This window comes from Phytohalomonas tamaricis (genome assembly GCF_003012345.1).
Lineage (GTDB): Bacteria > Pseudomonadota > Gammaproteobacteria > Pseudomonadales > Halomonadaceae > Phytohalomonas > Phytohalomonas tamaricis.
Genome location: NZ_PVRV01000021.1, coordinates 1 through 230,686, shown reverse-complemented (window position 1 = coordinate 230,686; position 230,686 = coordinate 1). Strand labels below are relative to the sequence as shown.

Genomic DNA, 230,686 nt, shown 5'->3' with positions numbered 1-230,686 from the left:
CCATACATGCCCGATAGAAAGCCGTTTTTTGAATAGAAAGAAAAGGACGATCCCCGCGATAGGCGTCATGACTAATAATGCCAGTAAGAATTCCCTCACTATGCCTCCTTGCTAATGCGCTTAATGATAGTGGAGAACAATATTTCTTTCCTGAATGCGCGACGAGCTATAGAGGGAGTAACGTAAAACGCTCACACTATGGCGGCTGTTTTTACAGTTGAGGCAATCTTAGTGCGGGCAAAACCCTTTCAGATCGCTACCAGATAGCGCTGGTGGCCCCGCTAATTTTGATCGGTACAGACCCCGATCCGGTCATCCAACTATGCCCCCTCGTGGTGACCCTACGGAGCGCATTGGAACCAAATTGTTAATGCGACCAAGGCGTCGCGTGCCGCTTGTGCAACGCGTGGCTCCTTGATCGTTTGCCCCATGTCCTTCAGGGCATCCTCTATCGTCTCTAGCCCTGCTATTGTCATCTCCTTGCGCGAGGTATGTGATGTCTTCCCGACGCTTGCAGCGGCTGTGTACGGAGTTACTGCGCACGCCATCAAAATGGCTAGTGAGCGTAGTCACGATGAGGCAGATGCAAAGCGCTTGAAGGAATCCTTTGGAGATTGCGATAGCGACGAGATGGGCGAGACTCTACATCTCTGATGCTAGCTGAATACAACATATTGTAGTTTTGTCCGGAGACTATACTGTTCAGCTAAGCTTGTGATTCTTGCGCCTCCGCCAATTAGGTGACAGGACATCTTCATATGACACAAACAAAAAAGACCCAGCGTCCACGCTGAGCCTTGAAAGTCTTACAGTCAGACAGCTTGCTGAATGTGCCTCTGTCCTTGAGGTAAGCTGACCAATCCTTGGTCAGCGCCATATGTTCAGTAGCGGCGGTCTTATGAGTTCACCCTACGCCAAATACTTATACATAGCGATGCATTTATGGTGTCGATATGTAAGCTGTTCTGCTTAGTCCGTTTCGCCATCCCTGCCTTGTTGATTCCCCTTTGTACCCCGGGTCAGGGCGATTCCTTCTCTCAGTAACTCCTTATGCTTCATATCTCACCCAACGATGTCGGTGGCGTGAACGTGTGCTCGTTTCTCGATCTCATCTCGTGGTCCGAAGGTACAGCGCCTGGCCCGCATCCGCTCACGCGTGACAATGGCTATGACGCATTCGTGACCGGCTCGGACGGCCCCGAGGTGTTCTAGACTACAGTGCGTACCCGTTCAGCCGTGACCATTTGCCCAGGCATATAAGCGGTTCACTCTATTCCCGTTATCAGTACATGCGTCACGACGACTGGGTGCACTGCTGCGATCAGCTCAGCTTGCCTGACTTAGGACCGCGGTCACTATCCCTGATGAGGACCTCCCAGCTCGACTACTGTTTTATATACAGTAGTCGACAAGGGTAGGCTCGATTGAGGTGGTGTAAGCCCACGAAACGCTTAGCGTTTTTGATTCTCGCCCAGCGGTGTTAGAAAGTGCAATTTAGATGATATTTACTGTATGTATCGTTGATAGAGTAAAGCCCCGGTATGCCGATTTTCTTGTTGTTCATCAAATTGTCTCGTATGTTGAGTGTTAGCGCATCACAGCTAATAGGGGTTCGAACAGATTGCCGCTGGGGTTAAAAAGAGAGAGACTTGCTTGATTACGAAAATATCAAATGCAGGTATCAGTCGGGTATGAGCGGTTTTGAAATAATCGCAGTGGTTGTTTTCATCGCCACAGTTTTAAGAAAAAACCTCAGAAACACTCAAACGGGCTCGTTCAGCAGCCATACAATAACAAGTATCAAGCGCCTTCAAAGGCCAAGAGAAAAAAGGAACTCTAAGAATCTCAGCTTGAACGCATTGCCTCCGTTTCATTTTCAACCAAGATGCTCATGAACAAGGGCGAGTACCAAGCGTTTATAGCCGCTAGGGAAGCAGTCACTATTGTTCGCCAGGGACACAGCGTTTTTTCACAAGTCAGTTTGGGTGAAATACTAAGCACTAACAATAAAGATGCTTTTCGCAGCATCAATAGTAAGCGGGTCGATTTACTCATAACATTGGATAATAGGCCACTCAAGCTGCGTATAAGATCCATAGTTGATGCCAGAAATAGTATTACCCGTTTTCTTAAATCATCGGTCAAGAGAACTATCAGGTTCTTAGGCGATACAACGGGGCAGCTGCTATGTAGCTTCCGACCATTGTGAAATGGAGGCTTCTTCGACTCTAGGCTATTATGATAGGCGTCCTGTAACGCGTCGCTGCTGCTAAATACTGGCAGTGTCTATCAGTCTCTGCCCTTTTTGGCATCTGCCTTCTTTTCAAGATGACGGCAAAGTGAAGATGTCATTGGAAAAAGTCATGCGCTGGGCCTATCGAATCTGTGCCTTACCATAGACCTAGTTTCATTACCCTGGGAATAGCGCAGTAACTGAGTACTATCCTCGGCAAAACAACCTCGACAATGCCATTAACTGGATGCGAGGTGCCCGCCCCTGATCAAAAACTTCACCGATTCGCTTCAGGCTCTGAAAGTGTATGGAAGAGACGTCAAAGAACCCATGCGCCACAGCATCCTAGCGGCATCAGTTATCGAGCGAGCGGCCACTCTCGTTTCTAAGGTCGTGCTTGATGTCTATGGCGCGGATTACCTGAAGGATGTCTGCCGTCAGTTTACGGATTACTCCGCGTGGTTCGGAGATGAGGTCAATGAGTTCAGAGCCGAACTTTGTCCCGCCGTGGAAAACTGGGAATCCGCAGACGAACATGTTGCAACTTGGGTATTCGTGCGTTGGTTATCAGCCCACAAGTGCTTTTCGTGCTCAGAACCTCTGTACTCTAGTAAGCAATACTTTTAACCGTTGATATAAGAGCCTTTTCTCGCCTTGATCTGTTCTTGGTAAAGGAGGCGTGCTTCTAGCCTCCCGCCGAAAACCTCGCTATGGTAGCTTCGATGACTTTTGGTCTCTTTTTGCGAAAACATAACCACTTGTAATACTACCGAACGGTTAAGGACATGGCGTGCAGTTCAAACGGTTGCTAGACACCCTGGCCAGGTCCTCGGCCCAAGCGGTAACCACGTTGGGTCACGGACAAAAAGAACAAAACGAGTTAAAAGATTACCTCTACGTTGAAACTGATATCGAGAAAGATTTCAGGAAACTGTTGGAGTCCGGTCCGGCAGAAGATACCGTAATCTTCTTATGCGGTTCATCTGGTGACGGCAAATCGGAAATTCTGAAACGCTACTATGAACGCTATTCAGAGAATTTCAGGTTTCACCTAGATGCGACGCATGCTTTTAAGCCAGATCAAAACGCGATCGACGCCCTAGATCAGCTTTTCGATGAGCATCGCGAATCAGACAAACCGCTGGTGGTCGGTGTTAATGTGGGAATGCTATTTAACTTTGCGTCGCAGGGGCATTCGCGACATGAGGAAATCAAAGACGCAATTGAATCCTATCTTCAGTCAGGTGAAAGTAAATCTCCTTCCTATAAATTTCTGGACTTTGAGAAGTATCCGAAATTCAGTATTGAAGATGAGAGTACGGGGTCAGATTTTATAAGCGGACTGATTGCGCGAGTAGTTGCTCGGTCCGATGCTAATCCGCTTTATCGAGCATATTTGGATGGGATACAAACAAACCGAGATAAGCTAGCGATCAATTACGAGATACTTTATCAAGAGCAAGTCCGCGAGCGAATTATACAGCTACTTCTTTCTGCAAGGTTACGGTTCGATCAATTTTTGTCCGCGCGAGCGCTGCTTGACTTTGTACATCACCTAATCAGCGGCCCTGGTTTACTCTTTGATAATCTATTCGTTACTGGCAATAATGATTTAAGCGATATCATCAGCCACTTTGATCCATGCACAATCAGATCACGTCGCATTGATCAGTTTCTAATACAGCATCCTCTAGGTATAAAGGAAGATGCTTTTAATGAATTCCAAGAGACAGTTTCAAAAGATTTTGGGATTGTCGGCGTTAGTGCTGCTAGCTGGCTCCGATTTTTTTATCTCTTTCGAGACGTCAATATTGGAAACAACTTCCACCAAACGTTTAGGAATGATTTTCAGCAGCCACTTTATGAGCGGTACATAGAGATTTGGCGATTACATAAAAAATATAACGGGAATACTGAGGAGCGTCAGCAGCTTCGAAGTTTCTACAATGAAGAGCTTATATCTGCGTTAATGAGGTTTGGAAATAGGCTAGAGCCCTCATTAACCAAAAGGAATCATCTTTCCCTTTGCTCCAGGAACGGGGTCTTCATTTCAGCGAATGGAGATATAAAGCCCGATTTAAAAAGGATTATAAATGAGACTATGGAGAATATTTATGAATTCCCAGTTTGTCTCAAAGTTGGGGGTAAGCCGCTTCGCACCTTTAACGTCAATGTCAGCTTCCTCGAGCTGGTGTCGAAAATTAACGATGGCTATAGGCCAAATAAGCATGACAAGAACACGATCGTTATATTGGAAGAGATCATTGATGACGTAACGAAAGCTATCGTTCAGTCAGATAACTTGATGTTTTCTGATGGGCAGGACCGGTTTTCCCTTACGAACGAAACTGAAGATGAAGAATTTGTTGTCGGAGGTGGGGAATGACGGTTTCCGATAATCTCTTAACGCTCAATAGTCAGGAAATTCAGAATAAGAATTTTATAAATAGTTTTTTGCCGTTTCGATCTCAAACTACTGGCCTCGATTTTGAGGCGATAGCTGGTAGTGTTCTGGCGGCTGCATTTAAAAAACGGCTTGAAAAAGAGTCTACTTTAGATAGTTTCAAAGCAGCATTTATGAAACGCCTAAGCTATAAGTTGACTGATCAGTCTATACAACCGTTCATTGAGAAGATGTATTTCGACAATGATGCTGCTGGGTTGTTCAAGGTTTCACCAGAGTTTCTAATATTTAAAGCAAATCAAGCAGAGATGTCTACGAACAAACACGTCTCTCAAGTGCTTATAAGCTTTGTTAGGAATTCAGACGCTAAATTCCAGAGACTCAGCAGTGATGTCAATTTTCTTGAGCGAGAACTCGTTCATGAATTTCAGGAGCGCCTAGTCGACTCCGATGAGGCTTCTGCAGAGTACTCTTATCTACCTTTTATTACTCAGCATTTTTCTGAAGATCTCAGCTTCCTTTTGAAATATCCTGAGTATTTTCTAGAAAATCTCAGATCATTCTTTAACCTTTACACGTTTTTGTACAGCTCCCAACTAGCATTAAACATAAACGGCTGGACAGAAGAACCCGCCAGTAAGCCTCTTTTCTTTATTCTAGACACTGAGAAGGCCAGTCTTGAGCGAAAGCAGGTCAGAGAAGCGTTCCGTCATTTGAAGGTGAAGGCCTTTGATTTATTTCCAGTTCTGTCGATGCTCGAATACCTGAACCAGCCTCAGGATAGGAAAGCCAAGAAGTTCCCGCTGTGGAAAGTTTTCTCGGATATCGAAAGCATGAATGCTTCACAAGCGAGTCAAGTAAGAAGCTCACTGGTGAACTTTTGCGAAAGATACCGTGAGAAACGAGACCTTGAAGCTATTGATGTATACCCCGAGACATCGAAAGAGCTGTTGGAGCTACTAAGTCGAACAGCAAAAGAAATATTTGGCAAGAGCCGACCGAACCAATATACGGTTAACAGTAAGTTTGTAAACGCATTTGAGAATGAAATAGCCTCTCACTTTATCCAAGTCCGGGGACGTTCTGGGAGAGTGCTGACTATTTCACAAGATTACTTTTTACTGCTTACCAATATATCAATAGGTAGCAAGGAACAGGTTAGGTTTCAAGAGCTCCTACATAAATTCAAGAAACGTGGTGTATGGTTCGATAGGCAATCCGAACAGGCGATTATCAGGTTTTTTGAACGGATTGGGAATATTGAGCGAATGAGCGACAGCGGGGATGCTGTATATGTCCGAAAAACACTTTGAAGCGTTCTTGGTAAGCAATCTGCGCAATTGGCTTCATACTCGGATTGAGGCGGGTGTTCGATATCAGTTCAAATCACCAGATCCAGAAAATACGATTGGCCTTGTCTCTGAATTATTAGCAGACTGTGATGGTCAGCTGTGTGCCGGTGACCATGAATTGTCATATCTTACGATCAATGGTATCCGTCTTTTGGTAACTGGACACTTAGATCAGCCTGATGTCAAAAATGAATGCTACACCGAGAACTATATTTCAAGCCTCAGGGATAAAGTGGCGGCTCAGCGGGATCCTTTTGAGAGCTGTGCTCTTCTGATAATCCATAACAGCTTGCTAGATACTCTCATAAATAGCGCCTTCGATCTCGCTCAAGGAGATGCGGTTTGGTCGCCCCGTCAGACAAAAAATAAATTAAACGAGTTGATCTCAGAAGGACTACGCAACCAAGTCGCTTCCCGTTGCCTTCTTGAACACCAAGCTCGAATTATCACAGAGGAAGGTTCGAGTGTGTTCGGTTTTCGGCATCTTCATGATGCTTTGCTGGATGGTGATCTCCGTTTTCATGAGCTTGGCCTTTTCAACGACCCCCAGGTACTAAGCAACGTCAACGGAAAACAGGTAGAACGCCGCTTAGAATCTAATCGACAGCTAAGAGAAGAGATAGAGTTCGCGGTCGAGCATTTCTCTAACGATCTGGAAGACAAACTAACAAAGTTCGGGTCAAAGTTTATACAGAAACATTTTGCGGATGGAGCGGAAGTCCCTTGGACAGAACTCAACTATCAAGACTTTAGAGACGAGGAGGAGCGCCAGAAAAAGCTCACTCTTGACTATGAAGGTATTGAGGTTGATGGCTGTAAGGTTGAAATTCGAGATAAAAAAGATACCCCGACAGGGAGGAGAGATAAACATCTCATTATTAAGGTTCCCAGCAATGGGGAATTGTTTAACTTCAAAATCAAATTCATCGGCCAGGGTATAGTAAAACGTGAATTATCGATACAGCCCAAGGCTATGTCGAATATCATTAACATTGACTTCTCCTCAAGGGGAGACAAGTCAACATTTTCTATATCAGGTGATTGTAGTGTTGAGCCCAGGTTCTTTAGCCTCAGGTTGAACCGGGACTCGTCAAGCGAAAAATATAGCTTCCATTGTATGGTCGTTCAAGAGGATGCCTTCCATCTACCGGCCTTTGACAATCGTTTTCTCATAGATAGGAAACGAAAAGCTCTTGTTCTTCAGGCAGTTCAACATTTCCTCGAGGTGAATCCAGACGTCACAACAGAAACTGTGTTGACTGACAGTGGAGAAACCATAGATATCGATGCAGTAGGGAAAGTGGATTTCGAACAGCTCTTTGAAGAGTCTGATGAGGTTAGTTTCACACTGACGAATGGCGAACAATCGCTTCTGATACTGGTTGAAGGCGAGCCGAGCAAAGAGATATTACGTCTGCCCGTGCTCTTTGACACTAGCCGGTTCGCCCGGCTTTTCAAAGATGATCAGTTTAACGGTGTATATCGTCCTGGAAAAGAAACCGTCGTCTTCGACAACCAAGAGTCCACCCCCGTATTCCTGCGAAAATTGTTGTTGCAAGCTGAATCAGCATTCGTAAACGATGAATGTGTGGAGTGGGATAACGATTTACGCCAAGGAATACCGCTTGCTGATTTGTCTCTCGCAGATGGTAGAGTCTATAAGGCATACAGTGCCCTCATATTCTATTTCCAAGAACATAAAACGCTGCCTTCATTGGCGAGCTGGGGGCCGCAGCTTGTTGCCTTAGGGAAAGAATATGTCCTCGCCTGCATTGAATACTTGGAAAAAATCCCAACAGGTAAACCACTCAGTAGCTCTGACCGTTTGGTGATTCGCCTAGGCTTAGCGACAGTTGAGACGCGGAAATTTTTTACCCCATTCCATCCGCTGATCATGTCGTATTATCTGAATTTGATTGAAGAAATTATTGAAGACGGAGAAGCCAGAAGTTTTCTCGAGCTTCCTGAGGTCACTAAAGGCCGGTTAAACGCAAGGGGGCTGCTACCCCATCTGTACGAGAAAAATAACCAATACAGTTACACACAGGCGGTGCCAGAAAACCCCCTCTGGCTGGAAGTCGTGCCGCATCAGGACACAAGCTTCGATTTCATCATAAATCTTGTAAAACACAAGATCGAGGAATTCACCTCTACGTTTGAACAGCTATTTCTTCAAGTTGATGATGCTCCGCTGCTGATTAATTCCGTCAACAATGCAGAGAACGCTGAACTGTTCAGCGGGCTGGTCTCATACTATCAGGCCCATCTGTTGGAAGGTTTTCACATACATGTAAATTTATACGATCAGGACCTCGTCGAGACCGAGTTCGATGTTTTCGCTGAGATGGGGCTGTATGATTCAATCAAGGAAAGATATGGATTAGACAAGGGAGCAGCGCGTCGAAACGCGGATGCAGTGATTGATTTGCTGAGAACTAGGCTCACATTCAGCAAATTCCGGCATCAGCAAGTAGATCAGCAAGCCTACGCTCATCTAACGTTTTTCAAGAATGATCAGAAAGTCGAGGCCGTTGATAACAATATCGATGAACACCTATCTGGTGTTGCATGCGGTGGACTATTGTCGGGTGAATCTTCACGTAGCGAAGGTGATCGATACTTTACAGCCTTCGGGTTAAAAGGAGTGGATTATAGCGCGTCGCCCCACCTGAAACTCGCCAAGCTAATAGGAACCCTGTGGCGCCCATCCCAGTCGAAAAACGACGTCTATCATGATCATTCGGCTATAAGCCTCGCCGTAAGTCAGGAATTTATGTCCTTGCTGGAGCGCTCATACGATAGCTCCGTATGGACGACCATCATTGACCCCAAGGTTACCCTGAAGTTCTTTGAAGCTACGAAAGGCGTCATTCTGATTCACTATTCAGATCAATACACTAGCTCGTCTGGCTACGATGCGATTACCGTTACCAAGCAAATTGATCTTTATAAAAACGTTCTGGGTAATGCCGGCAATGAACTGATCCGAGAGTTCAACGCCTTTAATGGCGAATGGTTACTCAAACTGATTACTGATCAGTCGAAGGAAAAGATTGCCAAAGAGGGGATTATCGGTGCCTATAAAATAGTCAGTACACTTCTGGCGAAGTCAGATATCACTTGGGTTCCTCTATCAGTTGCTGAGATGGTTCGCGTAGCAGGTAACATTGGTCTCGCAATGTCTGACAGCGATTTCTCTCGACATAATCGTAATATCCGAAAAGGTGCAATTTCCGACGACATACTGTTTGCGGGCTTCAAGGAAGGCCAACTCTACCTTTTACCCGTTGAGGTAAAAGCTGGAGGGCGCCCAGACTTTTCCAAGGCGAAAGAACAAGCAGTTGAGCTGAAGCGGTACATGCAGGAAGACCTTTTGGGACCGGATACGCTTGAAGCCAGACTCTACCGGGGGCTCTTCATTCGCCAGGTACTACTCCAGATTGAGAAGTACGAGCTGTATAGGGTTTTTGAAGATGGGCACTTTACTGGCCTGCTCAATCATCGTGAAGAGTGGCTTGAAGGGCGTTACAGTATCGGTGAGCTTCCAAACTATCCCAATGCAATGGTCATTGCTCACATCAACAACGAATCCTGCTTTGAAGAAAAGTATGAGGTAGAGGATGGTATTTTGCAGGCAGAAATACCCATGGGGCTTCTGCCAGAACTTGTCAGAACGCCTTACCAGGAGTTGAAAGCCAAGATCAACAGTTCGCTACTTCTACACATTCCAGAACAGTATTTTTTGCAGCCTTTTACCCAACAAGAACATGAAACTTCGGAAAGCACTAAAAATAGGCCACCAAGCAGTGGCCACACTGATGAGGGGCTTTCGCCTACCATAAAACCCCAATCTGAAAGTTCTTCTAATCCAGATGAAGACTCTTCAAAAGGAATCACCAGCCAAGAGACTCTAGCGTCTGTAGCAGCCCCTCTCAAAATCCAGTTTGGTTCAGATGTACAGACAGGTGAAATTATTTACTGGGAACCTACCAACACTGAGAAGTTGTTTAATACCAACACCGGCATCATCGGCACCATGGGGACCGGTAAAACGCAATTTACCAAGTCGCTGATTACCCAGCTGGTACGTAATCAGCACAATAATGTTGGCGGTACTGATATTGGCATCCTGATCTTCGATTACAAGGCCGACTACGTTAAGGATGACTTTGTAGAAGCGACCAATGCCAAGGTATACGACCTGTTCCATTTGCCATTCAATCCGTTCGCGGTATTTGGCAACCGCCCGATGCAGCCGATGCATACGGCCAATCTGTTCCGTACCACCGTAGCCAAAGCGTTTGGGCTTGGCCCTAAGCAGCAGAACAAGGTACGTACGCTGGTAATGGATGCGTATGAAGCAGCTGGGATATATCCGCAAGACCCTTCAACCTGGGCCAAATCAGCACCAACACTCGCAGATATCTGGGCAGAGTTTCAGGCGCAGGAAAAGGTTGAACAGGACTCCCTTTATGCTGCCCTGGACGACCTGATTGGCTTTGAGATCTTTGAGCCGGACAACAGTAAAACGCAGTCACTCTATGATTTAGTAGACGGCGTCACTGTGATTAATCTGTCTGGTTACGACCCCAGTATTCAAAACCTTGTGGTCGCTTTGACGCTGGACCTGTTTTACACCCAGATGCATCAACAGGGTAGCTCAAGGCTGGATGGTAGCTTTCGCCAAATTTCCAAAATGATTCTGGTCGATGAAGCCGACAACTTTATGTCACAGGATTTCGAGAGCCTGAAGAAGATTCTGAAAGAAGGCCGAGAGTTTGGCGTGGGCACCATCCTTTCTACTCAGGAACTGACGCATTTTAAAACCGGTGACAACGATTACTCAACTCTGATTCTGTCTTGGGTGATCCATCAGGTCGCCAATATTAAATCGCAAGAAATTAAGGCCATCTTCAATACTCCTAGTAAGCAAAGCGAAGAGTTTTACATGAGTGAAATTCGCAAGCTTGATAAGCACTACAGCTTGTATGTGGATGGGAAAAAGAAAGTAGCGAAAATTAAAGATTTAGCTTTTTGGGAATTGTGAGGGTATAAAATGGATGTAAAACCAAACTACTGCTCGCTAGACAGCGTTTTTTCAGAGAACACTATTTACAAGGTGCCATTGTTTCAAAGAGCTTATTCTTGGACTAGTGAAAATGTTGAACAATTTACTCAAGATATAGAGTCTTTGTATAAGAAGGTGAAAGAGAATAATTCTGAAGACCAACATTTCTTGGGGGGCATTGTTTGTGTGAAGAAAAAAAACGAATCTATTCTTGATGAAAAAGTTGTATATGAGCTTGTTGATGGGCAGCAGCGCCTATCTACGATTGTTTTGTTTATATCTAGGTTAACAGTAGAAATTGAGAGGTTGAGTTTAAGCGAAAGCCAGTCGGAACTAAGAAGGAAGAGAATAAGGAAGTATAAGTCAAAGTATATCAATTTTAATTCGGAGGAGAATGAAAAAGATGTATCTTTCCCCAGGATAACTCTATCAAGAAGAGATAAAGACTTTTACAAATCATTTGTCATAGATGGAAAAGAAGAAACACTGGCAATAACTTCTTCTCAGAAGTTAATAAAAGATGCAGCTAGAGTTGTTGATAATTGGTTGTCTTGCTTCCTGGATGGTTTAACGCAAGAGCAAAGGCTAAGTGAAAGCGATGTTTTATTTAAGGTGTTGTCTAGTTCCTGTAAAATATTGATGATAAAAATGTCAGATGTTAAAGACGCGTATAGGCTATTTCAAGTTATTAATGATCGTGGAAGATCGCTTACTGCTGGAGACTTATTAAGAGCTGCTTCTCTTGGCATATTCGATGGGAAGAGGGATCGATCCGAACAAGATTTGATCGCTCTCGAAGAAAAATGGGATGAGATCTCAGACGGTGGACATACCGAAGTCAATAACAGGCTGATGTCATACTATACTTATAGGTTGGGCAAATCCTGTAGGAAAGCAGAGATATTTGAAAATTTCTCAGAAAATTTTTTTAATGAAAGAAAAACTATTAAAGATGAAATAGAAAATCTTTATCTGGGTATTTGTTTGTATAAAAATATATTAAAGGGTCGCTGGCCCTATGAAAAATCCAATCTTTCTGAGTGTCAAAAGTCTAAATTAAAAAATATAGTTGTAAATTTTAAGCACACTCACTCGATTCCTTTGCTGATGTCAGCTTCTCAGCTTAAAGAGAAAAAGTTTTACGAAATTATATTTTATTTGGAGAAGTTCTTTTTTATATTTAAGGTGGCTTTAGAGAAGAGGATGACCCCAGTTACAAAACTGTATTATTCGACGATATTGGAAATAAATAAATCTCCGAACAACTACCAGCCAGTATGGTTTTTGAGGGGAGTGAAAAAAATACTAGCAGAAAAAGTATCTGATCCTGATTTCGAGAATTTTTTAAATAAGGTCAATTATGTTTCAGATGAAGATAATAAAAACTTGAAATATATGCTGGTCAGCATAGAAGAAAATGTCGAATATTTAAAGAGTGGAAAAAGAAACCCTGTCTTAATGTTTAAAAAATCTTTCGCAGAATTTCCTGAGTCTCGGCATTTGACCATAGAGCATATATACCCAAAGAGCTCAAAAGCTAAACACAAAGATGACATGATGGAAGAATTTAAAAATAATATTGGAAACCTGACTGTTTTATATAATTCAGAAAATAATAGTGTTGCAGATCTGCCGTTTGAAGATAAGATTCCAGCTTATAGGTCATCTAGAATAAAGATGACTAGAGAGCTTAGTGAGTTTTCTTCTTTTACTGAAAGAGAGTATTTAGAAAGAAAGGATAAGCTTCACGATCAAATAAAGGAAGTGTTTTACTTGGGAGAAGCGCTATAGTGCTTATCTTTTATATTTTTATATAATGAAAAATAGATAACGCATTTATATACGGTAATTTGTTTGCTGCTTTTTTAGATAGGTTTGTCGAGCTCACTAAAGTGAGCTCTTGTTTAAGCATTTGTTTCATTGTTGAATGATAAAGTATAAAGCTCATTTTTACGTTTTGATTCTTCTCTTGTTGGAGTTCGATTTTGACTTGTTTTTAATATTTTAAATCGAAAAAATTGTTCATGTTCAATATGCTTTTTATATGCCCCATCTTATGTAAACCGACATCAATCAATGATCGAACAATATCCTGAATGTCAGCATCGATTTTTTGCTCGGCACAGAATTGATAGATCAAAGCTTCATACACATTTGCCTGATCACCAAACAACACATCTCGATTAATAACATGCGTCTGCTCGGGCTTGTTTTCATTAATCGTAGCTGTGTGCGTATCGCGTAGTGCCAGCGCAATAGCCGTACGTGCAAGCACGTTAGGGGTCAGGCGTGTTTTCGTTTGCATGTACTGCAGACGATCCCAGGTCTTCTTGCTCAAATGGATTCGAGAGGGAAACATTTAGAGAGCCTCCTGCTCTTGCCAGAAATAGCCTTCACGAGCCCGAGTCGCCCCTGCTTTTGAGTCATACTCGAGTTTGTAGGCTCTGGAAATATCTGGGGAAAGCGCTGTATAGAACGACTCATCAACTTCTGTATCGGTCGAGAGAATGATCATCTGGTGGCTTGCCACCGGGAAGTAACCCTCTACGAGTCTGGTTCTGTGCTCTGAATCCAGCCGCCCCAAAGGAGTATCAACAATCATCGGTAGCTGGCGTCCGGAAGTCTTTGCCAGCGCCTCAAGCATGGCGATCGCAAAGATCTGTTTTTCACCGGCAGAGAGCTCGTCCTTTCCAATTGTTTTCCCGCTATTTGAGAGAAGGGCTATATGAAAAGTGCTCGAATCGATGTGGATTTGTAAATCTAGATCTTCCTTACGAGAAAGCTTTGCAAAACACTCTGTGAATTGCTCTTCAAGGTCGCGAATTTTCGCGGTTGCTGTCTGGCCTACGTAGTCTGTTAGAAGGCCATTGGCATTATTGATGTAGTCGAACACTCGTTTTTGATCACTTGATTTCGCAGCGCTCTCGTAAAGTCGGTCAAGCCTTCGAGCGATATCGACAGCTTCGTTTGCAGTCTCTTTACCCAGCCTGCGAAGAGAATCGATTTCAGCATCCAACCGGCCAAGCTTTTGTTGCAGCTGTTGGAGATTTTCGAAGTCGGATGCTATCAATAAGTCGTCCGGCGCACGCGCGAGTGATGCCCCTATCTCGTCGAGAGCCGCTTCAACCTGTTCCAGAGCATTAAACAACTCAACTACTTCTTCTTTCTGCTTTCGAGCTTCGTTAAACGTAGAGAAGAGATGACTGGCCTGCGATGGTGTCAAGTCATGAACTGGCTGCTCAGCGCCCTGATTTTTTGTAGATGGACTCAGTGTATCCAGTTCACCGAGAACAACGGCTAAAGCGTCTGCTGTTAACTTTGAGTCGAGTGAGCTAATCAGTCGGGTCCGGTATTCGTCGTGAAGCCTACGCTCACGAAGAAGGCTCTGGAGACTGAGATCGTGCTCAATCTGACGTTCGGTTCTAGCGCAGAATGCTTCTGCCAATGCGAGAGGTGCTGCGTCAGACATCAGGGCATTGATCTTGGAAACCAGGTTATCCCGCTCACTCTGCAATTCTGTGAGTCTGGCTTCGAGCTGCTTCCGGGGCGCAGAGAAGTGTCCGCCGCGGTCATCAATATCCTTTTGAAGCCTGTTGGCTTGTTCCTGCGTCTCTGCGCGCTGCGCATAGAGGGTGTTCATCTTCTGTCGAACAGACTCAATCTGTGTTCTACAACGTTCAAGGCTGGATTGCTCGGAATCGATGCTCGATTGAATCTCCTGCGCTGAAGAGCGCTTGGTGAGATTTCTGTTTAAAACAGTCAGGTCGCCGGCAAGCCGTTCGACAATATCGAGCCCCAGCAGTTTTTTAATCGACTGCTCTAAAGCGACACCGCCTGTATCATCCGCCAGCTGCGCTATTTTTTCACCATCGAAGAAGAACAGATCCGACACGCCAGCAGGGATGAGTTCGTTCAGGAAGTTTTGAGCCTGGTCATAGTTCAGACCTTTTATGGGCGTACCATTTTCATGGATAGTCAGAGCTTCCTTTACACCGTTGTTTCGTCGCTCCCATTCACGCTTCACATGATACTGATTTTCCGTTCCAAGCTTGGCATAAGTAAATGTGAGCTCAACGGCTGCCGTGTTGGCAGAGCGACCGGTTGCTCGGGAGTGGTGCAGGGCTTCCAGTAGAAACTCATCGTAACGTCTCTGTGACACGGCTGACCCCAGGCACAGCTTCCCATAGAGGGCAAGCCTTATCCCTAAAAGAATACTGGTCTTTCCTGCACCATTGAGCCCACCGAAGAGAATGATGGGTCGCGTTTCACCAGCATGCTTTTCTGGGGAGAGATTAAAATAATTGACACCCTCGTAAACTCGGAAGTCGGTTAGCGTAAGCTCTTTAATAAGCATTAATGCAGAAACTCTGAAAATTCGTCTTTCACTTCCTCAGCGTAGGTCTTGCCCCGCTTGCGAAAGGATTGGTTACGTTCATTGATGGCTTCAAGGTCCTCCCAATCTCGCTGAAGGATGCTTTCCAGGCTATTTAATATGCCTCGTCGATTGCCAAGTCCTGACACTTGAAGCTCTGCTTCAAGCATCTTTCGAATAAGCGCAGAAGGTACGCCGTATTTTTCGGAGAGGTTTTCCAGGGTTTCCGAATCTGCTCGTGTGAAAGCGCCGGCATCGTCATCTATCCAGTCGAGATCTTCGTTATAGATTGCTCGATAGATACTGGGTAGAGAATCCTCCCAGTCTGGCTCATTGGGGTCTCGCAACCATTCTCTTCTGATCATATGCAGCTCTGGCCGCGTGATCAGCTCGATGGATTCGCCGTTTTCGTTGATTTCCTTTTCAATCGTCAGCAATTCACGTAAAAATTCCTGACGCTTGGATAGCCAGTAGGGACCAGGTATGTGGCGTACCTCGCGCACGCTGTCATCACTTATATCGCCTGAATTATAAGTAACTCGGCCGGTCCGCCGACGGAAGTTGCGATACTCTTCGGAGTTTTCAGGCTGCCGGGACTGATAGAGTTTGTTTCTGAAAGCCAATAATGGCTTCATCCAGCTGGCGCCTGACTCAATCAGTCCATGGAGGGCCTTGTCATCAGTCACAACAGTGCATGTCCAGCAGCCAAAGCGACTGTTGCCACAGGAAGGCGTACTCTTATCGATGACAATTGGGCACTCGCCCTGATTTGACCCTTTGTACAGCTCCAGTAACTCTCTATTGGAGCCGCCCCAGGGGCAGGGCGCGCTCATTAGATACATCCATACCTCATCAGCCGACCAGCTTTCGATTGGCATGTAAGTATATGCATTAGGCAGTGAGCTATGACGACTGAGTGCAGAGCCGTCGATTTTATGTTTGGAGATCACCTGGGCTCGAGAAGCACTCTCTTGGCTGCGAGAGCCCAATACGACAACGGCTTCACCGAACTCAGCGACCTTGTCGAGAATGAATTCACTCACAGGGTGAATTTTCATTCGTTCGGTGCACCAGCGAAAACTTTGGTTTGGCGCCGGATAACCACGGCCCAATAAATTTACCCAGAATGTTTGATCAGTCTTTGGGATAACGCTGTGAGCACTGATGGGTAAGCCTTCTTGTGGTGCTGACTCATTGATAGTGCTTATTACACGCTGAATCATGTCAACGACGACAGGGGTTTCTACCAAGGTGTCAGATGAAACAACATAAACATGTTTTTTGCGCTTCTCTGTCGGAAGCTGAAGTAACGCCATATAAATAAGCGACAAAATGCATGTTGAGTCTTTTCCACCACTAAAACCAATAATCCAAGGGCGATCGTCTGCACAGTAGATTGTCTGAATTTCTCGGATTAAATCCACGAGTGGGCGCCCAGCAATCGTATAATCCCGGATCATGGATAAATGATCTGAAAAAATGAATCTCTCTTCTGTTTCCATCATTTGAACGACTCCTCGTATTCCTGTTCAGTAGGGGTGAGTGGAACACCGAGCTGTTGTTTGATGTAGTTACCGCTGAGGATTACGCTGCTTCGTGCTTTGCTGATGCGGCCATGATGCATGGCGCGTCCTTCCCAATCACTGTTCGCACGCGCCCAATCGATTTTCTGCAGGCCTTTTAGGATTTCGCTCCATTGCTGTTTTGGCTTGCAAAGAAGATCTGCACCTATTTGCCCCATGGCCTGTAGCATAACGCCGTGAGCATGAATGTATTGCTCTCGTAGGTCACAGGTTGCTACTTTCTTTTCCAGCGCTAGCTGCCAGTCCATCATGTTTTCAGCTACTTCGTTCCAGAACTGTACTGCCAGCTTCTGCTCATCTTCTGTGATGGGCTCATTTTTCCCCTTCATCAGCAAAGCCTTAGATGCGTTCTTTATTGCTGACAGGGTGAAGAATTTGCTGCTCCGATTGGAGATACTTGATCTCTCCATTTCAGTAAGTCTTGAAAATACCCTTACTTCTCGAGCTACATATCTGGCGAGTTCAGATAAATGATCTCGATGGTCGTAGAGGGTACTAATGGAGTCGCTTGGTCGTACGGCGTGCTTGTTCAGATCGGCGAACATTTGTTGGCTTCGCTTAAGACCGTCATCGATGAAAAAAAGCACGGGGATATTGTCATACCCAAGTTCTGGGTTTTGTTCGATCGCCTGAACAATCGCTTCGCGGCGGTGTTGACCATCGTTAATCAAAATCTTGGCGTCCATCGGAATAGACAGCAGTCCGAGGTTTTGCCCAAGACCAGTGTCAGTACTGGGCTCAAATGAGACTTGTCCGTCTACAGACGCGGTAATGCCAGAAAGTGTATAATCAGACGGATTATCTACAAGATAACTCACAATTTCGGGAATTCGGGTACGGTTCAAAACCCGCTGGGCTCTGAGCTCAGGAGGAACTTCTTGGCCGTCAAAAATAAAAATTTTGGGTACCAACCGCAGAGGGCACATGGCGACATAACACGGGCGTCCGGACTGAAAGCCCCGAGCCGCCGGGAAGGTGTGGGAGAACTCGGCCATCAAATTTCCGGAGTTGGAAGTTAAAAACTACATGGAAGTTAATTTACATATAATAAACTTCCATGTCAACGCTAAGAGATTGTGGTGATCAGATGGATGAATTTTTAACTCTATGAAATTACTAGAAGAGTAATAACTTTGGACAGATTTTTGGCCGGTACACCACGCTTCATTACTGTCATTTATTTGGCTGGAGAACTCTGAAGTTCAAGTGAATTAGGTGATCTTGTCCGTAGTAATATAGCCTGTCGATCTCTAGATTTTCCGTGATCTATTGGCTGACCTCGAATACATCCCCAACTCTTCGTTAAATTACAGCTGCTCAGCTTAACCATCCCGCTCTTTTCTGCCTGTCGAGTTTGATGCTCAGCCACCGCTTCTTGCATGCACTCCGGGCGTATTCTATAAGCGCTGTAATCGCTCTCTTTGCTGATCGCGTGGCGGTGTATCATCATATCGAGCAGCTCGCCGGCTTCACGACTAGCCCCGTGCCATCACCAGGGAGCACAAAACCATAAGAGAACGTGCGTTGCTATTCACCGCTGCCATTGCAGCTGAGGCAGGGCACAGTGGCCGGGTCCTGCCAGTAAAAAAAAGTGCGTCTTTGCCATTCATATCTCCTTGCGCGGCAGCTGCTGATGCCCTTATAGATGGCTTCCAGTTACCGCTTGGCATGGAAGTGCTGGCACACCAGGCTAACGAATCACAGCCTCCTCGCGTTTTGGCTGCCGAGAGGTAGCAAAGGGCTCCAATAGTACAAGACTTCCTTGTAGCAAACCGGCCTGCTTTGGGCAGGCAATATCGATGTCTTTTGCAGTAGCCGTAAGCGCCTACGGCTGAGTGTTATCGAGAAAGCATAGGTAAAAAGTCGCTGGTAGATGCCGATAAGAGAGGTGGATCCCTCTATTCACACTATCTTTTCAGCGAGCCTAGGCTAAGAGAGCGCTTGATGCTTGATACGTTGGTCATGAACAATAAACTCATGAAGTTGGTTAGCCAAGCTCGAGAGAAGGCAAACCTCAACGGAGAAATTTTCAATATCTTCTCTATCCTCAAAGTGCATAGAAACGAAGCAGGAACGCACTCTCGGTTTTTACATGAACTATTGAATCCCCAAGGGCGCCATGGTGAGGGCACTGCATTCCTTGACCTTTTTCTTGACGGCGTGCTTGATATACAGCAAGAAATAAAAGGCCATTATAGGATTAAACGCGAGCTTCCGACGGAAGAAAAAAGGCGAGTCGACATAGTCATCGAGTCAGCGCACGATATTGTCGGGATCGAACTGAAGATTGATGCGACCGACCAAAACGCCCAACTCTATGATTATTATCAAGAGTTGCTGCGGCGAGCTGATGGTAGGAAGAGCGTTACTTTGGCGTATCTTACCTTAGATGGGAAAAGCCCCTCATCCATAAGCCTAAATGGACTAAGTAAGGACAAAGTGGTCTGTCTGTCGTTTGCCTATCACGTATCAGGCTGGCTACAGGATTGTATCGAGGCGAGCCAACATAAGCCTATTCTGGCGCACGCCATCCAGCAATACCAGCAAACTATTAATAACTTAACAGGGGAAGGAGGGGGTGTGAGCGATTTGATTGCAGGCGGGCTGAACACTGATATAGAGAAATTCAAGGATGCTCTGCTGGTGGAAGAGTCACTCCCCAAGGCCAAGGCCTCTATACAAGAGCTATTTTGGAAAGAGTTAAGTGAAGCGCTTGAGAGCAAGCTTGGGACCATGCCGAGCGTCTACGGGGGTAAGAGCATCGCTTCAATCTCCAGGGACTACTATTCCAAAAATAAAAACAATAAGCATGTCGGGATTAAAATGCCGATTTGTAGGCTAGGAGACAAGAATGTTTGTCTATATGTCAATTTGTACAACGCTGTTCACTACGGTCTTAGAGTAGAAAACGAGTCAGGCGCTATTATCCCTTCTCCTGACTTGAGGGAATTGTTCCGAAAGGAAATCGGGAGAGGAAATGCTGCGGCTGATAGTCATGCAGATTGGCTGGTCTGTTATTATTACAATCCTGCTAACGGCGATAGCGAGAAAGCTATCAATTTCGATGCTTTCAATAGTGCAGCGGTTAGTCTGCTGGACGAAGAGTTACGTCGGGCATTAATTACGGATATGGTGTCGCATCAGGCTGAGCTAGCTTCGAAAGCAATAGAGATGACTAGTTCGTGGGGACATCGGAGGCAGGAAGAGTGAGCTCCTGAATAACTGGCTCATAACAGATGACTAGGGCATCCAGCACCGTCAATACTCGTGCTCGACATCATCGAGCAGGTTGTGGAGCTAAATGAGTCTTGCTCGTATAGCCGGCCCAATTCCTTTCAATGGCTTCAGTTTGATGGCTGGCGGCACAGGCACTGTACTAATGTCATTAACATATGTCCCGTTAATGAACGTCCATTCAACAACAGATCCTTCGCTCAGGACGTTGAATATCCTAAGTAGCTTGCCTGCTGCCGACCAGTTATTGAAGCGTTTATAAACTGAGTTCTAATGCCGACGATGCGCGGCATGTCTCGCCAAGAGTAGCCTATGCGCATCCGGTAGAGGATGACCTTCTGCCATCATTCACAGATCAGGCCTGTAGAGGTGGCTTGTTAAAGCTGAATTTTTTTAGCCTCGACCAAAGCTCATCATTGAGCATTAATCAGGATATTACGGACTAACAGAGTGGCTGTGTAGGGATATAAATTCTGCGGGTTTGAGCTTATTCAGAAATGCATTTCCACTAAACTTCAACAATTACTAGCTTAGTGTTTTATGTGTACTATATACTACACAAATGAATGGAATTGGCCCTTATCTACGTACACACCGTGAAACCCTCAAGCAGCAGGACAGACGTTATTCATTGCGTCAAGTAGCTGCTCGAGTCGGTATTGAGCCTGCTTATTTAAGTAAAATTGAGCGTGAAGAAATGCCACCACCAGGCGAGCAGACTCTCAAGAAATTAGCTAGAGATTTAGAACTCGACGCGGATCTACTGCTGGCGATGGCCGGCAAAATATCTACCGATCTACAAGCAATTATCTGCAAGCGTCCGCAGCTATTTGCTCAGCTATTAAGACAACTCAAGGATGCTCCCGATCACGCTCTGCTCAGAGTGGTCCGCGAAATCACTGATGGTGATTGGTAACTCTTACTCTAAATAAGGAAACCGTATGTTCACGCTAGAACACAATTTTCTTAAGGTCCGCTTCCCTCATGTTCACCCAAGTGCCAATGCCACTATCAGTTTCCAGAGAACACTACGCATTCCCGATGATAACCGAGAGTATCCTTTACCGGCCGGCATGGACCGCTTCGACCTACGTCATATAGAAGATTATACAGACCGCATTCCTGATTCTTGGGCGCGCCGTGGCGGCGTGCTTTTGCCGATGTATCAGGCAGAGGCAATGTGGATCAACTTTAATAGTGAATATCCAATGGCAATTAAGATTGCCGCTGGCAAGATTAATGCTGTCACAGGTACGTTTTGGCAAAACGAACTTAGCGATACTCAACAGGACTATGTGGTAATACCAAGCCAACCGTGGATTGATGGGTTTAGTACTGCTGAAGAACAGGTAAGACAATTCGTAGCCTCACGGTTGGGTGATGGCCAAAGTGCTGAAGAGCAAGTAACTGGAGAAAGTGAGTTTGGCGGCTTACAGCTTATTGTTTATCCTTTAAAAGCAGAGCTTTATGAAATCGAACAGGCGCAGCGGGCAAAGCAGACCCGATTACGGAAAAGAGATGATTTCGACTATTTAGACATTCCTGCATTTGCACGCCGCTCTAGTCCAGAACCTATGGGATTAGGATTGGGCGGCAAGATCCATCAATCTCTTTATAAGGATAAGCGAGGGATCGAAGCCTGGGATGATAGCCACTATGCCCGTTGTTTTATTCATCTTATCAATAGCCAAGACTGGAAGACTGTCACAGGCGAGCCATTACCAAGAAAGCCTATTAAGCCAGAACAGTATCAACAGGCAGGCCTCCCTTGGTTTGATTACTATGATGAGGGTAAGCTAGCTTTGCCCGGCGGTACTATTCTAAGCCGACTGAAGAGTTTCGCTGAGTTTAGAAAAAAAACAGACAAGCCTGATAAAAGCATTCAAATTAATCACATTACACAACTTGGAAACCAAACTCGAGTGAGTGATGGAGAGTTTTAGATTTGATTTATTCAAAGTTAAAGGTCATGAAATGTACAGAAATAGCTTGCCCTTCTCTAAGGTAATATTAGCGAAGTTGATAATTATCAAATTTCATTCATGGAAAATAAATCCTTAAGCTACAGTATTAATAAAACAAATATTAATTTTCGTTTTAAGAACTATTTTGAGTCTAGATCAATCAAAAAATAGAAAAATTAACTCGGCATAAAGTTATAGATTAGGAAAGGTACAAAAAATAAAAGCTCCATACATAGAGGATTTTTGATGTAGAAGTGGCGGAGGAATAAGACTCGAACCTTGGCAGCTCTATAGCCCCTTACCGGTTTTCAAGGCCAGAGCAAAAGGAGAAAGTATCACTTCCATGGGACGAAAGCGTTTCTAATGATCTCGATGGGCGCCGGCCTGATAATGCTATGTTTAGAATCTCAGAAATATTTTTTGCATCCTGCCGGGCCTGAGCGCTGACTCTCAATATATCCGTCTTCTTCGCATCTCTTACCGCAGTGTCTGTTCCGTCACCTCATAGAGGTACGTCACAATCTTCGAAGTGAAATGTATTGCCGACCATGCGGTCCGGTCTCGATATCACCGAAGCACACCTGCCAGCACAGGTCTTTATGAGGAACGGGAAAATGACTCAAGCATCTGTCGTGATATTCGCATCCTACCAGTGCTGCGGGATACGACAGTAGACACTGGGGCTGGGTGCTTCAGAAGCTAGACTGATTTTTAAAATTTTATGAGGCCATACCCCATACCCAGCAGACCAGCATTTTTTTAAAATTGGGACGCTTAGTAAATCGGTAAAATGAGTATAAGTATTTGTAAACAAAAAGGATTTTGCTAGGAAAAGCAAAATTAAGTGCGCTACTACATAGTGGGTTCCACTGAATCGACGTTGGCTATAGGTCATTCCAAAAAAGAGGTGACGCCCCCCCCTCCCGCTTTCTCTACTTATTAAAATGTTTCTTTTGAAAAGTAGAGAGTAAAATGATAAGAACATCTACAAGCCTAACGCAGATAAAGCTTTTATAAGGCTAAGACCGAGAGAAAACCACACGAAGAAACGCCACTCATTTTTAATTATTTTAGGTGAAAAGCTTTTTTTATCAATGAGATGGGTAGAATTCAACCATATACTCGCTGCTCTAGTTTTTAATTTTCCTGCTCAAGTAACGTATTCCTTCACAAAAATTTAAAATTAGATATCAATGCGCCGACGAAAATGGCGACCACACATAGCCGGTTATACGGCCATGTTCGTTCAGTAGCATGATTGGTTAAACTAAGAGTTGATATAACCTCTAAAAGCCTGTTCAAAATTTCCTATTTAAATGATCTTGGGCGGATGAAAAGGAAGACCTGTCCCAGCGACATCAGTCGCGAGCAGTTCGAACATATCCGACCGCTGGCGTGCCCACGCACAATGAATTTATACGAGGTATTCTACTCAGTGCCGTATTTCATCGATTTCTTGCTTTTCCAGCCAGACGATATCGTGCGTTAGGGCGGCCGTCTGTGAGGGAGTAAGCGCCACGCTGACAGTGATATTCAGCTCGTTCTGAGCCGCGACGGCGTTGTTCATAAGGTAACGTTGTCGAGGAAGTGGCTGCCGGTCTGCGCCTGCACTGCATCACATATCAATCGTGACTTGTAGCGGCCGTCGCTCAGCAGCTTGGAAACACCATCACTGGTGTAGTCAGCTGTATGTAGTCCGAGCCCATCAGTCGGTTTACCGAGGAGAGATCAAGATTGGTCTCAATGAAGTAGTGACTGTCCGGTGATTTGCTATTCGATGAATAGACCAGACCGTATTCACCCTCTGGCAATCGGAAACCAGGCAACTGAGTGGGCGTGACACGCTCGAAGCTGAAGCTACTGTAATTGACCGGTTCGAAGGAGAGCGCAACGGTTGCCCTGTTATTCACGCAGAGAGGCAGTATGTATGGACATGGAACGCTATGATAGCCTATCAGGCTTCTAGCGCAGCTGGCGATCGGAGTGAACTCTTTACCGAGCTCACTCCGATGGATGGGGTTTGCTTAGCATAAGACCGAAAGGCTGCCGATGCACTACGCTCATTCATGATTGGCCCATCATCTGTGGCAGCTCTCCTTTTTCCTTGGCCATGTTGAAATGCTGAAAGGCCTGTCTAATATTGGCGCGAAGTTGCTCGTCATCCCAAGGTTTGGTGAGGAATTTGTAAATCGACCCTTGGTTAATGGCATCAGTCACCGATTTCAGATCTGTATATCCGGAGAGTATAATCCGGATGGTATTGGGATAGAGATCCTTGACCCGACTGAAGAAGACCGTGCCATTCATCTCTGGCATGCGCTGGTCAGAAAGGATTACCTGTACATCATTCTTGGCTAGTAGTTCGAAGGCTTCCTGAGCGCTGCTAGCGGTAAGAATCCGGTAGCCTTCGCGGCGTAGCACGCGTGCCAGAGCACGAAGGATATTTTCTTCATCGTCGAGCAAGAGGATAGTTTGGCTGGGCTCTTCTGTATCGTGGCGCAATGTCTTGAAAGCCGGGGTTTTCTGGCGTTCGTGCAGAAAAACCTTGAGCTCCTCGAACGGCATGGGTTCACTAAAGTAGTAGCCCTGGAATATATCGCAATGATTCTTCTGGAGAAAAGCAAACTGTGGTTCCGTCTCAACTCCCTCAGCGATCACTTGAAGATTTAAATGGTGCGCCATGGAAATGATACCCAAAGTGATAGCCGCATCGTGCTGATCACTAATAATCTCTTTAACAAAGGAACGATCAATCTTGATCCTGTCGATAGGTAGACGTTTAAGATAATTTAAACTGGAAAACCCGGTGCCGAAGTCGTCAATAGTGATATGCACACCGAGGTCTTTCAACTTGTGCAGCGTCTGAATAGCACGCTCAGCATTATCTAACAGGATAGTTTCCGTGAGTTCCAGCTCCAGAAAATTAGCATCAAGCTGAGTTTTATCGAGAATACTCTTCACGCTCTCAACGAAGTTAGTCCGTTGAAATTGCAGCGCAGAAATTTTGACGCCGACTGAGCTGCAGATCACCCTTTGACTATTAATAGCCTTGATGTGCTTGCAGGCCGTTTCCAGCATCCAGTAACTGAGAGAAAATATCTGCCCAGTAGCTTCTGCCAGTGGAATAAAATCCGCGGGTGAGATGACGCCTCTTTCAACATGATTCCAGCGCAACAGAGCTTCCATGCCAACTAAACGCTGCCCACGCGTATCGACCTGAGGTTGATAATAAAGCTCGAAGTCCTCAGCTTCAATGGCCTTTTGTAGCTCGTTGCGTAAGGTGAAGCTTCCACTAACCTTCTGATTTAATTCCTTAGTATACCACTGGTAATTATTACGTCCTTGCTTCTTGGCTTTGTACATCGCCAGGTCGGCTTGCTGGATCAAATGCATGGGGTCTTGATCCTTACCATCGCTCACGGTGATGCCAGCACTAGCAGTAATACGTAATTCTATCCCGTCCACATTATAAGGGCGCGCGATATCCGCCATCAGCCGCTCGACTATAAATAAGACATCTTCTTCGCGCGCCAGATCAGGCAACAGTACGACGAACTCATCACTGCCCATGCGGGCAACGGTATCGCCGGGATGAATCTGCTGGCTTAAGCGCCAGGCGACTTCAATAAGAACCTGATCTCCCGCGGCATGACCCATGGAATCATTGATTGGTTTAAAACCATCAATATCGAAAAGCACGACCGCCAGGTTGCAGTTATGGCGTCTTATTAATTGACAACTCTGTTCCAGGCGGTCTTCAAGCAAGGAGCGATTCGGAAGCCCTGTCAGAACATCATGGCTGGCATTGTAAGCCAGCTCTGATTCGAAGCGCTTTTGTTCGGAAATATCATTTTGCACGCTAATATAATGGGAGACTATGCCACTCTCATTGCGAACTGGCGTAATATAAAGTTCATTCCAGAACGGCGAGCCATCCTTACGGAAATTGCGCAGAACAGTATGGACCTCACGCTGCTCCTGCAAACTTGATCGGATTTCCTCGACCCCGGGCTGCTGACAGTCACCATTCTGAAGAAAGCGACTATTTTTTCCGAGTGCTTCTTCTGCTCCATAGCCAGTAATCCGCTCAAAAGCGGGATTGACATAAATGAGAGGCATCTCGGGAGCCAGCGCATCGGCAATCGCTACGCCGTTATAACTTGCCTCAATACTACGCTGTAACAGGCGTAACTGTTTCTCAGCTGCCTTGCGCTCACGAATATCACGCAAGGACAGAAGCTGCATGGCTTCTTCGCCCCACTCGGTTACTGAACACTGTATTTCAACAGCGATCTCACCTTCTTCAGTAGAGATAACCCACTCGAAAAGGTTCTCATCCAAGCAAGGCATCTCGAAGCGTCTCTGCATCAACATCTCGAGAGAAGAGCGAAACAACAGCGTGGCTGCTGGATTGGCATAACGAACCCGGCCTTCTGCATCTAATACCAGCAGTGCATCCCGATTATCCTCCAGAAGCTGATGAAAGGCTTTCTCCTTACGTAATAAGTCAACACGGGATTGGTATATCTCGGTTACGTCGCTCGCCAAAACTAGACGTGATGGCTGATCATTAAAGTGATAATCATGGGCAGTGAGTTCCACGTTTATGTCTCGTCCATCCTTATGCCTCAAGGCCCATATTCCAAGCTTTGATGTCGCAATAGGCTGATCTACCGTTTCATAATGCGCATGAAAATGCTGCATCTCACTAGGAGAAATAACATCTGGAATGGTCATTTGCATGAACTCACACAAAGAATAACCAAGCAGTCTTAATGCCGCCTGATTAACCGCCAGAATAGCCAGCGTCTCCTTGTGATGAATATACATCGGCTCGGGATTGGCTTTGAATAGCAGGCGATAGCGTTGCTCGCTTTCAGCCAAAGCATTGATTGATTGGGTACGGCCATTCGCGTATCGAATACTACGAGCCAGCAAAGAGCTATCGAATTTTCCTTTAACCAAGTAGTCTGAAGCGCCTAGTTCGAGAGCCTTGACATCTAGCTTGTCCTCGTCCTGGCCGGCGAGCAGGATCATGGGAGTACGAATATTCATACATATGGCATGATGTATAAGGTCAAGCCCCGACTCCGCGCCGAGTCGATAATCGATCAATATCAGATCATAGTTTTGGCTGACGACAGCTGCCAGACCTCGCTCATAAGTGTTGACCCAAGCCAGCTCGCAGGACAAGTTTTCAGCTTGACGAAGCAGATCTCGGATGATGATGAAATCATCTTCATCATCCTCGATCAGCAGGATGTTCAGGAAACAATCGGAAATAGTCATCTTCTTGGCGCCACTGTGGACAGTTCAACGATTTCCAACCAATATCGCCCCAGCGTCTTAATAACTTTAAGAAGATCATTAAAACTAACTGGCTTGGTAATGAAGGAATTTACCCCAAGGGTTATAATTTTGGGGAATTTCGTTCTTGCAGGAGGATGTCCATCAGCTTTGATTCCCATCAAAGCCTCGGGACCATCGATCAATGGCGTGTTGATATCCTAGCGCTATTCCCCATCCCCAGCAGGACAATAACTAGAATATTAAAATATGGCTTATAGATAATATGACAGGTGTTCTTGCTTAATCTCCCAGAACCTGCGGGCCAAGCAAACGTAGAATCTCCTCGATAGAGGTCATTCCCTGATGCAGCTTGTCTCGCGCATCATCAAGCATTGTGATCATACCTCTTTTCCTAGCCAGTTCTTCTAGTTGCCAAGGACTAGAGTTCTGAGTAATAGCATTCCGCAGCATGTCATCCATGAGCAGTACTTCCTGAAGCCCTATTCGTCCCTTGTATCCCTGATGACAATGATGACAGCCTCGCCCACGATAGATGCTTATCTTTGGATCGAGAAAATTCGGTCCGAGAAGCTTCACCTGTTCAATGGAAGGGGTAACTTCCTCACGGCAATGCAGACAAAGCCGCCTAGCCAAACGTAGGACAATAATTGCTTGTAGAGTAGAGGCCAACCCATAGGGCTTAATTCCTAAGTCAATCAGGCGAGCAAAGGCCGCAGCCATTGATTGAGCAGGCAAAGTAGAGAGCACCATCCGACCAGAAGAAGCAGCATGAAACGCTGCTTCGGCTACCTTTGCGTCCCGGATTTCTCTGAGAAGGATCACATCCGGATCCTGACGCAGAGTAGCTTGAAAAATACTGGCAAGTCCCGGTCCATTTCGTTCTTGCACCGGCACCTGACCGGCAAGATCGGCATGGAAACTTACCTGATCATCGATAACTACATAGTCCTTTTCTATTGATGCCTCATGTTGCATCAGAGTGTAGAGCATGGTGATCTTGCCACTATCGGCGGGTCCCGCAGCGAGGATGATTCCCTGAGGTTGTTTATTTGCATGAAGTAGACGTTGTACGTTATGTAACGACAGGCTCAACTCCTCTAACGAGCGCATGGTGGCTTGGCGATCTAGCACATGAATGACGATCTTCTCACCATGGACGGTGGGCAGCGTAGTGATACGCAGATCGACAATGCGCATCGGCGTCTTTACTGTAATTTGTCCTTCTTGCGGCTGACGTTGTTCAACAATATCGAGCTCAGCCATCACTTTGATTCGTGATACAACTGACCCCAGCAGGCTTGTAGGAATCTGGATCTTGTCCTGTAACACACCATCGAGACGATAACGCACCGTCACTTTCTTTGTGCGTGGATGAATATGGATAGCGCTGGCGCCGAGGCGTAGAGCCTCAAGAATAATGGCATTGACCAAGCGGATAGCTGGAGGAGCTGCCGAGTTGCTGAGCAACTGCTCCAGGCTTTCTGCATGATTATTTTCATCGAGGATGATCTCGATGCTTTCGTAGGGGTCGTTATTGCCAGTTGTTGCAGTAAGTTCTTCGAACTGATGGCTTGGCTGACCAAGAGTTTCAGCCAGCTTGGTCTGCATCTGACCAACGTCACACAGCAGAGGACGGATATCATAACCGGACATAACGCCCAGCACTTCTATCAGACCTATATCCAGAGGGTCGGTCATAGCTAGATCAAGGCGCTGCCCCACTACGCGTAGTGGTATTACCCATTGTCGCACACACACTGCCTGGGGAATGATCGTTAACAATACTGGGTCGATCTGAACTTCACGCAAATCAATCTCTTCGCACATACGTTCATCGCGAAGCAGTGCATATACCGATTGTAGATCGACCCAATCATGCTGGAGCAAATGATGCATGACCGGCATCTTATGGGCCCGCATTTCTTTGTAAAGCTGCTGAATCTGTCGTGCGTTAAGTAGACCCTTTCTGTATAGCAGCATAGCCAACTGGCTTCGTTTGCCGACATCCAAATCGTGCAGAGGTGTCAGGTCAATAGTGCGTTCGCTGCTCTCCTGTGTCAGGATACGATTGCGCCGCCTCAACTCGTACTGTTCCAGCGCCAGGGCAACGGTCAAGCGTAAATCATCGTCATCCCATGGTTTGAGATTGAAGCGATAGACTGCACCGTCCTTCATCGAGCCCATTACCGCTTCGGTACTGGCGTAGCCGGTAAGCATAATACGTAGCGTTTCGGGCCATTGCTCCCGCACACGACGCAGGAACTCACTGCCATTCATGCCAGACATCATGAAGTCGCTAACAACCAACTCAACCGGTGCGTTTTCCAGTAATGTCAATGCCTCTTCAGCACTATGAGCGAACAACAGCTGGTAGTTCTCACGCTGAAATACTCGCCGCAGCGCAGCCAAGATGCCCGGATCATCGTCCACCAGTAGCAGCCGATAGGGCATTGTCGGTGCTGCAAGAATTGAATTATCTTCAACTGCGGCGGTGTCGACAAACAAAGAAGCATAGCGCTTATCCAAGGTAATTCCTCAGCCTGTCTGAAAACGCAGAGTCACACGAGTACCCTGCCCCAGGCGGCTATACAAACGGACTTCACCTTGGTGGGCCACCAGAATGTCCCTCGTTACGCTCAGTCCTAAACCACTACCAGCACCGACGCTACGCGTGGTGAAAAACGGCTCGAAGACACGCAACAGGATATCTTCGGACATGCCACATCCGTTATCTTCGATATAAACTTCCAATGCACCATCATGCAGTCGACTTTCCACTTGAATGCGCCCCCCCTCATTGAGGGCCTTGGCGGCATTATCGAGAATGTTATAAAACGCCTGGGATAGTTTAGCCGGGTAGCCAGCTAGCTTGGGTAGTTCACCGAGGCGAAGCTCGATGGGTAGTGTATGGTTATGTTCCGCTTGAAGAAGATGACAAGTAGTCATCAGCAGAGCATTCAAATCACAGGTAGCGAAATCGGCCTGATCGATATTTGCGAATGTCCTAAGGTCCGCCACAATGCTAGCGATTCTTTTCACACCACTTTTTGATTCTCCAAGCAGCGCACGAAAATCATCAAGCAGTAAGGCTGGATCGACATTATCAGATAGGCTGGCCTCGATCTCATCAAGATAGTCATCAGCTACGCGCAAGTTACTGCCGATAAAGCCTATCGGCGTATTAATCTCATGTGCAACTCCTGCCGCAAGTTGCCCGACTGCTCGTAGTCGAGCACTTTCGTAGAGCTGATGCTGAGTCTGTTCAATGACTTTGACCTGTTTTTCGACCTGTTGCTGTAATTGCTCGGATAGCGTTTTATAACGCGCCTCTGATGCCAGCAGAGCAGCATGTTTTTGTTGCAGTTCGATATAACTGGCCTCAGTAACATCATGGTGCAGATTGGCCGCTAGGCGATATTTTCCTGCATAGAATAGGATTAACTCAAACAGCCGCGCTGCAGCTTCACTTTGTATCGCCGGCAGTTCCGTACGCAGCCAGCCGAGAGTATCCAGATTAAATTCCAACTGATTAGATGCCTCCTCGGCATTATCAGCCAGTTCAACGCTAGCCCCGCCTAGGGTGCCTAGTAGCTCCAATAGCCGTGTCTGCTGCTGCTGCGACAGGAGAGCATCCAGTTTGAAATCATCTTCTAAATTACTCATCGGACGCCTCGTTAACGGCACTTAGTCGATCGACAAACGTCTGAAATCCAATGGCATGGTTAGCTGCCAGAGAGAATTCACTATCCACGGCTGGATAGAGGCGGCTAAGCAGCTGCTGGAAGCTTTTCACGACACCGTGCCCCTTGAGTGCGCTCGCCAAGGTTATCGGAGCCCACGGAGTAGTAGCCCATCGCGTCTGCAATATGGTTTCGTCAACCGCACTCGGCAGATCACGCTTGTTGAACTGGACGACTAAAGGCAAGTTCTCAATATCTAATCCCACCTTTTGTAGATTGCTTGCCAAGTTGTCGAAAGCGATAGCGTTGTTATCCTGTTGGCTGAGCTGGGAGTCGGCGATAAAGATTACTCCATCGGCACGCGACAGTACCGCTTTTCGGGTGCTGTCATGCTGTACTTGACCAGGTACGGTGTATAATTTCAGACGTAAATCCAATCCCTTCTCGCTTCGCAGGCCAATGGGCAACATGTCGAAGAACAAGGTGCGGTCATCTCGCGTCTCCAGCACCATAAGCTCGCCTTTGCGTTGCGGCATGAGCAGTGTATGCAATTGCATCAAGTTCGTGGTTTTACCACTCAATGCAGGCCCGTAATAGACGATTTTAAGGACAAGCTTGTTCTCAATTGCGTAATAGTTAGCCATGTCTTTTGGGCTCTTCTGACCCTAAAGTTACCAACGTTTCGCCTTCCTTCCTATCCATGCTAATTGCAAATAGAAGGATATTTTCTCGCTGTTTAACCAATTTCTTCATTGTACAAACCTCTTATTACTCGGTTTATTTAGCCTGAGGTTTACGTACATAAAGAGTGTATTTGGCGCCCTCTGCTTCTTCGAAATTAATCAGTTTTTCGATCAACCGCGCATCCAATTCTTTGCCCACACTAAGAAGCAGCGTGCCATTCTTGGCATGTAAATCTCGCACTAGAATCATGCCAGACTTTAAGTGTGAGGTGTCCAGCATGAAGACCGTGTCGTCGGTTAGCGTAGTATCGAGAGCCAACTCGGTGCATAAGTTGACAAACTGCTCGCACAGCTGTGGATCGTAGAGCTTTCCTGCATATTTCTGAATCAGTTGCAGTGCTTCATCGTGACCAAGCTTTCGCTCCAACACCATGCCCTGTTGCAGCTCGACGAAATCTACGGCCAGCCTTAACAGGCGCGCACCATAAGGGATATCGTTTTCTTTCAGCTGGTCTGGAAAACCGCTTCCGTTCCAACGCTCCTGATGATGGCGTATCAGCGTAGCTGCCTCCTGGAGAGGCTCAAGTGTCATCAATAAACCTTCGCCGACTTCCGGGTAACGCCGGTATAGCTCACGCTCTTCTTTATAAAGAAAATCTGCGGGACTATTGAATAAATGGTCTTTCCAAGTCAGCTTGCCGAGATTATAAAGCGCAGCGGCCATGGCTAGGTCTCGGCCTAGCGCTTCGTTCAGCTGATGACGTTGGGCAAAAGCCTTGACTAGCGCCACGACTCTACTATTTGTCTGGCGTTCGGGAGGAAGACGTTGATTGAGCAGCGATGAGAATACTTCAGTGGCCGTAGCATAGCTGCGCCTCAGCTCGGAATAGGCAAGATCAAGCATATCGGCAACTTGCTGCAGCTCTGCCGTCCTTGCCTTTACACGATTTTCAAGATCGGCATTCAGCTCCTGCAGTTGTAGATTCTGCGATAGCGTGAGCCGTTCCAGCCGCTGACGCTCCTGCTCAGAGAACTGGTAAGCGAGTGCCTGACGAATAATTAGACGAAGATCATCGTCATCCCAAGGTTTGCTGAGATAACGGTAGATTTGCCCATCATTGATTGCGCGAATGGTCGTGCTGATATCCGCATAACCAGTAAGCAAAATGCGCAGGCACTCCGGCCAGCGCTGCTGTATCTTGGCGAGTAACGTAGCACCATCCATGCTAGGCATACGGGCATCAGATATTACCAAGTCGATATGTTGCGCTTCCATCAGGCTTAGCGCCTGATCGCCACTGCTCGCTGTCAGCACCGTATAAGGTTCATTCCTGAGCACCCGTCGCAGACTATTAAGGATATTCTCCTCATCATCCACCAATAACAACGTCATGGTTAATGCCATCGGGGACTGCTCGCTCATGGCTGCATCTCATTATCTTGAATGTTATCCGGCATTACTGATTGCCTGATCGGTAACCAGACTCGAAAGCGTGTTCCCTGGCCAATCTCGCTGAAAGCCTTAATACGACCGTGATGTTTCTGAATTATGCTGTACGAAAGTGATAAGCCTAGGCCGGTCCCTTTGCCTACCGGTTTGGTCGTAAAGAAAGGCTCGAAAATGCGGTTAAGCAGATTCGGCGCTATTCCCGTGCCTGTGTCCTCCACCTCAAACCATACCCATCCATCGCCGTGTCCCGTGCGCAGAGTGATACGACCGAACTGTTCGATCGCGTGAGCAGCGTTCACTAACAGATTCATTACTACTTGATTGATCTGAGAGGGAATGCACTCCACTTCGGGTAGCTCGCCGTATTCCTTCGTTACCTCGGCCTTATATTTGAGTTCACTCTTAACCACACTAAGCGTGGTATCGATGCCATGGTGAAGGTCAGCCAGGCGGAACTCATCTTCTTCTATATGCGAGAAATCCTTGAGAGAGGTGATGATCTTCTTAACGCGGTCGAGGCCATCTTCAGATTCATTGATCAACGCCATTATATCGCTACGGATATATTCGTACTCAACGCTGCGCTTGAGTTGGCGCAACTCCTCGATATTCGCCGCATCGTCCACGGCATCGATAATGTGTAGCAGGTCTTGTACATAACTGACCAGGCTCTTCAGGTTAGAGGAGACATAACCGATGGGGTTGTTGATTTCATGAGCGACTCCAGCGGCAAGCTGTCCGATAGCAGCCAGTTTCTCCGATTGAAGCAACTGATCGTTCGCCTTTTTCAGCTTCTCGATCAACTCCTCTTGTTCGGTGCGACTGTTGTCCTGAACGCTAGCCTTTAGTGATTGCAGCGTGTTGGATTTGACTCTATCGGAAGTGCTATAGAGTACCAACGCAAAATTTGGCGTGTTTTCTTCATTGAAGAAAGGAAACAGCAGCCAGCTTTGAAACAAGGAGGCTTGCTCTGGAGGAAGGCCGAAGGGTAGTTGAATTAGACGTCGGGCATTACTCCAAGGCATGTAGATATGCCCACTCTGGCTGCGAGTCTGCTCAATCATTTGTTGGAAATGTGCTGTATCAGCATCGGGAAAAATGCTGTTAAGAGGCTGGCCTTGCGCCTGTTCTAATAACATACCGCTACATTGGGTAATGAAACCATTCCAGTACTGAACTCGTAAATTTTGGTCGAAAATGATAAGACCGAGACCGATACGTTCGACTAACGTGGTTACGAGAGAAATATGAAAGCTGTCCAAGGAATACTCCCAAGGTGACCCAGTTAGTTGTATGTGGGGCAATACTTGTGTGCTCACGTTTGGCTATCACTCGAAGACGAATAAACGATGGCGGGTTATGACAGTAATGACCGAGGTGCACACAGAAGTAATGGTTTTAGTTGCCACCTAGCGCATACCGTTAGACTTCAGGTATTTTCGGCCAGCGCGCTCTACATCTTGAGAGGATGTCGCAAATTGTTTTTAACGACTCATGACGAAACGAATGTCAGCGATCTCGATGACTGGCATCGGCATTATGCATACGCCGGGCAGCATTCTACATTTCCCTTACCAGACAAGAGGCTTCCAGCCGCCTGCAGCAAGCCGGGATTCTCGCCCCTTTTTTCATCGTGTAGGGCCGGAAGGCCTTCGAGCGATGCTATTCCGACAGAACGTACACCGTACGCGCCAGCCTGATTCCAACACACCGTTCGGGCAGTGCATGATGCTCAAACCTAGTCACCCATCTTTTAAAGCGTGGCGACTTTTTCAGCACCGCCTGAAGATCATGATTACTGCCAGCGCCCATCAGATAACTCACTGGCGTGTAAGCCATCAAAGGAATCATTTCTAGAGTACACATTATCGTCATGGGAAGTGCGTGGCTGCAGTGCATAAACAAATCTGATACTGCTGGTACCCAGCTGTGCGGTACTAGGCGGGCTCGAGAATATTACTGTCATCAATCTCCTGCATCCCGAATGAATGAGGTTCGCTTCATGTCGATAGCACTCGAGCCGTCTACTACCTACAAGCATTCCAGGAGATATGAGCGACACAGGAAGGCGCCAGCATGCAACGCATTCCCGGGGCTTCTCGTATCTTGATCTTTATCCCCTCTTCCGAACAGATCATGGCCTTTTAGCATACCAACAGCTATTAAATGGAGAACGCGATGTTCGAAGGATTCCAACTGGAGATGATTGAGCTATCTGAAGTCACATTGCGAGTGTGGTACGGCGTTCCTGGTCATCGACCCTGGTAGGCCATGGTATCGACTGTGGGCATCATATGGTATGGCTGAGGAAGCGCAGGAAATGCTGGCTGGTGCGCTTTTAGAATTTTTCAGCCAGTAACGTCATTACGTTTCGCAAAAAAACATAGCCCCCCGTTCGGGGAAATTCCTTTAAGCCAAGAGGCTCCTCTCCAACTGATCTGATGATGAAAAGTGCTTAGCTAGAGAGAAACTACAAAATAAATCGCCTCGTACCTCACATTACTTTATGTTAATGCATTAATCATTTAATCGGTTGCAACAGATAGACCTCATAAATAACTTGTATTGAGGCCTAATTTGCATTTTAGCATCAAGGTGTCACTCGCGCTGTCATAAAGGTATGACTTGCGGCTTTACCCATATGTAGTTAGTTATACAATAACTTACATCTTTCTCCTTTGACTTTTTAAAGTTCCCCTAGTTAAGAGGGAATCTATGAGACATGTTGATTTATATTAATATAACGGTATAAATATCAATTTACTCGGATACCTCAGTGCCGTTTTGATAAGTAGAGAAGGGTATGGCATGCTTTTGCCATGTCGGTTGGCTAAAGGAAGCTTGATATGAGTGAAACGTACATTCCCCGCAACGATGATGATTTAGCGGTGCCAGCCAATCGATTGGTCGACAGCAATCAGATGGTTCCGAACACTACTATTCAACAAGCACAGGATCGCGCACGTAATCCAGCGCTTGCTTACCTGATGAGCCTACGCTCGGCGCAGAGCCGGGTCACGATGAAGTCTTATTTATCGATTCTGGCCAAGAAACTGGGCTATGACCGACTCGAAGATTGCCCCTGGCAGGATCTAACGCGTCAGCATGTGATGGCCTTGGTTGAAGCACTGCAGATGGATGGACTTGCGCCTAATACCATCAATACCTATCTGGCTGGAGTTAAAGGCGTCGCACTCGAAGCACGCAGTCTCCGGCTCATGGATACCGATAACTTCCTTGATATAAAAGCTGTCAAACGGGTTCGGGGCTACCGGCTACCTAAAGGCCGAGCACTTGAGCGCCATGAGATTGACCGCTTGATTGCCGCTTGCCGCGCCGACTCAGGCAGCAAGGCGATCCGCGACGAAGCGATGCTTAAGGTACTTCTAGGTTGCGGGCTACGCCGCGATGAAGTAGTAAGAATCGACTATCCCGATCATGTTGACTGGCGCAATGATTCACTGCGCATTCGAGGCAAAGGTAACAAGGAACGTCGCGCTTACATGCCTAAAGGCACCGTAAAAGCGCTACGACGCTGGGTTATGGAGGTGCGCGGTGAACAGCCAGGCCCCCTCTTCACTCGAATTCGTCGCCATGACACCCTAACTCTAGCGAAACTCTCCAATCAGGCGGTTTATTTTGTACTTGCTGAACGTTGCTTGGCGGCAGGTATCGAAGAAGTAGCACCACACGATCTACGCCGTACTTTTGCTACGACGATGATGGACGCCGGCGTGGATATCCTGACGCTACAGCGGATGATGGGCCATGCTTCAGTCGAAACGACGAAGCAATATGACAAGCGTGGTGATGATGCCATGCGCCAGGCGACCGATCAGTTTGCGATGTTTTAAACAAATAAGCGGATTAGTGAAGCTGGGTCAATCATAGCTACTTAGCTATAAGCTAGTGCGGCAACAAAGTCCATTACAGGGCTCAGCCATCCTCAATTGAAACCTCCATAAAATGGTTCGTGGCTCCACTCCAGTAGAGCGTGAGCTAGAGTGATGTGACCCATACATTACACTTGAAAAAGGCACATTGAAGCTGCTGACAAAACGCGTCACCAGCTGCTTGAAATAAGGCTTACAACTAACCAGAAGAGCTGGTCTCTAATCCAGTATCTACTATTTTTAAGTGTTCAATCTAAAGAATGGAGGTATCTCAAACCAGCAAAAAACAAACCCAGTTGTTTCGTTATATTAACTCGTTTAACGTATCAGCTGAGATGAATAAAAATAATTAATCTGGCGAGAAACCTTATGAGTTCGATGGTCTTTGTGGTTTCATTGTTTGCGAATCAAATAATCTTGCTAGCCATAGGAATTTTGATAGGCGTCTTTCAGCGCGACCTATTCTCTTTCCGTTGGCTGGTACTAGCAGTCCTGCTATTAACAGCGTCGGACTCGATGCTTTCTGGGTTCTTTGGCGTCATTCCTACTCTAATTCCTAGTGCTCAATGGAACTGGCAAGGTAAGGTGCTGAATTTAATACTCACGCTTATCGTAGCCGCTTTGCCCCGCTTTGGATGGAAGCATGTAGGTTTGACTCTTCAGCAGAAGCCGGGGAGCTTAAAGCCAGCCATTTTCGTCATCTTAGCGAGTACGCTTGCTATCCTCATTTTTAACTTAATAACTCCAGTCAGTTTCGAGGGCGCTGATGCAGAAACTTTAGCCTTCCAGCTCCTTATGCCCGGCATAGATGAAGAACCTGTCTATCGGGGGATATTGCTGGTTATGCTTGGTCGTGCATTTTGTGCTAGACGTCAATTTTTAGGTGTAGCTTGGGGATGGGGAGCAACTCTGTCCTCGCTGATGTTTGGGTTAGTACATGCCCTATCTTTCTCCGAAGGGAAGGTTTTCTTTGATATTACTACTATGGCGATAATAACCGGCATCGCCCTTATACTTGTCTGGTTGCGCTTATATACGGGAAGTTTGCTACTCCCCATTATCCTCCACAATCTCATAAATACTATAGGAGTGATACTTGCTTTTCTTGAATGATCGGCCTCCTAAAATAACTTGATATTACCGAAAAAAGCTAAGGTGTATAGCCTCAAGAAATAATTTATATGGCTCGCTTGTCAGGCAGCGGCATATTGTAATTTGCTATCATAAACATACACAGTTCGTGCTATCTCTCTCCGCATAAACTTAGAGGATTTTTCGCATATCTCGATCAAATCTCGGTTGCTAGATGCCTATTATTTATGCATCTCAATTTAACGTTGGTGGCCAGATTTTAAGGTTGTGTCTCGGTACTGCCATTTATTACAGAATTAATATTTTATGTTTTACATGGTAAATTACTACTGTATTTTTATATTTACGCTAATGGTATTGACTCCCTTAAACAATGGAAAATGTTAGCCGATAACTTCTAAATGGCCCCTGCAAGAGGCTTCCTCTCATCGACACGATGGAATTTCAATGATAACCAGTTTGTCGTCCTACACCGCCTTTCAAGTAATCAGCAGCACCTCACAAGCCGCCAGGACTTTCTCCTCAAGCGGACATGCGGCTGCTAAAGACGACTCCTCTAACATGTTGGCTAGCAGCCAACAGGTGATCTCAGAGCTTGCCCAAGAACTTGCATCGAATAAGGAAGCCTCCCGCTCGGAAGACTTACGGACCAAGCGCTTGAATGAGGCATTAGAAGGCCTACAACGCCTCCAGGACATGCCGAAGCAGACGAAAGAGAATAAGGTGGGTCTTCAACGCCAGCGGCTTGAGATGCTGAAGATGCTACTTCTCTTTGCGTCCCCCAAGCAGGCAAACGCCATTGCTAAAGAGCTGAAGAGTATTGCCAAGGATCTGGTCACTGCCAGCAAAAGCCTTGGGGGTAGCAGCGGTAACAGCCTACCAAGCACCGCCGACCTTGAAATAGACGTAGCTAGTGTGGCAAAGATTGAAGGCCAGAAGGACACTGAAGTTCAATCGGGCACGGTTGAGATAGGAATTGCAGCGCTGAAAACCCAGGAATCTGGCTCAGTAGCCTCTGTATCGGACATGCAAATAGATTCAACGACGCGATCCGCGGTTATCAAAGACGATACCTCGACTCCAACAACCTTTAACGGAGCAGCAGCGCCTGCTAGCAATGACAGTACTCCCCTCCTTGCCAGCGAGCCTATTGAAACGCATTCAATATCAGCACCCACTGATGATGACGCTACATTACGATACTTGTTGGAAGAAGCGCAGAAACTTATGAAAGAAGTCATTAACGCATTGAAGGCGAAACTAGCTGAGGGTGATAAGGAAGCCAAGGGGGCGTTGGCCGATGTCGAAAAGAACCTGGATAAACTGCATGGCAATTTATCACGAAACGCTGAGGATTCCCTTTATACGGCGCTGGGGAGCCTACTTTCCACTGCATCAGGAGCATCTGCTGCCGTCTCGGTTTCAGTGAGCCCAAAGATCAACATTACCGTTTAAATGGAGTGGAAAACTTTGCCTAGTACCCATGCAGGTGAAGGATAGCAAAGTTGATTGAATTCATAAGCGATCCACTTGAGGGTTTATCGCCAGCTTGCTCGTCCAACGTACGGCACTTCCCCAGTGAGGCGAGCCTCAAGCACGAACAGTGATACCTAAGCCGACGCTACATGCGAGATACCTATCGAGGCCCAAAATCCACTGTTTAGGGTAACGGTACGATCAGCGCGTATAGTTTGATTACGGTGCAAATGCCAACGTGTGATATATCGATAGTCCTGCCATAGCCTCATTCCCGACCGCTAGAGTGACCAATCCCGCAGCAAGGGTAACGTCATCGAAGCAAAAGTGCTTGGCTCTGATGTCGCCTTCATCGCACCGATCCTGACCACGCTGCCCATAGCGAGGTACTTGCCAGCTTGAGAATCAAACACGCAAAAGCACCAAGGCCCGCATAAACGGGCCTTGGTGCTCGAAGCCTTACGGCTCGAAAACGCAGACTAACTGTAAGTTAGGCGGGTTGGATATTAGCGGCCTGAAGGCCTTTCTTGCCCTGGGTTACGTCAAAAGAAACCTGCTGACCTTCCTGCAGGGATTTGAAGCCTTCAGCCTTAATTTCGGAGAAATGGGCAAACAAGTCGTCGCCGCCGTCAGCAGGAGAAATGAAGCCGAAACCTTTAGCGTCGTTAAACCACTTAACTGTGCCAGTTGTCATATTTGATATCCTTGCGCACGAAGCGCTATATAAAAGTTGCCGGGTACTACCCCAGATATAGTGGGAAAAACAAGGGGGATATAACCAGGCTACCGAAGGACTCGAGTACAACTGACGATATGCGACTTGCTAACCAACTGAAGTCATCATGTCATGCTTTTCCCGACACTGTCAAACAAAATACTAGTATAAAGATAACAAAGGCGTCCTGACGGCTTTACAATTATGAATTGCAGATATTAAGCACTATATCCCCTATTTCATTAATACACGCGACCCCAAAAGATTTCTGTCAGCGGGCAACAGGAAACGCAATATACTTTATCGTTCGAGGAACAGAGCTGTGTCAAAAACCATTACTCCTGCCGGATTCGGTAATCGTCAGCAAGGCCGGCACACATAACGAGATCGCTGCTGAAGGCCAGTATATCGCGGACATCGAAGCCGATCGGCGTGAACCCCGCCGTGTTGGCACCGCGGGTGACATATTTGTCACCAGGCTTCTTGCTGGGATGCTGCCATCAAGAATCCGCTCGAAGCCTTGGCTCTGCCCGAGAGGATCGACGAGCTGACGACATACGAATTCACCCGTGTGCTCACCGATCTTGCAACCGTATTCATCGAAAATCGCAATCGACGCGCGCTTGACGAAAACTTCACAGCTACAGACACTGCAAGTCCGCCAACAATATCCCCTTCGTGTTTAGATAGGGCATGGTTAGCACGTTTACGTGTGGGGCAGGTACCGACATTAGAATTGCTCTCATCCAACAGGCTTATCTAGCCATTGAATAAGCGGCACATCTGCGAAGATAGGTAAACTTTCCTTAGATTTTTGTGGCTGTGGTTTGTGATCATACAGGCAACGTTGACAGCCGATGCTACAGGGTCCCTTTCGGAGCATCTCTCACCAAATGGTTGCCTTCATAGATCAAATCGTTGTTTTACGACCGGCGCTCCTTGCTGACCACACAGAACCTTCTAGTCCCAGCTCCGCGAACTGGTCAAGCGTTTTGCTCTTGCCGATGGAAAACGGTGCTGGACGACCCACCTCATCCTTTTTGGACTGCAGCTGCTGGCAGAGCTTCAATAGCTCAGCCCCCTATCGACTTCGGTTACGAATGCTTCTGCCATCATCTTTTTCTCAATCTTGCCCATTAGAGACCTGTGTCCGCCAGCAGGCAGCTCGTGCTGCCATGCCGTCTCGCCGGTATCGATATCAATGGCGCGGATCAGATCATCGGTTGCCGCAGCAATAAAGATCAATCCGCCTGCGGTGACCACCGAACCGCCGTTGTTGGGTGTGCCAATCTTCAGCGGCAGATAGGTCGGAATGCCAAAGGAGCCATTCTTGCGGGCGGTACCCAGAGGAACGTCCCATAGCCCTTCCCGGGTATTCATGTCGATAGCCATAATGCCGCCATAAGGTGGCTGGTTGCATAACACATCAGTTGGGTTGCGCCAGCCAGCATTAATATCCACGCCATAAGGCGTGCCCGCCTGAGGCGCGGCACCATGCGAGTCGGAGGAGCCGCCCGGTGCCCCTAGCGGAGCCAGGCCGTGTTCTTCGGCCTGCTCGCGTGTCAGCAATTGTGAATAGTTGACCGTATCGCTATAGTTAGCGACCAGGATATTGCGTTGAGTATCCACCGAAGCGCTACCCCAATCGTTGCCGCCGTAGTAACCGGGATATTCGATCCATGGCTTCTCAAGGCTCGGTGGCGTAATGTGCGCGAATCTCGGGCCCTAAGGATCAGCTACAGTGCGCAGCATGGCGCATTGATCGTCGAATAGACTCATGGTGTTATTCCCAAGTGGCCGGCCAGCAGTTTAGCAGCGAGTTGGCTTTCGCGGGGCTGGCCAATACGGATAGCATCTAGCAAGGCTAGCATGGCGTACATGTCAGGATCGCGGCGTACTGCATGGGGCGCGCTATTGAACAGAGGTTCGATAGCTTGCCCTTTAGTGTTGCCACGAGCATCTGGCCACACAAGCGGCCATTCGCCTGCACTGAACAAGCGATTGTCTAACACAGGTGCAGCGAAAGCAGTAGCAATGCCGCGGGTGATCTCGCTAGGCCGGGTGGGGTAGACATAGCGCAGACCATGGACGATAAAATTATAGAGCGCTTGGGTATTCGTGCGAGGTAAACCGGTTTTACGATCCTTCCGGATCAATCCGATTTCCATACAACGATTCAAAGAAAGGCTGACTTGGCTTTTGCTAATGCCAGTCTCTAAGGCTAGAGACCTCACACTGTAACGGGCACGCCATTGGTCATTCAAGGAAGAGCTGGGTACCCCTTGGTGTGAGAGATTATCCTCGTCATCTTTTATCCAGTCCCGCCAATCATTCGGCATCGTAGCCAAAGCCCTACTGGAGAGCCAGTAATGGTCATTGGCTTCTCTGTTCTTGAGTGATACCACCAGCTGCAGCAGCACACCAATATCTTGACTTTTCATGTGCCCCCTAGTCCTGTGTCCTAGGACATAGGACATAGGACATAGGACATAGGACATAGGACATAGGACATAGGACATAGGACATAGGACATAGGACAGATAACATGCGTAGGAATTTATAAGTCAAGAACATATGGGGCGCCAACGATTTTATTTTGCAGGAGAGGTGACATCAGCCTGGGCCAGCCACATCGCGACAATGCTGCCTGGCAGAGCAAGATTGCCACTTTGGACGACGCGATGGGAGGAGCTACCAGCATTCACAATTCGTTGATGAGCATCACTGTAGGATCTAACGAGGTTGATCTTGCGCACGAATTCTTCATGGAACTTAATTCTCGCGTGGGCATTTTAATAAATATATTCATATACAATATATGTTTGAAGAACCCGTGGCTTCACTCGTTTAATACTGACTGGTCCGCAAACACTGTAGTTAACCGTTTACCGGCAGGATCGGCGATATATGTAGAGGGGATAAGTAATAATTTTATTATATGTAAATTGATTGTTATTTATTATAAATGAAATTTTAAATACGAGTAGTTGAAATTATTAATAAACATTTATTATAAATACCGTGATTTCTTAGTTTGCCTAGTTTAAATTTTGACCTCCCACTGGAGGTAATCATAAAAAATATTAACACTCAATTAATTCTAAAATCATCCCTGGCGCTTATTATATACACGCTGCTACTGTTTTTATTTATGCGCATGATTTTTAAGGTTTTTTTACCAATTGCCGCGAAACATTTACTACATTAGAGTATTAACGACGGGGATATTGATCGCGTATAACCGATACCGCGAGGAACTCCGGGGCAATTGTTGGCCTGTATAGTAATGTTTCTAGCGGTGCAATTGGCGGCGCTGACTATCGCACCACTAAGCATCCTACTGGTGGCGCCGGCCACCTACCCTCCGATACGGTGGTACGTTGATCGGCACTGGCGATAACGCGAGCGGCTAGCACTCCGGAGAGGCTCCGGAGTGCTAAAAATCTGAGCTAGTCATCCGATGGGACTGTACCAGCGCTGCGCTGTATGGATTCCCGGAACTCAAACCGTTCGCCATGGATTGCCTCGTTCTTGAAGCTGTGAGCAAGCTCTCGGCACAGGCATTATCGTAGCACATGACCTTGGCGCCCATGCTGCACTTGAGGTTGTGCCAGGTCAGCACATCAAAGTTGCCTCCCTGCCATGGGCCACCTCGTCTCAGTGTACTGCCTTAACGGGGTATCCACTGTTGCTGGGCAAGATTCATAAATTGCCTATTGTCAGGCGTGACCATATATACTAGCGACACTGTAAGCGCTTAGGCGAGCGAGAGCTCATCTTACGACTCAGGCCCCTTTCGCGACCCTCTCTTCAGGGCGGGAGCAGTCAATTTTAACTCAGTTTGAGCATATAATCCGGCACTTCTGGCTCAGGAAAAACCGACATTGCTTTTATCCTTGCCAGAGTCCTCTCACTAGCTCGCTCAAGATGAGTCTGTAAACTAACGACTGCTGCATCAACTTGGCCATCCAATAATAATTCGAGTACCAAACGATGTTCACGCAACGACGCATCGTCTGGCCATATTCCCAGTGTGCCATAAAATAGCCGATTAATTGTAAGGGGCATTTGTACCTGACGAATCGAGGCTAGCATGCGGCGATTGGGGGAGGCAGCCAGACACTGTTGATGCAAGCTATCTTCAATCTGATCGAGCATGGCAAGATCAAAGTGCTCCGTCTGACGTAGCTGCTCAATGTCCTTTAACATTCGCCATAACATGTTTTGCGACAGAAAAGGTGCCGCCTGACGTAAAGCTTGCGGCTCAAGCAAACATCTCATTTCATAGTCTTCTTTGACTTCCTTCGCTGTAAGCGGCCCGGTAGTCCACTGCGAATATGGCACCTTTTCGACTAGGCCACGATCATGTAGACGCATCAGGGCTTCACGTACAGAATGACGGCTGACCTCGTAGAATTCGCAGGCTCGCTGCTCATTGACCTGATAATGCCCAAATACCATACAGGTCGAGAGGACATTGGCAATTTCACTATAAATGCGTTCACCTGCGGAACGCATATCTATCAACGGCTCAGCCTTCTCAAGGCCCAGCATGGCCCGGGTGATGGCGCGACGCTGCGGCACATTATCCTGTACTGCACCAGAGACTAGATAACCACGCCCCTCGAAGCGAACAATCAGCCCCTCTTCGAACAGCATGTCGAGCGCCTTTCTTACAGGGGCACGACTGGTTCCAAACAATATAGCCAAAGGCTGCTCCAGTAGCACGAGCCCAGCTTCAATCGAGCCACAAGCGATCGCTTCTTTGATGACATGAAAGATGACTGCATAACGAGCATTACGAGGCTCCTCGCCTGGTTTTAAAGGACGAGCCTTCATGGTGACGCTAACTCCACGGCAGGTCTGAAAAATAAGAATTGTGATGATAACCCAAACGAGTTTTGTAAAGTCATGTAATTGTATTTTTTTACACAATATACGACTTATAACTGTTCCGCTTCTATACCTTTCAGCCTATTAACCTATATAAAAGCCCAGCAAACCTTAAATTTTGTGATTTAGCTTATTCTTAACGAGAGAACGAGCGTCTTCTCAGTAATTCGAGAGAATATTAATCTTTTTTCAAATGACTATTTTATAAAAAAGCCATTCTTGATAGCGTAGACAGTACTAGGCTCTGAAAGTCTTTTGATGCGGCACAACAATCACAAGGCCGGACTATGACGATGACGGATTCGTTTCCATTCCGCGACGCTTCTGCGCTCGCCGATGCCTATCGCCTGCAGCACTGTACCCCTGCAGAAGTCGTACAGGATGCGCTCGAACGCGCCGGTGCGGCTCCGCATGTCTTCATATCTCTGACCGCCGATCGCGCTCTGCGTGAAGCTGCTGCCTCCTCGGCACGCTGGCGGGCCGGCCAACCGCTGAGCGTCCTAGATGGGGTGCCTGTCGCCTGGAAGGATCTCTACGATGTTGCCGGGCATGTCACGACCGCGGGCGCCGCCCTGCGCCGCGACAGCGCTCCCGCTGAACGTGACGCGCCGCTCGTGACCCAGGCGTCGCGTGCCGGAATGATCTGTCTCGGCAAGACCAACTTGAGCGAATTTGCCTACTCAGGGCTCGGCCTCAATCCACACTTCGGCACGCCGACCAACCCATTCGACACGCATGAGCCGCGGATACCCGGCGGCTCCTCGTCCGGTTCCGCCGTTGCAGTCGCTACCGGCCTTGCACCTTTGGCGATGGGGACCGATACCGCCGGTTCGATCCGAGTGCCCGCAGCTTTCAACGGTCTGGTCGGCTATCGCGCCAGCGCCCATCGCTACTGTCATGATAGGGTCTTTCCGCTTGCACGCTCCCTTGACACCATGGGTCCCTTCGCTCGCAGCGTACGCGACGTCATCGCCTTTGACGCGCTACTACGTGGCCAGATCGGCCATGAACTCGGCACCGTATCGCTGTCCGGCCGGCGCTTCTTGGTCGATGAGGGTATATTAGCCGACTCGCGTATCGAACCGGCGGTGCGCGTCAATTTCGAGAGCACGATCAAAGCGCTCGTCGCGGCGGGGGGCATCATCGAACGGCGCGAAGCCACGGTCTTTCAGGATATTCTGGACCTGATTGCCCAGCACGGCTGGCTCGGCGGCGCCGAAGCCTTCGCGCTTCACGAGGCGCTGCTCAATACAAGCGCCGCCGAAGAGCTCGACCCGCGTGTCAGGACACGGCTGGAGAGCGCCCGGGAGCTGCGCGCCTCGACGCTTCTTCATCTTCAGGAGGCGCGCATACGCCTGAAAGACGCGATGCGAACCATGCTGGACGGTGCCTTTCTCATCACGCCCACCGTCGGTCATGTCGCCCCGCCGCTCGCCCCCCTTGAACAGGATACCGAACGTTTCTTCGCCACCAACAGCGCCACGCTGCGCCTGACGATGCCCGGCAGTTTGCTCGACATGCCCGGCATCGCCATGCCCAGCGGTTACGATACGCAAGGGTTGCCCACCAGTGTACTGATAGCGGCACCCAGCGGCGAAGACGAATGTTTATTGCGCACCGCGTTGGCATGCGAGCGCGCGCTTCAGCACTAGACGTCAGTAAGGCAGAAAATCAACAAGCTGAACAAACGCCCCACCACGACAAGGAGTATGAACAATGGCCAATAAAGAAATTTTCGTCTCTATCGGTGTCGATGTCGATGCAGTTGCCGGCTGGCTCGGTTCTTACGGCGGCGAGGATTCGCCGGACGACATCTCGCGCGGCCTGTTTGCTGGCGAAGTGGGTGCACCGCGGCTGCTAAAGCTGTTCGAACGCTACGGCCTAAAGACGACCTGGTTCGTACCCGGCCATTCGGCGGAAACCTTCCCCGAACAGATGAAAGCCGTGGCCGATGCGGGCCATGAGCTTGGCGTGCACGGCTACAGTCATGAAAATCCGATCGCGATGACGCCAGAGCAGGAAGAGGCCATTCTGGACCGGGGCATCGAGCTGATCACCCAACTCGCCGGCAAACCGCCGACTGGCTATGTCGCGCCGTGGTGGGAATTCAGTCCGATCACCAACGAGTTGCTGCTCAAGAAAGGCATCAAGTACGACCATAGCCTGATGCACAACGATTTCCATCCCTACTATGTGCGCGTCGGCGACAAGTGGACCAAGATCGACTACAGCCAGCATCCCGACACTTGGATGAAACCGTTGGAGCGCGGCGAGGAGACCGATCTGGTCGAGATTCCCGCCAATTGGTACCTCGACGACCTGCCGCCGATGATGTTCATCAAGAAGTCACCCAATAGCCATGGATTCGTCAATCCGCGCGACATTGAACAGATGTGGCGGGACCAGTTCGACTGGGTCTACCGCGAGATGGATTACGCTGTCTTCCCGATCACCATTCATCCTGACGTTTCCGGTCGCCCCCAGGTCCTTTTGATGCTTGAACGTCTGATCGAGCACATGCAGAGTCATGAGGGCGTTCGCTTCGTCACCATGAATGAAATTGCCGATGACTTCCTCAAGCGTCAGCCGCGTAACGGCTGATTTGCGTCCACGCACCACCTAGAGGCCGAAGCCATGAACAACAACAATGCTGCTCCTCCACTGAATGCCACGTTCCGTCCCGAGACACCATCGGCGGCCAGTGTCCGCTATGCCACCTGGATCGCCTTCTTTGCATGGGTATTTGCTGTCTACGACTTCATTCTATTCGGAACCTTGCTGCCCGAGATCGGGCGGCACTTCGGCTGGAACGAAGCCACTCAAGCCGGACTGGCAACCTGGATAGCGCTCGGCACCGCCGTGGTCGCGATCGGTATGGGGCCGTTCGTTGACCGCCTCGGTCGCCGTGCAGGTATCATCTTCACGGTCGGTGGTGCCGCTGTTTGCTCGGCATTGACCGCCGTCGGTGGCGCCTGGGGCAAGGGGCCGTTGGTGCTAATCCGCTCGGTCGCCGGGCTCGGCTACGCCGAACAGACCGTGAATGCCACTTATTTAAGTGAGCTGTACGCGGCCAGCGACGATCCCAAATTGCAAAAACGTCGCGGTTTCGTCTATAGCCTGGTCCAGAGCGGCTGGCCGGTGGGGGCGCTAATCGCTGCGGCATTGACGGCGATCCTGATGCCATTGATCGGTTGGCAGGGCTGCTTCGTCTTCGCTGCGATCCCCTCCCTGGTCATCGCCTTCATGGCACGCAAGCTGAAGGAGACGCCGCAATTCGAGCTTCATCGCGAAATTGCCCGTCTCAAGCAGCAGGGTGACACCAAAGGTGCACGTACCCTGGCCCAGGCCCATAACATCGATTTCGAATCGCATAGCAATGCCGGCCTGAAGGGGGCCTTGCAGGGCCCATCACGGCGAGCGCTGTTGATTCTTGGCGGTGCCATTCTGCTCAACTGGTTCGCCATTCAGGTGTTCAGCGTGCTGGGCACGTCGGTGATCGTCAGCGTGCATCACGTTTCGTTCGAGAACTCGCTGGTCATCCTGATTCTGTCCAACCTAGTTGGCTTCTGCGGTTATCTGGCCCATGGCTGGCTCGGCGACAAGATTGGACGACGCAACACCATCGGGCTTGGCTGGATCTGCGGCGGTATCGCCTTTGCCGCGATGCTCTTTGCTCCCAGCGCCTTCGTGCCGGTGGTTACACTGTACAGCATTGGCCTGTTCTTCCTGATCGGCCCGTACGCGGCGGCGCTGTTCTTCATCAGCGAAAGCTTCCCAACCAGCGTGCGTGCCTCAGCGGGTGCGTTGATCAACGCGATGGGGCCAATTGGCGCCTTGCTATCCGGTGCCGGTGCGACGACCATCCTGAGCCTTGGCGGCGATTGGCAGTGGGCGGCCCTGCTGTTCGGTGCGCTACCCTGTCTTCTGTCCGGTATCCTCATATTCGCCGCCCGCCACGTTGATCCGGCTAGCGTCCGCTGAACGGTACAGAGAGGGGACGACAATGAACTCACACGCTGAAAGTCAACGCGTCGCGTTGATTACCGGCGCCGCCAGCGGTATCGGTCAGGCGCTGGCCATCACTTACGCCAAGTCAGGCATCCACGTTGTCGGTGGCTATTTCCCCGGCGATCCCCATGACCCGGGCGAGACCGAAAGCGCACTGCGCCAGCACGATAGCGCCAGTACCATGGTCGCACTAGATGTGGCCAATAGCGCCTCGGTCGACGCCTTTGCCTCCGAGGCGATAACCCGCTTCGGTCGTATCGATATCGCCGTGGCCAACGCCGGTTTGCTGCGGCGCGCGTCAATTCTGGAAATGAGCGACGAGCGCTGGCACGAAATGCTCAACGTCGATCTCACCGGCGTGATGCGCACCTTTCGTGCCGCCGCTCGCCACATGAGCGAGGGGGGGGCCATGGTCGCGATCTCCTCAATCGCCGGCGGCGTCTACGGCTGGCAGGACCATGCGCACTATGCCGCGGCGAAATCCGGCGTACCAGGATTATGCCGCTCACTCGCCGTCGAGCTTGCGCCACGCGGGATTCGCTGTAACGCCGTCATTCCCGGCCTGATCGAAACCCCACAGTCGCTCGATGCTCAAAACTCGCTCGGGCCGGAGGGGCTTGCCCAGGCAGCGAAGAAGATCCCGCTGGGCCGTGTCGGGCACCCCACCGATGTGGCCGCCCTGGTACGCTTTCTGACCAGTGATGAAGCAGGCTACCTGACCGGACAGAGCATTGTCATCGATGGCGGCCTGACCGTACGCTGGCCCGACTAGGAGATTGCCATGAAAGGAATGCTCGAGAATCGTCGTACCGTGGTCAGCGGTGCTGCCAGCGGCATCGGCAAGGCGATCGCGTTGGCCTATGCTGAAGCCGGCGCCCGGCTCGTGCTACTGGATCGCGATGGCGAAGGGCTGGTCAAGACACGCGCTGCCTGCCGGGCGCAAGGCGGCGACGTAATCGAAATCACCGCCGACGTCGGTACGGTCGAGGGTGCGCGGGCCGGTGTCGAGGCTTGTCTCGCCCACTTCGGCGGCATCGACATCCTGGTTAATAATGCGGGCATGCTGACCCAAGCGCCCTGTACCGAGATGACCGTCGAGATGTGGGATACCATGCTCAACGTCGATCTGCGCTCGGTATTCATCGCCTCGCAGTGCGCCCTCCCGTCCATGCTTGAACAACGCTGGGGGCGTATCATCAATGTCGCTTCACAGCTCGGCATTAAAGGCGGCGCCGAACTTTGTCACTATGCCGCGGCCAAGGCTGGCGTGATTGGGTTCACCAAGTCCCTAGCGCTGGAAGTCAGTGATCACAACGTATTGGTCAATACTATCGCACCGGGACCGATCGAGACTCCTCTAGTCGATGGCATCAGTGCTCAATGGAAACAGGCCAAGGCGGCTGAACTGCCATTGAAGCGCTTCGGCTATGCCGACGAAGTGGCGCCTACCGCGGTACTGCTGGCTTCGGAGCCAGGCGGCAATCTCTACTGTGGCCAGACACTGGGGCCCAACTCGGGTGATGTCATGCCATGAGACTATCGAATATCGAAAGGAGATAACCATGTGTGGACTCTGCGGCCTACTCAATGACGGTAGCCACTGGAGCGACCCGCTGGCGAGCACACTTCCTGCCCGCCAGTTGCGCTATGCTCGTCTCAAGGCGCTGAACAAGGTGCTGACGCCTTATCGGTTGAAGCTGACAGACTTTCAGGGCTCGGGCTATGTGCTGTCGTCCCTGACCGGCCGCCAGGAAATGGTCAGTAACATCGACCAGCTCTGGCGTACGGCTGAAACATTAAGTGGCCGCACAATTGATCCTCTCGATCCCGAGCTGCTCGCGACCTTGGAGAATCACTGTGCAAGCGCGTGAGAAGGTTGATTATTCTACCCTGCCGGTCAGCGTGCTGACCGGCTTTCTCGGCAGCGGCAAGACAACGCTGCTACAGCGGTTGCTTGCCGGACAGCCCGCCGCCGAGACGGCGCTGTTGATCAATGAGGTGGGCGATGTTGGCATCGACCACCGCTTAGTCAGCGAGGTGGCGCCTGAGGTGCGGCTGCTGCCCAGTGGCTGCGTTTGCTGTTCGATTCGCGGCGAGCTCAAGGATGCGCTCCTGGAACTGTTCACCCTGCGCCAGCAAGGTGAGCTGCCACCGTTCAAGCGCATTCTGCTCGAGACCACGGGGCTGGCCGACCCGGCACCGATCCTAGCGACTCTTTCCCACGATTCTCAGCTACGCCATCATCTCAAGCTAGGCCAGATCATCACGCTTGTCGACGCCGTCAATGCCGAACTACAGCAATCGCTGCATCCGGAATGGCTGGCCCAGGTCACGGCAGCTGACAGACTGATCATCAGCAAGACGGATCTAACCGACCAGGCGGCGCTCGCCGCTACGAAACAGCGCCTTGCCGGACTCAACCCGACCGCCGAGCAGCTCGAAGCCCACCAGGTCATTGCCGGTGACGATCGCCTTTTCGCGACCGGCGCGCGCATGGAAGAAGACCTGCATCATGCAACCGCATGGCAGTATACGCTGCGCCGGGTAGCGAACAGCGATAGAACCTTGGCCTCGGATGCTCTTCACGGCACGACGCGTACGCTCAGTATCACCTTGGACGACCCGCTTGACTGGACCCATTTCGGCATCTGGCTGTCGATGTTGCTGCGTGCGCATGGCGACAAGGTGCTGCGCATGAAGGGAATTCTTAATATTGGCAAGGATCAACCTCCGGTCGCGCTCCATGGCGTGCAACATGTTCTGCACCCCCCGCTACACTTGCATCGCTGGCCGGACAATGATCATCGCTCTCAGCTGGTGTTCATCACCCGTGGACTCGAACCTACTCAGATAGAACGCTCGCTGACGACGTTTCTCGCTACTCTGGCGACCTGAGCGGAGAGCCCATATGGCAAACCTCGTCTCGCTTTCATCACGTCCTTCAGCATCACATATTACGCTGCGTGTGCTAGGCACCTCGGTCACATTACTTGAAATACTGCGCGAACGTGCCGAACAGGATTTGGGAATCAGGTTGGTTTATCGCGTCTGCAACGCACAGGAAGCGCAGCGAATCGCCGTCATGGAACCGCACAGCTATGACCTCTACGATCAATGGTTCCACAATATCGATTTTGTATGGCCAGCGCGCGCCATCCAGCCGATCGATATCTGTCGCATTCGGGATTGGGACGAGATCAATATGCTCGCCAAGTCCGGCAGCCTCGCCGAGAATGGCGAGATGAAGAGCAGTAGCGTACCGACTCATCGCCTGTATGTGCAGCATGACGGCAGACTCGGTGCTCGGCCTACAGAAGCGATCACGATGTTGCCGCTGACCCATAACGTCGACAGCTTTGTCTATCGTGCGGATGGTTTACCGCCCGGAGTGAGCGCCGAAGAAGAAAGCTGGGGATGGCTGCTCGACGATCGCTTTGCCGGCAAGGTAGCCCTACAGCGTGATGCCACAATCGGCGCGATCGATGCCGCACTTGCTGCCGCGGCCCAGGGGGAACGCTTCGGTGATATCGGCAATCTGACCCTCGACGAGATCGATCGGCTCACGGGTATACTCGCGGCCAAACATAGACGCGGCCATTTTGCTGACTTCTGGGCCAACGAGGCAGAAGCGATGCGTCTAATGGAGAATGAAAGCATCAGCGTGCAAAGCCTGTGGTCACCGGCACTGATGCGCCTGCATAAGCCCGATAGTGCTTATTGCCTCGCCAGGCCCAAGGAGGGGTATCGTGCCTGGTTTGGTGGCCTATGCCTGTCGCGCTGTCTGCAGGGTAAGGCGCTTGATGCGGCCTATGAGTATCTGAACTGGTGGCTATCGGGATGGCCCGGCGCCATCATGGCGCGCCAAGGCTATTACATCTCACTGCCGCAGCGTGCACGTCGCTACTTAAGCGATGATGAATGGCAGTATTGGTACGAGGGAAAACCCGCCCGAACGGTACTGCTGGGCGCCGATGGCTATCCTCTCATTCAAACGGGAGAGCGACGTGATGGTGGCTGTTACCGCTCGCGCATGGCACACATCGCCGTCTGGAACTCGGTCATGGACGAACACAACTACCTGGTACGGCACTGGACTCAGCTTCTTAATGAAGGTTCGTCTCATCAGCAATCTGCTTGAACAGTGACAGTAGCGCCATAACCAGTAACCCGCCGCTATCAGTCGGCGGCGTGCAACGTTGGCGCTGGGATTAGACAGCCTGCCTAGGTGCTTCTCCAGCTACGGACATGAGCAGAAAATCATGGAGTATCCTTGCCGCCGGGTTACCCATGGTGAGCGCTGTCCACGCTAGCCCTACGTCCATGCTAGCCACCGGATTGGACAGCGTGATGGTCTCCACCTTGCGCCCTTCCAACGACCAGGGGCGGTAGACCATATCCGACAGCACGGTGATTCCCAAGCCATTGGCTACCATGCTTCGTACCGATTCCACCGAGGATGTCTCAAACAGGATGGAAGGGCTTTGTCCGGCCGCACTCCAATAGCGCAAGGAGCTCAGCTTGCATTCATCTACCGTCAGCATGATATAGGGCTCAGCCACCAGATCGGCAAAAGCCACCGACTCGCGTGACAAGAGGGGATGACCACTTGCCACCCACAACCGGCGGGGCGAATGAATCAGCGTTCGATGGTGTAAATGCTCAACATCCTCCAGATTAGAGGTCAGCATCACCGCCATCTCGTAACGCCCCTCTTCCAAACCGGCTTCAATATCGTTCCTAGAGGCTTCAACTAGCTCTAACTGTATATCTGGATAGCGTCGTTGGAAGCGCGCCAGATGGGCCGGCAGGAAATAACCAACGACCGTATAGGATGTTGCGACACGGACATGGCCGACCAATCGCTCAGGTCGCCGGGGGATGTTAAAGGCATCTTCTACTGCGGTTAAGGCATGACGCGCCCGCTGAAGAAAGCGCCGGCCCTCGTAAGTGAGCGTCATTCCTTGTGCCCGGCGCAAGAAGAGCGGCATACCAAGATTGGCTTCGAGCTCACGAATGCCGGTGGTCACCGACGATTGCGAAATGTTGAGGTCGACTGCCGCCTGAGACACCTTGCCGGTTTCCGCCACTGCGATGAAATAGCGCAACTTTTTCAGAGAAATATCCATGACGGGCCTCTTCTTCTTAATCTTGTGAAAGAATTCCGCTGAGTAAGAGAGCTTACGAGGTATCGGTTTTTTTGGGAATGGGCAGCAGAAATTCGTATTTCCCAATGACAGGCTTCTGGCGTTAACTGGATTCGTCGATTTTTCAGAACGGACAGCGCCATGCCAACTACGACAACACAGCAAATCGATCTGAATGCCGACATGGGGGAAGGCTTTGGCCCCTGGGTCATAGGCGGCGGCATCGATCAGCGCATCATGCCCCATATCAGTTCGGCCAACATCGCAACCGGCTTTCATGCCGGAGATCCCCAGACCATGCGCCAGACCATCCGCGCCGCCGCAGCAGCCGGCGTACAGATCGGCGCCCACCCCGGCTTCCGCGATCTCGTCGGCTTTGGACGGCGGCACATTGCGGCGTCTCCCGAAGAACTCACCAACGATGTGCTCTATCAGCTTGGTGCACTGCGCGAAATGGCAGCGGCCGAAGGGCAAATGCTGCACCACATCAAGTTGCACGGTGCGCTTTATATGCATGCCGCCCGTGATAGGGATTTCAGCGCCGCCTTAATCAAGGCACTGCAGCAGTCTGCACCTACCCTGCCCGTCTACTGCATGCAATCGACGGCGCTGTACCAGGCGGCGACCGAGGCGGGGCAGCCGGTAGTGCGGGAGTTCTTCGCCGATCGGGACTACAACGCCGAGGGGCAGCTGGTCTTCGTCCGCCGCACCCAGGCGCTCGATCCCCAAACAGTCGCGGAGCGTGTAATGATCGCCTGTCGGGAAGGACGCGTCAGAGCCATCGATGATGAGTGGAGCGCCGTTGACTTCGATTCCATCTGCATACATAGCGACACGCCAGGCGCCGACCAACTTATAGCCGCCATCGTCGAATCTCTTCACCGTGCGGGTATTGCTGTCGCTCCGCCCGCTGCGGCCGAGCCATCGCCGGATCAGTGATTTCGACCTGATCTGATCATTAAGTGATAACAACAAGGATATTGATCCATGACTGAAACAGCGCTCAAGGCCCCTTTCCCAGGCGTGTTCTACCGTAGCCCCTCCCCTGATGACGCGCCCTTTCTTGAAGAAGGCCAGGCTATCACGGCGGGGGACACTATCGGTCTGCTTGAGGTCATGAAGCAGTTCAGTGAAATACCGGCAGAGGTCAGCGGGACAGTCGTGCGCTTTGTCGTCGAGGATGAAGCCGTTGTCGAAGCAGGCCAGACCTTATTGATCGTTGCCTCCGATGAGTGAGACCGCCTGCCATGATCAAGACGCTTTTAATCGCTAACCGGGGTGAAATAGCCCTCAGAATCGTGCGGGCGGCTCGTGAGCTCGGCATTCGCAGTATCGTCGCTCACTCTAGTGCAGATGCGGAGACGTTAGCCGTTCAGCTTGCTGATGACGCCATAGAGATTGGTCCGCCTCAGGCCAGCAAGAGTTACCTTAATGCCGAGGCCCTGATCGACGCGGCACGTCAGTATCAAGTCGATGCCATCCACCCGGGCTATGGCTTCCTGTCGGAAAATGCAGATTTTGCAGATGCCGTGCACCGAGCAGGGATTATCTTCGTCGGTCCGTCCGGAGACATCATTCGGCGCATGGGCGACAAGGCCGCCGCTCGACGCACGGCTAAGGCAGCGGGCGTTCCGGTCGTACCCGGTTCCGAAGGCGAAGTCCCCAGCGTTGAGCAAGCCTGCCGCCTAGCCGAAGAGATTGGCTATCCGATCATGATCAAGGCCTCCGCTGGCGGCGGCGGACGCGGCATTCGCATTGCCGGTAACCGTGAGGCGCTGATGAAGCAGATGCCGACCGCCCAGACGGAAGCACGCGCGGCCTTCGGCCACGGCGGCGTTTATCTGGAGCGCTTCATCCCTCAGGCCCGCCACATCGAAGTACAGATCTTGGGGGATGGCGAGCATGTCGTGCATCTCTTCGAACGGGAATGTTCATTGCAGCGCAGACGCCAGAAACTGATCGAGGAGAGCCCCTCGCCCGCCCTCGATGAAGCCACCCGCGCCGAACTATGCGAATCGGCGGTGACGCTGGCCCGCCATATCGGCTACAGCGGCGCCGGCACGCTTGAATATCTGTTCGATGAGCATCGCCGGGAATTCTTTTTCATCGAGATGAACACCCGCATTCAGGTAGAGCATCCGGTCACAGAGCAGATCACTGGCATCGATCTGATCCGTGAAATGCTGCTGATAGCGGACGGCAAGCCACTATCGCTGCAACAGTCGCATATTCACCGCTCTGGTGCGGCGATAGAGCTTCGCCTCAATGCGGAGGATCCGGATCAAGACTTTCGTCCTAGTCTCGGCACAATCGAGACGCTACGCTGGCCGAGTGGTCCTGGTATTCGAATCGAGAGCGGTCTTTATCCGGGCTACCGGATCCCACCGTTCTACGATGCCATGCTGGCCAAGCTGGTGATATGGGATCAAGACCGTCCAGCCGCGCTTGCCCGTGCGAGACGGGCATTGGATGAGCTGATCCTGGAAGGCGTCACCACTACCGCCAGCTTGCATGTACGGCTACTCGCCGACCCCCATGTCCGGGACGGTAATGTCCATAATCAGTTTCTCGAACAATGGCTAGAACACTATCAGCAGGAGGTCTCCGCATGAAAACGCTGACCCCGCGCTACAGCCCCGCAGGGGATGAATTCCTGTTTGTCGAGCTCGATGAGGAAATGTCTCTGGACGCCTTTTTCATGGGGCTGTCCATCACCTCGCGGCTGCGGGAAATGGCGCTGCCCGGCGTCGTGGAGATCTGTCCGGCCAATGCTTCCTTTCAGGTATGCTTCGACCCGGATCAGTTGCCCCTCGAGACGCTAACCGGAATACTCGAACGTCTGCACCGGGAGGTGGCGGCCGAGGAGGCGCCTACGCTCGAGACGAGAATCATCGATATTCCGGTTCTTTACAACGATCCCTGGACGCATGAGGTACTGATGCGTTTTCGCGAGCGTCATCAGACTCCCGATACGACCGATCTCGAATATGCGGCCCGTATCAACGGCTTCGATAGCATCGATGCATTCATCCGGGCCCATGCCGGCGCGCCCTGGTTCGTCTCGATGATCGGCTTCGTGGCCGGGCTACCGTTCATGTATCAGATGATCGCACGCGAGCGGCAGATTCAGGTTCCGAAATACCTACGCCCGCGTACCGACACGCCCAAGCAGACCGTTGGCTACGGTGGCTGCTTCACGGCCGTCTATTCGGTCCGTGGCGCAGGTGGCTATCAGATGTTCGGCATTACGCCGGCGCCCATCTATGATCCTGAGCGGAAGTTTTCCCATATTGATGATTCGATGGTCTTCTTCCGGCCCGGCGATATCGTGATGTTTCGCTCCATAGACCGTGATACTTACGACCAACTCGATGCCCAGGCGCAGGCCGGAGAATTTTCCATCGTGACCACGCCGTTTACCTTCGAGCTGGAGGCCTTCATGGCCGATCATGACGCCTATAACGCCACAATCCAACAGCGGATCATGGAGGCCCTCGATGCACATTGAAATTCTCAAGCCTGGGCTAGCCACGACCGTACAGGATTTGGGCCGTCAGGGTAATTATCATCTTGGCATCCCGCCTTCAGGTGGCATGGATCTCGCCTCGGTCAAAACGGCCAACTGGCTAGTCGGTAACGATGAAGATGCTGCTGTGCTCGAATGCTCCCTGATGGGTCCAACGCTGCGCTTCGCTACTGGCTGCCTGGTCGCGGCCTGTGGCGCCGATATGGCGCCTCTCGTCGATGGACAACCTCGTGCCATCAATACAGCCTTTTGCGTCCCCGAAGGCAGTGAACTGAGCTTTGGCTTCGTTCGTGACGGGGCCCGCCTTTATTTGGCCGTTGCCGGGGGTATTGATGTTCCTCACCAACTCGGCAGTCGCAGCACTTACACGCTCGGCCGGTTGGGAGGCGTAGAGGGTCGACCGCTTAAGGCCGAAGATCGACTGCCGCTGGCCCAGCCACAGCGCAACGTACCAGAGGGCAGAACGCTGCCGCACAACGACTGTCGTTTTTTCGGAAAATCACATGAGTTGCGCGTAGTAACGGGGCTCTACGAGCACCGGGTCATGCCCGAATCTATCGAGCAGTTCTACAGCGAGACGTGGTCGGTAGCATCCGAAGCCGATCGTATAGGTTACCGGCTTAAAGGTGGATCGGCTCTGACCTTCAAGGAACGGGAACCTCCCTTTGGCGCCGGTAGCGATCCATCCAATATAGTCGATGCTTGTTATCCGGTTGGTTCAATTCAGGTGCCTAGCGGCTCTGAGCCTATCATTCTTCACCGTGATGCTGTCTCCGGTGGCGGCTATGCCACCATTGCAACCGTCATTAGCGCCGATATGAACCGCGTGGGTCAGATGCAGCCCCATCACCAAGTGCACTTTACACGTGTCTCGATGGAAGAAGCGCTGCAGGCGCGTCGAGAAGAACAGAAGCGGCTTGAACGCTTAAAGTGCCTCTTGATCGGATAGTAAACTATCTTGGCTATATATTCTGGGCAGGCCATGCTCCTTTTCGCACCATTGTCGCCCGGTTCTGCCGGGCTTATTCTGCACACAGGCTGAGTGCATGATGCCTGACATTTATTTGTGCAACTGCCGCTGAACTTTTCGTATCTCCTTTCTGTCCGCAGTATCTAAGATTTCCCAATATTCGAAGCTATTCAACCCATGGTTTAACGCATGTTCCCGCGCCGCTTTCTTGTAATGAAGGCAGGGATGCCAAGTTTGTGTAGTTCTGCTATCGCCTACATGGGCGCCACAGTTATCGGCGTACTTGATCCCAGCAGAACGCCATCAATAGTTTTTTCATGAGTATATTCGATGGTGTTTACGCATATATGGATACGTTCATCGAAAGTTTAGAACCTCGGAACACTATGGGTGGTAACGACAAACCAAGACAACGCAGGTTGAAAATTGCGCCTGTTTGGAAACAATACAGAAGTTGAAGTCCAGTTGTTCGATGATCACGATACCGCGTTGTCTCATGGAGTTGTGTGGATCTGTCAGGATGTTGACTAATACGGGGATCGCATCTGGCGGCATAGTGGATGTACCTGCTCTGGCAGCCCCAGAGCCAATGACGAGGTGGCAGCTCACCTCTGCTAGGTTTGTAATGCATCTTCTCCTGGTTGCCTTGAGAATCCGAATAGCGCTGCCTTCGTTACCCGCCATTGAATCGGGAATGGCAATACGTTTTTATCACCCAAGCCATAACGGATGTTCTTCGGGCGCACATCATCAAAGCATTTTGCTGTGTTTCAGCAACCCCTTTATCAACATATATAGGCCTGTACAGCTACTCCAGTCTATTCCCATATTATAAATCCCAAAAATAGAGCTACCCGAAAATGCATACCGTTGAAAAGGATTGATTTCATCGTCTGGAAATAGATCTGACGGGTATTGATGAAGCATGAAGAAGAAAAGTACCCATCCCACAGCAAGCATGAGGACGACAAAACCATTTTAGGATGGAGACTATATGCCAGTCGCGATGATATCTTGCATTAAAACGAAACAGAAAGTACTCGCGGTAGTGCTCAACGATTACCTCGACACGCTGCGAGATATTGTACAGATGCAGCCGCACTCAGCGTGCTAGCGTGCGCGAAGCCTTCTTCGACTCGACCTCCTGATCTTCTCCGTCAGGATGGGCAAGCTTCCATGCAGTGCTATAAGTGGTGTAGTTCTTGAGCACGTCAAGGATAAAATCCTCCTCGATGGCCTGGCGCATCGACGGCTCAGGCTATTGTCGCTGCTTATCGGCTGCTCAGGGTCAGGTGGACGCCCGAACAGCTCCGACGTCTTGGCTTTAGGCATGGCAGTGAGGGCGTAGTAGCTGATGCTGGCGCTGGGCTGGCGGGCCGATACGGCAGCATCGAGTAGTTCTTCAGCGCTGATTTCGTCAAAGTCGCCGTTATCCTCGCTATTCTCGTTTCACCTTGGCTAGCGCCCAGCAAAGCTTTGAGCTTACTAGCCGACGAACCAGCCTGCGAGGAGTGAGCCTCATCAGCAATCACCGCATAGCAGCCATTAGCCAACTGTGGACACTTGTCGAGGGCATCAAACAGCGCCGGGAAAATCTGGATAGTAACAATGATAATGCGCGCTTTGGTGAGCCGCGCCATGATGACCTGCGCTTCGCGGTGCTAGAAAAAACTCTGGCCTGAATATTCGGGTGTTTCACTTGAAACACCCGCTCTTTCTCTATATTAGTGCGCCCCCTCTTCCCTTTTCATCTTAAGCCAGTTGATGACCCCACCCGCCTTTAAAATGGCGCGCTGGCGTGCACTCAGCTGATGTTGAAGCATCACGGCGGTGCCATCAGCCAGTCGCGCCTTGATGTTCTCCCCCTGCTCAAGCTGCTCGCCGGGAGCCTCTATCGTAACGCTGGCGCTTTCGACCAGGCGCTGATGATCATTTTTATCACACAGCGTCAGCGGCAGCACGCCGAAGCTAACCAGATTCTGCCAGTGAATTCGGGCAAAACTTTTGGCGATCACTGCCTCCAGACCCAGATAGCGCGGCACCAGCGCGGCGTTCTCACGGCTCGAGCCCTGACCGTAGTTTTTACCGGCCACAATGATGTGTCCCAGTTGGCTCTTTTGCGCACGCTGGGCATAGCCTTTATCCACTGCCTCAAAGGTGAAGGCAGCAGAAGCCGACACATCGCTCCACAGCGGCAGCACGCGACTGCCGGCAGGCATGATGTCATCGGTGGAAATATTATCGCCCACCACCAGCAGCACCGGCGCCTCGATGCGCGCTGACAGCGGCGCCAGCATGGGCAGTGCCGGCGTGTGGGTGGTGGCCAGCATTACCGGGCGCTGTGTGTCAGGCTCGGGTGGCGCGACAAACATGCGGGGGTCGACCACCATCTCGCTGGGCTCATCAATTCGCGGCGCCGGACGGCCCAGCATGCGCGGATCGGTGATCACGCCTGCAAGCGCTGAGGCCGCGGCGGTTTCGGCGCTGCACAAAAAGACGCTGTCCTCCAAAGTGCCGGAGCGGCCCGGGAAGTTTCGCGGCACGGTGCGCAGGCTGTTGCGCCCTGCCGCCGGCGCCTGCCCCATGCCGATGCAGCCGTTACAGCCGGCCTGATGCAGGCGAGCGCCGGCACTGACCAGCGCTTCCAGATACCCCTCGCGCGCCAGCGTTGCCAGCACCTGACGGCTTGATGGGTTGATATCCAGCGATACGCCCGGATGAACCATCTGCCCGCGCACGATGTCGGCGGCGATGGCAAAGTCACGAAAACCGGGCGAACCCGAGGAGCCAATGTAGGCCTGATAGAGCGGCTCGCCGGCGGCTTCGCGTACCGTCACCACATTGTCCGGGCTCGAGGGGCGGGCAATCATGGGTTCAAGCGCGGCCAGATCGATGTGATCCGTCAGGTCGTACCGGCAGCCGGCATCGCTGCTCAGGGCGCGGAAGTCGGCTTCGCGACCGCGGGCCTTCAAGAAGGTACGCACGGCCTCATCGGCGGGAAACACGCTGCTGGTGGCACCCATTTCGGTTCCCATGTTGGCGATCACGTGACGATCCATGACCGAGAGGGCCGCCAGCCCCGGGCCGTGATACTCGAGAATGCAGTTGGTCGCCCCGGCCACGCCGTGGCGGCGCAGCAGCTCCAGCACCACATCGCGGGCGCTGACCCAGTCGGGCAGCGCGCCCTCGAGATATATGCCCATGACGCGAGGCATGGTGATATAGAGTGGCTCGCCGGCCATGGCCTGGGCGATCTCGATACCGCCGGCGCCGAGGGCGAGCATACCGAGCGCCCCGGCGGCCGGGGTATGGCTGTCGCAGCCGGCCAGACTCTCGCCGGGACGGCCGAAATACTCCATGTGCACCGGGTGGCTGATGCCGTTGCCCGGACCGCTGTAAATCACTCCCAGCCGCTGGCAGGCCCGCTCCAGAAAGAGGTGCGCCTCGGCGTTAAGACCATCCTGCTGCACCAGCGCGTGATCGACATACTGCACGCTGGGCGAGGTCACCACCCGCTCCACCCCCATCGCCTCTAGCTCCAGCATCACCAGCGTGCCGAGCACGTCCTGCAAAAGCGCCTGATCGATGCGCAGCGCCACCTCCTCTCCCGGTATCATTTGTCCGGAGACCAGATGCGCAGCGATCAGCTTGTGGGTCAGTGTCTGTGCCATGTTTTTCTCCTCGCCCAGATGGCTAGTTCGACAGGGCAATCACGCTGCGCGCATGGCGCTGAGCGCTGGCATCGGCACTCGAGAGCAGCGTGCCGCCGACACAGATCCCCACGTTGAGCAGCAGGCCCCACAGGCCGCTGTAGATGCCCAGCGGGCGATAGCCCATAAAGGTCAGCACTCCGGCGAACACGGCACCTGCCAGCATGCCGGCAAACACCGACTGGCTATTGAGCCGCGTCCAGTAGAGGCCCAGCACCAGGGCCGGCGCGGTCTGAATCAGCAGCTCGAACTTGAGCACAAAAATCTGATAGAGCGTGGCGGGCGGATACCAGGCGATCACAATCAGCACTGCCACGGCCACCAGTCCCACGAGCTTGCCGGCCAGCACCTTCTGATGCTCGCTGGCATCGGGACGAATATAGCGCCCGTAAAGGTCGTTGGAGACAATGGAGGAGAAGGTAAGCAGCACCGAGTCAGCGGTGGAGACGATCGCGGCGATCACGCCGCCAAAAAGCAGCACCATGGCCCAGTAGAAGAACGTGTTCTGATTGGCGAGTGCGTTGGCCATCATCCCGACCAGCTGCTCGGACTCGGCCGTGGAGAGCCCCGGAAAAGCCGAGATGCCGATAATCCCCACCATGAACACCACACCGGCGGTGAGAAACGGCATGTAGGCCATGCGAATGAACGAGCGCTTGAGCGCGTGCTCGCTTTTGGCCGAGAAGATGCGCTGTACCGCATGGGGATAGATCGCCGCCCCGATGCCGACCAGCAACAGCAGACTGAACCAGCGGGTCAGCCCCTGGCCATCCGGCGGGTTGAGCTTTTCAGGCGACGAGAGCTGCATCTGCTCGGCCGCAGCCGAGAAGCCACCGAAGTAGTACAGCGAGCCAATCAAGAGCGTGAACACCCCAAACAGCAGCGCCAGCCCCTGAATGGTGTCCGTCCAGGCCACCGAGCGCATGCCGCCCAGCCAGCTGTAGGCCACCATGATGATGATGAAAAAGACCACGCCGACCTGGTAGGGAATGGTACCGCCCGTCAGACCGGAAACGCCCTGACCGATGGCCACGAACTGTTCAAGCATGTAGTTGCCAAGCCCATAGAGCATCAGGATCGCGGCCAGAATGCTGATCCTTTTGGAGCGAAAGCGCATCTCGATCCAGTCCACCGGCGTCAGCAGACTGAAGCGGCGCCCCAGCGCATACAGGCGTGGCGCAAAGAACAGATACACCATGATGATCATGATGAAAAATGGCACCGACACCAGATACTGATAGCCCATCCGGTAAGTGGTGGGCGGGTAGCCGATCACCGTATTGCCGCTGTACTGGGTGGCAAAGAAGGTAAAAAAGAGCACCATCACGCCCAGGCCACGCCCGCCGAGATAGTACTCATCAAGGCTTTCACGCATGCCGCGATTGCGCAAAAAGGCATATACCCCGACGGCCAGCATCAAAAAGCCGTAAAGCGCCAGTACAAACACACCCGACCAGCCGCTGAATGCAAGTTCGATCTCCATGCCTTACTCCTCCCGGCTGCCATTGCGCTTGTTGTGATCGCCATAAATCTCGTCGCTGTCGGTATGCCACTGGGTCAGCACCACCCAGGTGATGAATACCGACAGCGCCAGTGAGGCCAGCAGGGTTATCAGCGCCCACAGCGGTACGCCCATGATCAGATAGGAAGATATGCCGGCTGGAAAATACCAGGGGTTGATCAGCGCGAAGAGCACGATAAAACCGATCCAGACAGGCTTTTTGCGAATCGGCTCAGATATCCTGGGTGTCATGAGTCTCTCTCCTGGCCATGAACCGCCGCCACCGGGGCGGCAATAGGGGATAACCCCTAGACTCTAGCCAGCCGAGTAGAGCGCTGAATATTGATCAATGAACAAGCAGCACTTCGTCATTGACGAAGCATCAAGACCAAGGTAGCAGCGCTTGGACCTTGGTCGCAGAGCTCCCTGAAGCCTTCGCTTATGGTCGGCTGTGGCCCGGCAGCGCTTACGGCGTGGCGCTGTCTTCCTCACCACAGCGCAGCAGATGATCCACCAGCTGCCGGGCAATCACCGGCAGAGCGTTGTAATCACGCATGACCAGATGCAGCTCGCGAAGAGCCCACTCATCGGTCAATGGAATGGTGGCCAACGATAGCCCATGACGCTCGGCACTGACGGCACGATACGGCAGTACGCCGACCCCCATGCCACGATCAATCATGCGACAGATTCCCTCAAAGCTGCGTACCTGGATACGCATGCGCAGCGGCTGCTCAAACTGGTGCGCACCGCGCTGCAAAAGCCCATGCAGCGAGGCATCCTGTTCAAGGCCGATGAAATCGTTATCCAGCGCCTCTTCCAGCGCCACCTGCGTATTGTCAGCCAGCCGGTGATGGCCGGGCACAACCAGCACCAGCCGGTCACGTCGCCACAGGCGCGCATCCAGGCCCTCCGCCGGCACGTGGCCGGTATACAAACCGATATCGGCCAGACCATCGCGCACGGCTGTCACGATTTCATGGCTCAGTCGCTCCTTCATGTCGATGCGGATCTGCGGGAAGCGATCCATGAATCCGCCCAGATCGTCCGGGAGAAACTCGATCACGGAGGAGGTATTGGCATGCAGGCGAACATGCCCCTTGATACCGATGCGATACTCGCTCATGTCGGCATCCAGCTGAGAGAGATTTTCAAGCATCAAACGAGCGTGGTGTAAAAAGGCGTGCCCTGCAGCACTCAGCTCGATACCCCGCGGGCGGCGGTACAAAAGCGATATGCCCAGCTGCATTTCCAGGTCACTGATGCGCTTGCTGACGGCGGCCAACGCCAGATGCTCGCGCTCGGCGGCGCGGGTCAGGCTGTGCTCGTCGGCAATCGCAACAAAAAGCTTTAGGGTGACAAAATCAAGACGCTTCATGGCGCCCTCCACTCAGCAGGTCGTCCAGCCTAGCAGTGTCTTCGTCAGTCGCGAATGCTGCCTTGGTCAAATTCCAATTGTGATGCTGCCCGGGGCTCGGCCATGCTCGCTTTTGTACCCTTACCCGGGAGCGGACAGCCATGACAACCCATGACAACCCATCTGCCATAGATGAACAGACACCGGCTCTGGCCGGTTTGAAGGTACTGGAAATGGGTCAGCTGATTGCCGGACCGTTTGCCACCAAACTGCTCGGCGAGTTCGGTGCCGATGTGATCAAGATCGAACCGCCCAACACCGGCGACCCGCTGCGTCGCTGGCGCATTCTCGAACAAGGCACGTCACTGTGGTGGCATGTCCAGACCCGCAACAAGCGTTCGCTGTCGCTGGATCTGAGAAGCGAGGAGGGTCAGGAGATCGTGCGCCGCCTCGTGGACGAGGCTGATATCGTGGTGGAGAACTTTCGCCCCGGTACGCTTGAGAAGTGGGGGCTGGGCTGGGAGGCGCTGAGTGCGCGCAATCCAGAGCTGATCATGGTGCGCATCTCAGGCTACGGCCAGACCGGCCCCTACCGCGACCGGCCGGGCTTTGGCGTGATCGGTGAAGCAATGGGCGGACTGCGCTATCTATCGGGCCATCCCGGCGAGCGCTCGGTGCGCGTGGGTGTAAGCCTTGGGGATTCACTGTCAGCACTTTACGGGGTAATCGGCGCGCTGCTCGCGCTGCAGGAGCGTCACCGCAGCGGCCGTGGGCAATACATCGACGTGGCGCTTTATGAGTCGGTATTTGCCATGATGGAGAGCCTAGTGCCCGAATATGACGGCGCTGATGTGATTCGCGAGCCCAGCGGCAGCGCTCTGCCCGGTATCACCCCCTCGAATGCCTATCCCTGCCGGGGCGATGAGCATGTCCTGATTGCTGGCAATGGCGACAGCATCTATAGACGCCTGATGCAGGCGATCGGTCGCCCGGAACTGGCTGATGAACCCGAGCTTGCCCACAACGATGGTCGCTCACGTCACGCCGAGCGCATTGATGCCGCGATTGCCAACTGGACATCACGCCACAGCCGCGAACACGTGCTGAGCGTACTGGACGCCGCCGGCGTGCCGGTGGGCTTTCCCTATACGGCACGCGATATCGTCGAGGACCCGCACTACCAGGCCCGACGCATGGTCGAAACCATCACCACCGAGACCGGTCGCCGTCTGAAGGTCCCCGGGGTCATGCCAAAATTAAGTCGCACTCCGGGGCGCATCGAGGGCGGTGGCCCGCGACTGGGCCAGCATACCCGAGCGGTGCTCGATGAGCTGGGCATCGATGCCGATACACAGCAGGCGCTCTTTGAGCGTGGGGTACTGTTTGAACAGTCTACCCCTGACGACAGAACAAAAGATGCCGGGGAGACACACTGACATGGCACAACGCATCTTTATTAACGAGGTGGCCCCGCGTGATGGCCTGCAGATCGAGGCGCGTTTTGTGCCGACACCTGACAAGATCGCGCTGATTGATGCCCTCTCCCGCACCGGTGTGGCCAAAATCGAGGCGACCTCATTTACCTCACCCAAAGCGATTCCCAATCTGGCCGATGCCGGTGACGTGATGGCCGGTATCACCCGCCACGAGGACGTGGACTACGTGGCGCTGGTGCCCAACGAGCGCGGGGCCGAGCGGGCGTTGGCAGCGGGGGTGGATGAGCTCAACCTAGTGCTCTCGGCAAGCGACAGCCACGGCCTTGCTAACCTGCGCATGACGCCTTGGCAGTCACTGGCGCGCTTTGAACACATGATTGCGCTGGCACGCGGCAGTAATGTGAGTATCAACGCCTCCATTTCAACCACCTTTGGCTGCCCCTTTGAAGGGGACGTACCGGCCTCAAGGATTCTAGAGATAGTCAGGGCGCTAGCCGCGCTCGGGGTCGATGGTATCACGCTCTGCGATACCACCGGCATGGCCAATCCACAACAAGTCAGCGCGCTGTGCAAGGACGTCATTAAGCGCCATCCCGAGCTTCTGCTCACCCTGCATGTCCATGACACCCGCGGCATGGGACTGGCCAATGCGCTCGCGGCTTGGCAGGCTGGCATTATCCGCTTTGATGCCGCGCTGGGCGGGCTGGGCGGATGCCCCTTTGCCCCTGGCGCTAGCGGCAATGTCTGCAGCGAGGATCTGGTGCACATGTTCGAGACGATGGGCCTCGACACCGGGGTGGATCTCGATGCCCTGCTGGCAGTGGCTGAAACATTACCGGCTTTGGTGGGACACGAGGTACCGGGACAGGTAGTCAAGGCTGGACGCTCGAGTCGGCGCTATCCGCTGCCAGCGCATGTCGCCCGGGGCTGACCGGGCGCATGCCGATCTTGTGAATCAGTGATGCCACCGGGCGCCGACATCATTGAGCCGCCAGACCGGCACGCAGATAATCGATCAAAGCCCCGAAGCGGCGCGGGCGAAAGTGATTCTTGACCATAATGGCGTGCAGCCCGGCCTCGGGCGGCATGAAGTCATCCAGCACCGTTTCAAACGCACCGTGGCACAGCAATCCAGTCTCTCCGTCCAGTACCCATCGTTTCAGGCTAGCTCGCCGTCTTACTGTGTATCCCGACCTTGTGGTACGCAGTCTTGATTCGTCATACGGCTCTCCCTCCCTCCGGTGTTGCATGTGACTTGGATAGCGGTACGCGGCTATAGCGCAGCAGAGTCGTCGGGATTGCGTTTGCCATTTTCAGCGATTTGGCCTGCGAGGGTGGCTTCACGAGAGTCTCAAAAATAAGGGAAAGAGAATGGTTTCAACTAAGGATGCCTACCAGAAAGCGCTTCTTAGGCTTCGTGACGAGAAGAGATTCCTCAACACTCAGTTCCTGGCCCTGTTACGGGCTCAGTATGCAGCGCCAGCACATACCATTACGGCAACCGAACTGGCACGGGCAGTCAGGTATGAGAATTACAATGCCGCCAACCTGCATTACGGAACGCTGGCCGCAAAGTGGCTAAAAAGCTGGGGTACGAGCCGCCCAAGCGAAGCAATGGTGAGCCGATGTGGTTCTGGACTTTATCGACCGGTAACGAGGTGGTCACCAACCCCGATGGCTATTATGGGTTCGTAATGCGACCTGAACTGGTCCAGGCGCTGGAAGAAATGAGATGGGTGAAGTAACGATCAAACAACCAAACGCTGTACTGTGCACGGACCACCGTCTTCGGCGGGGTTGTACCTTCCAGCATATTGGCATGTTTTGATCTGCTTTAGCTACGGTTGAAAGGGCTTTCCCACCTGCCCCGGTCGTGTGCCGGGGCGTTCTCCTTACAGGATCGGGTAGCTCATATTTTCCAAACCCATAATCCCATAGACCCATTCCAGATTTTTCTTAGTGGGCTCGTCCTTGCGAAGCCAGCGAACCGACAGCCCCAGATAACAGGCCCACAGAACGCCTTTCTTGAATGGCAGCCATCGCCGGGTCTTTGCCATGACTTCGTGTACTGGTTCACCAGTTTGTACTGGTAACTTCCTGCCGTGTATTTTGCGGCGTCGAAAGCTTGCTGGTAGTGAATGGCAGCAGACGTACAATCTTCGGCACGGTAGCAGAGCACGCCACGCAGCCAGTGCAGGAGCCAGGCAAGCCGGTCTGCAACATCCGCCTGGGCCATGTCCACCTCGAGCGCATCGATTGTCTCGAGAGTAATACTGGTGTCCTTTCGTAGCGACAGGCCACGCTGGATCATCAACTCGATACCCAATGGGGGGTACTGGCGCCAGTGCGACGCAGCGTCCAGAGTGACGCGAGCTGCATAGGAACCATACTTGCCCTCGACCCACGAGAATTCAATCCGATGGGGCACACGTCATGGTTTGATGAATTTCTTTATCAGTGGGTAAATAAACTCATCTGGTTTCTAATGCCAACTTAGCTGCTCTGCGACTGCTGGCGGCAACATGTACTATTACGATGAGACTGCCGAGGCTTCTAAACCATCCCCTTGGCAGTCTTCCTCATTGATTATGGTTTATCATCCAGGCTGGTTTCGAGGTCGATGCTTGGCACAATAGACTGCGGCTTAAAGATGACGCGATAGTGATAAACACTCATGTCCGATCCATCCAGTTGCTCTGCGAAGTAGGTCACGTTATCGCTAAGTCTCAGGAAGTGCTTCTTGTATTCGTTCTCACCCGTCTTGCAGGTAACGTCGAGTTTTGAGTCAGCTGTATCGGCAGTGATAGAGCAGCGACCTTCAATGGTCAGCATGTAGCTATCAGTGATGCCGTTATAGAACACAATGCGACGCTCAACCTCGAACTGGTTGGCAGCTTTCGAAAGGTTACGAGACGCTACTTCTGCATCTGATGAGCATCCAACAATAACGGCTGCGGCAACAATTGTGGTGATAATCTTCGCTGTTTTTTCATTCCCTCGTCCCTACCCCTCATCGGTTACATCGCAAAGTTAATTCAACATTCTAACCTGATCAGCGTGTTTTAATCCTATTGGCCAGCCTTTCAGACCAAGCCTGTTCTTTAACAACCTGCCCTTGCTGCCATGTGATCACCTCTCGCTCACAACAAAGCCGGGATCAGCCAGCTGATTGTTATAACGGCCTAAAGCACGCCATGGACACGATAAATTGGATGACAGATCGTCTATGCCTAATCTTTCAGTAGCAAAGGATTTTCTGGTTATGAATAAATCTCCTGAACGCTGGAGGCGCCCCCCCTCTAAATGTCCAACCATTTGGGGGACGTTAGGCTATTTCACAGGTTTTTTCTTCTTTATGACAACGTTTTCCCATTATGGGATAGGCCCCGAGCAAAGCTTCGAGGGTACCGTTATTGGAAGCCTTATCTTTACCCTATTGTGCTTTCTACGTGAACTAATGGCATATCGAAGAGGTAAAGCAGAAAAAAGGATTTGCAGGAATTGGCAAGCTGATTGATTGCCACAGCAGCTTAGTTGGTTCGTGTTTAACGCCGTTGGCTGCTGCATAAGCAGCTCAAGAAGGTAACAGGCTCTTTCTACATGTCGAACGAAAATCGAACTGTCGCTTTTGCCTGCCTGCTTCAAGATATACGAAACAGCTGTCAGAGCGTGAGATAGTACCCGGCTTTGATCCTTCAACTGGCAACGAGTCAGCAGCATACCTTTTCCTAATGGAGGCTCCAGGACCCAAGGCCATCGAGTCCGGCATGGTATCCTTTGACAACCCCGATCCTTCAGCACGTAACATGCGAGATCAGCTTCAGGAAGCCGGTATCACTCGCGACAAGATAGCCATCTGAAACATGGTGCCCTGGTATCTCGGAAACGCCGATTGTTCGCGCATACGCCGCAGCTCCACTGACGAAATTCAGCGAGCCTTGCGTCATCTGGATTCGCTGATCGCGTACATGCCCAATCTGCAGTGCATCATTCTGGTCAGCGCAGAGGCAAGCAAGGCGCATATCCGCCTGTCGAGTATCACGGCAACTCGCATAGTGCGTTGCCACCACACTTCAGCGCAGGCCATGAATTCACACCCAGAACGAGCACGTGAAAACGTCCGCATATTTCGCTTCATCAAACAGACCACTGCCTGAACCGAATGAATGAGGTCTGCTTGGTCGACAGCACTCGAGCCGTCAACAGCCCATGAGCCTTCCAGGGAATTTGAAAGACGAAAGACACAGGAAGGCGCCAGCATTCAACGTATTCCCGTGGCGCCTCGAATTTTGATCTTCATCCCCTCTTCCGGACAGATCTCGGCCTTTTCGCATTCTCCCCACAACGCCTCGATATCCCATGACAGCCAGTTGGTTGCTGGCATGTCCGTTTCCGGTGCCGGTTTGTCCTGATAGGTGAATGTGAAACCGGCCATGATCCGTTGCTCCCAGACCGCCGCACCGCTCTCATCGGGTAGCACTCGCCAGTCCTGCAGCTGGATGAGCTCGACCCGAACAGTGCCGACGGTATGTTCATGATTGCCGCGCTGCTGCGTGGCGGGGTCTATACAAGCTCCAAGGAGTAAACCATGCAGCCCAGATGGTATTGCGATATCGACGTACGCCCCGCTCCACTGCCTCGGCCTACGGCGGCTTCGGCTATTGTACGCGTCATGCACGGTGTCTTTCGCAAGGCTCCCGGGCGCTACGCGCTGGCCATGCCCAGCCATGACCGGTTAGCCCATTCGGTGCTGCGGGTGTTTGCCTCAAGCCGGGACGAGCTAGATACACTCATCGAGAGCATCAGAGAGGCAACAACGCTGGTTGAGCAGGGTATGATCCAATATCCACGCTCAGTACCGGAGGACTATGCCGGCTCATGGAGCGTTTACGAACGCTTCCGCATCCCCTCGCGGCGTGCCGAGCGCATCCCGGGGCGTTCAGTACGACTCAAGCGAGTCCAGGAAGCCAACGCCCGAGTACTCCCCTTCTTCCAGATGAAAAGCGAAAGTAACGGGGGACGGTTCAGGCTTTATTGGTCGGTGCAGCCTTATACTGCTGAAAATCCATCTACTCATGAGTCTCACCCTGATTCCTTGGACTTATCTACCACAACCAATCCGGTGCCGTTACCAGATCTCAAGTAGGATTTCTGATGACCCTTTTTTCGGAGATATTGGCCAAGCCTGTAAAATCAATCACTTGGCCTCACGCTTGAAAAAAGGGTCTTTTGTTCTTTTACAACGTAACCAATTAATATTTTTAGGGAAGCCCTCAGGGCTTCCCTAGTTCACCGCCGTGTAGGCGGCTTAGAAAAGTAGCGGCATGAATTCAGAATTCCATTTCTCGTTCACCGCCGTGTAGGCGGCTTAGAAATCACCGATCGTGCCACCCGTAGAGCCTGAACCGTTCACCGCCGTATAGGCGGCTTAGAAAGTGCAGGCGTTTACCTTTGCCTGTTATGTTTGGTTCACCGCCGTGTAGGCGGCTTAGAAACAGCGTCATCCAACGCGTAAGGCGGAGAAGTGGTTCAACGCCGTCTAGGCAGCTTAGAAAAATAACGTAAGCTTGAAGCGTGGAGAACGACAGTTCACCGCCATGTAGGCGGCTTAGAAATTTTGAACCATCTGCTGTTCAGTAAGTTGTTCGTTCTCCGCCGAGCAGGCGGCTTAGAAAAGGGTGAGTCAGCACCACCCAGTTGCGCCCCTGTTCACCGCCGCCCGATATGGATTCCACATATTCATCCAGAGAATTTCGATCTTCTACCGGTCTTTCAGCCTCACCAGATAGCTGGTCACTACGTCCTAACGGCACTTGCCTTGGGAACGTCCAAGTTACGATAAGGTCTGGGCCAAAAATCAGAGCCTTTTTATTTCGGGGACTAAAGCGCCGCAGGCCACAGGATACCGGCTATTTGGAAATTACAAATGTAATTTTGAGCGTCAAGATACGACTACTCAGGATACAATTTTTATGGAATTAATAAGGGATTGACTCATTGAGAAAACTAAAACTAACAATTCGTACTATGTATAAATTTATTCGGTCCAATAAAGCATTTACCGTATTAGTCGCATTTATTGTTGGCTTGGTAGGACTTGCTAATAATGGACTTGGCATAATTACTTCTATATCAGATATCACTAAAGACAACGGGGATGATTTGGTATTGATTGAGGCACGCCTTAAGCCTTTCCTGCCGACATCAACAATTCCGGCCGAGAGAAATGAAGTGTTCCTTCAAATCTTAGTCAGAAATTTCAATGAATCAAATATAATACTAACCTCAGCTGAGATGAATATAATTAATAGTTTAAAAGCACATATAGGCAGAGCAGGTACTTTTGGTAGATGCACTTTAAGTTCTGAACCAAACTCAAATACGCCTATCATTGTGAAACCAGGAGAGGCTGTTTGGGTGACATTGTCTCAAGGGATAGCACTCGATGGTATAGCAGAATGGCTAAATGGCCGGGTACTTGATGACATACATGTACTTCCCCCTGACAGCCCAATCACAATCGCTGAAAATTACTTTGTAGATAACGTAAATGAATTTTTCGAAAAAAACTATGGCGCTGGTGCTGCTATTAATGCGGTTTTATTTACAGGAATAAAAAGGGAGTTAATAACCTATAGCATAGATTTATCTCAAGGAAGGGATATCTTCGATAAGAATGGCAATCTTCACCACGATTGGTTTATAGCTAATTGGATTTCCTCACCCACCAAGCCGGAAATATTACCACCTAATTGTATATATAAGGATTAATTATTCGTAGGTTCGAAAGGGACACTTCAACTGCGTATTAACCTCATTTGATACTCAATAACTATAATTCCAATGCCATCTTGCCGGCGCTAAAACCATCAAACTGCGCCTCTTTTCAGTGCAATATGCCATCGTGTTACACAGTGGGATCGCTGATAGTAAGAGCAAAGCATGGATACAAAGCAGGTATCGACTCTGCAATAGGTATACATCACCTTATTATGGTTAGAATCTAGGCCTACAGAATAATGTAATACCTATTAAAAGAGATCCAGCTGAGCATCGATGAGTCTAGCAAAGCGGTCTCCCACAAACGGTAGGATGGCGTCTGCGATCGGTGCCAGCTGCCTTGTGATGTAATGGTCGTAGTCGAGCGGTGCAGTCCTGACCTCAAGCGGCTCAGGGCCCGCTACTGTCATTACGTATTGGATTGAACCACCGCGCTGGTACTGCCGAGGCCGACCCAGCTGTTCATTGTAGGCGTCGGCAATGCGGGCGGCGCGTACGTGCGGGGGAACATTGCGCTGGTAGTCATTCAGTCGTCGGCGCAGTTTCTTACGAAAAATCAGCAACTCATCCAGTTCGCCTGCCAATGTCCGCTGCACATATTCTTGCACGTAGGCTTCATAGGGCTCGCCCTTGAAGATGCGCAGGTATAGCTCGCGCTGGAACCGCTGCGCCAGCGGCGACCAATCGGTGCGTACCGTTTCAAGTCCCTTGAACATCATTTCTTCTGTACCGTCCTGCTTACAGATCAGGCCGGCGTAGCGCTTCTTGCTCCCCTCCTCGGCTCCGCGGATGGTGGGCATCAGGAACCGGCAAAAGTGCGACTCGAATTGCAGCTCAAGCGCACTGATAAGGCCCAGTTCCCGGGCCAAGGTAGTGCGCCACCACCGATTGATCATTTCCACCAGAGAGTGGCCAATCTGTGCCGCCTCTGCTTCAGCATGAGCCTTTCCCAGCCAGACAAAGGTGGAATCCGTATCTCCGTAGATAACCTTATATCCTTGTGCTTCGATCAACTCTCGGGTTTGGTGCATGATCTCGTGGCCACGCATCGTAATTGAAGAAGCCAGACGTGGATCAAAGAACCGGCAGCCGTTTGCGCCCAACACGCCGTAGAAAGCATTCATGATGATTTTCAGGGCTTGAGAAAGCGGCTTGTTACCCTCGCGCTTGGCGGCTTCCCGTCCGTTCCATACGCGCTCGACCATTGCCGGCAAGCAGTGACGGGTACGTGAGAAGCGGGCACCACGAAAGCCTGGTACAGAAGAAGCATCGTCTGGCTGGCGCAGGCCTTCAACCAGTCCCACGGGGTCAATCAGAAAGGTGCGAATGATCGAGGGGTACAAGCTCTTATAGTCGAGCACCACCACCGACTCGTAGAGGCCCGGTTTAGAATCCATTACGAAACCGCCAGGACTCGACTCGGACGGTTTTTCCCCAACATTGGGCGCCACAAAACCCTGCCGATGCATGAGCGGCAGATAAAGGTGGTTAAATGCGGCAATAGAGCCTGCATGCCGGTCAGCGGGCAGCCCTGTGACACTGGCGCGCTCCAGCAGAAACGCCAGAATATCCGTCTTCTCAAAGATACGTAGGACCAGCGTACAATCCTTGATGTTGTACTGCGCCAGCGCTGGCTTGTCCTGAGCAAACATGCGGTTGATGGATGCCATGCGCGAATAGGGGTTATCGATCTCCTTGCCTTCTCCCAGGAGGGTCTGAGCGACATTCTCCAAGCTGAATGAAGGAAAGCTCCAGAAGGCCGAGCGCAGTGCTTCGACGCCATCGATCAATAGCCTGCCTGGGGCAGAGGCAAAGCGCCCGTCACGCCACTCGATCTCGCCTCCTTCACGCCCCAGACGCAGCGGAATCTTTAATTTGTTGGCATGCTCCTGAAGCACACGTAGATCAAAGTTAATAACGTTCCAGCCAATAATGGCGTCCGGATCATATCGGGCAAACCACTCATTGAGCCGCTCAAGTAAAGCGGCGTGGCTATCGCAGTATTCCAGATCAAATTCCGGAGTCTCACTACTGCCATTGGCAGGCCCCAGCATATAGACCTGACGAACGCCACAGCCTTCGATGCCGATGCAGTAGAGCTCTCCACGCTCACTGGTTTCGATGTCCAGCGAGGCCAGTCTCAGCTGCGGCCGGTAATCGGGGTCTGGTTTAAGCAGGGCATGGCGAAACCTACCACTGTGATCTGGCTCCCCACTGAACAAGACTGGCGCAGTGATAAAGCGCTCCATCAGATAGCGCTCGTGGGGGCGGATATCCGCCTCGTAGACATCGACCCCAGCGCCCTTGAGCCGGTCGACTAGCCCGGTGAGCTGGCGATAGGTCGAGCAGTATAAGCCAAGTACCGGACGGTGCCTGAAGTCGCATAGAGCAAGGATACGCAGCTCTGCATCAGTCTCACGCCTGATAAGTGCCGCCGCCTGATCGCACTGCTCTGCCGGGATAAAAGCAACAGATGATTGATAGGGCAAGGATACCTGAACGGGCCCCGTGTCCGTAGCGAGCCAGAACTCTACCTCCGTACCTGCCGCAGTATCCCGCCAATGCCGGGTGAGCACGAAGCCCTGTTGTGTATTCACCGATATGTCCGCATGGATGTAGTCACTGATTATACCGGACGCCTCTCGGCTTGAAGGGTGGATTAATCGCTATCGGACAACTCGACAGCAGGGAAAACTACTCTGGGCAGGTCAGCTGAGTGGATAACAGCCTTCAAAAATTAACTGCTTAACAGTACGTCTGGGCCTCTTGCCCTCAGCATCGTTACCGGAGGACTATGCTGACCATGGAGCGTCTACGACCGCTTTCGCATCCCCTCGCGGCGCGCCGAGCGCATCTCGGGTTGTTCGTTACGACCCGGGAGTGTTCAGAAGACCAACGCCCGAGAGCTGTTCTTCTTCCAGATGAAAAGCGAAAGTAACAGGGACGGTTTAGACTCTATTGGTCAGTACAGCCTTATACTGCTGAATATCTACATACTCCTAAATCGCCCCCTGATTCCTGGGGCTTATCTACCACAACCAATCCGGTACCATTACCAGCGCCTACGTAGAATGCTTTATGACCATGTTTTAGAGCGCTGAGCCAAATATTGGGAATATCAATAACTGTGAGCAGAAAGAAAAAACGCTGGCCAAGACCAGCGTTGAGTTTGGTCAGAAATACCCGTTATGCGGCGGTGTGGGATAGATAATATTGCCAAGATTATCAACGTTCTCACCTAACCATGCGCCGCGCGTCAGGATCGAGTATATCTTTTGGCATGCCTTGCCCTGTTAGGGCCATACGGCATCCTTCTTTACCGACCGGGTCAGCCGAATGCCCCCATATTCCGCAGACTTAAAGCCGCCCATGCTAACCGCCAAAGCCTCTTTGACTGGCTCCAACTGGGCCACTACCTCCTCAAGCCACTGCCAAGCAGCTTTTCGCTGCTCTTTTCACCCTCAATAGTAGCGCGTGCGCCTGTATCGAGGTGGAATCGACCATCCATGCGGTCATCTTCTCGCAGGTGCAGCCGTGCGAAAACACGGCTGTAGCATTTAGGGAAAGGCAGCCCTAGCGGCATAAGAAACCTTGTCCCAATTCATCACCTTCATCGAAGATGAAAGTGGCACGGCCAGAGTAGAAGGCCTTGCCCGAGACCTGAACGCGTACAGCGTCTTGAGTACCCAGGGAAAGGGTATCCACCATTCGCGCCGTGACTCCGGAGCCGGTAGGGCTACGCATATCGTATTCAGCGGCGCGCGGTGAAGGTCTCCTGAGAGGCCTCAACACTGAAATCATTTTTCTCGGGACGAAATTCGGCACGAATGAAAAAGCGCTCTTTCATTCGATCATCGAAGCTCTCCTACCGTCATGGGATAGTAGAGTCCTGGCATACCGCTTCCACATTGATGCCGTCGGGGTCCAATACGTACGCCGCATAGTAATGCTTGTGGTAGTGTGTTCGGACGCCGGGCGGTCCGTTGTCGACTCCGCCAGCCTTCAGTGCGGCCTGGTAGAAAGCATCGACGATGGCGCGATCCCGAGTTGCGAAGGCAATATGTGTGCCGGCTCCTGGGGGCTCGTTGTCATGAATCCAGAGACTCGGATAGCCATCCTTGCCGAAACCGTGGCGCGAGCCCCCTGTGCGGGTACGCTCGGGCCCGACGGTGATGACCCGGACGATATCCAGAGGCGCGAGGGCAAGTTCGTAAAAGCGCCGCGATACTTCGGCGTCGCGCACGGCAAATTCGATGTGGTCGAGAATGGTCATGGTTGTTGTACGCTGTGGTTCCAGTGGTATGGATAAACGTCTCGAAAGCTGATCACACCTGAGACGCCCCACCATCGGCGAACAACTCGACGCCGTTGATATAGCTCGAGGCATCACTCGCTAGGAACGCCACGGCTTTGCCGATTTCGTGCGCCTCGCCTATCCGTCCCAGCGTGCTTTTTTCGCTGAACGTTTGAATGATCTGCTCCGCGTCATCGGCCAGCATGCTTCGCAGAGATTGCGTATCGACAGGGCCGGGACTGAGGAGATTGATCCGGATGCCGGAACCCTTGATGTCCAGAATCCAGCTTCTGACCATGGCTCGCAGGGCAGCCTTGGTCGCGCCATAGACGCTCAAGCCAGGGCCGGGATTCATCGAGGCAGTGGAACCGATGATGACAATGCTGGACCCTTTGGGCATAAGGGGCAGCGCGCCTTGGACGGTAAACGTCACCCCTTTTACGTTGGTATTGAAAACTCGATCGAAGGTCGCTTCGGTGATCGTACCCAGCGGCGTGATTTCTCCCATCCCGGCATTGGCGACCAGGATATCGATACGGCCATGGAGCGACTCGATACGGCTAAAGAGACCTGCCAAATCGGAGGCGTTCGAAACATCGGCTGCAATGGCGACCGCATCATCGCCCAGGCTGGTTACGACTTCATTCAACTGCTCCTGCCGGCGCCCGGTAATGACCACTCGAGCGCCCTGCTCGGCGAACTCCTGCGCAATCGCGAGCCCCAAACCTGATGACCCACCGGTAACCAGCACAACCTTGTCTTTGAATTGCATGGAGATATACCTGAGCGAAGGAATGTAGATGAGAAATGCATATGTAGTGAACACTACATAGCCGGTGCGTGTCACGCAGTTTATTTAGTGACCACTATATAAATCGCTATCTGACCATACGTTTGATCCTGGATGTAGCGGTCGCTACACTGAGTTTCTTACCTAGCGAGGTCTCCATGAACGAAAAGACTCGACAACGCCGTTCTGCCTTTGATCGAGAAGCGGGTGTCGCTATAGCTCAGGCGCTTTTTCATGAACGTGGCTATGATGCGGTCAGTCTTGCTGATCTGACCGCAGCCATGGACATCAACCCCCCAAGTTTCTATGCCGCCTACGGCAGCAAGGCAGCGTTGTTCGAGCGGGCGATGCTGCGTTATGCACACGAAAATTCGCTACCGCTGGACGAACTTCTGGCGCCTGACCGACCTCCCGCCGAAGCGATTTCGGCATTGCTACTCGCAGCTGCCAAACAATACGGTCGAGACAGCATATTGCGTGGCTGCATGATTACAGAGGGCATGCGAGCGAATGATCAGGCCGCACGCCAGATGGCCGAGAATCTTGCCCATGGCGGGATCCAGGCCATTCGTGCTTACCTCGACGAGGTTCACCCGCAGGATGCCCAGGCACTGGCCGACTATATTGCAGTCACCTTGCGCGGGCTGTCGGCCTCGGCTTGCAACGGCATGTCGTCCAAACGCCTCATGGAAGTCGCACAGGCCGCTGGCCGATTTATCGCTCGAGAACTGGAGGCCAGCGAGTCCACCGCGGCTTCCTGAGCAGTGAAGCCGTCGCGAGATTAGTTGCGTCTATCTTCATAGATCCTTGATGATCGTCCCTTCGATCGTCTCGGCGAATCCACCACCAAATATCTGCGCCGGGGTTTCGAAACCGGGTCGACGTTCCCCTTCGAGTACCCGGCTCGCGGCCTCTACGGCCGCCAGCGGCGTGTAGGAATAGCCGTTGACGGTTTCGATCAACGATCGAGCCACCGTGCCATCAATCCCCGTCACCTCGACCACCGCGCGGGCTCGGTGGGTATCGCGTTGCTCCGCGGTCGGGCCAGCAGGTAGTTGCGATAGGTCGCCTTCGGGGAAAGCATCGCCACTGACATGCACGAACATGGCGATATTGGGAATGCCGGAAGAGTGCCAGCCGGTTACCAAATCACCGAACGACAGCGGCGCGCACTGCACCAGGCCCTCACCGAAATCGAAGTATCGCGGCTGCGCATCGGGGGTCGGAACGAGATGGCCGTCGACCCTCGCCATCAGGCCCGCGCCGATGATCTCGCTGACACTCATGGCGGAGCCCCGCGACATGATGCCGGGAACCTGAAGCGCCACGCTCAGTGACAACGGGTCGTGCACACGCTGCGCGACGTGCACTGCCAGACAATCGGTCGGCACCACGTCCCAGCCGACACCGGGCAGCAGCATGACGCCGGCTTTCGCCGCTTCGGCGCCCAACTGTTCCGCCAGCCGATAGACGTTGATCTCGGCGGTGATATCCAGGTAATCGACACCGGCGCTGATGCATGCCCGCATCAATGGCGCCGCCGTTTGCGCGAACGGGCCTGCGAAGTTCAGCAGCACATCGATACCGGCCAAGGCTTGCGCTGCCTCCACATCGGCAGTAAATACTCGCAACGGAACATCCAACTGTTCAGCGAGGAGCGCCAGCCTTTGCTGGTTGCGCCCGGCTATCTCGAATTCGAGCCCCAACGTTTTGGCACGCTCTGCTGCCATGCGGCCGGTATAGCCGGTCGCGCCGTAGATCAGTAGTTTTTTCATTGGGCGTGCTGCCAGTTCTTGTACACGAATTCGAGACTGTAGCCATCGGGATCCAGAACGTTGGCGGCGTAGTAGTTGGGATCGTAATGCAGTCGTGTCCCAGGCGCGCCATTGTCGCTGGCGCCGTTCTCGATGGCCACGGCGTAGGCCGCTTCGACTTCTGCCTTGTTGCTTGCCACGAAACCGACGTGAACGGCCTGCCCTTCGACCACCCCCTCACGTAGCCAGAAGAACATCCGGCCATTGGCGCCGAAACCCTTGAGATCCGGGTGGCCCGGCGGGCCGTCTTTCCCGTCGTAATCGAGCCGCGCCGTGATCCCTAGCGGGGCGAGCACGGCCTCGTAGAAACGAATCGAGCGTTCGATGTCGCTGACGGAAAGAAATAGATGGTCAAGCATGCGGTGTCCTCCTGGACTCAGATGCAGAGTTAGATGCAGTAGCCGCCAGCGACTTCGATGGCCTGTCCGTTGATCCAGCCGCTTTCTTCGGACAACAGCATCGCGATAATGCGGGCAACGTCCTGCGGCTCGCCGACGCGGCCAAGCGCCGTCTGAGAGACCAGCAAAGCCTCAAACTCGTCGTTCAGGCCGCCGCCCAACTCGGTGCGAATCGCCCCCGGCGAGACGGCATTGGCACGTATTTGTCGATCACCAAATTCCTTGGCCATGTAACGGGTAAGTACTTCCAGCCCACCCTTGAAAGCGGCGTAAGGCGCTACGCCTGCCGTCGCTACACGCGTAGTGGCACTGGTCAGATTGACGATGCTGGCACCTTCCTCCATCAACGAGAGCAAGGCTTGGGTGAGAAAGAATGGGCCTTTGAGGTGGACATTCAGCAGGCCATCGAATTGGGACTCGGTAATCGACTCGAGCGGGTTGAACAAACCATAGCCGGCGTTATTGACCAGACCGCTCAAGGTGTTGATGCCCCAGTTTGTCTGTAGCGTCAGCTTCACCGTTTCGCGAAACGCCTCGAAACTGCTGATGTCAGCGACATCGAGCTTCAGTGCGACGGCCTTGCCGCCGGCGGACTCGATACGCTGAACGATCGATTGCGCGGCGTCTGCGTTGCTGTTGTAGGTGAGGATGACCCCCATGCCCCGCTGGGCACAGTGCTCGGCAGCACTGGCCCCAATGCCACGGCTGCCTCCGGTGATGACGATAACGCCCATAAGGTACTCCGGTGTAGATGAGATAGGTGTTCACCGTAACCCTTACCGTCATCGTGGGCTCAGCCGTTCCTGCTCGAAACCTGCCCGTTTCTGCTTTTCACTTGCGCAGGCGCGCACCGAGGATCAGCATACCTCTCCATAAACGACCAACCACTCGCCATAAACGACCAACTGCCCGCCATGAACGATCAATTGCTCGAGCTTCGCTCCCTGGCGTCCAGGGCCGAGAATCGCCGTACGGAAACGGGCATCCCGCGTGTGGCCATGGTACAGGGCGAGATCCCGGAACACATGCTGGCCGCCGTCTACGACCCGATGATCAACCTGATCCTGCAGGGCAGTAAGACGATGACCGTTGGCGACCGCACGCTGCGCTACGACCCGGCCACGTATTTCGTCATGTCCATCGAATTGCCGGCGGTAGGCACGGTACATCCTGCGGCTTCGGGGGAGCCCTATCTCGCACTGAGCCTGACGCTTGATCCCGCGGTACTCTCGACGTTGCTGACCGACCTGCCCTCGCCCGCCCGGCATAACGAGAGCGAGAACGACAACAATGCAGGATTTTCGGTGGCTGCGGTCACGCCGGAATTGATGGACGCATGGCTGCGCATGCTGCGATTGATGGGCAGGCCTGAAGAGATAACGGCCCTCGCGCCCGTGTACGAGCGGGAAATTCTCTACCGCGTCCTGCAAGGCCCCCATGGTTGGATGCTACGGGAAATCGCGGCACCGGATACCGCCATGGCGCGAGTAAGCCAGGCCATTCAGTGGATCCGCCGGGACTTCGCCGAGCCAATCAGAGTGGAGGCTCTAGCGCAGAAAGCGGCGATGAGCGTATCCGCCTTTCATCGTCACTTCAAAGCTGTGACTACGCTGAGTCCAATCCAGTATCAAAAACGGGTTCGATTGCTTCAGGCTCGGACGCTCATGGTGGCCAGTGCTAAAAGCGTCACCGGCGCGGCCTTTGAGGTCGGCTATGAAAGCGCGACACAGTTCAGCCGTGATTACACGCGGGTATTCGGGCTTCCTCCCGCCCGAGATACTTCGAGAATCCTACAGGAGATGAAAAGCCAGTGAGCTTTGTAGCTTCGGTAAATGCTCACTGCTTTGACGATCACGGTTATTTAAATAAGGTGCTCAAGCTTTGGATAGAACGTCTCGGTATGCTCGGCAAGCACCTGAACCGTCGCCTACTCCTAGATAACTATAGAAGCAGCAAAATTCGGGCCGGAACGAGGCGTCGATGCCATGTTGACACGTGTACCGATGAAGATAGGAAGGTAAAAAAGGGCTGACGTATTAATATCAAAGTTTTTCAATGCCACGTAACTTCCTGTCATCGAACAGGAAGCGGCCCGGCCAAAGCATTACGGGATTTTCAACCAATACTGATCAAACGCGTCAGGGCGCACGCTGTAGAAAACGACATCCTTGTTAGATGACGGCACTGAATAGGGGACGAAGAATGGAAAAGAGAACTGAATTGCGTATCAGTCTTGATGATGGTGAGATCAATATCCCCTACGGCACTGACACCAGTGAGAACGGAGAGGCATTCCCGTACCGCCGCCTTGTAGACTTTCCGGAGCAGGTCAAGCAGATACCGGAAGTCAGCGCCTTTCCTCGAATGCAGGAGGCTTTATTAAAAATCAATCAGCAAGGGAATGCGTTCGAGTCTGCACGTATTCTCACTTGGCAGGATGATGAACAAGGGTATTTATCCTGCTGCGCCCTAGGCTTTTACTTTCAGGATCGTGCACTTTTTGCTCATCAATCCAATTGCATGATGCTTGCCGGTAACCTACTGAACGCCATGCTCGAAAGCCCTCTCATGTCTCACCAGGCATTTACGCCCATGCTAGAAATTCAAAGAGCCACTCTGACAGATGAAGATTGCAAGGGCTGGATAATGGATCTCTATCTGGCTGGGCACAGCGATGAAAAACAAGACTATGCTGACGACGATCTACAACAAAAATTTTCCTGGCTTGCTGATTTCCTTAACCAAGGAATCTGAATCTAAGGGTTTTGTTATTCAGCCTTATGCCATTGCCTCGCCGCCCGAAAACTCAGAGTAATTTTCGAAAACCACGTCACTTTGCGGCGCGATCTTCGCGAAGAAGTCGGTCATCTCGATGTAACCGGTATTAAGGGAGTCACCAACGCGATCGTTCGTGTCCTTTAGGATTTTCGAGAGCCTGTCCTGCTCAACGCCTACCATGTTCAACATATACGCCAGCCGCTGGAGTTATTCGATTGACGTATTGGCCAGCTCCGTCTGGTTGCTGAGCGCCCTAGCACTTTCGTCAGCATAGTGGGTGAATGCGATCACGCCTACACCCACACCGATGATAGCCATTACCACCAATGCGAGCTGACAGCCAGCCAGGCGCTGCCATGGCGGGGCAGCTCGATCACCGAGAGCTACATGGTATGTAATCGATGCTGCTGGTCATTATTCTTTGTGTTGTCGCCAAATCAGCATGACGATAGCCGTTATTAGCTGCATTTACCTATTAGCTAGTAGCGCAATTCAAGTGCGCGTCCTGCTTTTAATGCATTCTAAAAGTGCATGCACTTTTATCATTTACCTCTATTCCACCTGCCTAACATCACCTTGTCCTTGTTGGAAAAGGGTTTTCCCTTCTCTTGGCATCTGTAGTGCATACATTTCGAACGATGACGGCTGCCATTGCTTCTAGAGCGTGGTGAGCCAGGCACAGCGGAAAGAGACACCATCATGAGCCAACAGGAAAGCGCCTCAAGAGCAACTGCCCGCACGTTGGTGCGAGAAGGCACCACGGTGGACGATATGGTCAGAATCTTGTCTGAAGAGATCGTCTCCGGACAATGGCCACCTGAGACACGTCTTAGTGCAAAGTCGATTGCCGACCGCTTTGGTGTATCCCGTACCCCAGTCCGTGAGGCCTTTGGCCACCTATTTGCGATGGGCTTGGTAGAGCGCCGACCTAACCGGGGCGTCGTAACTGCATGCATTTCAGAGTCACGGCTGCTCAGCATGTTCGAGGCGATGGCCGAACTCGAAGCGTCATGTGCAGGGCTGTGCGCGCAGCGCATGACCTTGGAGGAACGTCGCGCGCTTAGTGTCCTCCATGAATCTTCACGTACCTTGAGCCATAGCCACTCGCCCCAGGCCTATACCGATTTCAATGACGATTTTCACTCGCGGCTCTACGAAGGATCGCGCAGCGCTTATCTGATCGAGCTGACCCGGGCGACACGGGCCCGGTTGCAGCCCTTCCGCCATACCCAGTTCCAGGTCAGCCATCGTCCGGAGCGCTCTTTCATCGAACACGAGGCGATCGTCGACGCCATCGTGGCGGGCGATGCCGTTGGCGCTGCCGAAGCCGCACGTCGTCATGTCCTCTCGGTAGGCACCGTCTCTCAAACCTTTGTCGAGTCGCATGCGCGTCCGGATGCCAACAGGAACTCCAACTCATGATGGATCTTACTATCACTGCGCTGCACAAGGCTTACCGCGCCGGTGAATTGACCCCAGCGACACTCATCGATCAATTGCTGCGCAATGCGAAGAACGTCGGGACCGATTCCACCTGGATTACCCGCCTCACGCGCCCGCAGCTTGAGCCCTACCTGCAGCGGCTGCAGGGTGAATCCACCGAGACCTTGCCCCTTTACGGCATTCCCTTCGCCATCAAAGACAATATTGATCTGGCGGGCATCCCGACGACTGCAGCCTGTCCCGCCTATGCCTATACCCCCGCGGAAAGCGCCTTCGTAGTGCAGCAGCTGATCCAGGCCGGCGCCATTCCGATGGGCAAGACCAACCTCGATCAATTTGCCACTGGCCTCGTGGGTGAACGCAGCCCCGAGGAATATGGCACACCTGGCAATGCCTTTGACCCCGACTATATTCCGGGTGGCTCCAGCAGTGGCTCGGCCGTCACCACGGCAAGTGGCCAGGTCAGCTTTGCCCTGGGGACTGACACGGCGGGCTCCGGACGCGTACCGGCCAGTTTCAATAACCTGTTTGGCCTGAAGCCGACGCTCGGCCTGCTCAGCAACCGGGGTGTAGTGCCCGCCTGTGCCACGTTGGATACCATCAGTCTCTTTACCCTGACCGCTGATGACGCCTATGCGGTCTTTAACGTCGCCGCCCGCTTCGATCCCCAATGCGCCTGGTCCCGGCCCTATGACTTCGCCGTTGCCGGCAAGCGCTATGGTCAACCGACCGCCTCGTTCCGCTTTGGTGTCCCGTTCGAGGCGCAATGGCAAACCGACGTAGCCCATGCCGAGGCGATGAGCATCGCGATACGTGAGTTGGAAGCGCTCGGTGGCGAGCGCGTAGAGATTGACTGCTCCGCCATGCTGGCAGCGGCTCGCCTGCTCTATGAAGGACCTTGGGTCGCCGAGCGCTATCACGCCGTGCGCGAGCTGATCGATAGCACACCTGAGGCGCTGCATCCCGTCACTCGACAAATTATCGAAAGTGGCCGCACACCGCTGGCCGTCGATGCGTTTGATGCCCGCTATAAACTGGCTGAGTTCAAGCGTCTGTCTGATGCACAGCTTGCCCGGGTCGATGTGATGTTAACGCCGACGGTGGTTACCCACCCCACCAAGACGGAGGTGGCCAACGACCCTATTGGACTCAACTCTCAGCTGGGCCGCTGGACTAACTTCATGAATCTGCTGGACTACAGTGCCCTGGCGGTCCCCATACGCCTGGCTGACGGCCTGCCCCAGGGCGTCACGCTGTTTGGCACGGCCTTCAAAGATCTGTTTCTGCTAAGCGTGAGCCGGGTTCTCGAATCATCACTCGCGCTGCCGCTGGGCGCGACCGATATCCCGCGCAGCCACCCTGCGCTCTTACCACCGGCAAGTGATGGCACGTTAGAGCTTGTCGTCTGCGGTGCGCATCTCGAGGGGCTGCCGCTCAACCATCAGCTGGCCGATCGACGCGGCTATTTACTCTCGCAGACCAAGAGTGCTGCCAGCTATCGCCTGCTCGCGCTACCTGGCGAGCCGGCACGCCCGGCCATGGTGCGCGACGATGTTAATGGCCACGCTATCGATGTCGAAATCTGGCGTCTCCCCATTGAATCCATAGGCAGTCTGCTATCTGGCATTGCTTCACCGCTGGGGCTCGGCAAGGTCGAGCTGGCCGATGGTCGGTGGATATGCGGCTTTATCGCTGCTGCTGATGCCTTGGCAGAACTCGACGGCACCCAAGACATTACGCAACACGGTGGCTGGCGGCAGTGGCTACAGGCCAAGGCTAGCGCATCCCCCATGACGGCCACCGACTCGGCGCTTTCCCTTTAACCCTGCAATAGGAGTGTTGCCATGACCCGACAGATTTCTATGGAGGCCAGCCCCTACCACTGGCCCTTTGATGGCCAAGTGTCGCTGGAGCACGTAGCCCTGATCGTCATCGACATGCAGACCGATTTCTGTGGCCCGGGCGGCTACGTCGACCGTATGGGCTATGACCTGTCACTGACCCGTGCCCCGGTCGAGCCGTTACAACGCGTGCTTGCTGCCCTACGTAAACACCCTGAGGCCATGATCATTCATACCCGGGAAGGCCATCGCCCTGAGCTGGTGGATCTTCCTGCAAACAAGCTCTGGCGCAGCGAACAGATCGGCGCCGCCATCGGCCAGCCTGGCCCGTGTGGCCGCGTATTAACCCGTGGCGAACCCGGCTGGGAGATCATTCCTGAACTGGCTCCAGCCGATGGTGAAATCGTTATCGACAAGCCTGGCAAGGGCTCGTTTTACTCCACCGATCTCGAGCATGTGCTGCACACTTGTGGTCGTACCCATCTGATCATTGCGGGCATCACCACCGATGTGTGCGTCCATACCACCATGCGCGAAGCCAACGATCGGGGCTTTGAGTGTCTAATGCTGACCGACTGTACCGGCGCCACCGATGAGCGTCACAAGGAGGCGGCGATCAGCATGATCAATATGCAAGGGGGTATCTTCGGCGCCACCGCACCGTCATCAAAACTGTTAGCGGCACTGGGCGAAGATTGATTGAGCAGTGACCAGCGCATACCACGACAAATACAACAGAGGATAATCCCATGAATCCGTCCACGCATACCCATAACCCCCCGGCTTCTGGCAATGAGTTCGAACACGAACCGGTCCCTACTCATCGTCGTCATTCGCTGCTTTCAGTGACACTGGTATGGATCGGCTTTCCGCTCGTGGTGACTGGTGGTTTTTTAGGCAGTCAGTTGGCTAATGCTATGGGCTTCTCCACAGCATTAATGACAATCGTAATCGGAAACCTGATCCTGTTTGCTTATGTTGGTGCACAAAGCGCCGTGGCTGCACGGACCGGGAGGTCGTTCTCACTGCTCTCTCGTGGGGTATTTGGACACCGTGCTGCCCGTTTGGTTTCTGGTTTCCTATCGACGCTAGTGGTGGGCTGGTTCGCCGTACAAACAGGATTAGCGGGCCAGGGACTCCACGATATGTTGGGATGGTCCGCAACATTGTCGAGTCTAGTGACCGGAGCGCTGTTCACGGCATTGACCATGATGGGCGTACGTGCGCTTAGCGTGGTTGGTGCTATCTCCGTGCCCTTCTTCATCCTCATGGGTATTGCCGCGGTGGTCATTACCCTTAACCAACATGATTGGGCGAGCATTACCAGTTTTGCAGGGAGCCCGGATGCCAGCGCGCTGAGCATCGGTGTCGGCATCACCATGGTGATTTCACTTTTCATCGACTCCGGCACGCTAACAGCTGACTTTACCCGCTGGGCCAAAAGTCCACGTCACGCGCTGATTGCAACAGCTAGCGCCTTCCCACTCGCTAACGGCATCTCGATGCTATTGGGCGCCATTGTCACTGCGGCAGGGACTGCCAGTGACGGAAACTTTGCTGCCGTAGTCGCAGGACAAGCAAGTTGGTTGGTGCCGATTGCCGCCGCATTCTTCGTTGTGAACTGCGCCTCGGTCACCATGCATTGTCTATATAACGCCGCAACCGGCTGGAGTGAAATCGCCGGCCGTCGCTTCAAGGTGATGACTATCATCTTCGGGACCATCGGCACGGTTGCTGCCGCCGCGGGCGTCTGGGATCTACTGATCGAGTGGCTGAGCCTGCTGGGTATCGTGGTACCCGGGATTGGTGGTGTGATCATTGCTCACTTCTGGCGTAACGGCCTAACGCTCGAGCCAAACCCGCGTGCTGCTCTCAGTGGCTGGGTGCTCGCTATTGTGGTGGCTGCCATTGTTAATATCTGGGCTGCTCAGCTTTCAGTCGCTGTGGTTGCCATGTTGGTCGGTTTTGCAGCGCATTGGCTGCTGGATGCTGCAAGCGCCCCCCGTACGGCAAGCACACGGCTGGGCACCGACTAATGAATTGCATCCTCATTGTTCAAGAACTACGACCTGTCGATTCGTTGAGGAGGTAACACCATGGAAGAGCTATGGAAGCTGGATGCTGTTGCACGTCTTGAGCTTATACGTAGCCGACAAGTCTCCGCCCGCGAAATGACGCAGGCGAGTCTAGAGCGCATTGAAACCTTAGACAGTACGCTACATGCTTTCTGCACTCTGACCAATGAACAGGCGCTGGCCGATGCCGAGCGCATCGATAGCCGTCTTGCTCGCGGCGAAGACGTCGGCCCACTGGCCGGCGTTCCGGTTGCCATAAAAGATCTGGTTGCAACTCGTGGCGTGCGTACCACCGGGGGCTCAGCCGCCTATCGTGACTTCGTACCTGATGAAGATGACGTTGTTGTTGAGCGTCTTAAGGCCGCCGGGGCCATCGTGGTCGGCAAAACCAACGTCCCGGAGTTCGGCTATAGCGGGGTGGGTCACAACCCTATCTTCGAGACCACCCGCAACCCCTGGAATCCTGACCTAACACCAGGCGGCTCTAGTGCGGGTTCCGGCGCAAGCGTAGCCACAGGGATGACGCCTCTGGCCGTGGGCAGCGATGGCGGCGGTTCGGTGCGCATTCCTGCCGCCCACTGTGGCCTGTTCGGCATGAAAGCTTCGATGGGGCGGGTGCCGCTTTATCCAGGTTGTCGGGACGAACGCTATCCCGGCCTGTCGAGCTGGGAGACGCTCGAGCATATCGGTCCCATGACCCGCAGCGTACGTGACAGCGCCCTAATGCTGTCGGTCATGGCCGGCCCCGATCCACGCGATCGCCATTCAATTCCCAATGACATCGACTGGTTGGGCGCAATCAAGCAGCACTTTCACGGCAAGCGCATCGCCTTCAGTGAGGACTTTGGTTATGTCGCCGTTGATTCCGAAGTCCGACAGTTGGTACTTAGTGCGCTTGAAGTCTTTGAGCGTGAGCTTGGCTGCCATATTGAAGTGGTGATGCCGGACTGGAAAGACCCCTTTGATGCCTTCTGGGGCATTGTCGCCGGAGACAGCGATTTAGAGGGGATGCGTACGATGCTGGCGGAGTACGGGTCTGAAATGTCACCGCATCTGGTCGACTTCCTCAAACGTCCCTGGCGGGCTGAAGACATTACCGCGGCCAATCGTGAGCGCAAGGCACTTTGCAACCGCATGTGGCGCATGATGCAGGGATTCGATCTACTCATCACGCCGACGTTGACGGTGCCGCCCTTCCCGATTCATATGCAGGGACCGGAGAGGGTCGAAGGCCGTATGGTACCGCCTACCCAATGGCTGTCGTTCACTTTCCCCTTCAATATGACCGGTCAGCCCGCAGCCTCAGTTCCTGCCGGTTGGACTCCCAATGGTCTTCCGGTCGGTTTGCAGCTGGTAGGACAACATCTTGACGATACCAGTGTGCTCGCCGCTGCCGCGGCATACGAGCAGGCGGCTCCCTGGGCCGCGAAATGGCCGTCTCTTTGCAATGCTTCAGAAAAACAGACAGGAGTTTTGGTATGAGCGGACTGGGTGGCCTCAACAAGTCACGGCACGGCGTTGTCATTGGCATGGTTCAACTAAAGCTACCTCTCGTTGAAACGCCGGACGACCTAGCGTTCCAGACACGCAGAGTCTGCGACATGGTGGGCAAGGCACGTCGGCAGAATGCTGGCATGGATCTAGTCGTGTTTCCTGAGTATTCGCTGCACGGATTGTCCATGGATACGCGGGATGAGCTGATGTGCCGGGTAGATGGGCCTGAAGTCGAGCAGTTTCGTGCCGCCTGTCGGCAGCACGCTATCTGGGGCTGCTTCTCGATCATGGAGTACAACCCTGAAGGTAACCCTTACAACACCGGATTAATCATCGATGATCAAGGTGAAATTCGTCTCAACTACCGCAAGCTTCACCCTTGGGTACCGGTTGAACCGTGGGAGCCTGGCAATCTGGGCATCCCCATCTGCGATGGCCCTAATGGCTCCAAGCTGGCACTGATTATCTGTCACGATGGGATGTTTCCCGAAATGGCACGCGAATGTGCCTATAAGGGCGCCCATGTAGCCCTGCGCACCGCTGGTTATACCTCGCCAATTCGACATGCCTGGCGCATTACTAACCAAGCCAATGCCTTCTGTAATCTCATGGCTACTGCCAATGTTTGCCTAGCCGGCTCTGATGGGACGTTCAACTCAATGGGTGAAGGTTCGATCATTAACTTCGATGGCGTGCCTTTGGCCGAGGGCAACGGATTGGTGGATGAGATTATTACCGCTGAAATCCGCCCAGACCTGATTGATGAGGCACGTCATGGCTGGGGAGTAGAAAACAATATCTATCAGTTTGGCCATCGCGGCTATGTAGCTGTTGAAGGCGGCGCTCAAGATTGCCCTTACACCTACATGCAAGATCTGGTAGCGGGCCGTTACCGCCTGCCTTGGGAAGAGCTTGTAGAGGTAACCGATGGCACGCCGTGTGGATTTGCGCCACCAGAGCGTACCTATACGTATGCGGGTAATCGCTCGGCCTCTAAGCAGCGAGACGGCTTATGATCCACGTCGACGCCAAACCGCATATCTTCTCTTTCGGTCCTGCCAGCACCGCCTTGGTCGTTATTGATATGCAGCGCGATTTCCTTGAGCCGGGAGGCTTCGGCGCGGCGCTGGGCAATGATGCATCTCCCCTGCAGGCGATTGTGCCCAACGTGGAAAGCCTGCTGGGCTTGGCCCGTGATCATGGCATGCTGATCGTTCATACGCGTGAGTCCCATCTGCCCGATCTTTCGGACTGTCCGGCGACCAAGCACGCGAACGGCCAACCGGGCCTTCGTATCGGCGATATGGGGCCCATGGGACGTATTTTGATACGTGGCGAGCCTGGCAATCAGATCATTCCACAACTGATGCCGATAGCTGATGAGTGGGTGATCGATAAACCGGGCAAGGGCATGTTCTACGCTACTGGCCTGGCCGAAAAGTTAGCGTCTCGGCAGATCACCCATCTTGTCTTTGCAGGTGTTACCACCGAAGTCTGTGTGCAGTCCAGCATGCGGGAAGCCAATGATCGCGGTTATTCCTGCCTATTAATCGAAGAAGCGACCGAGAGCTACTTCCCCGCTTTCAAGCAGGCCACATTAGACATGATCGTGGCCCAGGGCGGCATAGTCGGGTGCACGGCCCCACTTGCCGCCTTACAGGCCGCCCTGCGCAAGGATATGAGTCATGACAGCATTCCTAACCGTTAACATTCCCCAAGTCGTGGCCGCTGTAAAAGCCGCCTTCGAGGACTATGAGCGCGCATTGGTGGCTAACGAGTTAGCCACGCTAGATAGCTACTTCTGGGACTCGATGCACACTGTACGCTACGGCGTTGCTGAGAATCTCTATGGCGCTAGAGCGATCGCCGCCTACCGGCGCATTTGCCAGCCAGTAGGCCCAAAACGCAAACTGCGCAATACAGTCATCACTACTTTCGGTCACGATTACGCAACGGTAAGTACTGAGTTTAGAGATGGCGAGACCTCTCGCACTGGCCGACAAATGCAGACATGGGTGCGCTTCAGCGAACAATGGAAAGTCGTCGCAGCGCACGTTAGCGTTGATCTCAGCACACTGGAGCCTAGCGAAGATGAGTTTGTTTAAATTGATGAATGTGGAGGGAGGTAAAACAAGGCAAGAAGGCAGGTATACCCAACAGTGCCCAGACCAAAGAATGTTGCAAGTGACCAAAACCGAGAATGGTACCGGCCGGATACGCTGGTAAACGTAGCATCACCATTTGCCGACGTTCATTAGTACCTTACAAACCGAGTACCAGTAACAGTGCCAGGCTTCCTGCACCGAGGTATAACTAGAGACTGGGTGAGGTCAGGCTGGGCACCTGTAAAACAAACAGGCTGGTGACTGCGGCGTCAAGGCCAAAGCCCAGCGAGGTGCTCGTCGCCACCCAATTCGCCGGACCCGAGTATCCTTTCTCTTGTACAGTTCGAGCATATACGTTGGCGCAACGGCTGAGGTCAGCGCGGTACCGATGCCTATCAAGAAACGGGCGATGCCCAGGGTAATAAGCCCAGGTGCCAAGAGGGTCACCGATGTGGCCACCAGACATAGACACAACGCCGCCATCATCAGCGGATGCCGTCCGATCTGATCGACAGTTCCGCTCAAGCCCAACAGCATCGGTAGAATGCATACGATATAGTAGGCCAGCGGATATTCTTCATTACTTCTGAAGTATCGACATCTACCGGAATACCGGTGCCAGACCCGCCAGGATAGCGGCTATCCCCAGCAGGCTTTGACATGATAGAGCATTACCCAGAAACAGAGAGTCCATTAGGCACCAGATCGAACGGGCTGACGACATTGACGAGAATGTCAGTTTGGCCGCATCTCAAGAAGCATTTCAAACACCTCATCGGCTTCGACAAAGCGTTTGTAGATTTAATCAAGCGACATTGGGAGATCCACAACACGCATCTTTTGAACTCCATCTTATCCATGGCACCCTGAGCCAAAAAATGCCATTATTCGGCTCAAAATATGAGTTGAATAGTTAGTTTATTCGGCTCAAGTTGCCTCTTCTCGAGGGTGCTATGACACTGCAAAACAACGCATGGATCTGGCAACAGCCCGGCTGGCCCAATTTCTATTGGCAAGATGAAGTGATCCAGCCGAGGTTGCATGAAACCTGGCGTAGCCTAGGCATCCTGCTGGGTCGGGTCGGGAGCTTACATGACCGCAACGATCCGGCATTGACGCTCGATACTCTGCTACAGAATATCGTTACCTCCTCAGCCATCGAGGGTGAGCGACTCAATGTGGCCTCGGTACGCTCATCACTGGCACGGCGGCTTGGCGTCGACAACGATGCAGGAGCGATTTCAGCTCGCTCCGAAGGCCTTGCCGAAATGCTACTTGATGCCATTGGCCAACCGGATTATGCATTGAACCGTGAACAGCTCTTTCAATGGTACCATTGGTTGTTTCCCGATACGGGGGCCGGGACCATGCTGGGCCCGTTGCGCGTGGGACAGTGGCGGGGCAATGAGCCAATGCAAGTGGTTTCGGGGCGCATCGACAACCCTCGGATACATTTCGAAGCGCCACCTCGCGACGTGCTCGATGCTGAAATGTCAGCATTTCTAGAATGGTTCGATGCGAGTCGGCACGATCCCGCATTAGATCCTATCCTGCGTGCCGGTATTGCTCATTTCCGTTTTGTCACGGTACATCCATTTGAGGATGGCAATGGTCGTCTGGCCCGTGCCATTGCTGACCGGGCACTGGCTCAAGCTGACCATCAGAGTATCCGGCTCTATGCCATGTCAGCAGCTATCCTGGCGCGTCGTCAGGACTATTACCTCACTCTTGAGGCAAGCCAACGCGGTACGCTTGACCTGAGTGATTGGCTGGCATGGTTCCTCGATACTTTGATCTCCACGCTGCAGGAAGCGCTAGCCGGCATTGACCGCACACTCGTCAAGGCGCGCTTCTGGCAGCGCTACAATAACCAGGGGCTGGCGATAGCGCAGATCAAAGTACTTAACCGCCTGCTTGATGGCGGCGAGCGGGGCTTCGAGAATGGCATCAGCGCTGCGCAATATCAGAAGGTCGCCAAGGTGAGCAAGGCCACCGCTACGCGACATCTAGCTGACCTGCTGGAGAAAGGCTGCATCGAGAAACTGCCAGGCGGTGGACGGAGCACGCGATATCGTATTGCTACCAGTTAACAGCGTATATCTGAACTGGAAGACTCATATTTCCATCGGTATTAAATGTGGCTACCAAAGGCTTAAGCCAAGAATGGCTATCTGTGGTGCGAGTAGCAGCTATAACATCGGCCATTGGCCGCATCATGTTTTTCGTTGGTTATAGACACGGTGCATCCTCACGAGCTATTGGTTTCACGCTGTTATTTTATCAAGAGGTTCATCCCGGCACTGAGATAGACTGCAGACACGGCCATTGTTGGCCGCCTTGATCAGCCCTCATTAACCGCTGCTCTATGCCTACCCAAGGCCTATGCCATCCGCTTCGCCTAATAGATACCGCTAAAAGAAAAGCCCCCTGCGAGTGGGGGCTTGGGTGTCGTTTAAAGAGACGCGTTAGACGCCGATCTGACCACCATCAGCCTTCTGAATCACTACCGTAGAGGCCCGCGGGCGCACCGTACCGCTGGTCGCCTGAGTGGCATCCTGCACGAGGGCGCTGGGGTCGGCCGGCCAGTTACCCGGATGTTGGATGTTGATAAACAGCGCCGTCTTGTCTGGCGTGGCGAAGATGCCCGTCACTTCACAACCGTTCGGGCCTACCGCGAAACGTTTGAGCTGCGCCTGGTCGCTGGGGTCGATCACCGCGGCATCACCTTCGCCCAGGCTGACCGATGACGGCACCACCGCCAATACCTGATCATTGGTGTAGTCGGTTACCTCGTCGTAGCCGTTATCGGTCTCGATCCACAGGATCCCTTCGCCGTCACCGCGGTCGTCGTACCACAGGCCATCGGGGCTGGCGAACTGGTTGAGCTCCGTCAGGCCAGACAGATTGTCTGTGTCGCCTGCCGCCGCACCGAAGACGAACACTTCCCACTCGAAGGTGGTCTCGTCCGATGACGGCTCGCGCCAACGGATGATTTGGCCCGCTTCGTTATCGGCACGCGGGTTCGGACTGTTGACCGGGGCACTGGCATAGCCGGCACCCAGATCATCGATACTATCGCCGTTGTTGAAGGTCGGATCAGTGCCCTCTGCCGTACGATCGGTGTTGTTGGTCAGCGTCATGTAGACTTCACCGGATACCGGATCCACGGCGCCCCACTCAGGGCGATCCATCGGCGTAGCGCCCATCAGGTCGGCGGCGTCACAGGTATGGATGATGATCCCAGCCAGATCATCTGCAGCAAGGCCCAGCGCGCTGGCCAAGGTCTGACCGTTAGGCGTCTGGGTATTCGGCGTCAGCGGTAGCCACTCACCGGTGCCGTCGGCATTGAACTTGGCTACGTAGAGCGTGCCTTGATCCATGTATTTGTGACCGATCGCCAAGCGGTCGTAGTTGCCGCCGGCCTGGTTAGCATCGGCTGAGTCCCAGACAGCATCGGACACGAACTTGTAGATGTACTCGTTACGCGAGTCGTGACCGGAATAGAACACCACCGGCTCGCCTTCGACCAGCTTGCCCGGCCAGCAGCCTTCGTGACGGAAGCGCCCCAGTGCGGTGCGCTTGATGGCACGCGCATTGGTGTAAGGGTCGATCTCGACGATATAGCCGAAGGTACGCGGTTCATTACGATAATCCCCGCTCGCGTCAGCCGCGCTAGGCGTGGCATTGAAGCGCGCGAACTCGCCTTGGTTCTCGTCAGATGCACCGGCAGCAGTTTCCCAAGCGTAACGGCTACGGGCAGGGTTATCCTCGCTATCAAGGTAAGGAATGCCAAGACGATCGTCATCGCTATAGCGATCGCTATGCTTGACGAAAACTTCCGGCCAATTTTCTTCGCAGGTGAGATAAGTTCCCCAAGGGGTATAACCGCTGGCGCAGTTGTTGTTAGTGCCGCGCGTCAGCGTGCCATTCGGGGAATAAGCGGTAACAGCATATTCGGTACCAGCAACCGGGCCAGCAAGCTCTGTCGTCGTGGCCGTGGTGATACGACGGTTGTAAGGCGAGTTTGGAACATGCGCCCAGGTACCGTCAGCCTTTTTTTGCACACGAACGATGGTCACGCCGTGAGCATTGATTTCGGTGCGCACTTCCTCGGCCGGACGTGCACCACTGATCAGGTTGGTCTGGCCGCCCTGCAGAAACCATAACGCGCTCTCATCAATGTACTCGTTATTCATGGCGAGCAGGAAGTCACTGGAGGCGTTGGCTTCGTCCAATGGGAAATGATACATGCCGTCATGCTGCATACCGACGCTGTTGGCTTGCGCCGTCGATGTCATTTTCTGATTCGGGTCCCATTCCGGCGCCATGTTGTTCAGCGGCGTACCCCAGGGAACCAGGATCTGAGCGGTATAGCCTTCGGGAACGACAACTGCATCGGTCTTGGAGCCCGCAATAGCTTCAAAGGCCAGCGCCAGCGCGGTCTTCTCCGGAAGCCCTCCGGTCTGGGCATCGTCGTCGTCCTCGATATCACTGCATCCTGCCAAGCCGAAACCGCCCAGTACTGACATTGCAGCAATGCCCAAGCCACCCTGCATGATACCGCGCCGCGAGACGTGCTTTTGCAGAATTGAGGAAAACGGCTCATTGCTGCTGCGGTTCAGAATGCGATGGTCTTCGATTTCCTTGCTCATGATCCCCTCACTCCGTAGGTACGGTAGACATAATTTTTTCTTAGCATCAGTCTGACGCGGGGTAAGACATTAGTGATCGAATGTGACAAGCCGGTTAATGAGAAAAGCCTTTCCAAAAAAATTATTGTGAAAGGCGTTTTGACACCGTCACAAAAATGTCATGGATAAGTCATTAACATAACATCGTCGCAAGAGAGTGCCCTTTTACCTGCGCTTTCTCACGCACATGCTCAACGACTCGCACTCCGGGCACCAAGGATTCATCCAGTATGGTTTTGCCTCACGATCGACGTAAGACACTTAATCCCGAATCTCTTCACGAGCGCAAAGCCTCTCTTTTCTCGCGCCGTCGCATCCTGCAAGGCACCGGTGCCGCTCTGCTGATGCCTTGGTTCGCCGGTTGCGCCACGAGCGGCAGTGCTCGACGACAGATGAGCACGCCGGATGGCGCGGCCCAGGTGAACCTGCTTTATTACGCCGACACGCTGGATACTCGCCAACCCGAGTATCCCATCGTGCCCGCAACGCGGCTGGGGCCCAGCGAGCGACTGGGGCAGGCCCCCTGGGCTACCGCCGCCAGCGTGGCCGCATTGACTGGTCCTCTAGATACGACCATGCGTCAACTCACCGAGCCAACGCTGGCGACACAACAGCGTTTCGGCGGATACGCCGGGCTGGCGGCGAAGCTGGGACATTTGCGCCATCATCTGGGACCACAGACATTGACGCTGGAAAACGGCCAGTGCTGGAATGGCAGTGGCCTGAGCCACTTCACCCAGGGCCGTTCCGGCGTTACCGGGAGCCGCCTGCTCGGCGCTGACGTTCGGGTCAGCAGTAACGAACGCTTGATCTGGGCAGATAGCGTTGCCGCCCGCTACCGTGAGTTCGCCGCCCCGGTGCTTGGCACACTCACGCCCGAGCAGAACCCCGACGGACTGGTCATGCCTTTCACCGTTTTCGAACGTGGCGGCGTGAGCATCGCGGTAGTGGGCATTAGTGACCCCTACGCCCACGACGAGACTCGCCCCCTGGATGTCTGGTACGACAATGGCCGCCGTCAGGTGCAGCAAGCCCGTGAACAGGCCGACCTGGTCGTGGTTCTCGCCGATGTCGGCACCGGCCCGGGCATATGGCTGGCCGAGCGCCTGGATGATGCCGACCTGATACTGTGCGCGCGTGGTCAGGATTTTTGGCCGGAAACGATTGACGTGACTCGCCGCAACGGCAGCCATATTCCGGTGTACCTGGCTGGCACCAGAGGTAGCGGCGTGTACCATCTCGACTGCCGTTTCCAGAATGGCCGCTGGCAGGTCGCTGCCCAATTCCATGCGGTCTGCGAAGCAACGCGGAGTGCTGAGGAAACCCACGAGGCGAATGCCCTCCAGGCGCAACTAGAGGCGGAACGCGCCCCCTATGCAGCATGGCTCGACCGACCTCTGGCGCAGGCGCCGCAATGGTTGTGGCGGCGTGACGTGGTCAGTGGCAGTTGGGACGCGCTGATCAGCGCCGCGCTGCGCCGGGAAGTGGCAGATAGCCACACGCTGTCGCCCGGCTTGCGCTATGACGTAGTTGTCGCGCCCGGTGAAGCGATCACCCGTGAGCACCTGATCGTGCTTAGCGGTGGACACAACGCTCCGGTATTCACGATCGATGCCGATCACGAGTCGGTTCATGCCCTCTTCGAGCGCGCCTGCGACCAGAGCTTCGGTTATCCCCTTTTGCTCGACAATGCCGAGGACCTGCCGCGCCTCGACGCCATCGACTGGCAGTGCCGTTACGGTGCCGAGACCGGCCGCCGGATCACATTGCCGGCGGGTGACATTCCGCAGTTGGTGACCTGGAGCATTCGCCCCGGCGCTCCCGAGGGTGAGCCTCTGTGGCAGGTCGTGGAGCGCTTTTTGACCGCGCAACCGCAGGACTGGACGTTGCCGCCCCGTCCTGCGGGCAAGTTCACCTATGTCGAAGGCCACCCTGGCTGGCATCCCGAAACCCGCCTCGGCTCATGAACACGCTACGCTCCCTGCTCACGACCACCACGCGGCTGAACCCGATAGGATACTGGCTCGCCTGGTGCCTGCTGGCTTGGCTGAGTGCCCGGGTGATCGCCGACGGCGCGAACCTGGCCTGGCGCCTCACCAATCCCTCGTCAGCAATACCAATAGTCTATACGCCGCCCGCGGCAGCGCTACCGGTCGCGGGCAACACGCTATGGCAAAGCGATCTTCCCTCTCAGGGGCCGGCAATCCCGCTGACCCGCCTGCCGCTAACAATTGTCGGCGTGGCGCGCGGTATGCCTCTGGGCCGTTCGGTGCTCATCCTGGATACATCAAAAGGGCAGCAGGTCGTGACGCTGGGCGAGCGCATCAATGATCAGGTGCGCCTCGTCGACATCACGTCCGAGGGTTTGATTCTTGATAACCGAGGACGGCAGGAGCGTCTTCCATGGCCACAGGCCCAGCCTGTCAATAGTGCTCAGATCGTCACTATCGCATCGCAGCCAACAGACGCTGCGGCGTCTTCGCCCCAAGGCAACCCAGCCAACGCCGCCGCTCAGCCGGTCGTCTGGCCTGAAAAGGCATTCAGTGCCCGCTTCGGCGAGGATTATCCTCAGTCGCTGTTCAACGATCCCACGCCCCTGCTGCGCTATTTCCAGGCGGCCCCGGTACTTGAACACCAACAACTCAAGGGCTACCGCTTGCGTCCCGGCACTGATGCCTCGCTGTTCGAGGCGCTGCCGCTGGAAAGTGGCGATGTACTCACGGCTATCGAGGGACACGCCATTCGTGAAAGCGACGCCCTTATCCTGCTTCAGCAACACCTTAGCCAGGCCCGTCCGCTACACGTCCAGTTGCAACGCAACGGACACCCGATCACGTTGAAAGTGGAGTTTTCCTCATGAAGTTCCGGCACACGTTCGTCGCCTTCCTGCTTACGGCGACCGTTTCGTCGGCGCTCGCCCAGACGATCGACTCTACGGCCAACGAGAGCGACGCACCGCGCTACGAGATCGATTACAACGACGTCAGCCTGCAGGAATTCATTGATAGTGTCGGACGCATCACCGGCAAACATTTCATTGTCGATCCCCGGGTGCGCGGCAATATCAGCCTGGAAAGCCAGCGCAGCCTGAACGCCGACGAACTCTATCGTGTATTTCAGAACCAATTGCAGATCAACGGCTACGCCACGGTCGAACTCGGCGATGACCAGGTACGCATCGTTCCCGACCAAGTGGCCCGCACCCAACCGCTGCCGCTGGGCAGTGAAAGCGACAGCGGCAATGTCATGGCCACCCAGGTCATCGAATCCCAGCACCTCGACGCCGCGACGCTAGCGAATATTCTTCAGCCGCTGGTCGATGCCCGCGTCGGCACGATCACTCCGTACCCGGACAGCAACATGGTGGTGGTCACCGACTGGCGCGACAACCTGCAGCGTCTGACCCGACTGGCGACGCTGCTCGACGGTAATCGGGATACCAGTGCCGAGGTGGTATCGCTTAAGTCCGCGGATGCCGAGGAGCTGGCCGAGACCATTGATAGCGCGCTTAAGGGGGCGGGCGGCAACACTCGAGTGATCGCCGCACCGAGCGCCAATGCCCTGGTCGTGTTCGGCAACCAGCGTGATCGTCAACGCGCCCAGCGCCTGATCGCCGCCCTCGACAAGCCCAGCGAGCATCAGAGCACCAATACCCGCGTCATCTACCTCAACCACGCCAGTGCCGAAACCGTGGTCGATGTGCTGCGCAACCTGCGCGACGGCGGCGGCGGCAGCTACGTCTCCAGCACCAAAACAACCGATACCGATACCGTTGTCCGCAGCGCGCTGGGGATATCGGCCGGTGACGAGGAAGCCTCGTCAGGTAATGCTGCCTCGGCACTCGACAGCGGCAGCATCACCACACGTGCCTTGAGTGTGCCCAGCAGTGATAGCGTAGCCTTCGCCGTGCATCCATCGACCAATGCGCTGGTGCTGACGGGTCCGCCCTCCCAGTTGGACGCTTACCAGAGCATCATCGAGCGCCTCGATATCCGCCGTGCCCAGGTGGCCGTCGAGGCGATTATCGCCGAGATCACCGAGTCCCGGGCGCGTGAGCTCGGCGTGCAGTGGCTATTCGCCGATACCAGCGGCAGCGGTACTTTCCCTGTCGGCAGCGTCAACTATTCCACCTCGTCGTCGGCTGGGATCAATCAGCTTGCCGCCGCCGTGGCCGCCGATGACACCAGTACATTGGGCTCACTGCTCAGCAGCCTTAACGGCGCCACCGTAGGCGTTGGTCGCCTCAGCGATAGCGGCATCAGTTTCGCGGCGCTACTCAACGCGCTGCGCAGTGACACCGACACCAACCTGCTCTCCACGCCGTCGCTGACCACCCTCGACAATGCCGAGGCTTACATTCTGGTCGGCCAGGAAGTGCCGTTCGTCACGGGCTCGACTACGGTCGACAATGCCAACCCCTACCAGACCATTGAGCGCGAGGATGTCGGTATCAGCCTGCATATTCGCCCCTCGATCAGCGCCGACAACACCATCCGCATGGAGATCACCCAGGAAGTCTCGTCGATCGCTGACAACGTCGATGCCAGCGACGTGGTCACCAACAAGCGCGAGATCGAAACCACCGTGCTTGCCCAAGACGGCGGCATCATCGTGCTCGGCGGCCTGATCAGCAATCAAAGCAGCAACACCCAGCAGCACGTGCCGCTGCTGGGTGACATCCCCGTGATCGGCAATCTGTTCCGTTATTCGAGCCGCTCCAATGAGAAGCAGAACTTGATGGTCTTCATCCGCGCTCGCGTGCTACGCGATGCCCAGACTCTCAACGCTGTCACCGCGGAAAAGTACCGCTTCATGCGTGCCCAGCAGTTGCTCAACGATTTCGATGCCGACCAGACGCTGCCGGAACTGGACGCCCAGGCCACCCACCTGTCACTGAGCCGCCTTTATCCGTCGGCGCGCGATCGACTGGGAGCACTGGCACCGTGAACGCACCGTTAGAAAGCCTTCAGGCGGCGGCAAGTACACCGGAACCGAGAGACCACCCAACCGGCGAGAAGTTACTGCCCTACCGTTTGGCGCGGCGTGCCGGGGCGGCCATCGAATGGCGTAATGCGGGCTATCACCTGCTCTGTCGCGAGGATGTCGATATCGTCACCCTGCAGGAGATTCAACGTGCCTACGGCGATCCGTTGAGTTGCGAATGGCTCGGTGAGAGCGTCTTCGACGACCGTTTGGGTCGGCTCTACGATGCCAGCCGCGCCAGCACCGAAGCGCTAATGGAAGGGCTAGCTGAGCACGTCGATCTTGATCATCTGCTGCAGGAGCTACCACGCACCGAGGACCTGCTCGATGCCGAGAACGAAGCCCCGGTTATTCGTCTGATCAACGGTATCTTCTCCGAGGCGCTGCGCCTGGAAGCGTCAGACATTCACGTCGAGCCCTTCGAACACGAACTGTCGGTGCGGCTACGTGTAGACGGGGCGCTGCGCGTTGCCCTGCGCCCGCCACGCGTGCTGGCGCCGATGCTGATCTCGCGCATCAAGGTCATGGCCAAGCTCGATATCGCCGAAAAACGCCAGCCTCAGGATGGGCGCATCACCGTGCGCACCGCCGGGCGTCATGTCGATATTCGGGTCTCGACGCTGCCCGGCATCCATGGCGAACGCGTCGTCATGCGTCTGCTCGACAAGCAGGCCTCGATGCTCAACCTGGACGCCATCGGCATGCCTGACAGCATGCTTGAGGCCTACCGAGCGACGCTGGCCCGGCCCAACGGCATTCTGCTCAACACCGGTCCCACCGGCTCGGGCAAAACCACCACGCTCTATGCCAGCCTGGCGCACCTCAACGACAGCCAGCGCAATATTCTCACCGTCGAGGATCCCGTGGAGTATGCCATCCCTGGCATCGGCCAGACCCCGGTCAACCCGCACGCCGGGCTGACCTTCGCGCGTGGGCTGCGCGCCATCCTGCGCCAGGACCCCGACGTGATCATGATCGGAGAGATACGCGACATGGAAACCGCAGCAATTGCCGTCCAGGCCAGTCTCACCGGCCATCTGGTGCTATCCACCTTGCATACCAACAGTGCCTTGGGAGCCGTGACGCGCTTGCGTGACATGGGCATCGAACCGTTCCTGCTCGCCACCAGCCTCAAGGGCGTGATGGCGCAGCGGCTGGTCCGGCGGCTCTGCCCGGCCTGTCGGAGCTGGCGAGAAACCACCGCGACCGACACGGGACGGCTCAGTGGCCTGGATACGCTCGAGCGCATCGCCGAACCGGTCGGCTGTGAGGCGTGTGACCACACCGGATTTCGTGGTCGCCTGGGCATCTACGAGTTCATCGCCATCGACGACACCCTGGCGACCATGATCCACGACGGCGCCGCTGAATCGGAGATGGCCCGGCATGCCTTCGCCACGCACATGACCCTGGTCCAGTGCGCCGTGAATCGCCTGCAGGTGGGCGAAACCAGTGTCGATGAGGTGCTACGGGCGATCCATCAGTAAGCGACCAAAAACTGCAACACACTTCTGGCACGCTAACGCGTGAAAGAGAAAACCGAGCTCGAGATACCACATGCCAACCTATCGTTATCTTGCCCTGACCGCCGAGGGCACTCGCCGACGCGATGTCTTACAGGCCGATAGCGAGCGCCAGGCACGCCAGTTGTTGCGGGACCAGGGACTGTTCCCGCGCCAGCTGGTGCCGGTGCGCGACAAGACCAAGAAAGTGTCTCGACGCGGCCGGATAGACAACGAAACGTTAGCCCTGCTGACTCGCCAACTGGCAACGCTGGTTGATGCTGGCATTCCGATCGGTGATGCCCTTGATGCGCTGTCGCGACAGGCCCAGAAGGAGCGGCCTCGCGCCATGCTGCTGGACATCGTAGCGCGGGTTCGCGAGGGCTATAGCCTGGCGGATAGCCTGGGCACCCACCCGGCCACCTTCGATACCCTCTATCGCTCACTGGTCGCCGCCGGTGAGCGGGCCGGACGTCTCGCCCAGGTCCTGGAGCAGCTGGCCGACCATCTGGAACGGGTCCAGCAGCAGCGCCAGAAGGCGCGTACCGCGCTGGTCTATCCGCTAGTACTGGTCGCCGTGTCGATTGCCGTCGTCATAGGCCTGATGATTTACGTTGTGCCTCGCCTGGCCGAACAGTTCGAGCGCTCTGACATGGCATTGCCCTGGTTGACGCGGACGTTGATCGCCTTCTCCGAATTCATTCAGCTCACCGGCCCCGGAATACTGATCGCTGGCGTACTCGGCGTCCTGGTCCTGAAGCGGCTATTGCGGCGGCGCGTCGTGCGCCATCGCTGGCACGCCTTGCTCCTGCGTCTGCCGCGCCTGGGTGAGCTGATTGTGCTACTTGATACCGCCCGCCTGACACGAACGTTGGCCATCCTCACCCGCAGCGGCATCCCGCTGCTCGACGCCCTCAAGGTCAGCCGCGACACCCTTGGTAATCTACTTATGCGTGACGCCGTCGACCTGCTGGTCGAACGTATCGCCGCTGGGGTCAGCCTCAACCGCGCCATGAACGAAAGCGGACGTTTTCCACCGACCATGCTGCACATGATCGCCAGCGGTGAGTCCAGCGGCACGCTGGATCGCATGCTGGAACGCGTGGCCAACACCCAGGAAACCACGTTCAATCGCCGCGTCGACATGGCGCTGGCGCTGTTCGAACCCGTGATGATCCTGACCATGGGCGGCGTCGTGCTGACCATCGTCCTGGCCATCCTGCTCCCGATTATGCGCCTCAACGGCGCCATGCAATATTGAACTGCCGAGGAAAGTCCATGACATACGCTCGCCCTTCCCGCTCCTCCCGCCGCCAACGCGGTTTCACCCTGCTGGAGATCATGGTGGTGATCTTCATCATCGGGCTGCTGGTCGCTATCGTTGCGCCCAACGTGCTCAGCAACCAGGATGACGCGATGCAGCAAAAGGCCCGCGCCGACCTGTCGACGCTAGAGCAAGCGCTGGACATGTACCGTATGGACAACTATCGCTACCCCTCCACCCGCCAGGGTCTGCAGGCGCTGGTCGAAGCCCCGAGCCAGGAGCCGCTGCCCAAGAACTACCGCGAAGACGGCTACATCCGTCGCTTGCCCAGCGACCCGTGGGGCAACGAGTATCAGTACCGCAGCCCGGGCGAGAACGGCAAGGTAGATGTTTACACTCTGGGGGCCGACGGAGCCTCCGGCGGCGAAGGCCTCGATGCTGACATCGGCAACTGGATGCTATGACCTCTAGAGACGTCCGCGGCTTCACGCTTCTCGAGCTGCTGGTTGTCGTCGTGATCGTCTCGTTGGCCACGACACTGAGCGTCGCCTGGCTGGGCGGCGACGACCATCGGCGCCTGGATGCTGCCACCGAGCAGCTGTACAGCGACCTGAGTCTGGCGCGCGATGTGGCTTTTCTCGACCAGCAGATCATCGGCTGGCAGGCGGATGATCAAGGTTACCGCTTCGTCACTTGGCGCCATAGACAGAATGCCGATGAGTGGGGTTGGGTGCCGCTCGGCAGCCAACGCTTGGCGCCGCAGGCCTGGCCGATCCCTCTTTCGGTAGAGAGCTCATCCACCAGCGTGCAGCCAGTGCCCGATACCGACACGCCCCGGCTGGTGTGGTGGCCCAATGGAGAAGTGATCGGCGGGCGACTGGTCCTGGGTTATGACGGTACGCAGCGTACCCTGGAAGTCGACGCACTGGGCGTTTATCAGGCCAAGGCGACGAGCCGCCCATGATACGCATGATCGGAAAACGTCCAGACGACGGCTTCACATTGCTCGAGGTCATGGTCGCGCTATTCATCCTGGCCATCTTGGCCGTGGCGGTCAGTCAGGGCGTACATCAGCGCACCCGCACAAGTCTTGCCGAAGCGCAACGCGTGCCGCTGATCCTATGTGCCCGTGCGCTGGGCGCCGAATTCACGGTGACCCGCTACTGGCCTAGCACCGGGCGGCACGAAGGCGAGTTAGATCAGGCCGGCCAGGCCTGCTTCTGGCGCCTGGAGGTCGACTCGACCCAGGTGCGCAACATGCGGCGTGGCACGCTGAGTCTGTTCAGTGAGGCTGCCCGCGAGCACGCTGAACTTCGCTTCACACTGTTCTTTTCACCATGACTGGGCTCTTTTTGCCATGACCCGTCACTGCCACTCTTCGCAACGGGGGTTCACATTACTTGAAGTGATCGTCGCTATCGCCTTGACCGCGCTGATCGGCGTCACCGTTGCTGCACTGGTCAATAGCATGGTGACGACCCGCGAGCGCCTCAAGGAGCCACCGGATCTACGTCAGGATGCACGTCTTTCCCAGCTTCTCGAACGGCGTCTTGAGGCGCTGACCGTGCGCCCCTTGCATGTTAAGGGACAGCCGTTGCTCAACGCCCCGCTCGACTACCTGCCCGACCTTCACATGCTGGAATGGGTGGCCAAGGGAGACTGGCCTTTGCCGATGGGTGATCACTACACTCGCTTGCGCCGCCAGCGGCTGGTGTGGGATAGCGATGACCATCGCCTGTGGCTGGGATCGACGGGGCTGCTCGATGACACCGGAATGCCACAATGGCAGACCTCGGCCAGCCTCGATGACGTCGAGCGGGTGCAGTTCGAATTCTACAACGGGGCCCGCTGGGTGGCGTCCCCTCCCGATAATACTCTACCGACAGGCATCCGCCTGCAGTGGTGGCGAAACGGCGTCCACTTTCAGATGAGTGCGCTATTGCCATATTGGGAGGCGTCATGATGGCGCGACAGCGTGGCGTCGCCCTGCTCATGGTGCTGCTGTGCCTGGCGCTGGTCGGTATGGTCCTGGCCTCGCTGGCCGAAGACAGCCGCAATGACATTCATCGTCTGGGCTTGCTGCAGGCCGAGACCCAGGCTCGTTTCCACATCCAGGGGGCTGAGATCATTGCCCAGCGCGCCCTGACCGATGCCGCCGTGCGCCAGGCCAGCCTGTGGTGGCAGAGCCTGGCTGGCAAGCCCCTGGAGTACCCCACCGACGAAGGCCGTATTCGCCTGGTGGTACGCGATCTGCGCACGTGCTTCAATCTCAACGCCCTGGCCGGTAGCGACGCGACGCTGGCTGCAGAGCAGTTGACTCGACTGCTGGCGGATCGTCCCGCCTCTGCGTTGGGCGGGCTGACGCCGGCGGCCTTCGTCGCCCGACTCACGGACTGGATCGATGCCGACACCCAGCCACGCGAAAGCAGCGTAGATGGCGTCGATTACGCCCGTGGCTTGCCGCCTCGGGTCAGTGCCGACACGGCGTTGGTGGATCTCAGCGAGCTCAATTGGCTTGAGCCGCTCGACCGTACTCGCTTCCAGGCCCTGCAAGACCTGTGTGTACTGCCCGACACGGGGGCCTGGCGTCTTAATCTCAACAGCGTGCAATTGGCACAACTGCCTTTGCTCGAAGCCCTGTTCGAAGGCCAGGTGGCACGCGGCGATCTGATCCGTCTGATCAATGCCCGCCCCGCCATCGGCTATTCGGGAATCGACGCTGTACGTGCGCAACTGGGCAGCGACAACGACTGGCTCGAGCGCTACGGCGATCGCCTGACGCTAACCCCCGATTATCTCGAGCTACGCGTGACCGTCGAGGTTGGCAGTTATCGCTTCCATGTCCGTCGCCTGCTCAAGGCGGAGGGCGTCAGTGGCTGGTCCCCCTACGCGCCAGCATCGCGCGTGCGCATCCTTTCCCGTAGCGACGACCTGAGCGCCTGGATGATGTCGCCTACCTCTTCACCCCAAGGTGTTGCCCCATGACTGCCTTGCTTCGTTCTTTGCCTTTCGGCCAGCTACGATGGCCTGCCAGCCGGCGCGGTGACGCCGGTTCGTCGCGCCCTAGATTGCTGTTACTCTGCGAATCGCCCGAGCCTCCGGCAACGGATACCGAACATGTCGCCGTCCATTGGATTGCGATGGGCCTGTCTGGTCACGACGAGACTGGACGGATCGCCGACAGCGATGTCGCTGCGCTCACTCGACTGACGCAGCTCAGTCAGCAACACGATAGCGTGCTGCTGCTGGGAGCCACCGCCACCAGCCATTTTCATCTGGCGGCACCCAAGGGGCTGCGTCAGCGCGAGTGGCCGTTGTTGATCGAGGATCAACTATGCACTGATGGCGAGGCGCTGGAACTAGCAGCACTGCAGCAGGGGCGTGATCATCTCGAACTGCTCGTGACCGGCCGCGAACGGATCCTGGCATGGCAACGCTGGCTGAGAGAACGTGGTATCCGCACGACACACTGGGCCTCGGTCTTCATGGCTCAACCACCACCGGTATCGGCCGACGAGGTCAGCGTGATCGCCGACACGCACCACCTGATGATCAAGACCCTGGCGGCCCCGCCAGTCCTGCATGCTCCCCCCGCGGAACGCTGGTTGGCCTGGCCCCGAGAATGGCAGGAACGCCTACCCGCGGCGATACGCGAGAAAACCTGGCATTGGCCGTGGCATGACGCTGCCGGCAACACACCTGACATGGATTCCAGCGAGCTTTTACAGCGCTATGCTCGGCATCTGCCAGCCACGCTACCCGCCATGCCAGGCATAAAACCGGCTTCCCGTTCCCTGCGCCGTGCTCCTTTGGTCTTCTCGCGTACGATACGGCGCATGACCGCAGCTATCGTGGGTTTGGCGCTGCTGCATCTCGGGGCCGTCGGCTGGCAGGGCTATCTCGACCAACACGCCCTGACCGACGCCACTCAGGCTCGCCTCAAGGGCCTGCTACCCAATGCAACCGGCGCTCCCTCCCTGCAACGGGTACAGGACCGCCACGCCGCGCTGCAATCTCTTCAGCAACGCAATCAGTGGCTAACGGCAACGCTCGGACACATAGATAAGCAGGTCCGCCCCCTGCCGTTGACGCTGACCCAGATGAGCGTTACCGGTACGCAGTTGGTCATGCGCTGGCAACTCGACGAAGACGCTACCAGCGACGGCTACAAACTCACCGAGTATCTCGCCGGTCTGGGCGAGGCCGAGTGGCAACCCGAGACGCAGCGCGTGTCGCTGCATGTGGTATTGACTGCTCCCCGCCCTGAGGGACGGGGATTCCCAATTCAACGAGAACCGGACACGGATACCTGACCCATGCCGCTTACATTCTCTCCAGGGGCTAACACGGCCAGCCCGGCCGCTTTTATATTGCGCGCTGCGTTTATGTCACGGTCATGGGTAACGCCACATTCGGGGCAGTCCCATGCGCGAATATTCAACGGCAGCGCACCCTTGATGTGTCCGCATTCCGAACAGCGCTTGGAACTGGGATACCACTGGTCGATGGCCACCATCTGGCGCCCTGCCCATTGCGCCTTGTATTCAAGCTGGCGCACGAACTCGCCCCAGCTCGCATCAGCAATGGCTTTGCTAAGGCGTGGATTGCGGATCATGTTCTTCACTTTCAGGGATTCGACGCAGATAACTTGGTTCTCGTTAATCAATCTGCGGGACAGCTTGTGGAGGCTGTCCATTCGGCAATCGGAGATTTTGGCGTGAATATGCGCAACCTTTTGCCTGGCCCTTGCACGGTTAGCAGATCCGAGCTTCTTCTTGCTCATCCTGCGTTGTGCAAGAACCAACCGGGCCGCGTATTTGGCCGTATGGCGAGGATTGCCGATGCGTTCTCCCTGGTCGGTAACGAACAGGTCTTTCAGGCCGAGATCAATGCCCACCATCTTAGGGGTAACGGGCAGCGTCTCGGCGTCAAACTCGCACAGGCAGCACACGAAGTAGCGGCCCGCCGAGTCTCTGGAAACGGTAATCGTACTGGGTTCGCTGGGCAGTTCACGGCTCCAGCGGATATCCAGCGGCGTTTTGCTCTTGGCCAGGAACAACTGGCCGTCGCGGTATTTGAAGGCGGAGCGGGTAAATTCTGCCGACTGGCGAGCACGCTTCTTCTTGAAGGTCGGGTACTTTGCGCGCCCTTCAAAGAAGTTCCTGAACGCCGACTGTTGATGGCGAAGACACTGCTGCAACGGAACACTGGACACGTCATTCAGAAATGCCGTATCGAGTTCCTTTTTCATCTTCGTCAGGTAGGCATTGGCCGCAACGTAGCCGATTTTTTCCTGCCACTGGTAGAAGGCATCCGTCCTGAATCGAAGCACCGCGTTGTAGACGAAACGCACGCAACCAAACGTCTGCGCAAGCAACTGAGCTTGTTCAGGCGTCGGGTAGAAACGGTATTTGTAGGCGCGTTTAATCATGCCGTACATAGTATCTAAAAATTTGTGATAACAGTAACTTAAGGAGGCGCGCTTTCCTCCCCGCACTAAAAGTACGGGGTATCCAGCGCGAAAAATCTGATGAACGCAGAGGCAACACCATGATGCTCAACCACGCCCTGTTCACGACACTGCGTCAAGCCTGGCAAAGCCGCCCTGCCACAGAGCGGCTGCGTCTGGGTATCGGAGGTGGTATCAGTCTGGCGCTGGCCGGCTATCTGCTGATTCAACATATTGACCTTCCGACGTGGCAGGGAGCCGAGCCACCCCGCCTGATCGACACGCACGTGCTCGAAGCCTTGCCACCGGTCATGACGATGGATGCCGATGCCTGGCGTCAGGGTGCACTTCGCCATTCCCTGGTTCTCGAAACGATCGAGTCGGACGCTGACGGATGGCGACTGACGGGGCGTACAGACACTCTCGCCGCTTTCGAGCAGTTCAGCGCATGGTCGGCACGACAGGGCTGGTGGGCGCTCGACTGGTCGATATCACGAGACGATGAGGCCAGTTTGATGATCGAGGCCCGTTACGTTGCCCAGCTAGAACGCGAACCGGCGGCTACCGTCGAGAGGGCGACACCATGATACGTTGGCTATTGCATAGCCTCACGGCAGTCTCCGTCGCGCTGGTATTTCTCGCCACGTTGACCCTCTACTGGCCACTACCCGTATTGGCAAACTGGATGAAAGATGAGCTGGGGGCTGGGATTAGCTGGCAGGGCGTCGAAGGACGCCTGCTGGATGGCCGGATCGACACATTATCACTCGCCCGGCAAGGCGCCCTTCCTCTCGCAGTAGGGCCGGTGATGTGGCAAATGGCATGGCCGGGGCACCTCAATCTCACGCTGGGCGAGACTGCGCAGCCCTGGACACTGACGGCGCAGCTCAACGGCATGGCCATCGACTGGCAACTCGAAGGTGGCTCACTGGATGCTATCGACGCCTCGCAGTTGCCGCTCACCCCAACCGGTGAGTGGCTGGGCAAGCTCACGGTGACTACCCGTGGCCAGCGGTGTATCCGTTCACAGGGCGCCCTGACCAGTAATGACCTGACACTGCTGACCCCGGAGCCCATTCCGCTAGGGCAGGCTCGCCTGACCTTGAAATGTGGCAGCAACGGTGGCTACCGCTGGCAGCTCATTATGAACGACCCGGCGGGGCTCGAGCTGAACAGCACGCTCACCATGGCCGCCAGCGGAGGCGCCCATGGCGAACTTAATGGCCGCTTGGCCCAAGACCATCCTCTGGCAACCTGGCGACGTCTTCTGGAACCGAACGCCACTGATGACACGTTTCATCATGAGTTCGGCTGGTAATTTAATCGTTACGTTCGGCCAGCCGTTCATTGGCATTGTCTAGCGTTAATCTCGTATCGATTCGCGCAGTCAATACTGCCCACGTTTAGACATAAAAATGCACTGATATAAAACCGCCACTGCCTTCTTAAAAAAATTCCTATCAGACTTTCCCTTCCAGCCTTGGCCATCCTTCTGGAGCAATCATTCTGTCACGTCGCCATAACAATGCATGCGTACGCTAACAGACGCTTCAAAAAGCTACGGCAACCTTATCTTTAGATTGTCGCAATTTTTCTATTGACCAAAATAGTGAAAAACATGTCCCCTTCCCCTTCCTTTAAAAAGAATAATCTCTACCACGCCATCGCGATGGCGACGGTACTGACTCTGGCAGGTTGTAGTGCTAGTGACGACAGTGATGACACTACGAAGGTTACACGCCCGGCCAAGCCCACTGGGGTGGGCTCAGAACTGGTCGTGGAAACGCCGCCTGATGTCTATCCTCTGCCGACCGTGGCCTACGCCGAGAATAATGCCGATGGCGAACTCCGCTACACCCTTAGCCAGAACCCGATCGCTTACATCCTTCGCGGCATCAACGATATCTGGAAGGGAACTTCTGATCTTTGGCAGAGCAATGCCAATGGTGACGGACCCGACAGCTATCTGACCGATCCCATCATCGATGCCGATGTCTGGAAAGAAAATATCCAGTACGTCATCGACGTGACACAGAACCGGTCGGACGAGCAGGCCATTCTTGCCTTTCTGGACGATCAGCGCAGTAAGAACTACAGCGTCATCGACGGTCTCGGCCCACTGACCGAAGCCTACGTGGACGCCTCCGGTGCCTATACCGACATCCCGGTTCCCACAGTGAGTCAGATCCTGGAAGACAGTCACTACAAAGGCGAGAACAACGACAATATCCAGTTTGCCGGGAGCACGGACACCGACCTGGGTAAAGTCGTCTCGCTAGTCGACGCTTTCCGCCAGCGCTCTCCCGCTTCTACCAGCGCCTCGAAGTACATCTATTCAACACCGCGGCCGTGGCGCATGAACACCGAAGGTGAAATCGACTTTCTGGGCACAGAGAAGAATTATCTCTGCCGCTACAACGACGGTACCGAGGAGTTGCAGACCTACGATACCTACACAAGCAGTGTCTCGGTGGTACCCGGGCTGGTGTGTGCCCGCCGTGCCCACGATGCCGATAACGAAGCTGAGGGGCTCTATACCAGCGAAACAGAAAACCGTCGCAAGGATGGTGGCTATCCCAGTGGTCACACCAATGCCGGTTATCTGGCAGCGATGGCATACGCTTATGCATTACCGCAGCGCTACTCGGAAATGCTGACGCGCGGGTCACAGCTGGGCGAGGATCGTATTCTTGCGGGCATGCACTCTCCCGTCGACGTCATCGGCGGACGCATGCACGCGCTCAGCATCGCCAGTTATGCGCTGAATCAGGCGGATATCGCCGCCGAGGCCCAGGAGGCTTATGAGCAGGCTCAGGAATACTTCGGTGAGATGGCGGATGTCGAGGCCATGACGCTGTACGAGTATGCCCATCGCGACGTGGAAAACGAAGCCGGCCTGATTAACGGTAGTAACGTCAACATCGAAGTCTATGACAACGATGACTACGACGATCACGAAGCCAACAAGCAACGCTATCGCGAACGTCTGACCTATGGGCTCTCTCAGGATTCAAGCCAGGCGGGTCAGGATCCCATCGTGCCGGAAGGGGCCGAGGCACTGCTGAAGTCACGTCAGCCCTACCTGAGCGATGCACAGCGTCGCGCGGTCCTCTATACCACGGAAATTGATTCCGGATATCCGCTGCTGGACCAATCCAACGGATGGGGCCGACTGGACCTAGTAACTGCCTCTGATGGGTACGGTGCGTTCGAAGGTGACGTCAGCGTGACGATGGATGCCAGCCAAGGCGGCTTCAATGCGCATGACTGGTGGCGCAACGATATTTCCGGCGCTGGTATGCTGACAAAAGCGGGTAGCGGCCATTTGACCCTGACCGGTGAGAACGACTATGCCGGCGGTACTTTGTTGCAGGGCGGTACTCTGGAAGCAGCTTCTACGACTGCATTCGGCAGCGGCGATCTTTACGTCGAGGATGGAACAGTCCTCGTTGCCCCCAGTGATGGCGAAGCACTCGAGATTGGCGGCAACTTCACAATGGAAACCGGCATCCTCGCACTCGATATGGCCGCCGGCGCCGCCGGCACGATCAATGTTGCGGAAACGGTTTATCTTGAAGGCGGCACATTGCAGCTCGACTTTACCGATGTGACGCCGGCCTCCGGCACGACCTTCACGCTCATTCGCGGTAACGTCGTGCAGGGGCAGTTCAGCAGCGTGGATTCAGGAAACACCAATGTACAAGTGAGCTACGACAACAACGCGGTGACCGTTACCGTCCTGTAATTCCCCTTCGCATTTGCTAATACGCCCGTGACGGAAGACGTCACGGGCGTCGCCGAGCGCCCTCTGTACTCGTGGCGGATGGGCATTAATATCTTCAGTTATCGCGTACGTCGCTGATCGTCTGGATGACTTCGAAGCCCTCGAACTTTGGCGGTCCCAGATAGAGCCCCTCGCGTCGGCTTTGCCCGGCGTTGCTGTGCGCGGTACGAAACGCCTCGGAGTGCGTCCAGGCGTCAAAATCTTCACGCGAGCGCCAGATAGTATGGGAAGCGTAGAGCACGTGATCTTCCTCGGCAGGGCCACGTAGCATGTGAAACTCGACAAAGCCGGGCAGGCCCTGTAGTTGAGTTTCCCGCTCAAGCCAGAGTTTTTCGAATTCCTCCACTCTCTCGGGATTGACCCGGAAACGATTCATGGCAATGAACACCGCGCGCACTCCTTTTCTATAGGGATTACAGTAACTTTTGACCGACGATGATACCGCCTCTGGTGGAGAGCAAGATAGATTATAGTGATTGATGCATCTCTATTGCCGCTGTGAAAGCGGCGGTTGTATCAGATCAATGGCTCGGTTCGAATTGGGCATCGGAGGTTCGAACTGCTTATTTCCTTCAAAGCATTGATGGCTCTGGCAATGGCGGGTTGGCGAGCACTCCACGATGAGGCCCTTGTGATCTCGGGCCGATGCCTATCGGGAAAATCCCATCCAGCATGATATCCGCGTGCACAAGATAGACATGGTTGTGGCTTTCCCCCTTTGGTGAATGGCTGAAGTAGCGTTGCGGTTAAGACGCTTCAAACCCAGCAATCAGCTTACCCAGCAATCGGTTCAAAGTTTCTTGTTCTTCTCGAGAAAGCCCCGCAAGCGCCTGTGTTTCGTTCTCCACATGTAGGAAAACGATCCGGTTAATGAGAGTGAGTCCCTCCTCAGTGAGCGAAACGAGAGTTCCTCGTCTGTCTTCGGGGTTAGGCGTTCGTGCAATCAGTCCTGCCTTTTCGAGTCGATCAAGCCGATTGGTCATTCCTCCTGAGGTGATCATGAGTGCCTCATAGAGCTGTGTTGGGCCCAAAGCATAAGGTGCCCCCGCACGGCGCAGGGTAGCGAGTACATCAAACTCTCCTCCCTGTAACCCGTATTCCTTGAAAAAAGGCTCCAAGAAGTCACGCTGCACCAGACGGGTCACCACCTTGAGGCGGCCTACCACAGCCATCGCCAGCAGATTCAGCTCAGGTATCTCTCGCTCCCACTGCTCAATGGCTCGTTCTACAGTACTCATTGCTTCTCCAGATATCTTTGCACTAAGATACTTTATATAAAGATTCACGATACATGAATACATAATGGAGACGATGATGGCGATAACCGTGTTGCAACGCAAGGCGGCAGGTCGAGGCAAGTGGCAGGCCTTGGGTTGCTTGCTGCTCGTCGGTATTCTTTTGGCGCTGTCCTTCGTGGTGGCAAAGCTGGCGGATGCAGCCGGGGCACCACGCCTTTCTTTTTTAGTTGTAGCCATGTTGGGCACCGGCAGCTTGTTGATGGGCGTCGCATGGTGGCAGCGTCAATCCATATCGCTGACCCAGCGCACGCTTGAGTATGCGGCCGTCTCAGGCATGCTTTTTGCGTTGCCCAATGCCATAGGGTTCTTGGCAGTCCGTCATGTTGGTGCTGGTTTCGTCTCGTTGAGTTTTGCCTTCCCGATTCTTGTGACCTGGTTTCTGGCTGTCATGCTGAAGCTGGAACCATTACGTCTAGCCCGTCTTTTCGGGGTTCTGCTGGGGCTGAGCGGTGGGATACTGGTTGCTCTGGACAAAACCAGTGGAACGGAGAACAGTTGGGGGTGGGCAGCCATAGTGTTGGCAATGCCGATCATCATAGCAACAGGCAACCTTTATCGGACCCTGCGTTGGCCCCCTGATACTTCTCCGGGCTATCTCGCCGCCTTGATGATGTTCGGCGGCGCCGCGTCATTGCTGCCGTTCGTGCTTGTCTTCGAGCCAGGGCAAGCCATTGAGCTGCTCCACTCTATGGCGATGCTCCGATTGCTCATCTTGGAAATCGGCATATTTACTGTGCTTTACCTCTTCTACTTCTTGCTCCAGAAGTTGGCCGGGCCGGTCTATTTCAGCCAGATCGGTACCATCGCCGCCTTGATCGGGACGTTCATCGCTATCTTGGGCCTGGGTGAGGATGTGCCGAACCATCTTGGTCCGGCTGCAATACTAATCGTCCTCGGCACCGTCCTTTTTCATCTCAGGGACCGGAGCAAAGCGACATAACGCAACGCCAAAAAGAGTGAGTTCCGCGGAGGAGTCCTTTAGCGGATATTAAGTGGGGCTCACTCCTGCAACGTTTCGGCCTTGGCGCTCATTGCCGTGACGGTTTTACCGATCATGCGTGCCGCCCCGACGACTGCCGGGGTAAGGGATGATGCATGGTTAAGACATAGGAGTGGCAGTATTTACCCGAAGCGGAAACAGTAAGCAATGATGATGCAAACGTGCGATACCGTCAGACGAACATAAGCCACGCTGACTTTACAGCACTTTTTTTGAAGCCTGAAGCTCATGCTTACCCCAATACAGCCGATTACCAAGGCACCGCCGAAGCTGGTCAGCGCGACGGTATGACCAAGAAGATCGACAAACTCCCCTGTCACGATAACCGGCAAACTGAAGCCGATGTAGGCCATCAGAAAGAAACCTGCACTCGCCCGCGTCTTGCTCGGCCCGGCCACGTCGAGAACACCACTGAGCCCACCTAGATAAACGAAGCCGTAGCAGGCACTGCTTGCCGCCATAGTTCCCAGAAGCACGGCGGTAAGCACGCCCTTAAGGGCTCCCCACGTGATCAAAGCGTAGGCAAGTGGAAGAATGACCAGTCCCAACTGAGTTGATGTGGAGGGAGAAAGCTTGCGCGCCAGCGGCTGAAACAACACCCCACAGCTACAGATACCGAACGTGGCAAAACCGGACCATGCCGCCAAGCCATGCGGGGCCAGCGCTGACGGCAAAATCGCTATGACTAATCCCACCGTTGCCCAGGCCAGCAGTATCGGCATTGCGAACGGCATGCTACCGGCTGGGTACGCCGGTAGACGTAGCATGGCAGTGTCCTTGTGACGTGAAGCATTATCTTGCAAACCGAGCAGTAGTAGCAGTGCCAGGCTTCCTGCACCGAGGTATAACCCGTGGCTGGGCGGGGTCAGGCTAGGGGCCTGTAAAACAAATAGGCTGGTGGCCGCGGCCCCAAGGCCAAAGCCCAGTGAAGTACTTGCTGTCACCCAATTCGTCGGTACCCAGTGATCCTTTCCCTTGTACAGCTCGAGCATATACGTTGGCGCAACGGCTGAGGTCAGCGCGGTCCCGATGCCCATCAGAAAACGAGCGATGCCCAGGGTAATAAGCCCGGGTGCCACAAGGGTCAGCGATGTGGCCACCAGACATAGGCACAACGCCGCCATTATCAGCGGACGCCGTCCAATCCGATCGGCAAGCCCGCTTAAGCCCAACAGCACCGGCAGGATGCCCGCGACATAGCAGGCAAACGCCACCGTGGTCGCCCCGACACCTAGCCCCTCTTTCACGGCCAGTGCGTCGTATAGCGGTGCCTGCAGGTTCACTGCACTGGTGATCATACAGAGCGCGAAGGAAAGGCGGAGAACATTCAATGAGTTCATGTAGCACCTGAGGCGAATGACAAGACGCCTCTACCCTCGCACCGGGAATCCCTGCCGATAAGGTACACTTGCCGTTAATAACTCATGAACTGTTCTCCGATTTTTATGAACGGTGCCAGCCCCAAGGAGTATTCAGGCGGTGAAGTTCGATCTAGATCACAACTCGCAGATACCCATGGTGCAACAAGTGGTGAACGGCATGCGCGAGTGGATTGCGCGGCATGCTGCAGGGGGTGGAAGCCGCCTACCCTCGATCCGGCGTCTGTCGGCGGAGCTTGGTGTTAGTCGTAACGTGGCGATCGAGGCCTATGAGCACCTGCTCGCCCAAGGACTCGTCCGCTCCAGGCCCGGCTCCGGATTCTACATCGCCGAGAGCGCCGCCAGCGTCCTGTCCAAAGGCGGTATAGCAGCGGCTGGGCTAAAGGATGTGACAGATGAGATATGGAACCTTTTCCAAGCTGACGATGCCAGCCTGAAACTGGGCTGTGGCTGGCTGCCCAACACATGGCGTGAGGGCGATGACCTGGCCTATGCCATTCGTCACGTCACTCGTCAGAGCAGAGCGGGGCTTTTCGATTACAGCACGCCGATGGGTACCCCGGAACTACGGATGTTGATCCAGGAGCGTTTGCGATTGCTCAATATCGATACCGATACCCAACAGATTCTGCTGACGGGCGGCGGCAGTCATGCGCTCGATCTTATCGTTCGGCTGATGCTCAAACCGGGAGATACCGTCTTTGTGGAGTCGCCGGGCTATTACAATCTTTTTGGCCTGTTGCGCCTGCAGCAAGTGAACGTAGTCGGCGTCCCCCGTCTCGTCGACGGGCCAGATACAGAGCGGATGGCGTCTTTGCTGAAGACGCACAAACCTAAGCTGTTTTTCACCAATAGCGTCTTTCAGATTGTCGAAGACGATATCTACGCTGATTTCCAGCAGGACCCGACTATTCGCCTGGCCGCGCTCGATGGTCTGCGCCGGGTCATCTACCTGGGCAGTTTTTCCAAGAGTCTGTCTAGCGCCTTGCGCGTGGGCTTCATCGTCGCCGAATCGGGAATGATAAAGCAGCTAGTCGACGTCAAGATGCTCACCAGTATTGCCGCCTCGCGCTTCGCCGAGCAGGTGCTGATGACCATGCTTCAGAATGGTACCTACCGGAAGCTAACCGAACGGTTAAGAACCAAACTTTCCGGACAGATGGCTTCTACGCTCAATCTGGTCAAAAACGCAGGATGGGATATTTTTACGGAACCCGCCGGGGGCATGTTCATCTGGGTACGCCATCCTAAGATCGAATGCTCAACCCAGCTAGTCAGGAATGCTCAGCGAGCCGGCATTAGTCTGTCACCAGGACACGTATTTCTGCCAGATGCAAATAGCTCACCCTGGATGCGTATCAATGTGGCTTACATGCGGGATGTGAGGGCGACTAGGTTTCTTAGTAATCCATTCGGATAGCGTAGCTGGTGTCGAGCGAACAGGTGACTGAACAGAGAATACATCCATCAGTCTACCCGCTCCTCGCAGGCTATCGACACCGCAGCGATGCAGAATACAGCGGAACCTGGCGGTTAATTGCTATCCCACCATTTGAAAACAAGCGTACTTCTGGGTACCTCTGCTGCCCTTCTCAACATCTAAATCTGGACGACAGAACATGTTACATGTAACAATATAATAGCTATCTAGAATAGGAGGGCTATATCATGGCTAAATCCGTCTCCGAACGCGTCCAGGAGCACCGCAATGCGCTGCGTCGTGCAGGCCTGCGTCCGATCCAGATCTGGGTGCCGGACACGCGTAGGCCTGACTTCATCGAAGAAGCACGACGCCAGTCACGCTCCCTCCATAATGATCCGACCGAAAAAGAGGTCCTCGACTGGATTGACGATGTCACTGATACTGAGGATTGGCAGTGAGCGAAGGTCCTCTCAGTAGAGGCGACCTCGTCACGGTGACGGCCTCCGGTGATTACGGCAAGCCACGACCGGCACTGATCATCCAGTCCGACCATTTCGATCAGCACCCTTCTATTACACTGCTGCCCCTTACTAGTCACCTGCGTGACACGCCATTGTTTCGCATTACAGTGTACCCAACGCCCGGGAATGGGCTGCAAAAAACGTCTCAGATCATGATCGACAAAACTCTGACGGTTCCTCGCGAGCGAATCGGTGGCAGGATCGGAACATTAGATACAGAAATTATACTATCTGTAGACCGGGCCCTGACCGTCTTTCTGGGGATAGCACGCTAAAAAATCGCCCTCCTCGAGGTCGAATGGCGTCCGAACCGCTGGATAATCATCAATTTTGCTCGTCCACTCGTCGCAACGAGGGGCAACCACAATTCACAGAATGAGTAGATGAATGGCTAATTAGCCTCATTGCACAACAGCTCGCTTAACCAGTCCAGTAACGCTTGGCTGCCAGTGCGGCGAAGTGCCCGCTGACGATCGCTCACCCATGCGCTTTACCTTGAAGCGAGCTGTTCCTTGCTGCTTGAGTAATGAACTCCGTTAGGGCGCGTATTCGCGTAACGCTACGAAGATCCGAATGGGTCAGTAGCCAGAGGTCAGTAGCTAGCTTAGGCAGAGTCTCTCTAACCTAGGCTAGTCGCGGTTCAACATTCCTAAAATATAAGTATCATGACGATGCGGATCGTAGTCATGACTACGAAAAAACACTTCGATCCGTTCTAGATGGGTCTCTTGCAGAGGACGATAAATCCAATCTTTTCCCGCACTTGACACACTGAGTATGGTTACCTCAGGTCAATTCTTACCACTTATTGCTCTATCCGTTGTTTACCTACGGCCAGCAGCGTTTCCACGATTGTGTTGATACGTGTAGTGCTGATAACCAGTCATTGATTAAAGCCAGATAAATAATTGGCTTCAGTATGCTGAGAAAGAAAGCGCGTTCCTGACTTACACTGGGATTCTAATACTAGTGTTTATCAAATTAATTAATAGATAAATTTTAGGTTATGTAAATAAAAAAGATAACGGTATAAAAATTAAAATAGATGATAGGAACACTTTCAAGCTCCAGAATCAGGTCACTGATAGTTCCTACTAATCAGGGAGGGTAATAAATAACTGAGGGAATGTGCTTGTAATCGAGACTAAACTTTGGATAACGCAACTTCTTTTTCAAAAAAACTACTTAAGGAGAAAGCTTTTTATATGAATATATTTTTGCAAAAAAATAAGCACTATGAGTTATTCAAAATAATAACTCATGATCGTTTTAAACAGGAAACAATCCTGCACCCAATAGCATTGCTATTAATGTGCCTGCCAAAATTTGCGCAGAAATTTCTTTAGACATTTTTGAAAGTGCCCACCAGCCAAAAGTACTTGAGACCGTGACAAGTATCACAACGGCGAAAGCTTGCATGTTCGTGTCCGTTTCTAAATTATTAATGTTAAGAAAGGTAACGGACTCTCTATCGGTCCTCATACGACAAACTTTATGCTTGGTGTGAAATAATTTTTCTGTTAGCACCCATGACGATTCATCCTGCGCACCTTACGCTCCAACTTCGGTTATTTTTTCCCTAGTCCCGGTCACAGATTATGGCTCCTGCCTCTTTTTACTCTGATCGATTGCTGGCACGGGCCCGCTCTTCCTCCCTCACCTACCCACCTGCCAACCCAGCCAGACCCATTTCATACAACCAGCATGCTCGCACCAGATCGGATACCCTCAGCGTGATTTAGACTTATGTACTGTTCCATGGGGTCATTCAACATTTGAGATTATCTCTCGCTGTCTCGGTGAAACCATCTTCCAAGCTAGGGCTCACCAGCTAGCTCGTTTTACCCTAGCAGGCATGGTCTTCTACTCTCCGTCTATGGAACATTCAACGTCCTTGTTAGGAGCTAGGCTGCTTGCTTAATGCTGCTTTAACCACATTTTTATATTTTTACTGCTATTTCAAGAAATAAGCTAAAGAGCCGATTGACATCTCAAGGCCGTCAATCAAGGTCGTTCAGTGAGAAATAATGACTACACGCTCTAACCTTCGTAGTGAATTCCGGCATCGGTTCGTTCAACGTTTGGCCTTGGCTTTTATTATCATTGTCATTGCCGCAATTATTGCCATAGGAATATGGCAGAACTGGACGAGCTATAACCAAAAAATAGAAGAGGCAGAAATCACTTCCGCCAACTTGGTTCGCTCAGCAGCGCAGCATGCCGAGGATGCAATTAAGGAATTGGATTCATTCTCTTCTGGGATGGTTGAGCGGGTGGAGTGGTACGGAATTAACCAGGTCGATAAGAAGAGAATGCGGCAACTTTTTAAGAATCAGGCCGCAATGCTCTTTCAGCTATATGGTGTGTTTGTTTACGACAAAGATGGAAACTGGATAGTCACTGACAAGGAGAATATCCCTGCTAACGCGAACAATTCAGATCGTGAGTACTTCATTTATCATAAGCTGAATGCTCATGATCGCCAGATGCATATCGGCCCTGTCATTATTAGCCGCTCGACAGGCGACTTGGTTATCCCTATATCCAGGCGAATCAATAACTCTGACGGCAGCTTTGCCGGCGTATTCCTGGCGACGCTACGTGTAGACTACTTCACAACCTTCTATACAGGCTTCCAAATGGACGAGCAGGGCAATTTCGTTATCGCCCTGAATGATGGCACAGTTCTGGCCCGCCGTCCTTTTGATGCAGGCGTAATCGGCACAAGTCTGGCAAAAGGAGAGATTTACACCCAGTACCTTCCCTATGCTCCTTCAGGCACCGCCCATATTACCTCCGTAGTCGACGGGATAGAGAGAATAAATAGCTATAAGCAGCTGGATCGCTATCCGGTGGTTGTGCAAGCTGGCCTATCTAAACAAGCCATGCTGGCTTCCTGGTATCGAGGCTTATATAAATCAGCGCTCTTTATGTCGGTAGCCACCTTGGGCGTGTTGGCTTTTGGTATTGTTCTGCTACGTCAGATTAGGTCGGGAATAACCATCGAGAAAGAGCTGAGCCAAGCTCACTTGGCGCTTGAAAAGCTTGCATTACAAGATGGATTGACCGGGCTTGCCAATCGACGACATTTGGATGCTGTATTACCTGTCGAGATGAGCAGGGCCAAGCGTACTAATGCGCCGCTTGGCCTGATCATGATCGACATTGATCACTTCAAGCGATACAACGACCTCTATGGCCATCCCGCTGGAGATGAATGCATCAAAGCTGTAGGTGAGGCAGTCAAAGCGTCCATCAGACGCGCCGGCGACCTGGCTGTTCGGTATGGCGGAGAAGAAATAACCGTTCTTCTTCCAAGTACCGATGAAAGCGGTGCACATCGGGTCGCTGAACAGATTTCCAACACGGTTCGTGAGCTTCGTATCCTTCACGAAGGAAGCGAAACAGGGTATGTGACCATCAGTATTGGTTTACACGTCTATATGCCCTTGCATACTGAGATGACTACTGATGCGCTGGTAAAAGCGGCGGATGATGCGTTGTACTTGGCCAAGCGTGGCGGGAGAAATCGAATACATCCTGTGCGCTCCCAGTTATAGCGCTGCGTCGTTGACATATGCGAGGCACACGCTTGGCTAGTCACAGCGCCTAATTATCCCCGGCCCCATTGCAAAAAAGCCCAGCACATACCTCGGCAAAACTCTGCCATTAGTATGGTTGACTAATGTTTAACGAACCTGTTTCCAATCATCATAGACTGAGCTAAACCCGGTGCTTGGGTCACAGATAACCCGGCAAGGCGGCGATCACAGAGTGCTACCAGACCAGCCCCCCACGCCACCAGACTCGAATCCCCAGTGAACCGATGTATATTTATCACTAGGTCAGCTCCTTTCTGCACCGGATTAATGAAGGCATTAGTCAGGATCAGCTTGACCACAGCGATAGCCCAATGTGGCGTGCCATAATGAAATGAAAACTGCCCATCAGAAACCTGATGGGCAGTGTTTGCACCGAGGCTGCATTTAGCACAGCCTGTAGTTTGCCTTTTACCTCTGAGGGTTATCGCACACTCAATTAACTATCAGGTAATGCGTAGGCAATCAAATAGTCACCACGATCAGGCGACTGGCGAGCGCCACCCGCTGAAATCACCACATACTGTTTTCCGGTTTCGGATGAAATATAGGAGATCGGAGTACCCTGCGAGCCCACGGGCAAACGCGCCTTCCAGACCTCGTCACCAGTGGCACTATCAAAGGCACGCAGCCAATAATCCTGCGTTGCAGCAAAGAACACCAATCCGCCCTGAGTAGCGAGCGAGCCGCCAATGGTAGGCATGCCGATCGGCATGGGCAGATGCGTCTTCATACCGAACAGTACCGTGTCCTGAACGGTCCCGAGCGGCACCTGCCAGTCAACACTGCGAGTCTGCATATTGAAGGCAGTCAGTGTGCCGAAAGGAGGCTCTTGGCAGGGAATGCCAAGCGGAGACAGGAAGCGGTCCTTCAGCACTGAATAAGGCGTGCCTCTTAGCGGTACGGCACCCATCCCAGCGTTAACTGTTTCAGCACCATCGGTCCCCGTATCATCGGCTTCCTGCTGCTCCATGTGAACCCACAGCCCGAGACGCATATCATTGACGAACATGGTCTGCGACGTTGGGTCATAGGAGACACCTCCCCAGTTCAAGCCACCCAGCGATCCGGGAAAGCTCAGCGAGTAGTCGGTGTCCGGGGCGGTAAACAGACCATCATAACGGTAGCCAAGGAAGATATAGCGACACATCAGCTGGTCGAAGGGAGTGCCGCCCCACATGTCCTTCTCTGTCAGACGTTGGGCGCCAATCTGAGGCATGCCAACCGATACCGGCTGATGAGTTGCATAGCGCTCATTCGGGATATTGGCGGTCTGGACTTCGCGATCTTCGACTTCCGTCAGCGGCTCCCCGGTAAGTCGATCGAGTACAAAGAGCTGGCCTACCTTGGTGCCAAAGACCAGCGCCGGTACGGTGCTACCATCGCCGTTAGGGAAGTCAATCAGCGTGGGCTGCATGGGGACGTCATAGTCCCAGAGATCGTGGCGTACCGTCTGATAGTGCCACTTTTCATCACCCGTCGTAGCATCAAGGGCAAGAATTGTACCGCCATAGGTCTCATCAAGCTCAGAGCGTTCCACGCCCCAAAGATCAATCGCGGAGTTACCGACGCCCATGTAGACGGTGTTTGACATTGCATCGTAGGTCATCGGCGCCCAGACATTGGGTGTCGAGCGAGCGTAGGTCTCACCGTCACCAGGAGCCTGACGATCCTGAGGATTGCCAGGGTCAAAGGCCCAACGCATCTCGCCTGTAATGGCATCGAAGCCTCGAATGACCCCGCCGGGCATATCAAGCGCGACGTTGTCCGCTACGCGTCCACCCACAACGACCGTAGAACCTGCCATGGTCGGGGGTGACGTCAGCGAGTAAAGCGGAGACTCGGCATTGCCAAGACCGGATTTCAGGTCGATCTGCCCTTCGTTGCCGAAGTCAGTGCAGAACTCGCCAGTATCAGCATTGATGGCGACCAGCACGGCATCAATCGTGTTCATGTAAATGCGGCGCTGGCAGGCAGCACCTTCAGCCAACGTCACCGAAGGTACTGGAGTGCTGTCTGGAGCAGTTGGCTGTTCAAGAGACCTGGTGGCATCGAAATACGCCAAGCCACGGCAACGCACCCAGGTACGCGTCTCGGTGGGGAACTCCTTACGCCACTTTTCTTCGCCCGTGGCATTATCCAGTGCAATGACAGTATTGTGAGGCGTACAGAAATAGAGCGTGCCATTTGCCATCAGGGGCGTGCCCTGATCCTCGGAGCCGCCGCCGCCGGGGCTTAGAGGGGTATCGCCAGTGCGGAAGGTCCAGGCGACTTCGAGATCCTGCACGTTGTCACGCGTGATCTGATCCAGTGCCGCAAAGCGCGTGGCGTCGGTGTCACCCGCGTAGTGCTCCCAGTTCGATGGCGCTTCATCGGCAACCGGTGTCTGGCCGGTTGGTGCCTCGGCAACCAGGCGTCCATGAGGCTGGAACATCCCCCAGACCATCCCGACAATGACAAGCAAGGTCACACCAGCGACACTGAGATTAAGTACAGTTGCCGGTTTGCGACCAGCCCGCTTGAGAATCAGTGGATGCAGCAGCATCAGCACAAAGAAGACGCAAAGGAACGTGAATATCCGTGCGTGTAATGCCCAGAAGTCGAGACCCGCTTCCCAGAAGGCCCATATCACTGTAACTAAAAAAGCCAGGGTGTAGATTACAGTACCCGAAGGGCTGCTGCGTACAATCTGAACGCCTGAGGCCAAGAGAGCCAAGCCCATAAACAGATAGTACCAGCTGCCGCCGCGCGCGATCAGCATGGCGCCGCCGATCGCCAAGCCCAGTCCGGCAATAGCGAAGATCAGCCCAACAGCGATCAGCAGCACCTTTATCGGTGCCGATATCGTGTTGTTGCCAGTTTGCTTCATATCAATCTCCATTTACAGACAAACACAACTCCGATCATCAGTGAAATGCAATTACCAATTCGGATAGGCGGACTTTATCACAATAGTGCCGTTTCGCGACGCGGCTACCGGCGAGGGGAGTATCCGTCGGATTTTATTCCTTATCGAATTCTTGTTTTAAAACCGAGGCTCAAGCCATATGGGAATGGCTTTACTCTCCAAAGAGGCACACGTTTGTTCTGCGTTTGGGTATCTTTGGGAGGTGCTGCCCAATAGGTTGTGGCTCGTGCATGACACGGCTAGAGTCGTATGTGCGACAACCACGATGAGAAAACTTGATCGTATCGCCTATGGTGAGCTCAAGACGTAAACCGAATACCGGCTGCAAATCACTTATTGACTGGTTTGTAGCCGGTTAGGAGAGAGGATATCTAGACTCGATATATGTACAAAAAAGATGGATGGAAAGCCAAGCCAAGAAGAAGGGAGAAGCCGAACAGACCTTTTTGCTTGAACTGGGATCGCTCCTGAATACTTATAAAATAGATTCATCCGTTTACGTCAAATTGGTCGTAGACCTGCGATCGACCACCGACATCGACTGGAGCTGCGCCCTTGCGCTTCGTCCAAATTCCAGCCTCCTCTCCGAACACAAGAACTACCGGTCACCGCTCCATAAATAATTGATTTAATTGATATTAAAAGGTTATCTCGAATACGGATAACAGACCAATTAATGATATCAAAATGTTTTAGTCGACAGGACGCTCGTCGATTGTGGCGAATAGCCGCGCATCATATCTACTCCTAAGGTCGTTATGTCCAGCAATTGACTGCCAAGACCCGGGCGGCATAATCGCACTGTGTCATTAACAACTGCTAATAAAAATTTCCAGCTGCGTCTGCAGTCGGATCAGTTGCCAAGCGCATCGCGGCAAAGACCGCAACGGTCGGCGATACAAGGGAAAAAAAAATCAATGATTAAACGCAAGACACTCACTAGCGCCATCTCGCTGGCTAGCCTCGGGCTCTGCCTCGGCGCATCCATCAACGCCCACGCGCAAGGCTTCATCGAAGACACCAAGATTGGCGTGACCGCCCGCAACTACTTCATCGGCCGTGATTTTCGCGATTCGAGTGTCGAGCGCGACAAGGCTCAGGAGTGGACTCAGAGCTTCATTCTCAATGTTGAGTCAGGTTACACGCCCGGCCCGATTGGCTTCGGCGTTGACGTACTCTCCGGCTTCGCAGTCAAGCTGGACGGAGGTGGCGACACTTACGGCACCGGCCTTCTGCCGGTAGAGGATGCCGACTCGGATCCGCATTCGGCCGATGGCTACGGCCGCTTTGGCGTCTCCGCCAAAGCCAAAGTCGGTGAAAGCGTATTGAAGATCGGTGAAATGATGCCGGTGCTGCCCATTTTGCGCTCCGATGACGGGCGCTCGCTGCCACAGACTTTCGAAGGTGGCATGATCACCTCCCATGATATCGATGGGCTGATGCTCACGGCCGGTCAGTTCCGTCAGAACAGTCCCCGAGATACTGACAGCATGGATGACATGAGCTATGGCGGTGGTCTCTCCGACCGTTTCAATTTTATCGGCGGTGAGTATACGTTCAACGAAAAGCGCACCGTCATCGGTCTGTGGGGCGCAGAGCTAAAGGATGTCTACGAGCAGCAATATGCACAGGTGGTACATACCCAACCGCTGACCGAGGGCATGGCGCTGACCGCTAATGTCGGCTACTTCCATGGCGGTGACGAGGGGAGCGCCCGTGCCGGTGATCTAGACAACAAGACCTACTCCGGACTATTCGGTCTGAAGTTCGGCAGTAATACCATCTATCTCGGCCTGCAGAAAGTCAGCGGCGATACGTGGATGCGTGTCAACGGGACTAGCGGTGGCACCCTCGCCAACGATAGTTTCAACAACAGTTATGACAATGCTGGCGAGCGTTCCTGGCAGCTGCGTCATGACTTCAACTTCAAACCGCTGGGTTTGCCCGGGCTGACGATGATGAACCGCTACATCAGCGGCGATCATATCGATACGGCCAGTGGCAGCGACGGCAAGGAATGGGGTCGTGAAACCGAATTCGCCTACGTCATCCAGACCGGTTCGCTGAAGAACCTCGCCGTCCGGTGGCGCAATTCCAGCTTTCGCTCAGGGGTTAACACCCGAGACCTGGATGAGAACCGCATCATCTTCAACTATCCGCTGTCGATTCTGTAATGCTCTTCTGGCTTGGCGGGTAGTCCGCCAAGCCAGACGCTTACGAAAAAGCAAGTTCGAGGTGCCTTATGTTTGCTGACGGAGCTTGTGGCATCACCGATCCAACACGCTGCGCTCAACTCCCAGATGCCGGGCGGCCTCAAGTACGAGTATCCCTGATCGGCTACCAGGCTCACCTCATCCGCCTTGAGTTCATCGGAAAACCGACGTTGAATCTGTTTGATCATGAACACCTTCATTGCCTCCATTACGAGGCTTATCGGGATATCCGCCCCAATTGGACTACTTCAATAAAAGCTGACACAGAGAGAATGGCCTACGCTAATTAATGTCCACGTTAATCGTTGGCTTAGCGCCGCGTGCTGTCGAGACAGCCTCATCATTTATATGTTTGAGAATTCCTACTTAATGTCAGACAAGGAGAACCGGATGAAAAAAGGATTATGTTGTCTTGCGCTGTTAGCGATTGGGGGTATTACCGCTGGCTGTGCTAACCAGGGGGAACCAGACAATAGCACCAGTGGTATGTCTTCCTCTGGCAGCGCATCAAGTGGAATGTCTTCGACATCGACTGGAAGACCTACCGAAAACGGCATTCAGTCTGATTCTTCCGTAGGCCAAGACCGAGTGAGCACCCAGTCCGAAGGTTCCGTGACTTCACCGAGCGACACAAAACCAGGTAGCACCTTGTCTTCTCCTACCGAAAGGGCATCGCAGAGCGGCCTGTCATCCGGTAGTTCAATGTCAGGGCCTAGCGGTCAATCTGGAATTCCTTCCTCCTCTCAGTAACGTACGTTTTATTCTATCCGTTAATGAAAGAAGGCACGCATGGCGTGTCTTCTTTCATTTATTTGGCTTTTTTCGTTTAAAATTATCTGTTCCTAATATCGCAGCGTAAGCGTTGACGAGTCGACTATATTGCGATCAGAACGAATCGAAAGGATGGCAGGCACGAACGGACAGGCACATTATGATGTATCGCAAAACAGGTATCGGTATTGTAATCGCTTTGGTCAGCGGCGGATGTGCCGGTAATGTCCGACAGCGAGAGAAATTTTGACGTCAAGCTGGAATCGCCGGTCGTCAGTAGTGAAAGCATCTAAGATATGCAAGAAGCCCGCGTTCCTTAGCCGAATGAAAGTCTATTAGCCTATTGATACAGAAATCTCTCACTTCAGGCTGAATCCTTAACATGAGCGATTACATGTGGAAATGGATATTACTTATCTGTTAATAGAAGGTGGAATTTCTGGCTGTGTACATGATGGCCTGTGTCAGCAAGACAGTAGTATCGAGACATCTGCACTACCATCAACTTAACAACCTCAAAGATCTTTATCTTACACCGATCCTTCCGAGCAGGCTGAAAGCCTAGCCGATTACGCTATGGAAGCCTCTTTATGGTTATCGCCTTTTTTCCAGCTTCGGCCCTAGCTAATCATTGATTGCCAATCGAGCTATACAAACTCGCTTTGTTGTCGGCGTGGAAACCACAATTCTGCGAGTTTATCCTTATCCATTAAGTCTTCTGCTTCGAAACGTCAACATGCCCTAGCCCGTCAAGCGCTAGCAGGTAGCCACGGCTGCCTAGCCCGGCTATTACACCATCGGCACGCAGTGAGACATAGGAGTGATGGCGGAAGGTTTCACGCTTGTGAATATTGGAAAGATGCACTTCAATGACCTTTCCCTCGTATGCATTCAATGCATCCAGAATCGCCACTGAAGTATGGCTGTAGGCGGCTGGATTGATAATAATCGCATCGGTGCCATCAAGGCGCGCCGCTTGGATGGCATCAATCAGTTCACCCTCGCTGTTACTTTGGAAGAACCTCAGCGTCCAGCCTTTCTGCTCAGCCTTATGTCGTACAGCCTGATGAATATCATCAAGCGTCTCATACCCATAGATTTCCGGTTGACGGGTACCCAGTAGATTAAGGTTAGGCCCGTTGAGCACCAGTACCTTGCGTACACTCATTATATGGCTCCTTTTAATAGCAATTGTTTGTAGTGTTTGAACAGCTCATCTGCCTGTGCATCGGCCAAGACACGCTTGTCGGCATCCTCGCAAAATAGTTTAAAAGCGTCGACACCCTGAAAAACAAACAAGCTGACGCCACTCATGACTTGAGCACCGGCGGCTTTTGCGGCAGTGATAAACTCGGTGACGGCCGGTACGTAAACGGCATCGAAAATCCAGTGTCGGCTTTCGATCAGCGCCTTAGGTAATGGACAGCCGGGACTCTTTTCATGGCCAATTGGTGTGCAATTCACCAAACCATCGCATTCAGACACGGTAGTTGCCAGGGCATCCTGTGTAATAGTCGAAGCGTTGAACCCGTTATTGCACAGTTCTTCAGCAAGATGACGCGACTTACTCTCGTCCAAATCCAGCAGTATGATTTCTTCGGTCCCCAACTTTCCGAGCCCAAAGGCTACCGCCTTGCCAACACCACCGGTACCAATCAAGAGGACTCGCCCGGGTTTACGTTCGCCTAACGTTGCCTTGAAGCCACTGATAAAACCAGTGAAATCAGTGTTTTCAGCGTGAATGCCCTCTGGTTTGAAAATTAAGGTATTCGCCGAGCCGACCATCCGCGCACCTTCGGATATGCTGGATGCAACCCGCACTGCTTCTTCCTTGAAAGGATAGGTAACGTTGACGCCACGGTAACCCTGCTGGACGAGTTCATTGACTTTACTTCCCAGCGAATCGATTGGCGTCTCTAATGCATCGATTAGCTCATAGGTAGCTGGTATTCCCGTTAATTGACCTAGACGGATATGCAGATCCGGTGAGCTGGAGCGGAGAATGCTCTTACCAATCAGTCCAAGACGCATGCGTTCATTCCTTATAAAGAAAAGACGGGCCCCGAAGGTACCCGTAGAGGCAAGAAACCGTTGTGGTTCGGATGATGACGTTATGAAGCGCCTGCATTAGTTATGCACGTCAGCCATTATTCCATTTCGATGCGTTTGATATCGCCAACCATAAAGATGTAAGCCAACGCCCCCAGCAATGCCATCGCACTGATGTACAGCAACGCGCCAGCAAAGGAGCCACTGGCACTGACAATGAAGCCGACGACCAAAGGAGTGATGATCCCTGCCAAGTTGGCTGCGAGATTGAATATCCCTCCTGCCAGGCCAAGATGCTTGGCTGGGGCAATATCGGCCACCAGCGTCCAGCCCAGTGCAGCCATACCCTGCGCGAAGAAGGCAACCGACATCACAACTATGACCAACGTGTTACTTTCGATATAGTTGGCAGCAACGATCACCGATGCCAGCAGCAAGCCGGTAATAATTGGAAGCTTGCGTGCGATGTTGACCGACACGCCCCGGCGGAGCATGTAATCTGAGAACCAGCCACCAAACAGCACCCCAACTGCCGCAGCCAAAAAAGGCGCGATAGCAAAAAAGCCGATATGTAGCCATTCCATGTGACGCTGCTCAGACAGATAACTGGGGAACCACGTCAGAAAGAATACCAACATTGAGTTGCCAGCAAACTGACCAACACAGATACCACTGAACTGGCGATACTTCAGTAGCTGGCCGATATCACGCCACTGGAATCGGGCACGCTCCTGCTTCGGAATATAGGTGGTCAAACCACCGCCCGCCTCGATATAGTCAAGCTCAGCGCGATTAACACGAGGATGACGTTGGGGATCACGATATCGCCACCACCACAGCACGCCATACAAGATACCGACGGCGCCAACGACCCAAAACAGCGAACGCCAGGTGAACGCAGCCATCAAGGCGAACAGCATTGGACTGAAGCAAGCTAAACCAATGTATTCGCCAACGGTATAGGTACCGGTCGCCAGTGCCCGCTCGTTAGCAGGAAACCAGGAAGCCACCACCCTATTATTCGTCGGGAAAGCTGGAGCTTCGCTGAAGCCCAGCCCCAAGCGCATAATTAATAAACTCCACAGGCCAGTAGCGAAACCTTGAATCAGCGTAAAAGCAGACCAAAGCACCAGAGATAGAAAATAGGTCAATCGTGAACCAAGACGGTCAAGCAGCAAACCACCGGGTACCTGAGCCAGTACATAGCTCCACGAGAAAATAGAGAAAACCAGCCCCATCATTGCGGCATCGATACCTAGATCCTTACTCAAAGACGGTGCAGCAATGCCCAAAATAGTGCGGTCGAGGTAGTTGATCATGGTAGCGCCAGCAATCAATGCCAGTACACCATAGCGTGCTCGAGACGGTCGCACAGCTGAGCCTGCGGCAGCACGTGCCTCTGTTGCGACAAAAGCATCTGGCATGGGAATTATCCTTTTATCTGGCAGCAGTGTGTTGGGCTTGATTAATACTATGGTCGATTCACAAGGGTAAAATACTTATCATTGCGCAAAATTAATTCGTATACCGAATAAGTATTTTTATAACGAACACTTCCGATTCTTGTCGTTTGATTGCATCAACGCAACCTCAACAAAAGTCGAATGTGAGCGCATACACAAGCGGTAGGTACTTCACAAAGATTAAAAGGTATGAATAAAAAATTTTGTAGTGTGTAAGGTAAATTCTTTTCTATGCACTTGCGTAACGGTGCGCATGCCATAGCCTCTAGAAAGAAAGCAAATTATGCGATAGGCTTTTTTCGCCTTACGAACTTTATATCGCCAAACGAACATGCAGATTAAAAACTATTTGCAGAGTTTTCTCTGCTATAGCCTCGTTTATGGATCGCACGTTAACAAGTAACGCCGGGAGTCAGGGGCTTTCTCTTCGGACGTCCTGCATGCCAAACATGATTCACAGCTAAAGAGGTTCACTCATGCGAGCGATTGCTACTGTTTCCCTGAGCGGTGAATTGCCTGACAAGCTGGAGGCGATAGCGCGTGCCGGCTATACAGGCGTCGAGATCTTTGAAAATGACCTGCTCTCTTATGGCGGCTCTCCCGAAGAAGTGCGTGCGCTAGCTGAATCGCTAGGGCTTAAGATCATCGCGCTTCAGCCTTTCCGGGATTTTGAGGCGATGCCCTCCCCGCAACGCGAACGTAATTTCGAGCGAGCCGAACGCAAATTCAAACTGATGAAAGCGTTGGGGACAGACTTCATGCTGGTGTGCAGCAATACCTCCCCGCTGTGCATTGACGACAAGGAACGCGCCGCCGCCGATCTGTATGAACTCGCCGAACGAGCGGCGGCACACGGGTTGCGTATTGGCTTCGAAGCACTTGCCTGGGGACGTTACACATCGGACTACCGTGATGCCTGGGATATTGTCCAACGCGGCAATCATCCTAATCTCGGCTTGGTTCTCGACAGCTTTCATATGCTTGCACTGGGGCTTGATCCAGCCCCGGTCGCTGATATTCCTGGCGAGCGTATTTTCCTGGTGCAAGTTGCCGACGCACCACTGCTTGATATGGATGTGCTGAGTTGGAGTCGCCATCACCGCTGCTTTCCTGGGCAGGGACGCCTACCAATCAAGGATTTCATGAAGGCGCTAGCCAAGACTGGCTACTGCGGACCTCTCTCTCACGAGATTTTCAATGACGCCTTTCGTGCCGCCCCGACTCAAGCCACGGCACTGGATGGTATACGTTCACTGATTTTGCTCGAGAATATGGCAACCAATAGCCAGATGTTCACCCCACTGCCGTCGGCACCAGCATACGATGGAATACACTTTATAGAATTCACTCTTGATGAAGAAAGCGCTAAACCGCTCGGTAAGTTGATCAGTGCCCTTGGCTTCAAGCGTATAGGACGCCATCGCTCCAAGAACATTGATCTGTGGCGTCAGGGCGACATTCATTTTGTACTCAATTTCGAAACCGACAGTTTTGCGCACACATTCCGCCTGTTGCACGGGATATCGGTCTGTGCTGTTGGCTTTCGGGTCAATGATCCCGATCTTGCCCTGGCACGTGCACGCGCCTTCAAAGCTCAATTCTATTCAGGCCCAGTCGGTGAGGGAGAAATGCGCATCCCCGCGTTGCGCGGCCCTGAGGGCAGCCTGATCTACCTGGTCGACCCCGAGACGGCCAAACACAAACAGTGGCATACTGATTTTGAACTATTCGGGGAGAGCGAGGGACAGCAGGCCGGACTGCGGTGCGTCGATCATATCTCCTACGTTCTCCAACCTACCCAAATGCAGAGCTGGCAACTGTTCTACAAGACCGTATTCGATTTCGCTGCCGGCAGCGAACATGAACTTGCTGATCCGCGTGGTTTGGTGATGAGTCAAGCAGTCATCAGCCATGACCAGAGCATCCGATTGCCACTTAATGTCTCGCCAGCAAGAGAGACGCTGCCGGGGCGTTTCCTATCCGAGCATCAAGGCGGTGTGCAACAGATCGCGCTTGCGACGGACAACATCTTTGACACCATCGATAAAATCGTTGCAAATGGCGTTGAGCTACTGCCCATCCCTGACAATTACTATGATGACCTGGCAGCACGTATCGATCTCGACGAGCCCCTGCTGGAAGCAATACGTCAACGTCATATTCTCTATGATCGTACTGATGAAGGGGAATTTTTCCATGCTTATACCCCCTTATTTGCCGGCCACTTCTATTTTGAGATAGTTGAAAGGCGCCTCCATTACTCACAGTTTGGAGCGGCCAATGCCGCAATCCGTTTGGCCGCGCAGGCAAGGATGAGTAAACAGAGAGGCCTTGCCTAATTCTCACCAGCAGATGCCGACTATTCCTCGTCCTTTAAGGACGAGGACTCTCATTTACCGATAACTAGATACAGTCGCCTGACCCATAACGCTTATCTTTTCTCTCAAGCTAATCTCATCAGTCTGGCAGTAGATATTTCACACTCATGTTTAGAAAATGTCTTGCATTAAACACACCCTCTCGCGCGTAAAGTGTTGCGGTGAACCTTGGCCGTCTTAGTAAAAAGTCCCCCGCCATCGTCCCGCAGAATGAAAGATGACAAAACATATAGCATTGCCATTGTCTTCAGTCGCCGCTCCATCCTTCCCCATGATGATCGACGGGGCGTAAAGAATAGTCGAAGACTAGTAGATCATCACCATTTTGGTATTTCCACTGTGAAACCATCTAAGCACCGTGTTGCTAATAGTTCTCCTTACCTGCCCATCGTTCCACCGGTATGACAAGGAAATGCAAGGATACCAAGCTAAAATATCAAGCCTGGTAGGAAATGTCGCATCAGTCACTTAATTTGACCGCTTCAGTATCGAGCATATGATACCTACGGCTTGGCTGAAAAATTCTGATGCTACGCTATGTCCCGTCATGTTATGGGAGGCGTGTTTGCTAGGACGTTACAAGCTTTCCGACAATCACGAGTACATGATCGAGGTTATCATTCCCCCGTCCCAAGACACGGAATGTCCATACCCAATGGCATCTTCTGAACCCAATGCTCTGGCGACAAATGGCGGGATTTCCCGGAGCGCTACGGACCTTGGAAAACTGGCTACCAGCGCTTTCAACAGTGGCGTGACGTTGCCACCTTCGACCGGATACCGACCCGACTACATCTTCGCCTGCGCCAATAGCGTACGTAACGGTAGCTGATCCTTGATTATCGGGGATTTGATCACGATGTAACTGAAGTACTTCTCAATGCCTATTTCCCGCTCGATTAATGATTCCATTACTTCTTGGTAGTGAGCAATGCTACGTGTAATGAAACGCAGCAGATAGTCATAGCCACCACTGATCAAATGACACTCCATGAGTTCATCAAGCTGGCGGATATTTTGCTCGAAACGCAAGAAGTCTTCCCGACGGTGGTCAGTCAAAGTAACTTCGGTAAAGACAGTAACGCTATCCGTCATTCGAGCCAAATTGAGTCGTGCCTGGAACGATGTGATATAGCCTGCAGCTTCCAGCCGCTTGACGCGCTGCAAGCAAGGGCTTGGCGATAGCCCCACAGCGTCAGCCAGGTTGACGTTGGTCATTCGACCGTCGGCCTGAAGCTGTACTAAAATGTTGATATCGATGCGGTCGAGCCGGACACTGCCTACCATACGTAGCCCTTCTTCCTTTTTGTTGTAGTGACGAACCCGCCCGGAGGGGCGAATTCAATACTACTATTGTCTAAAGGAATTCGTTGCGCAGCGCAAGCTGATGAGCACCGATAAAAGCACTAAGCGTGATAAAGGATTGTGGGTTATCCCCGGAGCCCTGAGAAGTTGCACGTGTGATTCGGTAATGACCGGCCCGGCACGTTGGCGGAGGCGGGCCAGCAGTCAACAATAAAGTGCTTGCGTCAGCAGCTATTTGCTTCAAGGTTGTTCGGGCTGCCACAAAGCTACCCGTTGTCAGGCGCTCTGACGGCGTCAGCCCGATTTTCTGATCAAAGGGAGCAAACTCTCGCTCATCCAGGGAGGTCACGATGCGTAGCTGATAGAACTTGCGCAAATAGTGAATAGCTCCTGGCGCATCTTCATAGAGCGAGCCCACACCGAGCGTGCTGGCAAACTCGATACCCGCTTGCCAGTCCGGCTCGAGTCCCCATGTTTCAGCCATTTCCCGGTAGACGAGACAGTGCGCGGATACAGTACCCGTTTCCTCATCTACCAAGGCATGCAGGGCCTGCACATAATCCGCCATGATACGATCTGGGGTAGGCGGTTCAGGCAATTGTGACAGTAACGGTGCCAACCCTTCCAGGATGGCACTGTCTCGATCGATCAGAACGCCATGAGCATCAATACAAAGAGTCGTATAGTCGGTAAGTGACATGCCCTGTCCTCCTGTCAGGCAATAGCCGGCATTTTAGTAGGAAGAGTGGTGCTCAACGCTTTTCCAAGAATTGACAGAGCCTCATCGATTTGCTCATTGCTGGTTGTAAGCGGCGCGAGAAAGCGAATTACATTACGGTGAATACCACACTTGATCACCAACAGTCCGCCCTCGCGGCACCGATCAATGACGTGTTGGACTAGCTCCGCATCCTCTGGCCTCGCGCGCTCGCCTTGAATCAGCTCGATCGCCAGCATCGGCCCCTGCCCTCGTACTTCTGCGATGAAGGGATATTGAGCCTGAAGCTGCTGTAGTCCAGTTTTTAAATGCTCCCCCATCGCCTGGCCGCGCTCAAGCAATCCTTCTTCTTCGAAAATATCCAGCACTGCCAGCGCTGCTGCACAAGCCAGTGCATTGCCACCGTAGGTGCCTCCCAGTCCACCGGGCTCAGGTGCCTGCATGATTTCAGTCCGCCCGACTACTCCGGAAATGGGCAGGCCACCCGCCAGGCTCTTGGCAACTGTGACCAGGTCGGGGCGAATACCCGTGTGTTCGAAGCCAAACATCTTCCCTGTGCGTCCGAAGCCTGCTTGTATTTCATCGGCGATCATTACGATGCCATGGCGCTTGGACAGTGCCTGCAACGCCTGCATAAACTCACGAGGCGCTGGCAAGAAACCACCATCACCTTGTACGGGCTCGATCAGAATAGCCGCGACCTGATTCGGCAAGATTTCAGTAGCAAACAGAGTTTCCAACTCCTCAAGAACATCATCTCCGCTGATTCCACGCAGCGCGTCGGGATAACTGATGTGATGGATAGCTGGCGCAAAGGGCCCAAAATTCTGCCGGTAAGGCTGACTCATGCCCGTCAGCGTAGTACCGAGCAGAGTGCGTCCGTGAAAACCGCCACGGAACGCGATTACGCCTGGCCGCTTGGTATAGGCACGTGCAATCTTGATGGCGTTTTCCACTGCCTCGGCGCCCGAGGTAAATAACACACTCTGATATGCCTCTTCACCACCGACTAGCTTGGCCAGCCGACTGGCCAACTCGATATAGCCCGGATATGCAGCAACTTGGAAACTCATGTGTGAGATGCGCTCAACCTGGGACTGTACTGCGGCCACGACCCGCGGGTGGTTGTGCCCTACATTGAGCACACCGATACCGCCGACAAAATCCAAATAACACTGTCCATTCACATCGAAGACTTCACTGCCACACGCATGCGAGATGACCAGTGGATGCGCATTGACTACACCACGTGGAATAGCATGTTCACGTTGACGCAGTAGGGTCTGGGCAGGATTGGCATTGTTGTTCATTTCTAGGCTCCCATGATCACTCAATTATTGCTGTCGTGTCGGTATCTTCTTCCGACAGTGAAAAATGCATGCCGGCATCTCTCAAAGGTTACGCCTGTTACTGGGTCAGGCGCTGTCGTCCTCGCTCCGTTAACCACTTTTTTTCATCGAATTGAGCGGCCATAACAGCATGATTCACTGGCGGTGCGGTCACAGCGTAATCTGCGCTCGAAACCTATAATTCGAAGCAATCTTCCGCCGTTGAGCATTCAAAACAACATCCCGTGCGCCGGGCGGCAGCTTAGGATGACCTTTTGGCTACAGGAACAATTCAAATGGCATTGCTCTACAAGGCCGACCCAGAGCGTGGGCGCCACTGGCAAGCACTCTTTGCCCGTCATGCGCCGGATATCGAATTCCGCCAATGGCCCGATATGGGTAATCCGGCCGAGATCCGCTATCTGCTCGCCTGGCAACCTCCCGAGAATCTCACTGGATGTCTGCCAGCCTTAGACGTCCTTTTTGCTACTTCCGCCGGGGTCGATCAGTTCGATTTTTCCGAGTTGCCAGATACTCTCTCGGTGGTACGAATGCTTGATCCTGCTATTGAACACGGCATGATCGAGTACGCCACCTTCGCCACTCTCTGGCTGCATCGACGCATAGGTGACTATGCCCGCCAGCAACGCGAAGGGCATTGGCAGGCTCATATGCTTCGTCCCGCCTCCGAGAAGCGTATTGGTGTCCTGGGGCTAGGCCAGCTCGGCACCGCTATTGCTACCCATCTGGTAAGTTATGGCTTTCCTGTCAGTGGCTGGGCACGAACAATGCGCGACGTGCCCGGTATCACTTGTCATGCCGGTCAGGAGGCGTTGGATGACTTCCTTGCCTCAAGCGACATGCTGATCTGTGTCCTCCCACTGACCGGAGATACCCGAGGCATACTCAATACGGCGCTTTTTGAACGCCTACCCGAAGGGGCCGGGCTAATCAACATTGGCCGCGGTGAACATCTTATCGAGGCCGATCTGACCCGAGCGCTCGATGAAGGCCGGCTCTCCGGGGCGGTACTAGATGTCCTACGTAATGAGCCACCGCCGCGGGATCATCCTTTCTGGCGAGACGAACGCATTCTAATGACGCCGCATATAGCAGCCATGACCCAGCCGGAAACGGCCTTTCCGGTATTACTTGATAATCTGCGCCGTCATCAACGCGGTGAGCCAATGATTGGCCAGGTTGATCGGCAGCGCGGCTATTGAAATCAAGCGGACTTTCATAACGCTCGCCGTTTGAAACAGCGAGCGCTCTTTCCACCTTTAGTGTCATTCCAGACCGCCTATGTGAAAGGCCTTCTCTTCTAAATACTCATCGAGCCCTTGGCGTGCCCCTTCACGTCCCAGTCCTGACTGTTTTATTCCGCCAAAGGGAGCAACCTCCATCGAGACCGAGCCCGTATTGAGCCCCACCATGCCAAACTCCAATGCCTCGCCAACTCGCCACGCACGCCGCATGCTTTCAGTAAAGAAGTACGCCGCCAAGCCAAAGGGTGTGGCATTGGCAATTCGTACGGCCTCCTCCTCTGTCTCGAAGCGCATAATGGGGGCCACCGGGCCGAACGTTTCTTCCTGGGTTACCAGCATCTTGTCGGTTACACCGGTCAAGAGTGTCGGTAACACCAGACGATCCTGCTCATTCGGTATCTGCCCAATGATAAGACTGGCGCCTTGTGACAAGGCATCATCGAGATGACGCGCTACCTTGTGGACCGCCTGATCGTTTATCAACGGCCCGACCGTGATATCGTCTTCCATGCCGTTACCACAGCGCAGCGTCTCGATTTCAGACATCAAACGTTCGACAAAACGGTCATGAATGCCGGACTGCACCAAGATGCGATTGGCACATACACAGGTTTGTCCAGCATTGCGGAATTTACTGACCATGGTACCGGCTACCGCCAATTCGAGATCGGCGTCATCAAATACGATCAGCGGAGCGTTACCACCTAACTCCAGGCTTAAACGCTTGATATCGCCAGCGCTTTGGCGCATTAGCAGGCTTCCGACCCGGGTCGAACCGGTGAAGGAGAGCTTGCGTACTGCCGGGTTGGACGTCAGCTCGCCACCGATCCCTTCAGGCAGTCCGGTGATGATGTTAATCACTCCCGGCGGGAAACCCGCGCGCTCAGCCAATTCCGCGAGCGCCAGCGCTGATAGTGGCGTCAGTTCCGAAGGTTTGATCACGATCGGACAACCTGCAGCCAGCGCCGGTGCGCATTTGCGCGTAATCATGGCGTTGGGGAAGTTCCAAGGGGTAATCGCACCGCAGACCCCTACCGGCTGCTTGAGCACCAAAATACGTCGGTCTTTACTCGGGGCGGGAACGGTTTCACCGTAGGCACGTCGGGCCTCCTCGGCGAACCACTTCACAAAGCTGGCCCCATAACGAATTTCACCTTTGGCCTCGGCCAACGGTTTGCCTTGCTCGCGGGTCATCAATACGGCCAGATCGTCGATATTTTCCAGCATCAAGGCATGCCAACGCTCAAGCAGTGTGGCCCGTTCGGCCGCTGGTCGAGCACGCCATTCTGGCCAAGCTGCTTCGGCCGCTTCAATGGCCCGCCGGGTTTCACCGACTCCCATGCTGGGGACCGAAGCCAAGCGCTCTCCGGTAGCAGGATCAGTAACAACGAGCGTCCTCTCATCATCAGCATCGCACCATTGACCGTTAATGAATGCTTGCTCATGTAGCAAGGCACTGTCTATAAGTGACAGACCAGCCATGCCTATCTCCTGTAATAGTGATGAACATCGCTTATCGATGCGTTTCTGGGATCACTTTGTCTCAAACCAACGGAGCGGACGCTTCTGTCTGTGTTGACCACTGACAAGTTTCCAGCCACCCCTGGCGCAGCTCCGGCACCGAACCGATCAGCTTGCGCGTATAGTTATGCTGCGGCCGAGTTAGCACCTCTTCACAGCGGCCGGATTCCACGCACTCGCCCTGGTAGAGCACCATCACATCATCACAAAGCGAACGCACCGTGGAGATGTCGTGACTGATGAACAGGTATGCCACGCCGAGCTCACGACGTAGCTCAACAAGCAATTCAAGAATGGCGGCGCCAACCACGGTATCGAGTGCTGAAGTCACTTCATCGCAGAGAATCAGATCAGGTTCGGCGGCCAGCGCACGCGCCAGGTTGACCCGTTGTTTCTGGCCACCAGAGAGCTCCCCGGGCTTGCGATCGAGTAGCGTGTGCGGCAGCTTTACCAGATCCATCAATTCCTCGACTCGACACCGACGAACGTTGCGATCCAGACTGAAATAAGTTTCCAGCGGTCGATTGAGCAAACGTCGAACACTGTGTGCTGGATTAAGGGCATTGTCGGCGCTCTGAAAAACCATCTGAATGCGTCGAAACTGCTCCGATGTGCGCCCCCGCAGTGTTGGCGACAACTCGCGACGATTAAACTGAACTGCTCCGCGAGAAGGCGCGACCAGCCCGGCGACTGTCCGTGCCAGCGTCGACTTGCCGGAGCCCGACTCACCGATCACGCCAAGCGCCTGGCCGCGGTCAATCCTTAGCTGGATATGATCCAGCACCACCTTATCCGGATGCCCATTGCGGTCGCGCTGACCGTAGCCCACCTGTAAGTCGTCGATACGTAAAAGCTCATCGCCCCGGGCCGTCTCGGGCGGTGAGAGATGCGCATCCGGCCGAGCTGCAGCCAATAAGCTACGAGTATATTCGTGGGCTGGCTGTTCGAGAATTTGAGCAATACGTCCCTGCTCCTGCTCCTGGCCGCCCTTAAGTACCAGCACCTGGTCGGCCATCTGAGCGACCACGGCCAGATCATGAGAGACATAAATAGCCGTGGTGCCCCGCTCGCGCATCACTTTCTTGAAGGCTCGCAAGACATCTATTTGCGTGGTGACATCCAGCGCCGTGGTGGGTTCATCCAGAATTACCAGCGCAGGATCAGTGATTAGCGCCATCGCCGCCATGATGCGCTGCAGTTGGCCTCCGGACACCTGATGCGGATAACGCATGCCGATTCGTTCCGGCTCAGGCAATGCAAGTTCACGAAACAGTTGAACGGCCTTCTGTTGGGCACTATGGCGATCCATGACGCCGTGAATCAGTGCGCCTTCGATGACCTGATCCATTAACGAACGAGAGGGATTAAAGGCTGCCGCAGCGCTCTGGGCAATATAAGCGACCCGATGGCCACGAAGCCTGCGCGTCTGGACCGCATTCAATTCCAAGATTTCAGTCTCGCCCAGGCGCACGCTGCCTCCGGCAATACGACAGCCACGACGGGCATAACCTAGCATGGCCAACGCGATGGTCGTTTTGCCCGAGCCGGACTCACCGATCAATGCCATCACTTCGCCGGGAGCGAGCGTGAACCCGATGTTGTTGACGATGCTGTGTTCTTCCCCGCCGAGAGGTGTTGCGCAGATTTCGAGATTGCGAACGGTGAGTGATTCTCCCTGCATATTGTCACTCCTTTTGTGAGCCACGGCTGGTCGACAGACTGTCAATCAACAGATTGGCACCAATGGTCAGCGTGCCGATGGCCAGTGCCGGTGCAATCACGGCCAGCGCCCCTTGGCTGAGCCCACCGATATTTTCACGTACTAGCGAGCCCAGATCGGCTGCCGGTGGCTGAACGCCCAAACCTAGAAAGCTCATGCCACTGAGCAGCAGCACAATGAAGACAAAGCGCATGCCCATGTCGGTTAACACTGATTGAATCATGTTGGGCATGATCTCGAAGGCTGCGATATACAACTTTCCCTCCCCTCGGGTGCGTGCTACTTGCACATACTCCAGCGTGGCCAGATTGGTCGCCATGCTGTGTGCGATGCGAAACGCGCCGGGGGCATAGCTGAGCACGGCGGCAAGAATCAAAAGCGGAATCGAGGTGCCAAAGGCTGACACCATTACCAGCGCCATCATCTTGCTGGGAATCGAGATCAATGTGTCAAAGACGCGCCTGATGCACTCTTCAATCCAGCGTGGCAGCAGTACGGTCAACATGCCGAACCCGGCTCCGATCAGGCTTGATAGCAGTGCGGCTATTATAGCCAAACCAACGGTATAACGTGCTCCAGTGAGAATACGGCTCAGCATGTCGCGTCCCATATAATCGGTGCCGAGCAGGTTGGCCGTACTGGCACCTCCATAAATCTCGTCGGACACAAAGGCACTCATCGGATGCGGGGCGAGCATCGGTCCAAAAATTGCCACCAGTACCCAGAAGCCGAACAGCCCCAGGCCGACCCAGCGGATCAGATGCAGTCGCGGGCGATTGCGTCTTGCCGGAGAGGCGACCGGCAATCGGCTGCCGGTCGTAACACGGCGGCGGCTGTTAGTGCGTGGATGCGTCATGGCTCTGAACTCATTCATCGGTTACGCAGCCTCGGGTTGGAGAGGATCGCACAGAGATCGGCCATCATCACCAGCACCAGATAGGCACTGCAGAACAACATGGCACAGGCCTGTACGAGGGCGAGATCCCGGTTGGAGACCGCATCGACCATCAGACTGGCGATGCCCGGATAGTTGAAGATTGTTTCAACGATGATGACGCCGCCCAGCAGATAGGAGAGGCTTAATGCCACAGCATTGGCGATAGGCCCCACTGCATTGGGCAACGCATGGCGCAGCACTCGGCGCATGGGCGGTACGCCCTTGAGCCGCGCCATCTCGACGTAAGCACTATCGAGCTGATCAATCAGTGCCGCACGGGTCATGCGCGCCATCTGCGCAATCAGCACGCAGCACAGCGTCAGCACCGGCATGGCGTAGATCTTCATGAAGTCGCCGAAGCTTTCAACAGTGGAGACATAGGAGAGCGCCGGTAACCAGTCAAGCTTCACGGCGAAGAGCAAAACTGCGAGGGTCGCCACCAAGAACTCCGGTACCGCCACCATTGAAAGGGTCACTAGATTCAGTACCCGATCCACAGCACCGCCCCGACGCATGGCCGCTGTGATGCCCATGATCAGGGCTAGCGGTACCGAAATGGCCGTAGTAATGGCCGCCAACAGCAGCGAATTGGGCAGGCGATCACTCATCAGCTGCGTGACCGATACGCCATTGCTGGCCGACATGCCTAAATTGCCAGTCATGAAGCCACTCAGCCAATGCCAGTAACGCAGCAGTGCAGGCTGGTCGAGCCCCAGTTCGGTTCGCAGCGCCGCCACCTGGTCAGGCGTAGCGAACTGACCAAGAATCAGTTGTGCCGTGTCACCCGGCAGCATTGAAGTGATGGCAAAAATTACCAGTGACACTAGAAACAGGGTCACCAGACTTGAGGATAGACGTCCCAATACCAGTACGGGAATGGCGTTGCGCATCTTCCGACTCCAGCGAGGGAGCCACCGACACAGGGGAATGACCGCCATGGCGTAGCGCCCGCTGCCCCTGCATCAGTGACCCGCAATGACAGAAAATACGTCTAAGCCTAGGCGTTCCACCAGACGTATTCGGGGAACATGTAGGCCATGAAGCTGCCCAGCGGCACCGTGCGGTCCATGCCGCCGACTCGGGTGTCATAGCCGTCGATATCGCTGAGAAAAACCGGGATGCCGATACCGCTCTGCTCATGGATCATGGTTTGCATGTCGGCGTACATCTGCTTGCGTTTGCTCTGGTCAGGTTCGCTGCGTGATGCCACTAGCAGTTGATCGAACTTATCATTCTTCCAACCGGACTCGTTCCAGGGTGCATTGGAAGCAAAGAACTGAGAGAGCAAGATATTGGCGGTGGGGCGCGGGTTGATGTTGCCAAAGCCCAGCGGGTGCTTCATCCAGTGGTTGGACCAGTAGCCATCTCCCGGTACGCGGTTTAGGTTGAGCGTCAGTCCCGCCTGGGCTGCGGACTGCTGCAGCAACTGGCCCATTTCCTCAGAATAGTTGGCCGCCGGCGATACCACCAGCGGTACGCGGGCACCGGCCACGCCGGCCTTTTTCAGAAGCGACGCGGCCCGTTCGGGGTCGTATGGACGCTGCGGCAGGCCGTCGAAGTAATAGGGAGTTCCGGGCGCGATAGGCTGATCGTTGGCAATTTCGCCATAGCCACGCAGAGCCACCTTCAGGATCTGCTCACGATTGAACAGATATTTCATCGCCTCGACGAATTCGGGGCGGCTGCCCGGCTGTTGATCGACGCGTATCACAAGGTCCGTGTAGTTCCCGGAATTGGTAGCCTTGACCGCCCGTCCTGCTGTCTTGCTGACTCGATCAGCGGCGCTGCCGCTGACGTTGTTGATCATTTGGACATCACCGGAGAACAGTGCATTGACGCGCGCCGACTCATCGCTGATACCGACCAGCTCGATGGCGTCCAGATAGGGCCGTCCTTCACGCCAATAATTCTCGTTACGCACCGCCACCGAGCGCACGCCGGGGGTAAACTCGTCACACTTGAACGGCCCAGTACCGATGCCCTTCGAGAAATCGGTGGTGCCATCGGGCACGATGACCAGATGCGAAACTGCCAGAATCGAGGGCAGTTCGATATTGGGTGAGGAAAGCGTGAACTCGACGCGCTGCTCATCAAGCGCCTTGACGCTCTCGATCTGTTCGACCATCGACATGACCTTCGAACCTATGGCCGGATCCTTGTGGCGCATGATCGAATAGATGACATCCTGCGGCGTCAGCGCCTTGCCATTATGGAAGGTCACGCCACGGCGCAGGGTAAAAATCCAGTGGCCGCCGTTATCGGTGCTCTCGAACGCTTCGGCCAGACAAGGCTGAGCCACGAGACCTTCATCAAACTGGGTAAGCCCGTTATAGAAAGTATAGGCACGGACATAATCAATAGCGGTCGCCCCTTTGGAAGGATCAAGCGACTCCATCGTTGAGGAGGAATGTGCCGCCACGCGGATGCGCCCGCCGCGCTTCGGGGCGTTCTGGCCAGCCGTGTCTGCAGCCCAAGCCTTCGAAATTCCCGGCAGGCTGGTGGCACTGGCGGCAAAGAGCCCGGCTGCCCCCAGCATTTTCAGCGCGTTGCGACGTGACATCCCACGTTGCATGGCACGGTAAACCTGTATGCTCTGCTCGGGAGAAATGAGCAGGTTGTCGGTTTTTGTGTCATGAGTCATGAGCCTTCTCCTTGCCGTTTGAAATTGTTATGTGCAATGGAATGCAGCGCTTCATTCTGATAAGTGTTGTTTGTGGCTACTGCTTAGTCAGCCCCAGCTAGCGCAGTCGATCCTGCAGCCGGTACCAGCTCCCTATCAACGGTAAAAACCATGGCTTGCCGAAATGGCCAGGAATTGCGGGCCATTCGGACTCTTGCCATGGATATGTCTCACGCTGGCCCAGCAACGTCTCAGCAAGAGACTTCCCCATATGTACCGACATTTGCACACCATGGCCGCTATATCCCATTACGTAGTGCATACCGTCATGACAACCGGCATGCGGCAATCGATCACGGCTCATGTCGACCAGGCCGCCCCAACAATAATCGAGACGAACGTCGCTCAATTGCGGGAAGGCTTCAGCCAGACCACGGCGCAGAATCTCGCCGCTTTTGGCGTCCGATTTCTCGTCAGATATGGCAAAGCGCGCCCGACCACCGAACAATAATCGGTTGTCTGGGGTTAATCGAAAGTAGTTACCAATGATGCGACTGGTCACATAGGCGCGCCGGTTTGGCAGTAGCTGTGCACATTGCTCACTGGAGAGGGGCTCGGTAACTACAATGAAGCTGCCCACCGGTGCCATGCGGCGGCGAAACCAGTTCAGCGGTCCCACTTGGGAGGCACCCGTGGCCAGTAACACATGATTGGCCCGAAGCTCGCCTTGGGGCGTACCTAGACGATAGGCTCTACCCTCACGAGTGATGGCGTTTACCGGAGCATACTCGAACAGGCGAGCACCATGGTGATGGGCTGCCTGGGCCAGGCCAATGCCGAAACGACCCATATGCATTTGTCCGCCGTTACGTTGCAAAAGCCCGCCATGGAAGAGAGGCGAGTCGACTTCTTCACGTACCGATGCCGCCGATAACAGTTCGACGTCAGGATCGACGTCACGGCGAATCGCTTCGAAGGTGCGCGCCAGTTTATCGTAATGCTCGGGTTTGGCGGCCAACTTTAGCTTGCCATGGTGAAGATAATCACACTCAATCGACTCCTCACGTATCACTTGCTCTACCGTCGTCACTGCCTCGGCATAGGTGCGGTAATGGATCATGGCACGCTCGCGGCCGACCTGTTCGACCAGACTGACATAGTCCTGGGCTACTCCGGTATTGCACTGCCCGCCATTACGTCCAGAGGCTTCGCCAATCAGCCGTCCGGCTTCCAGCAAGGCTACCCGAGCACCGCCACGCGCTAGCGTGCGCGCCGCCGAAAGCCCGGTGAATCCACCACCAACGACTACGACATCGAACGTGCCTTCAGGCGGAGACTGCTCGGCGCATTTCAGCGTGGGTGCCGTCGCCAGCCAATAGGAGTCGAATTTCATGGGTGCTCTCCTCTGAGGGTCGCGTAATGTTTATCTCAGAGACCGACCAGGGACGGCAAACCACGAATATCAGCGATTTCAGTCGCACCGTAGCCGGGGCAATAGGGTTCGTGATTGCGAGCTACAAACGCTTTGTCACGAATGCCCATGAAGTGAGCCGATATCAGGTCATAGCGGAAACTGGAGGAGACATGCAGCAAGTCTTCAGGGTTGCAGCCCAGGGTGTCGATCATGGCCTCGAATGCGGCCAGGCGGGGCTTGTAGACTTTAAACGTGTCGGCGGTGAAAACTTTATGGAACGGCACCTCAAGCTTTGCCACGTTCGACATGATCTGATTGTCATCGGCATTGGAGTAGATGACCAACGGGATCTTGTCTGCGATCTTAGCAAGCCCCTCGATGACATCCGGATGCGGCCCCCAGGTAGGTACTGCATCGAAGTATTGCAAGCCTTCATTGTCACGGTACTCAATGCCCCAACGCTTGCAGGTGCGTTCCAGCGCAGTGCAGATGACCTCGGCATAAGGTTTCCATTCCCCAAGGACTTCATCGAAGCGGTAGGCTCCGAAGTCCTTCACGAAACGTTCCATGCGCTCGGAGTCATTGATCCGGTCGGCAAAGATGTCGCGTGTCATGCTCGCCATCTGAAAATTGGTAAGCGTACCGTAGCAGTCAAAGGTGATGTACTTCGGGCGCATGATATCGCTCATGATGCTTCGTCCTCTGTTGTTGAACCGATGAACGGTATGAAATTGTTGTTGGACGGTTGGGGCGTTGACGACACACCCAATGACCTTATTACAGCACTCTCGAACAATCAGCAGACGCTGAAAGCTCACGCCTGCCTGATATAAACACTCTTTTTTTGACATCAACGCAGCACAGGATGCGGCGATGTCTCACATCATCTCCGGCTGACGAATACGGCTACCATCGGAAAAGCGCTCGATATGATAAGGCGCTGGGTCTACCACTGGCACCGAACCCGTCACTAGATCAGTCACTAGCCGCCCGGCCCCCGGCCCAATGCCAAAGCCATGACCACTGAAGCCAGCAGCCACTATGAAGCCTGGAATAGCATCGATGGCCGAAATGACCGGCACCATGTCCGGCGTGGTATCGATCATGCCGGCCCACGCCCGGGCAATATGGACGCCGCTAAGCGCCGGGTATTCCTTGTGCAGCGCCGCCAGCGAAGCACGCGCTAGTGCCATATCCGGCTCGGGATCCAGAATACGCTGTTGCTCAAAGGGTGAGATTTGATCGAATTGCCAGCTACCGGCTGCTTCCGGCCCACGGAAGAAGGATGAACTCACCCGTATTTGCAGCTTCTTGGCTAGCTTGCTGCGATAGGCGCCATAAAATTTTGTTGCGTAGCGCAGCCCCTGTGGGCTGATCTCTACTCGTCCACGCCCCGGCATCGCCAGCGTATAGCTACCATCCAGCCGACGGCGCAGGGCAATGTTGGGTGTAGTCAGACAACCTGGCGTGACTTCAGGTGCCGCCGTGGTTTGCAGAGCAGTGCCCATGATATTGGCCGAAGGCAACTCGATGCCGTGACGGCGACAGAAGCGTGAACTCCAGGCACCACCGGCACAGACAACCGTTGAAGTGCGGACCAGACCGCGCTCGGTCCATACGCCACTAATTCTTCCGCCGTGTTGCTCTAGTCCACGTACGGCGCAATTCTGATGTACATAAGCGCCCAGTTCGCGAGCTCCGGTCGCAATAGCCGCACATGCCATTGCAGGTTCGGCACGGCCATCGCTAGGTGACCAAACCCCGCCAATCCAACACGACGTCGTGCCGGGCGCGCGCTTGCCTGCCTCCTCGGCACCGATCACATGGCTGATAAATCCTTGTTCACGGGCTTGCTTGCCCCACGCTTCCCATTTGGACATGCTGGCCTGGCTGTCTGTGGTATAGACGATACCACTGCGACGAAAGCCAACATCACGCCCGATCTCGCCTGAAAACGCTTCCCAGCGATCCAGGCTATACATCGCCAGCGGCAGTTCGAACATGTCACGGTTCTGCTGACGCACCCAGCCCCAGTTGCGACTTGACTGTTCACAGCCGATCAGCCCCTTTTCCAGCAGTGCCACCGATATTCCCTGGCGGGCCAGTTCATAGGCCGCCGAGGTGCCGACAATACCCGCGCCAATTATCACGACATCAACCTGCGTGGGAAAATCGGGGCTGTCATGCACGGCATCTACATTAACGAACATTATCGAAATCTCTTGTTATTGGCAGGGCATCTCACCCAACACGAAGGAGTGCTTATGCTTGTTTCATGCTATGGCGATTTGCGCAGCATGCGGTGCCGAGTCCATGCCCTCCGAACGCACGTCATGCGCCGATATGGTGCTGATATGACGCATTCTGCTGAATTTCATTGCCAGCCCAAGCCACAGTGGTTTCGGCCTTAAAAAAGGTGCAAGACTTAAAATTCCCCAAGCACTTTATCTCGGAGTTTCCCGCCGGAGCCAACCTGAAAAGAGGTATTCATGGGTCCACTGCACCAAATTGAAATCGTCGAGTGGCAACACGGCGATTATGTGCTGAGCACCGACCGTGACCGGCTTGATGCCGAGCATGTCTATCACTGCTTGAGCGGAGACTCCTATTGGGCTCAGGGAATCAACCGCGAGGTCGTGATGCGCTCAGTTGAGCACTCCTTGGTCTTCGGGCTGTATTGCCAGACCGATCAGAGCCACAGTCATCCATCTTCGGACGAACAGGTCGGGTTCGCCCGCGTCGTCACCGACTACGCCCGTTTCGCCTATTTAATGGATGTTTATATCGAGCCCAAACATCGCGGCCATGGACTGGGTAGCTGGCTATCACATGCCGTACGTGCCCACCCTGCGCTGGAAAGCATTACGAAGTGGTTATTGGCCACTCGCGATGCCCATGGCGTTTATACCCGCGCAGGTTGGCAACCTGTTGCCGCGCCCCAGCGGCTGATGGAAGTCACCGGCCCCGACCCTGATCGCCAACGCTACCCTGGCAAGCATATTACAAGGATAAAAAACGAGACTTCTCATCATGACCTATCGCATCGGAGTTGATATCGGCGGGTCGTTCACCGACTTCGCCGTGCTGGATAACCACAGCGGACACATCCATACCCTTAAGGTGTTCTCGCGCCCGGATCGCCCGGGCAGCGAGATCACCACCGGGCTTGCGCGCCTTGAAGAGCGTTTCGGAATTAATGCTCAACAAGTGGACTACTTTACGCATGGCACCACAGTGGGCATCAATACGGTCATCCAGCGCAACGGTGTACGACTGGCGCTGCTGACCACGGCAGGCTTTGAGGATGTGCTGGAGCTAGCACGGCTGAAAATGGCACATATTCATGATCTGAATGCACGTCGTCCGGCACCGCTGATCGAGCGCCATCATGTTTTCTCCGTGCAGGAGCGCACCTCAAGCGATGGCAGGATACTCATTGAGGTCGATCGCGATAGCGTAGTCTCTGCCGTGACGCGGGCTCGCGAGCAGGGATGCGATGGCATCGTGGTGGCGTTGTTGCATGCTTGGCGCAACGATCATAACGAATGTCGGGTACGCGATATCATCCACGATATTGATCCAGAGCTTCTGGTGTCCTGCTCGGGCGCGATCTGGCCAGTTATTCGTGAATATGAGCGCACCATCACAGCGACTATTAACGCCTACGTTCAACCCCGGGTGATCGACTACCTCCAGGCCTTCGAAAAGGCACTGACCGACGCCGGTGTACCGGTGCCGCCACGCATCACCAAGTCTAACGGCGGCGTGATGAGCCTTGACCAAGCGAAGGCGGAGTGCATACAGATGGTGCTTTCCGGCACCGCCTCGGGCGTGATTGGCGCGAGTTACATTGCCGAACAGTGCAACTTCAATCGGCTTCTGAGCCTCGATATTGGCGGAACCAGTGCTGATGTCGCGGTTATCATTGATGGTCAACCCGAGTACGGCACCGGCGAGTTGATTGGGGAATTCAATATTTATATTCCGTCCGTCTCGGTCACTTCCATCGGTCAGGGTGGCGGTTCGATTGCCTGGCTTGATCCGCTGGGTGTGCTTCAGGTCGGTCCGATGAGCGCAGGCTCACTACCGGGCCCGGTCTGTTACAACCGGGGAGGGAATCAACCCACCGTCACTGATGCCTTCGCCGTCTGCGGCCTGATCGGCCACGGTGACCTTGGATACAAGAGTGTCCAGGTCGATGTCACGGCCGCCAGCCGCGCCATGGCAACGCTTGCCGCGCCGCTGGGCATCACTATTGAGGAGACGGCCGAGACTATCATTCGCATCGCTATTTCCGGCATGTACGCTGATACCAGCGCGCTGGTGTCACGCTTTGGCATCGACCCGCGCGAGTATTATTTTCTGGCCTTCGGCGGTGCGGGTCCGATGATGGGATGTTGGCTGGCACGCGAGCTGAACATGAAAGGCGTTGTGATCCCACCCACACCCGGCGTGCTATCAGCACTCGGCGGGCTAGTGGCCGACCTGCGCAACGACTTCATCGACACGCTCTATTCCGAGCTATCGATGCAAATGCTGCCATGGCTGCGTGAACGCGCTGATACGCTTAGAGTTCGCGGCGAGCATTGGCTGACCAGCGAGCATGGCACGGACCTTCCATATACGCTGATGTTTCTCGCCGACATGCGCTATCGCGGACAGTCCTTTGAAGTTGAAGTGACATTGGACAAGCGCTGGCTTGAAACGGGTGATCTCGATGCCATTTGCCAGGCCTTCCATGCTCGTCATGAACAGATTTTCAATCATCACGACCCGCAGGCCACCATACAGATCATCAACCTGCGCCTGGTGGTAACTTCGCCGACCAACACACCGCCCCTGAAGCGGTTACCCACCAGCAATATCTCGGCCTGCGCCGAGACTCATGTTCAGGCTTACATCGATGGCCAATGGCGTTCAGTGGCATTTTACCAGCGCCATACCCTGTATGCCGGACAGCAGTTTGCAAGTCCGGCCATTATTGCCCAGGACGATTGTACGACCTGTGTGCCAACAGGCATGCAGATTACTGTCGATGACTTCGGCAACCTGATCGTGACCGCCGACACGTCCCAGGAGGACACCTTTCATGGCCATTGATGGACGCCATCTGCAGATTCTTGCCAATTATTGCGCCGCTGCGGCTGATGCTATGGCACACACCCTGATGCGTACGGCGCATTCAACCTTTGTAAAGGAGACCGAGGACTTCTCGTGTCAGATCGTTACCCGTTATGGACTCGCCTTTGCCTCGCCGCGTAGTTTCGGCGCACCTTGGTACAGCGGCATTGATTATGCCCCGGTACTGACCATGATTAAGCACTACTCGCCAGGTGACATTTGCATCACCAACGATTCCTACGCTGGAAACGTAGCTACCCATACGCCTGACATTCATATTTGGAAACCGGTATTTTATGGCGGGCAGATTGCCTGCTTCGTGGTAGGTCATATCCACAATACTGACGTCGGTGGAGCGGTGCCGGCCTCGCTGTCACGCACGCTGACCGATATTGCCCAGGAAGGCCTGCGCATTCCACCGTTGAAGATCATGGAGAACGGGCGCCTTAATGAAGAAGTTGCCCATATCATGCGTCTTAACGTAAGAGTGCCAGAGCAGAACTGGGGAGATTTTCAGGCCCAGATTGCCTCGGTCAATATCGGTGAACGTCGAATGCTGGAGATAATCGAACGTTTCGGATTCGAGAGCTTTCTTGAAGGCGTCGAAGGTATTCTCGATTACGCCGATCAGCAGGCCCGACGTATCATCGCAACCATCCCCGACGGCGATTATTTTCATGCCGACTATGCCGACGAGGACAGCGAAGGCGGTTATCCCTGCCGTATCGCCCTGACCCTGCGTATACGCGGAGAGACACTGGAGCTGGACTATACCGGCAGCGACCCGCAGCTGATGTCGTCGCTGAACATGCCCACTGGCGGACGCGAGCGCCATCCGTTAGCGCTCGTCGGGGTTACTTATGCGCTGTCCACACTCGATCCGCGCCTGCTACTCAATGCCGGCACCCTCCGCCCCACTCGCGCGATCATGCCTCCCGGCACGGTGATGAACTGTCAGGCGCCGGCGGCTGTGGGTATGCGTTCTCTCACTTGTGCAATGGCGCAGATCACCACCCTTGGCGCCTTTTCACTGGCACTGCCCGAGCGCATGCCGGCGCCCTCGCCTGGGGGGAACGCCATTATCAACGTACGCACCATTGATACCCTCGGTCACACCATTGTGGCGTCAATCGGCCCGGTCGGTGGCGGTGGCGGCGGCACTCCTCATCATGACGGTCCAGAGGGATGCGGTGGACTATCAGCATTTCTCAAGAATACCCCCATCGAGATCAACGAGACCGAAGTACCGATCCGCTTTCATCGCTACGGTTTAGCGCCGGATACCGGTGGCCCCGGACGTTTCCGTGGAGGACTGGCCACGGTGATGACCTTCGAAATCACTGCACCCGATACCGTAATCACCGCACGCAACCGCAACCGCTCGTTCTTTGCCCCACCCGGCGTGTTGGGTGGACGGGCAGGAAGAACGGCCAGCTTCATGACCAATCCCGACACATCGCATGCCGTGGAGCACGGGAATACTGACCTCATCCACTGCCAGCCGGGCGACATTGTGCGTATTATCGGCCCCGGTGCAGGAGGTTATGGTCCGGTATACGAGCGGGATCCAGAACAGGTAATGCACGATGTAGAACGTGGCTTTGTGACTCTGGAGGGAGCTCGACGTGACTACGGCGTGGTGATTATCAACGGTAACGTCGATCTGGAGGCCACCTTACAACTGCGCACGCAGGAGATGGTAGCGTCCCCAAACAAAGGTGAGCATGGGCATTTCGATTTCGGTCCAGCACGAGCGGTCTTTGAAGCGCTATGGACGCAGGAGCGCTATCGGCTCATGACCGACTTTTTGGCACAAGCCCCCGTAGCCTGGCGTTTTTTCCTCAAGCACCAGCTATTTGCGATTGTGGCGAAGACGCATCATACCGACCAGGATGTCCCTAATCAGATGCAGCGACTCTTTGCAGAATTGCGCACCCGGTTCCCTGCAATCAGCGAAACTTAAAGGCCCGGGGCTCTACGCCTGTATTAACGCAGCGCCCCGAGCACTTTCCAAATAGCCAAATCTCAAGGATTGAGATCAATCAACACACTTTTGTGATGTAGATTGGCCTCGAAAGCGGCACGCCCCAGATCACGGCCAATACCAGAGCGCTTATATCCACCGGTGGGCAGGATGTAGTCATTGCTGCGCCCGTAACGATTAACCCATACCGTGCCGGCCGAAAGCTTGCGTACGGCACGCAACGCTCGCCCTAAATCAGCAGTATGTATACCTGAGGCCAAACCGTAAACTTCATGTTCGGCTAGGGCTAGCGCTTCTTCCTCATCCTCGAAGGTTTGAATTGTCAGTACCGGGCCGAAGATTTCCTCATCCACTGCCGGATTGTGACGGTTATTAACGTGTAAAATGGTCGGCCGATAGAAACAGCCCCCAAGCCCGCTTTCAAAGCGCTCGCCACCGGTCAACAATTCGGCACCGGCCTCTCTCGCACGTGCCACAATCGATTCGATACGCTCAAGCTGTACACTAGAAATAATCGGCGAGAAGCGTGAGCCCTCCTGCCAGGTCAGGCCCGGTGTGAGTGTGCCGAACGAGGCTGCCAATCGCTCAATCATCGATTCAAGAAGTGGCTTTTGAATCAACAGCCGCGAGCCCGCTACGCAGACCTGGCCTGCATTACCTGTGATGGCAGCCGCCAAGGTCTGCGCGGTACGATCAATATCGGGGATATCGGCGAATACCAGCTGTGGGCTCTTCCCCCCTAGCTCAAGCGTTACTGGTTTGGGGCCGGTCTCGGCACAAGCTCCCATAATAGCGCGGCCGGTCGCCGTTGAGCCGGTAAAAGTGACTTTGGCAATTTCCGGATGTCGACATAACGCATCTCCAGTGATCGGGCCACTCCCTTGAATGACGTTGAAAACACCAGCCGGCATTCCGGCCTCGATGGCCAGCTCAGCCAGCCGTACTGCTGTAAAGGGCGTCATTTCCGAAGGCTTCAGTACGACTGTGTTACCGGCAGCCAGTGCTGGTGCCACCTTCCAACAGGTCATGCTGAGCGGAAAGTTCCAGGGTGCAATTGCCCCGATGACGCCCAGCGGCTCGGCAATTTGCATGCCTAGATGATCGTGAGCGGTCGCGGCCACCTCACCGCCGTGCTTGTCGGCAAACTCAGCAAAAAAACGGATGCCTTCAGCGGTATAGGGCACATCCCAGGCACGTGCCTGGTCGATGGGACGCGTTGAACCGAGCGCTTCGAGTGACGCAAGATAGTCAACATCCGCCTCAATCAGATCTGCCCAGCGGCGCATGATCCTTGCTCGTTCGCGAGGTGCTTGCCGCGCCCACTCACTGCGTAAAAAGGCTTTGCGAGCGCTGCCTACAGCGTCATCGAGAACCCCAGCATCCGCAATCGGTAATTCAGCGTAGGTTGCTCCATCTGAAGGCCGCACTGTGGCCAATTCTCCTTTGTCGACGACCCGACGACCGTCAATAAAATGCGCGCACGGAATAGCGATACGAGCAGGATCAAAACTCGACATGGTAGTTCTCGTTAGAAGAGGAGTGTAACGATGCCCACATAGGCACCGTATCGTGCCTCCATGCTAGGGCGGATGCCTCGGCATGGGGTGCCGATTAAAGGGCACCTGAGCGCAATTGATGCGCTCATGCTCGGCACGTTCGGTCAAATCTGCCGAATTGCCGGTAACTTGCATGCGGGCGTGGAATCTGGAAGGTCAGAGTGCGAAAGTGACCGCAAGATGGACGCGGTGACACCCCAACAAGGAGAACAGCGACATGGCCCACTCCCCTACGGTTACCACCTGTCAGAGCGATAGCGAAACGCTGCACTGGCGCACGATGACTATTGACGATCTTGCAGCAGCGCACGGCCTGTCCCGCAAGCTTGGCTGGCCCCATCGTCTGGAAGATTGGAAACAGATGTTCACCGTGGGAAAAGGCGTCGCCTTGGATAACGCCAAGGGTGAACTGATCGGCACTGGGTTTTGCCTCAACCAGGGGCTGATCGCCACACTCGGTTTGGTAATCATTAGAGATGACTGGCAAGGCCGCGGCTTAGGCCGAGCAATCATGACCCGCCTCATGGCGCAGGCTGGTGAACGTACTCTGATGCTGGTGGCCACGGCTGCGGGTGCACCGCTGTATTACAAACTGGGTTTCGAGCCCTGCAATACGATCTATCAGTATCAGGGAGTCGTCGCCGGTGGAGTGCCGGCCATAGATTTACCACCAGGTCTGCGCGCCATGAAAGACACAGACCGCAGCGCCATCATGGCTCTTTTTCCCGACAATCCTGTACACGCCGAAACAGTGCGTCAGGCCACGGCCGGCATAATTATCGAACATGAAGGAGCGCTGATGGGCGTCGCGCTTAAACGGCCCTTCGGACGCGGCGAGCACATCGGTCCGATTCTAGCGTATAGCTCCGATCAGGCTCAGGTGCTGATCCAAGCCCTGCTCATCAACGCCGAAGGCCATTTTGTGCGGCTCGACCTGGTCGACCTCGACGATGACAGCTGGTTGGTTGGGGCTGGGCTTGTCTGCGTTGATAATGTCATGCGTATGCGCCGCGGTGCACGCTTGGATGAAGGACCGTTGACTCGATTCGGCCTGATCACTCAGGCAATGGGCTGAGTGGCAATATCGCATACGGCTAAGTGTTGTCCATGTCATCATATTTCTTATAACAAGAGCTCAAAAAGCGTCATGCAAAACATCATTGTCCAGAATGTAAATTCCATCAATCATGAACTGTGTGCACAGCGACGTGACTTCCATCGGCATCCCGAGCAGGGCTGGCTGGAATTTCGAACCGCCAGTCATGTTGCTGAGAAACTGAGCCAAATGGGGTTCACTGTGCAACTGGGGCAAGAGGTGGTCCGAGACGGAGCCCGCATGGGGGTACCAGATGAACAGACGCTCAAGGCAGCCTTGGAACGCGCGCGTGCTCAAGGTGCCATTGAACGTTGGTTGCCCGCTTTAGCAGGAGGATTTACCGGGGTAGTTGGAATTCTCGACACTCATCGGCCCGGCCCTATTCAGGCGTTTCGATTTGACCTCGATGCGCTGCCTATTCAGGAGTCCAAGCAATCGGATCACCGGCCCAGCTCAGAAAAGTTTGCCTCCATCAATGAAGGGTCAATGCATGCCTGCGGTCATGATGGGCATGCCACGATTGGCCTGGGGCTCGCAGAACTGTTGACCCGATTTTCCAGCGAGCTTCGCGGCAGAATAAAGCTGATTTTCCAGCCCGCCGAAGAAGGCGTGCGGGGAGCTCGATCGATGGTCGAAGCCGGTGTAGTAGATGATGTTGATTATTTAATCGCTTCTCATCTGGGGCTCGGTCACCCCGAAGGGAAAGTGATTTGCGGGGCTGATGGCTTTCTGGCCACCTCCAAACTGGATGCACGGTTTATGGGAAAAGCTGCTCATGCTGGTGGCCAACCGGAAGCTGGACGCAACGCACTGTTAGCGGCGGCGCATAGCGCCATTGGTTTGCACTCAATCGCGTCCCATAGCGAGGGTATTTCACGTATTAATGTAGGGCAGCTAAATGCAGGTAGTGGACGCAACGTGATTGCTGATTCAGCGCTATTACTGCTAGAAACCCGCGGAGCCACTACCACTGTCAATTCTTACATGGAGAGTCGCGCCCGGGAAGTAATTGAAGGTGCCGCACGTATGCAGGACGTTGACGTTTCAATCGATTGTGTCGGCTCTGCAGAAGAATGTGCATCCAGCCCGCTACTGGTTGAGCATATTGCGTCCTGCCTGGCCAGTTATCCCGGGATTAAACATCTTGTGAAGCATGACACTACGCCGGCGGGTTCCGAGGATGCCACTTCATTGATGGCACGCGTCATAACGCATGGTGGCCAGGCCACTTATATGATATTTGGCACTCATTTAGCTGCAGGTCATCACCATCCATGCTTTGACTTCGATGAGTCGGTGCTCCCCTTGGCTGTCGGTTCACTGACTCATATCGCGCTGACCATTTCGGCATCAGCGTAGCCAACGTTAGTCCAGAAGGAGAAGGGCTATAGAAGCTTGCGATCGATATTTTCAACTAATTAACCGTACATAACCGGACATCATCAATGTATATCCTATACATGCTTTCCCTATTGTAGAGCTTATCCAAGCTCCATGACTACGCTTTGTGCCTTAATCTAAAAATGTATAAAGCCGTAAATATTCATCGCTCCGTCATGATTACTTTTTCATATCCTATACGAGCTGCGCTGGTTTAAGCCTAAACACTAAAGTAAGAGAAGAATTCAGCCTAACCAGCCGAAGCAAACTGCGTCTTGCATAGAAAGAGTATGTATCGGGACTCACTTATGTTTGCCAAGTGCCTATAAAACAAGTTTTATATATTTAACTGTCGTTAATAGGCCGACCGCACGCAACTCTTAATACATAAGCGCCACTTCTATAATACTGAACCACATAGCTACATATCGACTCTTGATATATAATAAAGAGCAAATAACGCCCAACTTTTATATAAATGCATAATTCAGCATTACATAGAAGTATAATCCAATATGCTATAAATACCGTAGATCAAGAAGGCTATAATAAACAATAGCGATATGCCAATATTTAAATAAAAACCCATATGACCATTAAAAGGCGGAAAGATGGAATTTTCTCTTTTATGAGGATTGCCGCAACTTGGACAAATAGACTCATCTGCTTGCCATTCATGCCCACAGTATTTACATTCATTTTGATCTATATCAGCCATGATTAAAAACCTTATGCTTATAACCTGTAATTTAAATAATATATACTTATCGCTAAATATAACAGAAAACTTTGCTTAATGTCAGCGAGTCCTTCAGACACCTTCTAAATCAACACGTTAATACGCTAGGGCTCTCGTGCTGCCTGAAGCAAGATAGGCACTGCTCCCTCGATATTTCTTTATTTATGCGGCCCTTCTGCCGAATGCTAACCAGCAGCCAGAAAATGAATATATTTAGGATGATAGCCACAACAGACAGGCTGACTACTCAGCCTAACGCTGACCAGCTGGTCTTGCAGGCCAGATCATACCGATACTCATTATGAGGACGTAACTGAGCCACGATAAGCTGAGGTGGGAGCTTGCTTCCTCGCTGCTTACGCGAGCAGCAGACACGTCTATCAGAGCGAATTTAAGAGCTACGCCTATCTTAATGTAGAAGATAGGTCTATGAGAAAAATGACAACAACATATAGCGATGGACCGCATTAACCCCTTGCTAGGACTTATAGTATTAATTGCGACAATCTGCTAATCGCGATTCTATTTATAACCATATAGCACTTATTTATAGCCGCACACACTGTATACAAGGCTCTATCCTCTAGACTAAGAAGAGGATATCACAATCCCCTTACCCGCTCTCTTTGCTTCATACATGGCACTATCAGCTGATTTAATAATTTGTTGAGCTGTTTGAATGCCGTTTACACTGTGAAGAGCAATACCGATACTGGTCGATACGTGTGCTGTAAAGGACTTGGTAATAAGCGGCTTACTTATCACCTGCAATAATTCTTTAGCAAGCCTTTTTGAATCTGCCACATCTGAAGTAAGGCCTTCCAAGACAATAGTGAACTCATCTCCTGCCAAGCGAAATACAGCGTCGGTTTCACGTACAGCATCACGTAGTCGGCTAGCTACTTCTTTTAAAATAATGTCGCCTGCTTCATGCCCATAGGTATCATTTACTGCTTTGAATCCATTGAGATCTAAAAACAGTAATCCAAGCGATTTCCGGCTACGCTTTACCCTAGCCATAGCCCGCGGTAACAATTCGTATAATGCTCGGCGGTTTGGAAGTCCAGTTAATGCATCTTGCAAAGCTTCTTTTTCTCTTTTCTCTGCAACTAGCTTACGCTCTGAAATATCATGCAGGAATGCACTGAAAACCTTTTCGCCATCAATATCAATAGCACTGATGCGCAGCTCAATGGGTATGCTGGAACCATCTTTATGAAGGGCTGATACTTCGAGCCTTTGCCCCACAACCTTGGTGATTCCGCTATCGATAAAGCGCTTCATACCTTCTCTATGCGCCTGGCGCATTTCGGGAGGGATAATGAGGGTATCAACATGTTCACCTAATGCCTCGTGACGTGTCCAACCAAAGGTTTCTTCTGCCGCGCGATTCCACGCGTTAATAATTCCAGTCTTATCTAAACTAATGTAGGCGTCATTAGCGTTTTCCAATACAGCGCTGAGTTCTGCTTCACGTTTACGTAAAGCACTCTCTGATCGCACTTGCTGTATCATGCTAGTAGACAGCATTTCATTGGCTCGGCTTAACTTTTTAGTCCGCTCTGCAACTCTCTCCTCTAGCTCCACTCGCAAGATGGCCAAAGACTCCTCAGCTTCTTTGCGTGCATGGATATCTTCAATAATTGCCACAAAGTAATCAATTTTTCTTTTTGGGCTTAGCTGTTTGGTGACACTCATGTTGACCCACAAGTAATCCCCATCTTTTTTTAAATAGCGCTTCTCAAGCCGATATTTATCAATACGCCCATCTATTAACTGCTGCATAAGACGCAGGCTATTTTCTAAATCATCTGATGCAGTAATGTCCTGAAAATTTAAATCAGAGTGTTCCATTTCTGTACGGCTGTAACCTAACATCTCACATAAAGCATCATTAACATCTAACCACTTTCCTACAGCTGATATTAATGCAATACCAACTCCCGCGTTCATAAAAACATTATGAACGCGTGCTTCATTGGCTTTAATCTGAGCATCGGAACTTTCGATATATGAACGAGAGAGTAAAGCCGTTTCACGCCTTTGTATTTCATGAGTTACTAAACCCGCTAAGTCACTCAATGTTTCCCGCTCATCATTTGTAAGCTGTCGGGGCTGAGTATCAATCGCACACAGCGTACCCACTGGATAACCTTCTATTGTTCTGATAGGGATCCCTGCATAGAAGCGAATGAAGGGTTCGTCCGTTACCAGAGGATTCGTTTTAAACCGGGCATCTTTAACGGCATCGTTTACGATTAAAGGGGAGTTCCGAGCAACCGCATGCGCGCAAAAGGAATCTTCAATGGACGTTTCTGTGATGGAGAGCCCGACTTTGGATTTGAACCATTGTCGTTGAGAGTCTACAAGAGTAATTAGCGCAATCGGGAGATTAAGTGTTTTGGCAAGTAGCCGTGTAATACGGTCAAAGACAGGCTCTGCTTCGGTATCAAGGAGATTTAAAGCATGTAGGAGCTTAATTCGCTCAATCTCGTTATGGATCAATATAAACTTCCAGAAAGAAATGAAAAGTAATCAAGCTCGAAACTAATTATACCACTCTTTTATTGCGCTTATGACTTAACTCTGTCTTATTGTGGCGAAAAACATGCAATAATGGAGAAGCATAGCAAATTAACTTATCTTTTTATCTTCTACTAAGATATTAAATACTTTTACGTTTTTATGCTTAACAGCAAACACGCAGGTATGAGAGCGGTATACTTTTCATGGCATCATCCCAAAGCCAACCAAAACTTCTGCATCTATGTCTTTAATGTAGCGTTAGAAAACTGTGGCGCTATTTGGTAGATGATATGAGAAAATTAGCGGCAGCATTATCTCTACGCGCGATGCTAATAGATCGTGTTCAGCGAACAACACGAAGATACCTTATGCGCCTGGAACCCCTTGGCACAACTCATTCTTTCTCGCCAACACACTACTCATAGTTATTCTGCTGCCCAACTACCCTGCTGCTCGCCATTACATTCCCAGAATATGGTGTCCAGAAAAAGTCGGAACCCTGGACAACGACGTTGATGGCTGCCCCTGAACCGCTAGGGAAGCAGCGATAGCGCTATGTACTGTATCGATCATCATGCCCAGCCGTCCCTGACGGTTCCGGTGAACATGATCTACTGCTACATCTAGGCTCATGCCTGCACTAATATAGCCTTCTATTTCCCTGCGAATATTATCTTCAAGATTGCGCATTGTTCTTCTCAGAATGTTTAGTCAATATTTCATCGGCAAGATTAGCAAAATCTACAGGCTGGCTATTGGCCAAGAAGATGTTGTTTTTCTGCTTATTATTACGGATAACCTTCTTCGGCTTAGGTTCGTCGCTTAGCCTGGAACGATCATTTCATATAACTAAGTAGTGGCAGGAAAAACCAAAATAGTTGATCGTCGTTCCTCCCTTTTCCTTTCGACTTGTGTAATTGCTCGACCTTTGCTGCACTACTTCATATTCATAGCAAATTTTTTATAGTAGCCCCGTAAGGATAAATCATGAACTTAGTACGCTTATCATTTTTCAGCTTGGCGCTAATAGTTGTAGGTAGCCTCAATGCGTGTAGTGATGACAACGAAAGCGCGGTAGAAAGTACCCGCCAGACAATTAATGAAGCCTCTCAGGATGCCCAGATGGACATGGGCGAAACCGGTACCCCCACGGCCAGCGACGAGCTTGGTGCCAATCCGAATATGCCTCATCCAAAAGATGAAGCCACGCCAAGCGTACTCTCCTCGGACACTATGGGGCGCGCCGAGGAAGCAGAGCAGATGAACAATACATCGAACAACACTGGCGGTGAGTCCGATATCCAGCAGGATGCGGGTAATCAGCGCTAAACGTAAAAACGATCAGGATAACCGGTTGTGATCAGCATCCGATGGGGTCTGGAGGATGTCTTCCTCGTCAAGAAATGCATCCTTCGGCGCAGTCTCAGCGGAGCTGAAGGCGGCGTGCTGGGTCTCGTCGGAAGCCGATGGTGTTGTGCCGAATGCCTCGCTCAACAGTTCGTGCTCTGGGTCCATATCAACACTACCATGGAAAATACTGCCGTCTTCCAGTACAAGACAGGGTGATATAATAGTACCTGCAACGCGAGCACCGTGATGCACGGTAACCTTACCCGACGCAATTAAACGCCCTTTCACTTCTCCCGAAACGTGCAGGGTGTGGGCGAACACATCGCCTTGTACGTTACCTTTGCTGCCAATGGTGACAGTATTAGCTTTGAACTCAATAATCCCCTTCACTTGACCTTCAATAGTTAGATCCTCTTCCCCAACAATATCACCTTCAATATGGGTAGTAGGGCCTATCAGAGCCATGCTACGAACGGAGCGTTCTATATCACGTTCGTCTTTACGTGATGAAGCACCCATCGTTTGAGGTGATACGACATGGTCATCGGATACGTTCGAGGGCTTTGGCTTGCTGAACATGATAGAAGCTCCATGTATGAGGTAGGTCACATAGTGAGTAACGCTAGCGGAATTGTCCCGCTTCGATATCGCTTCACTTGAACGGTATTGGCGTACAGTTCGTTATCTTCAAGGAGGCCACGCCAAGCACCGCCTTAATAGGGACAATGATCGCCTTCTCGACATTCGATCATACTTATATATGATACGTTATCATACCCTGGCTTAACGACCCCCTACCGTTGACCCGATTTACTGTAATTCTGTAGTCTCAGATGAGTAGCACGAAGCGTAACAGGTTTTATTACGCCAATATTTGGCATATTACTGGGTCAATCAAGATGACAATAGGATATATCTATGGAGTTCGAAGATTGGCTTATCTTGCTCGGAGTGTTGGCAATTCCCCTTATTATACTGGATGGGAAATGGCGTATGGCTAAGCGCTCGCGGACATTTGATCATTCAAGATTACCGCAACCGGCAGACTCATCTACCGATAGCATCAAATCGGCTGATCAAAGTAATGTGCTGCACTCCAACGCATCATCTTCCCCCTCCACGCGGCAGACAGCGTCTTTTGCTGCGATTGTAATGAAGCAGCCGTCCAGCCTGATCGGGCCTTCCATACAGATACGTGGCGACATAGTCACCCAAGAACCGCTAGTTATTCGTGGTGCCATTCTTGGTACGGTTCTGGCCAACCATCATGAAGTTATCATCGCAATAACCGGCTCGGTGAGTGACTCAGTCGAAGCACGCAGCATTATTGTCGATGGTTGCGTGACAGGGCAATTGAAAGGCGTTGACAAGGTAGCATTGCTATCACGCGCTCAGGTCAACGGTACGATTATTACAGAACGACTCAGTTGTGCAGCAGGTGCCAGAATGCACGGTACTGTCCAGTAATGTGACCCTATCTGGAAAGTGCCGGTGTTCATCCGTAAGACGTTAAAACGTAATAAAAGTACTCGTGCATTCTGTAAACACTCCGCTTTTTGCCTTGCTTGGCCTCTGCTTGTCGGTTTTTGGAAAGAGTTGCTATCATCAGCCTATGTTTTATCTGTACTAGAAAATTTGGTGAGTTAATTAATTAACCCAGACACTGATAAACAAATATTCTTTTAGCAACCTATTCATTGAATGACTATATCCTCTTCTATAGCTATCTTTACTGTCGGCTATTTTTGCATTGCATAATCTTATAACTGCTTAAGTCAAAATTTAGATTTTTATCGTTGAATTATTCTCAACCTTTAAATTATATAACGGTATAAATATCTACCATTCATAGCCAAACGCCGGCTCCGTTTCAATGATCGATAATGTTACCGCCAGTGGATATACGCTCGCGGGTTCGGCCGTGTCGCGGTTAGACCGCAAACTCGCCAGCACAATTATCATTGAGAAAAGTAACAATACGGCTTTGAAGGCCCCACTTGCGGCAGACGGTATTACGATTCCCCCCACTTAACCTACTTACAAAGGATCCATCCGATCCCTTTCGGGTACTGTCTCGATGTGGAACTCAAGCAGCAGCGTGATGTGGTCGTGCTCCTTATGTAGTACAGCCTCATGCACTTATCGGAGATTGTTTGAGCAGTCTCTAACCAAACAATGTTGCCAGTAGGGACACTCTATTACTCGTATGAGCTTCTAACTCTTGTGTTGAAGGCTAGATTATATGCAGTATTTTGGGGCTCATGAGTATCTTGATGAGCGTATAGCCCAGTCATTTTAAAGGTTCTTCTATGAGTCATTTATCAACACGCAAGCAATGTTATGGCCTTATCCTGTGGCTTGGGATCAGCTATGTTGCTGCAGCTATTGGCGCCATCGCTTCAATTGAGGCCGCTTCTTTTTATACGGAGCTTGTAAAGCCAACATGGGCACCGCCTGCGTCCGTGTTTGGTCCCGTGTGGATGACGTTGTACGGCCTGATGGGTATTGCCGCTTGGCTGGTCTGGCGCAACGGCTTTCGCACCACGCGGAGTGCGCTTACTTTATTTCTCGTACAGCTTGCCGTAAATGCTTTATGGAGTTGGCTGTTTTTCGTTTGGCATCTTGGCGTACTGGCATTTGCCGAGATAGTGCTGCTTTGGGTATTGATACTGGCCACAGTTGTACTCTTCTGGCGCATAAAGCCACTGGCCGGTGTATTGCTCGTACCTTACTTGATTTGGGTCAGTGTGGCTTCGGCATTGACGTTTACTGCATGGCAACTCAATCCACAAGTATTGGGCTAATAATCAAGTAGTGATCTTCTCCCTGTCGCAATGGCAGGGAGCAGCGTAATGCCAAACAGAAGGTCCACTATACCTTTGGTGAATAACATCTCGTGTGGTCATAAGCGAGAATACCCCTTCGACGGACCACTTCTAGCCGCTGGTTGCCCATAGTTCTGCCTGTTCAAGCGGTTTTGGTGCGTGTAAGCACTTGGGATTTACCTATCAAGCGGATGAAAAGAAAAAAGATGGATAGGTTCATCATCCGTTAGGTCTTGCTCTGCCGCCTCACTAGATATTGATCACTTACTGACATGAGCCTCTTCCACCGAAACTCATCGGCCTTGGCTGATAATGGGCAACGCCCAGCTGCCCTATCGCTGACTGACGGTACCGTTGAGCAGGGTCGTAGTGTACTTGATGCATGCACAGTAGAATTGACCGATCAATCCGTATGTGACTGGCTAGTACATCAAGCCAAGCTGAAACAGAGCGATATCGAACGCGCCCGCCGCCTGTATGAAAATGATGAGGAAAGCTTTAGCACCTTTCTTTTACGCTTGGGGATGGTTTCCGAACGCGATCTGGCGTTGGCATGGTCCTCCTTACTCGGCGCGCCGCTCCTGAATGAAGATGATGCGCCAGAGCTTCTAGAAAATATGCCTCAGGTGTCTCCACGCTTTCTCAAACATCATCATATCGTACCGCTGGATATAAATAATTCGGGTTATTTGCACCTCTTAGTAGCTAATCCGGCGGAGCGCTACGCCATTGATGCCATGGCTTACGCCTGCGAATGTCAGGTTAATCTATCTATAGGGCTACGCAGTGACATCGAGAACCTGATAGAGCGCTATTACGGCCAAGGTCGTTCAGCCATGGGCACGATCGTTGAAAATCTTGATGCACAATCCCGCTCTGAAGATGATATTGAGCACTTGAAAGATCTAGCCTCTGAAGCCCCCGTCATTCGCTTAGTCAACTTAATCATCCAACGGGCCGTAGAGCATCGAGCATCGGATATTCATATCGAACCGTTTGAAAATCGACTCAAGGTACGCTATCGCATCGATGGAGTGCTGCACGAGTCCGAATCACCGCCTGCCAGCTCAACTGCTGCGGTCATTTCACGCGTCAAGATTATGGCCAAGCTGGACATCGCGGAGCGTCGCCTGCCTCAGGATGGCCGTATCATGCTGCGTATTCAGGGCAAAGAATTGGATTTACGTGTATCGACAGTGCCCACCAGTTTTGGCGAATCCGTCGTGATGCGCTTACTTGACCGCGAGTCAGTCAGCTTCGATTTCGAAAGTCTCGGCTTTGCCGGACAGGCGTTAGGTACGTTACTGAATGTTCTTGAGCGGCCACATGGTATTTTTTTGGTGACCGGCCCCACTGGCTCGGGCAAAACAACGACGCTTTATACGGCTTTGTCACGGCTGAACACGGCCGAGCGCAAGATTATTACTGTAGAAGATCCGGTGGAATATCAACTTGAAGGTATCAACCAGATCCAGGTCAAATCTAGCATCGGGCTCGACTTTGCCGGTGCCCTGCGCTCCATTGTGCGTCAAGACCCTGACGTGATCATGATCGGAGAAATGCGCGACCTAGAAACCTGTCGCATTGCCATTCAATCGTCTTTAACCGGGCATATGGTACTCTCTACTCTGCATACCAACAGTGCAGCCGGCAGTATTACACGTCTGTTAGACATGGGTGTTGAAGACTATCTGCTCGCCTCGACGATTAACGGTATCCTGGCGCAGCGTCTGGTCCGCCGCCTTGATCCCACCTCCAGGGAATCCTACGAGCCCCTCCCTGAAGTGATTGAACAGTATGAGTTGACACGTTATACCGATGAGCGTCCGATCCGCTTGTATCGGCCACGCCAAGACTTGCCCTTTGGCGAGGGCTATCGGGGACGTAGCGCCATCAGTGAATTGCTGATAATGAACGATGCCCTGCGTAGCTTACTCATGCAGCGTGCCGACGCGGCAGCCTTGGAACAAGCCGCGCGTGCGCAGGGTATGTCCACCCTCTATGAAGATGGCTTACGTCAGGCATTGGCCGGCATCACCACGCTTGAAGAAGTTCTGCGCGTGACGAGCGGGGAATAGACATGGCTCAGTTCCGTTATCGCGCTTTAGGCACCACCGGGGAAGCCATCAATGGGCAATTGGAGGCGGCTGGTCAGGATGAAGCCATCAACCAACTTCAGGAACGTGGCTTATTGATCCTGCAGATTGAACCTACCCAGGGTGAAACCACGGTCGGCTGGCGTGCCTGGTTCAAGCAAGAACCGTTGAGCGGTACGGATCTGGCCCAATTCACCCAACAATTGGCTACATTGCTGAGCGCCGGACAGCCGCTTGATCGGGCCCTCGGCACGCTGCTCAGCCAACCTAGTGGAGACAAGTCCCGTCGCCTTATCGAGCGCATCCGTGACCGTGTCAAGGGAGGCAGGCCGCTGTCGGCCGCTCTGACAGAAGAAGGCAGTCAGTTTTCTCAGCTCTATATCAGCATGGTTCAAGCGGGAGAAGCCGGTGGCTCATTAGAGGCGACACTGGCACAACTGGCGCTCTACCTTGAACGCTCACAAACACTACGCAGTGAAATCACCAACGCCTTGATCTATCCCGCGTTTCTTGTCGTAGGCGTGTTAGGCTCGCTGATCCTGCTCATGGCCTATGTCGTACCGCAATTCGTACCCATTTTCGCTGATCTGGGCGTACCTGTCCCGGTAATAACACAAAGCGTACTTTGGATGAGCCAGGCTATCTCCGATTACGGTTCGCTAATGCTCATCGTGCTTATTGTCGGTGCCTGGCTGGTGAGCGCGCGCAGGCGCGATCCCGTTCGCAGAATGCGCTGGGATAAGCGCTTGCTAAGCGTTCGACTGATGGGGCCGCTGATCCAGCGTCTGGAAACAGCTCGGTTGGCACGTACGCTGGGGACTTTGCTGTCCAATGGTGTTCCATTGCTTTCCGCACTGGCCATAGGCCGCCAAGTATGTGCTAACCGCGCGCTGCAAGGCGCCGTCTCGGACGCCGCCGATCACGTCAAGGAAGGAAGCTCTCTGGCGGTGGCTTTAGGCAGTAGTCATCTACTACCCCATCTGTCCTTACAAATGATTCAAGTAGGAGAAGAGTCCGGACAACTCGATACCATGCTGATCAAAGTCGCCGACATCTTTGACGCCGAAGCAAAACGGAGTATCGATCGTCTTTTGGCTGCTCTGGTCCCGAGTCTAACTATTGTTATGGCGGTCCTGGTCGCCTTTATCATGCTGGCCATCATGCTTCCATTGATGAGCCTTACCAGTAATATTTAATTGTTCACGAGCACAGTCATGAATAAGAACATGTACCTCCGTCCTCGCCGCAGCCTCGGTTTCACCCTGTTGGAAATGCTGGCAGTCATCGTGTTGCTAGGCATCGTCGCAACCATTGTGGTACGCCAAGTAGGCGGCAACGTAGATAAGGGCAAGTATGGTGCAGGCAAAGCCCAACTCGCGAGCCTTAGCATGAAAATCGAGAACTATGCACTCGATGTCGGTACGCCACCCAAGAACTTGGAGCAACTGACGACTCGTCCAACCAACGTGCGTAACTGGAGTGGCCCCTATGCCAAATCATCAGACCTGAATGATCCTTTCGGTCATGAGTTCGGCTATCGCTCACCGGGTCAGCATGGTTCGTTTGATCTGATCTTTTACGGTCAGGATGGTCAGCCTGGTGGTGAAGGGTACAGTGCAGACATTGGTAACTGGGAATAAGCACACGCCATGCACTCAGGAGCAGGCAATGGCGCAGACATAGCGAGTAAGCCTTTTGGTAGCGCGGCTTCGGCACGCGCTCAGTGTGGCTTTACGTTACTCGAAATGATTGTTGTCATTGTCCTGATTGCCATCGGATTATCTCTGGTCTCCTTTGGGATAACCCGGGGACTAGAAAGTGTTCGTACGCGTGAAGCCGGCCGAGACCTTACATTGGCGTTGCGTGCGACACGCACTCAAGCCATCACTAGCGGCCAAGCCACCCTGCTAGATTTCAATTTGGTTCATCAATCCTATCGCCGCCCAGGCCAGACCCCCACCTCCCTGCCGCAAGGCATGCACATGCAGCTGACTACCGCCGCAGCGCTTCGAGTGAATCAGCAGGCGGCCGTTGCCTTTTTCCCCGATGGCAGCTCGACCGGCGGCAGTATCTTGTTGACCAAAGCAGGACGCACCTGGCGGATTGATATTGCCTGGCTAACAGGAACCGTGCGATGGCAGGAGGTCCCACCATGACCTTCCATGCTCAAAAGGGGTTTACCTTACTCGAAATGTTAGCGGCGATCGTCTTGCTGGCGGTAACCTTTTTCGTGGTGATGGACGGCATAGGCCAGGCCTCTCATGCCTTAATCAAGGATAGTCGTGCGACCCGTATGGCGTTGACAGCACGTTCACTTCTTGATGCATCCGTACATAGCCCCTTGCAATCAGGCACACAAAAAGGCCGTTTGGAAAATAGCATGCAATGGCAACTGGTCATTACCAAAACTGGCATTCCGACACGAATTCAGCTGTATCGTCTTGACCTAACCCTAGTATCGGACGGGCACCGTGAGCACTTCAGTACGCTGCGTGCCCAATATCTAGCGGAAACAGCACCATGAAGTCATCACGAGGCTTTACTTTGCTGGAGATGCTTCTTGCCATCACCCTGCTGGGTATTTTTTTAGTGCTGATCGGTTCGGCTCTGATCAGTACCAACCACACCCTTGCACGCAGCGAACAGTTCAGCGCGCGCTTGGATGAGATACGCAGCGCACAGAACTTTTTGCGCCGGGAGCTCCAGCAAGCGTTACCGTTTGCGGTAAATTCTACGCGTCAGAATTCTAACGACGTATTTCTAGGAACACCCCAAGAAATGCGTTTTATCGCTAGATTACCCCCGCATTTAGGGGGTGGGTTGCACCTGCAGACTTTGCGGCTGGACGGCACAGAGGGGGATCGGTGGCTGCGAATTGACTTCGCTAAACGTATGGAAAATAACACCATCCAAGCCTGGGGTGAACCACAGCACCTGCTTCGTCATGTGGACCATTTGCGCCTGGCTTACAGCGGCACTGATCCCGCGGGGCATCCGACCGAGTGGCTCTCACGCTGGCCCTGGCCTCAACGTTTGCCACAGCGTGTACGCATTGAGCTTAACGCTCATGGCCCTATTGCCTGGCCCTCTTTGCAAGTGGCCTTGCGTTTGGAATTGAATAACAACGCTCCCATATGGGCCCTACCATGAGCCAGGTATGTACGAGCGCCCCCTTTCTCTACAGACACACACAACGTGGTGTCGCGTTATTGATTACTCTGTGGGCTTTAGCGTTGCTGAGCCTGATCATGGGGGCTATTGTCATGTCTGTCCGCTTGGAAAACCGTCAGAGTTCGCATCTTCTGCAATCAGTCCGTAGTCAACTTGCTGCCGAAGCAGGCCTGGCCATGGCGATACAGAATATGAGCAGCCCACCACAAGGACAGTATTGGCTAGCCGATAGCCGACCCTACCAGCTCGAATTCGACGACACTCGCGTAACCATTAGAATCGTCAGTGAACTAGGAAAAATAGATCTAAACAATTCCCCACCGGAGCTTCTTGCCCGCCTCGCGCTGGCGGTAGGTGCGTCCGCCAAACAAGCCAAGCAGGTGGCTACTGCGTTAAAGGCTAAGCAGGAAAAAGATAATTCTGCGCCTTTTCAAACCTTGGACGAGGCGGCACTGCTAAACGGCATGGACAATGCCCTGTTTATACGTCTAGAGCCATACATCACCGTCTGGAGCGGCTACGACCAACCCATCGCATCGTTTGCAGATCCTCTTGTACGTGATGTCATGGACCAAAAATCACGTGATCCTGTAGAAGGCACAGACCCTGGTCAAGTTTTGACCATACTGAGCCAAGCTGAACGTTCTAACGGCGCGCGATTCACGTTGAGCGCCACAGTTCAACTCAACCCAATGGATGACAGCACGCATCCGTATAGCGTATTGCGCTGGCAAGAATGAAAACGTCTCGATTGAAATGGTCTACTCAGGGCCGCCCTATTTCCAATGCGCTAAAGGCTCAATGGCATGCGTCAGTATTCCCGCGCTTTTTCAGTTGGTGGTTTGGCGAGTTACATGCCTCTCTGCCGCCTCGCCTGCGCCAGCTCATTGAACGTGATGATGAAGAGCAAACGCTAGTTTGGCAGGACGGTGAACTGTGGATGAATAACCCCGCCGATCGTCGCCTTTACGACAATAATTCTGTGATGCCGAAGCACTGCGTAATACTCCTTCCTGCCCGACAGGCACTGGTGAAAACTATCAGCCTGCCGGCAGCAGCAGCTCAGGACCTGTCCGCGGCCCTGAGCTTTGAAATGGATCGCCATACTCCCTTCAAAGCCAGCCAGGTCTACTACGCAACGCACCGTTGGCCAAGCCATTCGCCCCAATCTCTTGAATTGGTCTTGGCAGTGGTACTACGCGAGCGACTGGATGTACTTCTAGAAAAACTTGTACATCTCGGCATCCATCCAACGGCTATTGATGTTCAAACTGAAAAGGACGCGCGTCTTGGTGTAAATCTTCTGCCTCCTGAACGACGCAAGCTCCGTCATAAGCCGCGTCGCTTGTTAAATGTTGGGCTGACGGCCCTGAGTGTCATGCTTTTGTTCGCAACGCTTCAGTTTTGGTTGCACAACCGTGAAGAAACGCTTGCTGCAATGCAGCAGGAAGTTGCTCATCTGCGCAGCACTGCCCACGAAATTGATGACTTACGACAGCAATTGCAAAACGACCTGGGCGCCACTCGTTATCTAACAGAACGTAAGCGCGCTATACCCCCATTAAGTGCCGTGCTCAGTGAGCTTACCCATTGTCTGCCGCCAGACACTTGGCTAAGTAATTTAAACATAGAGACTGACGGGCAGGTCAGGTTGGCCGGTCAGAGTCAGCGTGCCGGTGCCTTAATAAATGAGTTAAAGAAATGCCCCTCGCTGACCAGAGCGCAATTTCAGGGTGTTATCCAGCCCGACGAAACTACCGGACAGGAGCGTTTTTATCTGCTCGCCTATCTACGTCGGGAGGATGTTGGCAATGCGTCGAACTCTGACACGCCGTGAAAGCCGGATGGCAGCACTGCTGATCTTGGCCTTAGCCTTGTGCCTGATTTATTGGGCTAGCGTACATGTCTGGTTTATTGCGCCCCAGCACGTCATCGATGAGCAGATGGAAACCCTGCGTCAGGCCCAGCTTCGCTACACAGCGGTACAGGCCCAACGTGAGCCTCTTCTTAAGCAGCTCAAGCAGGCTCAAGCAAGTGATGCAGATGATAAAAGTCTACTTCCAGGGGAAGACCCCAGCGCAGTCACCGCAGGGCTTATGCAGTCTACGGCCGATATCATTGCACAACACGGAGCCGAGGGTGCCGGCTGCGAATTGATCAATCGTACACCTATGTCAAATACTTCGAGTGATGGCCCTAACATCCAAGTCAAAGTCAGCGTGAAATTAAGCTGTGCGATCAAACCCTTGGAGGCCATTCTTTACGACTTGGAAACGGCTCGTCCTTTCTTGTTTGTGGAAGAGTTACATGTCGAACGCCAGGATGATGCACCTCCAACCGGTGGAGCGGGACGCCTCAATGTCGAGATGCTCGTGACGGGTTATATGCAGCGCAGCGTCGCTACCACTGAGGAGAACGAGGCGCCATGAATCAAGCCGACCATCGCCGACTAACCCCTTGGCTTATGCTGACGGCTGCCTTGTTAACCGCATCACTGCTCTTTTTTGCTACTGGCGTCGGTCGGCATGTTCATTGGCTGCCTTCTCAAGAAAAAAAGCCGCAGGCGGTCTCCACCAATACACCAGCGCTGCCGGCACCGCCTCCACTCGAGGCGTATGCCAACACATGGAAACAGCCTGTGTTCAGCCCGGACCGCAAGCCCGATCAACAGATGAGCATAGCGAGCGAGACTCAGCTGCTGCAGGGGTTTACCCTGACCGGAGTCATCGTGACCGACACCCTACAGTTGGCTCTACTGAAAGATAGCCATGGCAAAGCTTTAAGCCTTGCGCGTGGAAAGGCACTGCCTAATGGCTGGAAGCTGGAGCGAGTCGAACCTGACGAAGTACTGTTCACGGCAGGTGACCGCCAGCACCTCCTACCGCTTAGCATCGAAAAGGCCCCGCTCGGGCCTGCTTCTCAAGCACCACCGCCAACAGAGGTTCAACCTATGTCACCAGGGCAGACCTCGTCGAAATAATAAACTTTATTCATGCCCCAGAGCCTAGGCAGCCCTTTTCAGCCGCCCTCTTTATCAGGAGTTTTACCATCGTGATCTTGCGCTACCCCCTGGCCTGTCTGGCTACTGCCACCTTACTGGCCGGCTGTGTGTCACCCGCTGCCAACATGCAACAGGATGATGCCCTGCTGCGTGAAGGGCTCGCGGGTACCGGTAACCAGCGCCCCTTGACTCAGGAGCCTTCTCCCAACGTACCGGCCGCATCCGAAACAGTGCCAGAGGCGCATGCATCCAGCCAGATTATCCGAGGCACTAGCCGTTTTATCGACCGTCAGGATGAACGTGCCCCCCCTTCCGTGGCAGTATCGCCGCAAGATGAAGGTGGCATTGTTTTTAATTTTAACAATCAGCCCATACGAGCGGTTATTAACAGTATTCTTGGCGACCTGCTTCAGGAAAACTACACCATCGCTCAAGGAGTGAAGGGCGAGGTGACATTTTCTACCTCCAAGCCTGTCGCCGAAAGCGAAGCACTACCGATCCTTGAGACATTGCTGTCTTGGACCGACAATGCCCTGGTTCGCGAAGGTAATCGCTACATGGTTGTCCCTGCCAATATGGCGGTACCTGGTCGTCTCGTGCCTTCTTTGGGAATTCCTGAGCCTGGCAATGGATTATCGGCCCGCCTGTTCGCTCTCGACTACATCTCAGCAGTTGAGATGCAGAAATTGCTCAAGCCCTTCGCGCGTGAGAACGCCTTCCTTCTGGTCGACCCCTCACGCAACATGATTGCGCTAGCGGGCACTCCTGAAGAGCTGTCCAATTACGAACGCACCATTAATACATTCGATGTGAACTGGCTTGAGGGAATGTCGATTGGCGTCTTTGGCCTGCAGCGTGCCAGTGTCACTGAGCTTATACCCGAGTTGGATCGTCTGTTCGGCCCGGAAAGCGGCACCCCGCTGGCCGGTATGCTGCGTTTTCTTCCCATCGAGCGGACCAATGCCGTCGTAGCGATCTCACCACAGCCCGAGTACCTCAATGAGGTACGTCAATGGATTGAAACGATTGACCGAGGGGGGGGTGACGAGCCGCAGATGTATGTCTATGACGTACGCAACATGAAGGCCTCCGACCTGGCCCGGTACTTACGCCAGATTTACAACAACGAGCCCGTCACAGAGGAGCCCGAGTCTCAGGTGCAACCTGGATTGCGAACGACTACGTTATCGAATGGTACTACTGGAGGGAATCAGAACCGTGGCTTAGGAGGATTAAATAATAATGGTCTCGACTCGCTGGGGAGCACTGATGTGAATTCCACCGGCATGCAATCCGATAGCGACAATGACGAAGATAACGCGACGAGCAATCCAAACGGCAATGATTCCGGTGTGCGTATTACCGCACAGAGAAGTAGCAATCAGCTCATCATTCGCAGCCGTCCTTCGCAATGGAGCGAGATCCAGTCGGCCATCAAGCGACTGGACAATCACCCGATCCAAGTACAGATCGAGACGCGAATTCTGGAAGTCGGCCTGACCGGAGCATTGAATCTGGGGGTGCAATGGTACTTAGGCAATCTGGCGGGTAACTCAGACACGACCGGCGTGGAAAATACTTCGGGCAGTCAGGGCGCTTTAGGCCAGGGAGGCGCAGCGCTAAGTTCATCGGACGCGCTGTTTTACTCCTTTGTCAGCAATAACTTGCAGGTCGCATTGCACGCCTTAGAAACCAGCGGCAATACGCGCGTGCTCTCAGCCCCCTCTCTAGTTGTCATGAATAACGAACAGGCGCAAATTCAGGTAGGCGAAAACATCCCTGTTAACCAGACGTCTGTCACGACTTCTAGCGACTCGACCTACAGCAGCGTGGAATATATTCAAACAGGCGTGATTTTAGACGTGACGCCTCGGATCAATCCGGGTGGCTTAGTGTATATGACGATCCAGCAGCAAGTCAGCGATGCCAGTTCGACAACGGATGCCAATGGCAACCCCACCATCTCAACTCGCGCCGTTTCAACGCAAGTGGCCGTCCAAAGTGGGCAAACCGTACTGCTGGGTGGATTGATTCAACAAAGCGATTCAGAAAGTGACAGCAGTGTGCCTTATCTCAATCGTATTCCTGGCCTACATTGGCTCTTTGGCAGTACGCAACGCAGCAGAAACCGTTCAGAATTGATCGTATTGATCACACCAAGGGTTATTACTAACAATAGCCAAGCCAGCCAAATCACCGATGAATACCGGCAACAGCTGCAACTCATTCAACCCATTCAACCGGCCAACCAAGTCGGCCAGGTACGTTGAAAGTCAGAGCGGGCCACTAGCCCCGTTCAGCTTTGGTGAATGAACTGACTTACAAAATATCTCTAGGAACGGGTTCGTTGTACAGGCAGGACCTAGTGAAGGCAGGGATAAAACGTTTAATAGTTCATTCACGTTCTCGGCACGAAGATAAAGATTAAAGTGCTCAAGAACTAACCTGTAAATGATAAAAGATTAAGCTTGGCTCTGGTGAAGAGCCAAGCTTAACTTTTGTGCGACTAGTTATTTAGCCAGACCGTATCCTACAGAATATAAAGGTGTTCTATCCCCTTGATAATCTTCTGATTCACGATTGATGACCTGTTCCATAGAGGCAGGTAAGTCAACAGGTAGTGTCGCTTCAAACTTACGGGACTTAATAAGCGCATCGAAAAGATTTGCATCCGATATACCGAAGTTCCCAATAAGTGCACTTACCTTATCTTGCATCTTGGTCAAAATTGCAGGTCTGTCTAGATAGACAGTTACAATGGTAGGCACTCCCTTACTGCTAGCCTCATTAACCATCATCAGATCTGCATTATCATCGGGATAATCAAGAGAGCCCTCATGCTGGCTTGACCCGAAGAGGTAACCGGGATGCAGTGTTTCATAGGGCGCTGTTGATCGAACGATGGCGAGATCGGCATCTTCCAAGTTATCAACGACGCTCAAGCCTGCATCACGTGCCGCATCAGCATCAATATTATAGAGATAGATTTTCTTGTTTTTGCCGATAGGCAAGATATCGTCATTCTTCAGCAACACCAGTGAGTTCTTCTGTGCGGCATCAGCGGCATCCTGATGTGCATCATTGCCTACTATACTCGCTGCCTTAGAGGCGTCGACATAAGGATTCTCGAACAGGCCCATCTGAAACTTCTGGATCAGGATCTTTAATGCCGACTCCTCCAGACGCTTTTCAGTCAGCTTCTTATCCTTTACTGCCTCTACCAGAATTTCACTGTTATCAACACCACCAAACTGGTCAATGCCAGCATTGACCGCTTTTACGAAACGTTCTTCTTCGGATAATTCCTCGACACCCCATGGCATGCCTAACGAGTAATTTTCGCCACCCAGGACGCCATTCTCACATCCACCACTGCAGTCATTGGTAATCAGCCAGTCACTTACGATCACGCCTTGGAACCCATACTCTTCACGTAAAAGATCCGTCAGCAAGAAATGACTGAAGCCCGCGCCTACTTCTTCATCGATAGTACGACCACGGTAGGTTGCACCCTGAAGAATCGAATAGGTCGGCATTACCGAAGCAACGTTAGCGTCAAAGGCACCAATGAAAGGAGTAATGTGCTTGCGGATATCTTTGCCGTGGAAGTCAGCATATTTACCGTAAGGATTATGGCTATCCCAACCATCTTTGGCCTCGCCATATCCCACCCAATGCTTTACAACCGTTAGAACACTCCCATCATTCAAAGAATTGCCGTTTTGCATTCCGAGAACATAAGCATTGACTAGTGTCTTAGCTAACTGCTCATCCTGACCGAATGTCCCGTTACCACGCGCCCACCTTGGTTCGCTATAAAGATCAGCTTGCGGTGAAAGTGCAGTATTTATACCAACAGCTAGATATTCTTGGCGTGCGATGTCAGCGAATTCTTTGACAACATCAGGATCACCTATGGCGCCTAAACCAAGTGCCTCTGGCCATTTAGAGAAGTAATCAGATTCAACGCTTGCCCCTTCGGTATAAAGGAAGGAGTTACGAGGATCGGTGCTAATACTTAAAGGTATGCCAAGCCGTGATTGCTCAGCGATCTGCTGTAAGCTGTTATTTTCCTCTGCGAAACTCGTGGGTTCTATATCCAACCGGGTAATAAACGTATTCACCTTTTTGTTATTGATGATATCGGATATATCATCAATATCATATGTTGTATTACCGTCTGAGTCGGTGACGGTTGAAAAAGTACCGTGCATCATGACACCAGCCTTTTCTTCCAATGTCATGTGGGTTAGCAAGTTTCTAGCACGGTCTTCCGGTGTAAGTCGCCAGTCTTCATAGCGGTTCACACGGCCATCACGATTCATGTCTTTAAAGGTTAAGTTACCAATTTTAAGCATTGGTAACCCAGCCATACTTACGAGTTTAACTTGCTGGTAAGTATGGTTAACTTCGAATTTAGATTTGCCATCAGAATAAGAACTTGTTATTTCAGCATTAGTTTGCTCAAATAAATTAGATAGTTTATTTGTATCCAATCCATACATGTTCGCTATTTTAGCGTAAAATTGTGTAAATATACTTGAGATATTCGCTATATCATTTTGATTTTGTGCGGAGACACTTGCAGATAGGGTAGCTAACCCAATCAGCGCTAAGGTTTTTTTCATCAGCGATTTTCTCTTTATGTGTGCAGAAAGGTTAATAAGCGCCTAATAGCCCACCCCTAATTATAATTAATTTTTTAAGGGAGTAAGCAGTACCTTAGTCTTGTATGCCTATTTCACAATGAAAATACTTTTACTTTTATTGTCTCCTTTTATTCTTGTCTTACCCAGCAGATGCTTCATTGTTCGGATGTTTAGAGCGGTTTTACGTGCACAGCTGCTTCTGCAGCGTTGAGAAAATTTAATTAAAAAATAAATTTATATGATTATTCCTATTGTGAATAAAAATTTCCACCTACTGGTAAATAACGCAAATTAACTCTAATTAATTAATATTTCATTAACTTACTTAAAATAACAATTTATTTTTATGGCATGTTAAGCCAAGAAATAAACCTCAAGCCTCCTTGTATCAAATAAAAAATGAACACAACAAATAACTCACGTCCATTTGTCTTAATCAGCAAGACACGCACGCTTCAGCTAATTAGGAAGTTTTCATAGTCATTTATTATTAAAAAGGAGCCTCGTAGCAAGAGGATTCCTCATTCCAAAGACAAGGAGCAGGACATGTTTAATATTTCAAAATTAAGAAATATCGATGTATCCGTAACCCTCGCCGATAATTATCTCGGGAAAGTATTTAATTATTTAGGTAATACTATAAAGGATAATAATTATAGCCCTTGGACGTTCTCCCCCCTAGAGGTGAAAATGCACTTGGAGGCTATCATAACCAAGCTCTCCGAAATCCATAACGACCATACCCAGGACTGTGATGACGAGCAGCCTAGCAAGGAGGATAGTATTTCATTCACACCGGGTGATACAGCTATTACCGTTAATGCTTCTGATTATTCTCATGCATCTACATTGAATTTCATGGCCAGTGATCCAGGTATGATAACCAACTTAACAGGGACGAGAATTCCGCGAATGGGGAAAATAATAATGATCTTAACCTCACGATCAATCATCTAAGCGATGCTCAGATTGTTACCGCCTACGACGGAGGTACTGCTCGTATCAAAGCGGCAGATGATGCCAAGATAGCTCATGTTTCTACGAATTTTGCGGTTAATGGCGCTGAAGCCAATGAAACACTGACACTTAGCTTGGTTGGCAGCAACATTACTATGCTGGAGCTTTCTGGGAATGGACGCATAGCTGTTGATGCCACTAGCGCCGAAAACGCACCTTTTACAATTATCGATGCTAGCGAGCTGAGCGGCGGGCTCTCTTACAGTGCTTCGACAGATGTGCAGGAAGTGATTAATTTAGCGGATGTCAGCAATGGCGAACCAATACCTCAACCGCCTTTGTATGGCAGTATAAAACTGGAGCCTATCGGACATGATGTTCTAGATTTCAGCGGCGAAGCCTCAACCTATGGGCTTGACGGCGACGGTATTGATACTGTTTACGGTTTCGATACAGATGATGACTCTTTAATCGTTAATGGTGAGGCTATTACTGCTCAATATTCGTTGGATTTGGGCACTATTTTAAATGGTGCCGAAACATTAGAAGAAGCCTTCAAAGCCGCCTCTGAAGCCAATAATGGTGACAACTATCTACCTTTCGTTTTTGGCGAAAGCGATGATTTCGATCTTTATTTATATAAAGACTTGGGAACTGATGGCTTGGATAGTGATGATTTCGCTTTACACCTAACCAACCTGAAAGGTGAGGCGGGACTATTAGGCATGAAAGATAATCGAGATTTCATTCCATCAGGCGATAACGGATTTAATAATCCCAATCAGTTTAGTTCGTTTAATATCGTCGATGTCGATAGTGATATCGTTAACGGCACCGAATATGCACCTGATAATTTCGTTTTTGATACCGAAGACCTTGTTTTTGACTCACGTAACCCCGATGCTGCCCCCAGTGTTACTATCGCAAATTTCGAGCCGAACTACGATACGCTAGATTTCTCTGCACTATCCGAGGTTCAAAGTGCTTATCCTTTTGGAGACCCGGTCAGAACAGTGGTCGGTGTAACCAACGATGACGGCGAATATGCCACGGTATTCCTGGCAGGGATCCACAAATTCAGCCTGAATCTTGAGGATAACTTCATCTTTGCATCTTGATGAACAGTAAAAACCCGTATTGCGCTTTAGAGGCGGTAGGCTAGATTGAACTTTACGTGCATATTACGCTCATCAGATAGCTCTGATGAGCGTTTAAACTCATGAACTTAAAATATTTGTCTGAATTTCCATTCATATAACAAACAACCTGAGCGAGGAAGCAGTTAAAACGCTTATTTACTTTTGCTTTTCAGGTAAACGTTCAGGCAGCTTTAGAAGATGTTCCCCGGCCCCCAAACGTGATGAGATAAACTGCCTATCTACTGAGTCAGTAGCAGCTTCGCAGAGAGCATTTATGATACGCTCCGCGTGCAACTGAATAATCTTTAGCTGTTCTACATCGGCAAATAAAGATATTGTTTTCAAGGCTTTAATTAGGCCCAAACAAACACTTATATCACTTTTTCCATAGTGAAGTATTGGAGATAGTACACGATATAGCAGACTTTCAAACTGTTCTTCTGGCCAAGTCACTCTATGAAAACCTTGCGTATCCACGAGCGTATTATAAGGTTGTATCTTCAACCGCTGGCATAGCAGTTCCGTAATCTGATGAATACATAAACGAGCGGTGCCTGGATCATTGATTCCTGGAGATAACGCTTTTATTGCTATTTCCATTAGCTGGGTTAATCCATTAATATATAATCCTTTAATGGACTCCCCTTCTACGTACTCAAGCCGTGATAACGCAGCTTCACACCATTCTTCATTAGGCTTTTTTTGGGTCTCTACCTTTAATAATGGAAACTCACTTACAGTATAGTCACCAAAGCGAAAGTTAAGATGTATGACTGCTTCGGCTTTCTCTGCAAGCTTTGCCAGTTCCTCGAGCTGAGCACTTTGTATATAGCCACTTTGACGTGAGTAAACTGTGTAACATTTTTCTTGATTAATCTGTTGAAAAGCAAAACAACGTTCATACGATGAATTTCGTACAGATATTAAGAGCTGCATTGCCTGTTGCGTAGAACTATGTATCCCTTGTGTTATTGCATTAATCTGAATTGATTGTGAAACATTGTGAATGAAATAAACAAACAGCACCAAGCAATTTACGACCATGCCAGTACCCAGATAGACAGCAAGTGAGCGCCATAAATCAGGCGTTTTACCTTCTACTGGTACCATAAGCAGAATCAAAATAAACAGGATTGTCCCAAGATAATGCCCCAATACTTTTTGATGCCTTCGTTCAGTAATTAGCCCAAAAACCAGCTTGTGTGAAAAGTTTCCACCAGCCTGAGACAGTACTGTCATTACCATTGAGAAACTAAACACTAAAAGCGAGATCATACCCGCAATGAGCGTTGCCAAAAGCGTTCGGGCGGTATCGGGATCATCGAAATCGAATATGTTCAAGAAGTCGGGTAGATGAGACTCGTCTATTTTAAATGAAATCGCCATTATCCCTAAAGACAGATATACCAAAACGATTAAACTCGTCAGATAGGCAATTGTCTCTCGAAAGTTTTTCATGACTCTAATGGGCCATGTCAGAAAAGAAAGCATTTTTTATCCCATAAATATAAAAATATGGTGGACCTAGCTTTATCCATATTCTTTTGAAGGATCGCGCCATCATACTTTGGCTACTTAGCCAGCGATTTTTAATGTCGCGAAGAAGCTTTTACATCTACTCTGCTATTCAGTGATAGGCAACACGGTCACTCGAAATTTTCAGATAGAGTGCACATGTAACAGCTTCATTCAATCTCAGATATGCGTTAAGCGCGTTAAGAAGCAGCCTGTTTTATCAGCTCTAGATATAGGTGCTGTCATTTTGATCAAGCTCCGCAGCAATATTTGTCCTCCTTCTTGCGTATAGGAGCACGCTAGCCCATTTGCCGCGTTTCGAGGCCATCGTCTTCTACTCCATTTTTAGTGTGGTTTGGCCATTTGCGGGTCGCGAGAGCGGCCCGTTTCTGTTGAGTTCAACCGAATGCTTTCTATTAGTTTGCTAAATAAATAATCAACCCCTCCGCCTGGATTAGCTTTACGTTACTAATAATCTATTTTCCTTTTTTATCGACAACCTATTACTGCCCCTGCCTAAAGAGTGCTTAATTACCTTTTCTGTGATGCTGGAAAGTTAGTTACCAAAGGCATTTAAGCGCCGTTGCGTTCATACAATCAATTTCAGCTTGCCAGCTCAAAACATATGGATTCACTAACTGAAATTTTTATTTTTTTATTGAATGCTTTTCTTTCATAACTAAGCTTAATTATAACTTAATAAGAAACGAAGGGACCCGTTATGTGGGGTTGAATTAAATCAGGGCCAGCGATTTCGAGGGCGCTGGTGTTGATTATTGGTTTAGTTCTTGCCATTGGGGGCGCACAGCTTCTTGCTGCAGGAGGTAGTGCTTATTATCTGTTGGCTGGCATTGGTTACATTCTAACCGGAGCCCTGATGAGTGCAGGGCTTCGTATGGCACTAGGCATCAACGCCATCATTTATATAGCTACCTTAATATGGTCCTTTTATGAGGTCGGATTACATGGATGGAAGCTGCTGCCGCGGCTATATATGCCGACCATAATAACCCTTTATCTTATGATGCCATGGGTATGGACAAAGCTGGGTAAGCGGGGACCGCAGGCCAAACGTTCCATTAAAAATGCAGAAAAGAGCAGTTTAGTACTGGCAAGTATTCCTGGTATCGCGGCGCTGATAGTGGCTCTAACGGGTATAGGTGCCGCTACCTATGCTTACTGGCAGGTCGACATGCCGGCAGCTCCTGTTGCCGCTGTTGATAATAGTTTCTTTGATGCTAAAGGCATGGCCAGTACAGGGATTTATGATGGCGATTGACATGATTATGGTCGTACTCCAGCCAGTGATCATTATTCGCCTTCAAAGTAGATTACCCCTCAAAATGTTGCCCAGTTACAAGAAATGTGGCGTCACCGTACTGGAAACCTTAATGATGAGGGATCTGGTCATCCGGCTTTTGCTTATGAATCAACTCCACTGAAGATAAACGATACGCTCTATTCTTGTACGCCGCATGGCTGGATCGCTGCAGTTGATGCAGTAATCGCCAACGACTGTCTCAAGCCCTACGCCTTTTAGCTTGGATTTTCCTCTGCTTGTTCGGCTGATCCAGTCTTTTTTGACAGGCAGACTTCGCTGCTACATCCAGTATCACTCGGTGGGAAAATTTTTAAACGGCCTCGGCCAGGGAATAATTCTTAACGGAACAACTCGAAACCTCTAGCTTTCACCGTCTCCACGCGCTCAGAATGCCCTGCATACACGCCAATTCTCAGCCCAGGGTCCGATCCGAGTGAATCGATCAAGGTAAGGAAATAAGTCAATGTCTTCAACTGATCCCCGTCTCGACATGGATGACGCCATGTGGCGTACCCTTAATCTGTACCATCAGCGTATCGACGCCGAACGTCAAGGAAGCGGCGGCCCCCACCGCCACATGGCCGTCGGGCCGGCGGCCGGACGACTCATCAATCTGTTGGCGAGCAGCCTTGATGCTCCGCAGATCCTCGAGCTGGGTACGTCCCTGGGCTACTCGACGATCTGGCTTGCCGATGCTGCCCGCGCCACGGGAGGGAAAGTCATTACCATGGAGTTAGAAACCGAGAAGTCCGCCCTTGCCAAAGAGATGGCCGAAAAAGCGGGACTCGCCGATTGGGTTGACTATCAAGTGGGTGATGCACTGAAGTTGCTTGACATCCTCGATGGCCCTTTCGACTTCGTGCTTATAGATCACTGGAAGGATCTTTACCTGCCGAGTTTCGAAGCGTTGCTCGGCAAGCTCGCACCAGGTGCAATCTTAGTGGCGGACAATATGATCCGAGGTGGCAGAAGCGGCGGTCAGACGGCGTACGCTGCTGCGGTACGGGCAACACCCGGCATGACTAGCGTGCTATTGCCGGTGGGCTCTGGGCTGGAGGTTAGCCGCTACGAGCCATAGTAAAGCCGCAAACGGGCGTTAAGATTCTCTAATGCATGGCTCAAGGCATCTGTCCTTGAGCCTACCGGATCACTTCTCACTGAAGAGCGCGGAATCAGCATTATCTCCTCCATACATACCCTGTCAGCTCAATTCGAACCATAAATCAGACAGGATCTCACGGGGATTCATAGAATTTCCGCGCCACATCAGCCTAATCAGAAGCCAGATAGAAAGAAGTATCGCTTGTCCCTTCTAGCACACCAAAGATGCCAGATTGAAATCACAACGCGCAGGCGAAGAGATCTGCGGATCCTTATTACCACGACCTTCTTACTTGCACCGCTGGGCTTACCCGCCTAATTTTTAATATCTTAAGTTTGATTTATGCCTACTGGGCCTATTCATGACGTTGCTCTCCAAACCGAGTGCAACACGCATGGCGGGATTACCTCTTACACGGTTTTTATCCGCTCAAGCAGATAGAGTTTTCCACTCTTTATAAGACTCATACGACGACATCAGAACTGGGTTATGAGAGCACCCTCTGGGCATATCGAAAATCATAAATCATCACGTCAGGTTCATTGACAGAGATGGGGTAGAAACATGGACGTATCAGAGCTAACGCCCGTGAAAGCACAAAGACGAAGCTTTAGGGAGGCGCGCATCGGTAAGCTCGTTTGTATTAGCGCCCTACTACTCGCCACCAGCGTTATTGCAGGATGTACCAACGATCACATCAGCTTCCTTAATCCGCAAGGTCCCATTGCCGAAGCTCAACGCAATCATTATTGGATTATTGTGGCTGTGGTCATGATTGTTGTATTGCCAGTTATCATCCTGACGCCTGTAATCGTGTGGCGCTACCGTTATGGAGGCAACGCTACCTATCGACCCAAATGGTCGTTTTCCTGGACGATAGATATTCTTATCTGGGGTATCCCATTCGTCATTGTGGCCGTGCTGAGTTTCTTCCTGTGGTCGGCAACGACGGCACTTGATCCCTATAAGCCGCTTTCATCCACCAAACAACCACTCAGAGTTCAAGTGGTAGGTATGGATTGGAAATGGCTGTTCATCTATCCCGACCAAGGTATTGCTACCGTCAACAGGCTTGTTTTCCCCGCTAATCGTCCTGTCGCCTTCGAGCTGACCTCCGCCACGGTCATGCAGTCATTTTTTATTCCCGCACTTGGCAGCCAGATTGACGCCATGAATCGGATGGTCACGAGACTACACCTTATTGCAGACAAACCGGGCAGTTTCCAAGGCAAGAATATGCAGTACAACGGCAAGGGCTTCTATAAGCAGCGTTTCACCGCGCTGGCGGTCAATGACGACGCCTTCAATGCCTTCGTCAAAAGTGCACGCGAGGTAGGGCGCCCGCTCAATCAGAAACAATACGAAGTGCTTGCACGCCCCAGTACAGGGGACGAGGCCGCCAAGGCACTCGGCGCTAGTTGGGTTGGCGGCGCGATTCGCTTCTCACAGGTGCCAAACGGCCTGTTCAGTACCATAGCACAGGGGCCGTCTATCGATTGGGATGCTCTTGATAATGCTTCGAGTGTAAATCGCAACGCAAGCGCCTCCGCCATGAGGAATGAGCACGCCATGGCGGCACGCGATAACGATAAAGTGCCAGCACGCAACGGGGAGATCGCACAGTGAGTCATTTCCTGGATATGCTATTTGGCAGGCTCGGCTGGGACGCCCTGCCCTTCTGGACAATGCTCCAAGACCATTCGACCCTCAGTATCATAAACGGTGTGATCGCCACTGCCGCCGCCTCGATGGTCGTGATCGGCGCGCTCGTTACCTTCGGGCTCATCACCTGGTTCGGCAAATGGCGCTTACTATGGTCTGACTGGTTGACCAGCGTCGATCACAAGAAAATCGGCATCATGTTCATCGTGATTTCCGTGGTCATGCTGGCACGGGCGGTTATCGAGGCGTCGTTCATGCGTGCCCAACAGGCTGTTGGGCTGGATGGCGGCTTTCTTACTGTCGATCATTTCGGTCAATTTTTTACCACCCACGGCACAATCATGGTCTTCTTTATGGCCATGCCTTTTCTTACCGGTCTTATCAACTATGTCATGCCGCTGCAGATCGGCGCGCGTGATTTGTCCTTTCCAGTAATGAATTCGATCAGCCTGGGTCTCACCGCTGCAGGCGCAGCGATCGTCATGATTTCACTCATGTTCGCCCCTTTCTCTACGGGCGGCTGGAGCGGCTATCCGCCTTTTACAGAGCTGGCCTACAGCCCTGATGCCGGGGTGGATTACTGGATATGGGCCGTCACGCTTTCGACCCTGTCCTCGACCTTGTCAGGCATCAACTTTGCCGTGACGATCTACAAAAAACGTTCGCCGGGCATGCATCTTTTCCGTATGCCTCTTTTTTGCTGGGTCTCTCTATGTACAGCAATTCTGATGATATTCGGCATGCCGCCGCTTACCGTGGCGACCGCTCTACTCGCGCTGGATCGCTATCTCGACTTCCACTTCTTTACTACAGATCTTGGCGGCAACATGATGAATTACGTCAATCTGTTCTGGGCCTTTGGCCACCCGGAAGTCTACATCCTTATCCTGCCAGCGTTTGGCACCTTCTCGGAGGTATTCTCAACGTTCTCCGGTAAACGGCTCTATGGCTATAACACCCTCGTGATCGCAACGATGGCGATTGCGGTGTTGTCGTTCACCGTCTGGCTGCATCACTTTTTCACCATGGGGCAAAGTGCGCATGTCAACGCAGCGTTCGGCATCGCCACCATGCTGATCGGCATTCCCACCGGCGTGAAGGTCTATGACTGGATGCTCACCATGTACCGCGGTCGCATTCGCATGTCGGTACCATTGGTCTACGCGCTCGGTTTTATTGTCCTGTTTGTCCTCGGGGGGCTCACCGGCATCGTGCTCGCTAACCCGAGTGTCGATTATCAGGTTCATAACTCGCTGTTCCTGGTGGCCCACTTCCATAACATGCTCATCCCCGGCACGCTGTTTGGCATGCTCGCTGGTACCAACTTCTGGTTCCCGAAGGCCTTCGGCTTCCGCCTTGATGAGCGTTGGGGATACCGCGCCGCCTATTCTTGGATCATCGGCTTCATGCTTGCCTTCTTCCCGCTCTATGCCCTCGGCTTGCTGGGCATGCCACGCCGAACGGTCACCTTCTTCGAACCAGCCTACTTGCCATGGACAATTGCCGCCGGCTGCGGAGTGATCTTCATTCTGTTCGGCGGGTTTAGTTTGTGCGTTCAATTGTGGCGAAGCATTCGTGAGAGACACCTCAACCGCGTCCCGGTCGGGGATCCTTGGGACGGTCGCAGCCTGGAGTGGTCAATCTCAGCGCCTCCTCCCGAGTACAATTATCCGGTAATTCCGCAAATATATAGCCGCGACGCCTTCATGCGCGAGAAAGACGAAGGCACGCCTTATCAGCGTCCCGACCGCTATCAGGACATCGAAATGCCTGCCAATAGTGCGATGGGCGTTGTCATCGCGGCCACGGGCTTTCTGATGGCCTTCGGTCTGACCTGGTACATGTGGTGGCTGGTCATCGCATCTGGCGTGGTGGCACTGGTGGCGATTATTTTGCGCGGTTTTGTTCGCAACACCAGCCGCATTATCAGCGCTCGTGAGGTTCAAGAAACGCATGAACGCTGGCTGGACATCGTCAACCATACGCCCGGCGTCAGCCGCGCACAGGAACAGACGACCGCCAACCGGGGCCGCGCGCTACCGCCGATCAACGGAGCTTCACAATGACTACGCCCACTTCGCGATATCCGGGTCTCAATCTTGGCAAGGGCCATGCCGAAGCTGACAACGCCTGCGAAGAGCTCGTTTTCGGTTTCTGGGTGTTCATGATGAGCGACCTGATCCTTTTCGGCCTCTTGTTTGGCATTTATGTCACCATGCTAGGCGCAACGGCGGGCGGGCCGGGGCCTCACGAACTTTTTGAAATGAAGAGTGCTTTCATCGAGACGATGCTGCTGTTGACGAGCAGCTTCACGTTCGGCATGGCCTCACTGGCGCTAAAATATCGTCACGACAAGGGCCGGCTGGTCGCATGGTTGGTCGTGACCTTGCTCCTCGGGCTCGCCTTCATTGCCCTTGAGTTACATGACTTCAGTTCAATGGCGAGCAAGGGCGGAGTACCCAGCCGCAGCGGCTTTCTCTCTGCCTTCTTCGGCCTCGTGCCACTACACGGCTTGCATGTCACTGTTGCCTGTCTCTGGCTGGTCGCTCTTCTGGCTCAGATTGCTATTTATGGTCTGGATAAAGGCGTCAAGACGGGCCTGATACGGCTCGGCATTTTGTGGCACTTTCTTGATATTGTCTGGATCGGTATTTTTTCGCTGGTCTATCTGGGAGGGCTGACATGACGAAGCGCACGCTATCAGCGGAGCAGGAAAATGAGCGACAGTATGAGTTGCGCACCTACATTCTGGGCTATGGCCTTGCGCTCATTCTGACGCTTATCCCCTTTGCACTTGCCGCTTGGGGCAGTCTGTCGCGCATGACGCTATGGTGGGTAATCGGTGCCTGCGCTCTGGTGCAGATTGTCGTTCATTTCCGCTTTTTCCTGCATGTCACCCTAGCCAAGAACAAGCGCGAGGATCTGCAATTGATCCTGTTTACTGCGCTCATTCTTATCATCATGGTAGGCGGGACCCTCTGGATCATGTTCAACTTGTATAGCCGCATGATGCCGTCAATCATGCCTTGAATAATGGAAGTGGCGTCACCTTTTCATCGAAGCTCTTTATCTCGGTAATCTTTGGAAACACCCCGCCTCGCAGGGCGGGGTTGACATGCTCGCCATTGAACAACGCCTTGTCATTGTTGCGCTGGCTGATAACGACTGAGAGCTTATTTAACTTCGCCGGACGCGTGGTTAACTAAGCACTACTGCGTGGTTTCGTTAATTGCACTATTTGCAGGGGAAGCTATTTCTATAGCACTACCGTTCATCAATGCCCGTAATACCTCAGCCTGCATGGGCCGACCAAGATGATATCCTTGAGCGTGTAAACACTTCATCTGTGTTAGCTCATTAAGCTGCTCCAAGGTTTCAACCCCTTCGGCAGTTACCGTCATCGAGAGCGCACGACCCAGTCCAAGGATTGCTTCAATAATAGCCTGACCATCCTGTGTACGATTAAGATCAGCGGTAAAACTCCGGTCGATTTTGATCCCGTCAAAGGGATAGTTGCGCAAATAACTCAATGACGAATAGCCGGTCCCGAAATCGTCCATTGAAAGCCTTACACCCAGCGCCTTGAGTTGGTGCATCAGAGTAAGCGCGGTCTCGGCCTCTTCCAGCATCACATTTTCGGTGATCTCAAGCTCCAGTCGCGCTGCGGCCAAGCCGGTATTTTCAAGCGCTCTGCGAACACGCGAGACCAGATCGCCATGTAGAAACTCAACTGGAGAGAGGTTAACCGAGATGAAAGTGCCCATATCCCAACTAGCAGCTTCCGCACAGGCTTGCTGCAGGACCCAATCACTCAGCGGTACAATCAGCCCAGTCTCTTCGGCAACCGGGATGAACTGAGCCGGGCAGAGATATCCCAGCTGCGGGTGTGCCCAGCGCACTAAGGCCTCAGCACCTGTGATGTGGTTATGCTCAAGATCGTAGCGGGGCTGAAACTCCAAAAATAGCTCATCATTTCGCAGTGCTTGGCGCAGGTCGGCTTCGAGTTGGCGTCGCTCAAGGATACGCTCGTTCATTCCCATGGTATAAAACAACCACGTATTGCGTCCGGCAGCCTTGGCTTCGTAAAGCGCAATATCAGCATAACGCAACAATTCCTTGGCCTGATTGCCATCGCTAGGCGCTACAGCAATGCCTATGCTGGTACCGATATGCAGCTCATGCTCGCCGACAATGAATGCCTGACCAATACTCTTGAGTAACCGTGCGCACAATTTGTCTACCAAATGCTGCCCCGAAAGGTTACAGGCCACAATAACAAACTCATCGCCCCCCAACCGTGCGACCAGATCATTCTGTCGCAGACATTTCTGCAACCGTTCTGCAACTTCACTAAGCACCTGATCCCCTGCCGCATGACCCAGTGTGTCGTTGATAGGCTTAAAGCGATCGAGATCAAGACTGATGACGACGACAAAATTATCTGGTGTCGGCCCGGCATCAAGTTTGGACTGAAGGAAGCTGTACAGATAGCTACGGTTAGGCACCCCCGTGAGGGCGTCATGCTGGGATAGATAGGCAACATGTGCCTTGGCCTCGACCTCTTCTGTGATGTCACACACGGTGCCACGGTAGCCTGTGAGAACATCACCTGACATGATCATTCGCACAAAAAGGCTGCAGAATCGCTGGCGGCCTTGGTGATCGATTAACTGACATTCCAGCGGCATACGCGCCACAGCGCTGTCAGCCATGACCTTGCTAGTTATACCCTCAGCAAACGTATCAAATGAATCTTGATCATAATCCAATAGGCTATGTAGCGGGCGCCCCAGCCATATTGCCGCGTCATAGCCCGTCGCACTGCAAAATCGTTCCGAGAGATAGGTAAGCTCCTGCTGTGCGTTGGTTTCCCATATCCAGTCAGACGCAGATTCAGCCACATCGCGAAAACGTTCCTCGCTTTTTCGTAGCGCCTCACGGTTAGCCTGCAGACGTTCAAAAGTAATATCCGTGAGCATTGCTACACGCAGCGTTGAGCGCTGTAACCACCAGATAGCAACCGCAAAGATCATGCCGACCAACAGCAACAACGGAAGAAAAACGTGTAACAGCGCATTACCTGGATTGTCGGCATCCCAGCGCAACGTCAGCCGAATACCGGGATTGGTCTGCAATGTAATAGCTGGCGCAAATTGGTCAGCATTATCAGTAAGATCGATATGCAGATTGTGCAGACCAAAATCATTGGCAATGGTGTGCAGTTTGGCTGGAGTCAAGATGTCGACAAACACCAAGATCGATAACGTATCAACAGGCACCGCCTCATCAGGTTTGATCGCCGCTGCAGAAACGATGGCCGGTGTACCGTTGACCATGAAATAGCCCTGAGCATAGCTATCGTCGGCGGCTTCATTTCGTGCCTGTCGGAGCAACTGCGCGAGATCGCCTGCAATCCACTGCGATGCGTCTTGCTGACTTAACACACCATTGGTTACTGCGTAGCGTGTTTCCTGGGCCGGGCCAATGATAAACACCCCTTCATATCCATAATCACTAAAAAGCCACGAGCCGATATTGTCATTCTCATAGGCCCAGTTCGTATCGATCCGGTCTTTGGTATTCAGGTACGCGTCGTTCCAGAAGGCGTAATCCGTTAATGTTATGCCCGTCGTCTTCTGACGGATTTCCATTACTTTACGGGCATCGGCTTCGCTGTGTGCAATCTGGCGCTCATTAATTGTCCTCGCAATGTAGACGAGCGCTGTGCTAGCAATCAGAAACAGACAGAGTACCAATGCGGTAAACCCGATGACCGAACGGCGCGTCACCTCAGCATAAGAGCTGAGAGGCTTATCCTTGGAAGAAAAAATTGGAAAGGAGATCATAGCTAGGACCCAACGCTGAATAAGATAGTCTTATCTACGCACACTGCGTAAACAGGTCTGAAGAAATGGTATATCGGCAGAAGGCGATAAGCGCTTAGTTACCAGCTTATAAACTCCTCTAAGCAGCATGCTCTGAGGCATGCTAGGCGCTATCTGAAGAATCGGTTAGCTATCTCAAAGTGAGGCAAGGCAAAGTGGCGTAAGAATAGACTGGGCCCGCACGCGATCTCATATGCGTAAACGAGAGAACCTTGTGCCCATTTTAACGCCGTATGGACAAGCGCAGGCACTTATTAGACAAGGCTTAAGGCGCTGATCAAGACTGGACAGCTAAACTGGTCCGCACTCAGTTTCACTTATCCACAGAAACGGTGAATTTCTCTTTGACAGCCAAGAGATTCAGTAACTTATCTGATGATCAAAAATTGATCAGGCATTGGAACCGGCCGGAGAATGGCCGAAGCCAGTGAGCTGGTTACAAGGTTATTATTAGAGCTTGCTGCTACATTGAACATTCGAGGCATAATTCGCTCAAGAGTTACGAACTACCCAAGCGCTCGCTCATATCCATACTCTGCATGGTTCGGTTCCTACTACTCAAAAAGGCACGGAAGCCAAGAAGGCTCCCGTGCTTGTCTTTACGATGGCCGTGTTACTCGCCTTCTCTTTCGAGCCAGCTTTCGACAGTATCGTTACCGTATTCTTCTTTCCATGCTTTAAGTGTTTTGTGATTGCCACCACGCGTCTCAATCACTTCACCGGTATTCGGGTTTTTATACACTTTAAGCTTACGCTTGCGGCGACTGCTCTGGGCCTCGTTAGAAGCCACAGCCTTATCCTGTTCAGCTCGCTCTGGCGCAATCATTTGAATAACGTCACCAGGGTTCTTGCTATATTCGGACATTAGCGCTTCTAGTTTATCTTTAAACTCAATTTCAGCTTTCAAGCGATCGTCCTGCTCCAGCTGTTGCAGTTCCGCTTGAAGTTGCTTAAGAAGCTGCTCTTTCTTTGTATATTCGTTAATAAGCGACAATTTAATAACCTCATCTATATAGCACAGCATGAGTCTTTTCTGTGCCTTGAAAAGATGGGCGCTAGATCTTAAACAATTTATAAGAATAGTTGAACTGACCCTTCAGTTTTTTAGCGCCCTACAAACGTAGTTTATATTGATCACGGTCATAATTAAAGCATGAAGATGCTTTAATTAATTAATTAATATCCTTTGAGAGAGAAATAATTAGCTTATAAACAAGGTACCGCTATGACTCAATACGCTGATTAATTAAAAATGGTAAGAATATGAATAGCCTGAATTTAGTAAACCTAATATGCCCTAAATATAGTTAGCAGAAGGATAGGCTCTCGAGCCATCTGATAATTGCAGATGATTGGATCTTAGGGCCACTTGAGTCGGCCAAGTTAGATTCTACTTTTTAGCACCAAGATTTTAAGATGGCGCTCAAACTAAATTAAGTATATTGCGGCACGTACGTAGTTAAAAAATTAGCTTTCACTCATTGACTATCTGATCGATAAGTACCATATCTAGTGATGTCTATTCGGTTCCCAAGAAATTTCATAAAGAGGTGCGCCATGAAACGAGCCATCGGTGCCATGATAACGAGTTGGCTTAGAAAGCCTGAAAATCGGCGCAAAGCGAAGCAGACTGCTCAACAACTCTGGGACAAATATCAGCATCGCAAAAACTCTGGACAAAAGGACCGTCCGACTCGCGACGGCAATAAGTAAGGCCTTTGGATGTTCAATCAAGTGGGCATATCAGTGGTTTACCCTGATCCTTACCTAGCTGAATCGTCTCGCATTAGTTCGCTACCTTAAAACCTATGAAAAAAGCCGCCAATCGGCGGCCTTTTTTGTCTTAACGGGCACCAGTCCATTCCATTTAAAACTCAGTCCAGTCATCATCACTGGCAGCAACCGCTGCCTTGGCCGGTATCCGTGGTGTCGGCTTGGCCGACACTGGCGGTGTGCTCTGCGCTATCTTTTGAGTTTTAGAAGCTGAGGAAGCTTTGGACGCCATACGTGCCGGTGCGGCGTTATGCTGTGTCCCCATTGAAGCACTAGACGTCTTGGACACAAGGTTGCCCATCAGCGCGACAGGAGACGTCGGTACAGCATCTGCGCTTTGGAAGAATGATATCTCCTTAAGCAAGGCCGTCGCTTGGGATTGCAAAGAGCGGCTGGCGGCACTCGATTGTTCAACCAAACTGGCGTTCTGCTGGGTCACGGCATCCATCTGCGACACCGCAACGTTAACTTGATCAATACCCTGTGCCTGCTCTTTGCTGGCAACAGCAATTTCACCCACCAGATCGGTAACGCGTTTGACGCTATCAACAATTTCCGTCAATGTCTGTCCCGCTCGGTCAACTAGCGCAGTGCCGGATTCGACCTTGGCCACGCTATCTTCGACCAACCCCTTGATCTCTTTGGCAGCGTTAGCGCTGCGACTAGCCAGATTGCGTACCTCACTCGCAACGACCGCAAAACCGCGCCCTTGTTCACCCGCACGTGCCGCTTCTACCGCAGCGTTGAGCGCGAGCAGGTTAGTCTGGAAGGCGATTTCATCGATTAAGCCTACAATGCTCGATATCTTGCGACTGGAGGTACTGATTTCAGTCATGGCACCCACAGCCTGCTGAACAACCTCTCCGCCCTGCTGGGCCTGCCGACTCACGCCTTGAACCAAGTGGTCTGCCTGGACGGCATTATCGGCATTCTGACGCACCGTGGTCGTGATTTCTTCCATGGAGGCGGCCGTTTCCTCCAGGCTAGCGGCCTGCTCCTGGGTACGACGATTCAAATCGTCATTGCCTTGGGCAATTTCACCAGAGGCGAAATCGACTTCTTCAGCATTACGGCGAACAGAACGCACCACTTCAGAAAGCTTGGTTTCCATAGCCTTGAGCGAATACAGCATATCGCCGAATTCGTCTTTGCTGGTGATATCGATAGGCGTATCGAGTTGCCCCCTAGCCAACGCTTCTGCAAATTCACGTGCTTTTGACAACGGCACCATAATGCCGCGAATCAACCAGAGCGACAGAGCAGTTGCTAAAATGAAAGCCAGCACAATCACACTAATAATAATATTACGAGATACAGCATATTCCATCGTATTAGCATTATAGCTACTATCCGCCTGTGCCACGTTAGCCTTTACAATTTCTTTAAGGCCATTCAGTACTTTGGGGTATTCCGCGCGCAGGTCAGTGGTTGCGATCTCACGGGCTCGCTCAAAGTCACCAGCGATCATGACATCATTGAGCTGCTCGATACTGGCTCGCAGCACAAGAATATCGCGATGAAGCGCTTCCGCTATCGTCCTTTCGGCATCCGTGGTGATCATATCGGGAAAATATTTTGCCCACGCTTCATCAATGATGCGGTCGTTTTCTGCAACCTCACCTTTTGTTTCAGCCGCCGTAACGGGGTTACGGTCACGCTGTTCTGCGGTGACTTTGACTCGTGTGCTTAGATGCGCTTCACGAATTTCTCCCAAAGCCTGTAGTGGCAACACGTTTTCTTTATAGGTTCGCTCAAGGCCTTGCTGCGTTTTGCTGGAGCTATAGATGCCAAGCGCTCCGACGATTAGCAGTAAGGCAATACAGATACCGAGACTCACCGCCAAGCGCAGTTTGACACTTTTATTTAAGATCATGGATTACGGTCCTGTCTAAGGGGTTTCCCATCGCAGCTGCTGCGAGCCCCGCGTCAATTGAGTGGGGAATTTGGAAAGCGCCCGGCTTTACTGAGCACTGCTGTCCGCTGCCCTTTTGCAATGCGAATGTACTGCTTGGTTATCGGCTTACAAGGAAAAAAAATTAAATATCTAGGTATATATTTATAAGGACATTGATGCATGAACCAAGGAAAGGGCCACAAGAATCATCTTGTCCAATAGCCAGCTTCTCAACACGGGCCGAACAAGCAAAAGATTACTCGTTTGTATGCCATTGATTAGCACTATTACAGATTGAAATTGCGATATGGGTAGCAGCAAGAGAGAACTGGCAAAGATACAAAAAGCCCGCATGAAAAATGAGCGGGAAAACATGCACGAATTAGAAAATCATGATTATGCCGGTACCCAGTCACGCTATGTTTGGGAATATTCTCAGCAAGGCCCATTGCTTGCATCACTGCCCCTGTTATGCGAGTCAGAATAATCGATACAGGGCATGAAAGAGCAATAGTAAACTTCAGGTACCCAGCCTACTTAAATAAACGAAAGTTAATGCAATGCAGTATTAATACTATATAATCAAAATATACTAATAAATAATAATCGCCGACAATGCTACGTAAGAGGTCTTGCTGCTTCAAATGACTGAACGCATCGGTGAGCGCCGGCGGTTCATGAGGCCATAGTGATCGTGAAAAGGCACCGTCGACGCTCAACCGATGCGTGATGGCATATTGGCCGCTTATTTTAGTGGCTGACTATGTGCCCCGCTCTGGCGGGGCTTTTTACTCACATGAATCATCGCCTCAAAAAGAACTTGGGCATGGCGACTTATGCCGATCTGAAAATTCGTTCGCATGCTCATACACTATTAAAAACGGACTCAAAGTAATCTTTTTTAAATACTGTCTTTTCTGCAATTCCTGCCTACCTAGCCCTGCGATCATTGATTTCTCAGGCAGAACCTAATCTGGTTTACAAGTACCGAACCTAAGAAATTTATAACGACATTTTATGATGCGCAGTCATAGCATGCTCGTACATATAATGCTGGAAGGCAGAGCAAGCAGGATTAGGACAGTAAATTTCTTCTCTTGCGGCCTTACTAACCATCTTGAATGTATATGTCGTTTTGCACATCGTGCACATTAATTCAACATCTTGCCAAGTACCGTTATGCATTGTGCGAAGCTCATGATTGCTTATTTATGAGATCGGCATGATTCAAGCGAAATTTAATGTAATAAGATCTAACAAATTCCCTCTGTTCTTGCTTTGACTTACATAACACTATCAACGTCTGTTATGCCAAGAACATAGGTATTCTAAGCATGCCAGCTAGGAAGCTGGCACCGTAAGCTATTACTCCCCTTACAAAAGGCCTTAAGCCACAACCAAAGAAAAGTGAGCCACTGACGCTGTATGACCGGACTACGTAGGATAGATGAGCACGCCAAGTCCGTTGCTAACGTCGTATAGGCGAGCGCAGGTATTTTTAGACAGGATTCGGTTGAGCTCACAGCTAAGCGACATTGGTTACGACCATCTCTGTATTGCTTATTCTAGCGGCTTCAAGATCCTTTAGCGTGAATAGTGAAAGTTGGTGTTCTAGATCAAATAGATCCCCCCATGCTCGGTCAAATGTAGGAGGCTCGAAACGTTCAAATCCGCTGCCGGGAGTAAATGTCATCTCTCCAAAATAAACTCGACCTTGCACGACATAAAGGTCAACGCGGACATAGGCAAATCCATTTGCCAAGGTTGTAGCTGCCTGAAGTAAGGCATCGAGCTGCTCGGGCCGCACCGGGTGTCTACCTTCTGGGCTATTAGGATACTTAACCTTGAGAGGCAGACGCTGCCAGTCGGCAGTGAAGTAATCCCGGCAATGGTCGTCAAATCGATCACTATCAACCTGGACTATGATGTATGGTTTCCCATTCTTTCTGAAACAATGAAATTTATAATCAACCGGAACAGTTCCATTCCTGTCAGTCATTAGTCTTTCAACAAGGACTCGGCGTGGAATCTGACGGTATTGAGTCTCACGAGAACCGCAATAAAAATTGCGGCTTATCCAGCGATCTGTTTCTTGACGCAGCTGTGCAAACGAAACTTGCGCTTTATTGAAGACAATATGGTTCATAGCACTGCCGTGGTTCGCCTTGATCACAAAGGCTTCTGGCAGGGCATCAAACATCTTGCGGCTCAGGCGAGGTGCTGAATCGATAAGCGGTATTAAATATTCTTCACCAATCTGGGCAGCGACAAAATCACGAACAGCTAATTTATCGGCCAGTTGCCGGTAAAGTGGACGGTCAGCCTCAAGCTTGAAGCGGGTCAACTTTTCGCTCCATGACGTAGGATTCTCAAGCGACGGCGGATGGCCAAAGCGTTTCTGGTACTGACGAATCGCTTCTTGACGATCTGAGCGTTTAATACGCCGAAAGGTTTCAGAGCAGAGGCAGCGAAGACGCTGGAACGAAAATAGTAAAGACATGAAGTTCTGTCGTAGTTATGAATTCAACGGTGTTTGAAAGGACCAGAGAAACACTTTCAGCAAATAAATATTTAGAACCATCCATCATGCCGCAAATTTCGACTTGAAAAATTACGTAAGCCTTAAAGATCATAGCGCCGAATAGTTAGATACCTAATCAAATAGGAGCCATTGGTACCTGCTTCGCTCGTATCACTCTTAACAGGGGAAAGCAGACGCCAGCAGTTTGTTAACAATGATTAAGATGTCAGTGATACTGGCACAGAAAATAACAAAATCATGAGGTCTTCACGTTCCCAAACTTACCGAACATAAAGCTTATATAGACAACCAAACCATGCGAGCAGTTTAATTACCTCTACGGTCTGCTTCGATACCGGATACCAAATAAATCGGGGCAAGACGCAATGCGCCTTGCCCCAACATGAAAGAAAAGATTGATTCCTTTACTCGCTTAATACTTCAAGTTAGAAACTGCCACGGCCAGGTACCTTTATTCTTCTGGCTTAATACCTAAAAGTGCTCAATGGTCAGCGACGGGCGCGATACGCGATGCACGATCAGCCCGCCAAGCAACAATCCATAACATGAAACCGCCTAGTGCCAGAAGGCTACCGACAATTCCTGTCGAACGGTAACCGTAACCTGACGCTAACGCCAGCCCAGCTAACCAAGGCCCGAGGGCGTTGGCTATATTGAAAGCGACATGATTGAGTGAAGCTGCCAAATTCTGAGCATCACCGGCAACGTCCATCAAGCGCGTCTGTAGCACGGTACCCAAGGCGCCACCTATCCCAATCAAAAACACATTCAAAGTAATCAGCCAGACATTACTGGCGGTAAATGGAAATAGTGCCAATGACACAGCACTCCAGATTAGAATACCTCCGGCCGTCGGCATCAGGGCGCGGTCAGCCAAACGAGGCATCAAGAGATTACCGACCGTCATGCCTATGCCAAAAACACTAAGCACGATAGGCATAGATGCTTCAGACATGCCCGTAACTTCATCCAGTGTCGAGGTCAGATAGGTATAGACCGCGAACATGCCACCGAAACCGACCGCGCCTATCGCCAGTGTCAGCCAGACATCCCTGCTGCGCAGCGCGCCAAGTTCTCTTAATGGACTAGTTGTCACTTGCGTAGTCACAGGCGGTGCAAACCATGCGACTAAAGCGATCGTGAGCAACGCCAATGCCATAACAAACCAGAATCCGCCCCGCCAGCCAACAGCGTGACCTAGCCAGGTGGCCAAAGGCACACCTGCAATGGTAGCAACCGTCAACCCAAGCATTACGTAGCCCACTGCCCGGGTACGTTGGCCCACTGGCGCTACCGAGGCAGCCATTAGCGCAGCGAGACCAAAATAGGCACCATGTGGTAAACCGCTGATAAAGCGAAACAGCAACAGGGAGCCGTAGTCAGGTGCCAAGGCGCTTAAAGCATGTCCTGCGGCAAACATCGCCATTAAGATTAATAGTAAAGGCTTTCGTCCAACTCGGGCGGCAATAACCGTAATAATAGGGGCACCCACAACGACACCCAGCGCATAGGTACTAATAATATGGCTGGCCTCCGAGGGGTTGATCTTAAGATCCTGCTGAATATTCGGCAGCAGGCTCATGCTCGCAAATTCAGTCGTTCCGATGGCGAAGCCACCTGTCGCCAACGCTAGAAGCGTTAAAAGCGGATTGTAATGACGGGGCATGGGGCCTCAAATATAGATAGTGATCACTGGGAGAAATAGTGGAACCGGCAGGTACTTTATGAACTTTCTAGGCTCTGGTTGCTTAGTACTCACTCGTTCTGCTTGGCTCCATGGGAGAAAGATCACCGGTTATGCTCAATTTTCGGTGTCATATTAGCGTCGATATTGTGAGTATCAATCGATAGTAGAGTAATTTACATGGGCTTTAGCCACGCAAAAATTACACTCAGAATGATTTTAGAACAGAAGTGGTAATTAGACTATAGTCGTAGCATTGCGCCGCGGAATATCAGAGTCACTTCAAGCTGAGCAAGCCGTGCCAAGAGCTATAACGTGAATGCTGACTTCGAATAAAAGATTATAGCAAAAGAGCTCATGGCAACTTAGCCGCTTAAATGCTTGTTTGAGCTTAGCACTGATGAGTATGCAGGTAAGCTTTCAAGGACTCTAGCGGCATGGGGCGCGCAAACAGGTAACCCTGGAATAAATCACACCCCCTCTCGGTTAGATCCAAATACTGCTCTTTTGTCTCAATCCCTTCCGCGACAACTTTGAGCCCCAAGTGATGGGCCATGGTGACAATCCCCTGCGCAATGGCGGCGTCATGAGGATTTGTGGTTATTTCCTGCACAAAGCTACGGTCGATCTTGATCGTACTGATCGGGAGATTTTTTAAATAACTTAGGCTCGAATACCCCGTGCCGAAATCATCAATGGAGACACTGATGCCCATAAGCCGTAATGCATTGAGTCTTTCAATCGCGATCTTGGCGTGATCCATTAGCACTCCCTCTGTCAGCTCAATATCGAGCAGATGAGCAGGAAAGCCGGTTTCGTCAAGAATGGTGCGTAGATTTTCCAAAAATGTTTTTCGATGAAACTGCAAGGGTGAAATATTCACTGCTACTGAATATTGCTGCCCGAGCGACGTGTTAAGAGTCATGATATCTCGACAAGCTTGCTCCAAGACCCAGTGTCCTAGACGAATGATCTGGCCTGTCTGCTCAGCGACAGGGATGAATATCGCGGGTGAAACGTAGCCCCTGCTAGGGTGAGCCCAACGAATCAAGGCCTCAAACCCCTTTATAGAGCCATCAGCGCTACAAATGAGTGGTTGGTAATGTAGTGTAAAGCTACCCGCCTTGATGGCTTCATCAAGCTCGCGCCGAAGCATAACGCGCTCATTAGCGACTGTCAGAATATCCGGAGAGTAAATGGCATACGTATTTCTGCCTTGTTTTTTGGCTCCATACATTGCCATATCAGCATGTTGCACAAGTTGTGAAGGCTGATAAAGAACGTCGTGGCTCGTCGCTATCCCGACGCTAGAGGTCAAATAAATTTCCTCTCCGTCAATATGATAAGGCTTGGCCACAAGCGCTAATATCCGTTTGGCCATGTCTACGGCTTGGCCGTCATGCTCAAGGTTAGGCAAGAGCATGACAAACTCATCGCCTCCTATGCGCGCTAACGTCTCTTCAACTGTTAATAGGGTCTCCAAGCGCCGTGAGACTTCAACCAATAAACGATCACCAAAGGCGTGACCTAAACAATCGTTGATGGGCTTAAAGTCATCAAGATCGATAAATAATACTGCTATTATTCCCTTCTGCTGCGTATCCTTTTGATGGATATGGTTCAACCGCTCCTCAAGTAGCGCACGATTGGGCAGTCGGGTTAGTGGATCATGGGTCGCTAAATAGGCAAGCCTGTCCTCGTAGAGCTTTTGTTCCGAAATATCATGCTGTACGCCAACGTAATGGGTAATCACTCCCTTTTCATTCGGCACAGGCGAAAGAAACAAATCATTCCAAAATGAAGTGCCATCCTTGCGGTAATTGAGAAGAGTTACATGCACTTCACAGCGATCGGCAATGCCTTGACGCACCAGGGCAACACTCTCTGGTGCGGTATCCGGCCCTTGCAAAAAGCGACAATTACGTCCTATGACCTCTTCTAAGCTATAACCACTTATCTGCAGGAATGGCGGATTGACGTAAATAATGGGCATATCGTCTTGAAGGACATCGACAATAACCGTGCCGTTAATACTGGACTCGACACTACGCTGGAGAATACGCAAATGCATTTCTTGCACTTTGCGTTGCGAAATATCTTTAGCAATACCGTAAGCACCCACCACCTGCCCATCAACAATGATCGGTAGATTGGTAATAGAAAGATAAATACGCGCACCTTTAGCGTTAAATGCGCTTACCTCGTAATGTTGGGGCTCTCCCTGCTTGACGCGATTAAACGCAGCATGGATTTTTTCCAAGTCGCTCTCGACTACTAATTGGGAATAATGCTTGCCAAGTATGTCCTGCTCAGTAAGTCCTGAGGCCCGCTCTGAAGCCAGATTAGTGCTTGTGAAAAAGCCATCAAGATCTAGGGAATACACGACATCAGGATGATGCGTGAACAGGGACCGATAACGCTGCTCACTTTCAGAAAGTATCTTTCGATCATTGCGACGTTCGATTGCCAGTGCCACGAGGCTAGTCGCACAAGCAATCAATTCCTGCTCGGCCTGACCAGGCTTTCGTACAGTACGGTAATAAGTGGCAAATGTTCCCAGTAGCTGACCATTACGCGTAAGGACAGGAAATGACCAACAAGCGCGCAAGCCATACTGCAGGGCCACGGCCTTATAATTTTCCCAGCGTGGATCGGCCTGGATATCCTCACAGATAACGGGAAGCTCGAGATAAGCAGCACTGCCGCAAGCGCCCACCTCAGGTCCGATGGGCACATTTTGCACTATGTCATGGTACGCTTGCGGCAAGCGCCCACCCGATACAAGGCTAAGCGTCTGATGAATGGGATCAACCAACACAATCGAACTTATCGCTTCAGGTGTCTGCCGTTCGATCATGGCACAGATTGCATTGAGGATGTGCGCCAGCGGCACATCGCGTGCAATCATATCCTGGATAGCTTGTTGTGCCTCTAACCGCTCGCGCATGCCCAACATAGTGGTTTATCCTAACGTCATTGCCGTAAAATTGGGGCATTGCTCTTCTGCAGTAAAGTCCACGTACTGCTCTTGTAGAAAACCACTACCCGCCGCCTCAATCATTTAGACGGCGCTTATGGTGAACATGGCAAAGAGGCCATTATCAGAACCGTTTAACATGTTTTACTCATTAATACTGATGATGGTCGATGCATGTATAAACGAAATCCGAAATTTTCTTCTTGAAGATGCTATAAATTCTGTAAGGTTTATCCAGCTTGTATATTAATTCAAGGTAACATAAACCTGACCTATGTGGTGCCACGCCAGCTTTAAAGCTCTATCCACATTATCGGTCATAACCTAAATCACTAAAGTAAAGTGAATATTTACTTTTGCTAGCGGTAGGCTGCCGAGGCCTGCAGCAGACAAGACCTGCGCCTTGCTACTTTCTTAGCAAGCAAGAGGTTAATTAAGGCATAAAAAAACCCCGTTTGGTGTGGGGGCCAGAACGGGGGACCAAAGTGAATCAGGGTATTAACCATGTCTTCGAGTGTTATATAAGCAAATTATGATAACCACTTATATAACATAAAGTAATTTATAGGAAATTAGTTCACACATCCCCGTCAGTTATCTCATGATTTGCGCTTATAAAATGCCAACATATTAACTAGATAGCTTGTAGGTTGGGCTTCATATCTTTGCATGCTGACGATTCCCACTTTGCGGCATTCATTCATAGTCATGAGGCGCCTTGCCACCGTGTCTTACTGGCAGCCAAGTAAAAAATTCAGAAAAGTCTACTTTACCAAATTAGTCAGGATATCTGTAAATTAGGGAACTGTAGCCGGAGAAGCTATCAGCACGATGGCGAGCACCTCGACACGCCAGACAGCAGGAAACAGCGCTGCAGCCTCAGCGATCCAGGTATAGAGGATAAGGATAAGTGCTGTCTGCGTGCTGCCGCCTCCTACGCTGTAGGCTGGCAATTGCTTAATATTAGTCGAAGCTTTGTTCAGTTCGGTACGCCCTAATACCATCTAAAGCCATATCATGACTTAAACCAAACCATAGTGAACGTAACAATTTTCGCCTGTACTGGCATAAATGACTGTACACTAGCTAAAGCTAGCGGTAGGCCGTGTCATATCTAAAGTATCTATCGAATGGGCTATGGTCTAGCTTTCGGTGGTTGCATTTAACTCGTATTGCTTGACGCCTTCTCTTCTATGAAGACAGCGGTTCTGGAACCCTTTAGAAAGCAGCTGAAGAAGCGAGATCAAGGCAAGCAATACGTAAAATCGAAGAGATTAGTCTAAGTGATCTTGGAAGTATCTAGCGCTCCAAGCATAGCAGAAAAGGTAATTCAGTCTCATAGATAAACCAAGGCCCGCATAAGCGGGCCTTGGCGCTCGGAGCCTCATGGCTTGAAGGCCATCAGGTCGAGTATTTATTACATAGGTTTGATGTTGGAAGCCTGAAGGCCTTTCTTACCCTGAGTAACGTCAAATGAAACTGTTTGACCTTCCTGCAGAGACTTGAAGCCTTCAGCTTTAATTTCGGAGAAATGGGCAAACAGATCATCACCACCATCAGAGGGAGAAATGAAGCCAAAGCCTTTAGCATCGTTGAACCACTTAACTGTACCAGTTGCCATCTTCTGTATCCTTACGCGCCAAGCGCATTATGCAATTGCAGGTATTGCTTGATTATGAGGGTCACACAAAGGGAATATAATCCAGACAGCCCAATGTTTCTATTACCTCAAGTAAAACTTAATTATCATACGGTAACTTTAATCTCAAGCCTTAGCCTAAAATTATCTTTTATCCTGCGATTTAACCCATCCAAAGTATACTAGACACCCACAACATAACTTGATTGCTCCCCGTACTGACGCCCCACGACGCTCGCATTTCAATGAATCTTGAAAAGAAAATCTTGCCCCATGCTGCTTAGTAACTGTACATCCACCAATTGAACAGGTGCAGTGGATGTTAACCTCAGTTTGCATGATGACGTGACTGTAACGATGGTAAGAATTAGGAATTAGCTTAATGTGCGAATGATATTTAGCGTGGACTATTAAAATATCTCTAAAAAATATTACTAATAAATATAAATTAATTAAATTGCCATACTTTAGCGCCATAGTGTGGCTTCATGCCAGTATGGAGGAATCCTCATGTTCAACCTGTCTAGGCAAGTAAAATGTCCCATATGTCATAAGCTCACCGCGTGGAAAGGTTATCCCGAATTCACAGATAGGCTTCACTGCCAGTACTGTGAAGCGTTTATTGTCGTCTATGAGGAATATTTACGGGATATGCTACGCCAGGACATATCACAGACTATGGCTAGGTACACCATAGCTGGCGCTTGCCATAATCCTGTTCTAATTAAAAATGTGATAAGGCAAAATGGCCTAATAAAAGATCGCTATTAATCTGCAAATTTCACATGTGAAATTTTTGCGTGCCGTATCAATCACCCTTGCTACTTGCAGTCTCGCGAGAGTTGCGCTGCATAGCATGGCGGTGAACTGGGCTCCTCACCATCTGCCTGACGATCTTCTTCATAAAGAGCCTCAAGAATGGCTTCTCGAAGGATAGGCAAGTGTGATTGCTCAAGGTTTCTGGACGCCGATAACAACGTAAGCCGACCCTGCCGGCACCAGCGCATCAAAGGCACAAGACAATCCTCGGCATGTGAGATTTCGTCTCGATAACAGCGGGCAAAAGTGGCGTCGTCAATTTCATTTCGGTGCCACTGATTTCGCAATGTGCGGGAAGGCGAGGCATCCCGATACCACTCTGCCAGCGACAGGTTTTCTCTTCGCTTCCCCCGCGGCCATAATCGGTCTACTAGTACTCTGGCACCATCTTCTAGCATCGTTCTGCTGTAAACTCGCTTCAAATAAATTTCATACACGCTCGACAATCTCCTTATTAGCTTCTTGCCACCATGGCCAAAAGCGAGCGACGAGCTCAGGCTACTTTAACGCGCCAAAGGAAAGGCCTCAGCCGCCTGCGGCGCTTCCCTACTGTATTCGGCGAGCTTTCCCAAAAGATTGCAATAGGATCTATGTAGTACTCAAATGTTTATACATCTATTGCATCAATGCTCCGCTAGCTTCGAGATCGACACCTTCGACACCGTAGCTTTCTGCCAAGGCAAGCAGATAGTGACGTAGTGCACGGCGTGAACTCTGCTCTCGCAGTGTATGGCGCACACGATCGACAACCTGATCGAAGGGCTGGATCTGCCCATCGACACGCCGTTCAATCCATACCAAATGCCAGCCATAGCGTGACGCTAATGGACGATCATGTAACCCTACAGGAAGATGACGCAGGGCATTGTCTAGCTCCTCAACGGTATGCCCTGAAGCAATCCAGCCTAGTTGCCCACCCTCTTCGCGAGAGGGGCAAGCCGAGTAGCGCTGCACCAGTTCATCAAATCGCTCCGGGTGTTCACACAATATAGACAGTAATTCTTCACCCAAACGCTTTTGACTGTCGCGCGTATCGATGTCGTCAGGCGCCGCGGCAAGCAGAATATGACGGACCTTATTTAAGGTGGGCGTCTTGAAGCGCTCGGAATGAGCAGCAAAAAAGCGCTGACAGCTTGCTTCATCAGGCTCGGGCACCTCTAATTCATGCTCAAGCAGATGCGCCAAACGGGCCTCTTCATCTTTCTTGTCTCGGGTCAGCCCTAGCTCATCAGCACGCTGATGCAGTAATTCACGTACTACTAGTGCCAACGCTGCCTGACGCAGCGCTTCATCAAGTGAAGGCGCTGAGTGATACTGCATCTCTTGGGCAATTTGTTCAGAAGTAATGGATACGTTGCCGACTCGCACAGGGGGTAAGGCAATGTCCGGTCCACCGGGTAATGCTTCAACGGCAATACGTTGGCTCATGACATTTCTCCTATCCTCAACAAGCACGACGACGTACCAGCTGGTAACGACGGCCGATGTAGCCCACTGGCGCACTCCAGGCATGAACCAAACGAGTAAAGGGGAACACCATGATGATCGTTAGACCCACTAGGATATGCAGTTTGTATATCACGCCTACCTCGCTGAGGTGGGACGCAGCATCCGTGCGGAAAAAGACCACTGATTGCGCCCATTCGGCCAGTGGTAGCATCACACTGCCATCAAGATGGTCCATGGCAGAAATAATGGTTGAGAGCCCCAGCGTCACCTGCACGACCAGCAGCGCCAAAATAAAGATATCAGCCTTGCTTGATGTGGCGCGTACCCGAGGATCAAAAAGACGGCGGTAAAGCAGAATCAGACCACCCGTCAGGCACATCACCCCCGCCATTTCTCCTACCAAAATGGCGAGAATCTGCTTATTACCTGGCGTAATAAAAAACTCATAGGCCCAGTGGGGTGTAAGCAAGCCGACCAGTTGTCCAAAGAAGATGACGATGATACCGATGTGAAACAGATTACTGCCCAGGCGCATGCGCTTTTTGGTCAACATCTGACTGGAGCCGGTCTTCCATGTGTACTGTCCATGATCGAAACGCAGCAGGCTACCCACCAGAAAGATGGTACCAGCCAAATAAGGGTAGAGCCCAAACAGCAGCGTATTGAGATAATTCATGAAAACCTCCTTGGAGTGACAGCTTCACCGGCTTGTGTTAGACGTAGATGAAGCCGGCTCAACGATACGTAGCGGTACATCAGCCTGAAAATCGCGTTTAAGCTGAGCGCGCCGCCGCCCTGCCGCTGATTGCAACGAACAATCCTGATCAGACTGAGCCGAGAAACGCACCGCCTCCTCTTCCCATACCGCGTCCAAGGCTGCTGGCGTATCGTCACGTGCTTCCTCACGCACTTTCTCGAAGTTCTCATCAACGGCGTCTTCTCTTCCGATCATTGCCAGTAGAGATAATATCGCCAGGGCATGATCAGCCTCTCGCTCGGCCAGCCTCGCCGTTAGGCGTGCCAGAATATGGGCAACTTCACCTAACTGATGAGCAATCTCGCTCTCGTCACGCGTAGATAAAAATTCAAGGAACAGCGGTAAATGATCAGGCAACTCGCGGGCATCAAGTTCGAAGCCCGCATCGCGATAATGGGCAAGCAGGTCGACCATCGCCTGACCACGATCACGTGATTCACCATGAACATGCTCAAACAGCAATAACGACGTTGCCCTGCCCTTATCGAACAGCGCGACATAATCAGCTTGCAGATCCAGGAGATTGCTATTAGCGATCTTGGCGATCACGCCTTAAGTTCGAAGCGACGCTCGCGGGAGAGATGCTGCTCAGCGTCGATTACCTCGAGCATTTCCGCCGCCGCTTGCTGCAGCTCACGCGTTGGATAATCGAGCAGGCGGGCCAGCACAATAAGACTACGCATTTTGCTCTTCCTCAGGTTCATAGTGCGAAACGACTGGCTTGACCAAGGTCGTGGTCTGCTTGCGCCCGCCGAACAGGCTAGCCGGGTTATCGCCACCATTGCAGCCACTGCCGAATGAGAAGCCGCAACCGCCGCGTTCAGGAAAAGCTTCGCGAGCCTGTTCGCGATGACTGGTAGGAATGACGAAACGGTCTTCGAAATTGGCTAACGCCAGATAGCGATACATCTCTTCAATCTGTGCCGCCCTCAGGCCAACCGCCTCAAGGATTTCAGTCGCCTCTCGCCCTTCAACCTGCTGGGCACGCTTATAGACACGCATGGCCATTAAACGCTTGAGTGCACGGATCACGGGAGCTTCATCACCAGCGGTCAGCAAATTGGCAAGGTATTTCACCGGGATGCGTAGTGACTCAATCTTGGGCAGCACACCGTCGCTTTCGACGTGCCCGGCTTCTGCGGCAGACTGGATCGGGGACAACGGCGGCACATACCACACCATCGGCAGGGTGCGGTATTCGGGATGCAGCGGCAGGGCCAATTGCCAATCAATTGCCATTTTGTAAACCGGTGAGGCTTGGGCAGCGACGATAACGTTTTCAGGGATGCCGTCACGCTTCGCTTGGGCAATCACTTCCAGATCATGAGGGTCGAGAAAAATCTCGCATTGGCGCTGATACAGATCGCGCTCATCAGCTGAGGAGGCGACATCAAGAATGCGGTCAGCATCGTAAAGCAGTACGCCCAGCGAGCGAATGCGACCGACACATGTTTCGGAACATACCGTTGGCATGCCGGATTCGATGCGTGGATAGCAGAAGATGCACTTTTCGGATTTACCGCTCTTCCAGTTATAGTAAATCTTCTTGTACGGGCAGCCAGATACGCACATCCGCCAACCGCGGCACTTGTCCTGATCGATCAACACAATGCCATCTTCTTCACGCTTGTAGATCGCCCCACTCGGGCAAGACGCCACACAGGCCGGATTGAGACAGTGCTCGCACAGGCGCGGCAAATACATCATGAAAGTGTTTTCAAATTGACCGTAAATATCGGCCTGGATCTGGTCGAAATTCTTATCCTTGCGTCGCTTGGCGAACTCGGTACCCAAAATTTCTTCCCAGTTCGGCCCCCATTCGATCTTGTTCATGCGCTGACCGGTAATCAGTGAACGCGGCCGTGCCACCGGCTGATGCTTGCCCTGCCCCGCCTTGTGCAGATGCTGATAGTCGAAATCGAACGGCTCATAGTAATCGTCGATTTCCGGCAAATCAGGGCTAGCGAAAAGTTTGGCCAGTACGCGATAGCGCCCACCGATTCGGGGTTCGATCTTGCCATCCTTACGGCGCAGCCAGCCGCCCTTCCACTTGTCCTGGTTCTCCCACTGTTTGGGATAACCAATGCCCGGTTTGGTTTCGACGTTATTGAACCAGGCGTATTCCATCCCTTCGCGACTGGTCCACACGTTCTTGCAGGTCACTGAACAGGTATGACAGCCGATACACTTGTCGAGATTGAGGACCATGCCTACTTGCGAGCGGATTTTCATATCACCATCTCCTTACGAATCATTGTCTTCAACCAGCGGCATGCAATACGGCAAGAGTCTGCGCAGTGCGTCCCGGTTCGAGGCGTACTTACCCTTTCGAGCTGATGAAGCGTTACGTCTAGGCGTACTGTGACCTTTTTGTCTGCGCCTTTTTTGATGCAGATCAATTTTTGCCGGACGATGGCGGGACACGGAGGCTAGCTACCTCTAAAGAGATATATCTTTGATTCAGCTAAATATCCGTTAAATAAAGGCTTCGATGGCGTAACTATTTATTCATGGTTAGCAAGACCAAATATGCAGAATTATTTGGAGGTAACTATAGGCTTGCCATGAGCATCCGAGCGTGTATCTAGATACCGCATCAAGCCAAAGAAGAGAGAGCAAATAGGAAGGACAGAGAGGAGCGTCAACGTATTTCAGTCGTGCTGCGTATCGGCCGATAGGAGTGCAATAACGCCTCCATCAAACAGGGGCTTCCCAATAGAGAAGATAAGAGAAGCACACGACATGACACATTGCGCAAGAGTGAACGACCACTGTGGCCGTTGCGAAGGCGAGCTGCCGTTCGAATTCACTATGGCCTTTCAACCGATCGTCGATGTCAAGCAGGCCACGGTCGTCGCCTACGAGGCTCTGGTGCGCGGGCCCGAAGGGCAGTCGGCCTACAGCATCCTCAGCCAGGTAGACGACAAGCTGCTTTACCGCTTCGACCAGGCCTGCCGCGTCAAAGCGATCGAACTGGCAAGCGCACTCGACATGCAGCAAACGCTATCGATTAACTTTCTGCCCAATGCTGTCTACGAACCCACCGCCTGTATTCAGGCCACACTGGCCACCTCGCAGCGCCTGGGCTGGCCTGTTTCGCGAATCAACTTCGAGATTACCGAAAGCTAGGCTGTCAGCGACCGCAGTCACCTGCGCAACATCGTCGACAGCTATCACGGTATGGGATTCTCCACCGCACTGGATGACTTCGGCGCCGGGTATGCCAACCTTGACCTGCTGACCGAGCTGACGCCGGACACATTGAAGCTCGACCGTCAGTTGATCCAAGGTATCCACCTCGACCCACGCCGCCAGACGCTCGTGCGCGCTGTGGTGAACATCGCCACTGAGCTCGATATTCAGCTGGTCGCCGAAGGCATAGAGCAGGTCGAGGAAGCACGCTGGCTACTGTATCAAGGCATCTCGCGCCAGCAAGGCTTCTTCTTCGCCCGCCCGGGGCTAGAGATGCTACCGGTGGTGGACCCGGCGCGTTTTGAAGAGGCAAAGGGGTAATTCAGTTATTGACTGATGCCGGTGGAGCTTCTTTTTCTTCAAGGAGAACTCTATCGGCTAAGTGGGAGACGTATAGTTTCAAATAGCGACAATCGACCCAAAGGAGACATAGTGGAAAAGGCAGCGAGCACGTTCATTGGGGTTATGCAGCATGCACGATGATTGGTTCTATAATGACTATTCATACTTAATTTTTACAAATTTCAGCGAGATAGACTGCGAATGACACGCTGTACAGCCCGAATAAACGTCGGCGCGTTCAAGACAATAAACGAGCGGAAAGCCTAATTACTGTTATAAATTTAAGGGATATTTCTAGCATATGCCAAATTTATCAAGGCTAATAGAAGACTTTTCATACAATTATTTATCTGAAAAATCTACGTACATAAAAGCTAAAAAAACTGTTCCATCATGGTCAAAAATTGTCAATATTATTCCTAATGAGTTTGTCGAGTTTTTGAGCCTCCCATATTCATTCAAAGTTATTGGCTCCATTGGCAAAGGAAATATTACCGAAATACCGTGGATATGTTTTTTTGACAAAGATATAACGATTTCAGCACAGTTTGGTTATTACATAGTACTTTTATTTAAGACTGATATGACAGGATTTTTTGTATCCCTCAATCAAGGATGGACCCAGTATGAGAACGAGTACGGAGTCAAGAAAGGTAAAAGAATAATAAAAGAAAATGCGCAAATTGCTCAAAATTCACTTCGCACTATTGCCGATTTCAATAAAGATACCCTAGACCTTGGGGCCACTCGACCACTTGGTAAAGGCTACGAGCTCGGAAATATCGCAAGCAAATATTTTTCTCTTTCAAAGCGACTCGATGAAGATGAACTTTTTCAAACATTTAGAGCATTGTTGGCTGCATATTCGGAGCTTAAAGGCAGCGTAGGTATCGACATACTAAACATAAAGTCCTTAATTTCCGAGGACTTGTATCAAAGTGCTGTTCAAAAGTCAGAACCCAAGGAAATAGAGTCCGGACCAGCTAAATTAAGATCACAAAAGTTAAAGGGATCTACTAACTCTTGGCCCAGAAGTGTTGGTATTTCCAAGGCGGCGCTAGATAAAGCAGGTTATAAGTGTGAAGCAGACGAAACGCATCAAACTTTTATGGCAAACGTATCTGGTCAGCAATTTATGGAGGCTCACCATCTGATTCCCATGGAGTTTCAAGAAGAATTTATCTATAGCATAGACGTGCCAGAAAATATTGTTTCGTTGTGCCCAAACTGTCACCGTAAAGTACATTTATCTGTAATAGATGAGAAACTGCCCTTATTAGAAAAATTATTTATGGAGCGTATTGGTTCGCTAAAAGAACGAGGAATAAGGGTTGGTTTTGATAAATTCAGATCTTTCTATGAATAAATTTATAAAAAACGCGGCAATAGGATGCTTGCAAGCTCGCGCCTATTGCGCGGACTTATAGCAGAATACGCTGAAAGACCGCTTCTGGCCGGAAGCCGTCATTTCTTTCCTAAGCAAGTGAAGAAAGTATCGAGCTCGTATCATAAACACACCTCATCATAGTTATTCTCTCTTCAGGCTGGTCTCGGCCGCGAGGATCCTCTTCTGAAAGACATAATTCTCTCGTCATTCAATGCTTTTCCCCCGTCAGTGCCAGCTGTCATCGCATTCGCGCCTACCTGACGAGCTATCTCATTGAGGTCTGCGATAAGTAACATTTAGATGAGTTTTATTTCTGTTTCGAGCAACTGTTCCGCATGTTCGCTCTCGACTTCTCCGAGTATCTTGCACTGATACGCTTGGCAGCGTATCTCTAATTGAGCGCATCAAGTATCAGCATAAAAGAATTCCTCCATTTGCTGATAGGCCGGCTACGTCCGGTTCTCGCTCACACTAAGTGCATGCTGACTATCACCATAATGTGTAGCATCGCCGCAATGGTTGACATTGACAACTAAGTGCTTATTCTTAGCGCAAAGGATATTCAATGGATATGAATCAGACGCACATATTTGGGGAATCATTGTTCCGGCTACTACATGCCTATAAGCGCGCGTTGCGTGAAAACTTTACGGCAGTAGGCATTGAACTAACCGTTTCGCATATCCGTGTCCTCAAGCGTATCGCTGGAATGCCGCAATGCACGGCTCAGGCCGTCGCGGCAGGCATGCAGATAGACAAAGGACGCATCGCACGGTTAATGAAAGAGCTGGAAACCGAACATCTTATCGAGAAACGACACCATCCAGAGGACAGCCGAAGTCGACAGATTACGCTGACCCATCAGGGACGAACTCTGATCGAGCGGATCAATACCGTTGAGGCTGAGACCAGCGAATATATGGTTGCCGGTATCGATAAGGAACAACTCATGACCTGCGCGCATATAATCAATGACATGGTCAAAAATCTTGAGACATAACCGGGAGTGATTATGAAACCAAGTGGCGCTAGACGCTCCCCTCCTCGTTCTTTTACTGTGCTAGCCAAGCACAACATCACGCCGAATATGTTGCGTGTGACGCTCGGAGGCGAAGGCATGAAGACGTTCCCTGCCGATCAGTCGGGCGCTTATGTCAAACTGCATTGCCCCAATGAAGAGGGGCAGATATCGGTACGCACCTACACCGTACGTGCCCAGCGAGACGATGCCATTGACGTCGATTTCGTGCTGCATGATCACGGTGGTCCGGCTTCACGCTGGGCGGCCAATGCCCAGCCGGGCGATACCATCAATGTCGGCGGTCCAGGACCCAAAAAGCGCGTCGCTCCCGATGCCGACTGGTATTTGCTGGCAGGTGACATGACTGCATTACCCGCGATCAGCGACAACATCGAGGCATTACCCGAGCATGCCCGTGGCTATGCGGTGATTGAGGTTCTCGGCGCCGAGGATATCCAGCCACTTTCTACACCGGCCCACTTCGACATTAAATGGGTGATCAATCCACATCCCGGGGATAATAGCGACCTGCTGGTCGATACGTTGCGTACCCTGCCTTGGCTGAGTGGCCGCCCAACGGTCTGGTCGGCCTGCGAGTTCTCGAGTATGCGCAAGCTGCGTGCCTACTTCAAAAACGAATGTGGGCTGCAGCGCAATGAACTGTATGTCTCAAGTTATTGGAAGCTTGGTTCTAGCGAAGATGGGCATCGTCTGGAGAAACGAGCAGATGCTGAACAGGAAGGCTGAATTCCCCCGTCTTGAGTGTCGCGCTCAGTAATTTGGTATTAATGAGCGCACACGACGCCTGAATATAGATCCTGACCTAGTATGGCGGCGTGCTGTACTGCATGCCCCCTGAATCGAAAAGAACCCATTATTCCTTCGTTGCTGTGCCCGGAAGCTAAGTTTTGAAGTCGTTCGCCAGTTGAGTGGTCAACTTGACCAATAGTTCTACGTCGCTACCCGCCGCGACGAAGGGGGCACCGAGTTCGAGGTAACGCTCGGCTAGCGCCAGGTCCGCCGTAAGAATGCCCGCCGCCTTGCCATGTGCCTGTATCCGTGCCAGCGCATCCTCGACTGCTGTCTGGACCTCCTCAGCACCCGGACGATCCAGGTAACCCATTTCGGTCGCCAGGCCGGCGCGGCTTTCGATCTGGAGTAATCGTATGAGCAAGCTCAGGCACTTTCAGACAGGGTCTAGTGCCGTCGTTGCCGCAAGGGGTGCGAAGAAGTATCCGACGTTCCAGCTTCGGCCACACACTTCTTAAGCTTGTGGTGCGCTCGGTGGGCATTTCCCTGATATTAAATAATGGCCTGTCGACCATCATAGCCGGTGCTCGTTACACTAGAAGTATCGTTTTTAAGGGTGAAATCCGCCCTGTCACTATGAGAATCGATTATGCGTCATGGTCGTGACATGCGTAGAACACGGATAGCTCTCTCTCTTGTAACAGCCCTTCTTTCGGGCCAGACGTTCGCGGCTGATCAAGCAACGCGAGCGAAGATCGCCGAGCAGAAGGCAGAGGTACTGGAGCAGAAGGCCGAAGCCGGGGATAGTCCCCCACGCGCCGTGCTGATTACACGTCCGGGCGTGCAGGCAGTAGACCCAGCTGGCGAAGCGCCTTTAGATAATGCGATTACCTGTCTGGCGCGCTCCATCTATTGGGAGACCAAAGGCAAAAATCAAACAGAAATGGCTGCAGTGGCCAATGTGGTCATGAACCGACTGCGCCATGAACAATTCCCTAAAACAGTGTGCGAAGTGGTCACCCAGGGTTCCGAACAGGGCCGTTGTCAGTTTTCATGGTGGTGCGATGGCCGTTCCGATGACGCCCAGGAAGAAGCTGCTTACACGCTCGCCAAGGAAATCGCGCGCCAGGCGCTTAACCAACAGCTCCCGGACCGCACCGATGACGCTGTCTATTTTCAAAACCGCCATGCTTCACCCAGCTGGCTTGCTGATTTCATCAAGACGTACGAAACGGATGCACACGCTTTCTACAAGCCCTCGGCTGGCGCCAAACCATAAGCTCTGCGTATCGCAACGCGCTGAGTCGCGGTACGCAGCCACATATTTATAAAAAACGCCCCGCATCATGCGGGGCGTTTCTTTAGCGCATCAGTTTGCGTGCTTACCCTTTCACTACCCTCTCCTGCACGCTGTCGTTGCCCTCACCATCCAGCCAGTCGACGCGGTTCATCTTGCGTACGATGACGAATTCGTCGCGGTTGGAGCCAACGGTGCCGTAGTAGTTGAAGCTGTAAGAGAGCTGGGCATAGCCACCAATCATATGGGTTGGCTTGGGGCAGACGCGGGTCACCGAATTGTGAATACCGCCACGAGTGCCGCTGACCTCCGAGCCCGGCACGTTCACGATGCGCTCCTGAGCGTGGTACATCATCGCCATACCCGCCTTGACCCGCTGACTGACGATGGCCCGCGCCGCGACCGCACCGTTGGCGTTATAGCGTTCGATCCAGTCATTGTCGACCACGCCAATCGCACTAGCATCTTCTTCCGACAGCCACACGACTGGACCGCCACGTGACAAGGTGAGCATCAACAAATTATCAGTGTAGGTAGAATGAATCCCCCACTTCTGGTGTGGAGTGATCCAGTTGAGTGCCCGTTCAGGATTGCCATTGCTCTGCGTCGTCCAATGACGCAAACTGGTCCCAGCACCGAGCATCTCACCCAGCGTGAACGCGATATCCTGCGTCTGCTTGTCAAGGGGCAGTCGAACAAACAGATCGGCCAGCAGCTCGATATCACCGAGGGTACAGTTAAGGTTCACGTGCGCCATTTATTGAAAAACTCAATATGCGCTCGAGCACCGAGGCAGCAATTTGGGCAGTTCAGGAGGGAGCGTGATGAACTACCACTTGCGCGGTCTTCTGAACATTACTGCCTGGAATCGGATGCGCTACACACTTTACGCACCGGTTTACGATGCCGTGGCTGAGCGCATCTTCGAACGTCCACGTCGCCAGGCGTTAGCGAAAGTGAATTGGCAGACTGGCCAGCGGATACTGATCGTCGGCGCCGGGACAGGGCTGGATCTGCCCTGGTTGCCGCATGGGATCGAGATTCATGCCTCGGATCTGTCCGCCGCGATGGTTACCCGTCTTCAAACCCGCGCCGCGAAGCTTGGTCTCGATATCGACTCAGGCGTGATGGACGCTGCACAACTCGACTATCCCAACGGCTATTTCGAAGTTGTCGTCATGCATCTGATTATCGCCGTCATGCCTTATCCGGAAGCTGGCTTGCGTGAAGCCTATCGAGTTCTGAACAAAGAGGGGCAGCTATGCGTGATGGATAAATTCCAATCAGATCAGCGCCCTGCCAGCCTTATGCGTCACGCCCTCAATTTGTTAACCACATTGATTGCCACTGATATTACCCGCCAGGCAAGGCCATTACTCCACCAGGCGGGCTTTCATATCGAGCATGACAGCCCAGTGTTAATGGGCTCATTATTTCGCGCGCTACTGGCACGTAAGACTTGAGCTACAAATCGACAAGCCATGAGGCGGGATCATGGTTCAATGCCGTGCCGACGATATAGATAAATATCAGCACAGCGATAATAGCCGCCAATGAACGCATGCCCTGAGTGCGGCCACGCTTAATCGCAATGGTGCCCACCGCGATATAAATAACCAGCCCAATCAGCTTGGCCATTAACCACGGATTTTCGGTAGGCAAGAGACGCAACATGATCATCAACGTGATTCCTGAGGCCAGCAGCACGGTATCGATAATATGTGGGAGGATCCGCACCCATTGCTGCTGTAGCCGCACTACGCCTGCATCTCCAGCAACAGTTGACCACCATGCCCGCAGTGCAAAGAGTGCAAAGCTCAATATCACCGTTGAGATATGCAGATACTTGAGTAGGACATAGCTCATTCCCTCACCTCTCTTTCAATTCATGACATGATGCATTAATACCGTTTTACTTGAGTTAAATACAAAAAGGCCGGATTGCTCCGGCCTTTTCTATTACCCGTAATATTGCATCCTTCAGTGCAGTGATGAACTTGGCCCGAAGTATTCGTAATGGCGGTGCTCGACCGGTACGCCAAGCTCTTCTAGTGCAGTATCGACATCACGCATGAATGGCACAGGTCCAATGAAGTAGCAGCTCGGTGTTTCTCCTTTTGGCAAGTAATCGGCCAGCAGGCTGCGGTCAATCATTCCCTTGTAGCGTCCAGTTTCTTCAGAAGTTGGTTCACTATAAACGAAACGATAGGTAAGCTGATCACCATAGCGCTCGACCAGCGCGTCGAGATGATCGCGGAAAGCATGAACCTGATGATGGCGCGCGCCATGCAGATAGACAACCTGACGACCAGCCACCAGTGCTTGCTCGACCAAAGAAATCATCGGCGTCTGGCCAACCCCGGCGCTGACCAGCATGACCGGCGCATCGCGCTCATCAAGAACCAATTCACCTACCGGTGGGAGCAATTTGACATGATCGCCGACACGTAAATGGTCATGAAGGTAGCTGCTAGCCAAACCTTGCGCTTCCCGCTTGACCGAGATGCGGTAGTAATCTGCCTTAGGGTCAGAGGTCAGGCTGTACTGACGTAGCGCATGCTGGCCTTCGATATCCAGAGAGACCCCTATATACTGACCAGGTTTGAAACTGGTGATCGGCTTTTCATCGCTCGGCTTGAAGTAGAACGATACTACTTCATTGCTTTCCTGCACGCGGTCAGCAAGATAGAAATCACGTTCACCACGCCAGCCACCCGGTGCCTGCTCAAGCTTCTGGTAGGTCGCTTCTTCGGTATCCATCAAGCGATGGGCGAACTCCCAGTACAACCCGCTCCAGGCATCGGCAATTTCTGGAGTGACGGCGCCGCCCAGTACTTCGCCAATAGCGGCCATCAAGCATTCGCCTACGATGTTATATTGATCAGGTTGCAGGTTGATCGCGACGTGTTTGTTAACAATCGGCGCCATCATCTGCTCGAGCGCCTGCGGATCGTTGCGATTGAGCGCATAAGCAACCACTGAGCGGGCCAATGCGCGCGGCTGGGCGCCGGTCTGCTGATGGCGCATGTTGAACATGGACCTAACGCTGGGATAACGCTCGAACATGAGCGGATAGAAAGTGCTAGCAATGGTCTCAGCGTGTTCGGCAACAACTGGGGCGGTAGCATTGATGACTTCGAGCTGTTTGGCGTTGAGCATGTGTTCGTTAAGCATGGCGTTATCCTAAGTGCAGAAAATTACTCTGTGCACATTAATAACGGCAACAACTATGCCAACTTTTGATATCAATAAAACCAATCAGTTATGAAAATAGATTGTTATTTTGACTATGGGGTAATATTGTCCTTTTGACATCCGTTGTGAAAATGACTGCTCTACCAGCGTGTTTTATCTACTTTCGCCTATAAGACCATATCCTCCTTTCTCAATAAGCCCTTTTAACGTGTTACCCTGAACCTGGTTCGAGGAAATATAGATTTCACTGGGTTTATGCGTCAGTTTGAGGGGGTGCATTATGTCTACTTCGGTTGTTGGGCCGAAGTATGCACATCGGCATAACATTCGTTGTCAAACCTGTAGTTTAAGCGCGCTATGCTTGCCGTTGGCGCTCGAAGTAAATGACATCGATCAATTCAATGACATCATTCGCCGCCGTGCTCCTCTTAAGAAAGGCGAGACGCTCTATTGCCAAGGGGATTCTTTTACCAGCGTATTTGCGGTTCGGTCAGGCAGCCTTAAACAGGTGAGCCATGATGGCGCGGGCGATGAGCAGATAACGAATTTCTATCTACCCAGCGAGTTGATCGGCCTCGATAGTATTGATGAACAAGCTCACCCCGGTTACGTCATTGCTCTTGAAACGACAGCCGTATGTGAAATTCCTTTCCATCATCTAGATACCTTGGCCGCACAATTGCCCAAACTGCGTAATCAACTGTTTCGTAGCATGAGCAAGGAAATGAGTGATGATCGGCGCATGCTACGTCTGCTGTCGCGTAAAACAGCTGACGAGCGTCTAGCGAGTTTCTTCATTAATCTGGCAATGCGCTTTGAGCGCTGCGGTTATTCACCCTATAGCTTTCGCCTGCCCATGTCCCGTACCGATATCGGTAATTATCTCGGCCTTGCTGTGGAAACGGTTAGCCGGATTCTTGGGCGCTTCCAACAGCAGAATATGATGACCATTCAAGGGCGTGAGGTACATATCCTTAATTTGGAAGGTCTGAATTTACTCGCCGAGGCTCAACGTTGTCAGGAACACATGAACGGACTGCAACATGACACATAGGCCTCGAATTGTTTTGAATGCTTACCTTCAAAAGGCCATGTCGCTTCAAGGTGTTCATCCACTGCGCTAAGACGCAAGAAGCGACTTTGCACCTGAAATTTCAATAAATTTGTCATTACTCGCCTGCTTGAGGCCACGAAAAATCCTCAAACAGGCCGAGTCTCAATTATTCATCTTTTAGATTGTCATCAGGTTTGGCTGTACCCTGATGTGTTAATGGGCCAGCTTGATCAAGACGCGGATGATTATCTAGGAACTCCCGGTGCGGATCAGGCAAAGCATCCAAAGCCTGAAGGGTATAGGTCATACTGTAAATGGCCGCCAGCACGTCCTGAGTGTTCCCCGTTTCAGAAATAGTGTGCATATTGCGGATCGGAAAGCCGATGGACGTCGCAGCGCAGTCCACTGCCGCCAGCACACCTGCCATGCCATCAGTACCTGTATCCACCCCGACTAGATCGCGTTGTAGAGGAATACCGTGTTCTTTCGCGGCGCTTTCGATAATTCGGTTCAATTGCTCGCTGGCAATAGCCCCTACAGACATGGTGAACCCTTTGCCCATTTCCAGTGGTGGCATACGCTTGTCACCGATCCCCGGTGCCGCCACGTAATCATGGTTCACATCTATACCGATCAGTACATCCGGCTTCAGTTCTCCAGCTAACACACGACTGCCGAAGCGACCAATCTCTTCATAGCTGGCGATCGCAAAGAGTACACGCACCTGCTGAGTCCCGCCTGCTTCGGCAATCAAACGTGCCACTTCGGCAGTAACAAAACATCCCAGCCCATTATCCAGGTAGGCACCATAGAAGGTGTTGGGGCTGAAACCAGGACGAATGGGACGGTCCAGGATAATCGAGTCCCCCGGACGCACGCCGAGATTTAACACTTGCTGTTTCTTGTTCTCGCCATGGATCTGCAGGTCCAGATAGATCTGTTCCTTTTTGATCCCTTTATCCCCTGAGCGAACCGCGGGATCAGCAAAATGAATGGCGCCTAACGCCTCCACCGTGCCGCCTTCAATGACACGATAGCTGCCGGGTTGCGCTGGGTCTTCGCTAAATAATTTCACCTCATGACCGACTACAACCGTAGGCAGGAAGGAATCCGTATTGATCCAGATCTTGCCATCGTCACCGATACTGCGCACTTGCATACGAATCTTATCCGCATGGCCAATGAGCATTACCTTAAGCATATCATCCCTACCAGGATGGCTATCCAGGACGATGCCAGCTTGCCCCTTGAACTGATGTACATGCCAGCCTTGGGGCGCAAAGGACTCAAAGTAAGGTTTGAGTACGCCATAGGTCATGGCACCCTCTAGTCCCACAGGGCTGGGCGCCGCAAGAATGTTGCGCATCAGCGTGAACTGCTGCTCAGACATGGGTTGCGTCCAGGGCTGGTTTGTCTCGCTCATTTAAAAGCCTCTTCCATGGGTTACAGAATATAAATAGATGCTAGGTCACAGGGCTGATGACCGGCGGTCAGCATAATTACATCAATATGCTATCTCTGTTGCCTTAGTCACCAAGATATACGGTTGCGAACAGCTTAGAGTGTGCCGCTTCGAACTTGACTAACGGTATCATTTCATAAGCCACAAAAAACACTTTCATGATAGCGGCAGCAGAGTAGCTATCTCACGTTATGCCAATGGCATTGCATGAGCATCTTGATTTCACGTAAGCGTACCAGCGTACCAGCGTACCAGCGTACCAGCGTACCAGCGTACCAGCGTACCAGCGTACCAGCGTCACACGCTGCTTAAAGGTGTGGTGAAAGGCAACTTCAGACTAATCCCACCACCTCGTCAATACTGGCAATCGGGACAAAAACTACCAAAGCGATGCGTTGTCATCGTCACGAGAATGTCGTGAAGCAGCCCGCTGGTCGAAGCTCCGCTATACGTACCACCAATCGTTGCGGTAGATGATCGTGTACCAGCCGGCCGTGGCTAGATACGAGAAGAAATCGTACGCATAACAGCGCTATCTAGCTATAGCCCCTAATGAGCGACAATAATGTGATTATTTGTTACGGGATTGGGTATACTCGGCTTTCAGTGATCGATAACAACATCTACCTCCTCTCCGCTCGGAGTCGCCGATGGCCCCAGCGCATTTTTCCTCTTTCGAGCTGCTGCTGCTGAAAAGCCGCTACCAGCCGGATACTGCGGCGTTGCTGCTGTTAGCCTGGGTATTCGTCAATAAACGTGTCGTGCTTGATGAGGACAGACACTATCTCGAGGCGCTGGCCCACGGCTATCGTCATACTCAGGATCTCGATACGCTGCTCGCCATCGCCGCCGGCCGCAACCTGACCGATATCCAACTCGCTGCCGAGGTACTGTTGCACGAGTGGGTCGACGAACAGTTTCTTCCCTTTCTTTGTCGGGCTATCGGCCTAGCCACCAGCGACGGTGTCCTCAGCTTGCGTAACCATCATATCCTACGCTTTCTTGCCGATCTGTCTGGCGTGGGCCCGGCAGCCTTTGCCCGGCTATTTCGCGAAATCACTGGCCAGCCGCTGGCCACGCCGGACGATCCCAGTAGACACCTTTATTGGCAGGAAAATGCCACAGCCGATGCGCCCCATGCTGCACAAAGCGACACTGATACCTCCACTGTGGAGAAAAAAACACTGTGGCAACGCTGGCACGCAAAGCGTCAGTCCGCTCGTACTCGTCGCCAGCAGGCGCGGGAAAAGCTGCATCAACGCCAGGCTCGTGAACGCCAGGAGGAGGCAAGGCGTCAGACTCGCGAACAGCAGGACAAGGAACGCCGCAAAGCGTATGAACGCCAGGAGCAGCAACGTCAGAAACAGGAGCGTCAGCAGGACACCCCTGGCAGCGCGCCGCCGCCTCATTACCGTATACGGCTTGCACTGCGGATTCTGGAGCTTGACGAGTACGCCTCACGTCATGAGATTAAGCAGGCCTATCGCCGTCTGGCGCAGCGCCATCACCCGGACCGCTTTTATGGCCAGAGCGATCTGCGTATAGCGCTGGCTTCGCAGCGCTTCCAACGAATCAAGGACGCTTACGACTACCTGATGCAAAATGCGTGATCTATACCATCGACTAGACATTCCCAGGCACGCAACGCCGGACACTATCGCCCGCGCCGCTGCCCGCTGCGCCAACCAGACGCTCCAAGCCGACGCCAAAAGCGTGCTCGGCATCGACGCTCATCGTGAAGTCTATGACGAGCTACACGGGCTTCTCAGTGATCTTGGCCAGCTGCGTGCTGGCTTGGGTATGACCCATGCGCCCCACTGGTGCGGCGATGTCGCCAATGATTTTTCGCCACCACCGGAGCGTATCGTATCGCGCCAAGCACAGCTGACAGCCAAGCTTGAGATCGCCCTAGCGCGTCATCAATCTCGCCAACGTCGCCGCGGCTGGTTCGCCCTAGTAACGCTAGCCGCGTTGAGTACAGCCTATGCCGCGGGGCGCTTTTGGAGCTAATCGGACCGCCTGTTTAAGCAAGCTAGACGCTCCAGATAGGTTATGTCAGATAGTGTCGGAACCAATCCAAGGTGCGATCCCAAGCGAGCTCGGCAGCCGCCTCGTCATATCTTGGCGTCGAGTCGTTATGAAAGCCGTGGTTGACGCCTGGGTAAATATAAGCCTCGTAGGTCTTGTCCGCAGCCTGTAGTGCCTGCTCATAGGCCGGCCATCCTTCATTGATACGTGAATCAAGCTCAGCATAGTGGATCAAAAGCGGCGCCTGGATTTTCGATACATCTTCGGCCCTAGGCTGGCGGCCATAGAACGGCACCGCGGCGCCCAGCTCGGGATAGGCGACTGCTGCTGCATTTGCAACCCCACCGCCATAGCAGAAGCCAGTGATGCCGACTTTGCCCGTCGTCGCCTCGTAAGCCATCAAGAACCCAATGGCGGCAAAAAAGTCATTCATCAGCTTTTCAGGATTGACCTGTTGCTGCAGCTCACGCCCCCTGTCGTCATTGCCAGGATAACCGCCGACAGAGGTCAGCCCATCGGGGGCGAGCGCCACGAAACCGGCCTTGGCCAGGCGACGAGTAACATCCTCTATGTATGGATTGAGGCCTCGGTTCTCATGAGCGACGACCACACCAGGTACCTGCTCAGAGATATGGGCGGGACGCACCAAATAGCCGCGTACTTGTCCATGGCCTTGGGGCGACGGGTAGAGGATATACTCCGGTACGATATCCGGATCGGTGAACTCCACCTGACTAGCCAGCGCATAGTTCGGGCCCATCGCCGCCAGGATGGCAGCAGCCGTTATCCCACCTACGGCGTATTTTCCAGCACGATCGAGAAACTCGCGCCGGCTGATCTGGCCGTGGGCGTAGTAGTCGTAAAGCTCTAGCAGTTCAGGGGAAAAATCCTTTGCGGTAAGACGAGCCATCAGCACTCTCCTTGTAGGTTGGTGACTAGTGTGGCGTTATCCACTGCCTTTGAAGAGGTTTATTGCCCCTATTAGATAATGCCCGCTGGCTCCACATATTCCCAAGACTCATCGGGCATATCATCCATCCGACCACTAGATAACGGACAGCCTTAGTTAATTATCGGAAAGCTGCCCCTACGGCAATAACAAATACCTGTTTCTATTGCTTGGCTAAGTATTTCTTAAGCGAGGCGGGGTGCGTTTTATCTATACAATAGCGTCATTGCGGCAAGGATAGGCAACTTTCTACTCCTAGCCCTTTTATGCTAGCCGAGGCCATAACGTTTCATGCAGTCTCATGAAGCTACCCTGTAATCAACTACTATGGCTGAAGCCGACAGGTGACCTGCTCCTTATTTTTGGTAGAACCATATTGATAAGACTGGATTATGCCGACTCTATATTCGTCCGTGTTGTGTCGTCCTGCTAAAAAGCGAGCGTAATGATTATGGACAACTTGCTTTTATGGCAGTTTTCCTCAAGGTTGAATCGCGTTATTGGATAAAAATGTATCTATAATTATCGGCGGCATCGACCATAAGCAGCCGCTACATAGTGGCACAACATGCATACTCAAATGGATAGATAATTCAGTCCTACTCGAGAGGGTTGTAGCGCCAAGTAAATTTTCAAATGCGGCGCGGAAGGTGAACTTACCCTATGTCCACTAGGGGCTTGTTAACTTGTACGAGGAAAAGATATGGCTGCATCAGGCAAGTGGCGCTCTGCAGCATGTGACTCGCCCTGTCATATTATAAATACACAAGAAGATTTGCTCGCCTCGCATTAAGTAGGTGATACTTCTAACTATGATTGATTTAGCAAGTTGCATTTTATGGCTTGAGAGAGGTGGCAGACGCATAAGTAAGTTATCAACAGTAGCGGTGAATGTTTCCGATTACTTTAAATAATTCAAACACTTACATGGCGATCAAAAAACAACCAGTCCACTTTACTACCATCTATCTTGTCCACAGTGCGATATTGATTTGATAAATTCATGTTGTAGGCTGACATCCAAATGCTACAACCTTTGTCGTATTGAGCGAATATATTGGTATCGCTTATACGCGACATAAAGATTCACATCATTATGGGTATATTGCATTGAACTAATAAAAATATCTTAAATAATACTAGCTGTAATAAGCTGCTTGAGATGTTTCTTGTTGAATGTTAATCACTTTAAATTAGAATCAAACATTGATTACTAGACTTCAATTATACTATTGGTATTGTTTATTTAATATTTTTCATTCTTTTTGCTTCTAAAGGGAGAGGAGCTGCTTATTCCGCTTTACAATTATTAATTGATAATAAGCATTATCGTTCTTTTTGGCATCAAAAGCTGGCTTTATCCAATAAGCTAATTTTATTAAATGAACCTATGAGCCTGTTCGCACATGATCGGCAGGTAGGCGACAAGGTATGATTTATACTACTCACGTACCTAATAGGTAATAAATAGTTCTCTAATTCACTGCTCATTAGCAACTAACAAGTAGGGTGTTATACCTGCCTAAGCCGTTAATACTTCTTTTATACAATATCAATTGCCATATGGAGCTAACCTGTAAGCTAGAGCTTTGCTTATTAAACCAAGTGCCTTATATGAGAACGTGATGAAGGTGCACTCTAATGAGTTAAAATTTCACATGTGAAATTTTTAGACTGGCAGTAGCTAACGAGATAGGTGGTAAATGTGTAAAGAACCATTAAGTCCATATTTTTTTAACGGCTCTTTACATAAAGATAGCTCTATTAGGATGTGATTCAAACCTTCATGTCGAGCCAAAGCATTTGCTTATGTTTCGATATACATCAGTTCAACCGAGGCGATGGGTACCCTCCTAGGTGGGAGGTCGTTGATAATTACCCAACAATACTCTCGATCCTGATCGACGCGATCGGTAGCAAGATAACCGATTTCTTTATGTTCTTCAGTGCTTACGCTGACATAGCATCTTATATTCGATGGCACTGCCTGAACCCAAGTATTATCTTCCATGTTAGGCTTTTCGACAGGCTGCGAAATGGATTTCTTTTTTTGTTTTGTATCTTCGTTTACTTTCTTAGCTTTCTCTGTTTCTTCAATATCTTTACTCTCTGTTGAAAAGGGCTGTTCGCTCTCATCAGTGGTCGAGGTGTCAATAGGATTTCTAGTGTCGCTTATTTCTTGTTTAGCTGCATTTAAAAATTCGCGACTTTGCTTTCGCCCAATCCCATTAGCAAGTGCATGTTTATATGCTTGTTCAGCTCGAGTTGGTGATATCTCGTATAACTGACGTAAATTATTCAGTGTTTCTGGATCACGTGAGATGTCATTGTTATAGAGTTCTAGAACGCCATCAGGCATTTTAAGTAAAGCTAGGTGGGAGGAAACATAACTTGCTGTTTTGCCTAATTTTTCAGCAATCTGTTTTTTCTTCCAGCCCTGCTCTACGAACTTTTGAAGTCCTGCTGCAATTTCTAGGGGTGTTAAGGCGTCCCGTTGGATATTTTCAACCAATTCGCCAGCGGTTTCATCTAACGGACTGTGAGGCTTACCGTCTACAATAGCTTCGATTGATAGTCCTGCCATGCAGGCAGCGCGCCATCTGCGTTCCCCTTTTTGAATGATGTACTTACCTTCTTCATTACGTGGGTACACAATAATGGGCTGTATTTGCCCATTGACTCGCAATGAGTTAGCTAGCTCTTCTATCCCCTCGAACTGTTTGCGTACTTGATCACCTTTAGCTACCACATCATCTGTATTAAGAGTTAAGACTTCCTTTCCTGCTTTCGTCTTGGTTTTTCGTGCCAGTTCAGAAAGGCTTCTAAGATCCGAAATAGCCATGTATCAGCCTACCTTCTTGACGATTTCTTGCATGACAGAACGAACTTCCTTAGCTGCAGTGCGACCTGATCCAGATTTAATGCTCCATACAGGGATACCCATATTTGTAGCATTATCTATTGGTGCTCTACTGCCTATCTGGGATTTAAAGATTAAATCGGGGATAGCGTCGAGAAGTTCTTGTCGGGCTTTCTTATGTGTCCCAGATCTACTGTTGAGATTATTAATAACAATCCCTGTAATTTCGAGATCGGGGTTGTAAGCCTCTCTAACGCTGATAATAGTATTGAGTAGCCCTTCAACTCCATCCACTGCAAAGCCGCTAAGCTGAACGGGGCTCACTACATGAGTCGACATCGTGAGAGCTGCTACTAATTTTCTGCCAAGACTTGGTGGGCAATCGATCAAAATATAATCGTAATTGTCAGTAAGACGATGAGCATGAATGTTTTTGGATGGCATCATGGCCATATCAAGGCTGGCTGCTTCCATCTCGAAAAGGTCAGGATCGTTTTTAGGTGTGTGGATGAGATCCATCCCCCTCGGGCATATCATCGGATTGATTTCTTCTAGCGCAGGATTAAAAAGTTCAGAAGTTTTTGTTCCGTAAAATTCTTTATCTGATCCATCTTTTTCCCGTACTAAACGTGAAGATGTGTTTCCTTGCCCATCAAGATCTATTACCAGGACCCGATTACCAGCCTCTGTAAGATAGAAAGCACATTGAATACAGAGGGTAGATTTGCCAACGCCCCCTTTCTGGTTGGCAAAGCTTATGACTTTGGCCATCGAATCCTCACAATTATTAAAGCAGGCTTGTTAAGGCTCGAGTGCATATGTTCACGTCGATGCCTGAAAAGAGAACGTGCTTTCTCTTTTGCGTGACCAGATTAATAGTCACCTCGCTACGACACAAGGTTGTTTTTTTATAGTTATAGATTTTGTGCAGCAGTAGATTTTAGGAAAGCTGTGGTTATCTGGGTAGTACATGTTGACCGGTGTTGTCATATCCTCAGATAACTCGGCGTGAGAAAAAATTTCACATGTGAAATTTTTTGTGATGTGTACATTCGGACTGGTGCTGTTTTGTGAGAGGGATATTGCTGAACAAGAGGTGACTAGCAGAGTTGGGGTGTTCACCTGATAGTCAGTGATTCTGTAATGCTCTAATTGAAGTTCGCTGATGAGCCTAGATCGGAGTTGGATAAAATTTAGATTTATCAGACTACTTTCCACCAGAGACACATAGGCCTTCGGTAGGAAAGCCTATCCAGTGCTTTTGAATAATAGGAAATTTGGTTTATAGATTCTTTGATGTTAGACCGGAGACAGGTACGCTGCTTAGGGTATTCAACTCTGTGATAAAAGAGTCTTATTCTAGGCGGATGTTTGCAGTTGGTATTCACATCAAGCTTGATTAGAACAGTATCGACGTTGTCAGTAATTGGCTTAAGGTAATATCAATTATGATGCTGAAGCTTCGGTTTGGTAATTCATTTTTTAATGTGAGTGCAGCTCTAATGCTAATGCCTTTCCTCATCTAGTGATCAACTTATTTTGGGAAGATTGTGCAGTGTGGAGAAATTATGTTTCTGATGATGTATTAGTGACGAAAATTTATTGATCCTCCTATACGCGTTTTTATAGAAATTTAAACTAGCTTAGAAAGTTATTCTCGATAATGGTGATGTTAGGTAGCATTTGGAAATGTTGTCCACATAGTTATCGATGATAAAAATACTTATTTCTTAAACCCTGTTTTTTTACTTGTTTTACTTGTTTCTATTTATGCAGGGAATATTCATTTAAATCAAATACTTAATCATGCTTAAAGTGACATGATGATGGTCTAATGACGACGTGGTGATGGTTAAAAGTGACATCTTGATGGTAAATAAGACATTATGTTGGTGATCGGTGACATATTGATGGTTACATACACATTTTAATCACAACTTGCGCACATTAAGGTGACGTAAAGATGGTCATGCTAGACGGTAGGTTATGATCACTCTAGCTGCTCCAAAAGTGACATGATGATGGTCAGCCCTAGCTGCAGGCTCTCGCCGCCGAGTTCCTCCAAAGGTGACATGATGATGGTCAGCCCTAGCTGCAGGCCCTCGCCGCCGAGTTCCTCCAAAGGTGACATGATGATGGTCAGCCCTAGCTGCAGGCCCTCGCCGCCGAGT

The 230,686-nt window shown here is 52.2% G+C and carries 187 protein-coding genes and 5 pseudogenes (1 of these 192 cut by a window edge); 104 read left to right on the top strand and 88 right to left on the bottom strand.

Annotated elements, in window-relative coordinates; genetic code table 11:
• Positions 1-69: the beginning of a DUF551 domain-containing protein gene (locus C3Z11_RS17310; RefSeq protein WP_394810209.1), read on the bottom strand. The gene continues 198 nt to the left of window position 1, outside the view; the window shows 69 of its 267 coding nt (coding positions 1-69); the start codon lies at positions 67-69; its stop codon lies beyond the left edge, outside the window.
• A 981-nt stretch (positions 70-1,050) separates the two neighbouring features.
• On the opposite strand from C3Z11_RS17310, the gene C3Z11_RS16855 reads away from it, so the two are divergent.
• The 6 genes from C3Z11_RS16855 to C3Z11_RS10740 all read left to right on the top strand — a co-directional run bounded on the left by C3Z11_RS16855 (position 1,051) and on the right by C3Z11_RS10740 (position 12,848).
• On the top strand, positions 1,051-1,212 hold the full coding sequence (locus C3Z11_RS16855; protein WP_158701006.1) for a lysozyme family protein: 162 nt from the start codon (positions 1,051-1,053) through the stop codon (positions 1,210-1,212).
• A gap of 673 nt (positions 1,213-1,885) precedes the next feature.
• On the top strand, positions 1,886-2,209 hold the full coding sequence (locus C3Z11_RS17305; RefSeq protein WP_106477956.1) for a DUF2726 domain-containing protein: 324 nt from the start codon (positions 1,886-1,888) through the stop codon (positions 2,207-2,209).
• A gap of 814 nt (positions 2,210-3,023) precedes the next feature.
• On the top strand, positions 3,024-4,619 hold the full coding sequence (dptF, locus tag C3Z11_RS10755) for a DNA phosphorothioation-dependent restriction protein DptF (RefSeq protein ID WP_106477954.1): 1,596 nt from the start codon (positions 3,024-3,026) through the stop codon (positions 4,617-4,619).
• Entirely contained in the window at positions 4,616-5,950 is a 1,335-nt protein-coding gene (gene dptG / locus C3Z11_RS10750) for a DNA phosphorothioation-dependent restriction protein DptG (protein ID WP_106477953.1), read from the top strand. The genes dptF and dptG overlap by 4 nt, the downstream gene beginning before the upstream one ends.
• Complete coding sequence (gene dptH, locus C3Z11_RS10745) at positions 5,931-11,036, top strand: DNA phosphorothioation-dependent restriction protein DptH (RefSeq protein ID WP_262927359.1); 5,106 nt, start codon at positions 5,931-5,933, stop codon at positions 11,034-11,036. Before dptG ends, dptH begins: the two co-directional genes overlap by 20 nt.
• A gap of 9 nt (positions 11,037-11,045) precedes the next feature.
• Complete coding sequence (locus C3Z11_RS10740; protein WP_106477951.1) at positions 11,046-12,848, top strand: DUF262 domain-containing protein; 1,803 nt, start codon at positions 11,046-11,048, stop codon at positions 12,846-12,848.
• A 205-nt stretch (positions 12,849-13,053) separates the two neighbouring features.
• Here the strand turns inward: C3Z11_RS10740 and C3Z11_RS10735 are convergent, their stop codons facing one another.
• From C3Z11_RS10735 to dndB, 4 genes are read right to left on the bottom strand one after another with little or no spacing between them, the layout of a single operon-like run.
• Positions 13,054-13,416 carry a DndE family protein gene (locus tag C3Z11_RS10735; protein ID WP_106477950.1) on the bottom strand — a complete coding sequence of 121 codons (363 nt, stop codon included), beginning with the start codon at positions 13,414-13,416 and terminating at the stop codon, positions 13,054-13,056.
• Positions 13,417-15,411, bottom strand: a complete 1,995-nt coding sequence (gene dndD / locus C3Z11_RS10730; RefSeq protein WP_106477949.1) for a DNA sulfur modification protein DndD — start codon at positions 15,409-15,411, stop codon at positions 13,417-13,419.
• Positions 15,411-16,934: a DNA phosphorothioation system sulfurtransferase DndC gene (dndC, locus tag C3Z11_RS10725; RefSeq protein ID WP_106477948.1), complete on the bottom strand. Its 1,524-nt coding sequence runs from the start codon at positions 16,932-16,934 to the stop codon at positions 15,411-15,413. The genes dndD and dndC overlap by 1 nt, the downstream gene beginning before the upstream one ends.
• Complete coding sequence (dndB, locus tag C3Z11_RS10720) at positions 16,931-18,007, bottom strand: DNA sulfur modification protein DndB (RefSeq protein ID WP_106477947.1); 1,077 nt, start codon at positions 18,005-18,007, stop codon at positions 16,931-16,933. The genes dndC and dndB overlap by 4 nt, the downstream gene beginning before the upstream one ends.
• A gap of 949 nt (positions 18,008-18,956) precedes the next feature.
• Between dndB and C3Z11_RS10715 the strand changes: the two genes are divergently transcribed.
• From C3Z11_RS10715 to C3Z11_RS17100, 4 genes and pseudogenes are all read left to right on the top strand, one after another.
• Positions 18,957-20,222, top strand: coding sequence for a PDDEXK-like family protein (locus C3Z11_RS10715; protein WP_106477946.1), 1,266 nt, complete (start codon positions 18,957-18,959; stop codon positions 20,220-20,222).
• A gap of 586 nt (positions 20,223-20,808) precedes the next feature.
• Positions 20,809-21,162, top strand: coding sequence for a helix-turn-helix domain-containing protein (locus C3Z11_RS10710; RefSeq protein WP_106477945.1), 354 nt, complete (start codon positions 20,809-20,811; stop codon positions 21,160-21,162).
• A gap of 25 nt (positions 21,163-21,187) precedes the next feature.
• Positions 21,188-22,189, top strand: coding sequence for a hypothetical protein (locus tag C3Z11_RS10705; RefSeq protein ID WP_106477944.1), 1,002 nt, complete (start codon positions 21,188-21,190; stop codon positions 22,187-22,189).
• 1,351 nt (positions 22,190-23,540) lie between these two features.
• Positions 23,541-23,660 (top strand): annotated as a pseudogene (locus C3Z11_RS17100) (IS5/IS1182 family transposase); the annotation flags it as partial.
• Here C3Z11_RS17100 and C3Z11_RS17095 read toward each other — a convergent pair.
• The 8 genes from C3Z11_RS17095 to C3Z11_RS10670 all read right to left on the bottom strand — a co-directional run bounded on the left by C3Z11_RS17095 (position 23,643) and on the right by C3Z11_RS10670 (position 34,595).
• Positions 23,643-23,777: a hypothetical protein gene (locus tag C3Z11_RS17095; protein ID WP_262927372.1), complete on the bottom strand. Its 135-nt coding sequence runs from the start codon at positions 23,775-23,777 to the stop codon at positions 23,643-23,645. The pseudogene C3Z11_RS17100 and the gene C3Z11_RS17095 sit on opposite strands and share 18 nt — an antisense overlap.
• A gap of 82 nt (positions 23,778-23,859) precedes the next feature.
• Positions 23,860-24,120, bottom strand: a complete 261-nt coding sequence (locus C3Z11_RS16850) for a hypothetical protein (RefSeq protein ID WP_158701004.1) — start codon at positions 24,118-24,120, stop codon at positions 23,860-23,862.
• 154 nt (positions 24,121-24,274) lie between these two features.
• Entirely contained in the window at positions 24,275-27,499 is a 3,225-nt protein-coding gene (locus C3Z11_RS10695) for an EAL domain-containing protein (protein WP_106477943.1), read from the bottom strand.
• A gap of 300 nt (positions 27,500-27,799) precedes the next feature.
• Positions 27,800-30,046, bottom strand: coding sequence for an ATPase, T2SS/T4P/T4SS family (locus C3Z11_RS10690; protein WP_106477942.1), 2,247 nt, complete (start codon positions 30,044-30,046; stop codon positions 27,800-27,802).
• Positions 30,047-30,055: 9 nt separating this feature from the next.
• On the bottom strand, positions 30,056-31,183 hold the full coding sequence (locus C3Z11_RS10685) for a sensor histidine kinase (RefSeq protein WP_106477941.1): 1,128 nt from the start codon (positions 31,181-31,183) through the stop codon (positions 30,056-30,058).
• On the bottom strand, positions 31,176-31,844 hold the full coding sequence (locus C3Z11_RS10680; protein ID WP_106477940.1) for a GTP-binding protein: 669 nt from the start codon (positions 31,842-31,844) through the stop codon (positions 31,176-31,178). The genes C3Z11_RS10685 and C3Z11_RS10680 overlap by 8 nt, the downstream gene beginning before the upstream one ends.
• A 133-nt stretch (positions 31,845-31,977) precedes the next feature.
• Positions 31,978-33,306 carry an HD domain-containing phosphohydrolase gene (locus tag C3Z11_RS10675; protein WP_106477939.1) on the bottom strand — a complete coding sequence of 443 codons (1,329 nt, stop codon included), beginning with the start codon at positions 33,304-33,306 and terminating at the stop codon, positions 31,978-31,980.
• Positions 33,303-34,595: an ATP-binding protein gene (locus C3Z11_RS10670; protein ID WP_158701003.1), complete on the bottom strand. Its 1,293-nt coding sequence runs from the start codon at positions 34,593-34,595 to the stop codon at positions 33,303-33,305. Before C3Z11_RS10670 ends, C3Z11_RS10675 begins: the two co-directional genes overlap by 4 nt.
• A gap of 1,584 nt (positions 34,596-36,179) precedes the next feature.
• Here C3Z11_RS10670 and C3Z11_RS10665 point away from each other — a divergent pair.
• The 3 genes from C3Z11_RS10665 to C3Z11_RS10655 all read left to right on the top strand — a co-directional run bounded on the left by C3Z11_RS10665 (position 36,180) and on the right by C3Z11_RS10655 (position 39,773).
• Entirely contained in the window at positions 36,180-37,187 is a 1,008-nt protein-coding gene (locus C3Z11_RS10665; RefSeq protein ID WP_262927358.1) for a tyrosine-type recombinase/integrase, read from the top strand.
• Between the two features lie 408 nt (positions 37,188-37,595).
• A complete protein-coding gene (locus tag C3Z11_RS10660) occupies positions 37,596-38,339 on the top strand; it encodes a CPBP family intramembrane glutamic endopeptidase, BDIM_20840 family (RefSeq protein WP_262927357.1) in 744 nt (247 codons plus the stop codon).
• A gap of 426 nt (positions 38,340-38,765) precedes the next feature.
• Positions 38,766-39,773, top strand: coding sequence for a hypothetical protein (locus tag C3Z11_RS10655; RefSeq protein ID WP_106477937.1), 1,008 nt, complete (start codon positions 38,766-38,768; stop codon positions 39,771-39,773).
• Between the two features lie 511 nt (positions 39,774-40,284).
• Here the strand turns inward: C3Z11_RS10655 and C3Z11_RS10650 are convergent.
• From C3Z11_RS10650 to C3Z11_RS10635, 5 genes and pseudogenes are all read right to left on the bottom strand, one after another.
• Positions 40,285-40,488 (bottom strand): cold-shock protein, encoded by a 204-nt coding sequence (locus C3Z11_RS10650; RefSeq protein ID WP_106477936.1) that lies wholly within the window; start codon positions 40,486-40,488, stop codon positions 40,285-40,287.
• Between the two features lie 1,086 nt (positions 40,489-41,574).
• Positions 41,575-42,216: a hypothetical protein gene (locus C3Z11_RS10645; RefSeq protein WP_449577917.1), complete on the bottom strand. Its 642-nt coding sequence runs from the start codon at positions 42,214-42,216 to the stop codon at positions 41,575-41,577.
• A gap of 68 nt (positions 42,217-42,284) precedes the next feature.
• Positions 42,285-42,950, bottom strand: a complete 666-nt coding sequence (locus C3Z11_RS10640; protein ID WP_106477934.1) for a hypothetical protein — start codon at positions 42,948-42,950, stop codon at positions 42,285-42,287.
• A 1,035-nt stretch (positions 42,951-43,985) separates the two neighbouring features.
• A pseudogene (locus tag C3Z11_RS17090) lies at positions 43,986-44,119 on the bottom strand (IS3 family transposase); the annotation flags it as partial.
• A gap of 221 nt (positions 44,120-44,340) precedes the next feature.
• A complete protein-coding gene (locus tag C3Z11_RS10635; protein ID WP_262927356.1) occupies positions 44,341-45,444 on the bottom strand; it encodes a GntR family transcriptional regulator in 1,104 nt (367 codons plus the stop codon).
• Between the two features lie 251 nt (positions 45,445-45,695).
• Here C3Z11_RS10635 and C3Z11_RS10630 point away from each other — a divergent pair, with 251 nt between their 5' ends.
• The 8 genes from C3Z11_RS10630 to C3Z11_RS10595 all read left to right on the top strand — a co-directional run bounded on the left by C3Z11_RS10630 (position 45,696) and on the right by C3Z11_RS10595 (position 53,548).
• Positions 45,696-47,054: an amidase gene (locus C3Z11_RS10630; RefSeq protein ID WP_262927355.1), complete on the top strand. Its 1,359-nt coding sequence runs from the start codon at positions 45,696-45,698 to the stop codon at positions 47,052-47,054.
• 64 nt (positions 47,055-47,118) lie between these two features.
• Positions 47,119-48,003 (top strand): polysaccharide deacetylase family protein, encoded by an 885-nt coding sequence (locus C3Z11_RS10625; protein ID WP_106477931.1) that lies wholly within the window; start codon positions 47,119-47,121, stop codon positions 48,001-48,003.
• Positions 48,004-48,036: 33 nt separating this feature from the next.
• Positions 48,037-49,383, top strand: coding sequence for an MFS transporter (locus C3Z11_RS10620; protein WP_106477930.1), 1,347 nt, complete (start codon positions 48,037-48,039; stop codon positions 49,381-49,383).
• Positions 49,384-49,405: 22 nt separating this feature from the next.
• Complete coding sequence (locus C3Z11_RS10615) at positions 49,406-50,182, top strand: SDR family NAD(P)-dependent oxidoreductase (RefSeq protein ID WP_106477929.1); 777 nt, start codon at positions 49,406-49,408, stop codon at positions 50,180-50,182.
• Between the two features lie 9 nt (positions 50,183-50,191).
• Positions 50,192-50,944, top strand: a complete 753-nt coding sequence (locus tag C3Z11_RS10610) for an SDR family NAD(P)-dependent oxidoreductase (RefSeq protein ID WP_106477928.1) — start codon at positions 50,192-50,194, stop codon at positions 50,942-50,944.
• Between the two features lie 28 nt (positions 50,945-50,972).
• The gene (locus C3Z11_RS10605; RefSeq protein WP_106477927.1) at positions 50,973-51,281 is read left to right on the top strand and encodes a hypothetical protein; all 309 of its coding nucleotides are present in this window, start codon (positions 50,973-50,975) and stop codon (positions 51,279-51,281) included.
• Complete coding sequence (locus tag C3Z11_RS10600; RefSeq protein ID WP_106477926.1) at positions 51,268-52,305, top strand: CobW family GTP-binding protein; 1,038 nt, start codon at positions 51,268-51,270, stop codon at positions 52,303-52,305. Before C3Z11_RS10605 ends, C3Z11_RS10600 begins: the two co-directional genes overlap by 14 nt.
• 13 nt (positions 52,306-52,318) lie before the next feature.
• Positions 52,319-53,548, top strand: a complete 1,230-nt coding sequence (locus tag C3Z11_RS10595) for an ABC transporter substrate-binding protein (RefSeq protein ID WP_106477925.1) — start codon at positions 52,319-52,321, stop codon at positions 53,546-53,548.
• Positions 53,549-53,618: 70 nt separating this feature from the next.
• Here C3Z11_RS10595 and C3Z11_RS10590 read toward each other — a convergent pair whose 3' ends face one another.
• On the bottom strand, positions 53,619-54,536 hold the full coding sequence (locus C3Z11_RS10590; RefSeq protein WP_158701002.1) for a LysR family transcriptional regulator: 918 nt from the start codon (positions 54,534-54,536) through the stop codon (positions 53,619-53,621).
• Positions 54,537-54,695: 159 nt separating this feature from the next.
• Here C3Z11_RS10590 and C3Z11_RS10585 point away from each other — a divergent pair, with 159 nt between their 5' ends.
• Genes C3Z11_RS10585 through C3Z11_RS10565 form a run of 5 tightly spaced genes read left to right on the top strand, consistent with a single transcriptional unit; the run spans position 54,696 to position 59,029 of the window.
• On the top strand, positions 54,696-55,493 hold the full coding sequence (locus C3Z11_RS10585; protein WP_106477923.1) for a 5-oxoprolinase subunit PxpA: 798 nt from the start codon (positions 54,696-54,698) through the stop codon (positions 55,491-55,493).
• 48 nt (positions 55,494-55,541) lie between these two features.
• Positions 55,542-55,790, top strand: coding sequence for an acetyl-CoA carboxylase (locus tag C3Z11_RS10580; protein WP_106477922.1), 249 nt, complete (start codon positions 55,542-55,544; stop codon positions 55,788-55,790).
• A gap of 11 nt (positions 55,791-55,801) precedes the next feature.
• Positions 55,802-57,166 carry an acetyl-CoA carboxylase biotin carboxylase subunit gene (locus tag C3Z11_RS10575; RefSeq protein WP_106477921.1) on the top strand — a complete coding sequence of 455 codons (1,365 nt, stop codon included), beginning with the start codon at positions 55,802-55,804 and terminating at the stop codon, positions 57,164-57,166.
• Entirely contained in the window at positions 57,163-58,062 is a 900-nt protein-coding gene (locus C3Z11_RS10570) for a 5-oxoprolinase subunit B family protein (RefSeq protein WP_262927354.1), read from the top strand. The genes C3Z11_RS10575 and C3Z11_RS10570 overlap by 4 nt, the downstream gene beginning before the upstream one ends.
• Positions 58,052-59,029, top strand: a complete 978-nt coding sequence (locus C3Z11_RS10565) for a 5-oxoprolinase subunit C family protein (protein ID WP_106477920.1) — start codon at positions 58,052-58,054, stop codon at positions 59,027-59,029. Before C3Z11_RS10570 ends, C3Z11_RS10565 begins: the two co-directional genes overlap by 11 nt.
• A 1,123-nt stretch (positions 59,030-60,152) precedes the next feature.
• Here the strand turns inward: C3Z11_RS10565 and C3Z11_RS17085 are convergent.
• From C3Z11_RS17085 to C3Z11_RS10540, 5 genes are all read right to left on the bottom strand, one after another.
• Entirely contained in the window at positions 60,153-60,296 is a 144-nt protein-coding gene (locus C3Z11_RS17085; protein ID WP_262927353.1) for a hypothetical protein, read from the bottom strand.
• 478 nt (positions 60,297-60,774) lie between these two features.
• Positions 60,775-62,760 (bottom strand): aconitate hydratase, encoded by a 1,986-nt coding sequence (locus C3Z11_RS10555; protein ID WP_262927352.1) that lies wholly within the window; start codon positions 62,758-62,760, stop codon positions 60,775-60,777.
• Positions 62,744-64,243 (bottom strand): sodium:solute symporter family protein, encoded by a 1,500-nt coding sequence (locus C3Z11_RS10550; protein ID WP_106477918.1) that lies wholly within the window; start codon positions 64,241-64,243, stop codon positions 62,744-62,746. Before C3Z11_RS10550 ends, C3Z11_RS10555 begins: the two co-directional genes overlap by 17 nt.
• Positions 64,244-64,246: 3 nt before the next feature.
• Positions 64,247-64,513, bottom strand: coding sequence for a hypothetical protein (locus C3Z11_RS10545; RefSeq protein ID WP_106477917.1), 267 nt, complete (start codon positions 64,511-64,513; stop codon positions 64,247-64,249).
• A 214-nt stretch (positions 64,514-64,727) separates the two neighbouring features.
• Positions 64,728-65,639 (bottom strand): LysR family transcriptional regulator, encoded by a 912-nt coding sequence (locus C3Z11_RS10540; protein WP_106477916.1) that lies wholly within the window; start codon positions 65,637-65,639, stop codon positions 64,728-64,730.
• Between the two features lie 140 nt (positions 65,640-65,779).
• Here C3Z11_RS10540 and C3Z11_RS10535 point away from each other — a divergent pair, with 140 nt between their 5' ends.
• Together C3Z11_RS10535 and C3Z11_RS10530 are read left to right on the top strand one after the other, a co-directional pair.
• The gene (locus tag C3Z11_RS10535; protein WP_106477915.1) at positions 65,780-67,054 is read left to right on the top strand and encodes a CaiB/BaiF CoA transferase family protein; all 1,275 of its coding nucleotides are present in this window, start codon (positions 65,780-65,782) and stop codon (positions 67,052-67,054) included.
• A gap of 1 nt (position 67,055) precedes the next feature.
• Complete coding sequence (locus C3Z11_RS10530; protein WP_106477914.1) at positions 67,056-67,985, top strand: hydroxymethylglutaryl-CoA lyase; 930 nt, start codon at positions 67,056-67,058, stop codon at positions 67,983-67,985.
• Between the two features lie 49 nt (positions 67,986-68,034).
• Here the strand turns inward: C3Z11_RS10530 and C3Z11_RS16845 are convergent, their stop codons facing one another.
• The 4 genes from C3Z11_RS16845 to C3Z11_RS10505 form a co-directional block, all read right to left on the bottom strand.
• Complete coding sequence (locus C3Z11_RS16845) at positions 68,035-68,184, bottom strand: hypothetical protein (protein WP_158701001.1); 150 nt, start codon at positions 68,182-68,184, stop codon at positions 68,035-68,037.
• Positions 68,185-68,963: 779 nt separating this feature from the next.
• A complete protein-coding gene (locus tag C3Z11_RS10520; protein ID WP_158701000.1) occupies positions 68,964-69,365 on the bottom strand; it encodes a hypothetical protein in 402 nt (133 codons plus the stop codon).
• Between the two features lie 275 nt (positions 69,366-69,640).
• Complete coding sequence (locus tag C3Z11_RS17360) at positions 69,641-70,027, bottom strand: beta-sandwich lipoprotein (protein ID WP_449577916.1); 387 nt, start codon at positions 70,025-70,027, stop codon at positions 69,641-69,643.
• A 1,288-nt stretch (positions 70,028-71,315) separates the two neighbouring features.
• Complete coding sequence (locus tag C3Z11_RS10505) at positions 71,316-71,534, bottom strand: hypothetical protein (RefSeq protein WP_106477910.1); 219 nt, start codon at positions 71,532-71,534, stop codon at positions 71,316-71,318.
• A 108-nt stretch (positions 71,535-71,642) separates the two neighbouring features.
• Between C3Z11_RS10505 and C3Z11_RS10500 the strand changes: the two genes are divergently transcribed.
• Complete coding sequence (locus C3Z11_RS10500) at positions 71,643-72,200, top strand: type I-F CRISPR-associated endoribonuclease Cas6/Csy4 (protein ID WP_106477909.1); 558 nt, start codon at positions 71,643-71,645, stop codon at positions 72,198-72,200.
• A gap of 851 nt (positions 72,201-73,051) precedes the next feature.
• Complete coding sequence (locus C3Z11_RS10495; RefSeq protein WP_158700999.1) at positions 73,052-73,825, top strand: hypothetical protein; 774 nt, start codon at positions 73,052-73,054, stop codon at positions 73,823-73,825.
• Positions 73,826-74,085: 260 nt separating this feature from the next.
• Here C3Z11_RS10495 and C3Z11_RS10490 read toward each other — a convergent pair whose 3' ends face one another.
• The 4 genes from C3Z11_RS10490 to C3Z11_RS10480 form a co-directional block, all read right to left on the bottom strand.
• A complete protein-coding gene (locus C3Z11_RS10490; RefSeq protein ID WP_106477907.1) occupies positions 74,086-76,431 on the bottom strand; it encodes a DNA polymerase II in 2,346 nt (781 codons plus the stop codon).
• Between the two features lie 976 nt (positions 76,432-77,407).
• A complete protein-coding gene (locus tag C3Z11_RS17075; protein ID WP_262927350.1) occupies positions 77,408-77,578 on the bottom strand; it encodes a proline racemase family protein in 171 nt (56 codons plus the stop codon).
• Positions 77,579-77,705: 127 nt separating this feature from the next.
• On the bottom strand, positions 77,706-78,107 hold the full coding sequence (locus C3Z11_RS10485; protein ID WP_106477906.1) for a VOC family protein: 402 nt from the start codon (positions 78,105-78,107) through the stop codon (positions 77,706-77,708).
• 52 nt (positions 78,108-78,159) lie between these two features.
• Positions 78,160-78,900: an SDR family NAD(P)-dependent oxidoreductase gene (locus tag C3Z11_RS10480; RefSeq protein ID WP_106477905.1), complete on the bottom strand. Its 741-nt coding sequence runs from the start codon at positions 78,898-78,900 to the stop codon at positions 78,160-78,162.
• A gap of 176 nt (positions 78,901-79,076) precedes the next feature.
• On the opposite strand from C3Z11_RS10480, the gene C3Z11_RS10475 reads away from it, so the two are divergent.
• Positions 79,077-79,679 carry a TetR/AcrR family transcriptional regulator gene (locus C3Z11_RS10475; protein WP_106477904.1) on the top strand — a complete coding sequence of 201 codons (603 nt, stop codon included), beginning with the start codon at positions 79,077-79,079 and terminating at the stop codon, positions 79,677-79,679.
• Between the two features lie 36 nt (positions 79,680-79,715).
• Here the strand turns inward: C3Z11_RS10475 and C3Z11_RS10470 are convergent, their stop codons facing one another.
• The 3 genes from C3Z11_RS10470 to C3Z11_RS10460 are packed head-to-tail and all read right to left on the bottom strand — an operon-like array spanning position 79,716 to position 81,864.
• Positions 79,716-80,693: a saccharopine dehydrogenase family protein gene (locus C3Z11_RS10470; RefSeq protein ID WP_106477903.1), complete on the bottom strand. Its 978-nt coding sequence runs from the start codon at positions 80,691-80,693 to the stop codon at positions 79,716-79,718.
• Complete coding sequence (locus C3Z11_RS10465) at positions 80,690-81,091, bottom strand: VOC family protein (RefSeq protein WP_106477902.1); 402 nt, start codon at positions 81,089-81,091, stop codon at positions 80,690-80,692. Before C3Z11_RS10465 ends, C3Z11_RS10470 begins: the two co-directional genes overlap by 4 nt.
• 29 nt (positions 81,092-81,120) lie before the next feature.
• Positions 81,121-81,864: an SDR family NAD(P)-dependent oxidoreductase gene (locus C3Z11_RS10460; RefSeq protein WP_106477901.1), complete on the bottom strand. Its 744-nt coding sequence runs from the start codon at positions 81,862-81,864 to the stop codon at positions 81,121-81,123.
• 180 nt (positions 81,865-82,044) lie between these two features.
• Here C3Z11_RS10460 and C3Z11_RS10455 point away from each other — a divergent pair, with 180 nt between their 5' ends.
• Positions 82,045-82,944, top strand: a complete 900-nt coding sequence (locus tag C3Z11_RS10455; RefSeq protein WP_262927349.1) for an AraC family transcriptional regulator — start codon at positions 82,045-82,047, stop codon at positions 82,942-82,944.
• 388 nt (positions 82,945-83,332) lie between these two features.
• Complete coding sequence (locus tag C3Z11_RS10450; protein WP_106477900.1) at positions 83,333-83,884, top strand: hypothetical protein; 552 nt, start codon at positions 83,333-83,335, stop codon at positions 83,882-83,884.
• A 24-nt stretch (positions 83,885-83,908) separates the two neighbouring features.
• On the opposite strand, the gene C3Z11_RS10445 is transcribed toward C3Z11_RS10450, so the two are convergent.
• The gene (locus C3Z11_RS10445; protein WP_106477899.1) at positions 83,909-84,097 is read right to left on the bottom strand and encodes a hypothetical protein; all 189 of its coding nucleotides are present in this window, start codon (positions 84,095-84,097) and stop codon (positions 83,909-83,911) included.
• Between the two features lie 510 nt (positions 84,098-84,607).
• Here C3Z11_RS10445 and C3Z11_RS10440 point away from each other — a divergent pair.
• Genes C3Z11_RS10440 through hpxZ form a run of 8 tightly spaced genes read left to right on the top strand, consistent with a single transcriptional unit; the run spans position 84,608 to position 92,866 of the window.
• Positions 84,608-85,330, top strand: coding sequence for a GntR family transcriptional regulator (locus tag C3Z11_RS10440; protein WP_106477898.1), 723 nt, complete (start codon positions 84,608-84,610; stop codon positions 85,328-85,330).
• Positions 85,327-87,174, top strand: a complete 1,848-nt coding sequence (atzF, locus tag C3Z11_RS10435) for an allophanate hydrolase (protein WP_106477897.1) — start codon at positions 85,327-85,329, stop codon at positions 87,172-87,174. The genes C3Z11_RS10440 and atzF overlap by 4 nt, the downstream gene beginning before the upstream one ends.
• A gap of 21 nt (positions 87,175-87,195) precedes the next feature.
• Entirely contained in the window at positions 87,196-87,891 is a 696-nt protein-coding gene (gene biuH, locus C3Z11_RS10430; protein ID WP_106477896.1) for a biuret amidohydrolase, read from the top strand.
• A gap of 50 nt (positions 87,892-87,941) precedes the next feature.
• Positions 87,942-89,228, top strand: a complete 1,287-nt coding sequence (locus C3Z11_RS10425; protein ID WP_106477895.1) for a purine-cytosine permease family protein — start codon at positions 87,942-87,944, stop codon at positions 89,226-89,228.
• Between the two features lie 60 nt (positions 89,229-89,288).
• Positions 89,289-90,749 carry an amidase gene (locus C3Z11_RS10420; protein WP_106477894.1) on the top strand — a complete coding sequence of 487 codons (1,461 nt, stop codon included), beginning with the start codon at positions 89,289-89,291 and terminating at the stop codon, positions 90,747-90,749.
• On the top strand, positions 90,746-91,777 hold the full coding sequence (locus C3Z11_RS10415; protein WP_106477893.1) for a formamidase: 1,032 nt from the start codon (positions 90,746-90,748) through the stop codon (positions 91,775-91,777). The genes C3Z11_RS10420 and C3Z11_RS10415 overlap by 4 nt, the downstream gene beginning before the upstream one ends.
• A complete protein-coding gene (locus tag C3Z11_RS10410; RefSeq protein ID WP_106477892.1) occupies positions 91,774-92,469 on the top strand; it encodes a cysteine hydrolase family protein in 696 nt (231 codons plus the stop codon). Before C3Z11_RS10415 ends, C3Z11_RS10410 begins: the two co-directional genes overlap by 4 nt.
• Positions 92,447-92,866, top strand: coding sequence for an oxalurate catabolism protein HpxZ (gene hpxZ / locus C3Z11_RS10405; RefSeq protein WP_106477891.1), 420 nt, complete (start codon positions 92,447-92,449; stop codon positions 92,864-92,866). Before C3Z11_RS10410 ends, hpxZ begins: the two co-directional genes overlap by 23 nt.
• Positions 92,867-93,091: 225 nt before the next feature.
• Here hpxZ and C3Z11_RS17300 read toward each other — a convergent pair whose 3' ends face one another.
• A complete protein-coding gene (locus tag C3Z11_RS17300) occupies positions 93,092-93,349 on the bottom strand; it encodes a hypothetical protein (RefSeq protein ID WP_394810208.1) in 258 nt (85 codons plus the stop codon).
• A 470-nt stretch (positions 93,350-93,819) separates the two neighbouring features.
• On the opposite strand from C3Z11_RS17300, the gene C3Z11_RS10395 reads away from it, so the two are divergent.
• Positions 93,820-94,956, top strand: coding sequence for a Fic family protein (locus C3Z11_RS10395; RefSeq protein WP_106477889.1), 1,137 nt, complete (start codon positions 93,820-93,822; stop codon positions 94,954-94,956).
• A gap of 375 nt (positions 94,957-95,331) precedes the next feature.
• Here the strand turns inward: C3Z11_RS10395 and C3Z11_RS10390 are convergent, their stop codons facing one another.
• Positions 95,332-97,518 carry a PhoX family protein gene (locus tag C3Z11_RS10390; RefSeq protein ID WP_106477888.1) on the bottom strand — a complete coding sequence of 729 codons (2,187 nt, stop codon included), beginning with the start codon at positions 97,516-97,518 and terminating at the stop codon, positions 95,332-95,334.
• A gap of 269 nt (positions 97,519-97,787) precedes the next feature.
• Here C3Z11_RS10390 and C3Z11_RS10385 point away from each other — a divergent pair, with 269 nt between their 5' ends.
• The 10 genes from C3Z11_RS10385 to gspK all read left to right on the top strand — a co-directional run bounded on the left by C3Z11_RS10385 (position 97,788) and on the right by gspK (position 108,291).
• Complete coding sequence (locus C3Z11_RS10385; protein WP_106477887.1) at positions 97,788-99,524, top strand: bifunctional UDP-sugar hydrolase/5'-nucleotidase; 1,737 nt, start codon at positions 97,788-97,790, stop codon at positions 99,522-99,524.
• On the top strand, positions 99,521-100,417 hold the full coding sequence (locus C3Z11_RS10380) for a type II secretion system protein N (RefSeq protein ID WP_106477886.1): 897 nt from the start codon (positions 99,521-99,523) through the stop codon (positions 100,415-100,417). The genes C3Z11_RS10385 and C3Z11_RS10380 overlap by 4 nt, the downstream gene beginning before the upstream one ends.
• Positions 100,414-102,504: a type II secretion system secretin GspD gene (gspD, locus tag C3Z11_RS10375; protein ID WP_106477885.1), complete on the top strand. Its 2,091-nt coding sequence runs from the start codon at positions 100,414-100,416 to the stop codon at positions 102,502-102,504. The genes C3Z11_RS10380 and gspD (C3Z11_RS10375) overlap by 4 nt, the downstream gene beginning before the upstream one ends.
• Complete coding sequence (gene gspE / locus C3Z11_RS10370; RefSeq protein WP_262927348.1) at positions 102,501-104,027, top strand: type II secretion system ATPase GspE; 1,527 nt, start codon at positions 102,501-102,503, stop codon at positions 104,025-104,027. Before gspD (C3Z11_RS10375) ends, gspE (C3Z11_RS10370) begins: the two co-directional genes overlap by 4 nt.
• 70 nt (positions 104,028-104,097) lie before the next feature.
• Positions 104,098-105,303 (top strand): type II secretion system inner membrane protein GspF, encoded by a 1,206-nt coding sequence (gene gspF / locus C3Z11_RS10365; protein WP_106477884.1) that lies wholly within the window; start codon positions 104,098-104,100, stop codon positions 105,301-105,303.
• A gap of 17 nt (positions 105,304-105,320) precedes the next feature.
• Positions 105,321-105,770: a type II secretion system major pseudopilin GspG gene (gspG, locus tag C3Z11_RS10360; protein WP_106477883.1), complete on the top strand. Its 450-nt coding sequence runs from the start codon at positions 105,321-105,323 to the stop codon at positions 105,768-105,770.
• Complete coding sequence (gspH, locus tag C3Z11_RS10355) at positions 105,767-106,270, top strand: type II secretion system minor pseudopilin GspH (protein ID WP_106477882.1); 504 nt, start codon at positions 105,767-105,769, stop codon at positions 106,268-106,270. Before gspG (C3Z11_RS10360) ends, gspH begins: the two co-directional genes overlap by 4 nt.
• Positions 106,267-106,647, top strand: a complete 381-nt coding sequence (locus C3Z11_RS10350) for a type II secretion system protein (RefSeq protein WP_106477881.1) — start codon at positions 106,267-106,269, stop codon at positions 106,645-106,647. The genes gspH and C3Z11_RS10350 overlap by 4 nt, the downstream gene beginning before the upstream one ends.
• A 16-nt stretch (positions 106,648-106,663) precedes the next feature.
• Positions 106,664-107,269, top strand: coding sequence for a PulJ/GspJ family protein (locus tag C3Z11_RS10345; protein ID WP_106477880.1), 606 nt, complete (start codon positions 106,664-106,666; stop codon positions 107,267-107,269).
• Positions 107,266-108,291 (top strand): type II secretion system minor pseudopilin GspK, encoded by a 1,026-nt coding sequence (gene gspK / locus C3Z11_RS10340; protein WP_262927347.1) that lies wholly within the window; start codon positions 107,266-107,268, stop codon positions 108,289-108,291. Before C3Z11_RS10345 ends, gspK begins: the two co-directional genes overlap by 4 nt.
• 89 nt (positions 108,292-108,380) lie before the next feature.
• Here the strand turns inward: gspK and C3Z11_RS17295 are convergent, their stop codons facing one another.
• Entirely contained in the window at positions 108,381-108,581 is a 201-nt protein-coding gene (locus C3Z11_RS17295) for a hypothetical protein (RefSeq protein WP_394810207.1), read from the bottom strand.
• A 152-nt stretch (positions 108,582-108,733) separates the two neighbouring features.
• Here C3Z11_RS17295 and C3Z11_RS17290 point away from each other — a divergent pair, with 152 nt between their 5' ends.
• Complete coding sequence (locus tag C3Z11_RS17290) at positions 108,734-108,988, top strand: hypothetical protein (protein ID WP_394810206.1); 255 nt, start codon at positions 108,734-108,736, stop codon at positions 108,986-108,988.
• A 603-nt stretch (positions 108,989-109,591) separates the two neighbouring features.
• Here C3Z11_RS17290 and C3Z11_RS10330 read toward each other — a convergent pair.
• Positions 109,592-110,737, bottom strand: coding sequence for an RNA-guided endonuclease InsQ/TnpB family protein (locus C3Z11_RS10330; protein WP_106478042.1), 1,146 nt, complete (start codon positions 110,735-110,737; stop codon positions 109,592-109,594).
• Positions 110,738-110,856: 119 nt separating this feature from the next.
• Here C3Z11_RS10330 and C3Z11_RS10325 point away from each other — a divergent pair, with 119 nt between their 5' ends.
• The 3 genes from C3Z11_RS10325 (at position 110,857) to C3Z11_RS10315 (ending at position 114,500) form a co-directional block, all read left to right on the top strand.
• Entirely contained in the window at positions 110,857-111,342 is a 486-nt protein-coding gene (locus C3Z11_RS10325; RefSeq protein WP_106477878.1) for a hypothetical protein, read from the top strand.
• Positions 111,339-112,073 (top strand): hypothetical protein, encoded by a 735-nt coding sequence (locus C3Z11_RS10320; protein ID WP_106477877.1) that lies wholly within the window; start codon positions 111,339-111,341, stop codon positions 112,071-112,073. The genes C3Z11_RS10325 and C3Z11_RS10320 overlap by 4 nt, the downstream gene beginning before the upstream one ends.
• Before the next feature lie 300 nt (positions 112,074-112,373).
• A complete protein-coding gene (locus C3Z11_RS10315; protein WP_106477876.1) occupies positions 112,374-114,500 on the top strand; it encodes a phosphatase PAP2 family protein in 2,127 nt (708 codons plus the stop codon).
• Positions 114,501-114,594: 94 nt separating this feature from the next.
• Here the strand turns inward: C3Z11_RS10315 and C3Z11_RS10310 are convergent, their stop codons facing one another.
• Both C3Z11_RS10310 and C3Z11_RS10305 read right to left on the bottom strand, forming a co-directional pair.
• Positions 114,595-114,927 carry an antibiotic biosynthesis monooxygenase family protein gene (locus tag C3Z11_RS10310; protein WP_106477875.1) on the bottom strand — a complete coding sequence of 111 codons (333 nt, stop codon included), beginning with the start codon at positions 114,925-114,927 and terminating at the stop codon, positions 114,595-114,597.
• Between the two features lie 358 nt (positions 114,928-115,285).
• Positions 115,286-115,777, bottom strand: a complete 492-nt coding sequence (locus tag C3Z11_RS10305; protein WP_106477874.1) for a MarR family winged helix-turn-helix transcriptional regulator — start codon at positions 115,775-115,777, stop codon at positions 115,286-115,288.
• Positions 115,778-115,841: 64 nt separating this feature from the next.
• Here C3Z11_RS10305 and C3Z11_RS10300 point away from each other — a divergent pair, with 64 nt between their 5' ends.
• On the top strand, positions 115,842-116,777 hold the full coding sequence (locus C3Z11_RS10300) for a DMT family transporter (protein WP_262927346.1): 936 nt from the start codon (positions 115,842-115,844) through the stop codon (positions 116,775-116,777).
• Between the two features lie 182 nt (positions 116,778-116,959).
• On the opposite strand, the gene C3Z11_RS10295 is transcribed toward C3Z11_RS10300, so the two are convergent.
• The gene (locus C3Z11_RS10295; protein ID WP_106477873.1) at positions 116,960-118,177 is read right to left on the bottom strand and encodes an MFS transporter; all 1,218 of its coding nucleotides are present in this window, start codon (positions 118,175-118,177) and stop codon (positions 116,960-116,962) included.
• Between the two features lie 139 nt (positions 118,178-118,316).
• On the opposite strand from C3Z11_RS10295, the gene C3Z11_RS10290 reads away from it, so the two are divergent.
• The 3 genes from C3Z11_RS10290 (at position 118,317) to C3Z11_RS10280 (ending at position 120,435) form a co-directional block, all read left to right on the top strand.
• Positions 118,317-119,636, top strand: a complete 1,320-nt coding sequence (locus C3Z11_RS10290; protein WP_106477872.1) for an aminotransferase-like domain-containing protein — start codon at positions 118,317-118,319, stop codon at positions 119,634-119,636.
• A gap of 248 nt (positions 119,637-119,884) precedes the next feature.
• Positions 119,885-120,097: an antitoxin MazE family protein gene (locus tag C3Z11_RS10285; RefSeq protein ID WP_106477871.1), complete on the top strand. Its 213-nt coding sequence runs from the start codon at positions 119,885-119,887 to the stop codon at positions 120,095-120,097.
• A complete protein-coding gene (locus C3Z11_RS10280) occupies positions 120,094-120,435 on the top strand; it encodes a type II toxin-antitoxin system PemK/MazF family toxin (protein ID WP_106477870.1) in 342 nt (113 codons plus the stop codon). Before C3Z11_RS10285 ends, C3Z11_RS10280 begins: the two co-directional genes overlap by 4 nt.
• Positions 120,436-121,429: 994 nt before the next feature.
• Here the strand turns inward: C3Z11_RS10280 and C3Z11_RS16830 are convergent.
• Complete coding sequence (locus C3Z11_RS16830; protein WP_158700997.1) at positions 121,430-121,579, bottom strand: hypothetical protein; 150 nt, start codon at positions 121,577-121,579, stop codon at positions 121,430-121,432.
• A gap of 608 nt (positions 121,580-122,187) precedes the next feature.
• Between C3Z11_RS16830 and C3Z11_RS10275 the strand changes: the two genes are divergently transcribed.
• Positions 122,188-123,720 carry a sensor domain-containing diguanylate cyclase gene (locus C3Z11_RS10275; RefSeq protein WP_262927345.1) on the top strand — a complete coding sequence of 511 codons (1,533 nt, stop codon included), beginning with the start codon at positions 122,188-122,190 and terminating at the stop codon, positions 123,718-123,720.
• Positions 123,721-124,198: 478 nt separating this feature from the next.
• Here the strand turns inward: C3Z11_RS10275 and C3Z11_RS10270 are convergent, their stop codons facing one another.
• Positions 124,199-126,628 (bottom strand): membrane-bound PQQ-dependent dehydrogenase, glucose/quinate/shikimate family, encoded by a 2,430-nt coding sequence (locus C3Z11_RS10270; RefSeq protein ID WP_106477869.1) that lies wholly within the window; start codon positions 126,626-126,628, stop codon positions 124,199-124,201.
• Positions 126,629-127,584: 956 nt separating this feature from the next.
• Here C3Z11_RS10270 and C3Z11_RS10260 point away from each other — a divergent pair.
• A complete protein-coding gene (locus C3Z11_RS10260) occupies positions 127,585-128,841 on the top strand; it encodes an OprD family porin (RefSeq protein ID WP_106477867.1) in 1,257 nt (418 codons plus the stop codon).
• Between the two features lie 1,519 nt (positions 128,842-130,360).
• On the opposite strand, the gene aroQ is transcribed toward C3Z11_RS10260, so the two are convergent.
• From aroQ to C3Z11_RS10240, 3 genes are all read right to left on the bottom strand, one after another.
• On the bottom strand, positions 130,361-130,819 hold the full coding sequence (aroQ, locus tag C3Z11_RS10250; RefSeq protein ID WP_106477865.1) for a type II 3-dehydroquinate dehydratase: 459 nt from the start codon (positions 130,817-130,819) through the stop codon (positions 130,361-130,363).
• Positions 130,819-131,682: a shikimate dehydrogenase family protein gene (locus C3Z11_RS10245; protein WP_106477864.1), complete on the bottom strand. Its 864-nt coding sequence runs from the start codon at positions 131,680-131,682 to the stop codon at positions 130,819-130,821. Before C3Z11_RS10245 ends, aroQ begins: the two co-directional genes overlap by 1 nt.
• 116 nt (positions 131,683-131,798) lie before the next feature.
• The gene (locus C3Z11_RS10240; protein ID WP_106477863.1) at positions 131,799-133,124 is read right to left on the bottom strand and encodes an MFS transporter; all 1,326 of its coding nucleotides are present in this window, start codon (positions 133,122-133,124) and stop codon (positions 131,799-131,801) included.
• A 515-nt stretch (positions 133,125-133,639) separates the two neighbouring features.
• On the opposite strand from C3Z11_RS10240, the gene C3Z11_RS10235 reads away from it, so the two are divergent.
• Together C3Z11_RS10235 and C3Z11_RS10230 are read left to right on the top strand one after the other, a co-directional pair.
• A complete protein-coding gene (locus tag C3Z11_RS10235) occupies positions 133,640-135,502 on the top strand; it encodes a bifunctional sugar phosphate isomerase/epimerase/4-hydroxyphenylpyruvate dioxygenase family protein (protein ID WP_106477862.1) in 1,863 nt (620 codons plus the stop codon).
• Positions 135,503-136,231: 729 nt separating this feature from the next.
• Positions 136,232-136,354: pseudogene (locus C3Z11_RS10230) on the top strand (transposase); the annotation flags it as partial.
• Here C3Z11_RS10230 and C3Z11_RS10225 read toward each other — a convergent pair.
• From C3Z11_RS10225 to gabT, 3 genes are all read right to left on the bottom strand, one after another.
• Positions 136,331-136,828 (bottom strand): Lrp/AsnC family transcriptional regulator, encoded by a 498-nt coding sequence (locus C3Z11_RS10225; protein WP_106477861.1) that lies wholly within the window; start codon positions 136,826-136,828, stop codon positions 136,331-136,333. The pseudogene C3Z11_RS10230 and the gene C3Z11_RS10225 overlap by 24 nt on opposite strands.
• Positions 136,829-136,898: 70 nt before the next feature.
• On the bottom strand, positions 136,899-137,546 hold the full coding sequence (locus tag C3Z11_RS10220) for a hypothetical protein (protein WP_106477860.1): 648 nt from the start codon (positions 137,544-137,546) through the stop codon (positions 136,899-136,901).
• 14 nt (positions 137,547-137,560) lie between these two features.
• Positions 137,561-138,874, bottom strand: coding sequence for a 4-aminobutyrate--2-oxoglutarate transaminase (gene gabT, locus C3Z11_RS10215; RefSeq protein ID WP_106477859.1), 1,314 nt, complete (start codon positions 138,872-138,874; stop codon positions 137,561-137,563).
• Positions 138,875-139,188: 314 nt separating this feature from the next.
• On the opposite strand from gabT, the gene C3Z11_RS10210 reads away from it, so the two are divergent.
• Entirely contained in the window at positions 139,189-140,115 is a 927-nt protein-coding gene (locus C3Z11_RS10210) for a 2-hydroxyacid dehydrogenase (protein ID WP_106477858.1), read from the top strand.
• A gap of 63 nt (positions 140,116-140,178) precedes the next feature.
• Here the strand turns inward: C3Z11_RS10210 and C3Z11_RS10205 are convergent, their stop codons facing one another.
• From C3Z11_RS10205 to C3Z11_RS10170, 8 genes are all read right to left on the bottom strand, one after another.
• Entirely contained in the window at positions 140,179-141,639 is a 1,461-nt protein-coding gene (locus tag C3Z11_RS10205; RefSeq protein ID WP_106477857.1) for an NAD-dependent succinate-semialdehyde dehydrogenase, read from the bottom strand.
• A gap of 61 nt (positions 141,640-141,700) precedes the next feature.
• Positions 141,701-143,359 carry an ABC transporter ATP-binding protein gene (locus C3Z11_RS10200; protein ID WP_106477856.1) on the bottom strand — a complete coding sequence of 553 codons (1,659 nt, stop codon included), beginning with the start codon at positions 143,357-143,359 and terminating at the stop codon, positions 141,701-141,703.
• A 4-nt stretch (positions 143,360-143,363) separates the two neighbouring features.
• The gene (locus tag C3Z11_RS10195) at positions 143,364-144,254 is read right to left on the bottom strand and encodes an ABC transporter permease (protein WP_262927344.1); all 891 of its coding nucleotides are present in this window, start codon (positions 144,252-144,254) and stop codon (positions 143,364-143,366) included.
• 14 nt (positions 144,255-144,268) lie between these two features.
• Entirely contained in the window at positions 144,269-145,225 is a 957-nt protein-coding gene (locus tag C3Z11_RS10190) for an ABC transporter permease (protein ID WP_106477854.1), read from the bottom strand.
• A gap of 107 nt (positions 145,226-145,332) precedes the next feature.
• A complete protein-coding gene (locus tag C3Z11_RS10185; RefSeq protein WP_106477853.1) occupies positions 145,333-146,976 on the bottom strand; it encodes an ABC transporter substrate-binding protein in 1,644 nt (547 codons plus the stop codon).
• A gap of 97 nt (positions 146,977-147,073) precedes the next feature.
• A complete protein-coding gene (locus C3Z11_RS10180) occupies positions 147,074-148,348 on the bottom strand; it encodes an NAD(P)/FAD-dependent oxidoreductase (RefSeq protein ID WP_106477852.1) in 1,275 nt (424 codons plus the stop codon).
• A 35-nt stretch (positions 148,349-148,383) separates the two neighbouring features.
• On the bottom strand, positions 148,384-149,058 hold the full coding sequence (locus C3Z11_RS10175) for a haloacid dehalogenase type II (protein ID WP_106477851.1): 675 nt from the start codon (positions 149,056-149,058) through the stop codon (positions 148,384-148,386).
• Between the two features lie 189 nt (positions 149,059-149,247).
• A complete protein-coding gene (locus tag C3Z11_RS10170) occupies positions 149,248-150,579 on the bottom strand; it encodes an NAD(P)/FAD-dependent oxidoreductase (RefSeq protein ID WP_106477850.1) in 1,332 nt (443 codons plus the stop codon).
• 279 nt (positions 150,580-150,858) lie between these two features.
• Between C3Z11_RS10170 and C3Z11_RS10165 the strand changes: the two genes are divergently transcribed.
• From C3Z11_RS10165 to C3Z11_RS10155, 3 genes are read left to right on the top strand one after another with little or no spacing between them, the layout of a single operon-like run.
• The gene (locus C3Z11_RS10165) at positions 150,859-151,422 is read left to right on the top strand and encodes a GNAT family N-acetyltransferase (protein ID WP_106477849.1); all 564 of its coding nucleotides are present in this window, start codon (positions 150,859-150,861) and stop codon (positions 151,420-151,422) included.
• Positions 151,400-153,469: a hydantoinase/oxoprolinase family protein gene (locus tag C3Z11_RS10160; protein ID WP_106477848.1), complete on the top strand. Its 2,070-nt coding sequence runs from the start codon at positions 151,400-151,402 to the stop codon at positions 153,467-153,469. Before C3Z11_RS10165 ends, C3Z11_RS10160 begins: the two co-directional genes overlap by 23 nt.
• Complete coding sequence (locus C3Z11_RS10155) at positions 153,459-155,453, top strand: hydantoinase B/oxoprolinase family protein (RefSeq protein ID WP_106477847.1); 1,995 nt, start codon at positions 153,459-153,461, stop codon at positions 155,451-155,453. The genes C3Z11_RS10160 and C3Z11_RS10155 overlap by 11 nt, the downstream gene beginning before the upstream one ends.
• A gap of 62 nt (positions 155,454-155,515) precedes the next feature.
• Here the strand turns inward: C3Z11_RS10155 and C3Z11_RS10150 are convergent, their stop codons facing one another.
• On the bottom strand, positions 155,516-156,991 hold the full coding sequence (locus C3Z11_RS10150; RefSeq protein ID WP_106477846.1) for an aldehyde dehydrogenase family protein: 1,476 nt from the start codon (positions 156,989-156,991) through the stop codon (positions 155,516-155,518).
• A 256-nt stretch (positions 156,992-157,247) separates the two neighbouring features.
• On the opposite strand from C3Z11_RS10150, the gene C3Z11_RS10145 reads away from it, so the two are divergent.
• Together C3Z11_RS10145 and C3Z11_RS10140 are read left to right on the top strand one after the other, a co-directional pair.
• Positions 157,248-158,105: a GNAT family N-acetyltransferase gene (locus C3Z11_RS10145; RefSeq protein ID WP_106477845.1), complete on the top strand. Its 858-nt coding sequence runs from the start codon at positions 157,248-157,250 to the stop codon at positions 158,103-158,105.
• A gap of 72 nt (positions 158,106-158,177) precedes the next feature.
• A complete protein-coding gene (locus tag C3Z11_RS10140) occupies positions 158,178-159,485 on the top strand; it encodes an amidohydrolase (RefSeq protein ID WP_106477844.1) in 1,308 nt (435 codons plus the stop codon).
• 514 nt (positions 159,486-159,999) lie between these two features.
• Here the strand turns inward: C3Z11_RS10140 and C3Z11_RS16825 are convergent.
• Together C3Z11_RS16825 and C3Z11_RS10135 are read right to left on the bottom strand one after the other, a co-directional pair.
• Positions 160,000-160,224 carry a hypothetical protein gene (locus tag C3Z11_RS16825; RefSeq protein WP_158700996.1) on the bottom strand — a complete coding sequence of 75 codons (225 nt, stop codon included), beginning with the start codon at positions 160,222-160,224 and terminating at the stop codon, positions 160,000-160,002.
• A gap of 609 nt (positions 160,225-160,833) precedes the next feature.
• The gene (locus C3Z11_RS10135; protein WP_262927343.1) at positions 160,834-162,750 is read right to left on the bottom strand and encodes a PAS domain S-box protein; all 1,917 of its coding nucleotides are present in this window, start codon (positions 162,748-162,750) and stop codon (positions 160,834-160,836) included.
• A 1,008-nt stretch (positions 162,751-163,758) separates the two neighbouring features.
• On the opposite strand from C3Z11_RS10135, the gene C3Z11_RS10130 reads away from it, so the two are divergent.
• Positions 163,759-164,100 (top strand): hypothetical protein, encoded by a 342-nt coding sequence (locus tag C3Z11_RS10130; RefSeq protein WP_106477842.1) that lies wholly within the window; start codon positions 163,759-163,761, stop codon positions 164,098-164,100.
• 12 nt (positions 164,101-164,112) lie between these two features.
• Here the strand turns inward: C3Z11_RS10130 and C3Z11_RS10125 are convergent, their stop codons facing one another.
• Complete coding sequence (locus C3Z11_RS10125; protein WP_262927342.1) at positions 164,113-164,700, bottom strand: bactofilin family protein; 588 nt, start codon at positions 164,698-164,700, stop codon at positions 164,113-164,115.
• A 339-nt stretch (positions 164,701-165,039) separates the two neighbouring features.
• Here C3Z11_RS10125 and C3Z11_RS10120 point away from each other — a divergent pair, with 339 nt between their 5' ends.
• From C3Z11_RS10120 to gspD (C3Z11_RS10060), 13 genes are all read left to right on the top strand, one after another.
• Positions 165,040-165,588: a bactofilin family protein gene (locus tag C3Z11_RS10120; RefSeq protein WP_106477841.1), complete on the top strand. Its 549-nt coding sequence runs from the start codon at positions 165,040-165,042 to the stop codon at positions 165,586-165,588.
• An 842-nt stretch (positions 165,589-166,430) separates the two neighbouring features.
• Positions 166,431-166,925 carry a TspO/MBR family protein gene (locus tag C3Z11_RS10115; RefSeq protein WP_106477840.1) on the top strand — a complete coding sequence of 165 codons (495 nt, stop codon included), beginning with the start codon at positions 166,431-166,433 and terminating at the stop codon, positions 166,923-166,925.
• Between the two features lie 293 nt (positions 166,926-167,218).
• On the top strand, positions 167,219-169,024 hold the full coding sequence (gene gspE, locus C3Z11_RS10110; protein WP_106477839.1) for a type II secretion system ATPase GspE: 1,806 nt from the start codon (positions 167,219-167,221) through the stop codon (positions 169,022-169,024).
• 2 nt (positions 169,025-169,026) lie between these two features.
• Positions 169,027-170,238 (top strand): type II secretion system inner membrane protein GspF, encoded by a 1,212-nt coding sequence (gene gspF, locus C3Z11_RS10105; protein WP_106477838.1) that lies wholly within the window; start codon positions 169,027-169,029, stop codon positions 170,236-170,238.
• Positions 170,239-170,256: 18 nt separating this feature from the next.
• Positions 170,257-170,682 carry a type II secretion system major pseudopilin GspG gene (gene gspG, locus C3Z11_RS10100; RefSeq protein WP_106477837.1) on the top strand — a complete coding sequence of 142 codons (426 nt, stop codon included), beginning with the start codon at positions 170,257-170,259 and terminating at the stop codon, positions 170,680-170,682.
• Between the two features lie 9 nt (positions 170,683-170,691).
• Complete coding sequence (locus tag C3Z11_RS10095) at positions 170,692-171,198, top strand: GspH/FimT family pseudopilin (RefSeq protein ID WP_106477836.1); 507 nt, start codon at positions 170,692-170,694, stop codon at positions 171,196-171,198.
• The gene (locus C3Z11_RS10090; RefSeq protein ID WP_158700995.1) at positions 171,195-171,566 is read left to right on the top strand and encodes a type II secretion system protein; all 372 of its coding nucleotides are present in this window, start codon (positions 171,195-171,197) and stop codon (positions 171,564-171,566) included. Before C3Z11_RS10095 ends, C3Z11_RS10090 begins: the two co-directional genes overlap by 4 nt.
• A complete protein-coding gene (locus C3Z11_RS10085) occupies positions 171,563-172,192 on the top strand; it encodes a prepilin-type N-terminal cleavage/methylation domain-containing protein (RefSeq protein WP_106477834.1) in 630 nt (209 codons plus the stop codon). Before C3Z11_RS10090 ends, C3Z11_RS10085 begins: the two co-directional genes overlap by 4 nt.
• Positions 172,189-172,953 carry a type II secretion system minor pseudopilin gene (locus C3Z11_RS10080; RefSeq protein WP_158700994.1) on the top strand — a complete coding sequence of 255 codons (765 nt, stop codon included), beginning with the start codon at positions 172,189-172,191 and terminating at the stop codon, positions 172,951-172,953. The genes C3Z11_RS10085 and C3Z11_RS10080 overlap by 4 nt, the downstream gene beginning before the upstream one ends.
• Entirely contained in the window at positions 172,950-174,050 is a 1,101-nt protein-coding gene (locus tag C3Z11_RS10075) for a PilN domain-containing protein (RefSeq protein WP_158700993.1), read from the top strand. Before C3Z11_RS10080 ends, C3Z11_RS10075 begins: the two co-directional genes overlap by 4 nt.
• Positions 174,025-174,642: a type II secretion system protein GspM gene (gspM, locus tag C3Z11_RS10070; protein ID WP_106477831.1), complete on the top strand. Its 618-nt coding sequence runs from the start codon at positions 174,025-174,027 to the stop codon at positions 174,640-174,642. Before C3Z11_RS10075 ends, gspM begins: the two co-directional genes overlap by 26 nt.
• A complete protein-coding gene (locus C3Z11_RS10065) occupies positions 174,639-175,193 on the top strand; it encodes a hypothetical protein (RefSeq protein WP_106477830.1) in 555 nt (184 codons plus the stop codon). The genes gspM and C3Z11_RS10065 overlap by 4 nt, the downstream gene beginning before the upstream one ends.
• A gap of 71 nt (positions 175,194-175,264) precedes the next feature.
• Positions 175,265-177,484, top strand: coding sequence for a type II secretion system secretin GspD (gspD, locus tag C3Z11_RS10060; protein ID WP_262927341.1), 2,220 nt, complete (start codon positions 175,265-175,267; stop codon positions 177,482-177,484).
• A gap of 240 nt (positions 177,485-177,724) precedes the next feature.
• Here the strand turns inward: gspD (C3Z11_RS10060) and C3Z11_RS10055 are convergent, their stop codons facing one another.
• Positions 177,725-179,842, bottom strand: coding sequence for a glycoside hydrolase family 3 protein (locus tag C3Z11_RS10055; protein ID WP_106477829.1), 2,118 nt, complete (start codon positions 179,840-179,842; stop codon positions 177,725-177,727).
• A 567-nt stretch (positions 179,843-180,409) separates the two neighbouring features.
• On the opposite strand from C3Z11_RS10055, the gene C3Z11_RS10050 reads away from it, so the two are divergent.
• Entirely contained in the window at positions 180,410-180,820 is a 411-nt protein-coding gene (locus tag C3Z11_RS10050; protein ID WP_106477828.1) for a hypothetical protein, read from the top strand.
• A 155-nt stretch (positions 180,821-180,975) separates the two neighbouring features.
• The gene (locus tag C3Z11_RS10045) at positions 180,976-181,938 is read left to right on the top strand and encodes a hypothetical protein (protein ID WP_158700992.1); all 963 of its coding nucleotides are present in this window, start codon (positions 180,976-180,978) and stop codon (positions 181,936-181,938) included.
• 177 nt (positions 181,939-182,115) lie between these two features.
• Here C3Z11_RS10045 and C3Z11_RS10040 read toward each other — a convergent pair whose 3' ends face one another.
• Complete coding sequence (locus C3Z11_RS10040; protein WP_158700991.1) at positions 182,116-183,417, bottom strand: DUF2254 domain-containing protein; 1,302 nt, start codon at positions 183,415-183,417, stop codon at positions 182,116-182,118.
• Between the two features lie 823 nt (positions 183,418-184,240).
• Here C3Z11_RS10040 and C3Z11_RS10035 point away from each other — a divergent pair.
• The 7 genes from C3Z11_RS10035 to cyoD all read left to right on the top strand — a co-directional run bounded on the left by C3Z11_RS10035 (position 184,241) and on the right by cyoD (position 190,589).
• Positions 184,241-184,753: a hypothetical protein gene (locus C3Z11_RS10035; protein WP_106477825.1), complete on the top strand. Its 513-nt coding sequence runs from the start codon at positions 184,241-184,243 to the stop codon at positions 184,751-184,753.
• A 51-nt stretch (positions 184,754-184,804) separates the two neighbouring features.
• Positions 184,805-185,014 carry a hypothetical protein gene (locus C3Z11_RS17355; RefSeq protein ID WP_449577915.1) on the top strand — a complete coding sequence of 70 codons (210 nt, stop codon included), beginning with the start codon at positions 184,805-184,807 and terminating at the stop codon, positions 185,012-185,014.
• A 244-nt stretch (positions 185,015-185,258) separates the two neighbouring features.
• A complete protein-coding gene (locus C3Z11_RS10030) occupies positions 185,259-185,873 on the top strand; it encodes an O-methyltransferase (protein WP_262927340.1) in 615 nt (204 codons plus the stop codon).
• 612 nt (positions 185,874-186,485) lie between these two features.
• Positions 186,486-187,523 (top strand): cytochrome ubiquinol oxidase subunit II family protein, encoded by a 1,038-nt coding sequence (locus C3Z11_RS10025; protein ID WP_158700990.1) that lies wholly within the window; start codon positions 186,486-186,488, stop codon positions 187,521-187,523.
• Positions 187,520-189,625, top strand: a complete 2,106-nt coding sequence (locus tag C3Z11_RS10020; protein WP_262927339.1) for a cbb3-type cytochrome c oxidase subunit I — start codon at positions 187,520-187,522, stop codon at positions 189,623-189,625. The genes C3Z11_RS10025 and C3Z11_RS10020 overlap by 4 nt, the downstream gene beginning before the upstream one ends.
• Positions 189,622-190,245 carry a cytochrome c oxidase subunit 3 gene (locus C3Z11_RS10015; RefSeq protein WP_106477823.1) on the top strand — a complete coding sequence of 208 codons (624 nt, stop codon included), beginning with the start codon at positions 189,622-189,624 and terminating at the stop codon, positions 190,243-190,245. The genes C3Z11_RS10020 and C3Z11_RS10015 overlap by 4 nt, the downstream gene beginning before the upstream one ends.
• Complete coding sequence (gene cyoD, locus C3Z11_RS10010) at positions 190,242-190,589, top strand: cytochrome o ubiquinol oxidase subunit IV (RefSeq protein ID WP_106477822.1); 348 nt, start codon at positions 190,242-190,244, stop codon at positions 190,587-190,589. The genes C3Z11_RS10015 and cyoD overlap by 4 nt, the downstream gene beginning before the upstream one ends.
• Positions 190,590-190,768: 179 nt before the next feature.
• Here cyoD and C3Z11_RS10005 read toward each other — a convergent pair whose 3' ends face one another.
• On the bottom strand, positions 190,769-193,405 hold the full coding sequence (locus tag C3Z11_RS10005; protein WP_106477821.1) for a bifunctional diguanylate cyclase/phosphodiesterase: 2,637 nt from the start codon (positions 193,403-193,405) through the stop codon (positions 190,769-190,771).
• Positions 193,406-194,057: 652 nt separating this feature from the next.
• Complete coding sequence (locus C3Z11_RS10000; RefSeq protein WP_106478035.1) at positions 194,058-194,438, bottom strand: histone-like nucleoid-structuring protein, MvaT/MvaU family; 381 nt, start codon at positions 194,436-194,438, stop codon at positions 194,058-194,060.
• A 563-nt stretch (positions 194,439-195,001) separates the two neighbouring features.
• Here C3Z11_RS10000 and C3Z11_RS17070 point away from each other — a divergent pair.
• Positions 195,002-195,157 carry a hypothetical protein gene (locus C3Z11_RS17070; RefSeq protein WP_262927338.1) on the top strand — a complete coding sequence of 52 codons (156 nt, stop codon included), beginning with the start codon at positions 195,002-195,004 and terminating at the stop codon, positions 195,155-195,157.
• A 154-nt stretch (positions 195,158-195,311) separates the two neighbouring features.
• On the opposite strand, the gene C3Z11_RS09995 is transcribed toward C3Z11_RS17070, so the two are convergent.
• From C3Z11_RS09995 to narH, 12 genes are all read right to left on the bottom strand, one after another.
• Complete coding sequence (locus C3Z11_RS09995; RefSeq protein WP_106477820.1) at positions 195,312-197,090, bottom strand: methyl-accepting chemotaxis protein; 1,779 nt, start codon at positions 197,088-197,090, stop codon at positions 195,312-195,314.
• A 1,546-nt stretch (positions 197,091-198,636) separates the two neighbouring features.
• Positions 198,637-199,611 carry an ATP-grasp fold amidoligase family protein gene (locus C3Z11_RS09990; protein ID WP_106477819.1) on the bottom strand — a complete coding sequence of 325 codons (975 nt, stop codon included), beginning with the start codon at positions 199,609-199,611 and terminating at the stop codon, positions 198,637-198,639.
• Between the two features lie 523 nt (positions 199,612-200,134).
• Positions 200,135-201,319 (bottom strand): MFS transporter, encoded by a 1,185-nt coding sequence (locus C3Z11_RS09985; protein ID WP_106477818.1) that lies wholly within the window; start codon positions 201,317-201,319, stop codon positions 200,135-200,137.
• Between the two features lie 409 nt (positions 201,320-201,728).
• Positions 201,729-204,293, bottom strand: a complete 2,565-nt coding sequence (locus C3Z11_RS09980; protein WP_106477817.1) for a bifunctional diguanylate cyclase/phosphodiesterase — start codon at positions 204,291-204,293, stop codon at positions 201,729-201,731.
• A gap of 818 nt (positions 204,294-205,111) precedes the next feature.
• The gene (locus tag C3Z11_RS09975; protein ID WP_106477816.1) at positions 205,112-205,318 is read right to left on the bottom strand and encodes a hypothetical protein; all 207 of its coding nucleotides are present in this window, start codon (positions 205,316-205,318) and stop codon (positions 205,112-205,114) included.
• A 413-nt stretch (positions 205,319-205,731) separates the two neighbouring features.
• Complete coding sequence (locus C3Z11_RS09970; RefSeq protein ID WP_106477815.1) at positions 205,732-205,935, bottom strand: cold-shock protein; 204 nt, start codon at positions 205,933-205,935, stop codon at positions 205,732-205,734.
• A gap of 839 nt (positions 205,936-206,774) precedes the next feature.
• Positions 206,775-207,209, bottom strand: a complete 435-nt coding sequence (locus tag C3Z11_RS09960) for a DUF488 domain-containing protein (RefSeq protein WP_106477813.1) — start codon at positions 207,207-207,209, stop codon at positions 206,775-206,777.
• A gap of 178 nt (positions 207,210-207,387) precedes the next feature.
• Positions 207,388-208,200: a peptidylprolyl isomerase gene (locus tag C3Z11_RS09955; RefSeq protein WP_106477812.1), complete on the bottom strand. Its 813-nt coding sequence runs from the start codon at positions 208,198-208,200 to the stop codon at positions 207,388-207,390.
• 16 nt (positions 208,201-208,216) lie between these two features.
• Positions 208,217-208,897 (bottom strand): respiratory nitrate reductase subunit gamma, encoded by a 681-nt coding sequence (gene narI, locus C3Z11_RS09950; protein ID WP_106477811.1) that lies wholly within the window; start codon positions 208,895-208,897, stop codon positions 208,217-208,219.
• 24 nt (positions 208,898-208,921) lie between these two features.
• On the bottom strand, positions 208,922-209,527 hold the full coding sequence (gene narJ, locus C3Z11_RS09945; protein ID WP_317450667.1) for a nitrate reductase molybdenum cofactor assembly chaperone: 606 nt from the start codon (positions 209,525-209,527) through the stop codon (positions 208,922-208,924).
• The gene (locus C3Z11_RS17190) at positions 209,524-209,661 is read right to left on the bottom strand and encodes a hypothetical protein (RefSeq protein ID WP_317450666.1); all 138 of its coding nucleotides are present in this window, start codon (positions 209,659-209,661) and stop codon (positions 209,524-209,526) included. Before C3Z11_RS17190 ends, narJ begins: the two co-directional genes overlap by 4 nt.
• The gene (gene narH, locus C3Z11_RS09940) at positions 209,654-211,210 is read right to left on the bottom strand and encodes a nitrate reductase subunit beta (protein WP_106477810.1); all 1,557 of its coding nucleotides are present in this window, start codon (positions 211,208-211,210) and stop codon (positions 209,654-209,656) included. Before narH ends, C3Z11_RS17190 begins: the two co-directional genes overlap by 8 nt.
• 510 nt (positions 211,211-211,720) lie before the next feature.
• Between narH and C3Z11_RS09935 the strand changes: the two are divergent.
• From C3Z11_RS09935 to C3Z11_RS09920, 4 genes and pseudogenes are all read left to right on the top strand, one after another.
• Positions 211,721-212,491 (top strand): annotated as a pseudogene (locus C3Z11_RS09935) (EAL domain-containing protein).
• A 322-nt stretch (positions 212,492-212,813) separates the two neighbouring features.
• On the top strand, positions 212,814-213,878 hold the full coding sequence (locus tag C3Z11_RS09930) for an MrcB family domain-containing protein (protein WP_106477809.1): 1,065 nt from the start codon (positions 212,814-212,816) through the stop codon (positions 213,876-213,878).
• 592 nt (positions 213,879-214,470) lie between these two features.
• On the top strand, positions 214,471-214,899 hold the full coding sequence (locus C3Z11_RS09925; protein WP_158700989.1) for a MarR family winged helix-turn-helix transcriptional regulator: 429 nt from the start codon (positions 214,471-214,473) through the stop codon (positions 214,897-214,899).
• Positions 214,900-214,911: 12 nt separating this feature from the next.
• Positions 214,912-215,667 carry a siderophore-interacting protein gene (locus C3Z11_RS09920; protein WP_106477807.1) on the top strand — a complete coding sequence of 252 codons (756 nt, stop codon included), beginning with the start codon at positions 214,912-214,914 and terminating at the stop codon, positions 215,665-215,667.
• A 154-nt stretch (positions 215,668-215,821) separates the two neighbouring features.
• Here the strand turns inward: C3Z11_RS09920 and C3Z11_RS09915 are convergent, their stop codons facing one another.
• Entirely contained in the window at positions 215,822-216,094 is a 273-nt protein-coding gene (locus tag C3Z11_RS09915) for an aldolase/citrate lyase family protein (RefSeq protein WP_262927337.1), read from the bottom strand.
• Between the two features lie 225 nt (positions 216,095-216,319).
• On the opposite strand from C3Z11_RS09915, the gene C3Z11_RS09910 reads away from it, so the two are divergent.
• Entirely contained in the window at positions 216,320-216,949 is a 630-nt protein-coding gene (locus C3Z11_RS09910; RefSeq protein WP_262927336.1) for a cell wall hydrolase, read from the top strand.
• A 103-nt stretch (positions 216,950-217,052) separates the two neighbouring features.
• On the opposite strand, the pseudogene C3Z11_RS09905 reads toward C3Z11_RS09910, so the two are convergent.
• Positions 217,053-217,568, bottom strand: a pseudogene (locus tag C3Z11_RS09905) (molybdopterin dinucleotide binding domain-containing protein); the annotation flags it as partial.
• Between C3Z11_RS09905 and C3Z11_RS09900 the strand changes: the two are divergent.
• A complete protein-coding gene (locus tag C3Z11_RS09900; RefSeq protein ID WP_317450665.1) occupies positions 217,506-217,883 on the top strand; it encodes a LuxR C-terminal-related transcriptional regulator in 378 nt (125 codons plus the stop codon). The pseudogene C3Z11_RS09905 and the gene C3Z11_RS09900 sit on opposite strands and share 63 nt — an antisense overlap.
• A complete protein-coding gene (locus C3Z11_RS09895; RefSeq protein WP_106477806.1) occupies positions 217,792-218,430 on the top strand; it encodes a class I SAM-dependent methyltransferase in 639 nt (212 codons plus the stop codon). The genes C3Z11_RS09900 and C3Z11_RS09895 overlap by 92 nt, the downstream gene beginning before the upstream one ends.
• Before the next feature lies 1 nt (position 218,431).
• Here C3Z11_RS09895 and C3Z11_RS09890 read toward each other — a convergent pair whose 3' ends face one another.
• Together C3Z11_RS09890 and hmpA are read right to left on the bottom strand one after the other, a co-directional pair.
• Positions 218,432-218,833: a SirB2 family protein gene (locus tag C3Z11_RS09890; RefSeq protein ID WP_106477805.1), complete on the bottom strand. Its 402-nt coding sequence runs from the start codon at positions 218,831-218,833 to the stop codon at positions 218,432-218,434.
• A 114-nt stretch (positions 218,834-218,947) separates the two neighbouring features.
• Entirely contained in the window at positions 218,948-220,141 is a 1,194-nt protein-coding gene (gene hmpA / locus C3Z11_RS09885) for an NO-inducible flavohemoprotein (protein WP_262927334.1), read from the bottom strand.
• Between the two features lie 301 nt (positions 220,142-220,442).
• Between hmpA and fnr the strand changes: the two genes are divergently transcribed.
• Positions 220,443-221,216 (top strand): fumarate/nitrate reduction transcriptional regulator Fnr, encoded by a 774-nt coding sequence (gene fnr, locus C3Z11_RS09880; RefSeq protein WP_106477804.1) that lies wholly within the window; start codon positions 220,443-220,445, stop codon positions 221,214-221,216.
• A 166-nt stretch (positions 221,217-221,382) separates the two neighbouring features.
• On the opposite strand, the gene C3Z11_RS09875 is transcribed toward fnr, so the two are convergent.
• Positions 221,383-222,639 carry a M20/M25/M40 family metallo-hydrolase gene (locus C3Z11_RS09875; RefSeq protein WP_106477803.1) on the bottom strand — a complete coding sequence of 419 codons (1,257 nt, stop codon included), beginning with the start codon at positions 222,637-222,639 and terminating at the stop codon, positions 221,383-221,385.
• 689 nt (positions 222,640-223,328) lie between these two features.
• Between C3Z11_RS09875 and C3Z11_RS09870 the strand changes: the two genes are divergently transcribed.
• A complete protein-coding gene (locus C3Z11_RS09870; protein WP_106477802.1) occupies positions 223,329-224,288 on the top strand; it encodes a J domain-containing protein in 960 nt (319 codons plus the stop codon).
• Positions 224,281-224,688, top strand: a complete 408-nt coding sequence (locus C3Z11_RS09865; RefSeq protein WP_106477801.1) for a hypothetical protein — start codon at positions 224,281-224,283, stop codon at positions 224,686-224,688. The genes C3Z11_RS09870 and C3Z11_RS09865 overlap by 8 nt, the downstream gene beginning before the upstream one ends.
• A 40-nt stretch (positions 224,689-224,728) precedes the next feature.
• On the opposite strand, the gene yghX is transcribed toward C3Z11_RS09865, so the two are convergent.
• The 4 genes from yghX to C3Z11_RS09845 all read right to left on the bottom strand — a co-directional run.
• Positions 224,729-225,616 carry a YghX family hydrolase gene (gene yghX / locus C3Z11_RS09860; RefSeq protein ID WP_106477800.1) on the bottom strand — a complete coding sequence of 296 codons (888 nt, stop codon included), beginning with the start codon at positions 225,614-225,616 and terminating at the stop codon, positions 224,729-224,731.
• Between the two features lie 1,846 nt (positions 225,617-227,462).
• On the bottom strand, positions 227,463-228,497 hold the full coding sequence (locus tag C3Z11_RS09855; RefSeq protein ID WP_106477799.1) for a ParB/RepB/Spo0J family partition protein: 1,035 nt from the start codon (positions 228,495-228,497) through the stop codon (positions 227,463-227,465).
• Positions 228,498-228,500: 3 nt separating this feature from the next.
• On the bottom strand, positions 228,501-229,286 hold the full coding sequence (locus C3Z11_RS09850; protein WP_106477798.1) for a ParA family protein: 786 nt from the start codon (positions 229,284-229,286) through the stop codon (positions 228,501-228,503).
• A gap of 1,219 nt (positions 229,287-230,505) precedes the next feature.
• The coding region (locus C3Z11_RS09845) for a hypothetical protein (RefSeq protein ID WP_158700988.1) at positions 230,506-230,686 on the bottom strand (181 nt) is incomplete at its 5' end.

What these genes read in the sequence shown, in the direction of transcription:
- C3Z11_RS16855 (WP_158701006.1), top strand. Translation starts at nt 1,051, where the DNA reads ATGCTTCATATCTCACCCAACGATGTCGGTGGCGTGAACGTGTGCTCG.
- C3Z11_RS17305 (WP_106477956.1), top strand. Translation starts at nt 1,886, where the DNA reads ATGCTCATGAACAAGGGCGAGTACCAAGCGTTTATAGCCGCTAGGGAA.
- dptG (WP_106477953.1), top strand. Translation starts at nt 4,616, where the DNA reads ATGACGGTTTCCGATAATCTCTTAACGCTCAATAGTCAGGAAATTCAG.
- dptH (WP_262927359.1), top strand. Translation starts at nt 5,931, where the DNA reads ATGTCCGAAAAACACTTTGAAGCGTTCTTGGTAAGCAATCTGCGCAAT.
- C3Z11_RS10740 (WP_106477951.1), top strand. Translation starts at nt 11,046, where the DNA reads ATGGATGTAAAACCAAACTACTGCTCGCTAGACAGCGTTTTTTCAGAG.
- C3Z11_RS10735 (WP_106477950.1), bottom strand. Translation starts at nt 13,416, where the DNA reads ATGTTTCCCTCTCGAATCCATTTGAGCAAGAAGACCTGGGATCGTCTG.
- dndD (WP_106477949.1), bottom strand. Translation starts at nt 15,411, where the DNA reads ATGCTTATTAAAGAGCTTACGCTAACCGACTTCCGAGTTTACGAGGGT.
- dndC (WP_106477948.1), bottom strand. Translation starts at nt 16,934, where the DNA reads ATGATGGAAACAGAAGAGAGATTCATTTTTTCAGATCATTTATCCATG.
- dndB (WP_106477947.1), bottom strand. Translation starts at nt 18,007, where the DNA reads ATGGCCGAGTTCTCCCACACCTTCCCGGCGGCTCGGGGCTTTCAGTCC.
- C3Z11_RS10715 (WP_106477946.1), top strand. Translation starts at nt 18,957, where the DNA reads ATGCTTGATACGTTGGTCATGAACAATAAACTCATGAAGTTGGTTAGC.
- C3Z11_RS10710 (WP_106477945.1), top strand. Translation starts at nt 20,809, where the DNA reads ATGAATGGAATTGGCCCTTATCTACGTACACACCGTGAAACCCTCAAG.
- C3Z11_RS10705 (WP_106477944.1), top strand. Translation starts at nt 21,188, where the DNA reads ATGTTCACGCTAGAACACAATTTTCTTAAGGTCCGCTTCCCTCATGTT.
- C3Z11_RS17095 (WP_262927372.1), bottom strand. Translation starts at nt 23,777, where the DNA reads ATGAACAACGCCGTCGCGGCTCAGAACGAGCTGAATATCACTGTCAGC.
- C3Z11_RS10695 (WP_106477943.1), bottom strand. Translation starts at nt 27,499, where the DNA reads ATGACTATTTCCGATTGTTTCCTGAACATCCTGCTGATCGAGGATGAT.
- C3Z11_RS10685 (WP_106477941.1), bottom strand. Translation starts at nt 31,183, where the DNA reads ATGAGTAATTTAGAAGATGATTTCAAACTGGATGCTCTCCTGTCGCAG.
- C3Z11_RS10680 (WP_106477940.1), bottom strand. Translation starts at nt 31,844, where the DNA reads ATGGCTAACTATTACGCAATTGAGAACAAGCTTGTCCTTAAAATCGTC.
- C3Z11_RS10675 (WP_106477939.1), bottom strand. Translation starts at nt 33,306, where the DNA reads ATGAGCGAGCAGTCCCCGATGGCATTAACCATGACGTTGTTATTGGTG.
- C3Z11_RS10665 (WP_262927358.1), top strand. Translation starts at nt 36,180, where the DNA reads ATGAGTGAAACGTACATTCCCCGCAACGATGATGATTTAGCGGTGCCA.
- C3Z11_RS10660 (WP_262927357.1), top strand. Translation starts at nt 37,596, where the DNA reads ATGAGTTCGATGGTCTTTGTGGTTTCATTGTTTGCGAATCAAATAATC.
- C3Z11_RS10655 (WP_106477937.1), top strand. Translation starts at nt 38,766, where the DNA reads ATGATAACCAGTTTGTCGTCCTACACCGCCTTTCAAGTAATCAGCAGC.
- C3Z11_RS10650 (WP_106477936.1), bottom strand. Translation starts at nt 40,488, where the DNA reads ATGACAACTGGCACAGTTAAGTGGTTTAACGACGCTAAAGGTTTCGGC.
- C3Z11_RS10640 (WP_106477934.1), bottom strand. Translation starts at nt 42,950, where the DNA reads ATGAAAAGTCAAGATATTGGTGTGCTGCTGCAGCTGGTGGTATCACTC.
- C3Z11_RS10630 (WP_262927355.1), top strand. Translation starts at nt 45,696, where the DNA reads ATGACGGATTCGTTTCCATTCCGCGACGCTTCTGCGCTCGCCGATGCC.
- C3Z11_RS10625 (WP_106477931.1), top strand. Translation starts at nt 47,119, where the DNA reads ATGGCCAATAAAGAAATTTTCGTCTCTATCGGTGTCGATGTCGATGCA.
- C3Z11_RS10620 (WP_106477930.1), top strand. Translation starts at nt 48,037, where the DNA reads ATGAACAACAACAATGCTGCTCCTCCACTGAATGCCACGTTCCGTCCC.
- C3Z11_RS10615 (WP_106477929.1), top strand. Translation starts at nt 49,406, where the DNA reads ATGAACTCACACGCTGAAAGTCAACGCGTCGCGTTGATTACCGGCGCC.
- C3Z11_RS10610 (WP_106477928.1), top strand. Translation starts at nt 50,192, where the DNA reads ATGAAAGGAATGCTCGAGAATCGTCGTACCGTGGTCAGCGGTGCTGCC.
- C3Z11_RS10605 (WP_106477927.1), top strand. Translation starts at nt 50,973, where the DNA reads ATGTGTGGACTCTGCGGCCTACTCAATGACGGTAGCCACTGGAGCGAC.
- C3Z11_RS10595 (WP_106477925.1), top strand. Translation starts at nt 52,319, where the DNA reads ATGGCAAACCTCGTCTCGCTTTCATCACGTCCTTCAGCATCACATATT.
- C3Z11_RS10590 (WP_158701002.1), bottom strand. Translation starts at nt 54,536, where the DNA reads ATGGATATTTCTCTGAAAAAGTTGCGCTATTTCATCGCAGTGGCGGAA.
- C3Z11_RS10585 (WP_106477923.1), top strand. Translation starts at nt 54,696, where the DNA reads ATGCCAACTACGACAACACAGCAAATCGATCTGAATGCCGACATGGGG.
- C3Z11_RS10580 (WP_106477922.1), top strand. Translation starts at nt 55,542, where the DNA reads ATGACTGAAACAGCGCTCAAGGCCCCTTTCCCAGGCGTGTTCTACCGT.
- C3Z11_RS10575 (WP_106477921.1), top strand. Translation starts at nt 55,802, where the DNA reads ATGATCAAGACGCTTTTAATCGCTAACCGGGGTGAAATAGCCCTCAGA.
- C3Z11_RS10570 (WP_262927354.1), top strand. Translation starts at nt 57,163, where the DNA reads ATGAAAACGCTGACCCCGCGCTACAGCCCCGCAGGGGATGAATTCCTG.
- C3Z11_RS10565 (WP_106477920.1), top strand. Translation starts at nt 58,052, where the DNA reads ATGCACATTGAAATTCTCAAGCCTGGGCTAGCCACGACCGTACAGGAT.
- C3Z11_RS17085 (WP_262927353.1), bottom strand. Translation starts at nt 60,296, where the DNA reads ATGCGCCAGGCCATCGAGGAGGATTTTATCCTTGACGTGCTCAAGAAC.
- C3Z11_RS10550 (WP_106477918.1), bottom strand. Translation starts at nt 64,243, where the DNA reads ATGGAGATCGAACTTGCATTCAGCGGCTGGTCGGGTGTGTTTGTACTG.
- C3Z11_RS10545 (WP_106477917.1), bottom strand. Translation starts at nt 64,513, where the DNA reads ATGACACCCAGGATATCTGAGCCGATTCGCAAAAAGCCTGTCTGGATC.
- C3Z11_RS10540 (WP_106477916.1), bottom strand. Translation starts at nt 65,639, where the DNA reads ATGAAGCGTCTTGATTTTGTCACCCTAAAGCTTTTTGTTGCGATTGCC.
- C3Z11_RS10535 (WP_106477915.1), top strand. Translation starts at nt 65,780, where the DNA reads ATGACAACCCATGACAACCCATCTGCCATAGATGAACAGACACCGGCT.
- C3Z11_RS10530 (WP_106477914.1), top strand. Translation starts at nt 67,056, where the DNA reads ATGGCACAACGCATCTTTATTAACGAGGTGGCCCCGCGTGATGGCCTG.
- C3Z11_RS10520 (WP_158701000.1), bottom strand. Translation starts at nt 69,365, where the DNA reads ATGATCCAGCGTGGCCTGTCGCTACGAAAGGACACCAGTATTACTCTC.
- C3Z11_RS10500 (WP_106477909.1), top strand. Translation starts at nt 71,643, where the DNA reads ATGCAGCCCAGATGGTATTGCGATATCGACGTACGCCCCGCTCCACTG.
- C3Z11_RS17075 (WP_262927350.1), bottom strand. Translation starts at nt 77,578, where the DNA reads ATGCGTAGCCCTACCGGCTCCGGAGTCACGGCGCGAATGGTGGATACC.
- C3Z11_RS10485 (WP_106477906.1), bottom strand. Translation starts at nt 78,107, where the DNA reads ATGACCATTCTCGACCACATCGAATTTGCCGTGCGCGACGCCGAAGTA.
- C3Z11_RS10480 (WP_106477905.1), bottom strand. Translation starts at nt 78,900, where the DNA reads ATGCAATTCAAAGACAAGGTTGTGCTGGTTACCGGTGGGTCATCAGGT.
- C3Z11_RS10475 (WP_106477904.1), top strand. Translation starts at nt 79,077, where the DNA reads ATGAACGAAAAGACTCGACAACGCCGTTCTGCCTTTGATCGAGAAGCG.
- C3Z11_RS10470 (WP_106477903.1), bottom strand. Translation starts at nt 80,693, where the DNA reads ATGAAAAAACTACTGATCTACGGCGCGACCGGCTATACCGGCCGCATG.
- C3Z11_RS10465 (WP_106477902.1), bottom strand. Translation starts at nt 81,091, where the DNA reads ATGCTTGACCATCTATTTCTTTCCGTCAGCGACATCGAACGCTCGATT.
- C3Z11_RS10460 (WP_106477901.1), bottom strand. Translation starts at nt 81,864, where the DNA reads ATGGGCGTTATCGTCATCACCGGAGGCAGCCGTGGCATTGGGGCCAGT.
- C3Z11_RS10455 (WP_262927349.1), top strand. Translation starts at nt 82,045, where the DNA reads ATGAACGATCAATTGCTCGAGCTTCGCTCCCTGGCGTCCAGGGCCGAG.
- C3Z11_RS10450 (WP_106477900.1), top strand. Translation starts at nt 83,333, where the DNA reads ATGGAAAAGAGAACTGAATTGCGTATCAGTCTTGATGATGGTGAGATC.
- C3Z11_RS10445 (WP_106477899.1), bottom strand. Translation starts at nt 84,097, where the DNA reads ATGTTGAACATGGTAGGCGTTGAGCAGGACAGGCTCTCGAAAATCCTA.
- C3Z11_RS10440 (WP_106477898.1), top strand. Translation starts at nt 84,608, where the DNA reads ATGAGCCAACAGGAAAGCGCCTCAAGAGCAACTGCCCGCACGTTGGTG.
- atzF (WP_106477897.1), top strand. Translation starts at nt 85,327, where the DNA reads ATGATGGATCTTACTATCACTGCGCTGCACAAGGCTTACCGCGCCGGT.
- biuH (WP_106477896.1), top strand. Translation starts at nt 87,196, where the DNA reads ATGACCCGACAGATTTCTATGGAGGCCAGCCCCTACCACTGGCCCTTT.
- C3Z11_RS10425 (WP_106477895.1), top strand. Translation starts at nt 87,942, where the DNA reads ATGAATCCGTCCACGCATACCCATAACCCCCCGGCTTCTGGCAATGAG.
- C3Z11_RS10420 (WP_106477894.1), top strand. Translation starts at nt 89,289, where the DNA reads ATGGAAGAGCTATGGAAGCTGGATGCTGTTGCACGTCTTGAGCTTATA.
- C3Z11_RS10415 (WP_106477893.1), top strand. Translation starts at nt 90,746, where the DNA reads ATGAGCGGACTGGGTGGCCTCAACAAGTCACGGCACGGCGTTGTCATT.
- C3Z11_RS10410 (WP_106477892.1), top strand. Translation starts at nt 91,774, where the DNA reads ATGATCCACGTCGACGCCAAACCGCATATCTTCTCTTTCGGTCCTGCC.
- hpxZ (WP_106477891.1), top strand. Translation starts at nt 92,447, where the DNA reads ATGACAGCATTCCTAACCGTTAACATTCCCCAAGTCGTGGCCGCTGTA.
- C3Z11_RS17300 (WP_394810208.1), bottom strand. Translation starts at nt 93,349, where the DNA reads ATGGCGGCGTTGTGTCTATGTCTGGTGGCCACATCGGTGACCCTCTTG.
- C3Z11_RS10395 (WP_106477889.1), top strand. Translation starts at nt 93,820, where the DNA reads ATGACACTGCAAAACAACGCATGGATCTGGCAACAGCCCGGCTGGCCC.
- C3Z11_RS10390 (WP_106477888.1), bottom strand. Translation starts at nt 97,518, where the DNA reads ATGAGCAAGGAAATCGAAGACCATCGCATTCTGAACCGCAGCAGCAAT.
- C3Z11_RS10385 (WP_106477887.1), top strand. Translation starts at nt 97,788, where the DNA reads ATGGTTTTGCCTCACGATCGACGTAAGACACTTAATCCCGAATCTCTT.
- C3Z11_RS10380 (WP_106477886.1), top strand. Translation starts at nt 99,521, where the DNA reads ATGAACACGCTACGCTCCCTGCTCACGACCACCACGCGGCTGAACCCG.
- gspD (WP_106477885.1), top strand. Translation starts at nt 100,414, where the DNA reads ATGAAGTTCCGGCACACGTTCGTCGCCTTCCTGCTTACGGCGACCGTT.
- gspF (WP_106477884.1), top strand. Translation starts at nt 104,098, where the DNA reads ATGCCAACCTATCGTTATCTTGCCCTGACCGCCGAGGGCACTCGCCGA.
- gspG (WP_106477883.1), top strand. Translation starts at nt 105,321, where the DNA reads ATGACATACGCTCGCCCTTCCCGCTCCTCCCGCCGCCAACGCGGTTTC.
- gspH (WP_106477882.1), top strand. Translation starts at nt 105,767, where the DNA reads ATGACCTCTAGAGACGTCCGCGGCTTCACGCTTCTCGAGCTGCTGGTT.
- C3Z11_RS10350 (WP_106477881.1), top strand. Translation starts at nt 106,267, where the DNA reads ATGATACGCATGATCGGAAAACGTCCAGACGACGGCTTCACATTGCTC.
- C3Z11_RS10345 (WP_106477880.1), top strand. Translation starts at nt 106,664, where the DNA reads ATGACCCGTCACTGCCACTCTTCGCAACGGGGGTTCACATTACTTGAA.
- gspK (WP_262927347.1), top strand. Translation starts at nt 107,266, where the DNA reads ATGATGGCGCGACAGCGTGGCGTCGCCCTGCTCATGGTGCTGCTGTGC.
- C3Z11_RS17295 (WP_394810207.1), bottom strand. Translation starts at nt 108,581, where the DNA reads ATGAAAATGGCTGGTGGCGGTGGCTCCCAGCAGCAGCACGCTATCGTG.
- C3Z11_RS17290 (WP_394810206.1), top strand. Translation starts at nt 108,734, where the DNA reads ATGGCAACGCTGGCTGAGAGAACGTGGTATCCGCACGACACACTGGGC.
- C3Z11_RS10330 (WP_106478042.1), bottom strand. Translation starts at nt 110,737, where the DNA reads ATGATTAAACGCGCCTACAAATACCGTTTCTACCCGACGCCTGAACAA.
- C3Z11_RS10325 (WP_106477878.1), top strand. Translation starts at nt 110,857, where the DNA reads ATGATGCTCAACCACGCCCTGTTCACGACACTGCGTCAAGCCTGGCAA.
- C3Z11_RS10320 (WP_106477877.1), top strand. Translation starts at nt 111,339, where the DNA reads ATGATACGTTGGCTATTGCATAGCCTCACGGCAGTCTCCGTCGCGCTG.
- C3Z11_RS10315 (WP_106477876.1), top strand. Translation starts at nt 112,374, where the DNA reads ATGTCCCCTTCCCCTTCCTTTAAAAAGAATAATCTCTACCACGCCATC.
- C3Z11_RS10305 (WP_106477874.1), bottom strand. Translation starts at nt 115,777, where the DNA reads ATGAGTACTGTAGAACGAGCCATTGAGCAGTGGGAGCGAGAGATACCT.
- C3Z11_RS10300 (WP_262927346.1), top strand. Translation starts at nt 115,842, where the DNA reads ATGGAGACGATGATGGCGATAACCGTGTTGCAACGCAAGGCGGCAGGT.
- C3Z11_RS10295 (WP_106477873.1), bottom strand. Translation starts at nt 118,177, where the DNA reads ATGAACTCATTGAATGTTCTCCGCCTTTCCTTCGCGCTCTGTATGATC.
- C3Z11_RS10285 (WP_106477871.1), top strand. Translation starts at nt 119,885, where the DNA reads ATGGCTAAATCCGTCTCCGAACGCGTCCAGGAGCACCGCAATGCGCTG.
- C3Z11_RS16830 (WP_158700997.1), bottom strand. Translation starts at nt 121,579, where the DNA reads ATGCAAGCTTTCGCCGTTGTGATACTTGTCACGGTCTCAAGTACTTTT.
- C3Z11_RS10275 (WP_262927345.1), top strand. Translation starts at nt 122,188, where the DNA reads ATGACTACACGCTCTAACCTTCGTAGTGAATTCCGGCATCGGTTCGTT.
- C3Z11_RS10270 (WP_106477869.1), bottom strand. Translation starts at nt 126,628, where the DNA reads ATGAAGCAAACTGGCAACAACACGATATCGGCACCGATAAAGGTGCTG.
- C3Z11_RS10260 (WP_106477867.1), top strand. Translation starts at nt 127,585, where the DNA reads ATGATTAAACGCAAGACACTCACTAGCGCCATCTCGCTGGCTAGCCTC.
- aroQ (WP_106477865.1), bottom strand. Translation starts at nt 130,819, where the DNA reads ATGAGTGTACGCAAGGTACTGGTGCTCAACGGGCCTAACCTTAATCTA.
- C3Z11_RS10245 (WP_106477864.1), bottom strand. Translation starts at nt 131,682, where the DNA reads ATGCGTCTTGGACTGATTGGTAAGAGCATTCTCCGCTCCAGCTCACCG.
- C3Z11_RS10240 (WP_106477863.1), bottom strand. Translation starts at nt 133,124, where the DNA reads ATGCCAGATGCTTTTGTCGCAACAGAGGCACGTGCTGCCGCAGGCTCA.
- C3Z11_RS10235 (WP_106477862.1), top strand. Translation starts at nt 133,640, where the DNA reads ATGCGAGCGATTGCTACTGTTTCCCTGAGCGGTGAATTGCCTGACAAG.
- C3Z11_RS10225 (WP_106477861.1), bottom strand. Translation starts at nt 136,828, where the DNA reads ATGGTAGGCAGTGTCCGGCTCGACCGCATCGATATCAACATTTTAGTA.
- C3Z11_RS10220 (WP_106477860.1), bottom strand. Translation starts at nt 137,546, where the DNA reads ATGTCACTTACCGACTATACGACTCTTTGTATTGATGCTCATGGCGTT.
- gabT (WP_106477859.1), bottom strand. Translation starts at nt 138,874, where the DNA reads ATGAACAACAATGCCAATCCTGCCCAGACCCTACTGCGTCAACGTGAA.
- C3Z11_RS10210 (WP_106477858.1), top strand. Translation starts at nt 139,189, where the DNA reads ATGGCATTGCTCTACAAGGCCGACCCAGAGCGTGGGCGCCACTGGCAA.
- C3Z11_RS10205 (WP_106477857.1), bottom strand. Translation starts at nt 141,639, where the DNA reads ATGGCTGGTCTGTCACTTATAGACAGTGCCTTGCTACATGAGCAAGCA.
- C3Z11_RS10200 (WP_106477856.1), bottom strand. Translation starts at nt 143,359, where the DNA reads ATGCAGGGAGAATCACTCACCGTTCGCAATCTCGAAATCTGCGCAACA.
- C3Z11_RS10195 (WP_262927344.1), bottom strand. Translation starts at nt 144,254, where the DNA reads ATGACGCATCCACGCACTAACAGCCGCCGCCGTGTTACGACCGGCAGC.
- C3Z11_RS10190 (WP_106477854.1), bottom strand. Translation starts at nt 145,225, where the DNA reads ATGCGCAACGCCATTCCCGTACTGGTATTGGGACGTCTATCCTCAAGT.
- C3Z11_RS10185 (WP_106477853.1), bottom strand. Translation starts at nt 146,976, where the DNA reads ATGACTCATGACACAAAAACCGACAACCTGCTCATTTCTCCCGAGCAG.
- C3Z11_RS10180 (WP_106477852.1), bottom strand. Translation starts at nt 148,348, where the DNA reads ATGAAATTCGACTCCTATTGGCTGGCGACGGCACCCACGCTGAAATGC.
- C3Z11_RS10175 (WP_106477851.1), bottom strand. Translation starts at nt 149,058, where the DNA reads ATGAGCGATATCATGCGCCCGAAGTACATCACCTTTGACTGCTACGGT.
- C3Z11_RS10170 (WP_106477850.1), bottom strand. Translation starts at nt 150,579, where the DNA reads ATGTTCGTTAATGTAGATGCCGTGCATGACAGCCCCGATTTTCCCACG.
- C3Z11_RS10165 (WP_106477849.1), top strand. Translation starts at nt 150,859, where the DNA reads ATGGGTCCACTGCACCAAATTGAAATCGTCGAGTGGCAACACGGCGAT.
- C3Z11_RS10160 (WP_106477848.1), top strand. Translation starts at nt 151,400, where the DNA reads ATGACCTATCGCATCGGAGTTGATATCGGCGGGTCGTTCACCGACTTC.
- C3Z11_RS10155 (WP_106477847.1), top strand. Translation starts at nt 153,459, where the DNA reads ATGGCCATTGATGGACGCCATCTGCAGATTCTTGCCAATTATTGCGCC.
- C3Z11_RS10150 (WP_106477846.1), bottom strand. Translation starts at nt 156,991, where the DNA reads ATGTCGAGTTTTGATCCTGCTCGTATCGCTATTCCGTGCGCGCATTTT.
- C3Z11_RS10145 (WP_106477845.1), top strand. Translation starts at nt 157,248, where the DNA reads ATGGCCCACTCCCCTACGGTTACCACCTGTCAGAGCGATAGCGAAACG.
- C3Z11_RS10140 (WP_106477844.1), top strand. Translation starts at nt 158,178, where the DNA reads ATGCAAAACATCATTGTCCAGAATGTAAATTCCATCAATCATGAACTG.
- C3Z11_RS16825 (WP_158700996.1), bottom strand. Translation starts at nt 160,224, where the DNA reads ATGGCTGATATAGATCAAAATGAATGTAAATACTGTGGGCATGAATGG.
- C3Z11_RS10130 (WP_106477842.1), top strand. Translation starts at nt 163,759, where the DNA reads ATGAACTTAGTACGCTTATCATTTTTCAGCTTGGCGCTAATAGTTGTA.
- C3Z11_RS10125 (WP_262927342.1), bottom strand. Translation starts at nt 164,700, where the DNA reads ATGTTCAGCAAGCCAAAGCCCTCGAACGTATCCGATGACCATGTCGTA.
- C3Z11_RS10120 (WP_106477841.1), top strand. Translation starts at nt 165,040, where the DNA reads ATGGAGTTCGAAGATTGGCTTATCTTGCTCGGAGTGTTGGCAATTCCC.
- C3Z11_RS10115 (WP_106477840.1), top strand. Translation starts at nt 166,431, where the DNA reads ATGAGTCATTTATCAACACGCAAGCAATGTTATGGCCTTATCCTGTGG.
- gspE (WP_106477839.1), top strand. Translation starts at nt 167,219, where the DNA reads ATGAGCCTCTTCCACCGAAACTCATCGGCCTTGGCTGATAATGGGCAA.
- gspF (WP_106477838.1), top strand. Translation starts at nt 169,027, where the DNA reads ATGGCTCAGTTCCGTTATCGCGCTTTAGGCACCACCGGGGAAGCCATC.
- gspG (WP_106477837.1), top strand. Translation starts at nt 170,257, where the DNA reads ATGAATAAGAACATGTACCTCCGTCCTCGCCGCAGCCTCGGTTTCACC.
- C3Z11_RS10095 (WP_106477836.1), top strand. Translation starts at nt 170,692, where the DNA reads ATGCACTCAGGAGCAGGCAATGGCGCAGACATAGCGAGTAAGCCTTTT.
- C3Z11_RS10090 (WP_158700995.1), top strand. Translation starts at nt 171,195, where the DNA reads ATGACCTTCCATGCTCAAAAGGGGTTTACCTTACTCGAAATGTTAGCG.
- C3Z11_RS10085 (WP_106477834.1), top strand. Translation starts at nt 171,563, where the DNA reads ATGAAGTCATCACGAGGCTTTACTTTGCTGGAGATGCTTCTTGCCATC.
- C3Z11_RS10080 (WP_158700994.1), top strand. Translation starts at nt 172,189, where the DNA reads ATGAGCCAGGTATGTACGAGCGCCCCCTTTCTCTACAGACACACACAA.
- C3Z11_RS10075 (WP_158700993.1), top strand. Translation starts at nt 172,950, where the DNA reads ATGAAAACGTCTCGATTGAAATGGTCTACTCAGGGCCGCCCTATTTCC.
- gspM (WP_106477831.1), top strand. Translation starts at nt 174,025, where the DNA reads ATGCGTCGAACTCTGACACGCCGTGAAAGCCGGATGGCAGCACTGCTG.
- C3Z11_RS10065 (WP_106477830.1), top strand. Translation starts at nt 174,639, where the DNA reads ATGAATCAAGCCGACCATCGCCGACTAACCCCTTGGCTTATGCTGACG.
- C3Z11_RS10055 (WP_106477829.1), bottom strand. Translation starts at nt 179,842, where the DNA reads ATGAAAAAAACCTTAGCGCTGATTGGGTTAGCTACCCTATCTGCAAGT.
- C3Z11_RS10050 (WP_106477828.1), top strand. Translation starts at nt 180,410, where the DNA reads ATGTTTAATATTTCAAAATTAAGAAATATCGATGTATCCGTAACCCTC.
- C3Z11_RS10045 (WP_158700992.1), top strand. Translation starts at nt 180,976, where the DNA reads ATGCTGGAGCTTTCTGGGAATGGACGCATAGCTGTTGATGCCACTAGC.
- C3Z11_RS10040 (WP_158700991.1), bottom strand. Translation starts at nt 183,417, where the DNA reads ATGAAAAACTTTCGAGAGACAATTGCCTATCTGACGAGTTTAATCGTT.
- C3Z11_RS10030 (WP_262927340.1), top strand. Translation starts at nt 185,259, where the DNA reads ATGTCTTCAACTGATCCCCGTCTCGACATGGATGACGCCATGTGGCGT.
- C3Z11_RS10015 (WP_106477823.1), top strand. Translation starts at nt 189,622, where the DNA reads ATGACTACGCCCACTTCGCGATATCCGGGTCTCAATCTTGGCAAGGGC.
- cyoD (WP_106477822.1), top strand. Translation starts at nt 190,242, where the DNA reads ATGACGAAGCGCACGCTATCAGCGGAGCAGGAAAATGAGCGACAGTAT.
- C3Z11_RS10005 (WP_106477821.1), bottom strand. Translation starts at nt 193,405, where the DNA reads ATGATCTCCTTTCCAATTTTTTCTTCCAAGGATAAGCCTCTCAGCTCT.
- C3Z11_RS17070 (WP_262927338.1), top strand. Translation starts at nt 195,002, where the DNA reads ATGAAACGAGCCATCGGTGCCATGATAACGAGTTGGCTTAGAAAGCCT.
- C3Z11_RS09995 (WP_106477820.1), bottom strand. Translation starts at nt 197,090, where the DNA reads ATGATCTTAAATAAAAGTGTCAAACTGCGCTTGGCGGTGAGTCTCGGT.
- C3Z11_RS09990 (WP_106477819.1), bottom strand. Translation starts at nt 199,611, where the DNA reads ATGTCTTTACTATTTTCGTTCCAGCGTCTTCGCTGCCTCTGCTCTGAA.
- C3Z11_RS09985 (WP_106477818.1), bottom strand. Translation starts at nt 201,319, where the DNA reads ATGCCCCGTCATTACAATCCGCTTTTAACGCTTCTAGCGTTGGCGACA.
- C3Z11_RS09980 (WP_106477817.1), bottom strand. Translation starts at nt 204,293, where the DNA reads ATGTTGGGCATGCGCGAGCGGTTAGAGGCACAACAAGCTATCCAGGAT.
- C3Z11_RS09975 (WP_106477816.1), bottom strand. Translation starts at nt 205,318, where the DNA reads ATGGTATTAGGGCGTACCGAACTGAACAAAGCTTCGACTAATATTAAG.
- C3Z11_RS09970 (WP_106477815.1), bottom strand. Translation starts at nt 205,935, where the DNA reads ATGGCAACTGGTACAGTTAAGTGGTTCAACGATGCTAAAGGCTTTGGC.
- C3Z11_RS09955 (WP_106477812.1), bottom strand. Translation starts at nt 208,200, where the DNA reads ATGAGCCAACGTATTGCCGTTGAAGCATTACCCGGTGGACCGGACATT.
- narI (WP_106477811.1), bottom strand. Translation starts at nt 208,897, where the DNA reads ATGAATTATCTCAATACGCTGCTGTTTGGGCTCTACCCTTATTTGGCT.
- C3Z11_RS17190 (WP_317450666.1), bottom strand. Translation starts at nt 209,661, where the DNA reads ATGCGTAGTCTTATTGTGCTGGCCCGCCTGCTCGATTATCCAACGCGT.
- narH (WP_106477810.1), bottom strand. Translation starts at nt 211,210, where the DNA reads ATGAAAATCCGCTCGCAAGTAGGCATGGTCCTCAATCTCGACAAGTGT.
- C3Z11_RS09930 (WP_106477809.1), top strand. Translation starts at nt 212,814, where the DNA reads ATGCCAAATTTATCAAGGCTAATAGAAGACTTTTCATACAATTATTTA.
- C3Z11_RS09925 (WP_158700989.1), top strand. Translation starts at nt 214,471, where the DNA reads ATGAATCAGACGCACATATTTGGGGAATCATTGTTCCGGCTACTACAT.
- C3Z11_RS09920 (WP_106477807.1), top strand. Translation starts at nt 214,912, where the DNA reads ATGAAACCAAGTGGCGCTAGACGCTCCCCTCCTCGTTCTTTTACTGTG.
- C3Z11_RS09910 (WP_262927336.1), top strand. Translation starts at nt 216,320, where the DNA reads ATGCGTCATGGTCGTGACATGCGTAGAACACGGATAGCTCTCTCTCTT.
- C3Z11_RS09900 (WP_317450665.1), top strand. Translation starts at nt 217,506, where the DNA reads ATGAATCCCCCACTTCTGGTGTGGAGTGATCCAGTTGAGTGCCCGTTC.
- C3Z11_RS09895 (WP_106477806.1), top strand. Translation starts at nt 217,792, where the DNA reads ATGAACTACCACTTGCGCGGTCTTCTGAACATTACTGCCTGGAATCGG.
- C3Z11_RS09890 (WP_106477805.1), bottom strand. Translation starts at nt 218,833, where the DNA reads ATGAGCTATGTCCTACTCAAGTATCTGCATATCTCAACGGTGATATTG.
- hmpA (WP_262927334.1), bottom strand. Translation starts at nt 220,141, where the DNA reads ATGCTTAACGAACACATGCTCAACGCCAAACAGCTCGAAGTCATCAAT.
- fnr (WP_106477804.1), top strand. Translation starts at nt 220,443, where the DNA reads ATGTCTACTTCGGTTGTTGGGCCGAAGTATGCACATCGGCATAACATT.
- C3Z11_RS09875 (WP_106477803.1), bottom strand. Translation starts at nt 222,639, where the DNA reads ATGAGCGAGACAAACCAGCCCTGGACGCAACCCATGTCTGAGCAGCAG.
- C3Z11_RS09870 (WP_106477802.1), top strand. Translation starts at nt 223,329, where the DNA reads ATGGCCCCAGCGCATTTTTCCTCTTTCGAGCTGCTGCTGCTGAAAAGC.
- C3Z11_RS09865 (WP_106477801.1), top strand. Translation starts at nt 224,281, where the DNA reads ATGCGTGATCTATACCATCGACTAGACATTCCCAGGCACGCAACGCCG.
- yghX (WP_106477800.1), bottom strand. Translation starts at nt 225,616, where the DNA reads ATGGCTCGTCTTACCGCAAAGGATTTTTCCCCTGAACTGCTAGAGCTT.
- C3Z11_RS09855 (WP_106477799.1), bottom strand. Translation starts at nt 228,497, where the DNA reads ATGGCTATTTCGGATCTTAGAAGCCTTTCTGAACTGGCACGAAAAACC.
- C3Z11_RS09850 (WP_106477798.1), bottom strand. Translation starts at nt 229,286, where the DNA reads ATGGCCAAAGTCATAAGCTTTGCCAACCAGAAAGGGGGCGTTGGCAAA.